This window comes from Morganella sp. B601 (assembly GCF_051172335.1).
Lineage (GTDB): Bacteria > Pseudomonadota > Gammaproteobacteria > Enterobacterales > Enterobacteriaceae > Morganella > Morganella morganii.
The window spans coordinates 56698-287383 of record NZ_JBPIZE010000003.1; the positions used below are offsets into that span (position 1 = coordinate 56698).

Annotated in this window: 214 protein-coding genes, 4 tRNA genes and 2 pseudogenes (2 of these 220 running past the window's edge); 75 read left to right on the top strand and 145 right to left on the bottom strand. The window is 52.0% G+C overall.

Annotated features, from left to right (window positions below):
• The 7 genes from ACSBQN_RS08745 to ACSBQN_RS08775 form a co-directional block, all read left to right on the top strand.
• On the top strand, positions 1-614 hold the 3' portion of the coding sequence (locus ACSBQN_RS08745; RefSeq protein ID WP_024473822.1) for a CDP-alcohol phosphatidyltransferase family protein. It extends 58 nt beyond the left edge of the window; the window shows 614 of its 672 coding nt (coding positions 59-672); the start codon falls outside the window, past its left edge; it ends in the stop codon at positions 612-614.
• Positions 611-1288, top strand: a complete 678-nt coding sequence (locus ACSBQN_RS08750) for a lysophospholipid acyltransferase family protein (protein WP_024473823.1) — start codon at positions 611-613, stop codon at positions 1286-1288. The genes ACSBQN_RS08745 and ACSBQN_RS08750 overlap by 4 nt, the downstream gene beginning before the upstream one ends.
• On the top strand, positions 1278-2204 hold the full coding sequence (locus tag ACSBQN_RS08755) for a phosphatidate cytidylyltransferase (RefSeq protein ID WP_024473824.1): 927 nt from the start codon (positions 1278-1280) through the stop codon (positions 2202-2204). Before ACSBQN_RS08750 ends, ACSBQN_RS08755 begins: the two co-directional genes overlap by 11 nt.
• A complete protein-coding gene (locus ACSBQN_RS08760) occupies positions 2204-2788 on the top strand; it encodes a hypothetical protein (protein ID WP_024473825.1) in 585 nt (194 codons plus the stop codon). Before ACSBQN_RS08755 ends, ACSBQN_RS08760 begins: the two co-directional genes overlap by 1 nt.
• 206 nt (positions 2789-2994) lie before the next feature.
• The gene (locus tag ACSBQN_RS08765) at positions 2995-3762 is read left to right on the top strand and encodes a basic amino acid ABC transporter substrate-binding protein (RefSeq protein WP_024473826.1); all 768 of its coding nucleotides are present in this window, start codon (positions 2995-2997) and stop codon (positions 3760-3762) included.
• Between the two features lie 68 nt (positions 3763-3830).
• The gene (locus tag ACSBQN_RS08770; protein WP_004240080.1) at positions 3831-4595 is read left to right on the top strand and encodes an amino acid ABC transporter permease; all 765 of its coding nucleotides are present in this window, start codon (positions 3831-3833) and stop codon (positions 4593-4595) included.
• Entirely contained in the window at positions 4582-5304 is a 723-nt protein-coding gene (locus tag ACSBQN_RS08775) for an amino acid ABC transporter ATP-binding protein (protein WP_004240079.1), read from the top strand. Before ACSBQN_RS08770 ends, ACSBQN_RS08775 begins: the two co-directional genes overlap by 14 nt.
• 59 nt (positions 5305-5363) lie before the next feature.
• Here ACSBQN_RS08775 and adeD read toward each other — a convergent pair whose 3' ends face one another.
• Positions 5364-7130: an adenine deaminase gene (gene adeD / locus ACSBQN_RS08780; RefSeq protein WP_036406905.1), complete on the bottom strand. Its 1767-nt coding sequence runs from the start codon at positions 7128-7130 to the stop codon at positions 5364-5366.
• A 221-nt stretch (positions 7131-7351) separates the two neighbouring features.
• On the opposite strand from adeD, the gene ACSBQN_RS08785 reads away from it, so the two are divergent.
• Positions 7352-8686, top strand: coding sequence for an NCS2 family permease (locus ACSBQN_RS08785; RefSeq protein WP_024473828.1), 1335 nt, complete (start codon positions 7352-7354; stop codon positions 8684-8686).
• A 38-nt stretch (positions 8687-8724) separates the two neighbouring features.
• Here the strand turns inward: ACSBQN_RS08785 and ACSBQN_RS08790 are convergent, their stop codons facing one another.
• Complete coding sequence (locus ACSBQN_RS08790; protein ID WP_024473829.1) at positions 8725-9138, bottom strand: putative signal transducing protein; 414 nt, start codon at positions 9136-9138, stop codon at positions 8725-8727.
• Positions 9139-9443: 305 nt separating this feature from the next.
• Here ACSBQN_RS08790 and ACSBQN_RS08795 point away from each other — a divergent pair, with 305 nt between their 5' ends.
• From ACSBQN_RS08795 to ACSBQN_RS08805, 3 genes are all read left to right on the top strand, one after another.
• Positions 9444-10976, top strand: a complete 1533-nt coding sequence (locus tag ACSBQN_RS08795) for a phosphoethanolamine transferase (RefSeq protein ID WP_214168055.1) — start codon at positions 9444-9446, stop codon at positions 10974-10976.
• A gap of 307 nt (positions 10977-11283) precedes the next feature.
• Complete coding sequence (locus ACSBQN_RS08800) at positions 11284-11832, top strand: hypothetical protein (RefSeq protein ID WP_337137233.1); 549 nt, start codon at positions 11284-11286, stop codon at positions 11830-11832.
• Between the two features lie 87 nt (positions 11833-11919).
• Positions 11920-12213, top strand: a complete 294-nt coding sequence (locus ACSBQN_RS08805) for a DUF1883 domain-containing protein (RefSeq protein ID WP_036406916.1) — start codon at positions 11920-11922, stop codon at positions 12211-12213.
• 73 nt (positions 12214-12286) lie between these two features.
• Here the strand turns inward: ACSBQN_RS08805 and ACSBQN_RS08810 are convergent, their stop codons facing one another.
• A complete protein-coding gene (locus ACSBQN_RS08810; protein WP_036407556.1) occupies positions 12287-12913 on the bottom strand; it encodes a hypothetical protein in 627 nt (208 codons plus the stop codon).
• A gap of 348 nt (positions 12914-13261) precedes the next feature.
• Here ACSBQN_RS08810 and cycA point away from each other — a divergent pair, with 348 nt between their 5' ends.
• Positions 13262-14659: a D-serine/D-alanine/glycine transporter gene (cycA, locus tag ACSBQN_RS08815; protein WP_024473835.1), complete on the top strand. Its 1398-nt coding sequence runs from the start codon at positions 13262-13264 to the stop codon at positions 14657-14659.
• A 48-nt stretch (positions 14660-14707) separates the two neighbouring features.
• Here cycA and putP read toward each other — a convergent pair whose 3' ends face one another.
• Entirely contained in the window at positions 14708-16195 is a 1488-nt protein-coding gene (gene putP, locus ACSBQN_RS08820; RefSeq protein WP_024473836.1) for a sodium/proline symporter PutP, read from the bottom strand.
• A 527-nt stretch (positions 16196-16722) separates the two neighbouring features.
• Here putP and putA point away from each other — a divergent pair.
• Positions 16723-20697 (top strand): trifunctional transcriptional regulator/proline dehydrogenase/L-glutamate gamma-semialdehyde dehydrogenase, encoded by a 3975-nt coding sequence (gene putA / locus ACSBQN_RS08825; protein WP_337137232.1) that lies wholly within the window; start codon positions 16723-16725, stop codon positions 20695-20697.
• Positions 20698-20783: 86 nt separating this feature from the next.
• Here the strand turns inward: putA and fliZ are convergent, their stop codons facing one another.
• The 4 genes from fliZ to ACSBQN_RS08845 all read right to left on the bottom strand — a co-directional run bounded on the left by fliZ (position 20784) and on the right by ACSBQN_RS08845 (position 24903).
• Positions 20784-21296 (bottom strand): flagella biosynthesis regulatory protein FliZ, encoded by a 513-nt coding sequence (gene fliZ / locus ACSBQN_RS08830; protein ID WP_004236794.1) that lies wholly within the window; start codon positions 21294-21296, stop codon positions 20784-20786.
• Positions 21297-21353: 57 nt separating this feature from the next.
• Entirely contained in the window at positions 21354-22076 is a 723-nt protein-coding gene (locus tag ACSBQN_RS08835; protein ID WP_024473838.1) for an RNA polymerase sigma factor FliA, read from the bottom strand.
• Positions 22077-22399: 323 nt separating this feature from the next.
• Positions 22400-23524 (bottom strand): FliC/FljB family flagellin, encoded by a 1125-nt coding sequence (locus ACSBQN_RS08840; protein WP_354632818.1) that lies wholly within the window; start codon positions 23522-23524, stop codon positions 22400-22402.
• 230 nt (positions 23525-23754) lie between these two features.
• Positions 23755-24903, bottom strand: a complete 1149-nt coding sequence (locus ACSBQN_RS08845; protein ID WP_024473841.1) for a FliC/FljB family flagellin — start codon at positions 24901-24903, stop codon at positions 23755-23757.
• 330 nt (positions 24904-25233) lie between these two features.
• Here ACSBQN_RS08845 and fliD point away from each other — a divergent pair, with 330 nt between their 5' ends.
• From fliD to fliT, 3 genes are read left to right on the top strand one after another with little or no spacing between them, the layout of a single operon-like run.
• The gene (fliD, locus tag ACSBQN_RS08850; protein WP_024473842.1) at positions 25234-26688 is read left to right on the top strand and encodes a flagellar filament capping protein FliD; all 1455 of its coding nucleotides are present in this window, start codon (positions 25234-25236) and stop codon (positions 26686-26688) included.
• Between the two features lie 5 nt (positions 26689-26693).
• On the top strand, positions 26694-27092 hold the full coding sequence (gene fliS / locus ACSBQN_RS08855; protein ID WP_024473843.1) for a flagellar export chaperone FliS: 399 nt from the start codon (positions 26694-26696) through the stop codon (positions 27090-27092).
• Positions 27082-27471, top strand: coding sequence for a flagellar protein FliT (gene fliT / locus ACSBQN_RS08860; protein ID WP_024473844.1), 390 nt, complete (start codon positions 27082-27084; stop codon positions 27469-27471). The genes fliS and fliT overlap by 11 nt, the downstream gene beginning before the upstream one ends.
• A 90-nt stretch (positions 27472-27561) precedes the next feature.
• Here fliT and ACSBQN_RS08865 read toward each other — a convergent pair whose 3' ends face one another.
• From ACSBQN_RS08865 to ACSBQN_RS08875, 3 genes are all read right to left on the bottom strand, one after another.
• Positions 27562-27960 (bottom strand): CrcB family protein, encoded by a 399-nt coding sequence (locus ACSBQN_RS08865; protein WP_354632819.1) that lies wholly within the window; start codon positions 27958-27960, stop codon positions 27562-27564.
• Positions 27961-27970: 10 nt separating this feature from the next.
• Positions 27971-28351 (bottom strand): fluoride efflux transporter CrcB, encoded by a 381-nt coding sequence (gene crcB / locus ACSBQN_RS08870; RefSeq protein ID WP_004236805.1) that lies wholly within the window; start codon positions 28349-28351, stop codon positions 27971-27973.
• A gap of 162 nt (positions 28352-28513) precedes the next feature.
• Positions 28514-28867 (bottom strand): hypothetical protein, encoded by a 354-nt coding sequence (locus ACSBQN_RS08875; protein WP_354632820.1) that lies wholly within the window; start codon positions 28865-28867, stop codon positions 28514-28516.
• 111 nt (positions 28868-28978) lie between these two features.
• Between ACSBQN_RS08875 and ACSBQN_RS08880 the strand changes: the two genes are divergently transcribed.
• Positions 28979-29482 (top strand): DUF4377 domain-containing protein, encoded by a 504-nt coding sequence (locus ACSBQN_RS08880; RefSeq protein WP_024473846.1) that lies wholly within the window; start codon positions 28979-28981, stop codon positions 29480-29482.
• A 65-nt stretch (positions 29483-29547) separates the two neighbouring features.
• Here the strand turns inward: ACSBQN_RS08880 and ACSBQN_RS08885 are convergent, their stop codons facing one another.
• Positions 29548-29880: an MliC family protein gene (locus ACSBQN_RS08885; protein WP_152695944.1), complete on the bottom strand. Its 333-nt coding sequence runs from the start codon at positions 29878-29880 to the stop codon at positions 29548-29550.
• Between the two features lie 222 nt (positions 29881-30102).
• Between ACSBQN_RS08885 and ACSBQN_RS08890 the strand changes: the two genes are divergently transcribed.
• Entirely contained in the window at positions 30103-30696 is a 594-nt protein-coding gene (locus ACSBQN_RS08890) for a cytochrome b/b6 domain-containing protein (RefSeq protein ID WP_024473848.1), read from the top strand.
• An 85-nt stretch (positions 30697-30781) separates the two neighbouring features.
• On the opposite strand, the gene ACSBQN_RS08895 is transcribed toward ACSBQN_RS08890, so the two are convergent.
• Together ACSBQN_RS08895 and fliE are read right to left on the bottom strand one after the other, a co-directional pair.
• Positions 30782-31474 carry a DUF7424 family protein gene (locus ACSBQN_RS08895; RefSeq protein WP_354632822.1) on the bottom strand — a complete coding sequence of 231 codons (693 nt, stop codon included), beginning with the start codon at positions 31472-31474 and terminating at the stop codon, positions 30782-30784.
• Positions 31475-31676: 202 nt separating this feature from the next.
• Positions 31677-31988: a flagellar hook-basal body complex protein FliE gene (fliE, locus tag ACSBQN_RS08900; protein ID WP_024473850.1), complete on the bottom strand. Its 312-nt coding sequence runs from the start codon at positions 31986-31988 to the stop codon at positions 31677-31679.
• Positions 31989-32262: 274 nt separating this feature from the next.
• Here fliE and fliF point away from each other — a divergent pair, with 274 nt between their 5' ends.
• The 13 genes from fliF to fliR all read left to right on the top strand — a co-directional run bounded on the left by fliF (position 32263) and on the right by fliR (position 43237).
• Positions 32263-33963, top strand: a complete 1701-nt coding sequence (gene fliF / locus ACSBQN_RS08905; protein WP_024473851.1) for a flagellar basal-body MS-ring/collar protein FliF — start codon at positions 32263-32265, stop codon at positions 33961-33963.
• On the top strand, positions 33960-34952 hold the full coding sequence (fliG, locus tag ACSBQN_RS08910) for a flagellar motor switch protein FliG (RefSeq protein ID WP_024473852.1): 993 nt from the start codon (positions 33960-33962) through the stop codon (positions 34950-34952). The genes fliF and fliG overlap by 4 nt, the downstream gene beginning before the upstream one ends.
• Positions 34945-35676: a flagellar assembly protein FliH gene (fliH, locus tag ACSBQN_RS08915; protein WP_024473853.1), complete on the top strand. Its 732-nt coding sequence runs from the start codon at positions 34945-34947 to the stop codon at positions 35674-35676. Before fliG ends, fliH begins: the two co-directional genes overlap by 8 nt.
• Positions 35673-37037, top strand: a complete 1365-nt coding sequence (gene fliI / locus ACSBQN_RS08920; protein ID WP_024473854.1) for a flagellar protein export ATPase FliI — start codon at positions 35673-35675, stop codon at positions 37035-37037. Before fliH ends, fliI begins: the two co-directional genes overlap by 4 nt.
• 11 nt (positions 37038-37048) lie before the next feature.
• Positions 37049-37492 (top strand): flagellar export protein FliJ, encoded by a 444-nt coding sequence (fliJ, locus tag ACSBQN_RS08925; protein WP_004236816.1) that lies wholly within the window; start codon positions 37049-37051, stop codon positions 37490-37492.
• Complete coding sequence (locus ACSBQN_RS08930) at positions 37492-38859, top strand: flagellar hook-length control protein FliK (protein ID WP_152695946.1); 1368 nt, start codon at positions 37492-37494, stop codon at positions 38857-38859. The genes fliJ and ACSBQN_RS08930 overlap by 1 nt, the downstream gene beginning before the upstream one ends.
• 164 nt (positions 38860-39023) lie before the next feature.
• A complete protein-coding gene (fliL, locus tag ACSBQN_RS08935) occupies positions 39024-39509 on the top strand; it encodes a flagellar basal body-associated protein FliL (protein WP_024473857.1) in 486 nt (161 codons plus the stop codon).
• 5 nt (positions 39510-39514) lie between these two features.
• Positions 39515-40528 carry a flagellar motor switch protein FliM gene (fliM, locus tag ACSBQN_RS08940; protein ID WP_024473858.1) on the top strand — a complete coding sequence of 338 codons (1014 nt, stop codon included), beginning with the start codon at positions 39515-39517 and terminating at the stop codon, positions 40526-40528.
• Complete coding sequence (fliN, locus tag ACSBQN_RS08945; RefSeq protein ID WP_024473859.1) at positions 40521-40931, top strand: flagellar motor switch protein FliN; 411 nt, start codon at positions 40521-40523, stop codon at positions 40929-40931. Before fliM ends, fliN begins: the two co-directional genes overlap by 8 nt.
• A 1-nt stretch (position 40932) precedes the next feature.
• Complete coding sequence (gene fliO / locus ACSBQN_RS08950) at positions 40933-41400, top strand: flagellar biosynthetic protein FliO (RefSeq protein WP_201893277.1); 468 nt, start codon at positions 40933-40935, stop codon at positions 41398-41400.
• A gap of 11 nt (positions 41401-41411) precedes the next feature.
• Complete coding sequence (fliP, locus tag ACSBQN_RS08955) at positions 41412-42149, top strand: flagellar type III secretion system pore protein FliP (RefSeq protein WP_370531218.1); 738 nt, start codon at positions 41412-41414, stop codon at positions 42147-42149.
• A gap of 29 nt (positions 42150-42178) precedes the next feature.
• Positions 42179-42448, top strand: a complete 270-nt coding sequence (gene fliQ, locus ACSBQN_RS08960) for a flagellar biosynthesis protein FliQ (RefSeq protein WP_004236823.1) — start codon at positions 42179-42181, stop codon at positions 42446-42448.
• Positions 42449-42451: 3 nt separating this feature from the next.
• Positions 42452-43237, top strand: coding sequence for a flagellar biosynthetic protein FliR (gene fliR, locus ACSBQN_RS08965; protein WP_004236824.1), 786 nt, complete (start codon positions 42452-42454; stop codon positions 43235-43237).
• A gap of 163 nt (positions 43238-43400) precedes the next feature.
• On the opposite strand, the gene ACSBQN_RS08970 is transcribed toward fliR, so the two are convergent.
• Positions 43401-44138, bottom strand: coding sequence for an SDR family NAD(P)-dependent oxidoreductase (locus tag ACSBQN_RS08970; protein ID WP_024473862.1), 738 nt, complete (start codon positions 44136-44138; stop codon positions 43401-43403).
• Between the two features lie 112 nt (positions 44139-44250).
• On the opposite strand from ACSBQN_RS08970, the gene ACSBQN_RS08975 reads away from it, so the two are divergent.
• Positions 44251-45204, top strand: coding sequence for a LysR family transcriptional regulator (locus ACSBQN_RS08975; protein WP_214177336.1), 954 nt, complete (start codon positions 44251-44253; stop codon positions 45202-45204).
• Between the two features lie 69 nt (positions 45205-45273).
• Here ACSBQN_RS08975 and flgL read toward each other — a convergent pair whose 3' ends face one another.
• From flgL to flgB, 11 genes are all read right to left on the bottom strand, one after another.
• Positions 45274-46221 carry a flagellar hook-associated protein FlgL gene (flgL, locus tag ACSBQN_RS08980; RefSeq protein ID WP_024473864.1) on the bottom strand — a complete coding sequence of 316 codons (948 nt, stop codon included), beginning with the start codon at positions 46219-46221 and terminating at the stop codon, positions 45274-45276.
• 24 nt (positions 46222-46245) lie between these two features.
• The gene (gene flgK, locus ACSBQN_RS08985) at positions 46246-47886 is read right to left on the bottom strand and encodes a flagellar hook-associated protein FlgK (protein ID WP_024473865.1); all 1641 of its coding nucleotides are present in this window, start codon (positions 47884-47886) and stop codon (positions 46246-46248) included.
• Between the two features lie 150 nt (positions 47887-48036).
• Positions 48037-49014 carry a flagellar assembly peptidoglycan hydrolase FlgJ gene (flgJ, locus tag ACSBQN_RS08990; RefSeq protein ID WP_354632823.1) on the bottom strand — a complete coding sequence of 326 codons (978 nt, stop codon included), beginning with the start codon at positions 49012-49014 and terminating at the stop codon, positions 48037-48039.
• On the bottom strand, positions 49014-50120 hold the full coding sequence (locus tag ACSBQN_RS08995; RefSeq protein WP_152695952.1) for a flagellar basal body P-ring protein FlgI: 1107 nt from the start codon (positions 50118-50120) through the stop codon (positions 49014-49016). Before ACSBQN_RS08995 ends, flgJ begins: the two co-directional genes overlap by 1 nt.
• 17 nt (positions 50121-50137) lie before the next feature.
• The gene (locus ACSBQN_RS09000) at positions 50138-50887 is read right to left on the bottom strand and encodes a flagellar basal body L-ring protein FlgH (RefSeq protein ID WP_354632824.1); all 750 of its coding nucleotides are present in this window, start codon (positions 50885-50887) and stop codon (positions 50138-50140) included.
• 76 nt (positions 50888-50963) lie between these two features.
• The gene (flgG, locus tag ACSBQN_RS09005; RefSeq protein WP_004236835.1) at positions 50964-51746 is read right to left on the bottom strand and encodes a flagellar basal-body rod protein FlgG; all 783 of its coding nucleotides are present in this window, start codon (positions 51744-51746) and stop codon (positions 50964-50966) included.
• A 19-nt stretch (positions 51747-51765) separates the two neighbouring features.
• On the bottom strand, positions 51766-52521 hold the full coding sequence (locus ACSBQN_RS09010; protein ID WP_214167757.1) for a flagellar basal body rod protein FlgF: 756 nt from the start codon (positions 52519-52521) through the stop codon (positions 51766-51768).
• A gap of 21 nt (positions 52522-52542) precedes the next feature.
• Complete coding sequence (flgE, locus tag ACSBQN_RS09015; protein ID WP_024473870.1) at positions 52543-53757, bottom strand: flagellar hook protein FlgE; 1215 nt, start codon at positions 53755-53757, stop codon at positions 52543-52545.
• A gap of 29 nt (positions 53758-53786) precedes the next feature.
• Positions 53787-54593 carry a flagellar hook assembly protein FlgD gene (locus ACSBQN_RS09020; protein ID WP_024473871.1) on the bottom strand — a complete coding sequence of 269 codons (807 nt, stop codon included), beginning with the start codon at positions 54591-54593 and terminating at the stop codon, positions 53787-53789.
• 11 nt (positions 54594-54604) lie between these two features.
• The gene (flgC, locus tag ACSBQN_RS09025) at positions 54605-55009 is read right to left on the bottom strand and encodes a flagellar basal body rod protein FlgC (protein WP_004236840.1); all 405 of its coding nucleotides are present in this window, start codon (positions 55007-55009) and stop codon (positions 54605-54607) included.
• Positions 55010-55014: 5 nt separating this feature from the next.
• Positions 55015-55431 carry a flagellar basal body rod protein FlgB gene (gene flgB, locus ACSBQN_RS09030; RefSeq protein ID WP_214177334.1) on the bottom strand — a complete coding sequence of 139 codons (417 nt, stop codon included), beginning with the start codon at positions 55429-55431 and terminating at the stop codon, positions 55015-55017.
• Positions 55432-55606: 175 nt separating this feature from the next.
• Here flgB and flgA point away from each other — a divergent pair, with 175 nt between their 5' ends.
• The 3 genes from flgA to ACSBQN_RS09045 all read left to right on the top strand — a co-directional run bounded on the left by flgA (position 55607) and on the right by ACSBQN_RS09045 (position 57131).
• The gene (gene flgA / locus ACSBQN_RS09035; RefSeq protein ID WP_024473873.1) at positions 55607-56263 is read left to right on the top strand and encodes a flagellar basal body P-ring formation chaperone FlgA; all 657 of its coding nucleotides are present in this window, start codon (positions 55607-55609) and stop codon (positions 56261-56263) included.
• A 114-nt stretch (positions 56264-56377) separates the two neighbouring features.
• Positions 56378-56698 carry a flagellar biosynthesis anti-sigma factor FlgM gene (gene flgM / locus ACSBQN_RS09040; RefSeq protein WP_024473874.1) on the top strand — a complete coding sequence of 107 codons (321 nt, stop codon included), beginning with the start codon at positions 56378-56380 and terminating at the stop codon, positions 56696-56698.
• Complete coding sequence (locus ACSBQN_RS09045) at positions 56691-57131, top strand: flagella synthesis protein FlgN (RefSeq protein ID WP_024473875.1); 441 nt, start codon at positions 56691-56693, stop codon at positions 57129-57131. Before flgM ends, ACSBQN_RS09045 begins: the two co-directional genes overlap by 8 nt.
• A gap of 500 nt (positions 57132-57631) precedes the next feature.
• Here the strand turns inward: ACSBQN_RS09045 and flhA are convergent, their stop codons facing one another.
• Positions 57632-59728, bottom strand: a complete 2097-nt coding sequence (gene flhA, locus ACSBQN_RS09050; protein WP_214192105.1) for a flagellar biosynthesis protein FlhA — start codon at positions 59726-59728, stop codon at positions 57632-57634.
• Positions 59721-60872 carry a flagellar biosynthesis protein FlhB gene (gene flhB, locus ACSBQN_RS09055; RefSeq protein ID WP_004240019.1) on the bottom strand — a complete coding sequence of 384 codons (1152 nt, stop codon included), beginning with the start codon at positions 60870-60872 and terminating at the stop codon, positions 59721-59723. Before flhB ends, flhA begins: the two co-directional genes overlap by 8 nt.
• 323 nt (positions 60873-61195) lie before the next feature.
• Between flhB and ACSBQN_RS09060 the strand changes: the two genes are divergently transcribed.
• Positions 61196-61519, top strand: coding sequence for a DUF5339 domain-containing protein (locus tag ACSBQN_RS09060; RefSeq protein ID WP_024473878.1), 324 nt, complete (start codon positions 61196-61198; stop codon positions 61517-61519).
• A gap of 60 nt (positions 61520-61579) precedes the next feature.
• On the opposite strand, the gene ACSBQN_RS09065 is transcribed toward ACSBQN_RS09060, so the two are convergent.
• The 15 genes from ACSBQN_RS09065 to cspE form a co-directional block, all read right to left on the bottom strand.
• Positions 61580-62218: a protein phosphatase CheZ gene (locus ACSBQN_RS09065; RefSeq protein WP_024473879.1), complete on the bottom strand. Its 639-nt coding sequence runs from the start codon at positions 62216-62218 to the stop codon at positions 61580-61582.
• 25 nt (positions 62219-62243) lie between these two features.
• A complete protein-coding gene (cheY, locus tag ACSBQN_RS09070; protein ID WP_004236857.1) occupies positions 62244-62636 on the bottom strand; it encodes a chemotaxis response regulator CheY in 393 nt (130 codons plus the stop codon).
• A gap of 41 nt (positions 62637-62677) precedes the next feature.
• On the bottom strand, positions 62678-63745 hold the full coding sequence (locus ACSBQN_RS09075) for a protein-glutamate methylesterase/protein-glutamine glutaminase (protein WP_024473880.1): 1068 nt from the start codon (positions 63743-63745) through the stop codon (positions 62678-62680).
• Positions 63717-64580 (bottom strand): CheR family methyltransferase, encoded by an 864-nt coding sequence (locus ACSBQN_RS09080; RefSeq protein ID WP_024473881.1) that lies wholly within the window; start codon positions 64578-64580, stop codon positions 63717-63719. Before ACSBQN_RS09080 ends, ACSBQN_RS09075 begins: the two co-directional genes overlap by 29 nt.
• 119 nt (positions 64581-64699) lie before the next feature.
• Positions 64700-66274 (bottom strand): methyl-accepting chemotaxis protein, encoded by a 1575-nt coding sequence (locus ACSBQN_RS09085; protein ID WP_354632825.1) that lies wholly within the window; start codon positions 66272-66274, stop codon positions 64700-64702.
• A 112-nt stretch (positions 66275-66386) separates the two neighbouring features.
• Complete coding sequence (locus tag ACSBQN_RS09090) at positions 66387-68072, bottom strand: methyl-accepting chemotaxis protein (RefSeq protein ID WP_024473882.1); 1686 nt, start codon at positions 68070-68072, stop codon at positions 66387-66389.
• Positions 68073-68167: 95 nt separating this feature from the next.
• The gene (gene cheW, locus ACSBQN_RS09095) at positions 68168-68665 is read right to left on the bottom strand and encodes a chemotaxis protein CheW (protein ID WP_004236862.1); all 498 of its coding nucleotides are present in this window, start codon (positions 68663-68665) and stop codon (positions 68168-68170) included.
• 16 nt (positions 68666-68681) lie between these two features.
• Positions 68682-70754 (bottom strand): chemotaxis protein CheA, encoded by a 2073-nt coding sequence (gene cheA / locus ACSBQN_RS09100; protein WP_214167754.1) that lies wholly within the window; start codon positions 70752-70754, stop codon positions 68682-68684.
• Between the two features lie 76 nt (positions 70755-70830).
• The gene (gene motB, locus ACSBQN_RS09105; RefSeq protein WP_024473884.1) at positions 70831-71832 is read right to left on the bottom strand and encodes a flagellar motor protein MotB; all 1002 of its coding nucleotides are present in this window, start codon (positions 71830-71832) and stop codon (positions 70831-70833) included.
• Positions 71833-71839: 7 nt separating this feature from the next.
• Positions 71840-72727: a flagellar motor stator protein MotA gene (gene motA / locus ACSBQN_RS09110; RefSeq protein ID WP_004240017.1), complete on the bottom strand. Its 888-nt coding sequence runs from the start codon at positions 72725-72727 to the stop codon at positions 71840-71842.
• 99 nt (positions 72728-72826) lie between these two features.
• Positions 72827-73408: a flagellar transcriptional regulator FlhC gene (gene flhC / locus ACSBQN_RS09115; RefSeq protein WP_004236866.1), complete on the bottom strand. Its 582-nt coding sequence runs from the start codon at positions 73406-73408 to the stop codon at positions 72827-72829.
• Positions 73409-73413: 5 nt separating this feature from the next.
• Positions 73414-73767 carry a flagellar transcriptional regulator FlhD gene (gene flhD / locus ACSBQN_RS09120; protein ID WP_004240016.1) on the bottom strand — a complete coding sequence of 118 codons (354 nt, stop codon included), beginning with the start codon at positions 73765-73767 and terminating at the stop codon, positions 73414-73416.
• A 1701-nt stretch (positions 73768-75468) separates the two neighbouring features.
• Positions 75469-76164, bottom strand: coding sequence for an MgtC family protein (locus tag ACSBQN_RS09125; RefSeq protein ID WP_024473885.1), 696 nt, complete (start codon positions 76162-76164; stop codon positions 75469-75471).
• A gap of 350 nt (positions 76165-76514) precedes the next feature.
• Positions 76515-76709, bottom strand: coding sequence for a protein DsrB (dsrB, locus tag ACSBQN_RS09130; protein ID WP_015422621.1), 195 nt, complete (start codon positions 76707-76709; stop codon positions 76515-76517).
• A 103-nt stretch (positions 76710-76812) separates the two neighbouring features.
• Entirely contained in the window at positions 76813-77025 is a 213-nt protein-coding gene (gene cspE / locus ACSBQN_RS09135) for a transcription antiterminator/RNA stability regulator CspE (protein WP_004240014.1), read from the bottom strand.
• A gap of 460 nt (positions 77026-77485) precedes the next feature.
• Between cspE and ACSBQN_RS09140 the strand changes: the two genes are divergently transcribed.
• The 5 genes from ACSBQN_RS09140 to ACSBQN_RS09160 all read left to right on the top strand — a co-directional run bounded on the left by ACSBQN_RS09140 (position 77486) and on the right by ACSBQN_RS09160 (position 79054).
• Positions 77486-77995, top strand: coding sequence for a YlaC family protein (locus ACSBQN_RS09140; protein WP_024473886.1), 510 nt, complete (start codon positions 77486-77488; stop codon positions 77993-77995).
• 129 nt (positions 77996-78124) lie between these two features.
• A tRNA-Asn gene (locus ACSBQN_RS09145) sits at positions 78125-78200 on the top strand.
• Positions 78201-78357: 157 nt separating this feature from the next.
• Positions 78358-78433, top strand: a tRNA-Asn gene (locus tag ACSBQN_RS09150).
• 243 nt (positions 78434-78676) lie between these two features.
• Positions 78677-78752: transfer RNA gene (locus ACSBQN_RS09155), tRNA-Asn, on the top strand.
• A gap of 226 nt (positions 78753-78978) precedes the next feature.
• Positions 78979-79054: transfer RNA gene (locus tag ACSBQN_RS09160), tRNA-Asn, on the top strand.
• Positions 79055-79103: 49 nt separating this feature from the next.
• Here the strand turns inward: ACSBQN_RS09160 and ACSBQN_RS09165 are convergent.
• Together ACSBQN_RS09165 and ACSBQN_RS09170 are read right to left on the bottom strand one after the other, a co-directional pair.
• Positions 79104-79406, bottom strand: coding sequence for a helix-turn-helix domain-containing protein (locus ACSBQN_RS09165; protein ID WP_004236876.1), 303 nt, complete (start codon positions 79404-79406; stop codon positions 79104-79106).
• A 2-nt stretch (positions 79407-79408) separates the two neighbouring features.
• Positions 79409-79762 carry a type II toxin-antitoxin system RelE/ParE family toxin gene (locus tag ACSBQN_RS09170; protein ID WP_024473887.1) on the bottom strand — a complete coding sequence of 118 codons (354 nt, stop codon included), beginning with the start codon at positions 79760-79762 and terminating at the stop codon, positions 79409-79411.
• Between the two features lie 276 nt (positions 79763-80038).
• On the opposite strand from ACSBQN_RS09170, the gene pyrC reads away from it, so the two are divergent.
• A complete protein-coding gene (gene pyrC / locus ACSBQN_RS09175; RefSeq protein ID WP_152695961.1) occupies positions 80039-81091 on the top strand; it encodes a dihydroorotase in 1053 nt (350 codons plus the stop codon).
• 234 nt (positions 81092-81325) lie between these two features.
• Positions 81326-81583: a biofilm formation regulator BssS gene (bssS, locus tag ACSBQN_RS09180; protein ID WP_024473889.1), complete on the top strand. Its 258-nt coding sequence runs from the start codon at positions 81326-81328 to the stop codon at positions 81581-81583.
• A gap of 142 nt (positions 81584-81725) precedes the next feature.
• Here bssS and ttrA read toward each other — a convergent pair whose 3' ends face one another.
• From ttrA to ttrB, 3 genes are read right to left on the bottom strand one after another with little or no spacing between them, the layout of a single operon-like run.
• Entirely contained in the window at positions 81726-84806 is a 3081-nt protein-coding gene (gene ttrA, locus ACSBQN_RS09185; protein WP_024473890.1) for a tetrathionate reductase subunit TtrA, read from the bottom strand.
• Complete coding sequence (gene ttrC / locus ACSBQN_RS09190; RefSeq protein ID WP_024473891.1) at positions 84799-85863, bottom strand: tetrathionate reductase subunit TtrC; 1065 nt, start codon at positions 85861-85863, stop codon at positions 84799-84801. Before ttrC ends, ttrA begins: the two co-directional genes overlap by 8 nt.
• Positions 85863-86600 carry a tetrathionate reductase subunit TtrB gene (gene ttrB, locus ACSBQN_RS09195; protein WP_024473892.1) on the bottom strand — a complete coding sequence of 246 codons (738 nt, stop codon included), beginning with the start codon at positions 86598-86600 and terminating at the stop codon, positions 85863-85865. The genes ttrC and ttrB overlap by 1 nt, the downstream gene beginning before the upstream one ends.
• Positions 86601-86826: 226 nt before the next feature.
• On the opposite strand from ttrB, the gene ttrS reads away from it, so the two are divergent.
• From ttrS to ACSBQN_RS09220, 5 genes are all read left to right on the top strand, one after another.
• Positions 86827-88575: a tetrathionate respiration histidine kinase TtrS gene (ttrS, locus tag ACSBQN_RS09200; protein WP_354632828.1), complete on the top strand. Its 1749-nt coding sequence runs from the start codon at positions 86827-86829 to the stop codon at positions 88573-88575.
• Complete coding sequence (gene ttrR / locus ACSBQN_RS09205; RefSeq protein ID WP_004236885.1) at positions 88566-89177, top strand: tetrathionate respiration response regulator TtrR; 612 nt, start codon at positions 88566-88568, stop codon at positions 89175-89177. The genes ttrS and ttrR overlap by 10 nt, the downstream gene beginning before the upstream one ends.
• 91 nt (positions 89178-89268) lie before the next feature.
• Positions 89269-90210: a Kdo(2)-lipid IV(A) acyltransferase gene (locus ACSBQN_RS09210; protein WP_004236886.1), complete on the top strand. Its 942-nt coding sequence runs from the start codon at positions 89269-89271 to the stop codon at positions 90208-90210.
• Between the two features lie 24 nt (positions 90211-90234).
• A complete protein-coding gene (gene mdtG / locus ACSBQN_RS09215) occupies positions 90235-91467 on the top strand; it encodes a multidrug efflux MFS transporter MdtG (RefSeq protein ID WP_024473894.1) in 1233 nt (410 codons plus the stop codon).
• 394 nt (positions 91468-91861) lie between these two features.
• Positions 91862-93385 (top strand): peptide MFS transporter, encoded by a 1524-nt coding sequence (locus ACSBQN_RS09220; protein ID WP_024473895.1) that lies wholly within the window; start codon positions 91862-91864, stop codon positions 93383-93385.
• A 39-nt stretch (positions 93386-93424) separates the two neighbouring features.
• Here ACSBQN_RS09220 and ACSBQN_RS09225 read toward each other — a convergent pair whose 3' ends face one another.
• The 3 genes from ACSBQN_RS09225 to ACSBQN_RS09235 form a co-directional block, all read right to left on the bottom strand.
• A complete protein-coding gene (locus ACSBQN_RS09225) occupies positions 93425-94144 on the bottom strand; it encodes an AraC family transcriptional regulator (protein WP_214167750.1) in 720 nt (239 codons plus the stop codon).
• A gap of 42 nt (positions 94145-94186) precedes the next feature.
• Positions 94187-94528, bottom strand: a complete 342-nt coding sequence (locus ACSBQN_RS09230) for a tRNA-binding protein (protein WP_004236890.1) — start codon at positions 94526-94528, stop codon at positions 94187-94189.
• A gap of 116 nt (positions 94529-94644) precedes the next feature.
• Complete coding sequence (locus ACSBQN_RS09235; RefSeq protein ID WP_214177331.1) at positions 94645-95346, bottom strand: FecR family protein; 702 nt, start codon at positions 95344-95346, stop codon at positions 94645-94647.
• 651 nt (positions 95347-95997) lie between these two features.
• Here ACSBQN_RS09235 and ACSBQN_RS09240 point away from each other — a divergent pair.
• Positions 95998-96645: a LysE family translocator gene (locus tag ACSBQN_RS09240; protein WP_354632829.1), complete on the top strand. Its 648-nt coding sequence runs from the start codon at positions 95998-96000 to the stop codon at positions 96643-96645.
• Between the two features lie 4 nt (positions 96646-96649).
• On the opposite strand, the gene ACSBQN_RS09245 is transcribed toward ACSBQN_RS09240, so the two are convergent.
• The 20 genes from ACSBQN_RS09245 to ACSBQN_RS09340 form a co-directional block, all read right to left on the bottom strand.
• Positions 96650-97234, bottom strand: a complete 585-nt coding sequence (locus ACSBQN_RS09245) for an NAD(P)H-dependent oxidoreductase (protein ID WP_434991666.1) — start codon at positions 97232-97234, stop codon at positions 96650-96652.
• 127 nt (positions 97235-97361) lie between these two features.
• The gene (locus tag ACSBQN_RS09250) at positions 97362-98249 is read right to left on the bottom strand and encodes an AraC family transcriptional regulator (protein WP_024473900.1); all 888 of its coding nucleotides are present in this window, start codon (positions 98247-98249) and stop codon (positions 97362-97364) included.
• 90 nt (positions 98250-98339) lie between these two features.
• Positions 98340-99266 (bottom strand): hypothetical protein, encoded by a 927-nt coding sequence (locus ACSBQN_RS09255; RefSeq protein WP_024473901.1) that lies wholly within the window; start codon positions 99264-99266, stop codon positions 98340-98342.
• A gap of 29 nt (positions 99267-99295) precedes the next feature.
• The gene (locus tag ACSBQN_RS09260) at positions 99296-99589 is read right to left on the bottom strand and encodes a PAAR domain-containing protein (protein ID WP_354632830.1); all 294 of its coding nucleotides are present in this window, start codon (positions 99587-99589) and stop codon (positions 99296-99298) included.
• Positions 99586-100140, bottom strand: coding sequence for a DUF6931 family protein (locus ACSBQN_RS09265; protein WP_036407022.1), 555 nt, complete (start codon positions 100138-100140; stop codon positions 99586-99588). Before ACSBQN_RS09265 ends, ACSBQN_RS09260 begins: the two co-directional genes overlap by 4 nt.
• A gap of 9 nt (positions 100141-100149) precedes the next feature.
• Positions 100150-102036, bottom strand: a complete 1887-nt coding sequence (locus ACSBQN_RS09270; RefSeq protein WP_214232472.1) for a type VI secretion system Vgr family protein — start codon at positions 102034-102036, stop codon at positions 100150-100152.
• Between the two features lie 66 nt (positions 102037-102102).
• Positions 102103-105294 (bottom strand): ImcF-related family protein, encoded by a 3192-nt coding sequence (locus ACSBQN_RS09275; RefSeq protein WP_354632831.1) that lies wholly within the window; start codon positions 105292-105294, stop codon positions 102103-102105.
• 16 nt (positions 105295-105310) lie between these two features.
• The gene (gene icmH, locus ACSBQN_RS09280) at positions 105311-105976 is read right to left on the bottom strand and encodes a type IVB secretion system protein IcmH/DotU (RefSeq protein ID WP_052116596.1); all 666 of its coding nucleotides are present in this window, start codon (positions 105974-105976) and stop codon (positions 105311-105313) included.
• A 6-nt stretch (positions 105977-105982) separates the two neighbouring features.
• Positions 105983-107239, bottom strand: a complete 1257-nt coding sequence (gene tssK / locus ACSBQN_RS09285; RefSeq protein ID WP_214177329.1) for a type VI secretion system baseplate subunit TssK — start codon at positions 107237-107239, stop codon at positions 105983-105985.
• Entirely contained in the window at positions 107229-107711 is a 483-nt protein-coding gene (gene tssJ / locus ACSBQN_RS09290; RefSeq protein ID WP_024473908.1) for a type VI secretion system lipoprotein TssJ, read from the bottom strand. Before tssJ ends, tssK begins: the two co-directional genes overlap by 11 nt.
• Entirely contained in the window at positions 107708-108577 is an 870-nt protein-coding gene (locus tag ACSBQN_RS09295; RefSeq protein WP_354632832.1) for an FHA domain-containing protein, read from the bottom strand. Before ACSBQN_RS09295 ends, tssJ begins: the two co-directional genes overlap by 4 nt.
• A 16-nt stretch (positions 108578-108593) precedes the next feature.
• Complete coding sequence (locus ACSBQN_RS09300; protein ID WP_354632833.1) at positions 108594-110849, bottom strand: AAA family ATPase; 2256 nt, start codon at positions 110847-110849, stop codon at positions 108594-108596.
• Positions 110850-110861: 12 nt separating this feature from the next.
• Entirely contained in the window at positions 110862-111512 is a 651-nt protein-coding gene (locus ACSBQN_RS09305; RefSeq protein ID WP_024473911.1) for a type VI secretion system baseplate subunit TssG, read from the bottom strand.
• On the bottom strand, positions 111499-113223 hold the full coding sequence (locus tag ACSBQN_RS09310) for a type VI secretion system baseplate subunit TssF (RefSeq protein WP_354632834.1): 1725 nt from the start codon (positions 113221-113223) through the stop codon (positions 111499-111501). Before ACSBQN_RS09310 ends, ACSBQN_RS09305 begins: the two co-directional genes overlap by 14 nt.
• Positions 113216-113620, bottom strand: coding sequence for a GPW/gp25 family protein (locus tag ACSBQN_RS09315; RefSeq protein WP_318667996.1), 405 nt, complete (start codon positions 113618-113620; stop codon positions 113216-113218). Before ACSBQN_RS09315 ends, ACSBQN_RS09310 begins: the two co-directional genes overlap by 8 nt.
• A complete protein-coding gene (locus ACSBQN_RS09320; protein WP_220730352.1) occupies positions 113617-114954 on the bottom strand; it encodes a type VI secretion system contractile sheath domain-containing protein in 1338 nt (445 codons plus the stop codon). The genes ACSBQN_RS09315 and ACSBQN_RS09320 overlap by 4 nt, the downstream gene beginning before the upstream one ends.
• A 15-nt stretch (positions 114955-114969) precedes the next feature.
• Positions 114970-116451 (bottom strand): type VI secretion system contractile sheath large subunit, encoded by a 1482-nt coding sequence (gene tssC / locus ACSBQN_RS09325; protein ID WP_024473915.1) that lies wholly within the window; start codon positions 116449-116451, stop codon positions 114970-114972.
• The gene (tssB, locus tag ACSBQN_RS09330; RefSeq protein ID WP_024473916.1) at positions 116451-116954 is read right to left on the bottom strand and encodes a type VI secretion system contractile sheath small subunit; all 504 of its coding nucleotides are present in this window, start codon (positions 116952-116954) and stop codon (positions 116451-116453) included. The genes tssC and tssB overlap by 1 nt, the downstream gene beginning before the upstream one ends.
• A gap of 57 nt (positions 116955-117011) precedes the next feature.
• Positions 117012-117530 (bottom strand): Hcp family type VI secretion system effector, encoded by a 519-nt coding sequence (locus ACSBQN_RS09335; RefSeq protein WP_025152132.1) that lies wholly within the window; start codon positions 117528-117530, stop codon positions 117012-117014.
• A gap of 26 nt (positions 117531-117556) precedes the next feature.
• Positions 117557-118729 (bottom strand): ImpA family type VI secretion system protein, encoded by a 1173-nt coding sequence (locus ACSBQN_RS09340; RefSeq protein WP_024473918.1) that lies wholly within the window; start codon positions 118727-118729, stop codon positions 117557-117559.
• 387 nt (positions 118730-119116) lie between these two features.
• Between ACSBQN_RS09340 and ACSBQN_RS09345 the strand changes: the two genes are divergently transcribed.
• The 4 genes from ACSBQN_RS09345 (at position 119117) to ACSBQN_RS09360 (ending at position 121267) form a co-directional block, all read left to right on the top strand.
• Positions 119117-119503 (top strand): YkgJ family cysteine cluster protein, encoded by a 387-nt coding sequence (locus ACSBQN_RS09345; RefSeq protein ID WP_354632835.1) that lies wholly within the window; start codon positions 119117-119119, stop codon positions 119501-119503.
• A gap of 82 nt (positions 119504-119585) precedes the next feature.
• Entirely contained in the window at positions 119586-119768 is a 183-nt protein-coding gene (locus tag ACSBQN_RS09350) for a DUF2526 family protein (RefSeq protein WP_004241466.1), read from the top strand.
• Between the two features lie 400 nt (positions 119769-120168).
• The gene (locus tag ACSBQN_RS09355) at positions 120169-120744 is read left to right on the top strand and encodes a class I SAM-dependent methyltransferase (protein WP_004236898.1); all 576 of its coding nucleotides are present in this window, start codon (positions 120169-120171) and stop codon (positions 120742-120744) included.
• Positions 120745-120814: 70 nt separating this feature from the next.
• Positions 120815-121267, top strand: a complete 453-nt coding sequence (locus tag ACSBQN_RS09360) for an acetyltransferase (protein WP_024473920.1) — start codon at positions 120815-120817, stop codon at positions 121265-121267.
• A 4-nt stretch (positions 121268-121271) separates the two neighbouring features.
• On the opposite strand, the gene cysM is transcribed toward ACSBQN_RS09360, so the two are convergent.
• From cysM to ACSBQN_RS09400, 8 genes are all read right to left on the bottom strand, one after another.
• Positions 121272-122153, bottom strand: a complete 882-nt coding sequence (cysM, locus tag ACSBQN_RS09365) for a cysteine synthase CysM (RefSeq protein WP_036407045.1) — start codon at positions 122151-122153, stop codon at positions 121272-121274.
• 78 nt (positions 122154-122231) lie between these two features.
• Positions 122232-123314, bottom strand: coding sequence for an ATP-binding cassette domain-containing protein (locus tag ACSBQN_RS09370; protein WP_024473922.1), 1083 nt, complete (start codon positions 123312-123314; stop codon positions 122232-122234).
• On the bottom strand, positions 123304-124146 hold the full coding sequence (cysW, locus tag ACSBQN_RS09375) for a sulfate/thiosulfate ABC transporter permease CysW (RefSeq protein WP_024473923.1): 843 nt from the start codon (positions 124144-124146) through the stop codon (positions 123304-123306). The genes ACSBQN_RS09370 and cysW overlap by 11 nt, the downstream gene beginning before the upstream one ends.
• Positions 124139-124966 carry a sulfate/thiosulfate ABC transporter permease CysT gene (gene cysT / locus ACSBQN_RS09380; RefSeq protein WP_004241992.1) on the bottom strand — a complete coding sequence of 276 codons (828 nt, stop codon included), beginning with the start codon at positions 124964-124966 and terminating at the stop codon, positions 124139-124141. Before cysT ends, cysW begins: the two co-directional genes overlap by 8 nt.
• A gap of 1 nt (position 124967) precedes the next feature.
• Positions 124968-125999: a thiosulfate ABC transporter substrate-binding protein CysP gene (cysP, locus tag ACSBQN_RS09385; RefSeq protein ID WP_024473924.1), complete on the bottom strand. Its 1032-nt coding sequence runs from the start codon at positions 125997-125999 to the stop codon at positions 124968-124970.
• A 114-nt stretch (positions 126000-126113) separates the two neighbouring features.
• A complete protein-coding gene (locus ACSBQN_RS09390; RefSeq protein WP_123569056.1) occupies positions 126114-126281 on the bottom strand; it encodes a DUF2933 domain-containing protein in 168 nt (55 codons plus the stop codon).
• Positions 126282-126562: 281 nt separating this feature from the next.
• Positions 126563-127459, bottom strand: a complete 897-nt coding sequence (locus ACSBQN_RS09395) for a Dyp-type peroxidase (RefSeq protein ID WP_004236906.1) — start codon at positions 127457-127459, stop codon at positions 126563-126565.
• A 102-nt stretch (positions 127460-127561) separates the two neighbouring features.
• Positions 127562-128155: an RpoE-regulated lipoprotein gene (locus ACSBQN_RS09400; RefSeq protein ID WP_024473926.1), complete on the bottom strand. Its 594-nt coding sequence runs from the start codon at positions 128153-128155 to the stop codon at positions 127562-127564.
• A gap of 183 nt (positions 128156-128338) precedes the next feature.
• On the opposite strand from ACSBQN_RS09400, the gene ACSBQN_RS09405 reads away from it, so the two are divergent.
• Positions 128339-128752 carry a YgiW/YdeI family stress tolerance OB fold protein gene (locus ACSBQN_RS09405; RefSeq protein WP_004241988.1) on the top strand — a complete coding sequence of 138 codons (414 nt, stop codon included), beginning with the start codon at positions 128339-128341 and terminating at the stop codon, positions 128750-128752.
• Here ACSBQN_RS09405 and ACSBQN_RS09410 read toward each other — a convergent pair.
• A complete protein-coding gene (locus ACSBQN_RS09410) occupies positions 128749-129180 on the bottom strand; it encodes a GNAT family acetyltransferase (RefSeq protein ID WP_004236909.1) in 432 nt (143 codons plus the stop codon). The two genes, ACSBQN_RS09405 and ACSBQN_RS09410, sit on opposite strands and share 4 nt — an antisense overlap.
• 113 nt (positions 129181-129293) lie before the next feature.
• Here ACSBQN_RS09410 and hemF point away from each other — a divergent pair, with 113 nt between their 5' ends.
• Positions 129294-130199 (top strand): oxygen-dependent coproporphyrinogen oxidase, encoded by a 906-nt coding sequence (gene hemF / locus ACSBQN_RS09415; RefSeq protein ID WP_024473927.1) that lies wholly within the window; start codon positions 129294-129296, stop codon positions 130197-130199.
• Between the two features lie 101 nt (positions 130200-130300).
• Positions 130301-131401, top strand: coding sequence for a M4 family metallopeptidase (locus tag ACSBQN_RS09420; RefSeq protein WP_152695981.1), 1101 nt, complete (start codon positions 130301-130303; stop codon positions 131399-131401).
• A gap of 48 nt (positions 131402-131449) precedes the next feature.
• Here ACSBQN_RS09420 and der read toward each other — a convergent pair whose 3' ends face one another.
• From der to trmJ, 23 genes are all read right to left on the bottom strand, one after another.
• Positions 131450-132955, bottom strand: a complete 1506-nt coding sequence (der, locus tag ACSBQN_RS09425) for a ribosome biogenesis GTPase Der (RefSeq protein WP_024473928.1) — start codon at positions 132953-132955, stop codon at positions 131450-131452.
• 148 nt (positions 132956-133103) lie between these two features.
• On the bottom strand, positions 133104-134276 hold the full coding sequence (gene bamB, locus ACSBQN_RS09430) for an outer membrane protein assembly factor BamB (RefSeq protein ID WP_004236914.1): 1173 nt from the start codon (positions 134274-134276) through the stop codon (positions 133104-133106).
• A gap of 14 nt (positions 134277-134290) precedes the next feature.
• Positions 134291-134908 carry a YfgM family protein gene (locus ACSBQN_RS09435; protein WP_024473929.1) on the bottom strand — a complete coding sequence of 206 codons (618 nt, stop codon included), beginning with the start codon at positions 134906-134908 and terminating at the stop codon, positions 134291-134293.
• 10 nt (positions 134909-134918) lie between these two features.
• On the bottom strand, positions 134919-136199 hold the full coding sequence (gene hisS / locus ACSBQN_RS09440) for a histidine--tRNA ligase (protein ID WP_152713525.1): 1281 nt from the start codon (positions 136197-136199) through the stop codon (positions 134919-134921).
• A gap of 148 nt (positions 136200-136347) precedes the next feature.
• The gene (ispG, locus tag ACSBQN_RS09445) at positions 136348-137472 is read right to left on the bottom strand and encodes a flavodoxin-dependent (E)-4-hydroxy-3-methylbut-2-enyl-diphosphate synthase (protein ID WP_024473931.1); all 1125 of its coding nucleotides are present in this window, start codon (positions 137470-137472) and stop codon (positions 136348-136350) included.
• A gap of 79 nt (positions 137473-137551) precedes the next feature.
• Positions 137552-138610 carry a cytoskeleton protein RodZ gene (gene rodZ / locus ACSBQN_RS09450; RefSeq protein WP_152695987.1) on the bottom strand — a complete coding sequence of 353 codons (1059 nt, stop codon included), beginning with the start codon at positions 138608-138610 and terminating at the stop codon, positions 137552-137554.
• 53 nt (positions 138611-138663) lie between these two features.
• Positions 138664-139014 carry a tetratricopeptide repeat protein gene (locus ACSBQN_RS09455; protein WP_354632836.1) on the bottom strand — a complete coding sequence of 117 codons (351 nt, stop codon included), beginning with the start codon at positions 139012-139014 and terminating at the stop codon, positions 138664-138666.
• A 71-nt stretch (positions 139015-139085) separates the two neighbouring features.
• Positions 139086-140264: a bifunctional tRNA (adenosine(37)-C2)-methyltransferase TrmG/ribosomal RNA large subunit methyltransferase RlmN gene (locus ACSBQN_RS09460; RefSeq protein WP_004241977.1), complete on the bottom strand. Its 1179-nt coding sequence runs from the start codon at positions 140262-140264 to the stop codon at positions 139086-139088.
• 195 nt (positions 140265-140459) lie between these two features.
• Complete coding sequence (locus ACSBQN_RS09465) at positions 140460-141461, bottom strand: hypothetical protein (RefSeq protein WP_354632837.1); 1002 nt, start codon at positions 141459-141461, stop codon at positions 140460-140462.
• Between the two features lie 135 nt (positions 141462-141596).
• A complete protein-coding gene (ndk, locus tag ACSBQN_RS09470; RefSeq protein WP_004236924.1) occupies positions 141597-142022 on the bottom strand; it encodes a nucleoside-diphosphate kinase in 426 nt (141 codons plus the stop codon).
• A 212-nt stretch (positions 142023-142234) separates the two neighbouring features.
• Positions 142235-144544 carry a peptidoglycan glycosyltransferase PbpC gene (pbpC, locus tag ACSBQN_RS09475; RefSeq protein ID WP_004236925.1) on the bottom strand — a complete coding sequence of 770 codons (2310 nt, stop codon included), beginning with the start codon at positions 144542-144544 and terminating at the stop codon, positions 142235-142237.
• A 116-nt stretch (positions 144545-144660) separates the two neighbouring features.
• The gene (locus ACSBQN_RS09480) at positions 144661-149682 is read right to left on the bottom strand and encodes an alpha-2-macroglobulin (RefSeq protein ID WP_354632838.1); all 5022 of its coding nucleotides are present in this window, start codon (positions 149680-149682) and stop codon (positions 144661-144663) included.
• Positions 149683-149823: 141 nt separating this feature from the next.
• Positions 149824-150246, bottom strand: a complete 423-nt coding sequence (locus ACSBQN_RS09485; protein ID WP_024473935.1) for an enhanced serine sensitivity protein SseB C-terminal domain-containing protein — start codon at positions 150244-150246, stop codon at positions 149824-149826.
• Positions 150247-150348: 102 nt separating this feature from the next.
• Positions 150349-151644: an aminopeptidase PepB gene (gene pepB, locus ACSBQN_RS09490; RefSeq protein ID WP_354632839.1), complete on the bottom strand. Its 1296-nt coding sequence runs from the start codon at positions 151642-151644 to the stop codon at positions 150349-150351.
• A gap of 156 nt (positions 151645-151800) precedes the next feature.
• Entirely contained in the window at positions 151801-152001 is a 201-nt protein-coding gene (gene iscX / locus ACSBQN_RS09495; protein ID WP_024473937.1) for a Fe-S cluster assembly protein IscX, read from the bottom strand.
• A 14-nt stretch (positions 152002-152015) separates the two neighbouring features.
• Complete coding sequence (fdx, locus tag ACSBQN_RS09500) at positions 152016-152351, bottom strand: ISC system 2Fe-2S type ferredoxin (protein ID WP_004236932.1); 336 nt, start codon at positions 152349-152351, stop codon at positions 152016-152018.
• A 10-nt stretch (positions 152352-152361) separates the two neighbouring features.
• A complete protein-coding gene (hscA, locus tag ACSBQN_RS09505) occupies positions 152362-154209 on the bottom strand; it encodes a Fe-S protein assembly chaperone HscA (protein WP_024473938.1) in 1848 nt (615 codons plus the stop codon).
• A gap of 9 nt (positions 154210-154218) precedes the next feature.
• Complete coding sequence (gene hscB / locus ACSBQN_RS09510; RefSeq protein ID WP_024473939.1) at positions 154219-154737, bottom strand: co-chaperone HscB; 519 nt, start codon at positions 154735-154737, stop codon at positions 154219-154221.
• Between the two features lie 29 nt (positions 154738-154766).
• Positions 154767-155090, bottom strand: coding sequence for an iron-sulfur cluster assembly protein IscA (iscA, locus tag ACSBQN_RS09515; RefSeq protein ID WP_004236935.1), 324 nt, complete (start codon positions 155088-155090; stop codon positions 154767-154769).
• Between the two features lie 102 nt (positions 155091-155192).
• On the bottom strand, positions 155193-155579 hold the full coding sequence (gene iscU / locus ACSBQN_RS09520; protein WP_004236936.1) for a Fe-S cluster assembly scaffold IscU: 387 nt from the start codon (positions 155577-155579) through the stop codon (positions 155193-155195).
• Between the two features lie 25 nt (positions 155580-155604).
• Complete coding sequence (locus tag ACSBQN_RS09525) at positions 155605-156819, bottom strand: IscS subfamily cysteine desulfurase (protein ID WP_004236937.1); 1215 nt, start codon at positions 156817-156819, stop codon at positions 155605-155607.
• Between the two features lie 50 nt (positions 156820-156869).
• Positions 156870-157361 (bottom strand): Fe-S cluster assembly transcriptional regulator IscR, encoded by a 492-nt coding sequence (gene iscR / locus ACSBQN_RS09530; protein ID WP_004236939.1) that lies wholly within the window; start codon positions 157359-157361, stop codon positions 156870-156872.
• Between the two features lie 84 nt (positions 157362-157445).
• Positions 157446-158183, bottom strand: coding sequence for a tRNA (cytosine(32)/uridine(32)-2'-O)-methyltransferase TrmJ (gene trmJ, locus ACSBQN_RS09535; RefSeq protein WP_024473940.1), 738 nt, complete (start codon positions 158181-158183; stop codon positions 157446-157448).
• Between the two features lie 119 nt (positions 158184-158302).
• Here trmJ and suhB point away from each other — a divergent pair, with 119 nt between their 5' ends.
• Positions 158303-159106 (top strand): inositol-1-monophosphatase, encoded by an 804-nt coding sequence (gene suhB, locus ACSBQN_RS09540; protein ID WP_214167731.1) that lies wholly within the window; start codon positions 158303-158305, stop codon positions 159104-159106.
• A 55-nt stretch (positions 159107-159161) separates the two neighbouring features.
• Here the strand turns inward: suhB and ACSBQN_RS09545 are convergent, their stop codons facing one another.
• Both ACSBQN_RS09545 and glyA read right to left on the bottom strand, forming a co-directional pair.
• The gene (locus ACSBQN_RS09545) at positions 159162-160313 is read right to left on the bottom strand and encodes a 3-phenylpropionate MFS transporter (RefSeq protein ID WP_024473941.1); all 1152 of its coding nucleotides are present in this window, start codon (positions 160311-160313) and stop codon (positions 159162-159164) included.
• 80 nt (positions 160314-160393) lie between these two features.
• Positions 160394-161647, bottom strand: a complete 1254-nt coding sequence (glyA, locus tag ACSBQN_RS09550) for a serine hydroxymethyltransferase (protein ID WP_004236943.1) — start codon at positions 161645-161647, stop codon at positions 160394-160396.
• A gap of 370 nt (positions 161648-162017) precedes the next feature.
• On the opposite strand from glyA, the gene hmpA reads away from it, so the two are divergent.
• Positions 162018-163199: an NO-inducible flavohemoprotein gene (gene hmpA / locus ACSBQN_RS09555; RefSeq protein WP_004236944.1), complete on the top strand. Its 1182-nt coding sequence runs from the start codon at positions 162018-162020 to the stop codon at positions 163197-163199.
• 145 nt (positions 163200-163344) lie between these two features.
• Here hmpA and ACSBQN_RS09560 read toward each other — a convergent pair whose 3' ends face one another.
• The 7 genes from ACSBQN_RS09560 to purL form a co-directional block, all read right to left on the bottom strand.
• Positions 163345-163614, bottom strand: coding sequence for a hypothetical protein (locus ACSBQN_RS09560; RefSeq protein WP_141650272.1), 270 nt, complete (start codon positions 163612-163614; stop codon positions 163345-163347).
• Between the two features lie 94 nt (positions 163615-163708).
• Positions 163709-164047 (bottom strand): nitrogen regulatory protein P-II, encoded by a 339-nt coding sequence (gene glnB, locus ACSBQN_RS09565; RefSeq protein ID WP_004236946.1) that lies wholly within the window; start codon positions 164045-164047, stop codon positions 163709-163711.
• A 12-nt stretch (positions 164048-164059) separates the two neighbouring features.
• On the bottom strand, positions 164060-165682 hold the full coding sequence (locus ACSBQN_RS09570; RefSeq protein ID WP_434991667.1) for an NAD+ synthase: 1623 nt from the start codon (positions 165680-165682) through the stop codon (positions 164060-164062).
• 107 nt (positions 165683-165789) lie between these two features.
• Complete coding sequence (glrR, locus tag ACSBQN_RS09575; protein WP_004236949.1) at positions 165790-167130, bottom strand: two-component system response regulator GlrR; 1341 nt, start codon at positions 167128-167130, stop codon at positions 165790-165792.
• A 7-nt stretch (positions 167131-167137) separates the two neighbouring features.
• The gene (gene qseG / locus ACSBQN_RS09580; protein WP_354632840.1) at positions 167138-167932 is read right to left on the bottom strand and encodes a two-component system QseEF-associated lipoprotein QseG; all 795 of its coding nucleotides are present in this window, start codon (positions 167930-167932) and stop codon (positions 167138-167140) included.
• Between the two features lie 21 nt (positions 167933-167953).
• Positions 167954-169393, bottom strand: a complete 1440-nt coding sequence (locus ACSBQN_RS09585; protein ID WP_004241960.1) for a sensor histidine kinase — start codon at positions 169391-169393, stop codon at positions 167954-167956.
• Positions 169394-170050: 657 nt separating this feature from the next.
• The gene (gene purL / locus ACSBQN_RS09590) at positions 170051-173938 is read right to left on the bottom strand and encodes a phosphoribosylformylglycinamidine synthase (protein ID WP_318667986.1); all 3888 of its coding nucleotides are present in this window, start codon (positions 173936-173938) and stop codon (positions 170051-170053) included.
• A 261-nt stretch (positions 173939-174199) separates the two neighbouring features.
• Here purL and mltF point away from each other — a divergent pair, with 261 nt between their 5' ends.
• The gene (gene mltF / locus ACSBQN_RS09595) at positions 174200-175639 is read left to right on the top strand and encodes a membrane-bound lytic murein transglycosylase MltF (protein WP_036407081.1); all 1440 of its coding nucleotides are present in this window, start codon (positions 174200-174202) and stop codon (positions 175637-175639) included.
• Here the strand turns inward: mltF and tadA are convergent, their stop codons facing one another.
• The 3 genes from tadA to ACSBQN_RS09610 form a co-directional block, all read right to left on the bottom strand.
• Entirely contained in the window at positions 175640-176167 is a 528-nt protein-coding gene (gene tadA / locus ACSBQN_RS09600) for a tRNA adenosine(34) deaminase TadA (protein WP_024473948.1), read from the bottom strand. It lies immediately after the preceding gene.
• 66 nt (positions 176168-176233) lie between these two features.
• Positions 176234-176872: a leucine efflux protein LeuE gene (gene leuE, locus ACSBQN_RS09605; protein WP_004236962.1), complete on the bottom strand. Its 639-nt coding sequence runs from the start codon at positions 176870-176872 to the stop codon at positions 176234-176236.
• Positions 176873-176970: 98 nt separating this feature from the next.
• Entirely contained in the window at positions 176971-178449 is a 1479-nt protein-coding gene (locus ACSBQN_RS09610; protein WP_354632841.1) for an MFS transporter, read from the bottom strand.
• Between the two features lie 144 nt (positions 178450-178593).
• Here ACSBQN_RS09610 and ACSBQN_RS09615 point away from each other — a divergent pair, with 144 nt between their 5' ends.
• Positions 178594-179187: a TetR/AcrR family transcriptional regulator gene (locus tag ACSBQN_RS09615; RefSeq protein WP_201893310.1), complete on the top strand. Its 594-nt coding sequence runs from the start codon at positions 178594-178596 to the stop codon at positions 179185-179187.
• A gap of 68 nt (positions 179188-179255) precedes the next feature.
• Here the strand turns inward: ACSBQN_RS09615 and map are convergent, their stop codons facing one another.
• The 7 genes and pseudogenes from map to ACSBQN_RS09650 all read right to left on the bottom strand — a co-directional run bounded on the left by map (position 179256) and on the right by ACSBQN_RS09650 (position 184930).
• Positions 179256-180032: a type I methionyl aminopeptidase gene (gene map / locus ACSBQN_RS09620; RefSeq protein ID WP_004236966.1), complete on the bottom strand. Its 777-nt coding sequence runs from the start codon at positions 180030-180032 to the stop codon at positions 179256-179258.
• The gene (locus ACSBQN_RS09625; protein ID WP_004241949.1) at positions 180025-180231 is read right to left on the bottom strand and encodes a ParD-like family protein; all 207 of its coding nucleotides are present in this window, start codon (positions 180229-180231) and stop codon (positions 180025-180027) included. Before ACSBQN_RS09625 ends, map begins: the two co-directional genes overlap by 8 nt.
• Before the next feature lie 117 nt (positions 180232-180348).
• Positions 180349-181362, bottom strand: coding sequence for a tryptophan--tRNA ligase (gene trpS / locus ACSBQN_RS09630; RefSeq protein ID WP_214167726.1), 1014 nt, complete (start codon positions 181360-181362; stop codon positions 180349-180351).
• A gap of 1038 nt (positions 181363-182400) precedes the next feature.
• Positions 182401-182511 (bottom strand): annotated as a pseudogene (locus ACSBQN_RS09635) (hypothetical protein); the annotation flags it as partial.
• Positions 182512-182854: 343 nt separating this feature from the next.
• The gene (locus ACSBQN_RS09640) at positions 182855-182977 is read right to left on the bottom strand and encodes a hypothetical protein (protein WP_262875534.1); all 123 of its coding nucleotides are present in this window, start codon (positions 182975-182977) and stop codon (positions 182855-182857) included.
• Between the two features lie 604 nt (positions 182978-183581).
• A complete protein-coding gene (locus tag ACSBQN_RS09645; protein WP_354632842.1) occupies positions 183582-184481 on the bottom strand; it encodes a DMT family transporter in 900 nt (299 codons plus the stop codon).
• A gap of 62 nt (positions 184482-184543) precedes the next feature.
• Positions 184544-184930, bottom strand: coding sequence for an RHS repeat protein (locus ACSBQN_RS09650; RefSeq protein WP_036407091.1), 387 nt, complete (start codon positions 184928-184930; stop codon positions 184544-184546).
• A 72-nt stretch (positions 184931-185002) separates the two neighbouring features.
• On the opposite strand from ACSBQN_RS09650, the gene ACSBQN_RS09655 reads away from it, so the two are divergent.
• Positions 185003-185176 (top strand): SymE family type I addiction module toxin, encoded by a 174-nt coding sequence (locus ACSBQN_RS09655; protein ID WP_236595565.1) that lies wholly within the window; start codon positions 185003-185005, stop codon positions 185174-185176.
• A gap of 288 nt (positions 185177-185464) precedes the next feature.
• On the opposite strand, the gene ACSBQN_RS09660 is transcribed toward ACSBQN_RS09655, so the two are convergent.
• Both ACSBQN_RS09660 and ACSBQN_RS09665 read right to left on the bottom strand, forming a co-directional pair.
• Positions 185465-185779 carry a hypothetical protein gene (locus ACSBQN_RS09660; protein ID WP_354632843.1) on the bottom strand — a complete coding sequence of 105 codons (315 nt, stop codon included), beginning with the start codon at positions 185777-185779 and terminating at the stop codon, positions 185465-185467.
• 377 nt (positions 185780-186156) lie between these two features.
• Positions 186157-186312 (bottom strand): annotated as a pseudogene (locus tag ACSBQN_RS09665) (RHS repeat-associated core domain-containing protein); the annotation flags it as partial.
• Between the two features lie 40 nt (positions 186313-186352).
• On the opposite strand from ACSBQN_RS09665, the gene ACSBQN_RS09670 reads away from it, so the two are divergent.
• From ACSBQN_RS09670 to ACSBQN_RS09680, 3 genes are all read left to right on the top strand, one after another.
• Entirely contained in the window at positions 186353-187696 is a 1344-nt protein-coding gene (locus ACSBQN_RS09670; protein ID WP_354632844.1) for a type VI secretion system baseplate subunit TssF, read from the top strand.
• A 125-nt stretch (positions 187697-187821) separates the two neighbouring features.
• Complete coding sequence (locus ACSBQN_RS09675) at positions 187822-188202, top strand: VOC family protein (protein WP_337137201.1); 381 nt, start codon at positions 187822-187824, stop codon at positions 188200-188202.
• Between the two features lie 426 nt (positions 188203-188628).
• On the top strand, positions 188629-189006 hold the full coding sequence (locus ACSBQN_RS09680) for a CPBP family intramembrane glutamic endopeptidase (RefSeq protein ID WP_354633310.1): 378 nt from the start codon (positions 188629-188631) through the stop codon (positions 189004-189006).
• On the opposite strand, the gene ACSBQN_RS09685 is transcribed toward ACSBQN_RS09680, so the two are convergent.
• On the bottom strand, positions 188977-189120 hold the full coding sequence (locus ACSBQN_RS09685; RefSeq protein WP_354633324.1) for a hypothetical protein: 144 nt from the start codon (positions 189118-189120) through the stop codon (positions 188977-188979). The genes ACSBQN_RS09680 and ACSBQN_RS09685 overlap by 30 nt on opposite strands.
• A gap of 286 nt (positions 189121-189406) precedes the next feature.
• Here ACSBQN_RS09685 and ACSBQN_RS09690 point away from each other — a divergent pair, with 286 nt between their 5' ends.
• Entirely contained in the window at positions 189407-189667 is a 261-nt protein-coding gene (locus ACSBQN_RS09690) for a YfhL family 4Fe-4S dicluster ferredoxin (RefSeq protein ID WP_015422607.1), read from the top strand.
• A gap of 31 nt (positions 189668-189698) precedes the next feature.
• On the opposite strand, the gene acpS is transcribed toward ACSBQN_RS09690, so the two are convergent.
• The 7 genes from acpS to lepA all read right to left on the bottom strand — a co-directional run bounded on the left by acpS (position 189699) and on the right by lepA (position 196196).
• Complete coding sequence (gene acpS / locus ACSBQN_RS09695) at positions 189699-190085, bottom strand: holo-ACP synthase (RefSeq protein WP_004236981.1); 387 nt, start codon at positions 190083-190085, stop codon at positions 189699-189701.
• Positions 190085-190816, bottom strand: coding sequence for a pyridoxine 5'-phosphate synthase (gene pdxJ / locus ACSBQN_RS09700; RefSeq protein WP_024473957.1), 732 nt, complete (start codon positions 190814-190816; stop codon positions 190085-190087). Before pdxJ ends, acpS begins: the two co-directional genes overlap by 1 nt.
• A gap of 36 nt (positions 190817-190852) precedes the next feature.
• On the bottom strand, positions 190853-191611 hold the full coding sequence (gene recO, locus ACSBQN_RS09705) for a DNA repair protein RecO (protein WP_024473958.1): 759 nt from the start codon (positions 191609-191611) through the stop codon (positions 190853-190855).
• A gap of 7 nt (positions 191612-191618) precedes the next feature.
• Entirely contained in the window at positions 191619-192527 is a 909-nt protein-coding gene (gene era / locus ACSBQN_RS09710; RefSeq protein ID WP_004236984.1) for a GTPase Era, read from the bottom strand.
• Positions 192524-193204, bottom strand: a complete 681-nt coding sequence (gene rnc, locus ACSBQN_RS09715) for a ribonuclease III (RefSeq protein WP_004236985.1) — start codon at positions 193202-193204, stop codon at positions 192524-192526. The genes era and rnc overlap by 4 nt, the downstream gene beginning before the upstream one ends.
• A gap of 178 nt (positions 193205-193382) precedes the next feature.
• Positions 193383-194375: a signal peptidase I gene (gene lepB, locus ACSBQN_RS09720; protein ID WP_004236987.1), complete on the bottom strand. Its 993-nt coding sequence runs from the start codon at positions 194373-194375 to the stop codon at positions 193383-193385.
• Positions 194376-194402: 27 nt separating this feature from the next.
• Entirely contained in the window at positions 194403-196196 is a 1794-nt protein-coding gene (gene lepA / locus ACSBQN_RS09725; protein WP_036407587.1) for a translation elongation factor 4, read from the bottom strand.
• Positions 196197-196649: 453 nt separating this feature from the next.
• On the opposite strand from lepA, the gene ACSBQN_RS09730 reads away from it, so the two are divergent.
• Together ACSBQN_RS09730 and ACSBQN_RS09735 are read left to right on the top strand one after the other, a co-directional pair.
• On the top strand, positions 196650-204143 hold the full coding sequence (locus ACSBQN_RS09730) for a neuraminidase-like domain-containing protein (RefSeq protein WP_434991668.1): 7494 nt from the start codon (positions 196650-196652) through the stop codon (positions 204141-204143).
• 50 nt (positions 204144-204193) lie between these two features.
• Positions 204194-208435 (top strand): SpvB/TcaC N-terminal domain-containing protein, encoded by a 4242-nt coding sequence (locus ACSBQN_RS09735; protein WP_434991669.1) that lies wholly within the window; start codon positions 204194-204196, stop codon positions 208433-208435.
• A 199-nt stretch (positions 208436-208634) separates the two neighbouring features.
• On the opposite strand, the gene rseC is transcribed toward ACSBQN_RS09735, so the two are convergent.
• From rseC to ACSBQN_RS09760, 5 genes are all read right to left on the bottom strand, one after another.
• A complete protein-coding gene (gene rseC / locus ACSBQN_RS09740) occupies positions 208635-209102 on the bottom strand; it encodes a SoxR-reducing system protein RseC (RefSeq protein ID WP_024473962.1) in 468 nt (155 codons plus the stop codon).
• A 1-nt stretch (position 209103) separates the two neighbouring features.
• Complete coding sequence (gene rseB, locus ACSBQN_RS09745; protein ID WP_024473963.1) at positions 209104-210057, bottom strand: sigma-E factor regulatory protein RseB; 954 nt, start codon at positions 210055-210057, stop codon at positions 209104-209106.
• Positions 210058-210059: 2 nt separating this feature from the next.
• On the bottom strand, positions 210060-210695 hold the full coding sequence (gene rseA, locus ACSBQN_RS09750) for an anti-sigma-E factor RseA (RefSeq protein WP_004236995.1): 636 nt from the start codon (positions 210693-210695) through the stop codon (positions 210060-210062).
• A 31-nt stretch (positions 210696-210726) separates the two neighbouring features.
• Entirely contained in the window at positions 210727-211305 is a 579-nt protein-coding gene (gene rpoE, locus ACSBQN_RS09755) for an RNA polymerase sigma factor RpoE (protein WP_004236997.1), read from the bottom strand.
• 348 nt (positions 211306-211653) lie between these two features.
• Positions 211654-212397, bottom strand: coding sequence for a tRNA1(Val) (adenine(37)-N6)-methyltransferase (locus tag ACSBQN_RS09760; RefSeq protein ID WP_337137197.1), 744 nt, complete (start codon positions 212395-212397; stop codon positions 211654-211656).
• Positions 212398-212547: 150 nt separating this feature from the next.
• On the opposite strand from ACSBQN_RS09760, the gene srmB reads away from it, so the two are divergent.
• The gene (srmB, locus tag ACSBQN_RS09765; protein ID WP_036407103.1) at positions 212548-213894 is read left to right on the top strand and encodes an ATP-dependent RNA helicase SrmB; all 1347 of its coding nucleotides are present in this window, start codon (positions 212548-212550) and stop codon (positions 213892-213894) included.
• Between the two features lie 58 nt (positions 213895-213952).
• On the opposite strand, the gene ACSBQN_RS09770 is transcribed toward srmB, so the two are convergent.
• The 3 genes from ACSBQN_RS09770 to grcA form a co-directional block, all read right to left on the bottom strand.
• A complete protein-coding gene (locus ACSBQN_RS09770; RefSeq protein WP_250326689.1) occupies positions 213953-214150 on the bottom strand; it encodes a hypothetical protein in 198 nt (65 codons plus the stop codon).
• Positions 214137-214772 carry a hypothetical protein gene (locus tag ACSBQN_RS09775; RefSeq protein ID WP_354632848.1) on the bottom strand — a complete coding sequence of 212 codons (636 nt, stop codon included), beginning with the start codon at positions 214770-214772 and terminating at the stop codon, positions 214137-214139. Before ACSBQN_RS09775 ends, ACSBQN_RS09770 begins: the two co-directional genes overlap by 14 nt.
• 159 nt (positions 214773-214931) lie before the next feature.
• Complete coding sequence (grcA, locus tag ACSBQN_RS09780) at positions 214932-215315, bottom strand: autonomous glycyl radical cofactor GrcA (protein WP_004241903.1); 384 nt, start codon at positions 215313-215315, stop codon at positions 214932-214934.
• A gap of 345 nt (positions 215316-215660) precedes the next feature.
• On the opposite strand from grcA, the gene ung reads away from it, so the two are divergent.
• A complete protein-coding gene (ung, locus tag ACSBQN_RS09785; protein WP_024473967.1) occupies positions 215661-216359 on the top strand; it encodes a uracil-DNA glycosylase in 699 nt (232 codons plus the stop codon).
• A 217-nt stretch (positions 216360-216576) separates the two neighbouring features.
• Here the strand turns inward: ung and grpE are convergent, their stop codons facing one another.
• On the bottom strand, positions 216577-217155 hold the full coding sequence (gene grpE / locus ACSBQN_RS09790) for a nucleotide exchange factor GrpE (protein ID WP_004237004.1): 579 nt from the start codon (positions 217153-217155) through the stop codon (positions 216577-216579).
• A 100-nt stretch (positions 217156-217255) separates the two neighbouring features.
• Between grpE and nadK the strand changes: the two genes are divergently transcribed.
• The 5 genes from nadK to ACSBQN_RS09815 all read left to right on the top strand — a co-directional run bounded on the left by nadK (position 217256) and on the right by ACSBQN_RS09815 (position 223744).
• Positions 217256-218155, top strand: a complete 900-nt coding sequence (gene nadK / locus ACSBQN_RS09795; protein ID WP_004237006.1) for an NAD(+) kinase — start codon at positions 217256-217258, stop codon at positions 218153-218155.
• 88 nt (positions 218156-218243) lie between these two features.
• Positions 218244-219905, top strand: coding sequence for a DNA repair protein RecN (gene recN / locus ACSBQN_RS09800; RefSeq protein ID WP_004237007.1), 1662 nt, complete (start codon positions 218244-218246; stop codon positions 219903-219905).
• A gap of 122 nt (positions 219906-220027) precedes the next feature.
• A complete protein-coding gene (gene bamE, locus ACSBQN_RS09805) occupies positions 220028-220414 on the top strand; it encodes an outer membrane protein assembly factor BamE (protein WP_004241898.1) in 387 nt (128 codons plus the stop codon).
• A gap of 428 nt (positions 220415-220842) precedes the next feature.
• The gene (locus tag ACSBQN_RS09810) at positions 220843-222114 is read left to right on the top strand and encodes an MFS transporter (protein WP_004241895.1); all 1272 of its coding nucleotides are present in this window, start codon (positions 220843-220845) and stop codon (positions 222112-222114) included.
• A 232-nt stretch (positions 222115-222346) separates the two neighbouring features.
• Positions 222347-223744, top strand: a complete 1398-nt coding sequence (locus ACSBQN_RS09815; RefSeq protein WP_354632849.1) for a DNA translocase FtsK — start codon at positions 222347-222349, stop codon at positions 223742-223744.
• A 52-nt stretch (positions 223745-223796) separates the two neighbouring features.
• On the opposite strand, the gene ACSBQN_RS09820 is transcribed toward ACSBQN_RS09815, so the two are convergent.
• From ACSBQN_RS09820 to ACSBQN_RS09830, 3 genes are read right to left on the bottom strand one after another with little or no spacing between them, the layout of a single operon-like run.
• Positions 223797-225392: a UxaA family hydrolase gene (locus ACSBQN_RS09820; RefSeq protein ID WP_036407119.1), complete on the bottom strand. Its 1596-nt coding sequence runs from the start codon at positions 225390-225392 to the stop codon at positions 223797-223799.
• A gap of 48 nt (positions 225393-225440) precedes the next feature.
• Positions 225441-226727, bottom strand: coding sequence for an MFS transporter (locus ACSBQN_RS09825; protein WP_024473970.1), 1287 nt, complete (start codon positions 226725-226727; stop codon positions 225441-225443).
• 49 nt (positions 226728-226776) lie between these two features.
• A complete protein-coding gene (locus ACSBQN_RS09830) occupies positions 226777-227670 on the bottom strand; it encodes a dihydrodipicolinate synthase family protein (RefSeq protein ID WP_194830215.1) in 894 nt (297 codons plus the stop codon).
• Positions 227671-228000: 330 nt separating this feature from the next.
• Between ACSBQN_RS09830 and ACSBQN_RS09835 the strand changes: the two genes are divergently transcribed.
• Positions 228001-228774 (top strand): IclR family transcriptional regulator, encoded by a 774-nt coding sequence (locus ACSBQN_RS09835; protein ID WP_220730797.1) that lies wholly within the window; start codon positions 228001-228003, stop codon positions 228772-228774.
• Between the two features lie 954 nt (positions 228775-229728).
• On the opposite strand, the gene ACSBQN_RS09840 is transcribed toward ACSBQN_RS09835, so the two are convergent.
• Positions 229729-230686, bottom strand: partial view of a GTP pyrophosphokinase gene (locus ACSBQN_RS09840; RefSeq protein WP_354632850.1) — the 3' portion only. The gene runs 26 nt beyond the window's last position; the window shows 958 of its 984 coding nt (coding positions 27-984); its start codon lies beyond the right edge, outside the window; its stop codon occupies positions 229729-229731.

Here is a 230686-nt window from a genome sequence, read left to right on the forward strand (position 1 = left end):
CGACCTCAGCCGCCCGTCTGCTGCAACAGCGCGGTGCAACCCCGAACGGTATATCTGTTGCCAGTTCAGTCTGTGCATTACTTGCCGCTGCTGCCTTTTACGGTGCCCTGAACTGTGAAATAACGGCACTTCGTATCATCCTGTTTTTGCTGGCCGCACTGATAGTACAGGGACGGCTTATCTGTAATCTGCTTGACGGTATGGTGGCGGTCGAAGGCGGCCTGCGCAGCCCTGTTGGTGCCGTATTTAACGATTTGCCGGATCGCGTTTCGGACAGCCTGATCCTCATCGGTGCCGGTTACGGACTGGCCGGTTTTATCGCTTATGCCCCGCAGCTCGGCTGGGCGGCGGCGCTGATGGCAGTGATGACCGCCTATGTCCGGGTACTCGGCGGCAGTTGTGAGCAGCCGCAGAAATTTTCCGGCCCGATGGCCAAACAGCACCGGATGGCGCTGCTGACCGCAGGGGCCGTTGCCGCCTGTTTTCTCCCGCTGTATCAGGCTCAGTGGCTGTTTCTTATCATACTGTGGGTGATTACCCTCGGCGCACTCTGGACCACCGTGCGCCGTACCCGCATACTGATGGCTGATTTACGTAAGGATAATAAAGGATGACCCGTAAAACGTTTTCGCCGGATCAAAAAATTGTCCCGGCGCTGCTGGTGTCGGTATGCCGGTTTCTGACCGGGATCCGCGCAAAGCAGAACGCCCCGCTGCCGGAAGGTAAACCCTGTATTTATTATGCTAACCACTCCAGTCACCTTGACGGACTGGTGATCTGGTCCTGCCTGACCAGTGCGGCGCGAAAACGCGTTCACCCGGTGGCGGCGCAGGATTACTGGGATAAAACCGGGTTCCGCCGTTATATTGCCAAACGTATTTTTGGTGCGGTGCTGATCGCACGCGGTAAAAAAATCGAACCGGCAACAGAGGATGAACTACAGAAGACCACACCGGCGGAGAATCCGCTGGATGTGATGCAGAATGTTCTCGATACCGGAGATTCCCTGATTTTGTTCCCGGAAGGCACACGCGGCGACGGTGAAAAGATTCAGGATTTCAAAGCCGGGCTCTGGCATTTATCCCGCAATAACCCGGATGCGGTGCTGGTGCCGGTCTATCTGGAAAACCTCAACCGCGTTCTACCGAAAGGCTCACGGCTGATTGTGCCGATTATCTGCACCGCCACATTCGGTGCTCCGGTTGAACCGGCCGGGGAAGAAGAGAGCAAAGCAGACTTTTTAGTACGGACCCGCCAGGCGTTAGAGGCAATACATCATGAAAGATAATGAATTATTCTGGATCTTCAGCGGGCTGTTCGGGTTCCTGGCGGTGGCAACGGTTATCGGCCTGATCCTGAAGCATGTTAAGGGAAACACCTCTGTTATCAGTAACCTGAATGCCCGTATCCGTGCCTGGTGGCTGATGTGTATTATCGCCGCGGTGGCTATCAGCATCGGGCCCATCGGCTCTGTGGTACTGTTTGCCTTTATGTCCCTGCTGGCACTGCGTGAGCTTATCACGCTGACGCCGACACACCGCGCCGACCACGGTGCCCTGTTCTGGTGCTTCTTTATCATCCTGCCGGTGCAGTATGTGCTGGTCGGTGTTCAGTGGTATAACCTGCTGGCGGTCTTTATCCCCGTCTATGCGTTCCTGTTTATCCCGACCCGCATGGTGCTTTCCGGCGACACCCGCCACTTCCTGGAGCGCATGGCAAAAATCCAGTGGAGTGTGATGATTGCGGTTTACTGCCTCAGTTATGCCCCCGCGTTGCTGGTACTGCCGATTCCGGATTTCACGGATAATATCAACCTGCTGCTGTTTCTGATGATCGTGGTTCAGATTTCTGACGTGCTGCAATATGTGTTCGGTAAACTGTTCGGCAAACGCCCGATTGTGCCGAAACTCAGCCCGAACAAAACCGTCGAAGGATTTATCGGCGGGATCCTCAGTGCCAGCTGTGTCGGTATGGCACTGTGGTGGGCCACACCGTTCAGCCCGTGGGCGGCATTCCTGCTCTCACTGATGATTTGTCTGGCCGGTTTCGCGGGCGGGTTGTGTATGTCCGCCATCAAGCGGGACAGCGGGATCAAGGATTTCGGTGCCATGATTGAAGGCCACGGCGGCATGATGGACAGACTGGATTCCCTCTGCTTCGCGGCCCCGGTCTTCTTCCATGTGCTGAAATATTTTTATACCTGATGACTCAGGAAATTCTGCTGATCCGCCACGGTGAACCGGCGCCGGACAAAAAAACACCGCTGGCCCTGCGCGACCTTCGTGCCTGGCTGGCGGAGTATGATGCGGGCGGGATTATCCCGCCGGCCGCTCCGCCGTTATCCCTGTCTTCAGAAGAGTTATCCCGTTATTTCCCGGTAGCCAGCCCGCTGTTCCGTACCACTGCATCACTGGACGTTCTCGGGATCACACCCCGCGCCATTGTTGACGAGCTGCATGAGGCGGTACTTCCCCTGTTCTCTCCTGCACTGCTGATGCCGGTAAAACTGCCGCCGATGTGGTGGGTAACGGCGTTCCGTCTGCTGTGGCTGGCGGGTGGCGGAAAATCCGTTCCCTCTGTGGCACAGGTGCGCGGACGGGCACAATGCGCCGCGCAAATCCTCTCCGGCTATGCGCAGGAACATGGCGCGGTAATGGTCATGGCGCACCGGATTATCAATCACGCCCTGCGCCCCGCACTGGAACAATCCGGCTGGCGGATGACAGAAAAAACACATAACAACTACTGGGGAATGATGCGGTTCACCCGTGACGCACCACACCGCTAATGTCAGCCGGTGTATTCTGAACCGCATACCTCCGCACGTTCCGCCACATCCGCTCTGTTTTTCCCGCTTTCCCGTATAAGACTCTGTCTGCTTTGCTCCGCAGGCTGATTATCTGCTGCTGCCCTGCTTATTTTTAAATAGTTATTGCCATTAAATGAATATTTATGTATTTTTAATTAAAAATCACGCATAAAAATGAGGTTGTCATGTTTAAAAAATTAGTCTTTGCAGGCTGTTTATCATTATTAGCATTCACCGGGGTAAGCCAGGCCAAAGAGACCTATGTGGTCGGTGCAGGCGGTACCTATCGTCCGTTTGAATTTGAAAACAGTGAGAAACAACTTGAAGGGTTTGATATCGATATTATCAAAGCGGTTGCTGCCGCCGAGGATTTTGATGTCAAATTAATCAACACGCCGTGGGAAGGTATTTTCGCCACACTGTCCGCCGGGGATCGCGATATTTTAATTTCCGGTATTACCATCACCGATAAACGCAAACAAATGGTGGATTTCTCCGCCCCGTATTTCCCGGCAGAACAGGCGATTGTGGTGAATGAAAATTCACCGATCAGCGCATTATCTGAACTGAGTAAATATAATGTCGGTGTGGTGAACTCCAGCACCGGGGATATTGTGGTCTCTGATGTGCTCGGTAAGACCAGCACTGCCATCAAACGCTTTGATAATACTCCGCTGCTGTTACAGGAATTATATGAAGACGGCGTGGATGCGGCGGTCGGCGATGTCGGTGTCGTGAAGTTTTATATTAAAACCCATCCGGATAAGAAATTTAAACTGATTTACGACAATCATTTTGAAAAACAGTATTTCGGCATTGCGGTCGCCAAAGGTAATACGGAATTACAGGAAAAAATTAACCGTGGTCTGGCAAAAATTATTGCCGACGGTACTTACGCCAAAATCTATCAGAAATGGTTCGATAACGACGTACCTTCCCTGCCCGCGCAGTAATTCATTATTTATCTGATTAAAAACCCGCTCCTGCGGCGGGTTTGATCTGTTTTTTCAGGATGGATGTTATGTCAGCTTTCCGCTGGGAAATTATAGAAGAATACGCTCCGTTATTTATGGACGGGGCGCTGATGACAATAAAATGTACGATTATCTGCGTCATCCTGGGGACCCTCTGGGGACTGACGCTCGGCCTCGGCCGGACAGCCCGTGCCGAACGCGGCCCGGCAAAATGGCTGCTGCTGTTCTTTGTGCAGTATCCGGTACGGTTTTATGTCAGTGCATTCCGTGGTACGCCGCTGTTTGTACAGATCATGGTGGTTCACTTTGCACTGGTGCCGCTGTTTATCAACCCGCGTGACGGTCTGATGGTCACCAGCGGTATTATTACCTCTGACACAGCCAGAATGCTGCGATCTGAGTACGGCGCATTTCTCTCCTGTATTGTTGCCATCACACTCAATGCCGGGGCTTATGTTTCCGAGATTTTCCGCGCCGGGATTCAGTCCGTCGATCGCGGTCAGACAGAAGCCTCCCGCGCACTGGGCATGAGCTGGGGAAAAACCATGCGCAAAGTGATCCTGCCGCAGGCTTTCCGCCGTATTCTGCCGCCGCTGGGTAACAATGCGATCGCGATTGTCAAAGATTCCTCCCTGGCCTCCGCTATCGGCCTTGCTGACCTGGCATATGCCGCGCGGACCGTATCCGGCGCATATGCTACTTACTGGGAGCCATACCTGGTCATCTCCGTTATTTACTGGATGCTGACATTCCTGCTGGCGCAGCTGGTTCAATACACCGAAAGAAGGTTGAGCAGAAGTGATTCACGTTAATAATTTACAGAAAAAATTCGGCAATACCCATGTACTGCGCGGCATCAGCTGCGATATCCGTCCGCAGGAAGTTGTCTGTGTGATAGGGCCGTCCGGCTCCGGAAAAAGCACCTTTCTGCGCTGCCTGAATGCCCTGGAACGCCCGGATTCCGGTGAGATTGTGGTAAACGGCACCGATGTGTGTGATCCGAAAACAGATCTGAACAAAATGCGCGAACATACCGGTATGGTATTCCAGCGCTTCAATCTGTTTCCGCATATGACGGTGCTGGATAACATTACCATGGCGCCGCTGATGGTGTCCGGACTGAAAAAAGCCGATGCTCTGCTTAAAGCGGAGCGGTTACTGGAAAAAGTCGGTCTGCCGGACAAAATTGATGCCTGGCCGGAGAGTTTATCCGGCGGTCAGCAGCAGCGCGTAGCTATTGCCCGTGCCCTGGCGATGGATCCGACGGTGCTGCTGTTTGATGAACCGACTTCCGCGCTCGACCCGGAGCTGGTCGGTGAAGTACTGAATGTGATGAAAGCCCTGGCTCATGAAGGCATGACAATGGTGATTGTGACCCATGAGATGAATTTTGCCCGCGAAGTGGCAGACCGTGTCTTTTTTATCGATCAGGGGATTATTCAGGAGTCCGGCACACCGGAGCAGATATTTAATCATCCTCAGAACCCGCGTACCGCCGCGTTTCTCAGCCGCGTGCTGTAGTTTTTGCTGCAGTGAATAGTGACTAAGGACAGAGACAAAACGTCCCTGTCCTTTTCTGTTTATGCCGTTAATTCACTGTGTGTAAAAACAAATTTATTCACATCATATAACCCGAGACTGGTGAGTTTCAGTGTCGGGATCACCGGCAGCGACAGGAATGCCATCTGAATAAACGGCTCATCCAGCATCACCCCGCAGTCGCGGCAGGCCGCTTTCAGCGACTCAATTTCAGCGGCGATTTCATCCGCCGTTTTATCACTCATCAGCCCGGCAATCGGCAGTGTCGCATGGCTCAGCACCCGGCCGTCCGCAACCACACACATCCCGCCGCCACCGGCAATCAGCTGATTCACCGCCAGCGCCATATCCATCGGATCAATACCGGCGACAACAATATTATGGCTGTCGTGGCTGACCGTTGACGCCAGGGCCCCGCGCGTCAGACCGAAATTGTGCAGCAATGCGGTTGCCGGTGGTGTCTGGCGGCCATAGCGCTCAATCACCGCAAGCGAGCAGATATTATCACGGTCATAGCGGAGTCCGTCCCAGCTGACCCGCTGCTCACAGGTGATCAGCTCATTCGGGATCACACTGATCGCGCGGTATTCATGACCGGCAACCGGCACAAAAGCAAGAGACTGCGCTGTCACGGCCTGACGGCGGACGGTATTCTGCATTGGCGGACGTGATGCTGCCTGTTTAGCCTCCCGCTCACGCAGCAGCGCCGCTTTATCCACCCAGCGGCCGCCGCACATAACCGCCTGAATATCGACCGTTTTCTCATCCCGCAGCAGAACCAGGTCCGCCTGTTTCCCCGGCGCCACCAGCCCGAGGTTTTTCAGCCCGAAATGCCGGGCCGCGGACCAGCTGGCAACACGGTAAGCAATATGTACCGGAATCTGATGCTGGTTAATCAGACGATACACCAGCGCATTCATATGCCCCTCATGAATGATTTCCCACGGATTACGGTCATCGGTGCATAACAGACACTGCGGGCTGCTCATCGCCGTGATAAGCGGTGCCAGCGCATCCAGATTCCGTGCCGCCGACCCTTCGCGGATCATCAGCGCCATTCCCAGCGCCAGTTTTTCCAGCCCTTCCTCATAACGGTGCGATTCGTGGCAGTTTTCAATCCCCCCGGCAATATAGCCGTTGAGGTCTTTCCCGGTGACCATCGGGCAGTGACCATCCAGCGTCATACCACGGAATGCATCCAGTTTATCAAGCGTTTCCGCCTCACCGGCAATCACCGCCGGGAAATTCATCATCTCCGCCAGTCCCGGCACATGGGGATGATCCTTGTATTTCAGCATCTCTGCCAGCGGGAAATCTGCGCCGTTCACATCACTGCCCGGTAATGCCGGCACACAGGAACTCACCTGAACAAACTGATTCTGCTGTGCCTGTTCCGCGCAGCGCAGAAACCACTCAATCCCCTCTTCCCCCATGACGTTCACGATTTCATGCGGATCACACACAATGGTCGTGACTCCCAGCGGCAGCGTGGCACTCTCAAAGGTGACCGGGGTCATCATGCTGGATTCAATATGCAGATGTGCGTCAATAAATCCGGGTACGACCACCGCATTTTTACCGTCGATAACCTGATGCGCCGGTGCATCCTTATACACCGTACCGACACCGGCGATGGCATTTCCGCTTATCACCACCGGGCCCGGAAATTCACCACCGTTAATCAGATCCAGAATCCGGACATTATCAATACGATAATCCGCCGGTGCCTCACTGCGGGCCACGGCGAGGAGTGTTGTCATTTCTTCACGGCTGCGCGTGCAGGTGCGCTTATTTTTCTCACTGTTCATCACTGTCCCCTGTTTTTCTCTCACATTGATAATGTGAATTCGCGGTGTTCTCTCTGTCCTGTGAGGTGTACCGGAATAAAGGTGATCCCCGCCGCAACTGTTACAAATTATTGCGGCACAACCGGATGATTACGGTTTCTCACGGAATGTCATTACGATGCTGGCATTGATTATGCATTTATCAGACCAGTTATCTTTTCCCCGGGAGACAGGAGCATAAAATGGATAGTCAAACACCGGAAACCATCCGGGAAACAGGTGTACTGGGACGTTTATTCCGTTTACAGGCACACGGTACCACGGCACGAACCGAAGTTATCGCCGGTATAACCACCTTTCTTACTATGGTGTATATCATTTTTGTTAACCCGCAAATCCTCGGCGCTGCCGGGATGGATACACAGGCTGTCTTCGTCACCACCTGTCTGATTGCGGCATTCGGCTGTATTCTGATGGGTTGTCTGGCAAATCTGCCGGTCGCACTGGCACCGGCAATGGGGCTGAACGCCTTTTTTGCTTTCGGTGTGGTCAGCGCCATGGGTTACTCCTGGCAAATAGGGATGGGGGCTATCTTCTGGGGTGCACTCGGCATGCTGCTGCTGACGGTCTTCCGCATCCGCTACTGGATGATAGCCAATATCCCGCTGAGTCTGCGGGTGGGGATCACCAGTGGTATCGGGCTGTTTATCGCTATGATGGGGCTGAAAAATATCGGCCTGGTTGTGGCGAATCCGGCCACGCTGGTCTCCATGGGGGATCTGACCTCTCACTCCGTCTGGCTCGGCGCACTGGGCTTTTTTATTATCACCATTCTGGCCTCCCGCCGTATTCACGCAGCGGTGCTGATCTCCATTGTGGTCACCACGCTGATTGGCTGGGGGCTGGGGGATGTCACCTACAACGGTGTTTTCTCCATGCCGCCGGATGTTACCAGCGTGCTGGGCAAAGTGGATGTGGCCGGTGCCTTTAATATCGGGCTGTCAGGGATTATTTTCTCGTTTATGCTGGTTAACCTGTTTGACTCATCAGGTACCCTTATCGGGGTAACCGATAAAGCCGGGCTGGCAGATAAAGACGGTAAATTCCCGAATATGCAGAAAGCCTTGTATGTGGATAGTGTCAGCTCCGTGATCGGCGGCTTTATCGGCACATCATCTGTCACCGCGTATATTGAAAGTACCTCGGGGGTTTCTGTCGGCGGCCGGACAGGGCTGACCGCCGTGGTGGTCGGGATCCTGTTCCTGCTGGTGATTTTCCTCTCCCCGCTGGCCGGAATGGTGCCTGCCTATGCGGTCGCCGGTGCGCTGATTTATGTCGGGGTGCTGATGACATCGAGCCTGGCACGGGTCAACTGGAATGACCTGACTGATGCAGTACCGGCCTTTATCACCGCGATTATGATGCCGTTCAGTTTCTCCATCACAGACGGTATTGCGCTTGGTTTTATCTCTTACTCTGTGATGAAGCTGGGGACCGGGCGCTGGAAAGAGCTGAATCCGTGTGTGATTCTGGTTGCCCTGCTGTTTGTGCTGAAGTTTGTGTTTGTCGACCACTGATGTTTCTGCCGGATGGCGGGTTTCCCGTCATCCGGACATTATTTTGCTTTCTCTTTAAAACGATGATGCAGCGCTTTAAATGGAATAGCGAGGCCGAGCGTCAGAAAAATAAGAAACACAAACCCTATATTGACATAATCTTCTGTACTGTTTTCAGTCACCGGTTCCGGATCCGCTGCCGCCGGTTCCCCTTCCTCATTAATTCCGAAATCTCCGTGATGATAATCCGCCAGAATCTCCTGTGCTCTGGTTAACTCGTCCTGATTAACCAGCAGCTTCACACCGCCGACAGCCTGAGCATACATCTGGTTATTCCAGACAATATTTTCATCCAGCAGCATCACCTCAATCCCTTCGGATTCCAGCAATCCGGCTTCAATCCTGGCATCCAGCGGCGACAGATACTGAGCCAGTAATGCATAGCGGCTGCGTGTCGGGTGTATATTCCACATAATACCTCCTTCGGTCGGCTGCCCTGACTGAGCAGCCGGGATTCAGATGTGCGGTATGCGGCAGATTTCCGGATTCCGGCCGGTGTCAGCGCGTAATAACACTTTAAATCAATATAAGCCATTACGTCGATATATAAAAACGTTAACCTCTCCTGATTATGACACCGGCAATATCAATCTCCGGAAAAATAATTTTTTATTAATGAAAGATGAAGTTCGTTTTTTGCAGCTATTGTATTAGCTGAAAATATCCTTTAGCATTTAGTGCTGTATCTTTTTATAGTCATATTAATGCTAAAATCATAATGAAAAAATATAAATATCCGGTAATCATGATAGCACTCATAATTATGAGCTATCTTGTAAATACATTCATTTACAAGCGTGATTCTACTGCACCTCATTTAGCCACATTAGCTTTGTTTTTGTGCACATTTATCCTGTTAAACAATACAAAATGGTACTCAGTCATTACCGGATTTATCATCACGCTGATATTCTCGCTTGAAGTAGCCTACTTTGCTGAATTTCATGAAAAAATATCTACCGGTGTTATCGATTCAGGAATGGAAACAAACAGTTCCGAAGCTTCTGCTATGCTCGGGCATTATATTTTTTCAATTTTACTGCCCGCCATAGCCGTCAGCCTGCTGATTACCATTTTTTTCAGGAAAAAAACACTGGTATTACCCCGCTGGTTTAAAATATCACCACTTATCGTCTGTGTATTTTTACTGATTTCACTGGTCAGAGAAGCAATTGCTGATCACCGGATCCTGATGCTTTCGTTCCGGGAAGATCCTTATGAACCGGGCAGGTATCTGCGGGATAAGTTTCCGGTGGTTGCCGGTAACCTTTTATATATTGCCGGTGCCGCTGTCAGTAATGACCGGTATGCTGAAGAGTATACTGACCGGAAACTGAACAATGCAGTTATCGCCGGTAATAAACCAGAAAATAAAGTTATCGTTTTTGTTATCGGTGAATCATCTTCACCTTCACGGTATCATATCTACGGATATCCCGGCGAAACCACACCCGAAATGGAAAGAATATTTACCGGTTCAGGTTCCTGTGTTACTGAAAAAGTTCATTCATCCGCCCCGATTACCCGGAATTCAATTTCATTGTCACTATCATTTTATACCCCTGAAAGTGAAGAAAATTTATTCCGGGAAAAGTCAATTATTGAAATGGCGCAGGATCAGGGATACAAGACCTACTGGCTGGGTGCGCAGCCTGTATTTGGCGTTCACGGATCTAAATATGGTTTTATCGCCAACAAAAGTGATGTTATTACAGTTGACGAAGATAATGATATGGCATTGCCGGGTCTATTGAAAAAAGCACTGTCAGAGCCGGAAGAATATAAATTTATTATTGTTCATTTACTGGGCAGTCATAAACCTTACGCTAATTATACAGAAACAGAAAAAAACCAGTTCAGTGATGACTATGACCGGACAATCCGCTATACCGACCGGGTCATGGGGCATCTTTATGATGAAATCACTGCGGCGGCAGATGACTATACCCTGATATATACATCCGATCATGGTGAATTAATCGGTAAAGGCCATGGTTTTACTACAGGATCTGAGCAATTTATGATCCCGTTCCTGTATAAATCTGCCAATTCGTCTTTTGATTGTCAGTTTATTGAAAAATACCGGAATCAGGATGGCTGGCTGAGCGGGCTGATGAATAAATATATATTATCTGAACTACTCGGATATTCATTAAATCAGAAAGTTGTTGAATCTGAAAAAAACAATGACCGGATTCTTTCCGCAGAGGATTATTCCGTTCCCTTTCATTTCTATCTTGAAGAAAATTAAATAATCCACTATATGTTAGTTAACATAGTCAACAGGTCATTTTTATTTCCTGCCTGTTGACTATATTATTTACATCACCGGTAACTGATGTAAAATTTACGCAGCTAGTCAATTCATAAGATTATTCTGTAAATCACCAGATATCATAAACGTTTATTGTTCCCTCCGGCTGACCCGCTGGCTCATTGTATTTTTGTTTAACCGGCCCGGCAGATACTACCCCTGTTTTTCGTAAACATCCTAAATTATCACTGTGACTCTTGTGTTACAGTCGCCACACGGTAAATATACAGGGAACCGTATTTCCATGAAGAATTGGATATTTCTGGCCCGGATGCTGAGTTTTCCGTTTACATCCTATGCTTATACAAATACAGAACTTGCCCCGAAAGATCAGGCTATGTCGTATGTTATTAAATACTCCGGCAGCAAAACGGATGAGGGGAAGGAAAAAGCGCTGGATCAGTTTGATACCCTGATCCGTCAGTACCCAGATGATATTGCACTGCGCGAGCTCTACAGCGATTTACTGATCGTGGACAGCCGCTATGAAAAAGCGATCACACAACTGAAAATCGTTTATCAGAATACCGGTGTTCCGTCGCTGAAACTGATGGAGTGCATGTTAACCGAACGCATTAAATTGCCTCATAATATGTGTTACCGGGATGTCATTTCTGTATTTGAGCAAAGTAATGTCCGGGATTTTAATTATCTTCTGGCACTGTATCTGGGTGAATCCCCTGACTTTGAGAGACACAAAGCCCGCTGGCTGGAAACACACACATTATCAGAAGAGCAGAAAAAGGTTATTGCTCTGCAACCGTGTATGCTGGTCAATGCCTATTATCCTTAATATGATCCGGTACAGATTGCATCTGCGTAATAATACGTAACAGATAATGATCATTCTTCCCGGGGAAATAAAAACAGGAGTGTTATCATGCCGTTTTTACATAAAAGAATGTACCTGACAGCAGGTGATACGGTGGTGGTGGATTGCGGTCGTCCGTGCAATGTTTTAATGATGACCAAAATGAATTTTAATCAGTACCGCAAAGGCATGCCGTTCCGGACACATGGCGGCAGTGGTTTCTTCCATGAGCTTCCGGCCAGAATGGTGGTATCGTTTGATGCGGACTGGAATATTACCCTGGATATTGAGGAAGGGGCACTGACGGTTGAGCATTCCATTACCATCGAGCCGCGCGCTGATAAGGCGATTGCCAAAAAATAACCCGTGGTTCCGTCAGCGGAATAATATCAGTCCGGAAAATTCCCCGCAGATAATATGCACTACGGGGATCGTTTTATATTGCCAGTAATTTATCCAGCCCTGCCGTTTTCACTGAGCCATGTGAAATAAAACAGAGCTGATACCAGAAAGAACCACTTTCTGACTGCAGTTTTTCCGTATAAAACGCATTAGCTGATAATGCACGGATAAGCAGACCGGTCCGGTAAAGCATGACGGCTATAATAACGGCGGATAATCCCGCAAACAGTGTGGTCAGGCTGAAAATATCCGCATCTGTCCGGATATACTGAACCAGTAACAGCGCAATAAAACCCAGTTGAGTGATACCTTTCAGTAACAGCAGGCGGAAGAAAAAATCCTTCATATTTTGTTCAAGTGCAAAACACGGATTTTTTAAAATCGCCCGCTCTTCTTTCACCGGTATGCTGTAAACATACACTATCCAGTGGCTGATATCATGGCTGCGGGAAACCAGTCCCTTCTCTTTTAATGTATGTAAACGGAGAGAAACCACCAGTTGCCAGACAATTCCGTGAAATAACAAATAAAGCAGAAACGCATTCATGCCCCAAAAACCGGTAAGCACCGCAAATAATATAAAAAAGGCAACTCTTCCTGAATAGATCCAAAAAGGGACAACCTGGTAATTCATCGTCGTTCCCTGTGTTTTTTTGTCCATAAATACCATTCCGCAATAAAAAACACCCCTGAAATATATCACCAGTATAACCGGAAAATCCCCAAAATATACTATTCTGACCCGTAACCACCGGTTTGGGTTTTCTTATTAATGTTACTGCAAAAAATGTCCTTTTCTGATGTTTCGTAAACCAGCGTGACATTATTTTCACCCATAAAAAAACTAATGCGAAACAATAGCCTGCAGGCTATATTACACACCAACCCCATGAATTTAACGGAAAATTCCGCGTTACTCATTCTGAGAAATGTGTCACACTATTCGCTTACAGCACCATTTTTTAATGAATAAAAATAATGGTTATTTTTTAGCTTAACGGATTTGTTTATGGACGAAAAAACGCCTGCCACGCCGCCACGCGGCGAACTCAAACGCAGTTTAACCAACCGGCATATTCAGCTGATTTCCATCAGCGGGGCAATCGGCACCGGGTTATTTATGGGCTCCGGTAAAACGATTTCACTGGCAGGCCCTTCGGTATTATTTGTCTATATGATCATCGGGTTTGTCTTATTCTTTGTCATGCGGGCAATGGGCGAAATCCTGCTGTCAAACCTGAATTATAAATCGTTCAGTGATTTTGCCGGTGACCTGATTGGCCCGTGGGCCGGTTTTTTTGTCGGCTGGACGTACTGGTTCTGCTGGGTAATAACCGGTATTGCCGATGTGGTGGCTATTACCGGCTATATCATGCACTGGGCACCGGATTTTCCGCGCTGGGTCAGCTCGCTGCTCTGTATTTTGCTGTTACTGTCCCTGAACCTGGCAACAGTGAAATTATTCGGCGAAATGGAATTCTGGTTTTCCATGATAAAAATTGTCGCGATTGTGGCACTGGTTATTATCGGCGGCATTCTTATCGGCACACATTTTGTTTCACCGGAAGGACATGAGGCGGCGTTATCCAATATCTGGTCCGACGGAGGTATGTTCCCGAAAGGGATAATCGGATTCTTTGCCGGGTTCCAGATAGCCATTTTTGCCTTTGTCGGTATCGAGCTGGTGGGTACTGCCGCAGCGGAAACCCGTGACCCGGTGAAATCCCTGCCGCGGGCCATTAATGCCATTCCGTTCCGGATTATTGCATTTTATGTGCTGGCGCTGATTATTATTATGTCTGTCACGCCGTGGCGCTTCATTCCGGCAGATAAAAGCCCGTTCGTGGAACTGTTTGTTATGATCGGCGTTCCGGCGGCAGCGAGTCTGGTGAACTTTGTGGTGCTGACAGCCGCAGCGTCCTCTGCAAACAGCGGTGTGTTCTCCACCAGCCGGATGCTGTTCGGGTTAGCCAAACAAGGCAGCGCACCAAAACAATTCTGCCGTCTGTCAAAACAGGCAGTACCGGCCACCGGACTGATTTTCACCTGCATCTGTTTGTCTGTCGGGGTGATTCTGCTCTACTTTATCCCTGATGTGATGCATGTGTTTACCCTGGTAACAACAGTATCCGCTATCCTGTTTATGTTTATCTGGAGCATGATCCTGTACAGCTACATTATGTTCCGCCGCCGTCGTCCTGAGCTGCATGCTGCATCAGTCTATAAAGTGCCGTTCGGCAGTTGGATCCCGTGGGTGTGTCTGTCCTTCTTTGCCTTTGTGATTGTGCTGCTGACACTGGAGACCGATACCCGCCAGGCGCTGCTTGCCACGCCGTTATGGTTCATCCTGCTGGCAGTCGGTTACCGGAATGTCAGAAAGCACCGCCTTGCACAGGCACAAAAGTAACGGACAAAAAATCCCGGGATAACCCGGGATTTTTATTTTTATACTCTGTTACTCAGTCCGTCCGAGGTAACGGTCTTCCGCCTCAGTGAAACGTCCCTGAACTGATTTGTCCGGTTCACGGCCTGCCAGGCTGACCACCACAATCGCAATACCGGCCAGAATAAAGCCCGGAATAATTTCATATAAATTAAACCACTTATATTCTATCCAGATAAGAACCGTCACCGCGCCGGTAAACATCCCCGCCAGTGCGCCGTTACGGGTCATCCGCTTCCAGATAACAGAGAACAGGATAACCGGCCCGAATGCTGCGCCGAACCCGGCCCATGCGTTACTGACCAGCCCCAGCACTTTGTTGTTTTTATCCATCGCAATGTAGATAGCGATCGCCGCAATCACCAGCACCATAATGCGCCCGACCAGCACCATCTCTTTCTGTGAGGCATTCTTACGGAAAAACGGTTTGTAGATATCTTCCGTCAGGGCACTGGCACTGACCAGCAACTGACAGCTCAGGGTACTCATGACCGCTGCCAGGATGGCAGAGAGCAGAATACCGGCAATCCACGGATTAAATAAGATAGAGGTCAGGCTCATGAAAATCCGCTCACGGTTTTCAGTCACCGAGCCCGCCAGTTCCGGGTTTTGCTGGAAGAAGGCAATACCGAAGAAACCGACACAAATGGTTCCCGCAAGGCAGAGGATCATCCAGGTCATACTGATACGGCGTGCACTGCGGATGGTGTGATGAGAATCCGCCGCCATAAAACGCGCCAGGATATGCGGCTGCCCGAAATAGCCCAGTCCCCAGCCCAGCAGGGAGATAATCGCGACAATATCCAGCCCGCGGAACATATCCACATACGCAGGGCTTTTCGCTTCGATAATTGCCAGCGCTGTATCAAACCCGCCGACAGACACAATCACCATAACCGGTGTCAGGATCAGGGCGAAAATCATCAGTGTCGCCTGCACGGTATCTGTCCAGCTTACCGCCAGGAACCCGCCGAGGAAGGTATAGGCAATAGTTGCCCCTGCACCGAGCCACATAGCTTTTTCATAACTGATACCGAAGGTGCTTTCAAACAGCAGACCACCGGCCACGATGCCGGAAGCACAGTAAATAGTGAAGAAAATCAGGATCACGGCTGCGGAGACAATCCGCAGAACACGGCTTTTATCCTCAAAACGCTGCGTGAAGTAATCCGGCAGCGTCAGCGCATGGTTGACTTCCGTCTGAAGGCGCAGACGACCGGCAACAATCCGCCAGTTAAGCCAGGCACCGATACACAGGCCGATAGCAATCCAGGATTCGGAAATACCGGAGAAGAAAACCACACCCGGTAATCCCATCAGCAGCCAGCCGCTCATGTCGGATGCACCGGCGGATAATGCAGTCACAAAACTGCCCATCCGGCGGCCGCCGAGAATATAGTCGTCGAAGTTATTGGTGGAGCGATAGGCCATATAGCCGATGAACAGCATCCCGGCGATATAGACAATAAATGTCACAATCAGCGGCGTGGTCAGCGTCATTGTCATAATTAAGTTCCTGTACTGAATTTATAGTCCGTCACGTATCAGCATTGCGTGTACCAATCGCTGTACAGGATGCGCGTCACACCGGTGTTACTGTGTTGCACATCGCCTCAGCCATCCCTGGTCTGCACAGACAATGCCCCGTCAATTATCATTATTTGTTAAATCTGTGATGAGTTGTGTTCAGCCCGATAGTAACGACAACAACAATAAAACAACAATTAATTAACGATACTAAAGTGAAGATTTGTGATTTTTATCACGGGATATGTCATCAGAAAGTGATGCGGTTAATCACCTGATTTAATCATTATACGCCCTAAAACTGACAATATACTATTGTTATATAATGATTTTATTTTAACCAATACGGTTTATTTCTTAATCATTTTCTCAGATCAGTATAAAACAGCGACATTATTCACACTTTACACATCTCTTTATTTAACAATGTTGCACAAAGTTGCAACCTCATAGATATTAATGTGCAACGCATGACCTGTTGCCGTTTATGAGGAGTGAACATGGTGAGTACCACAATGGGCGTCAGACTGGATGATGAAACCCGTGAGCGGATCAAAGCCGCAGCGCAAAAAATTGATCGCACGCCGCACTGGCTGATCAGACAGGCTATTTTTGATTACCTGACTCAGCTCGATTCTCTGCCGGACGGCACACTGCCTGCTGCCGGAGCACCTTCCGCACAGGAAGATGAAACAGTACCGGCTGAGCCGCCGGTCAGCTGCCAGCCGTTTCTGGAATTTGCCGGTGATATCCTGCCGCAATCCGTGACCCGCGCAGCTATCACATCCGCGTACCGTATTCCGGAGCCGGAAGCGGTCGCTATGCTGCTGCCGCAGGCGCAACTCTCCCCGGATGCCGCACAGGCCACGCATAAACTGGCTTACGGTCTGGCAGAAAAGCTGCGTAATCAGAAAAACAGCAGCGGACGCGCCGGACTGGTACAGGGACTGCTTCAGGAATTCTCCCTCTCCTCCCAGGAGGGGATCGCGCTGATGTGCCTGGCAGAAGCACTGCTGCGTATTCCTGATAAAGCCACCCGTGATGTGCTGATCCGCGATAAAATCAGCCACGGTGACTGGAATTCTCACCTCGGCCAGAGCAAATCCATGTTTGTCAATGCCGCCACCTGGGGGCTGCTGTTCACCGGTAAGCTGGTTGCCACGCATAATGAAGCGGGACTGAGCCGCTCACTGAACCGTATCCTCGGCAAAAGCGGTGAACCGCTGGTGCGCAAAGGTGTGGATATGGCAATGCGCCTGATGGGCGAGCAGTTTGTTACCGGTGAAACCATCGCCCGTGCGCTGGCAAACGCCCGTAAAAATGAAGCCAAAGGCTTCCGCTATTCTTACGATATGCTGGGCGAGGCCGCACTGACGGCCGCAGATGCACAGGCCTATCTGGTCTCTTATCAGCAGGCTATCCACGCCATCGGCAAAGCCTCCGCCGGACGCGGTATTTATGAAGGGCCGGGCATCTCCATCAAACTGTCTGCCCTGCACCCGCGCTACAGCCGAGCGCAGTATGACCGCGTGATGTCCGAACTTTATCCGATCCTGCGTGACCTGGTGGTGATGGCGCGTCAGTACGATATCGGAATCAATATTGATGCGGAAGAAGCTGACCGCCTGGAAATCTCCCTCGATTTACTGGAAAAACTCTGTTTTGACCCGCAACTGGCGGGCTGGAACGGCATTGGTTTTGTTATCCAGGCCTATCAGAAACGCTGCCCGGTGGTGGTGGATTATCTGATTGACCTGGCATCGCGCAGTCAGCGCCGTCTGATGATCCGTCTGGTAAAAGGCGCTTACTGGGACAGCGAAGTCAAACGCGCCCAGGTCGACGGGCTGGAAGGCTATCCGGTGTATACCCGCAAAGTTTATACGGATATCTCTTACCTCGCCTGTGCCCGTAAACTGCTGTCAGTGCCAAATCTGATTTATCCGCAGTTTGCCACCCACAACGCCCACACCTTATCCGCGATCTACCAACTGGCGGGCAATAACTATTATCCCGGTCAGTATGAGTTCCAGTGTCTGCACGGCATGGGTGAACCGCTGTATGAGCAGGTGGTCGGCAAAGTGGCGGACGGCAAACTGAACCGGCCGTGCCGCGTGTATGCACCGGTTGGTACCCATGAAACCCTGCTGGCTTATCTGGTCCGCCGCCTGCTGGAAAACGGCGCGAATACCTCCTTTGTCAACCGGATCGCCGACGGCACTATTCCGCTGGAGATGCTGGTGGAAGACCCGGTTGCGGCAGTTCAGGCGATGGCCGCCAAAGAAGGTGCTGTCGGTCTGCCGCATCCGAAAATCCCGCTGCCGCGCAATCTGTACGGCAATACGCGGGTCAATGCCGCCGGTCTGGATCTGAGTAACGAGCACCGTCTGGCGTCGCTGTCGAGTGCCCTGCTCAGCCACGCCGGAGATAATCTGCTCAGTGAACCACTGACCGGCGGAACATTTACACCGTCCGCACCGGCAGAGCCGCAACCGGTCAGAAACCCGGCGAATCATCATGATATTGTCGGCCACGTTCGTCCGGCCACAGAAGATGAAGTGGATCATGCCCTTGCCACCGCCTCCGGTGCAGCGGAGATCTGGTTCGCCACCCCGGCACAGGAACGGGCGGACATCCTTATCCGCGCCGCACAGCTGATGGAAGATCAGTTGCAGCCGCTGCTCGGGATCCTGGTGCGGGAAGCCGGTAAGACCTTTACCAACGCGATTGCCGAAGTCCGTGAAGCCGTTGATTTTCTCAATTATTACGCCTCTCAGGTGAAAACTCACTTTGCCGGTGATACGCACCGTCCGCTGGGACCGGTGGTCTGTATCAGTCCGTGGAACTTCCCGCTGGCAATTTTCACCGGTCAGGTAGCCGCTGCCCTCGCCGCCGGAAACCCGGTGCTGGCAAAACCGGCGGAACAGACTCCGCTGGTGGCAGCTGTTGCCGTTTCACTGCTCCATGACGCCGGTGTTCCGCGTGAAGTGCTGCAACTGCTGCCGGGTGACGGCGAAACAGTCGGTAACCAGCTGGTGTGTGATCCGCGTGTTCAGGGCGTGATGTTTACCGGCTCCACCGCGGTCGCGAAGATTTTACAGCGCAATCTGGCCGCCCGTCTCAGTACTGAAGGCCGGGTGATCCCGCTGATCGCCGAAACCGGTGGCCTGAATGCGATGGTCGTGGATTCCTCCGCCCTGACAGAACAGGTGGTCACCGATGTGGTCAGTTCCGCCTTTGACAGTGCGGGTCAACGCTGTTCAGCGCTGCGTCTGCTCTGCATCCAGGAGGATGTGGCTGATCGCACCATAGAGATGCTGAAAGGCGCGATGGCGGAATGCCGTCTCGGCAACCCGGACATACTGGCAACCGATATCGGCCCGGTGATTGATGAAGAGGCACATAACGGTATCCGCCAGCATATTCAGCATATGCGCGGTAAAGGCAGACCGGTGTATCAGTCCGCCTTCGGAATGGAAACCGGTTCACCGGCGATTCTTAACGGCACCTTTATCCCGCCGACGCTGATTGAACTGGATGATGTTTCTGAACTGACGCGGGAAATTTTCGGTCCGGTGCTGCATGTGGTCCGTTACCAGCGCGATACCCTGCCGGAACTGACGGAGAAAATTAATGCCGCCGGTTACGGGCTGACATTCGGTATCCATACCCGTATCGATGAAACTATCGCACAACTGACGCAGCAGATTGAAGCCGGGAATATTTATGTTAACCGCAACATTGTCGGTGCAGTGGTCGGTGTTCAGCCGTTCGGCGGCGAAGGGCTTTCCGGTACTGGTCCGAAGGCAGGCGGCCCGCTCTATCTCCACCGCCTGCTGGCGGAACAGCCTGATGATTCAGTGGTCAGCCTTCTGGCAGAACAGGATGATCTCAATCCGCCGGATGTCACTCTGCGGACACAGTTACTGGCACCGTTTGATACTTTCCTCACCTGGCTGGAGGCGCAGCGCCGCCACGATGTGCTGACAGCGGTTATCCGTTACGGCGAGTTATCACAGGCCGGTACCTGCCGTCTGCTGCCGGGACCGACCGGGGAGCGCAACAGTTATTATCTGCTGCCGCGCGGAACCATTCTCGGCCTGAATGATTCGGAGCAGGATGCTCTGCTGCAACTGGGTGCCACACTGGCAGCGGGCTGCCGTCAGCTCTGGCCTGCGGCGGAACATACCCGTTCACTGTATAACGCTTTGCCGGACAACGTCCGTGCGCAAATCACACTGACAGAAGAGTGGTCAGCGGATGGTGTGATCTTTAACGGTGTGATTTTCCACGGTGACAGTGATCGCCTGCAGGCAGTAAACCGGGATGTGGCTGCACGCGGTGGTGAGATTGTGCCGGTTGCCGGGCTCAGTCACGGTGATACACAAATCCCGCTGATGCTGTTACTGCATGAGCGTGCGGTTAGTGTGAATACCGCTGCGGCGGGCGGAAACGCCAGTCTGATGACTATCGGCTGATAATCACAGGGATTTAAAACGGAAAAAGGGAACGAAAGTTCCCTTTGTTTTATCATTTACTGATAAAAAATGGTCTGACTGATAAATCAGTGTTTACCCTGCCAGTCAAGATACTGTTCGTACTTGCGCAGTGCGATGTTGTAGTTGCTCAGGGCGGAGTCAGATAAATCTTCACTCAGCTGAGCCTGGATAATTTCAGTGGAGAATTCTGTGGTGGCCGGGAAGGCTTTGGAGGACAGCAGTTCATCGAGACGGCGCAGACGGACAACATATTCGCGCACGGTGCTGTGGCTCATTTCCGTTTCTTCAAACAGATACTGTTTGAATGCCATGATATCGAAATAATCGGTTGCACTGTTGCAGTAGATCTCGCTGCAGAAACGGCAGAGTGCCACAAATTTGTCCTGCAATCCCATCCAGGTGGTGTCATCGATCATATCTGTCATTTCAGAAATAGCTTCTTTATTGATCAGCTGACCGTTGAAAACCAGGGAGATACGATCGAGGGTTTTGTGACAATGACTGCAGTGAGTCTGACTGTGTTTGAAGTCTTTAATGTAACGGCTTACGGGCCGTTTCTTTTGTTTTGAAACAGACATATTCTGGCGCCTTGTGTAGTCTAGTCTAATAAAAATAAATCAAAGATAAAGTCAAAGTTACTTCATGGATTTTAAGCGCGCCCGCAGCCTTTTGATTGCCTGGCTGTGTAACTGGCTGACGCGGGATTCCCCCACTTCCAGCACTGCGCCTATCTCCTTGAGGTTCAGCTCTTCCTGATAGTAAAGAGTCAGAACCAGTTTTTCACGTTCAGGCAGTTGTTTTATCGCCTCAACCACCTGGTGACGCAAACTCTCGTCTACCAACAAACCGAGCGGGTTGCCCCCGTCATCATCATCACGGACGGGTTCGCAGCTCTCACCGTGGATTTCGTGCCACTCATCGTAAGAAAACAGCTGGCTGTTATTGGTATCGGTTAAGACCTGACGGTATTCTGCGATATCCATCTGTAACGAATCAGCGATTTCCTGCTCTGTGGCTGCACGCCCCAGAGACTGTTCGAGCGCGCGCACGGCTTTGGTTATTTCCCGCGCCTGACGGCGCACACTGCGGGGGGCCCAATCTCTTCCCCGCAATTCATCCAGCATTGCCCCGCGGATCCGTTGTACCGCATAGGTTGCAAAGGTGGCACCCTGCATGGCGTCAAAACGCTCCACTGCATGCAGTAAGCCGATACCCCCGGCCTGAATTAAGTCGTCAATATCAACGCTTGCCGGTAATCTCACCTGCAACTTCAGGGCTTCGTGCCGGATAAGGGGATAATAACGCTCCCACAGGCTATTTTTGTTGATAACACCTTCGGCGGTATACAAATCACTCACAACCTGAAACACCCTTCGAGATTCATGAAAGGCTTTTATTATCGTGCCCTGAAAAGAATTCAATCCGGTGAGTAGTGAGGTAAATCACGCCTTATTTGCCTTATCCTAAATCACCTCATTAACAAATAGCAATACTCTCTTTCATTTTTATCATAAATTTTGCAAAATTCCGGTTATTTTATATGACAAAAAGAAAAATAGGCGTTCATTAATAGAATAAAAAAACAAATAGTTAGAATATTATTTGTTCTGTTATGGGTAACATCTATAAAAAAAGGTCAGAATATTCTGACCTTTTAAATACCTTAAAGCAACTACGTAAATTAACGTAACAGGCTCAGAACACCCTGAGGAACCTGGTTTGCCTGTGCCAGAACAGCGGTACCCGCCTGCTGCAGGATCTGACCACGGCTCATGTTAGACACTTCTGTTGCGAAGTCTGCGTCCTGGATACGGCTGCGTGCTGCGCTCAGGTTGTTAACAGAGTTGTTCAGGTTGTTGATGGTAGACTGCATACGGTTCTGGAATGCACCCAGTTTTGAACGGTATGAGTCAACAGTTTTCAGTGCTTCGTCCAGTTTTTTGGTGGTTGCTTCATTCATATCTTTAGCTTCTGCTTCAGTTTTGAAGTTAACAACCTTATCAGTAATTGTGAATGTTGCCTTAGTTGATTTATCCGTAGTATCTTGGACTTTATCAACAGTCACCTCAACAAAAACCTCTTTTCCATCTTTAGTAGCTTTTGTATAGAACGCACCAGTCTTATCATTATGATAAATATCAGTAGCGCCCGGAGTAGGTGTTACCGCAGCACCTTTGGAGTCAACAAACGAAATTGTTGGATCTTTTGTATCACCAGTGCTTTTTGCTACTGTTTTTAATGCAGCGTCATCAGCGAGTGCTTTACCGGTTACAAACTGTTCTAATTTGAAGTTTTCTAACTTCAGTTCTTTCAGGTCGATTTTTTTCATGTCTAATTCGATGGTTTCGCCATCATTAGCACCAACCTGGAAATTCATTTTAGTACCCTGTTCCAGCACTTTGATGCCGTTGAACTGAGTTTGCTGTGAAATACGGGTGATTTCTTCCAGACGCTGATCAACTTCTTCCTGGATAGAAGAAATATCGCTGTCTGAGTTAGTGCTGTTTTTCGCCTGAACAGTCAGTTCACGGATACGCTGAATGTTGTCGTTGATTTCGTTAACAGCACCTTCAGCGGTCTGTGCGATAGAGATACCGTCGTTGGCGTTACGGGAAGCCTGAGTCAGACCTTTAACGTTAGCGGTGAAACGGTTGGCGATTGCCTGGCCTGCTGCATCATCTTTTGCGCTGTTGATGCGGGCACCTGAAGACAGACGCTCGATTGCAGAGCCCAGTACGCTCTGTGAACGGTTTAAGTTGTTCTGAGTAACCAGAGACAGAACGTTAGTATTGATAACCTGTGCCATGATATATGTCCTTGTTATTGAAAATAATAAACAGCGTTTATCTGTTTGGCTTTCTGATTTTCGCCAGCAATAACACTATCGGCACCCTGAGAGGTCACTTTAGGTTTTTTGGTAAATTTTTTTATAAAATCGTCACTAAAATAATTTTAACAGCCATAAAAAAAGCCGGAACAGGGGTTCCGGCCAAATAATAACACAGAGGAATTGCCTGATTTATAATTAAATAATGATTAACGCAGTAAGCTCAGTACTGACTGCGGTACTTGGTTTGCCTGTGCCAGCACAGCTGTACCTGCCTGCTGCAGGATCTGACCACGGCTCATATTAGACACTTCAGTCGCGAAATCCGCATCCTGAATACGGCTGCGTGCAGCGCTCAGGTTATTCACGGAGTTATTCAGGTTATTGATGGTGGACTGCATACGGTTCTGGAATGCACCCAGCTGACTGCGCTGAGTATCTACTTTGGTCAGTGCATCATCCAGCGTCTTCAGGATTTCATCTGCCGGAGGTTTCGTACCCGCAGCCAGCACCTGGATTTCATGGCTGGTGTCTACATTAACAGTTGCCTGATAATCCGTACCACCGGAATCTTTTTCTACTTTCACGGTTGCTTCATAGGTCACATCTTTCGTGCCGCCTTTACCATCATCAATCTTACCCGTCACCAGATAAGTATCTTTAATAGCCTTACCATTCTCATCTTTTGCTTCTTTTACTTCTGTTGGTGCCGTACCTGCCCATTTGACACCCGTGAATACCATTTTTTTGGCTGCGATAGTACCAGTATCATCTTTAAAATCACCAGCTTTCCTGGCAGCACCTTCCTGACGATACACGGTACTCAGCGTAGAAAAGTCCATATCTTTCAGACCCAGCGCCTCGCGGTCAACTTTCTTCAGGTCAATATCAATTGTTTCACCATCATTGGTACCAACCTGGAAACTCATTTTTTTATCGCCGGATAAAACTTTGATGCCGTTGAACTGTGTTTGTTCTGAAATACGGTCAATCTCTGCCAGGCGCTGATCAACTTCTTCTTTTATAGAGTTGATATCGCTTGCTGAGTTAGTGCTGTTTTTTGCCTGCACACCCAGTTCACGAATACGCTGGATGTTATCGTTGATTTCATTAATAGCACCTTCCGTTACCTGCGCCAGTGAAATACCATCGCTGGCGTTACGGGATGCCTGAGTCAGGCCTCTCACGTTTGCAGTAAAGCGGTTAGCAATCGCCTGACCGGCAGCATCATCCTTTGCACTGTTAATACGGGCACCGGAAGAAAGACGTTCAATGGCGGTTCCTAACACGCCCTGAGAACGATTTAAATTATTCTGGGTAACCAGTGATAGAATATTGGTATTAATAACTTGTGCCATAATGATATTTCCTTTTTTTGTATGAAATAATGTGAATTATTTTCTGCCGCCATTACGGGGTAATACTGTTAACGGGCGATAATTCACTTTATTTACAGACAAAACGCCGCCTTATTATCAATATTGGGCGATTTTATCCAAATGTTACTTTACTGAACCTATTAAAACCAGATTATTCACCGGTGCTCCTTTTTTTCTTCTTTATCTTAATGGTGACAATAGCCCCGCTTTCCCTGCGTAACTCCGCCCATCATTTTTTGCTGTTAACGCTAAAATTCTTCTGCTGCCAACCGATAACTATGTAAAACCAATTAAATTCAGGAGAAGTACATGGCAGGCATAGCAACATTAGGAATCGGTGCGGGAATGGATCTCAATGCACAGCTGGAGATGCTGGAAAAAGCAGAAATGCGCCGTCTGGAACCATTAACAGCCCAGAAAACGGCATGCGATGCTCAGATTAGTGCTTTTGGTAAGTTACAATCAGCATTAGAGAAATTAAAAACTGCCGCAGAAGATCTGAAAAAATATGGTGACATCAGCACCACTAAAGTCAGTGAAGACAATAAATACTTTGGTGCCACAACCAACGGTAAAGCCCAGCCCGGTCTGTATGATATCAGCATCGATCAACTGGCAAAAACGCAGACGTTATCCGGCAGCGGTGTCCCTGACGGCAAATCGGCCATGGGTGACACCGGTATTGGTGAACGCACTATTTCGTTCAGTTTTGGTGACGGTAGTGATTCTGAAAAGAATTTCAGTATAAAGCTGAGTGGTGATAAGACATCTCCTATTGAAATTGCTGATGCCATTAACCGTGCCGACAAAGGTATCAGTGCCAGTGTGATTAAAGGCAAAGATGGTCAGTTTCATCTGGTTCTGGTCAGTAAAAACCAGGGAACAGACTCCGCAATTAATATTTCAGTTACCGGTGATGATACACTGAATAATGCAATCGGCGGAAAATCAGTCAAAGACAGCAGTGGCAAAGTCACATTTATACCTGCTGTTGCCGGTAATATGGAACAAACCACAGCACCACAAAACGCATTATTCAGCGTAAACGGTATTGCCCAGGAATCGCAATCCAACGAAGTTAAAGATGCATTTTTTGGTCTGACACTGACATTAAAAAAAGTCACTGAAAAAGACAGCTCCGGTAACCCGATTACTGAGCCATTGGTTGTATCCTCTGATATTGAACCGGCCAAGAAAAAAATCCAGGCATGGGTTGATGCGTATAACGAATATCAGAAACTGTGCAAAGATCTGACCAAATATACTCAGACAGAAAGCGGTAAAGAAGCCGATAAAAATAACGGACCATTAATTGGTGACTCAACTCTGCGGGGTATTCAGAATACAATTCGCGGGCAAATAAGAACACCAAACGGTGATGGCCAGATAAATACCATGAGCAAGCTGGGTATCCGGCAAAAAGCTGACGGTACGCTGGAAGTCGACAACAAGGTACTGGAAAAAGCGCTGAAAGAAAATGGTTCCAGCGTAAAAGAGTTTTTTGCCGGTGACGGAAAAGAGACCGGTTTTGCCACCGAAAACTTTAATTATCTGAAAAAGACATTAGACAGCCGTGAAGGTACGATTCATAACGCTACCGACGGATTGGAAAAAAAGAAAAAAGGTATCGATAAACGCATCGAACAAACCACCAAACAGATTGAAAACACGATGGATCTGTATCGCCGTCAGTTCCAGAATCTGGACAAAATGATGAACTCCCTGAGTGGCACCACACAAGCACTCGGCAGAATGTTAGGTTAAAAATAATGTATCAGCGCAAGGCAAATCAGGCTTATCAGCAAGTTAATCTTGAAAGTGAAATTACCAATGCCTCGCCTTATCAGTTGATCCGGATTTTGTTTAACGGGGCGCTCAGCGCCCTTCGCCGCAGCGAAATCTTTATGGAGCAAAATGATATTGCCGCCAAAGGTAAGGAACTGTCGAAAGCGATTAATATTATTGATAATGGTCTGAAACAGGCTCTGGATTATGATGCCGGCGGTGAGCTGGCGCATAATCTGGCCTCCCTGTATGACTATATGATTATGCGGTTACTCAACGCAAATATCGAAAATAACGTGGCCTACGTAAAAGAGGTCTATCAACTGCTCTCCGATCTCGCGGCAACATGGCAACAAATCGGGGCAAATGTGGATGAAAGATAATCAGGTGAGTATTCAAACGACCATCAATTTACACGATATATATCAACATGTACTGACACTGAGTGAAGAACTCGTTACCCTGGCCAGAAACAGTGAATGGGATGATTTGATTGCCCGTGAAACTGATTATGTTTGTGCAGTTGAACACCTGACACAGTTATCTCATGAACTGGAAAAAGAACAGCCGGTGACCGGCGAACTGGTGGAAATATTGCAGGCTATCATTGAGAATGAACGGGTAACAAAAATCTATTTGCAGGATCACCTCAACTTTCTGAGTAAAGAAATAAAACAGCTTGACCAACAACGCGTGATTAATAAAAGTTACGGGCAATTCAGTGACCCGGATTATTCAATTCATGTTAAACCAGTGAAATAATTCATTCTGATCAGCCTGTGTTTTAAAATAATAAAAAATGAGCTGTTCTGTTCCGGCCGGCGGGGAGCTCTGCCCGGCCGGAACGTTTTGCTATTCAGCGGTATTTTTTACACCGGGTTTCACACAATTTCCCAGATATAACCCCGCCATAACAGCTGCAAATCCGCCGATCACACTGACCAGAAGATACGTTATTCCGGTACCCAGTAACGCCGGGGATGACATTATTTCAAAGGTTCCGTACACAAAGCTGCTGAATGTGGACAATCCGCCCATAATACCGGTCGCCACCAGCGCATTGACATACTGATTAATCCGGTTGCGCTGTAATAACGCCGCCGTTATTCCCAGCAGGAATGAGGCAATAATATTAGCCGCCAGAATATCAAGCGGAAATCCGTCATGCAGAGACGGCACACCAAGCATCAGTAATTCACGGCAGATTGCACCGAATGCCCCGCCAACAAAAATAAGAATCACCATATTCATATTGTTATCCTCATGCCGCCAGCCAGACACCCAGTGCGGCAGCAGCCAGACCCGCCACAACAGAGATAAGCAAATAACCGAAAGCCAGCATCCGCTGTTTTGAATTCACCAGTTTTGCCGCATCCAGCTGCATACTGCTGAAAGTGGTGTAACCGCCGAGAATACCGGTCAGAACAGCCGCATGCAGGAATGAACCGAAGCGGTCATGCCAGTCAATCACGAATAACGTGCTTAAGAAGCCGATAATAAAAGCACCCGAGATATTAATAATAAAGGTGCCCAGCGGAAAATGGCCGTGATAACGTTCGCCTGTCAGTTTACCGACCCACCAGCGCAGTAATGAACCGCTGCCGCCACCGATACCGACCCAGAAAATATCAATTGCTGTCATATAACCTCACCTGTAAATACCATCGTCAGGAGAAATGCGTACAGCGGATAGTGTAGATCCTCTTTCTTTACTTCACAATTACCGGATTGAAACCGGCTGAATTTATACAAAGATGCCGGATCTGAAGTCCGGTTACAGGTTATACCCTGTAATATCCTGTGACTATACAGTGAACGGATACCAATAACTGACGGTCAGCAGGAAAATAGCCACACCACCTGCCAGTGCGGTAACCGTCAGATAAAAACGGGTCCGTGATGCAGTTATTACCGGGTGCCGCCGGATATTACGGTAAACACGGATCAGATCACCCGACAATACCAGCAGCAAAATGACTACCAGGAATTTACCGGCCAGGTATAACGAATCCCAAAATTCAGCAGAAACCAGCGGTTCCCCCGGGTTATTATTTATCCGTTGCACCAGTGTGATCCCGGTTGCTGTATACAACCACACACGGAAATAAAAACCGGCCAGTATTATCACGCTTGTCACTACTGTTTTATATCTCTTCATTTATACTCTTTATACAGATAAAAAAGCGCCGATACGGAACTAATAGTATTTTTGTGCTGTCAAAAACAGAGTAAAAACACACTACTTTAACACACTCATTAAGGACAACTGATGAAATCAGCCTATGTTATTGCTCCGCTCTTCTTATTAATGGCAGGATGCAGTCAGAATGCACGGACAGATCAGGCCGCAGAGAACACCAAAACATTATATATTGATTCTGAACTGGCCGATTGCGTGGGTGTTGCGCCGATGACATGCATGAAAATAAAAGAATCCCCTGATGCAGAGTGGGAATTTTTCTATCAGAACATCGACGGATTTACTTATGAACCGGGATACCAGTACCGGGTGTCCGTTAAAACAACAGATGTGCCGAATCCGCCTGCGGATGCACCCAATATCCGTTATCAGTTAATTTCCGTACTGAATAAAGATCCTGTCCCGGCGAAAGACGCAAAAATTGGTATGGCAAACCCGGCATCCGTTTATTGTGAACAATCCGGCGGTAAAACAGAAACCGTTAAAGCGGCATCCGGCTGGACCGGTTACTGTAATTTACCGGGTGGTGAGCGGGTTGAGGAATGGACGTATTACCGCAAAAACCATAAATAAACAGATCAAAAAGAGCGGGAAAACCCGCTCTCTTTATTTATCCGGTACAACAAAAATTGTCTTTGTTATTTAACTAATTTACAGGTACGGCCTTTATCTTCGGCAACTTTACCTTTCACTGTATCATCCTCTGAAATGCTGGCCAGCTTCAGTTCATTTTTTCCGTTTGACCAAAGCTGGAAATTTTCGCCGACATAACGGGCACCGCTGGCAGCAACCGCTTCTTTCAGAACAATAATTTCATCGCTGTATACCATTACTGCTGTTTTGGCATCCGGGAAAGCAACTTTAATTTTTTGCCCGTCACAGTTATAGGTATCCGTTTTGGCCGCAAATGCAGGGCTTGCCAGTAATGCGGAAACTAAGGCGACAGCAGACACAGACAGAATTTTACGCATCGAATGCTCCTGAAAACGAGTAATACAACCGTTAATATTATTGCGCTTTGATTATGCACCCACCATCAATAACCAATATAGGATATCTCTATAATCCTGTTTCCCGGTTAATTTTTCCGCTGTTGCCCGGTGATATTTAAATCGCTATTCCGCAGAATGGTGCTATTATCAGTATAATTACGCCAACATTATTTAATCTTTATTACAGGCGGAGTTATACCAATGAAAATATTCTCATCTCTCCGGCAGTTTATGCGTATTTATCAGTCTCCGGCAGTATTGATATTGCATTTCATTATCATTATCTCGGTTATTCTTCAGATTGTGATCAGCAACTGGATGTCTGTTTCGGTAACCGGTGTTATTCCCGCAAGCGGCTATCGCTTATTTTTTACCTGGCTGCATATTATTACCGGTCTTTCATTCTGGGTTTCCGGTACCCTGCTTATTGCTCTCTGTTTTCATCAGCGGGGAGTAAAGCACTATTATCCGTGGGCTTTCGGCTGTTTTTCACAGATAGCGGCAGACTGCCGTGCCCTGCTGCACGGGAAATTACCGGAATCCTCTCCCGGAGGTCTGGCAACCAGCGTTCAGGGGCTGGGTCTCGGTGCACTGGTACTGGTCGTGCTATCAGGTACAGCCTGGCTTATATTATGGGTGGCGGGGTCAGCTTATGCCGGTGAAATACGTAACCTGCACAAAACGCTGACGGGACTGATTGAAGCCTATATTATTGGTCATGGTGCAATGGGGTTATTGCATTTTATAGTCTGGCTGCGGAAAAAATCAGTTTATGATAATAATCAAACCCGTTGATGTTCTATCCGGAGATAATGTATCCTCGGCACCGCTGTAAAATAATAAGCCCCGGAGGGGCTTATTATTTTTACGGCAACAGCAGCTAGTCATTTTTCTTCAGATTCGCCACTAATTTTTCCAGCATCTCTGCTTTGTATAATACCGGTGCAATATTGCCGCTCTCAAGTAACATATTAGACACGTCAGATAACTTAAAGCGGACTTCTTTCCCTGCGATACCCACACGGCTCGCAATCAGCGGTTTATTTTTCGCTTCCGTACCGGTCATGAACACACTCATCGCCGCAATATTCGGGATCGGTAATTTACCTTTTTCCAGCACCAGCGTCATTTGCAGTTTCAGATCACCAGGAGCAGACTTTTTAGCCAACTGCAGGCGTTTAATCGTTTCCGGCGTGATCATCACACCGGCATAGAGCTCGTCATTTGATAAGATATAAATCTCGGCATTTACCGCCTTCATATCATCAGCGATAAATCCGACCCCGACAGGAACGATAAAACTGGCATAGGAATTAAATTTTTCTTTATAACATTCTTTGTATTCCGCGCCGGAGAAGACAGCCGGCATCTGCTCTTTAATTCTGATAAGACTTTTTGATTCTTTCCGTGAATCTTCGAAATCATTACAGGCCGGTACTTCCACATTGATATTACCGGCGACCAGTTTGTGTTCATGAGAGACCAGATCATCCGTATTTACCGTGGTTTCAACATCCACTTTACACCCTGCCAGCATTGAAACAGCGATCAGAACGGGAAGAATTTTTTTCATTTTTTCACCAATATGTATTTATTATTCATCTATTTAAACATACATGCAGTGAAATTAAAGCGGTCCGGGAAGTTTTTGTGACAATACAGATAAAAACGGGGTAACTGAAAAACAATAACCGGAATTTAAAAAAAAATAACCCCGTATTGGCAGAATACTTAAATATGAAAGCCCGCAGCTCCGGGCATTCATATAATAATATTTACACCGGCATTGACATAATTTCCTGATAAGCAGCCACCAGTTTATTGCGTACCTGAATGCCCATTTGCAGGCTCAGGCTCGCTTTCTGCATGTCCACCATCACATCATTAAGGGAAATATCTGCTTTGCCGAGAGTGAAATCTTCCACCTTTTTTGCTGAATTAACGCGGGTGGCATTGATCTCATTCACTGCTGAGATCAGATGATCACCAAACCCCGGTGCATCAACGACCGGTTTCGTCTGGCTTGCTGCCTGTGCTGCTGTTACATTCAGCTGGGAGACGACTCCCTCAATTGCCTGAATTGTCATGTTTTTTCTTCCGTTAACAGGGATAAATGTGTACTGCGGAAGCCATTTTCTGCTGAAAAAGACACCGGTCACATCCTATTGCCTGCATACCCTAACACACCCTTTTTAACTTGAAGCCCGTAAATAACACCAAAATCACAGGCTGATTCTGTCATTAGATTTGTTATTTGCAGGGAATAATAGCAGCGTAAAAAAGTGACGTTACAAAGAGGGAAATTACGTTGTTTCGCCAAAACTATTTTCACCCGTCAAATCTGCAAGGCAGGGAATGTTTATGAGTGCCGCACCACAAGACACCGGAGATACCAAAAAGGGATTCGCCCTGATTATTGACCGTATTAAGGCTGATCCGAAGGTTCCGCTGATGGTCGCCGGCGCGGCTGCAATCGCCGTTATTGTTGCGCTGTTCCTCTGGATGCGCAGCCCGGATTACCGCGTTCTGCTCAGTAATCTGAGTGCCAAAGACGGCGGCGATATTGTCAGTCAGCTGACACAGATGAATATGCCTTACCAGCTCGCGGATAACGGCAGTGCCATTCTGGTACCTGCTGATAAAGTGCATGAGCTGCGTCTGAAACTGGCACAGGCCGGTCTGCCGAAAGGCGGGAATACCGGTTTTGAACTGCTGGACAAAGAACAGTTCGGTATCAGTCAGTTCAGTGAGCAGGTGAACTATCAGCGCGCCCTCGAAGGGGAACTGTCACGCACTATCGAATCACTCAGCCCGGTGCAGACCGCACGGGTACATCTGGCGATCCCGAAACCGACCCTGTTTGTCCGCGAGCAGAAATCACCGACAGCCTCCGTCACCGTCGGATTGCTGCCGGGCCGCGCACTGGATGAAGGCCAGATCAGCGCGATTGTGCATATGGTCTCCGGCAGTGTGTCAGGATTAACCTCCTCCAGCGTTATTATTGTTGACCAGACCGGACGTCTGCTGACAAACAATGATAACAGCCAGCAGTCTGTCAGCACGTCACAGATGCGTCTGACCCGGGAAACCGAAGCACGTCTCAAACAACGTATTGAAGACCTGCTTACCCCGCTGGTCGGCCGTGCCAACGTGCAGGCACAGGTAACCGCTCAGGTGGATTATTCCAAAGTCGAACAGACCGCCGAAGAATATAAACCAAATCAGCAGCCGGATTCCGCCGCTGTCCGCTCGCGCCAGAGCAGCCAGAGTCAGCAGAACAGCAACGGCGGTCCGGGCGGCGTACCGGGTGCATTATCCAATCAGCCGGTCAGTGCCCCTTCCGCCCCTGTTGAAACAGCAAAAGCGGATACAAAAGATAACAAAAATGCATCTCCTGCCGATAATAAAAGTAACAGCAACATTAATTCGCAGAGTGATGAAACCACAAACTACGAAGTGGATCGCAAAATCAGTCATACCCAGCGCCAGATTGGCGTGATTGACCGTCTCTCTGTTGCGGTGATTATTAACTGGTTGCCGCAGAAGAAAGAAGACGGCACCGAAGAAATGCAGCCGCTGCCGCCGGAGATGATCAAAGAGATTGAATCGCTGACCCGTGAAGCGATGGGGTATTCCGTCAGCCGCGGTGACAGCCTGAGCATCACCAACTCCCGCTTTACCGATGAAGGTCAGCTGACCGAAGAGCCGTCGCTCTTCACAAGCCCGGTCATCATTGCGCAGGCACTGGATTACGGCAAGATCCTGCTGCTGTTACTGGTGGGCTGGCTGTTGTGGCGCAAAGGTATCAGACCGCAGTGGCAGCGCTACCGCAAAGCACAGCAGGCGGAAGCGGAAGCCCGTATGTTTAAGGCGACTCAGATGAAGACCCCGCTCGTGGCTGATGATGTTATCAGTGACGATATGGACGAGAAAACCCGCCGCCGCCTGACCCGTCAGCGTGTCAGCGCCGAAATTCAGAGTCAGCGTATCCGTGAGATGGCGGATAAAGACCCTCAGGTTGTGGCAATGGTTATCAGTCAGTGGTTAGGAAAAGCACAATGAATTTAAGCGGAACAGAAAAGAGCGCCGTCATGCTGATGACGCTCGGTGAGGACCAGGCCGCCGAGGTCTTTAAACACCTGAACAATAAAGAAGTTCAGCAGCTGAGTATGGCGGTCTCCAACATGCGTCAGGTCTCCAATGCCGAGCTGGCGGAAGTCCTGACGGAGTTTGAGGAAGCGGCAATTCAGTATGCGGCGCTGAACATCAATACCAATGATTATCTGCGTTCCGTGCTGGTCAAGGCGCTGGGTGAAGACCGCGCCGCCAGCCTGCTGGAAGATATCTTCGAGAAACACGAAAGTGCGTCCGGGATCGAAAGCCTCAACTATATGGAGCCGCAGACTGTGGCCGATATTATCCGCGACGAACATCCGCAGATTATCGCCACCATCCTGGTGCATTTAAAACGCAACCTGGCTGCCGATGTGCTCGAGTTGTTCGACGAACGCCAGCGCAACGACATCATGCTGCGTATCGCCACCTTTGGTGGTGTGCAGCCGGCAGCACTGGCGGAACTGACCGAAGTCCTCAACAATCTGCTGGACGGCCAGAACCTCAAGCGCAGCAAAATGGGTGGCGTGAGAACCGCAGCCGAGATCATCAACCTGATGAAGAGTCAGCAGGAAGAAGGTGTTATCGGGGCAATGCGCGATTACGACGGCGAACTGGCACAGCGGATTATCGACGAAATGTTCCTGTTCGAGAACCTTATCGAAGTGGACAACCGCAGTATCCAGCGCATCCTTCAGGATGTCTCCAACGACTCGCTGGTTATTGCACTGAAAGGCTGCAACGAAGAGCTGCGCGAACATTTCCTGCGCAATATGTCCACCCGTGCGGCTGAGATTGTCCGTGATGATCTGGAATCCCGTTCACCGGTGCGTATGTCGCAGGTTGAGAATGAACAGAAGTCTATTCTGCTGATTGTCCGCCGTCTGATGGAAACCGGCGAAATTGTGATTGGTGGTGGTGACGATGTCTATGTCTGATAAGGAAAACACCGGCCTGCCGTGGAAGCGCTGGCAGCCGCGGGAGCTGAATCAGTGGGATCTGAATTCCTCTGTGCTCCCTGCCCTGTCCGGTGAGCCGGAGCCGGAAAAGCCTAAAATACCCTGCCTGGAGCCGAAAGAGGTGCTCGAGCAGATCAATCTGCTGGATAACCTGAAAGAAGAAGCACAGCGCAGCGGTTTTCAGTCCGGTCATGAGCAGGGGCAGAAAGCCGGTTATGACGCCGGATTTGCTCAGGGTCTGCAGGACGGCGCTGAACAGGGCCGTCAGCAGGTACTGGCAGAACAGCAGCCGGTCACAGAAGAGTGGCAGAAACTGTTATCCGAGTTCAGTTACTCTCTCGACAGTTTTGACAGCGTGGTAACCACCAAACTGCTGCAGATTGCCCTGACCGCCGCCCGCCGGGTGCTCGGTCAGCCTGCGGTCTGTGACGGCACCGCACTGCTCGAAGAGATCAGCCGTCTGCTTCAGCAGAAACCGCTGTTTGCCGGTCAGCCGGAGCTGCGGGTCAACCCGGTACATGTTGAGATGATCGAACAGCATATCGGTACCCAGCTCAGTCTTAACGGCTGGCGTCTGGTGCCGGATCCGCAACTGCATGCGGGCGGATGCCGTGTGGTGGCGGATGACGGCGAAATCGATATGAGTGTCGCCACCCGCTGGCAGGAGCTGTGCCGGTTATACGCACCGGAGACCTTGTTATGACCGCGCGGATTGGCCGCTGGATAGGCGCACTGGAAGATTTTGAATCCCGGATGTCCGGCGTGGCGATGACCCGCCATTACGGGCGTCTGACCAAAATCACCGGGCTGGTGATGGAAGCCGAGGGCATCAAAATGCCGCTCGGTGCCACCTGTTTCATCGAACGCGTGATCAACGGAAACACCGAAGAAGTTATCTGTGAAGTGGTCGGTTTTAACGGACCACGTATGCTGCTGATGCCGCTGGCAGAGCTGGAAGGTATCGCGCCGGGTGCCCGCGTGTATGCGCAATCCACCGGAAGCGGCGGGCAGACCAGCCGCCAGCTGCCGCTGGGTGATGAGCTGCTCGGCCGGATCCTGGATGCCTCCGGCAACCCGCTGGACGGCAAAGGGCCGCTGGAAACCAAAATCCGTGCTCCGCTGATTACGCCACCGATCAACCCGCTGGAACGATCACCTATTAACAGTGTGCTGGATGTCGGTGTCCGCGCTATCAACGCCCTTCTGACCGTCGGACGTGGTCAGCGTATGGGGCTGTTTGCCGGTTCCGGCGTCGGGAAAAGTGTGCTGCTCGGCATGATGGCGCGTTTCACACAGGCGGACATTATTGTGGTCGGGCTGATTGGTGAGCGCGGCCGCGAAGTAAAAGATTTTATTGAGAACATCCTCGGCGCGGAAGGACTTCAGCGCGCGGTGGTTATCGCGGCACCGGCGGACGTTTCCCCGCTGCTGCGGATGCAGGGTGCCTCTTATGCCACGCGGATCGCGGAATATTACCGTGACCTGGGTCGCAATGTGCTGTTAATTATGGATTCACTGACCCGTTACAGTATGGCACAGCGTGAAATTGCGCTCGCCATCGGAGAACCGCCGGCGACAAAAGGCTATCCTCCGTCGGTGTTCGCAAAATTACCGGCGCTGGTCGAACGGGCAGGCAACGGCAAAAACGGCGGCTCTGTCACCGCGTTTTACACTGTACTGACCGAAGGGGATGACCAGCAGGATCCGATCGCTGACTCCGCACGGGCCATCCTTGACGGCCATATCGTGCTTTCGCGTTCCCTGGCGGAATCCGGACACTACCCTGCTATCGATATCGAAGCCTCCATCAGCCGTGCCATGACCGAACTGATTGAGAAAAGCCATTACCGGAAAATTCAGCGTTTCAAACAGCTGACCTCCGCTTACCAGCGCAACCGCGATCTGATTAATGTCGGTGCCTACGCGGCGGGCAGTGATCCGATGCTGGATGAGGCCATTCAGCTGTTCCCGTATATGGCGAAGTTTCTGCAGCAGGATATCGATGAGCGCTGTGACTACCCGGCTGCCTGTGAGCAGCTCAGTCAGGTGATACCGGACGCATAACGAGGTCGTCAATGTCAAATACGCATGCACTCACCACGTTGTTAAATTTAGCTGAAGAGGCCGCCGAAGAGGCGGCTAAAGTACTGGCGCAGGTTCGTCAGACCCACACACAGATGAGTCAGCAGCTGACCATGCTGGAAAATTATCAGGCCGATTACCGGCAGAAGCTGAATCAGACACTGCATACCGGGATGGCTGCCGATAAGTGGCAGAACTATCAGCAGTTTCTGGTCACCCTCGAACTGACCATTGAACAGCAGCAGGGTCAGCTGAACCTGTGGGAGCAGCGCGTCAGTGATGCCAACCGCCACTGGCAGGAAAAACAACAGCGCGTCAATGCCTTCGATACCCTGATCCGCCGTGCGGATCATGCAAAAAATCAACGACAAAACCGGCTGGAGCAAAAGCAGATGGATGAATTTGCCCAGCGCGCGACTTTATGGAGAACCCGTTAATGGATGTCAACGCCGGTACCAAAGCAGTCAGTTCTGCTGACAACGCATTGAATAAACAGGAATCACCGCGTGCGGAAGATGCACAGGCAACCGCCCTGCCGTTTCAGGCCGTGATGGATGCACAGCAGCCGCGCCCGGAAAAACCGGCACAGGCTGTACATGCGGTAAAACAGACCCGCAATGACACTGCTGCACATAAGCAGGGCAAAGAGGGTAAAGCGGCTTCCGCACAGGAAAAGCAAACCGGTGCCGACACCATGGCACAACTGAATTTCTCCCGCCGCCTTGCCGGGGATGCTGCCGCACCTGAGCTGGATGCAAAATTGCTGACCAGCGGGGATGATGCACCTGCATTACCGCAAACAGAAGGTGAAACGGACAATGCCCTGCTCGCGGCACTGAAAGAGCGCCTGAGCGGACGGGACAGCCGCGCGGCGGAGAAACCGGCCGCAGACACAAAGCTGCAGATTGATGACAGCGGAAAAAACGTCGCAAAAACCACAGAACTGCCGGAAGACGTACTGGCTAAAACCGGCGATAAACCGCTGATCACGGATGAAAATAACGACGCACGCACCCTGTTTACGGATGACAAATCAAAACCGCGTGTGGATCAGCCGCGTTTTTCACTGACCGATGCACAAAAACCGGACCCGAAAGCACTGCCGGAAGATTTTTTACCGCTGAATAAGAAATCCGCTGACACTTCTGTGCCGTTATCGCTGGCGTCCGCCACTGATACCACCGGTGCGGATAACAGCAAAAGCGCATTCAGTATCAAAACAGAAAGCAGCGCCTTTCAGACTGTCACCGCACCGGGCAGCCATACTGCCGTCCAGAGCCCGGTACTGATGCCGGCGGCGGCTCAGAGTACCGCCGCGCAGACCAATGCCCCGGTGGCTCAGCCGTCCATGCAGCTGACCGCGCAGCTCGGCAGTGAACTGTGGCAGCAGCAGGTCAGCCAGAATATGATCTATTTCTCCCGTCAGGGATTACAGCAGGCACAGCTGCGTCTGCATCCGGAAGAGCTGGGCTCCCTGAATATCCATCTTAAAATTGAGGATAATCAGGCCGTGATGCACTTTGTCTCCCCGCACAGCCACGTCCGCGCGGCGATGGAATCCATGATGCCGGTGCTGCGCAACGCCCTTCAGGAGAGCGGGATCCATCTGGCGCAAAGCTCCGTCGGACAGGAGTATCACGGTAATCAGCAGGGTTCCGGTGATGATCGTCACAACGGCGGCAGCGCTGATGGTATTACTTCTGCCGGAAGTATCAGCGGCGTGAATGTCAGCACAGATACCCTTGTCCGCCCGGCGGCACTTCATGACGCCCGCGCCCGCGGCGGGATCGATACCTTCGCCTGATTCCTGTACATAACGGCGGTACCGGGGACTAAAGCCCCGAGTTACCGCCTTTTTGTTTCGTTTTTCCCCCCTTTAGTCCTTCAGAAGCACGCCATAATGGATGGGCTTACAGAGTATGAAACCCCTGACGGGTTTTGCTATCAAGAAATAGGAATTCAGTTAACATGTCGTCTTCACGCAATGCCTCAAAAGGTTCCAATACCGGGTTACTGGTTATTTTCGCCCTGATTGCCCTCGCAGGAGCAGGTTTCGGGGGTTACAGCTGGTGGTCTTCTCACCAGGAGAGCACCACCGCCGGTACCGCAGACGAGAAACGGGCCAATATGCCTGAGCCTATCTTTATGGGCATTGAACCGTTTACCGTGAATCTTCCCGGTATGAATAACGGCCGTGATCGTGTGCTGTATATTGATATGACACTGCGTCTGGCCAACGAGCGTTCCCGCAAACAGCTCCATGAGTATCTGCCGGAAGTCCGCAGCCGCCTGTTACTTCTGCTCTCACAGCAGTCCCCGCAGACACTCGGAACCCATGACGGCAAACTTCAGCTGATGAAGGCAGTTAAAACCACCTTAGCCCCGACCGTGGTACAGGGACAGCCGGATCAGGAAATTTCGGATGTGTTATTCACCACCTTTATTCTCCGGTAAAACTGATGAGCGATAATATTTTATCTCAGGCAGAGATAGACGCGCTGCTCAATGGTGACTCGCCGTCAGAGCCGCAGCCTGCCGACACAGCACTCAATAAAAGTAAGGACAAAGTCCGTCCTTATGACCCGAATACCCAGCGCCGCGTTATCCGCGAGCGTATGCAGTCCCTGGAAATTATTAACGAGCGTTTTGCCCGTCAGTTCCGGATGGGATTGTTCAACATGCTGCGCCGCAGTCCTGATATCACTGTCGGTGGTATCAAAATTGAACCTTATCATGAATTTGCCCGTAACCTGCCGGTGCCGACCAACCTGAACCTTGTGCATATGCCGCCGCTGCGCGGAACCGCACTGTTCACCTTTGAACCGGCACTGGTCTATATCGCTGTCGATAACCTGTTCGGCGGTGACGGCCGTTTTCCGGTCCGCTCCGAAGGCCGGGAGTTCACCAACACCGAACAGCGCATTATCCACCGTATGCTGAAACTGGCACTGAACGCTTACCGCGATGCCTGGAAGCCGATTGCTGAAGTGGATGTGGAATATGTGCGCTCTGAAATGCAGGTGAAATTCACCAATATCACCACCTCCCCCAACGATATCGTGGTCACCACCTCCTTCCTGGTGGAGATCGGTAATACCGTGGGTGAGCTGAGCATCTGTATTCCGATTGCCATGATTGAACCTATCCGCGAGCGGCTGATTAACCCGCCGATGGAGCACGGTCACCAGGAAAATGAAGCCTGGGTATCCAGTCTGGTGACACAGGTGAAGCATTCCGAGCTGGAACTGGTCGCGAATTTTGCTGAAATCCCGCTGCGGATTTCAAAATTACTGCAACTGCAGAAAGGGGATGTGATCCCGGTGGAGAAACCGGATCGCCTGATTGTCAGTGTGGACGGCGTACCGGTACTGACCAGCCAGTACGGCACCCGGGACGGCCAGTATGCATTGCGTGTGGAACATTTGATTAATCCTGTATTAAACACTCTGGACGAGGAAAAAACCAATGAGTGAGGCGAACAACACTCCTGATATGAACCCGGAACACGATGGCGAGTCTCTGTGGGCAGAGGCAATGGAACAACAAAAAAAAACAGAAACCGGGAACAGCCAGGCGTTTGATAATCTCGACAGCCAGAATCCGCTGAATCAGCTGTCTGATATCAATCTGATTATGGATATCCCTGTCCGTCTCTCTGTGGAACTGGGCCGGACAAAAATGACCATCAAGAAGCTGCTGAGTTTATCCCAGGGCTCTGTGGTGGCACTGGACGGACTGGCCGGTGAGCCGCTGGATATCCTGATCAACGGTTATCTGATTGCCCAGGGGGAAGTGGTGGTGGTCTCCGACAATTACGGTATCCGCATAACGGATATTATCACCCCGTCTGAACGTATGCGCCGCCTGAGCCGCTGATATGACACCGACCGCATCCGGCACCCCTGTTTTACCGGCCGCGGAGAAAACGGCAGATAATGCCGTTTTTTCTTCCGTCGCTCTGCCGCCGCCCGCCGCCGGTTCTCAGGCGATTAACAGCACGGACAGCCTGATTCAGGTGTCCGGCGCACTCAGCGGAATTATTCTGCTGATCCTGGGACTGACCTGGTTTATCCGCAAATTCGGCTTTACCGCAAAACTGGCCGGCAAAAATCCGCTGCTGAATATCAGAAGCACCTGTTCTCTGGGAAACAAAGAACGGCTGGTGGTGGCGGAGATTCAGGGTGAATGGCTGGTTCTGGGTGTGACCGCGCAGTCGGTTAATCTGCTGCATCGCTGTCCGGCTGACCCGGCAGCGGTAACTGATGCCCCTTCCGCCTTTCAGGCACTGCTGAAAACCAAACGTGCCGCAAATAAAGATGCGGTACCGGCTGACGAACCACGCTGAGATTTTTCATGATGTCATTGCTCAAACGCGCCATTCCCGCACTCGCTCTGTTTCTGCTGGTTCCGCAGGCGCAGGCTTCACTGCCGGGCGTCGTCAGTCATGTGCTGCCGGACGGCGGCCAGAGCTGGTCTCTGCCGGTTCAGACCCTGCTGTTTCTGACACTGCTGGGCTTTATCCCTGCACTGCTGCTGATGACCACCAGTTTTACCCGCATCATTATTGTGCTGGGTTTATTACGCAACGCACTCGGAACACCATCCGCACCGCCGAACCAGGTTCTGCTGGGACTGGCCCTGTTTCTGACGTTTTTCGTGATGTCACCGGTGTTCGATAAAGTCTACGAGGATGCTTACCGTCCGTTCAGTGAAGACAAAATCAGCCTGGAAACAGCACTGGATCGCGGCACCGCACCGCTGCGCACATTTATGCTCGGCCAGACACGCGAAAACGACCTGGCGCTGTTTGCCCGTATCGCCAAAGTGGGTGAGATTCAGGAAGCCAAAGATGTGCCGATGCGCATTCTGATCCCGGCCTTTATCACCAGTGAGCTGAAAACCGCCTTCCAGATTGGTTTCACGCTGTTTATTCCGTTCCTGATTATTGACCTCGTGGTTGCCAGTGTACTGATGGCACTCGGGATGATGATGGTACCGCCCGCCACGGTTTCGCTGCCCTTTAAGCTGATGCTTTTTGTGCTGGTGGATGGCTGGCAGTTACTGCTCGGTTCGTTATCACAAAGCTTTTTTTAGTCAGGAGATAATATGAGTCAGGAGAGAGTATGACACCGGAATCCGTAATGGCGATGGGCACCGAAGCCATGAAAATCGCCCTGATGCTGGCAGCCCCGCTGCTGCTGGCTGCCCTGGCCGCCGGTCTGCTGATAAGCCTGTTACAGGCTGCCACTCAGGTGAATGAGATGACCCTGTCATTCATTCCGAAAATTCTGTCTGTTATCAGTGTGATTGTGATTGCCGGTCCGTGGATGCTCAATCTGCTCACTGACTATATGCGCGCACTGTTAACCAATCTGCCGTTTATCATCGGCTGATCTATGTTAAGTATCACCAGTGAAACACTGACGCTGTGGCTGAGCCAGGGATTTTACCCGTTTATCCGGGTGCTGGCTTTACTGGGTACGGCACCGTTTTTCAATGAAAAACAATCAATCAGCAAGGTTCGGGTGATGCTGGCCTTTTTCACGGTTCTGATTGTGTCCCCGCAACTGCCGGTGGTAAATATCCCGCTGTTTTCCGCCCCCGGTTTGTGGGTGATTTTACAACAGGTGGTGATAGGTGTGGCGATGGGACTGACCATGCAGATGGCGTTTGCCGCTGTCCGTCATGCAGGGGAAGTGATCGGCCTGCAGATGGGCTTATCCTTCGCTACCTTCTTTGACCCGAGCGGCGGGCCGAATATGCCGATTCTGGCACGTATCCTGAACCTTATCACCCTGCTGCTGTTTCTCGCATTTGACGGACACCTGTGGCTTATCCATATTGTGATAAGCTCGTTTGACCTCATTCCGGTGCAGGTCACCCCGCTCAACCGTGAAGGATTCCGCATGCTGGTACAGTCGGCCAATCATATCTTTCTCAACGGGTTAATGCTGGCGCTGCCGTTTATCACTCTGTTCCTGATTCTTAACCTCGCATTGGGGATTCTGAACCGGATGACGCCGCAGCTTTCTGTGTTTGTGGTGGGTTTTCCGCTGACACTGACCGTCGGCATCAGCATGCTGGGCCTGATCATCTCCGTCCTGCCGGGCTTTACCGAGCGGGTCATTCATCAGGCGTTTGAGCAGCTCTCACTGATTTTTAACCTGTTTGCCTCTCCGTAACCTGACCTGACTCATATCCGGTGTCAGAACAGCATAAGTATCCTGTTATCTCCCTTAAATAAAAAACCGGTAATCACCGAGAAAGTGATTACCGGATCCGGTAATGGCGTACAAATGAATATTGCTGTGTATAATCCGGAAAACGACTTGAGAAATAACACGGTTACCAATTTCCTGCTGAATAACCTCCGTCCACCGGCATGACAGTGCCGTTAATATAGTCAGATTTCAGCAGAAAACGAATACTTTCTATAATATCATTAATGGTTCCGACTTTATCCGCCGGTGAGACTAAATTAATAAAATCCTGATTGAGTTCTGTATTCAGCGGGGACTCAATATACCCCGGTGCTACCGCATTAACGCGGATATTTTTCTTTGCATACTCCAGCGCCAGTGCTCTGACCAGTCCGTGCACGCCTTCCTTTGCCAGGACACTCAGTGCAGCCGGTATTTTCTGCGACGGTTGCAGGGCAATACAGGAGGTTACCACGATAATTTTACCACCGTGATTTTTCAACATGTTTTTAATCGCCAATTGACTCAGATTAAATAAACTATAAATATTGCTGTTTATTAAATGCATGAAATCATCCGGTGTCGTTTTTTCATAAGTTTTGCTGAGAAAAGCACCGGAATTATGAATAATAATATCGATATTCCCGAAGCGAATAATACCCTGCTGTATCAGCTGCGCGGCAAAATCGGTACAATGACTTTCACCGGTAACGGGTAAAAATGCGGTTTTATTATCCAGTTCCTGCAAAAAACTCTGCATGTGTTCATCGCTGCTGAATATGCCGATAACATTGTAATGTTCATCAAGCAGTGTTCTGACTAACGCTTTCCCCAGACAACTTTCTGCATCGGTAATGATGGCAGTCCGCTGTTGTGGTTTCATAAATAGCCTTCAGTTATGATTTATTACTTGCAATTGATGTGAATTATTATATTTCTTCATTGCGTGAAATAAACTACTCTGATATCACTTCATTACCAACCTGAGGTTAATAATGCCGCGCCATTTTGATGATCTGATGCTGGGCACGCTGGAACTGTTCTGCCGTGCCGCCGAACTGCAAAGCTTTTCACAGGCGGCACAGGTGCTGAATATTTCTCCGGCAGCGGTCAGCAAAACCATTGCGAGGCTGGAACAGAAGCTGGGCAGTCCGCTGTTTGTCAGGACCACCCGCCATGTGCGGCTGACAGAAGCGGGAGAACAATATCTCAGCTATTGCAGGACAGCACTGGACGCGATGTATGATGCAGAGAATGCCCTGCAGGACATGAAAACCATTCCGGCCGGGAAAATCCGGGTTTGCCTGCCCAATGATTACGCCTATCTGAAAGTGTTTCCGCTGATGCCGAAATTCCGCCGCCGTTATCCGCAGATTGAGGTCGATTTTCATCTCCGCTTCCGTATTCCGCGCCAGGAAAACACGGATTGCGATGTAGTGATGACCAGCTGGCTGAATTATTTACCCGACTGGATTGCCACCCCGGTTGATTTCGCTATGTTCCGGATTTATGCCTCACCGGATTATCTGAAAAAGGCACCGCCGCTGAATACCCCGGAAGATCTCCGCCATCATAACTGCCTGCAGATGCATTTGCAGGAACAGACCAGACCACTGCGCTGGCCGCTGGTTATCAATAATGAAGTTGTGCATCTCAGTACACTGGGTGACATGGCATTTTATGAGGATGTGATGGCCGCATACTATATGGCGGTATCCGGTAACGGCGTCGCAATGATGCATGACTTTATTGCCCGCAGCGCCGTGGCTAACGGGCAATTGGTTCCGGTGCTGGAACCCTGGACCACCGTATCCCATATTTATCATATTGCCTGCCCGGCTGAAGCACGCAAATCCCCGCGTCTCCGTGCATTCATTGATTTTCTGACAGAAGAACTGCAGCCGGCCGGTGCATTTCCGGAACATTCGGTGATAGTCCCTGTCCGCTGACCGGTATCCGGCACAAAAAAAGGCCGTCGCAGTGACGGCCAAAGGAATTCAGTACTGAAACCGGATAACTTAACGACCAAACAGCGACATACTGTTGAGATCTTTAAAAATATCCTGCGAGGCCTGGAACAGCGCCATTTCTTTTTGATAATCCGATACCGTGCTGGTCCAGTCCGTATTGACGAGGTTGCTCAGACGGCTTTCATTCTGGATCCGGCGGGTCTGTGACAGAAAATCCAGACTGTCGATTTCCTGTAACTGCAAGCCTTGTTTCGCTTCAATATTGGAGATTTTTTCCATCCCGGCTTTAATACCGCGGTTTGCTTCATCCATCCCGGCTTTGGCTTTGTCCAGATCAGCCTGTGAGGCATTCTGCTGCGGAATTTTCAGTGCTTCCAGACCTTTATTGATCGCCGAGAACATATCCGCCACTTTCTCGCCTTTGGCGTTTGTTGTGGTGGCGAATACCTCTGAACCGGCAAAATAACTGGTCATTTCACGATCACTGCCCACATTTTGAGTGATGGATTTATCGCCGCCTTTGTAAATCACATCGCCGGTCGCCGCATCCACTTCAAACGGCGGCGTATCTGATTCATAACCGCCGAAAATATAACGACCATTACCATCAGTCGTGTTACCCAGAGACACCAGCTGATCTTTCAGCCCCTGTAACTGTTCTGCCAGTGATGCGCGGTCGTTATCGCTGAGTGCGCCCTGGTTGGCTGCCTGAATAACTGTTGAATCCATCTGTGTGGACACTTCATTCATCTGAGTCAGAATGCTCATCTGCAATGTCATCCCGGTTTTTGCATAGCCGCGTGTGGACACATACTGCTGATTGCGGGTCTCAGACTGAGTGACACGCACCGCCTGTGCGGATGCCTGCGGGTCATCTGACGGCTTACTGACACGTTTACCGGAAGCCAGTTTACTGCCCGCTTCCATCCAGCGGGCGGTGGCACTGTTCATATCCGACACACGCTGACTGAACATTAAATTGGTGCTGAAACGCATGATAATTTCCTTCTTAACTCAAAATCAGAATGCACGCATCAGAACGTTGAATAACTCATCAACGGTCGACAGCACTTTGGCATTGGCATTAAAGAACTGCTGCATTTTCTGCATCTGGACACTTTCTTCGTTGGTATTAACACCGGAAATCCCCTGCTGCTGCTCATAGAAGCTGACCGTCAGTTTGTTCTGCACTTCGGAATCAATCTGTGCCTGGCTGGCTTTGCTGCCCACATCATTGACAAGTGATGCATAGAAATCGGACAGGGTTGATGTGCCGCCGACCAGTTTCTGATCCTGCAGTTTTACCAGCTCTTTGATGTTTTCATTGTTGCTGGCGCCGCCGGTGCTGTCTGCCGCCGCGAAATCCGCCGCATTATTGATGAGCGTATTCATGCCGCCGATAACATTATCTACCGGCTTGAGAAGAAAACTATCACCGGCCTGAGCGGTGTTATTGGCAATTTTGACGTCCATACCCTCAAAACTTAATGTTCCGGTCGCACTGTCAAATGTCGCATTAACCACAGTGCCTTCCGGCAGGCGGGTCACATTCCAGTTGGTGCCATCATAACTGACATCGTAGTTATTGCCGGTGACTTTAGAGACATCACTGTATTTGATATCAAAATCGGCTTTGCCTTTGTTGTGGGTATTGCTGACCACACTGCCGCTGCCGACCGCAAAGAAATCTTTACCGGTATTACCGTTGGCATCATAGCCTTTACGATGAACTTCATTGAATTTTTCCGCAAAGACCAGCGCCATCTGGTTCAGTTTTTGTCTTGCCGGGTCGATAATTTCACGGCGGGAACGCAGAACACCGCTCAGCTCACCACCACGGATCTGCTCATCTTTGATTTCACGGACATTACCGGCGGAATCAACAAAACCGACACTCAGACGGCTGTCATCCGCACCGGAAGCCACGGCTTCAAGGCGGTTAGCACGTCCGCCGGTCACCAGCGGCAGGCCGTTGGCAAACGAGACGTTGAAGTTACCGTTCTGCTCAATGACTTTGATACCGATAACCGAGTTCAGCTCACTGACCAGACGGTCACGCACATCCAGCAAATCATTCGGCTCTGCACCGTTAACCGCACGCGAGTTACTGATCTGCTCATTCAGTTTGGCAATTTTTTCCGCGTACGTATTGATATCTTTGACTTTATTATCAATCTGATGGTTAACATCGTTATCCATCTCACGCAGACGTCGGTCAGCTTCCTTCATCTGACTGACCATGGTTTTTGCTTTGCCGAGGAAGACATCCACCAGCGTTTTGTCACTGGCATCACTGGCGGCTTCGTCCAGCGAGGTGAAAAAACTGCCCAGCATCCCGGCAAGATCATCCGTACTGTTGGATAACAGGTCATCCACCCCGGAGGCATTTTTCATGAATGCTTCGTAGTCGCCGCTGCGGGAACGCGCGTTGTTATACTGCGTATTGACGAATTCATCGAACTCACGGCGGACATGGCTGAAATAGGTGCCGTTGCCGAAATAGCCGTTGGTTGTCATTGTGCCCGGGTTTTCACCGAATACCGCGCTCTGGCGGTGATAATAACCCACCCCAGCGTTGGCCAGGTTGTTGGAAATAACACTCAGCCCGCCCTGGGCTGCGTTAATTCCGCTTAATGCGTTATTCATTACATTATTCAGCATGTGCTTTTCCTTTCTCTGGCGACTGCTTTCCCGGCGACTTACTGAAAATGCAGCGCAGATAGCATCCGTTTAAAATTATGTCTTACCTTGTTATCGGAAAGACGGCGTAAAAATTTAGTGTTAACTGCATTTTTTTACGCTGTGAATTTGTCAGAAAATGTCACTCAAATCGAGGGTGTACGCCTGTACGGCGCGGGAAGCCGCCGGTGCGGCTGCGGGTGTGTCGCGGATTTGATTAATGAGAACAATCAGCTTGTCCGAATATCCCGGGTCAGTGGCATATCCGGCCTTGTGCAGACGCTGTGCCGCCTGCTCCGGACTGGCAGCCTGTTTCACGCCGTGATAACGCGGGTTTTCGGTCAGCAGACGGGTATAATCGGCAATTGCCTCTTCATAAGAGCCGTAAACACGGAAGTTATCACGCATTTTAATGGTCTTGCCGTTGATAACCTCGGTGGTCATGATATTGGTAACCGGCCCTTCCCAGCCCTTACCGGCTTTGATACCAAACAGGTTGTGACTGGTTTTGCCGTCTGCGGTCAGAATTTCCCGCTTTCCCCAGCCGCTTTCCAGTGCTGCCTGTGCCAGGATCAGCAGATGATGCACACCACTTTTCTGTGATGCTGCTTTCGCCGGCTCTGTCAGTTTTGCAATGAAATTCTGACTGTTAAGACCCAGTTCACGCACTTTTTTCAGCGGTGAACTCAGTGCATCACCCGCAGAACTGAATTTCCGCATCAGTTGCGCCATTGCCTGCTGCGGCATGGACTGAATCACTGTGGCATCATCCAGCGCCATCATCGAAGAACGCAGCGGCAGATCCGGTTCATTAACCGCAGAAAGCTGCTTAAACATCATATCGCCGAAGCCCAGCCCTTTTTCTGACAGGTTCTGGGCTATCTGCTGGTCATACATACTGGTGAGCATCCGGGTCTGGTCGCTGGAGAACAATCCGTCCTGCGGCAGTGCGGCGCGCATGCTTTTGAGCATCATCTGAACAAAGGTCGCTTCCAGTTGCTGCGTCACCTGACGCAGCCCCTCCTGCGGTTTTTCATTCAGCTGCTGTTTCAGGCTGCCCAGCGACTGTACATCGTAGGCCGCACTCTGCATCAACTGTATGTCGCTCATCAGATGATCTCCAGTTTCGCCCGCAGACAACCGGCACTTTCCATCGCCTGTAAAATCGACATCAGGTCGGTCGGTGTGGCCCCTAATGTATTGAGAGCCTGAATAACCTGATTGAGATTCGCCCCGGCATTCACTTTTTTCAGTGTGCCGTCCTGCTCACGGATCCCGACATTGGTGTTGCGCGTCACGACAGTCTGCCCGCCGGCAAACGGCGTATCCGGCTGACTGACCTGTGTCTGGCGCTCGACTGTCACCGCGAGGCTGCCGTGGGCAACCGCGCAACTGTCGAGCGTGACGGTCCGGTTAATCACGACAGAGCCGGTGCGGGAGTTCAGGATAACTTTGGCTTCATTCTGCGGAGGACGGATATTCAGATCCTGCACCCGCGCCAGGAAGCGCACCTGATCACTGCTGCTCTGCGGCACCCGTAACTGTACCGTGCGGGAATCCAGCGGCGTTGCGGTACCGAAACCGTTCATGCGGTTCACCGCGTCACTGATATCCTGCGCCAGCGCAAAACTGTCTTCATTCAGCTGGAGATTAATCACGCCGCTCTGACCGAATCCGCCCGGCAGTTCACGCTCAATCGTCGCCCCGCCGCTGATACGCCCGCCGGCCAGCTGGTTCACTTTGACACTGCTGCCGCCGGCACTGACACCGGCACCGCCGACCAGGATATTGCCCTGTGCCAGCGCATACACCTGACCATCCACGCCTTTAAGCGGGGTCATCAGCAGTGTGCCGCCGCGCAGACTTTTGGCGTTACCCATTGAGGAAACGACCACGTCGATCGCCTGGCCGGAACGGGCAAACGGCGGCATTTTAGCAGTGACCATCACCGCCGCCACGTTTTTCAGCTGCATATTGGTGCCCGGCGGTACGGTAATCCCCATCTGTGACAGCATGTTATTCAGACTCTGCGTGGTAAACGGCGTCTGCATGGTCTGGTCACCGGTACCGTCGAGGCCGACAATCAGCCCGTAACCAATCAGCGCATTCTCACGCACGCCCTGTACGGTGGTCAGATCCTTAATCCGCTCACTGTGTGCGGGAAGAGCCGCCACACCTAAAACCGCAATCAGCAGGCCGGTCAGTACTTTTTTCATTCTCACTTTACCTCTGCTCAGTACGGTGACACATTCAGGAAGAAGCGCTGTAACCAGCCCATATTCTGCGATTCGTTGATATAGCCGTCGCCGACATATTCAATACGGGCATCCGCCACCTGAGTGGAGCTGACACTGTTATCCGCTCCGATAGTGCGCGGGTTGACCACACCGGAGAAACGGATAGATTCCGTGCCCTGGTTAATGGCGATCCGTTTTTCACCCACCACATGCAGGTTACCGTTCGCCAGCAACTGATCCACCGTAACCGTAATGGTGCCCTTAAAGGTATTCTGGGCATTGGCACCACCTTTGCCGGTAAATTCGCTGTTACCTTTTACGTCCAGCTCCGTGTTGCTGCCGCCGAGCCAGCCCTGCATAAAGCCGGGCAAAATGGACGCAAGAAAGCCGGTTTTTCCGGCACGGTTGGCATTCGCGGAGGAGTTTTTGCTGGCGCTGACGTTTTCCTGCAGATTGATGGTGAGGATATCGCCGGTATTACGCGGACGTCTGTCCTCAAACAGCGGCTGGTAGCCGTAGTAGGCAGGCTGCGCACTCTGAAAAATAGCACCGTTCGCGGCCGGGGCAGTCGGTGCGACCGGCAGCGCGGTGGTATGGGTATCCACCAGCGGTTTGGGTTTGATGTAAGCACAGCCGCTGAGTGATACGGCAAGCACTGCCGCTGTCACCAGTCCGCGCCCGCAAACAGAAGTGGCAGGAGAACTTGCGCAATCCTGCTGCCATGGAACAATGCCGCTTTCAGTCATCTTAATACTCTTGCTGTTCTGTGCGTGTCTCAGTCAAAAAGCCCCGGCAGCGATAACCTCACCGCCGGGACGGGGATTACAGTTGTGTCAGACGCTGTAACATCTGGTCAGAGGCGGAAACGGCCTTACTGTTGATCTCATACGCGCGCTGCGTCTGGATCATATTGACCAGTTCTTCCGCCACGTTAACGTTAGAGGTTTCCACCATGCCCTGATACAGACGGCCTGCGCCGTTGGTTTCAGGGGCACTTTCTGTCGGAGCACCGGAACTGGCGGTTTCCATATACAGGTTTTCGCCGATGCTCTCCAGACCTGCATCATTGATGAAGGTGGTCAGGGTAATCTGGCCGATCTGCTGCGGCTGGCTTTCACCGTACATGGTGACAGAAACCGTACCGTCACGGCCGATTTCCATCTTCTGCGCCCCTTCAGGGATCATAATGGCCGGGACAATCTGATAACCGGATGAGGTCACCAGCTGACCGTTCTGATCCGGATGCAGTGAACCGTCTCGGGTATAGGCATCAGAACCGTCCGGCATCTGGACATGGATAAAACCCTGTCCGCTGATGGCGATATCGGTCGAGGTGCCGGTTTTGTTCAGCGCACCCTGGGCATGAATACGGGTGGTTGCAACCGGACGCACACCGGTACCCAACTGGAGACCAGTCGGCAGAGAGGTCTGCTCGGAACTCATAGCACCCGGCTGGCGGATGTTCTGATAAAGCAGATCTTCAAACACCGCACGCTGGCGTTTAAAACCGTTGGTGCTGACGTTGGCCAGGTTGTTGGAAATAACATCCAGGTTCGTCTGCTGGGCTTCAAGCCCGGTTTTGGCAATCCATAATGAACGGATCATGATAATTCCTTACTGAATATTAACTCACCGCAAGCAGCTGATTGGCCCGCTGGGCATTCTCATCCGCGCTGTGAACCACTTTCATCTGCATTTCGAAATGACGCGCATTGGCGATCATTTCCACCATCGCCTGTGCCGGATTGACGTTACTGCCCTCCAGAACACCGGATGCCACTTTGCCGCGCTCACTCACCGGCAGCTCATTGCCGTTAGCGTTACGCGCAGCGGCAGTGAGATGAAACAGCCCGTCTTCGCCGCGCAGCACATCCTGCGGTTTCGCTTCCACCACTTTCAGGCGGCCTATCTGTCCGAGCATGGTAGGCGGATCGGTCGGGATCAGCGCCGTAATCGTACCGTCACCGCCGATGGTCAGTTCCGCGTGCGGCGGCACATCAATCGCGCCGCCGTCACCCTGCAGAAGGTGTTCACCCAGCATCAGCTGACCGTCCGCTGAAATCTGAATGCTGCCGTTACGGGTATAGGCTTCTTCCCCGCCCGGCAGTGCCACCGCCAGGAAATGACCTTCATTCAGCGCGACATCCATCTGACGGCCGGTGTAGTTCAGCGGCCCCTGAGTCATGTCCGCCCCGGGGGTCGAAGAGACCACCAGTGTCCGGGTCTGCTCTGTATCACCGTTTACCGGCACAGCCCGCATGGCGGATAACTGAGCCTTAAACCCGGATGTCGAGACGTTGGCAATGTTGTTCGAGACAATGGCCTGATTTTCCAGCGCGTGTTTAGCGCCGCCCATTGCCGTATAAATAACGTGATCCATGGCCACCTTCTGTCTTTATGCTTAACGTAAGTTAACCAGCGTCTGCAGCATCTGATCCTGCGTTTTGATGGTCTGCGAGTTGGACTGATAGTTACGCTGCATCACAATCATGTTGATCAGTTCCTGGCTCATATCCACGTTGGAGGCTTCCACCGCGCCGCCGGTCAGGTTGCCGAACTGTCCGGTGCCCGGAACGCCGTCCATCGGGTTACCGGAGGCATTAGTGGCTTTCCAGACGTTACCGCCCTGGGATGCCAGGCCGTTATTGTTGGCAAAGGAAGAGAGTGCGATTTTACCGACAGTCCGCTTCTGCTGATTGGAATAGCTGGCGGTGATGGTGCCGTCATTCTCAATTTTGAAGCTGGTGTATTCACCGGACTGATAGCCATCAATATCGATTTTGCTGACTGATGACTCAGTGACTTTCTGCTGACGGGTTTTGTTGAAACTCAGGTCAATCGTGCCGTTATTCGCACCGTTTAAGCCGGTATAGTTGAATTTAAAGTCGGCGGTACCTTTTAATTTACCGTTACCGTCAAATTCCATGTTGCCCAGATCCTGAACAGCCGCTGTTTTATCGCTGCTGTCTTTGGCTTTGACCGTCCATTTGTTGTCAGCGGTTTTGATAAAGTAAACCGCGACCTCATGGGTATTCCCCTGGCTGTCATAGGTCGTCATGGTGGTGCTGAAGTTGTAGCTGTCCGGGTTATCCGGATCAAACGCAGTCACTGACGGTACTTTGTCATCCGAGTTCAGGTTCATGGTTAATTCACCTTTGGCGGATGCTCTGGCGTCCATCATATCGGTCGGGATATTCAGAGGTTGCGGTACTCCACCGGTCTGGATAGTGGTGTTACCGTCAGCATCCTGACCCGCCGGGAAGCCGGTGACCATCATGCCCTGGTTGTTGACCAGGTTACCGCTCTTGTCACGGTGGAATTCACCGTCACGGCTGTAAACCACATCACCGTTACCATCCAGCAGACGGAAAAAACCGTTACCGGAAATTGCCACATCAGTAGCGCGGTCAGTACGGGTGATAGCACCGTCTTTGAAGTTCTGGGAAACCGCCGCAACGTTAACCCCGAGACCGACACCGGAACCGGCAAACATATCAGCAAAAGAAGCATGCGCCCCTTTAAAGCCGTTGGTTGCGGAGTTGGCAATGTTGTTACCGATCGAATCAAGACCGGATGAAGCGGCATTCAGGCCGCTGACTGCTTGTGAAAAAGACATGTCACCTCCATGACAATTGGGTTTTCTTTTTAATTTGACGGATACACTTTAAAGATTTCAGACAGCAGCACGCTGTTGCCGATGCCCACATCCAGCAGCGGTGCATCCGCTCCCGGTGTCACGCCATTCACTTTTGCGTATTTCAGTCTGACGACGCTGCTTTGCGGGATCTCTTCGCCCTTCATGGTGGCTTTAACCTCAAAGGTGTATTTTCCTTTGGTATCGGCAACCAGCTCACCATTGTCATTGCGGCCGTCCCAGGTCTTGTCGTAGATATCCGGTTTGGTTTCACCGTCAATCGTGATGGTTCTGACAATCCCTTTATTTTTATCGCGGATAGTTATCTCAATTTTGTCCGCCGGTTTGGCGAGGAAGAAACCGAACGGCGACGATTCAAATCCGCTGCCGCTGCTGTCATCACCACCGTTATCATCCGCAAACGGGGCAATCGATGTATCATCACCCGGCGGCGGATTATCAGCTTTTACACGGGTTGTTCCGTCACCGGTTGGCACCAGAACCAGGTCACTGCCCGGGATCAGGACATTTTTCCCGACCAGTTGTGTCGCCTGTAATGACTGTCCGGAGTTAATCTGTTTTGAAATACCGCTGACACTGTCATTCAGGCTGTTCATGCTTTCCAGGGTGGCGATTTGCGCCAGCTGACTGGTCAGATCCGTGTTATCCATCGGTTTGGTCGGATCCTGATTCTGCATCTGCGTGACGATCATTTTCAGAAAGGTGTCCCGCATATCATCACTCTGACTTTTCTGCGGTTTTTTCTGTGCATCAATATCGTTATTGACCGGATCATTGGTTGCTGCATTAATCCCCATGACTCACTCCGTTACTGTCCGAGAGTTAAGGTTTTCTGCAACAGCACTTTGGCTGTGTTCATCACTTCCAGGTTTGCCTGATAACTACGGGAGGCGGAAATGGTGTTAATCATTTCACCTACGGTGTCCACATTCGGCATCCGTACATAGCCCTTTTCATCCGCCAGCGGATGGCCGGGTTTATACTCCAGACGCGGCGGAGCCGGGTCTTCAATCAACTGGCTGACTTTCACGCCGCCGATGTCATAGCGCCCCTGCGGCGCGGTCTGAAATACCACCTGTTTCGCACGGTACGGTTCGCCGTCCGGCCCTGCCACACTTTCGGCGTTCGCCATGTTACTGGCGCTGACGTTCAGACGCTGGGACTGCGCGGTCAGTGCGGAGGCGGAAATATCAAAAATACTCAGTAGTGCCATCAGAATTACCCTTGCTGTAAGACAGCCAGCATGCTTTTCACACGGCTGTTAATAAAGGTCAGGTCAGCCTGATATTTCAGTGTATTATCAGCAAACTGACTGCGTTCAACATCCATATCCACGGTATTGCCGTCCATCGATGTCTGATACGGCACCCGGTATTTCAGATCAACCGCTGACGGTGTCGCGGCACCGTGTCCGCTGATATGCCCTTTCGCGGTCACTGCCATCACCAGACCGCCGTGCTTCACCGTGCCGTTACTCATCGCCTGTTTCAGCTGACGGCTGAAATCGATATCCCGTGCCTGATACCCCGGGGTATCCGCATTGGCAATATTGGATGCCAGGATTGTCTGACGCGTTTCCCGCAGCGAAAGAGCCTGCTGCTGAAATGCAAACGTGGCATTTAACTTATCAAGCATGTCTGCCCTCTGTTGATGTGTTACGCCTGTTTTAGTGACAGGTATATTATCTGTCCCGTCAAAATCTAATGGCGGGATAAACGCGAAATAACCAACCTATTTACCGGATTCAACAGAGAGGAAATTGCGTAAACTGCGACCATCAGAAATAATCCCGTTTGTGAAGGAGAGGAAAATGACGCCCCGCTACCGCACCCTGTTTATCAGCGGATTACTGGTGTTTTCCGCCTCCGCCCGGGCCGGGTTACCGGAAGATATCAATCGTTACTTCCGGCAACTGCACCCGAAACCCATGCAGGTCTCTGTCGAAATAAAAACCCCGATCGACCGCTGGCCCGCCTGTAAAGACCCGGTACTGCAACTGCCTGCGGGCGGACGTAACACCGGCAATGTCTCACTGCCGGTGTTATGCGGTAAAAAACGCACTTTTATGCAGCTGACAGTCAATGTCACCGGTCAGTATTACGTGGCAACCCGTCAGATTCAGCGCGGTGAGACTGTTCAGCTTGTGGATATCGGCACAAAACGCGGTTTACTTCACAAATTGCCTGCGGGCGCGGTTACCGATAAAATAGCCCTCCGCGGTGCCATTGCCCTGCGCAATATTGATGCCGGGCAGACCTATGTCGCGTCCATGACCCGCAAACCCTGGGCAATAAAAGCCGGACAAAGCGTTTTTGTCATGGCGGATGGTGATAATTTCTCGGTAAAATATGAAGGCCGTGCCATTAATAATGCCGCCGCCGGCACCACTATCCGGGTCCGGCTGGTGAATGGTCAGGTGGTCAGCGGTGAAGCCCTTGAAAACGGCAGCGTGAAAGTATCACTGTAGTTATATGCTGCGTGATGAATTTAGTTATAAAGTTTCAGATAAGATTGCCGATAAACAATGAGCACAAGGGAGGCGCCCCTCCATCTCATACAGATCGGGAAAAGGAAAACAGATATGGCAATTGAGCAAACATCCGCGATTTCAGCACTGACAAAAGTGATTAACCGCGACCCGAAAGAGCTGACCGCGCCGGTGCGCGATAAAAAAGTTCAGGCCGAAGAGACTGTCCGCGAAAGCGCATTTTCGCCGAGTGAACTTCAGAAACAGCTGCTTGCGCCGGGTAAAAACGACATTAATACTGCACGGGTGGCAGAAATTAAACAGGCGCTGAAAGACGGCACATTACGGATGGATGCCGGTAAAATCGCTGACGGTCTGCTGCGCGATGCGCATGAGTGCATGTTATCCATGGACAGTGCTGATAAAAATGACTGATCAACTTCTGCCGCTGCTGGATCAACAACTCTCTCATTTACAGTCACTGCATCAGGTGATGAAAAATGAAGAGTTGTTACTCGGCTACCCGCGTGTTCCGCAGTCTCCGTTTCAGGAAGCCACGGAACAAAAACGGTTTCTGGTTGCCGCTATCGGCCATAATGAAACCCGCCGCCAGACACTTGAGCAGGAAACCGGGCTCTGTGCACCTTATGACAATAATGAAACCATGCACACTGTCTGGAATGCGATTAAAGACCTTACTCTGATGCTGAAAGAGATGAATTACCGCAATCATCAGATGCTGAAACTGCATATGCAGTTTAATCAGGAGCGGCTGGATTTTATGAAAAAACATAATAACCAGGCGACTTACGGCGCTGACGGCCAGGAATCCCGCACACCGGCACTCGGTAAAAAAATCTCTGTCTGATAATTAACTGCCCTTCCCCGGCAGTTAATCCCATTACGTATTATTACCCTGTTTATCATTACGCTTCACTGCTGTATTTTCCTGATATACTCAGATAAACAGGACTCCCCCGCACCATGTCGTTATTCACCTTCTGACAGCCGGAAATACTGACAGAGAACTACCGGCACCGGGAAGATGTCGCTATTCTGCAGGAATTACAGGAAGTGCATCCATGCCATTTTGATTTTCCGCCGGGTCCGTATTTCGGACCGGTGGTTCACCCCGCGTGCCAACAGCTTATTCAGCGGTGATATTGATACTGCCGGAAAAAATACAGCGGTATTAAATCTTCTTCCGTATGCTTCGGAGGATATGAGCAGAGCTGAAAAAATTGCTAACCAGAAGAGATTAAATCACAGACACAAAAATGGATTGCGGAACATATTCAGCCGGGCTGAATATAAAAAAGAGGAACCGGCTTGCGCGGGCTCCCCTTATCGTGGTTATGTTGTCCGGCCTCAGCCGCCGATCATGGAGGTCATCCGTATCTGACGGCGGTCATTCAGTTCAAGGTTGGACATCACCGCCAGCTGCGGCAGACTGCGGCGCAGGAAGCGGGATAAGATCAGACGCAGTGAGTGATTGACCAGCAATACTGTCGGTGCCCCCATAGCTTCCTGGTGCTGTACCGCACTCATCGCCTGCATTTCGATATTCTGTGCCAGGTTCGGCTCCAGACCGCCGCCGCTTTTCGCTGCCTGCAACAGAATCTGTTCCAGCCCCGCATCCAGACCAATCACCTGAATTTCCCCTGATGCCCCGAACCACTGCTGAGTGATAGCGCGGCCCAGTGCTATCCGCACCTGAGATGTCAGAACATCTGTATCTTTCTGCTCGCCGTTCTCACCAACCTGCTCTGCAAGGGTTTCAATAATGGTGCGCATATCGCGGATCATGACATTTTCGGTCAGCAGATTTTGCAGCACGCGGTGGAAAACGGTCAGCGATAAGGTATCCGGGATCAGGTCATCCGCCAGCTTCGGCATCTCTTTCTTCACGCGGTCATACAGCATCTGTGCTTCCTGACGGCCGAACAGGTCACTGGCGTATTCCAGCAAAATCTGATTAAAGTGTGTCGCCACCGCCGTACTGGCTGAAACCACGGTGTAACCCTGAATCTGTGCCTGCTCACGCAGATCATCATCAATCCACACCGCCGGTAAACCAAATGCCGGTTCCTGTGTGGCATCCCCTTCCAGAGAGCCTGCCGCATTGCCCGGGTCAATCGCCAGCCAGCGGCCCGGCTGAGCCTCGCCGCGCCCGACTTCCGCCCCCTTGATCAGGATCCGGTAAGCGGTCGGTGCCAGCTCGAGGTTGTCACAAATATGCACCACCGGCGGCAGATAGCCGACTTCCTGAGCAAATTTTTTGCGCAGCCCGCGGATCCGCCCGAGCAGTTCGCCCTGCTGGTCATTATCCACCAGCGGGATAAGCCGGTAACCGACTTCCATCGCCAGAAGATCTTCCGCCACCACATCATCCCAGGTCGCTTCCGTGACTTTATTCGCCTCACGGAAGTGCTGCTCCTGCTCATTATTTTCCGTCTCTTTGACCGGTTCTTTACTTTTCTTCACCAGATACCAGCCGAGAGATGCCAACGCCACGGTGAACAGCAGGAACACAAAGTTCGGCATGCCCGGGATAAGCCCCAGCAGACCCAGAACCCCGGCACTCAGCCACATCACACGCGGGTTGTTGAACAGCTGGGTGACCATCTGCTCACCGGCATCTTCATCTGTTGCAACGCGGGTCACAATCACACCGGCTGCGGTTGAGATAATCAGTGCCGGGATCTGCGCCACCAGACCGTCACCGATGGTCAGCAGGGTATAGGTGCTGGCTGCATCGCCCAGCGGCATATGGTGCTGAGCCACACCGACAATCAGGCCACCGATCACGTTAATCACCATGATCATAATCCCGGCGATGGCATCACCGCGGACAAACTTACTGGCCCCGTCCATTGAACCGTAGAAATCGGACTCCTGGGTTACTTCCGCACGGCGGCGTTTGGCTTCTTCATCATTGATGATCCCGGCGTTTAAGTCCGCATCAATCGCCATCTGCTTGCCCGGCATACCGTCGAGCACAAAGCGCGCACCGACTTCGGCGATACGTCCCGCACCTTTGGTGATAACCATAAAGTTGATTAACACCAGGATGATAAAGACCACAATCCCGATGGCAAAGTTACCGCCGACCAGGAAGTGCCCGAACGCCTCAACCACCCGGCCCGCTGCCGCAGGACCGGTGTGGCCGTCCATCAGGATGATACGGGTGGATGCCACGTTCAGTGACAGACGCAGTAAGGTGGAGAACAGCAGGATAGTCGGGAACGCGGCAAAATCGAGGGTACGCCGGGTGAACATCGCCACCAGCAGCACCATAATGGACAGCGCGATATTAAAGGTAAACAGCAAATCCAGCACAAACGCCGGCAGCGGCAGTACCATCATTGACAGGATCATCAGGATGAGGACCGGCCCGGCAAGTAACTGCCATTGTGCTCCCTGCATCGTTTTCGGTAATCTCAAAAGTGCAGCCAGATTAGCCATTTCGGGTATTTTCTCCAACAAAATCAAGTGCCTTTGGCACCGGTAAATTCTTCGGTTTTTTCGGTTTCAGGCCGCCTTCACGACGCCAGCGGCGCAGCTGAAACACCCATGCCAGCACTTCCGCCACGGCGGAATACAGTGCCACCGGAATTGACTGCCCCACCTCAGCATGGCGGTAAAGTGCCCGCGCCAGCGGTGGTGCCTCCAGCAGCAAAATGCGGTTCTCCGCACCTATCTCTTTGATCCGCTGTGCCAGCACCCCGGCACCTTTGGCCAGTACTCTCGGTGCGGTCATTTTTTTCTCGTCATATTTCAGGGCAACAGCGTAGTGCGTCGGGTTGGTCACAATCACATCCGCCTGCGGCACATCAGCCATCATGCGGTTACGCGCCATCGCGCGCTGCTGCTGACGGATTTTGGCCTTTATCTGCGGGTCACCCTCCTGCTGCTTAAATTCATCCTTGATTTCCTGGCGGCTCATCCGCAGCTTTTTCAGGTGCGAACGGAACTGCCAGAACACATCAAACGCCACCATCGGGATCAGCATGAAGATGATAAGGTAACCGGCAAAAATCACTTTCTGCATCGCATTGGCCATTGCCGTTGACGGGGATTCCATCGCCAGATGCAGTAAGGACGGCCACGCCTGCCATAAAAAAATCCATGCGCCCAGGCCAATCAGCAGGGATTTAAGAATCGCCTTGAATAATTCGGCCAGCGCATTCATGGAAAAAATACGTTTAAAGCCCTTCAGCGGGCTCAGTTTTGTCAGATCAAACTTGATGGATTTGGTGTTAAACGCCAGTCCGCCGACCAGTGCCGACGCCGAAATACCGACCAGCGCCAGTCCGCCGACAACCGGCAGCATCGCGAATAACGCTTCACCAATGACTTTTCCGAGAAAACGCAGCATCAGCCCCGGATTCTGCAGATAAAAGTTATCAAAGAGAAATCCCTGACGAAAAATATCACGCAGTTGTCCCGCCAGATGGCCGCCGCTTAACCACAGCAGGCTGATACCGGCCAGCATCATCATCAGTGAGCTGAGTTCTTTGGAGCGGACAATCTGTCCGTCTTCTTTGGCTTTCTGTTTTTTATGGGGGGTGGGTTCTTCTGTTTTTTCCACATCACTTTCATCAGACACTCACACCTCCGCCGTCTGCCGGGATTTTGCTTATGGCTATAGCATGACAGAATGCGGCAAATTCAATGGTGGAAAATGACCGGTCTTAACGGTGTAATTCCCTGATTAAAGCAGGAGTGGCGGAATTATCAGCAGAAAATCACTCAGTGACACCCGCAGGCAGTGGTCAGCAACGCAATATAGTCAAATTAAGCCGCTGAACCTGATGAAAGCCCGTATTTCGCACGGAGTGTTAAATTAGGAACAATTCCGATAGGCAGTTGTTACCGGTACTTTATAATTTGCCACTGTTTTATTCCACGATAATCACAAGGTACTCACTGATGAAAAAAACAATTTTAGCCTGCTCTCTGGGTTTAATGGCTCTGGCTCTGACAGCATGTTCCGGCGAAGAAAAATCAGCATCATCCGTTCCGGGTGCAACTGAAACCTGTAACAAATACTTTGCTGAAGTCGATGATTTAGTGAAGAAAGCAACTGAAAAAGCCGGTGACAACGAAGCGGTTAAAGCACAGTTAGAACCAATGCTGAAACAGTTTGACGACGCGAAAAAACAAATCGCAACACTGCCGAAAGAGCAGCAGGACGCAGCATGCAAAGCAGGCAGCGACGCAATGGCTCAGATTAAGCAGGCAATGGGTATCTGATTTCCGTTGTGACAGACTGACCGTTCTGAACCGCGGCATCCCTGCTGCGGTTTTTTTATATCAGAAACCAAGCTCATCAAGCAGATCATCAACCTGTGACTGTGATGCCATCACATTGGTTCCTTTCGGATCAATCTGCGGTCCGTTTTTCAGACTGTCGACCGGATGTTTTGCACGGATTTCCGCAGGGGTGTTTTCCATCAGCAGAAACAGCAGCTGTTTCTCTGTTTCTTCCACCACTTCCATCATTTTTTTCACGACCTGACCGGTCAGATCCTGGAAATCCTGTGCCATCATAATTTCCAGTAACTCACTTTTGGTCACCGCACTGCCGTCAATCACCCGGCGGATAAACGCCATGGTGGATTCCTGCAGGGCCGGATCGACCTCCGCTGACGGACAGGATTGCCAGCGCGCCTGCAAATCCAGCGCGTCCTCGTGCATTTTTACCTGCAACGGCTTGATAGTGTCGATACCGTTAAGTGTTTTTTCCGCCGCCTGTGCAGTCATCTGAGCGATGTAGCGCAGTCTGTCTTTTCCGTCCGGAATTGTCGCGACCGCCTGCTGCACGCCCTTTTCTAATCCCAGTTCACGCATGCTTTCTCTTAACATCCTCGTTAAAAAACCGACCCGGGTGATGATCAGTTTTAAATCATCATCACTGTTTTTGTTTCTGTCCGTTGATTTATTTTCCGTCATCCTGCTTTCCTTCTGCTGAAGCCCCTCAGTTCAGACCCATTTTTTCGAAGACTTTATTCAGTTTTTCCTCGAGGATCGCGGCAGTGAACGGCTTGACAACATAACCGCTGGCACCGGCCTGAGCGGCGGCAATAATATTTTCTTTTTTCGCTTCGGCGGTCACCATCATGACCGGGATATGTTTGAGTGCATCATCCGCGCGGATGGTTTTCAGCAGCTCCAGCCCGTCCATGTTCGGCATGTTCCAGTCTGCCACCACGAAATCAATCTGACCTGCACGGATTTTCTCCAGTGCATCCACACCGTCTTCCGCCTCTTCAATTTTGTTGTAGCCCAACTCTTTTAAGAGGTTACGCACGATACGGCGCATGGTGGAAAAATCATCAACTACCAGAAAATTCAAATCTTTAGCGGCCATAACCACTCCTGCAATAATACAATGAATAATTGCCGGTTCCGTCAGGCGGAAACGGCAGCAAGTCTGCCCAGCACACTGGGGGCAATTTTGACGAGATCCTGAATTTCATCGACCGCATTCAGTTCAATCGCCGCTCTCGGCATACCGAAGACCACGCAACTGCGCTCATCCTGGGCATACGTGACCGCGCCCTTCTGCCGCAGATTCAGCATACCGCGCGCACCGTCCATACCCATACCGGTCAGCAGGACCGCGATGCATTTGCGGGCGGCACATTCGGCCACTGAGTCAAACAGCACATCCACAGACGGGCGGTGACGGTTTACCGGCGGTGTCTGCTGAAGCACCACCTGGTAACCCTGGCCTTTATCCGCAATCAGCATATGCGCATCGCCAGGGGCAATATAAGCATGCCCTTTGCGCAGCACATCTCCGTGTTCCGCCTCTTTTACCGTCAGCGCACAGAGCTTGTTCAGGCGCTCGGCAAATGAGCGGGTGAAACCGGCCGGCATATGCTGGGTGATCACCACCGGCGGACACTCCGGCGGCAGCATCTCCAGGAACTGACGGATAGCTTCCGTTCCGCCGGTCGATGCGCCCACCGCAATCAGGCGGTTATGGCAGACATACGATGACAGCGGTTTGCTGATAACCGCCGGTGCTGCCGTCACTTTTTCCTGACGGCGGAAACGGTTACCCTGCGTGATTTTTGACATCGCCGCAGCACGGATTTTTTCACCGATAAGGTCACGGTAACTCATCATGGTTTCGCGGATCCCGATCTGCGGTTTGGTGACAAAATCCACCGCACCAAGTTCCAGGGCTTTCAGCGTCACTTCCGAGCCTTTGGAGGTCAGTGTGGAGACCATCACCACCGGTACCGGGTGCAGGCGCATCAGTTTTTCCAGAAAATCGATGCCGTCCATCCGCGGCATTTCCACATCCAGCGTCACCACATCCGGTTCATGCTGTTTAATCAGATCACGCGCAACATACGGATCCGGAGCTACGTCCACCACAGTCATATCCGGATGGCTGTTAATAATTTCACGCATTAACTGGCGCATCAGCGCCGAGTCATCAACGCAAAGTACTTTTATTTTTTTCATCACTTCTCCCGGCCGCCTGAATGCTGTACACGGTCTGTCCTCTGATGACATAACGCGAAGATAACTGTGATAAGTTCTCCGAGTGCCCGATAAACAGCAGCCCGTCAGGCTTCAGTAGCGGAACAAAACGTTCCAGTAGTTGTTTCTGCATATCCTTATCGAAATAAATCATGACATTACGACAAAATATGGCATCGAACTGCCCCTGAAACTGCCAGTCGTTGTCCGTCAGATTCAGATAACGGAAATCAATCATCCGGCCGAGCGCCGGTTTCACCCGGGCATAGCCTTCATATTCCCCGACCCCCTTCATAAAATAGCGCTGACGCTGAAGGGCGTTGAGGCTTTTCAGCTCTTCGATACGGTAGACGCCCTTACGGGCCTTCTCCAGAACTTCGGTATCGATATCACTGGCGATCACTTTGGCATTCATGGCGTTCGCACCGAGAACATCACTGAGTGTCATGGCGATCGAATACGGTTCTTCCCCTGTCGAGGCAGCCGCGCACCAGATAGTGATCGGCTGGTTACGGCGGGGACGGATAAAGTCAGTCAGTGTCTGAAAGTGATGCGGCTCCCGGAAAAATGCGGTCAGATTGGTGGTCATTGCGTTAATAAATGCCTGCCATTCCGGGTGCAGCGGCTCCCGTTCCAGCAAACGCAGGTATTCAGCGAATGTGCTCATATTGCAGTCTCTGAGCCGCTTTAACAGGCGGTTGTAGACCATATTCTTTTTATTCATGCTAAGGACGATGCCTGACTTTTTATGAATAAACCGGCACACCCGACCAAACTCATCATCTGTGAGTGGTTCTATCTGTGGCGCAAAAAGCATCGTACTTGTTGTCCTTTCGGTAAAAACGATTCACTGACAGTCTTCAGTACAAACCGATCAGTTACCGCCTGCCGCCGGCGTCTGCGATACGAACCGGTGTCAGGCGGTGATCAGGACTGTCAGCCGGCAAAGCCGGACTGAGTGCCCCTGTTATCCGGCAGCTCAAAGAAAGCGACCGTGTCGACCAGGTTATTCGCCTGATCTTCCAGTGCGGCTGTTGCACCTGTTGACTGCTCAACCAGTGCGGCGTTCTGCTGGGTCACCAGATCCATCTGGCTGACGGCGGTTGCCACCTGCTCGATACCACGGCTCTGCTCGTTGGAGGCAGACGCGATTTCGCTCATCAGTTCCGTCACCTGGTTCACCGCAGTGACCAGTTCTTCCATTGTTTTACCGGCGCTGTCCACCAGTTGCGTTCCCTGGCCGACGCGGTCAACTGACTCATCAATCAGGGATTTAATCTCTTTCGCGGCATCCGCACTGCGTTGTGCCAGCGCACGCACCTCACCGGCGACCACGGAGAATCCGCGTCCCTGCTCACCGGCACGGGCGGCTTCCACGGCGGCGTTCAGTGCCAGGATGTTGGTCTGGAAAGCAATACCGTCGATCACGCTGATAATGGCGCTGATCTTCTGCGAACTGTTGGCAATCGAGGTCATGGTTTCGATCACACTGTCCGTGATCTGACCACCACGGCTCGCGGTTTTTGATGCCATCACCGCAAGTTCACTGGCCTGACGGGCATTATCGGCGTTCTGTTTCACCGTTGCGGTCAGCTCTTCCATACTGGCGGCGGTTTCCTCCAGGGAGGCAGCCTGCTGCTCTGTCCGTGATGATAAATTATTATTACCCAGGGCAATCTCGCGAATTCCGGTATACATCTGGTCTGTATTCAGACGAACGTTTGAGACAGATTCTGCCAGCGATTCCTGCATCAGCTTAAGCTGACCGAATACCACACCGATTTCATCACGGGTGGTCACTTCTATCTTCTGGTTCAGTTTGCCCTGTGCGACCTGCATAAAGTGCTCGCTCATACTGGTGAGCGGATTAATCACTTTGTAACGCATCCAGAAATGAGCCAGACCGGAAATCAGCAGAATGGTGGCGGTAACGCCGAAGAACATAATCCACGCCATCCGGTTATAGAACGTGCCGGACTCAATCGCACTGCGGCTCTCTTCATCCAGCAACGCCAGATAATCATTCACCACGGCCCCCATTCTGTCCTGATACATCTGGGTCGGGTGTTCCACATAGGCAGGGATATTGGCGTTATCAATGTAACCGCGCAGTTCTTTAATCACACCAAGGTAAGACTGATACTGTTCTTCAATACCGGCAAAATCCTCTTTCTCACTGAGGACGGGCTGGGATTTGAAGTTGCTGTAATCCTCCGCCGCTTTATCCAGCAGCAAATCAAACGCAGCTTTGACCTGGCGGATATCGCTCTCTTCAGAGCCGACTTTAATATGAACAACAACCTGGGTAAGCAGGTTACGGGCCTGCATCAGATCTTCATAAGAAGACACCAGTAATGCCCGTTTTTTTGAGCCGAGATCGACCCGTTCCAGTGACGATAATTCAGATGAAACAATCCCCAGCGATAATCCGCTGGACACTATCTGCATGCCGCAAAAGAAAATAAGCAACAGATATAAACTGACAGAAATCCGTATTCTCTTACCAAACATAATGCTATCCCCACTGCGTCCGGCCGGGCTCACCTGCTTCGGTTGTTATTATCGCTGTGATGCACAAAAGCGCCGTCAGGTTTCCCTGACAGCGCAAAGCACAGACGCGTCGTTAAAAAGTTTCCCAATTGTCATCATCTTGATGATTCTTCGATGATATTTTGCTGAGATCCGGGGTTTTCACGACATTGGAAATCGTTCTTGCCGCCGGTTCAGTGTGTTTATCGTCCCTGTGCTTCAAGGCCGGTAAGCGGAAAATGGCTATCAGCTGTGACAGTTTCGCCACCTGTTCTTCCAGCACATTTGCCGCCACCGCAGACTGCTCAACCAGTGAGGCGTTCTGCTGCGTCACTTTGTCCATTTCAGCAACTGCAATACTGACCTGTGAAATACCTTTGCTCTGCTCATCGGATGCCGTGGCAATGTGCGCCATGATATCGGTGACACGGGTAACGGATTCCACGATTTTAGTCATGGTTTCACCGGCATCTTCTGCCTGACGGGCACCGGTTCCGGTACGGGATACCGAGTCTTCGATGAGGATTTTGATCTCTTTTGCCGCATCTGCGCTGCGCTGCGCCAGGTTACGGACTTCATCCGCCACCACCGCGAAACCACGGCCGTGTTCACCGGCACGGGCAGCTTCAACTGCCGCATTCAGGGCCAGGATATTGGTCTGGAACGCAATGCTGTCGATAACGGCAGTGATATCGGAAATTTTTTGTGAACTGTCAGCGATATTCAGCATGGTATTCACCACGTTGGACACCACTTTGCCGCCTTCACGGGCAATATCAGAAGCCTGACCGGCAAATTCACTGGCCTGATGGGCGTATTCGGTGTTCTGTTTCACCGTTGCGGTCAGCTCTTCCATACTGGCAGCCGTCTGTTCCAGACAGGCAACCTGCTCCTGGGTACGGGCAGACAGATCATTGTTACCGGCGGCGATTTCGCTGGTACCCTGATAGATGTTTTCGCTGCCGTCGCGCACACCGCGCACCGTATTAATCAGCTCCTGCTGCATGTGCTGCACACCGCGGCCCAGATCAGCGATTTCATTTTTACCGTTCACCGCAACTGTCGGAGTCAGGTCACCGGCAGCAAAGATTTTGATGCGATCAACCAGACCATTGAGAGGGTGAATAATGCCGCGCTGTACATAGCGGTAACTGATAAGACTGATCAGCGCGAGAATAATAGCCAGCACAATCAGCATATACAGGGATTCACTGAAGTTATCTTCCGCATTCTGTACTTCACCCCGGAACGCCGCAGAAATACTGTCGAAATACGAATTAAACTGCTCTTCGAACTTCATCTGATAACCGGATGTGGCATAGGTGTAGAACTGTTCCAGCTGATCTTCCCGGACATAGGACATCAGCCGGGTCAGTGCATTACGGTAGGTTTCATAGGTGGAGAGCAGCTTTTCAAACTTCGCCTTGTCGTAACTGGTGCCCTCCATCATTTTCATATAGCGGGCATACGCAGCGTCTGCATCCGCTAACTGACGGGTGGCCTGTTTGATCAGCTCATCCGGGGTGGCATCATCTTTAAAGGTGTACTCTCTGAGCAAAAAGCCGTTTGCCGCCCGGTTTAAATTGGCACGGGCCTGGATCAGGTTAACCCAGCTCTGGGTCAGAACCTGTCTCTGACTCTGGAGTGAATCCAAAAAGTGGATACTGTCGCGGTTTTCACCCAGTTTGCTGAACATCAGCCCGCTGGATGCCAGCTGCAACAGTACAAATATAAGAATAACGGATAAAAGCCCTGATACAATTTTAATTCTGCTATACATAATTTTCTACTGGCATAGTGTTATTGTATTTTTGATATCGGTCACACGACAAAAAACTTTAGTGATGGCTTAACCAAAACCATTTGGCTGAATTATTATTCAGCCATGCTGTCGATGAGTGCCATTTCCTCGCTGGAAAGCAGCTTTTCGATATCCACCAGGATCAGCATCCGGTCACCGATGGTGCCCAGGCCGGTCAGATATTTGGTTGATAAGGTGACCGCGAAATCCGGCGCCGGGGCAATCTGCTCATCTTTGAGCACCAGCACGTCAGACACGCCGTCCACCACAATCCCCACCACGCGATCTTTCAGATTGACCACAATCACTACGGTGTTGTCGTTGTAAGTGACGTTCTGATGGGAGAACTTCACACGCAGATCGATAATCGGGATAATCACACCGCGTAAGTTAGTGACACCCTTGATAAAATCCGGGGTATTCGCAATACGGGTGACCTGCTCATAACCACGGATTTCCTGTACTTTCAGGATCTCAATGCCGTACTCTTCTTCGCCCAGGGTAAAAATCAGGTATCCTTCGCCGTTTTTCTCTTCATCGAGTTTGTTTAAATCTTCATCCATCATCGACATGGTTATTTACCTTTGTTTATTGCATCACGACGTGTGACGTGTTCATTTTCTTTTTGCACAAAATTTCGTTGTTCATCCGCTGCAGTTCCGCCACATCAATAATCAGTGCGACAGAACCGTCGCCCATAATGGTGGCGGCAGAGATCCCCGGAATTTTGCGGTAATTACTTTCAACATTTTTCACCACCACCTGCTGCTGTCCGATCAGTCTGTCAACCAGCAGGGCGTAACGGTTACCGGCGTTCTGAACAATCAGGGCGATACTTTTCGCCAGATCACGCTCCGCTTCTTCGATACCGAAGACCTGATGCATTTCCACCAGCGGCAGATATTCGCCGCGCACCAGCAGCATTTTTTCCTCACCGGCAAGGCGGTAAATGTCTTCCTGACGCGGCTGGAGTGTGCTGATAATGGCGCTGAGCGGCACAATAAAGACATCGTCCGCCACTTTGACGGACATGCCGTCAAGGATAGCCAGGGTCAGCGGCAGCAGAATGCGGGTCACGGTGCCGCGCCCCTCGGTGAAACCAATCTGAATACGGCCGCCCATGTCCTGAATATTCCGTTTCACCACATCCATACCCACACCGCGGCCGGACACATCAGTGATCACTTCGGCGGTGGAGAAACCCGGTGCCATAATCAGCATCGCGATTTCATCGTTGGTCATGTTGTCGTGCACATCCATGCCCTGCTGGCGGGCCTTGGCCAGGATCCGCTCCCGGTTCAGACCGGCACCGTCATCCCGCACTTCAATGCAGATATTGCCGCTCTGATGTTCCGCCGCCAGGGTCAGTGTCCCGGCTTCCGGTTTGCCGTTTGCCGCGCGGACATCCGGTTTCTCAATACCGTGGTCGAGGCTGTTGCGTACCAGGTGGGTCAGCGGATCGATAATCCGCTCAATCAGGCTCTTATCGAGTTCGGTGGAGCTGCCCTCCACTTTCAGCTCAATTTTCTTATTCAGTTTTGAGGCGATATCGCGCACCATGCGCGGGAAGCGGCTGAAGACATAATCCATCGGCATCATGCGGATAGACATGACGGATTCCTGCAGCGCCCGCGAGTTGCGTTCCAGCTGGACAATCGAACTGAGCAGCTCCGCATATTCTGCCTGATCCACCTGCTGGCTGTGCTGGGTCAGCATTGACTGGATAATCACCAGCTCACCGACCAGGTTGATCAGTTGATCCACTTTCTCCACCGCCACACGGATGCTGCCGCTGTCACCTTTATTTTTTGCCGCCGCAGCCGGTGCTTTGCGCGCCGCCGGAGCAGATGACGATACTGCTGCCGGTGCCGGTACGGCAGCCGGGGCGCTGACGGTTTCTTCTTCCGCCTCTGCCGGAATATTGTCTGCGGCCAGCATGGCGGTTAATTCCGCTGCCGGTGTTTCCTCATACGCAATCTGAGAATCATCCACCACAAAGCAGAGCACGCCGCTGATGTCATCAATCGCGGTATTGGTGCCCAGCCAGACTTTCAGGGTATCGGTGCCCTGTTCGGTTTTGTATACCGTGCCGAACAGTGACAGCTCATCGGCCAGCAGAGCGACTTCGCTCTCCTTTAACTTACTGAGCGTAAACGTGAAATGATGTGAAAAACCGGTTTCCGGTACTGTGCTGCTCTCTTCTGAGCCGGCGGTAATTTCTGCGGTTTCACTGACCGGTTCCGGCTCAGCGGTTTCCGTGACAACAGCGGCGTCCGCCACACTCTGCTCCACATGCCCCAGCACTTCGCAGATGCGGTTGAAACTCGCTTCATCCGGCAGTGTATCGCTCTTATAAGCATCCAGCTGCGAGCCCATCACATCTTTGGTATCAAGGAAGACATCAATGATATCCGGCGTCAGCGTCAGCTCATCATGGCGGGCTTTATCAAGCAGGTTTTCCAGGGTGTGCGTGGTTTTCTGCAACAGCGTGAATCCGAATGTTGCCGCACCACCTTTAATGGAGTGTGCACTGCGGAAGATAGCATTGAGCTGTTCACTGTCCGGATCCCGGGGATCAAGCTCCAGCAGGTGCTGTTCCATATCCCGGAGCAGCTCGTCGGCTTCATCGAAGAACGTTTGATAAAACTCGGTTATATCCATCGCGGTTATCCAATTTTTTTCTTGTGTGACGGCTGACAGGTACTGCCGGCAATCCGGCAGTACCTGTCCATCCTGTTTATTGTGTTGTATCCGCCGCCGCAGCGCTGTTCTGCGGCGGTGTCTGCTCCGGTGTCGCCGGTTCCGGCACCCTTTCCGGCGGGATCTCCGGCGGAGCCGGTGTCTCTGTATGCGGCGCTGGTAACTGCTTCAGCTGCTGTAAATCGGTAATGGGAACAGCCCCTTCATATTCATGGAGAATATTTGCCATCTCCGACTCATTCAGAACGATGATGCTGATACGGCGGTTCACCGGCGCAAGTCCGTCCTTTTTATCCAGATGGATGGAAGATGCCATCCCGACCACCCGCAGAATTTTGTTCTCGGCCATACCACCGCGCACCAGTTCACGGCGCGAGGCATTGGCGCGTTCGGCAGACAGTTCCCAGTTGCTGTAATTACCGCCGTTGGCATACGGCAGGTCATCCGTGTGACCGGAAATACTGATACGGTTCGGCACGTCATTGAGGATCGGTGCGATAGCCCGCAGAATGTCCCGCATATACGGCTCAACATGAGTGGAGCCGACCATAAACATCGGGCGGTTGGCACTGTCGACAATCTGGATCCGCAGCCCGTCATCGGTGGTATCAATCAGCAGATGCGGCTTCAGTTCATTCAGACGCGGGTCTTTGAGAATCGCCTGCTCCAGGTCCTGTTTCAGTTTCTCAAAACGACCGGCTTCATCCTGTCCCTGCTCGTCCTGCATACTGTCCGGGTCCGGCAGTGTGTCACCGTCTTTATAAATGATGTCTTTGCCGCCGCCCGGAATCGGGTTAGTGGCATCCCCGGTTTTTGTTCCCGGGTTGATCGCTGTTTTCAGCGGCGTGCGGAAGTATTCCGCAATCTGAGTCAGCTCCTGCGGGCTGGAGATAGAAATCAGCCACATCACCAGGAAGAACGCCATCATGGCGGTCATAAAGTCAGCGTAAGCAATCTTCCATGACCCGCCGTGTCCGCCGCCGTGCCCGTGACCACCCCGCTTTTTGACGCGGATAACATGCGTATTGCCCGGTTTCATCGTCGGTCTACTCCCCGTCCTGTGCTTCGGTACGGTGGCTGACTTTTACTTCACGGACTTTGTCTTCCAGCTCGGTAAAGGACGGACGGTCGGCGCTGAACAGGACTTTACGTCCGAATTCAACCGCGATTTGCGGCGGATAACCCTGTAAGGATGAAAGGAAAGTGACTTTGATACATTCCAGCATTTTCAGCTGTTCACCGCTGCGCAGGCGGATCAGTGACGCCAGCGGCAAAATAAAACCATACGCAACGAGAATACCGAGGAATGTCCCGACCATCGCATGCGCAATCAGCGCCCCCAGCTCACCGGCCGGACGGTCAGCAGAACCCAGCGCATTAACCACCCCGAGAACGGCGGCAACAATACCGAATGCCGGCATGGAATCCCCGACCATATTCAGGCCGGAAGCCGGCACTTCGCTCTCCTGACGGAAGGTTTCCAGTTCTTCATCCATCAGGGCTTCAATTTCGTGACTTTGCAGGTTACTGGTGATCATCAGACGCAGATAATCCACCAGGAACATCAGTGCAGCCGGATCTTTGAGAATGCGCGGGTACTGGGAAAAAATATCGCTTTCCTGCGGATTTTCGATATCTTTTTCCAGAGCAAGCAGCCCCTGCTGGCGGGATTTATTGAGTAACTGGAACAACAGCGCCATCAGATCCATTGACATCGCTTTGTTGTAGGAGGAGCGCCGGAACAGACGCGGCAGGACTTTACCCAGGGCAACAATGGATTTTCCGCTGTTACCGACGACAAATGCACCAAAACCGGCACCTAAAATAATAACAAATTCAGCGGGTTGATAAAGTGCGCCCATATGGCCGCCAACCATCAGATAGCCGCCGATGACCGTGCCCGTAACAATGATGTATCCGATGAGTATTAACACACTATTCCCTTTAACTCAGTTAGGTATCGGATGGCAGTCAAAGGGAATTTTCAGGAAGGACAGGCAAAACGGATTTGCCTGTTTACCAAATCAATCCAGTCACATTACCGCTTTGGCAATGCCATCCTCTCGATATAGCGTAATATCGGCGGGAAGCGCGGAAAGTTTACGTTTTTTTATTGCCCGTGACGGCGGCTGGCACAAACTGCAGGTAAAACTGTTTTCAGGGATGTGCGCGTAGGTGACAAATGACCCGCTGCAGCAACTGCAGACCGAGCGCTGAAGCATTCCGCTCTCCACAAAACGCACCAGTGTCCAGGCGCGGGTCAGTGCCAGCAGCGGCTCTTCACCGGGCGCCGGAGGACACTGCTCCAGGTACAGCCGGTAAGCCTTTACTATCACATCAACACCGGTGCACTGTCCGCTGTTCATCAGAAACTCGTAGGCGTTATAAAACATGGAGGCGTGAATATTTTGTTCCCACGTCATAAACCAGTCGGTGGAAAACGGCAGCATGCCTTTCGGGGGCGGACATCCGCGCAACTCTTTGTAGAGGCGGATCAGGCGTCCGCGGCTGATTTGCGTTTCGCTTTCCAACATCTGAAGACGAGCACCCAGAGAGATTAATTCCATCGCGAGACGGATATCCTGAGCCTCTTTGATGATACTTTTTTCGGCCATGATACTTATCTTTTTCTTGCGTGTGAGTCAGTGCCAGCCGCGCCGTGCGTTTGCAGCAGACGGGTTGACAGTAAAATTCCGGTATGAACCTGTTGTAATTCATCCACGCGGGAATCGCGTGTGAGTTTTTCAATGGTTTCGCTGCTTTCAAATCTGAACTGACAGATTAGCTGGTTGGTTTCCGCTAATTTGACCAATTGAGAGAGCGTAAGGTTTGCTAACGTAGTTGCCATTGCATCGTTAATGCCTAAGCGGAACATGGCAGAAGCTTTTTCCTGAGCAATAAGTTTTTGGGCTAACAGCAGGTATGAGAGGTTAATATCATAAATATGCTTCAGAAAATCAGTCGTCTGGCTCATTTTTTTTCCTTTCCGAATATCAGCAGCATCAAAGTACAGCAGAAACTATCTCCGGCGCTGTGTGATACCGGAGATCCTGTTTTACGTAATGTAATAAATACCGGAGAAGCTCATTCCATTGTTTACTGCCAATCCATATAAATATCCGGCATGCGTGCGAAACACACAAAAGTAAACTTAAATTAAATACATATCAGGAATACCTGTAAACAATAAAAGTAACGATTAAAATCAGCACCAGCTTATTTAATGTCTGAATCATCTTATATCATTTATAGACGTTATTTATTATGCACCACAAAATTAACTATTCAAGCCACTGATGTTTGTTTTTGGCAGAGAAAGATAAACATCCCATTATGCATTAGTACAATTTTACTATTAATTATATTTTGTCTCACCATATCCCAAATACTCACCACACTTATCGCTGCCATAAGTTAAATGTCAATAATCTTCAGGCGAATATGACTCAAAATGTGTGTGACTCAAGTCCATTGCACCAATCATATAATGTGACTGCCTATATTGATCCAGATCAATGAGCTTTATTAGGAAACTCCTCTTTACCCCATGAACCGAAGAGATACTTAGCAAAAATAGCGGTACAAAACTCTTATTTTTCACCGGAATGGTTATATAAAGTTCGATTTTGTTCATTTTCACCCGGTTTATGACCCTGCAATAACAATGTGAAATTGTGAACATTACATGACATCCCCGCTGATCAATGTTTAGTTATTTTTAACAAAAAATAGTCGTTCATGATGATAAACAATAAGATTTACTTATGTTATTTCCGAGGGATTATTTGGAAGGAAGGTAACTGAAGATTAAATGAATTTAATTCATTGTTGTAGTTTTCAATTCATGGTGTCTTTATTTCTTTTTAAAAATAATGGCTCTCTCTTTTTATATGCTCACTTATTTGTCTTTCCGGAGCTGATAAGGTTATGTATATACCTTCGGATGATACTTTTATAAACTCAGCCGCCTCTCTGATAAACCGGTGACTGTTCTGAAAAACACACTGACATCCTTCTGTCACAGAAATGGCATCATACCATCACAATCCCGGCATTTTCCTATTAGCAAAGTCGTTAATTAAATGTAGCATTGTCACATAGGCTCACGCCTTAAGTAATAACCTGGAATATAGTAACATACAGTTACTATATACTTTTGTTTTTACAAATTAAAAGTGTACCGCAGTCATGTGACGATTCCGGGTAATTATTTCACGCTATTCAGTCCCGCAGAACAGTGCTCTATATCCCCCGGCACTGAAAATTAGTAAGCAGATCAAGATTTGCGATCCTGCGCTTTTTACATCATCCCCTGATTACCGATAAAATGTTATCAAATTGTGATTGTCATCACAGTTTATTGCTGATTTTCTGAAAAGTTTCTGAAACCCGGGCCGATATTTATGACAGACGCCACGCTCTCCACCCTGTAACCTCACTTTACTGCCACAAAAAATCTGCCGTAGTGTGACACTAATCCGGCACTTTCCATCAACCGGATAGCTGAAGATTTAGTTCTTTATTCTTAAAATAAGCTAAAAATCCTCTGCCTCTCCCATCAAAAATTATCGCTAAATATAAATATTCTGTTGATACACAGAATAAAGCCGGTGGAATAACCACCGGCTCAAACCTTAAGGCTTTATTAAAATACTGACCCACGCACAAAAAGGCATCAGACCGGCAGTTCAGAGGCAATCATCCAGTTAACCGCACTGACACTTCTCTCCAGACTGACCCGGCAAACAATGCCTTCTATCTCCTTCTGCTCTGCCGGTGTGGCACGCACTTCCGCACAAACCTCCAGTTTTCCGCCGGTTGTATCTGCACTGCTGAGTGAATGCAGCCGGACATGTGAACCATTCAGCGCCTGAAGGATCACGGTTCTGACCAGAATTTCATCTTTTTCATGACAAACGGCACGGATTTTATAGTCCTGCACCAGGTCCGTGGCGTGAATGACCGGCCGGGCATTGATGCGCTGCGCGGCTTCCCGCAGCAAAATATTGGCACATAAGATAACCAGTGCCGCCGTCACTGCCGGGCCAAATTCTCCCAGCCCGCACAGCACACCTATACCGGCTGAGCACCATAATGTCGCGGCGGTATTCAGCCCGCGGATATTCATACCTTCACGCATAATAACGCCGGCCCCGAGAAAACCGATGCCGGAAACCACCTGTGCGGCTATCCGTCCCGGGCTGTCCGGTGATGTGGTCACCGAACTTAAGATAAATACAGCGGCACCTACAGCCACCAGCGCATTGGTGCGCAGGCCTGCCATCCTCTGACGCCACTGGCGCTCCGCACCAATCAGGGCGCCGAGTGCCAGCGCCGCCAGTAAATTGAGTAAATAAGGAATTGCAAACATAGTAACCTCCACCCGAAAGACGCAATGGCGTCAGGTGTTAACAGCAGAAAAAGTAAAAATGACTGAAAATTCTGCTCAGTAACCAGGAGGAAAGAGTGCGTGAGAAACAATAAACATACTGCATACCTGTAGCAGTGATACGACCGGGAACCGGCAGATCATCTGTATCAATAAAAAAGTGCAGTACCGCAGGAAAGGTGCTGCCCGCCATTATCATTCCGGCAGACAGGTTTCAGAAGAGAAAGGTGTGCCGGATCAGTTAATTGAGTTATAACTGTGACTGTCCAAATCCGGGTCCTCTGTTCAGAAAAGATGCGCGGAGTATAGGATGTCCGCGAAAATATGTAAAGTCAGAAATTATTTTTCGGCGTGATGAATACGCCATCCCCGCCCTCTTTTTCATTAAAAAACCAAATCCCCTCCGGATATTCCGGTAACGCCACCAGATACATCACACCTTCACTGAACGGTTCTATCAGCAATATCCGGCCTTCACGCGGCTCATCCGCATCGGTTTTGACATAAACTGTGTCGTCAATCTGCATCATCCGGCTCCCGGTCGTCACGATAGCGTGATCAGCATAAAAATCAGGTATAAAAAAAGCCCGCCACTTACGCGGCAGGCTTGGAATTCGGTTTGGCTATATCTTACAGCGGAGTTACGTTAGCTGCAGCCGGGCCTTTAGCACCATTCTCGATGGTGAATTCTACTTGTTGGCCTTCGCCCAGGGTTTTGAAACCTGCGCCCTGAATGGCAGAGAAGTGAACGAAAACATCTTTGCTGCCATCAGCTGGAGTGATGAAACCAAAGCCTTTAGATTCGTTGAACCACTTAACTTGACCTTTCATTTTGTCAGACATGTGACTTTCCTATATATAAATAAATGCATTGCCATTTTGGCAGGTACTGGCCGGAAGCAAAAACTAAATGGAGGCACACAGCATATGAAACGGTCAAAGGCTATCCTGGATAACACTCAACTTAAACGCTCAAACTCAGTTGTCATACATAAAGCTGCTCTTTTTAGGGCCGCAAGCATTAACTCATGAGTGGGCATGAATAGCAACTGATTTATTGCCGTGAATTTTAAAAAAAGTGAAAGAGCTCATATTTATTAACTTTTGTTTGATTAATTGTCTGCGATTTCAGCGTATTGAACTGACAATCAGGCCAGACTTAAGCCAAATAAGACTATTCTTAATAATCCCTGCATCATAACAGTTGCTCCTCACAAAGCCCGTAACTGTTCTGCGCGGTTGTGTACCGGACATGTTAATATAATGTATCAGAATAGTCAGCAGACCTGCGGAGGTCATTCATATGGATGTCGTCAGAACACTTATCACCGGCGCTCTTGATAATATCAACCAGCGTGAGAAGCGGGACGGAAAACCCCGTCTCAGCAGTCATTTTATCCGCACCTATCCTTATTTATGTCTGGCGATGGTGGTGTCCTATCTTGTTCTGGGTGTTCTTATTTATTATGCACCCTACTTCGGCTTTTACTGGCTGCTCGGTTTCAGTGCCCTGTTCCTGGTAATGGCTGCGGTTCTGCTGTTTGAAGTCAGACCGGTTTACCGCTTTACGGATATCGGCGTGCTGGATCTGCGGGTGTGCTACAACGGCGAATGGTTTGTCAGTGAAGTTGTGCCCCCGGAAACCCTGGCGGCGTTACTTGACCACCCGCAGGTCAGTGATGCACTGAAACAGGAGATCCGCCATATGACAGAAACAAAAGGTACCGTGTCATTTTATGATCTGCATCTGATGGCGTACCCGGAAGCGCATCCGGAAAAACCGCGCTCCCACTGGATGAAAGGTGCGGCTTAAACCACTGTTTATGCCTGTTTTTCACTCACCCGGGTTACTTGCTGAGCAAACAGAATAAAATTGACTCTTTCCCGTTGACACAACCGGGGTACCCCGTTAATATGCGCCTCGTTCCCAAGGGAACACGCTTCCTCCATAGTTCAGTCGGTAGAACGGCGGACTGTTAATCCGTATGTCGCTGGTTCAAGTCCAGCTGGAGGAGCCATATTTAAGAGCCCGCTCACTGAGCGGGCTTTTTCGTTTGTGTCCCTGCTTATCCGCAATTGCTCAAGCCTTAGCCACTCAGTCATTTTTTTGCATTTTGCCCTTTACAAGCTGCCGCAGGATAGCTATGATTCACCCCGTTCTCACGAGAACGCAATTCCTCCATAGTTCAGTCGGTAGAACGGCGGACTGTTAATCCGTATGTCGCTGGTTCAAGTCCAGCTGGAGGAGCCAAATTTAAAAGCCTGCTCAGTGAGCAGGCTTTTTTCATTTCTGCTGCCCCTCTTTTTCCGTACTGCTTCTGATTAGTCCCCGGCAGGTAAAAATCCGGATTTATACCTGTTAACCCCGTGATTTTGATGATTATTCCGCCGGAATGCTCATAAGTACGGCAAACAGTTCACAATCTCTGATTTTCGCTTTGACAATCCGTTCTGACCACATTACTATGCACCCCGTTCTCACAGAGAACACGCTTCCTCCATAGTTCAGTCGGTAGAACGGCGGACTGTTAATCCGTATGTCGCTGGTTCAAGTCCAGCTGGAGGAGCCATATTTAAGAGCCCGCTCACTGAGCGGGCTTTTTCGTTTCTGCCATCCGGTAATTTCTGTCTGCCTGTTTTTATTTTTCATGACTGACTGATTTACAGACAGAAATTATGCTTTTTGCTGTTATTTCCTGCAAAGTGATCACAAACAAAGCAAACGATTCAAAAAGTCATTTTTCATTTTGACAAACCTGTCCCGCCGCACTACTATGCACCCCGCGTTGAAGATGTTCCTCCATAGTTCAGTCGGTAGAACGGCGGACTGTTAATCCGTATGTCGCTGGTTCGAGTCCAGCTGGAGGAGCCAACGTTTACCTCTCCTGTTTATTTCTCTGTTTTATCCGCAGTATCCCGTATCAGACCCGGAACATATAATGCGTGCCGTCCGGCAGTTCAACATCAATATTCAGTTTTCCGCCGATGGCATCCACATAGCGTCTCAGCGTGGATAATTTGACATCACGCCCCGGTTTTTCCATCCCTGCGACTGTCGGCTGTTTTATTCCCAGTGCCTGCGCCATTTCCACCTGTGTTTTCTTCACTTTCTCCCGCAGCTCCGCCAGATGGATATTCAGCAGGATCTCATCCGCCTGAACCCGTGCAGCAGCCGCGACTTCCGGCTTTTCCTCAGCCAGCAGTTGTCTGAGTGACTTTCCCATTGTTAACTCCTGTTTTCCGGCCTGTTCAGCCATTCTGTATACTCACGGTCAGCCTGCGGGATCATCTGCATATAAAAACGTTTTTCTTTGCCGGTTTTATACCCCGCGCACAGCAAGACGCCTCTTCTCTCAGGGTCGAATGCAAAAAATGCCCGTATCGGTTGTCCCCTGCTCTGTATACGAAGCTCTTTCATATTCGTATACCGGGAACCTTTTACAGTATCCGCATACGGCCTTGGTAAGCCGGGTCCCCGCTTCTCCAATACCAGCATCGCTGCCAGTATTGCTGCGCGATCTCCGTCATCCTGCTCAGCAAACCACACTGTAAAATTATCTGTTGTGACTATCTTCCACACGTTATGTCCTTATAATATAGATCAGATGCTATATAGGTGCAAAGCAATAGTGCGGATTTTACAACAGGTCATTACGACAACCGACCCGTAATGCCGGTAACCCGGACAAACATTCAGAAACCCCCTGCCCGTTTCTGCAACAGAGCTACCGTTTCTCCGCCGGTAACGCAAAAGCGCAAATTAACATGGTATTTACCGGCGAATCGTTCTATCATTCTTTTCCGGCTTATGGCACCCGCCATCAGGTTATCCTTTACTTATTTCGGAGCCGGTTCAATGACTCATCCTGTTACTTCCCTGAAAATCCGCCGCCCTGACGACTGGCATATCCATTTCCGTGATGGTGCGATGCTCGGCACTGTTGTGCCTTTCACCAGTGAATTTTTCGGGCGCGCCATTGTGATGCCTAACCTGGTTCCGCCGGTCACCACCACCGATGCCGCCATTGCGTACCGCGAACGCATTCTGGCCGCCGTACCGCAGGGGCACAGTTTCACCCCGCTGATGACCTGCTATCTGACCGATAACACAGACCCGGCTGAGATTGAACGCGGTTTCCGCGAAGGTGTGTTTACCGCCTGTAAACTGTATCCGGCGAATGCGACCACCAACTCCGCACATGGCGTGTCAGATATCCGCAATATTTATCCGGTGCTGGAGATGATGTCCCGCAATGGTATGCCGCTGCTGGTACACGGTGAAGTGACACACGCCGATATTGATATTTTCGACCGCGAAGCCCGTTTTATTGATGATGTGATGATCCCGCTGCGCCGTGATTTCCCGGCACTGAAAGTGGTGTTCGAGCATATCACCACCAAAGAAGCTGCTCAGTATGTGCTGGACGGGGATGATAATGTCGCCGCCACACTGACACCGCAGCATCTGATGTTTAACCGCAACCATATGCTGGTCGGCGGTGTGCGTCCGCATCTGTTCTGTCTGCCGATCCTGAAACGTAATGTGCATCAGGAAGCACTGCGTCAGGCAGTTGCAGGCGGCTGCAAACGGTTCTTCCTCGGCACGGACAGCGCCCCGCATGCCCGTCACCGCAAAGAGTCCTCCTGCGGCTGTGCCGGGGTGTTCAATGCCCCGACTGCGCTGGCCGCCTATGCCACGGTATTTGAGGAGCTGAACGCGCTGGAGCACTTTGAGGCATTCTGTTCACTGAACGGCCCTGCGTTTTATGGTCTGCCGGTCAATGACGGCTTTATCGAATTAACCCGTCAGGAAGTCATCACCCCGGAAACCATTAACGGTACAGAGGATATTTTAGTGCCTTTCCTGGCCGGAACTGATGCCCGCTGGGATGTTAAAATCTGTCGTTAAGCAAAATAAACCAGGTATAAACACTCAGACTTTTAGTGCAATAAGGTAAAAACCATCTTATTGCACTACTATTATGTTCAGAGAAGGCGTTTTTGCCGTTTTTTGCATAATAAAAGTCTGATCCCCCCTTTTTACTTTGCAAAAAGACCTTATACTGATATCACCCGTTGTTAACGGGACGTTAGCTCTTAGTCAGAGATACTTAACCATCTTGCCGTATGATTAGGAGGTTCCATGAACGATAAAAAAGCCGTGATCCAGACTCATCCGGTTATCGGATGGGATATCAGTACCGTCGACAGTTACGACGCCATGATGCTGCGCCTGCATTATCTGCAGGATCAGTCCCAGTCTCCCGAACATGCAGAAGTGGATAAAACTATGTGGCTGACGACTGATGTCGCCCGCCAGTTGATTGACATACTTCAGGCCGGTATCGATAAAATTGAATCCGGTGAATATTATAATCAGTCAGACAATATCAGACACTGACACGCAAAGACTGCACAAGAGGGACACCATTTGGTGTCCTTTGTGTTTTCTGCGGTAAAAAAAGACCACCCGGAGGTGGTCAGAGGTATTGCATTACGACTTATTATAATTGTCAGATGATGGGTTGAGGCAGGCAGTGTTATCAGGCTGCGGAAATCCGTTCCACTTTCGCCGGCAGTCCCTGCCGCACAGACGCTCCGGTTACCCAGTCCAGCCAGGTGTTAGCCACCTGACGGGTCGGGTCAGCAAAGCCGAGGTCGTTGATATTAATGCCGGATGCGATGCGTTTATCCATCGCCAGCGCTTCGCCGTCAAGATAGTGCTGACGCGCACCCATTTCGTGATGTCCGTAACCGTGTTCAATCGCCACCACACCCGGCATCACACCGGTCAGCAGGCTGATCTGCGCTTCGACACTGCCGCCCGGCGTGGTGATACGTACCAGATCCCCGTGCTGCACACCGAACTTCTCGCCGTCCGCCGGGTTGATCGCCACCAGGTTTGACGGTTTCACATGGTGCAGACGCTCAATCATGGTGGTTGAACTGCTCATCACATGGGATTTAAAGGACATCAGTTTCAGCGGCCAGCTTTCCGCCGGATAGACGCGGTCAATATCGCTGCCGTCAGACAGGCGCGGCGGATAATAGGCCGGACACCCGCTGAAACGCTCGCCGGTGATGGCATGACGGTTCTGTGCCACTTCCGCGTTCCAGATCTGCAGCGGCTGTTTCCACTGCGGCCCGGTTTTATCCCCGTCCCAGCCTTTTTCATACGGCGCAAAACGGCCGCCGCGGCTGAAGAGATAAGCAACACGGCTGATTTCCTCTGCTTTCAGTACCTGCTGCATGACAGGCATAATGCGATCCACCCCGGACAGACGGATATCTGCCTCTTTGGCTTCCGGCCCCGGTTTTTCACCCATAAAGGCAGTATTGGCAGCCACACGCAGATAGTAATCCTCCGCCGTATTCAGCGGATAAGTGTTACCGTCATTATCCGCGATAGCATTATCACCGAATCCCGGCAGATTCAGGGCTTTTGCCACTGCAATACAGAAGGATTCCATCGCTACCGGCTGACCATCCGCTGTTTTTGCCACACGCGGCGCAACAACCGGCCAGCGGGCGGTGGTGGCTTTGGTCTGCACACCGGACCACGGCGCACTGAATCCCCAGCTTTCAAAGTTGTGGGTATCCGGCACAATGTAATCTGCCAGCGCGGTGGTTTCATTCATAAAGGCATCGATACCGATAATCAGCGGCAGATGCGCCGGGTCTTTCAGTTTCTCTTCCATCACCTGACGGATCCCCGCAATACCGTACAGCGGGTTGGTCATATTGGTGATCCAGGCTTTCAGCTTGTGCGGATACCCTTCCAGTGCAGAGCCGAGCTGCTCGGTCAGCTGACCGGCTGCCAGCGGATACCACGGTGCTTTGGCCGGATACGGGTTCTGACCGGCAGAAACCTTGTTTTTGTATTCATCGGATTTTTCATAGACCGACTTACTGCGCGCCAGGTTCATGCCTTTCGGCTTCACTTTGCCCGGGAAGCTGTCCATTTTGTAGCACGGCCCGTCATTGGCACCGTTAAACTTGCCGCCGCCGACAGACACACCGCCTTTCAGGTTCATGTTACCGATCAGCGCATTGAGCATGATCACCGCCCAGGCGTTATAGAATCCGTTACCGGACATCATCCCGCCGTGCGAAATGACCGCCGCCTGACGGCCGTATGAGGTCAGTGTTTTCGCCAGTGCGGCAATCGTTTCTTCCGGCACACCGCAGCGGGCGCTGTATTCTGCCGGGGTAAAACGTTGTGCGGACTCTTTCAGCAGCAGGAAACTGCTCTTCAGATTCACCGTGGTGCCGTCTGCCAGCGTGACCGGTTGACTGACTTCAAGTACCGCACGGTCACAATTGTCCGCCGGAACCAGCTCACCCTGCTCTGTCAGCACCATATACACAGGCTCTTCGGATGTTTGTCCGCTCAGGGCTTCGGCTGTCAGATGCTGACCGGCCAGCGGATGTGTATCATCAGTGATCACGAGATGCGTGGCGTTTGTCCGGCTGCTCTCACCGACACGCTTCATGGAGGCTTCCCCCGGAACGGCGAGATACTCCGCGTTATAGCGGTTATTCTCAATCATCCAGCGGATCATCCCCATGACCAGCGCGGAATCGGTACCCGGTGTGATTGGGATCCAGTGTCCGTGATCATTGGCAAGTGTGGTGGTCAGCGGCAGTGCCGGAGAAACCACTGCATAGTTAAAGCTGTCGCGGATCCGTGCATTAGCCAGCTGACGCCCCTGGCGTTTGAACGGGTTACCGGACTGTGCCGGAGAGGTGCCGAGGAAGAGGGCAAACTTCACATAATCCCAGTCCGGTTTGACGTGGGCGTTTTTATCCAGATCGTTCATCAGCGCACCGGAACCGGCGCGGTAGGCCAGTCCGCAGTACGAGCCGTGCGCACCGAAGTTTTTGCTGCCGAAGGCATTCTGGGCAAAACGGCGGATAAAGGTATCACGCCCGTCATCCCCGGCGTTGGTCACCAGTAACTGGTTTGCCACCGGGCCGAGAGCAGGCTGTGCCGGGTCAATCAGCGTATCGAGGTCGCGGATAGCACGCAGCCCGTCCACATGACCTTCGCCGAACAGATCACCGCCTTCCGTCACTTCTTTAATCAGCTGTTCAAAACTGATGCGCTGCCATTTGCCTTCGCCGCGTTTACCGGCGCGTTTCATCGGCTCCAGAATACGCAGCGGGCTGTGCAGCCCTTCCATCAGTGTTGCGCCACGGGCACAGGCGGTGGAACGTCCTTCCAGGCCGCTTTCACCGCCCATATTTTTCAGGGCTTCCGCCAGCGGCGTGTTATAGGCGATATGGTGGTCGTGAGAGAGCGGATGATACGGGTTACCGGCAATGCGGATCACCTGATTGGTTTCGCGGTCAACACGGGCACGGATCCCGCACTGGGTCCAGCAGCCGAAGCACTGGGTCATCGATACCGCCTGTGCGTTTTCCGCCTGCCAGCCTTTCAGGGCATTCCCTTCCGGGATCAGCGAGTTACCGTTAATGCGGTGCAGAGTCACTTTACCGGAAGTACCGTTCATCAGCCCGTCGACGGCGCGTTTCGCCACATCGCGGTAACTGTAACCGAACGCTGCCAGTCCGCCGATCGCCAAACCTGCTTTTAACCACTGACGTCTTGTTGACTTAGCCATGTTGTACACCCCCGTCCTGCGCGACTTTCTGTTGATTCTGTACTTTGTTATTAACCCAGCGGATACCTTCACGGAATATAATCACCAGAGCTATCCATAAACCAATTGTGCCGATAATGGCCTGAATACCATCCGTGCCCATCGGCAGGCTGTACGGATTGTGCATGACATTGTATTTCGGCAGAGTCTGTACCTGCATCAGCAGCAGCCAGCGCAACGACCAGGTCAGGAACAGTGTCAGCAGCGTATGAACGGTGATATACGCTACTGAGCCGCGCCGGGTCAGCAGACGGACGGCCAGCACCATCAGGGCAATCCACAGAACTATTTCACCCATCGCCAGAGTCCACCCGGTTGTGCCGAAACGGAGCTGTGCGCGGATAGCGGCACCGGAAATGGTGTCACCGGCGATCCAGAAGCCCATGCATACCGCCAGCAGCAGTAACGAAACCACCTGCAAGCGCGCCAGTTGCACCTGATATTGCGGCTCACGGCGGGCACCCAGCAGCATCAGGGCAGGTAGTGCCTGTAATGCACTGAAAAAGAGCAGCACCGGGATCCAGTAACTGAACCAGATCGGATGCGCACGCACCACAGACACCTCACGGCCGGTATACAGCAGCAGTCCGATGGCAAATGCAGCACTGCCGAGTGCCACCCAGCGGGTCAGTTTGAATTGCTTGTGCCAGATTTTGTCCGCCACCAGCGCCAGGAAATAGAGACCGATACAGCCGGTAAATACAGGCAGGAACAGAGCACCCCACGGCATCCACGACCACGGCGTCGGATAAGCATAGAAATGCCAGACACGGGCGGTCTGATGCAGATCCGCTGTCAGTGCCATCGGCGCGGCGATCCCGAGGGTGATGCTGATAAAGACCGCGAGCATCTCGAGGCGGGCATCCCGTTTGTCTCCCCGCCAGCGCTGCCAGCAGGCGTACAGGGCTGCACAGGCGGCGATCCCTATCATAAAGAAGTATTGCACCGCCCACGGCAGCCAGGTGATTTCCTGCGGCCGGGCCAGCACTTCCTGAATTAACATTGTTTGTTCAGTCATCAGTGGATCTCCTGCCATAATGCGGGCTGTCCGCGGTTTTCCAGCGGATGAACGAAAACCTCATCCAGTCCCAGATAGAACACCTGCGGCAGTGTGCCATTTTCCGGTTTCAGCACTTTAATCGCGGCTTCATGCTCTCTGAGCATTTTGCTGATGGTGCCGGACGGATCTTTCAGGTCACCGATAATACGTGCGCCGCCGACACAGGATTCCACACAGGCCGGTAACAGCCCCGCTTCCAGACGGTGGGCACAGAAGGTGCATTTATCTGCGGTCTGTGTGCTGTGGTTAATAAAGCGGGCATCGTACGGACAGGCCTGCACACAATAGGCACAGCCGACACAACGGGTGTTATCCACCACCACAATACCGTCTTCGCGCTGGAAAGTGGCCTGCACCGGACATACCGGTACACACGGCGGGTTATCACAATGGTTGCACAGACGCGGGAGAAGTACGTTGGTGGTCGCCTCTTCATTGCGGATCTGAATCTGATACTGGCTGACACTGGTGCGGAACTGCCCCTGCGGGCTCTGGTTTTCAACAGAACAGCTGACGGTACAGGACTGACAGCCGACACAGCGGCGTAAATCAATCAGCATACCGTAGCGCTTTGACGGGTCGCCTTCACGGCGGGTCGGCGAAAAATGCAGGCCTGCCTCCGCCATCGGAACCAGGGCCGTACCTGCTGTCAGGACGCCCAGGTTTTGCAGAAATTTTCGTTTGCCAAGATCCATACTGCTCTCCGGTGTATTTGGAACTTCATTGCCCGTCGTATTCGAACTCAACCAAAAAGGAATAAACATGTTGTTGAGTAAAGGGATATGTCATTATGGGGATTGTAAAAATTACCGGAGACTCCCCCTATTGTGGTTAACCACATAACGGGGAATACATTGATCTAAAACAACAGATTTTTCTCTGAAAACAGACACAGGACGCACTACCCGGGGACACATACAGATGGCCGCACGCACATGTTTGCTGACCGCACTGTTATTTTTCACCTCTTTTTCATTTGCCGCACAGTGGACTATCGGTGTGCTGGCACTGCGGGGGGATGCGCCGACACGTCATTACTGGGAGCCGCTGACAGAGCAGCTCAACCGCGCCCTGCCCGGCGAACACTTCACCCTGCTGCCGCTGACACTGGATCAGATGCGGGAAGCGCTGCACAATAACGAGATTCAGTTTGTCCTCACCAATCCGGCGCAGTTTATCCAGCTGGACAGCAACTTTCCCCTGCGCTGGCTGGTCTCCCTGCGTTCGGCTTATGAGCCGGATAACGCCACCCGCAATGTGATCGGCAGTGTGCTGCTGGTGCGCAAAGAGAGCCCTTATCAGACCCCGGCGGATCTGACCGGTAAAAAAGTCGGGGCGGTCGCGCCGGATGCCTTCGGCGGCTATTTATTAGGCTATAAAGCATTGCGTGATGCGGGTATCGACCCGCCGCGTGATTACCATCTTCAATTCTCGGGTTTTCCGGCCGATGCCCTGCTTTATCTGCTGCGGGATAAGGCGATTTCCGGTGCGATTGTCCCGGCCTGCCTGATTGAATCCATGGATAAAGAGGGACTCATTCACCAGGATGATTTCCGGCCGCTGATCCGGCATGACAGCACCATTCCCTGCTGGACCAGCAGCGAATTATACCCGAACTGGTCATTTGCGGCGGGCAGCGGTGTGCCGGACGAACTGGCGGATGAAGTCACCCGGGTGCTGCTTAACAGCCACGGCGAAAAAACCATGCGCTGGGGTGCGCCGTCATCCACCCGCCAGGTGGAAAATCTGCTGAGGGAGGTCAATCAGCACCCGCAGCAGCGTCAGTTCTGGCAGGAAATTATCAGCTGGAGCCGGAAAAACAGCTGGCTGTTAGGCTCGGTTGCTCTGGTTTTTCTGCTTCTCGGTATCAATCATGTGTGGATTGCTTTCCGGGTACGCCGCCGCACCCGCCAGCTGGAAGCCGCTCATTCACAGTTACAGCGCCAGCAGCAGGATCTGGAAAAAGCCCGGCAACTGAGTGTGCTCGGGGAGATGGCCTCCGGTTTTGCACATGAGCTGAATCAGCCGCTGTCCGCTATCCGTCATTACGCCCGGGGCTCGCAAATCCGGCTGGAGCGGGAAGATCCCGCGCATCCCCTGCTGCCGGTCATGTCGCAGATTGACAGCCAGGCCGAACGCGGTGCCAGTATTATCCGCAACCTGCGGCTGTGGGCGGGAAACAGCCCGTCCTCTCCGGAAGGCGCGCCTGTGCCGCAGAATGTGGCGGCGGTACCGGAACTGGTCTGGAAACTGCTGCGGGTTGCGGAACGATATCCTTCTGCGGTTTTATATAACACGGTCGCCCATGATGCCGTATTACATTTACCGCCGGCACTGCTGGATCAGGTGCTTTCCAACCTGTTCAGTAACAGTTTGCAGGCCGGGGCGGACTGCATCCGTGTGATGCATCACCACACCCCCGGCGGACAGATTCTGGCGGTGCAGGATAACGGCGGCGGGATGGATGAAACGCAGCTGACACAACCTTTTGCCCCGTTCCGCTCCACCAGGTCCGAAGGACTCGGGCTCGGGCTGGTGATCTGCCAGCGCCTGATGCGCAGCCAGGGTGGTGATATTCATATGGAAAATTGTTCCGGCCCGGACGAACAGCCCGGCTTATGTGTTACCCTTATCTTCAGTGAACCGACAAAGGAATCCCCATGCCCGTGATCCACCTGGTTGATGATGATGTTGCTGTGACACAGGCGTGTCAGTTTTTGCTGGAGAGCCTCGGTTATGAGGTGTGTGTCTGGAATGACAGCCGGACATTTATTGCACAGGCACCGCTGCACACTTACGGTATTGTGTTACTGGATATGCGCATGCCGCATTTTGACGGCTGCCGTGTGCATCAGATCCTTCAGGAGCGGCACAGCACGCTGGCGGTGATATTCCTGACCGGCCACGGCGACCTGCCGATGGCGGTTGAACAGATGAAACTCGGTGCGGTGGATTTTCTGCAGAAACCGGTGGCCACACAACCATTGCAGGCAGCACTGACCCGCGCCGCCGCGGTAACCGGCAAAGCCGTGGCCTGTGCCCGAATCCGTGACCGTTTTCAGACTCTGACGCCGAAAGAGCGTCAGATCGCCGGTTTTGTCGCACAAGGACTGATGAACCGGGAAATCGCGGATATCGCCCATGTCGCGGTAAGAACGGTCGAAGTGCACCGCGCCAAAGTGATGGAAAAAATGGCGGCGGGCAGCCTCGCGGAGCTGGTCACGCAGCTCAACAGCATTACGGACGCTGAAAACAGCACCGCAGAGCACTAACATCTGCAACCGATACCACGTATAATTTAGTGTTATATCATTTACATGAACCCGCATCTGCTGATGCTTTAAACAATAACGATGTCTGACTATGATTACAGCTCCTGAATTTCAACGCTCGTTTCTGCATCCCCGCTACTGGCTGACCTGGCTTGGCCTGGGTGTACTGTATGTGCTGGTGTTGCTGCCGTATCCGGTGATTTACCGGCTGGGCACCCGTCTGGGTCGTCTGTCCATGCGTTTTCTCAAACGCCGCGCGGAGATTGCTGACCGCAATCTGCAGTTGTGCTTTCCGGATATGCCGGAAGAAAAGCGCAAAGCGATGGTGGTGGCAAATTTTGAATCCGTCGGCATGGGGCTGTTTGAAACCGGCATGGCCTGGTTCTGGCCGGACTGGCGGGTAAAACGCTGGTTTAAGGTGGAAGGCCGCGAACATATTCAGAAAGTACAGGCATCCGGACAAGGTATTATCGTGATAGGCATCCATTTCCTGACCCTGGAACTGGGCGCACGGATTTTCGGTATGCTCAATCCAGGCATCGGGGTTTACCGTCCGAACGATAACCCGGTGATGGACTGGATGCAGACCACCGGCCGCCTGCGTTCCAACAAATCCATGCTTGACCGCAAGGATGTCAAAGGGATGATCCGCGCCCTGCGTGACGGACAGATTTTGTGGTATGCACCGGATCACGACTACGGCCCGCGCAAAAGTGTGTTCGCCCCGCTGTTTGCCGTGGAGAAAGCCGCCACCACCACCGGTACTTCTATTCTGGTCAAAGCCGGTCGTGCAGCACTGATCCCGTTCACACCGCGGCGCCTGCCGGACGGAAAAGGCTATGAACTGCTGATCCAGCCGCCTGCGGACGGTTTTCCGGAAGATGATGATGTGGCTGCCGCAACCTTTATGAACCATGTTGTGGAAAAAGAAATTTTACGCGCCCCGGAGCAGTATATGTGGCTGCACCGGCGCTTCAAAACACGGCCGGAAGGCGAACCGTCCCTCTATCATGACCGGGATAAAGTCCATTAAAAAAGGAATTAAATTACTACCCTGATGCAGAACAAAGCCCCTAACCGTAACTGGAAACGAAATCTTTATGTTGTGTGGTTCGGCTGTTTTCTGACCGGCGCCGCCTTCAGCCTGATCATGCCCTTTCTGCCGCTCTATGTGGAAGAGCTCGGGGTGACAGACCATGAGGAACTCAATCTGTGGACGGGGGCGGCATTCAGCATTACCTTCCTGTTTTCCGCCATCGCTGCCCCTTTCTGGGGCAAACTCTCTGACCGCAAAGGCCGTAAGCTGATGCTGCTGCGCTCCGCGCTCGGTATGGCGATTGTCATGCTGCTGATGGGCTTTGCACAGAATGTCTGGCAGTTGCTGTTTCTGCGCGCTCTGCTCGGGCTGCTGGGCGGCTTTGTGCCGAATGCGAATGCCCTGATTGCCACCCAGGTACCGGTCAAACGCACCGGCTGGGCGCTGGGCACGCTGTCCACCGGCGCTGTCAGTGGCGCACTTATCGGCCCGCTTATCGGCGGTTTTCTGGCGGATCACACCGGGTTGCGTCCTGTCTTCTATATCACCGCCAGCGTGCTGTTTATCTGCTTTTTCGTGACACTGTTTTTTGTCCGCGAAAACTTCACGCCGGTGTCACGCAAAGATGCCCTCAACACAAAGCAGGTTTTTGCAGCAATAAAAAATCCGCGCCTGGTAATCTGCCTGTTTTTCACCACCATGTGTATTCAGATTGCGGCAGGCTCGGTCAGCCCGGTTATCACCCTGTATATCCGCGAGCTGGGCGGACATACTGAAAACCTGGCGTTTATCAGCGGGTTAATTGCCTCTGTGCCGGGGCTGGCCGCGCTGATCAGCGCCCCGCGCCTCGGAAAACTGAGTGACCGGATAGGGCCGGATAAGGTACTGATCGCCATGCTGGCAGTGTCTGTGTTTGTTATTCTGCCGATGGCCTGGGTCACCCATTACTGGCAGCTGGGTGCCCTGCGTTTTCTGCTCGGCGCCGTCAATGCCGCTCTGCTGCCCGCCGTCCAGACCCTGATTATTTATCATATCACCCATGAAATTGCCGGACGGATTTTCAGCTATAACCAGGCACTGCGCGACGCCGGTAATGTTACAGGACCGTTAATGGGCGCCTGGGTGGCTGCGCATTTCGGCTTCGCATCTGTCTTTTATTTCACCGCTGCGGTTGTACTGTTTAATCTGTTTTATTCGTGGTGGTGCATAAAATCGCAGAGCGCCCCGAAAATTAAACCGGCCGATATCGGGTAGATATCGCCGGTTTTCATCCGGTTACTTTTCGCTGTCAGCAATTTGTTACTGAAATTTCATCTTTCCGTTATGAGTCAACTTTAACTGGTTGATTTAAAATAATTTTGCAAATATACGCAAGCCTCATAATCCACATCTTCTGTCAATAGACCTCATCACATTTTGTATAAATAAGTCTTGTGAAATGAGATTTTTGTCGACATTTCATCTAAAAAATGGTTTATAAAATAGAAAACGTGCTTTAAGTGAATACGATTCACGATAAGTGTGTTAATAATACTTTAATAAGACAGGATGTTTATTGATACACAAAAGTATCATTTTGTTAACAGGAACTGTTTATCCTTACCATTTTCAGGCTTATTCTCCGGAATAAACCTTTGGGAAATTACAGATGCAATCAACAACAAACAAAAAACGTACTTTCTTCGGGCACCCTTACCCGCTCAGCTCGCTGTTCTTTACCGAGATGTGGGAACGCTTCTCCTTCTACGGTATCCGTCCGTTACTGATCCTGTTTATGGCAGCCACCGTCTATGAAGGCGGGATGGATATTCCGCGTGAACAGGCTTCCGCTATCGTCGGTATTTTTGCCGGTGCGATTTACCTGACCTCCCTGCCGGGCGGCTGGCTGGCGGATAACTGGCTCGGGCAGCGCATGGCGGTCTGGTACGGCTCAATCATTATTGCACTCGGTCACCTCTCGATTGCCCTGTCGGCAATCTGGTCACCAAAGCTGTTCTTTGTCGGTCTGCTGTTTATCGTTATCGGTACAGGGTTATTTAAAACCTGTGTGACGGTCATGGTCGGTACGCTGTACAAACAGGACGATACACGCCGTGACGGCGGTTTTTCCCTGTTCTACATGGGGATTAACATGGGCTCCTTTATCGCGCCTCTGGCGACCGGCTGGTTAGTCCCTAACTTCGGCTGGCACTGGGGCTTCGGTATCGGTGGTCTGGGGATGTTAGTGGCCCTGCTGGTGTTCCGCTTCTACGCGGTACCGCTGATGCGTCAGTATGACGGTGAAGTGGGTCTGGATTCCAGCTGGGATCGCCCGACTGTCGCGCGCAAAAATGTCGGTAAGTGGGTTGGCCTGGCGGCTGCGGTTATCGCTGCTGTCACTGTCCTGATCGCCTCCGGCGTTATCCCGTTCAACCCGATGCTGGTTGCCACCAACATGGTTTACCTCATCTCCGGGATGGTTATTCTCTACTTCATCTACCTGTTTGTGTTTGCCGGTCTGGAAAGCAGTGAACGCATCCGGTTATTTGTCTGTTTTATTCTGTTAGTCACCGCCGCCCTGTTCTGGTCTGCGTTTGAACAGAAACCAACATCATTCAACCTGTTTGCGAAGGATTACACTGACCGTAACCTGTTCGGTTTTGAAATCCCGACCGTCTGGTTCCAGTCCATCAACGCCCTGTTTATCATCCTGCTGGCTCCGGTGTTCAGTTGGTTATGGCCGGCCCTGGCACGCCGTAACATGAACCTGAGCAGTATCACCAAGTTTATGTTCGGTGTCCTGTTCGCTGCGGGTGGCTTTGCAGTGATGATGATGGCATCCGAGCGCGTGATTGAAACCAGCGCCGGTGTCTCACCGATGTGGCTGACCTTCAGTATTCTGCTGCTGACCCTGGGTGAACTGTGCTTAAGCCCGATTGGTCTTGCGACCATGACACTGCTGGCGCCGATGAAAATGCGCGGCCAGGTGATGGGTCTGTGGTTCTGTGCCAGTGCGCTGGGTAACCTTGCAGCCGGTATCATGGGCGGTAATGTCCGTCCGGATCAGCTGATGAACCTGCCGGGCTTCTTCTCACACGTTTCTGTTGCCCTGCTTATCTGTGCCGCAGTGCTGTGTGTGCTGATTGTGCCGGTACGCAAAATGCTGCAAAGCGCAGACAACAAATCTGCCTGATTGAAATAATGTACAAAAGCAAAAAGGGTGAGCTCCGGCTCACCTTTTTTTTATGCGCAGACTGGCCGGTGTATCGCCGTAAAAGCGGCGGAAAGCACTGGTCAGGGAAGATTGGGTACTGTAACCGCAGCGCAGGGCAATTTCCGGCAGTGTCAGCGGGGTATGGCAGATAAGATGATGTGCCCGGCGCAGACGTATTTCAGTCAGAAAAACCGCCGGGGTTTTACCGGTGGCCGCCAGCAGGCGGCGCTGAAGAGTACTGGCCGATAGTGCACAGCACGACGCCATTTCACTGACCGTCCACGGGTAATCAGGACGCGCGGTCAGCTGTTGTGTCAGAGTATGCAGCCAGCGCCTGTCCTGCCCGTCCGGCTGCAGTTGCGCCGCAAGCTGCTCTGCCAGCAGGATACGCGCACTTTCCGGATGCTGTTCAATCATCTGCGGATAACTGATAAGCCAGTCCACATAAGTACGGGTGGCATCCGGCAGCACAGACCACAGAGAATCAGGGGAAGTGAAGAAGAGGCTGTCCGCAGGCAGTTCAAGTACCACCTGGCGGTTATGACCGGTGCCGCAGAAACGGTGGTGATACCCCGGCGGGATCGCCGCCATCCGTCCCTGCTCCACCGAACCGCTGTCGCTGCCGACAGTCAGTTCCATTGCGCCGCTGCCGCCCAGCACCAGTTGCCACATGTCATCATGACTGTGCTCCAGGGTTTCCTGCCGGTAGCTACGTAATGAGATAACAGGTCGTTTCATGGAATGCCCCTGAGAGTACGGAAAACGACAGGCGGCGGGGTGTTACATCAGGCGGTGACCGGCAGGTACCGGCAGGGAAAACTCCGCAAGAACGATATCTCCGTCCGCATTAGCAGCGCCGGTTATCAGCACTTCTGATTTCACTCCGGCCACCCGTTTCGGGGCAAAATTACACACACATAATACCTGACGCCCGGTTAATTCTTCCGGTTTGTATAATGCGGTAACCTGTGCGCTGGAGGTTTTCACCCCGCACTCCCCAAAATCCACAGTAAAGATATAGGCGGGTTTGCGGGCTTTCGGATTAAGTTCTGCGGTCAGTACCACACCGACACGCAATTCCACTTTTTCAAAATCGGCCCATTCAATTTCTGCTGATGTCATCGGTCTCTCCGGCTGCTGTACAGCGGTTAATCAGGGTAATATTCCGCATCATTATACCGGTGATCAGACACCGCCGCTGTTGCCGGACAGTCAGATTTTATCGCCGGACAGGCAACTCAGCGGTAAGCCTCTGAGCCCGGCAGCGATTCACGGGTCAGCCCGAGGGAACGCATCATCTCCTCAACCTCTTCATCCAGACGGCTGAGATGCAGCACACGATCCACAATAATATCTTTCTTATCATTATTCAGCAGAACTACCGGCACCGCGCGGTAACTGTTGATCATCTCAATCGCTTCTGACAGCGGGATATTATTCAGCACCAGTGAGCCGGATAACCAGTCGATATCGGTGTACTGGCGCCGGAATACTTTTGCCCGGCCTTCCGGCAGAATCTCCAGCCGTTGTCCCGGCCCCACGGTTTCGGTTTTACCGTCAAAAAACGTGGTCACGGTTTCATCCAGCGGGCAGACGGAGACTTTATTATCAGCAATATCCACCACAAAGTTACCGTTGCCGGATTCCACCCGCACACCATTAGCGGTGACCAGGAACGGACGCTGTTCTTCACGGTTTTCGCTGACGGCAAAACGTGCCCGTCCGGACAGCAGTTTTACTGACCGGCTGCCGTTATCGTAAGCAACCACAGCACGGGATTCGGTGTCCAGCTTCAGCTGGCTGCCGTCACGGAGAGAATACTGTTTAATCTCTCCGCGGTGAGTGTAATGTTCTTCAACGCCTTTTGCCTTCATCAGAATGGCGTTGTATACCCCGTAACCTGCCAGAATCGCCAGGAAAACAAGTAATATGATGAGCAAACGGCGTCGCCGTTGTCTGAAAAATAGGCGTTTCAACTGCAATCTCCTGCGGATTGTAAGCGCCGGAATCTGTTTTTCCGGCGTCACATATATCGTCCGGTAACCGACGGCTTCCGGTCACCCGTTGATAAGAAATTCCGATTAATCACTGCAGTTATTGTCACAAATCAACGGTATCAGGCTGTTATTATTGTTTATCCGCAGAAACCGCGCATACAGTGATAAGTATCAGATAATTATCATTTACAATGAAAAATAAGTTCGCAGATATCCGGCGATATCCACAACAAAAACAAGGCCAAAAGTAAAATATCATCTTTTAATTCAGCTAATTAATTGATGATACGGTACCATTGGTGCAGCTGAGTATAATACACTTTACCGGATGTAAAGCCGTGCTTTTACGTTTTGTTACACTATCTGCCATCCGGAAACACTCTTTTGATGCGTACTCTTTTTCCGCCCGTTTTTTAACACTGATAAATTATAAAGTGAGTAATTCATTATAAATATTGAACAAGTTTATATGATTCAGCAAATCAATATGTACGTACAAATAACCGGCAAAAATGTCATTTGCCAGCGGATCATACTTAATGGCATTATATCCGCCATAATATAACGTTTTCTCTGACTCCGGAGGGCTGTCACATGCTGGATATTATCCATTACCCGCTGTTTTTACTGTCCGTTTTTATCTTTGCAGTAACGCCGGGGCCGGATATTGCCTATGTACTGGGACAAAGCCTGGCCAACGGCCGCAAAGCCGGTATTTTGTCCGCACTGGGGGTGATGCTCGGCAGCAGTGTGCATGCTATTGCAGGGACCGTCGGGCTTGGGGCGATTATTGCCGCATCACCGACACTGTTTACCGTGATTAAGTATCTCGGTGCGCTCTATCTCGCGTTCCTCGGTGCCAAAATGATCCTCGGTACACTCAGAAAGCGCGGGCAGACCGCTGATGATAATGAAGAAGTGGTTATTCAGAAGGCAGCCGCAAAATCGATTCTGATCCGGGGGTTTATCACCACACTGACCAATCCGAAAGTGCTGCTGTTTTTTATTGCCTTTTTCCCGCAGTTTATTGCGGCAGGCGGCAGTTATTATGCGGAATCTTTCCTGCTGCTCGGCGCAACCTATGCCCTGCTCGGGTTCTGCACTGATACCACGCTGGCACTGATTGCCGGGACACTGGCTGCACGGATCTCCGGCAGCCCGAAAGCGCATTACTGGATTGACCGCCTCGTCGGTACTACCTTTATCGCTCTCGGTCTGCGTCTGGCATCAGTGGCCCGCTGAGGGTTCAGCCTGCGATATTCACATCCAGGTGAGCCAGATAGCGGCGGATATCCGCATCAATATGCGGGTTTTTAACCACGTCAAAACAGGAAAATGTCGGCAGTGATGTCATCCCGGTAAACTGGTTGGTTTTGTGGAGCGGGAAATACACACTGTCGATACCCCGCCCCTCAAAGAACTGCATTTCATCCTCAAAGGCTTCCTGCGGTGCGTTCCAGGTTACGGATAACATGTATTTTTTGCCGTTCAGCACACCGCCGGAGCCGTATTTTTTGCTGCTGTCACGGCGGCTGCGCCCGTCATTAATATGAAAACGGTCATCAGACTGTGTAAATACCTCATCAATGTATTTTTTCACAATCCACGGCCCTTCCATCCACCAGGCCGGCATCTGGTAAATAATGACATCCGCCCACAGGTAATTCAGTACTTCCTGTTCATCGTCATACCCGTCATCAATACGGGTAACGCGGACATTCATGCCTTTTTCTGTCAGATGGCGGCAGGCGATATCCGTCATGTGATCGTTCAGTTTGCCGTCAGAGCCACCGAATTCTTTTGAACCGTTAATAATAAAGATATTTTTCATTGTGTTACTCACTCAGGAATGATGTCGTCAATCCCGTTATCCTAACCGGCCTGTCCCGCAAATACGTTAGCCTGTCCGCTCTGATGTTTGCCTGATCCTGTCATTTTGCCCGGAAATCACACACCGGTCAGAGAAGAACCCGCTTTTTATCCTGTCCGGGGGGTAACCCGAATAAGCGCCGGTATTCACGGTTAAACTGAGAGGCACTTTCATACCCGACACGAAAAGCCGCTTCCGAAGCATCCGCCGATTCCACCAGCAGCAGACGGCGGGCTTCATTAAGTCTCAGCCATTTCTGATATTGCAGCGGGCTCATCCGGGTGACCCGGCGGAAATGGCGGTGAAAAGAGGATTCGCTCATCTGAGCCCGGCGGCAGAGTGTCTCCACCGACACCGGCTGATCAAAATGCGCTTTCAGGTAACTAAGTACGCCGCTTATCTGGCGGCACTGTTTATTATGTGCGGCCATCAGCTGGAGCCGTGCGCCCTGGCCGCTTTTCAGCAGGTAATAGAGAATTTCTTTATGGATAAGCGGAGCCATGACCGGGATATCGTCCGGTTTTTCCAGCAGCGCCACCAGGCGGCAGACCGCACTGAGCAACGCTTCTGTGACCGGACACACTGCCTGCGGCATGGCAGGTTCTGAAGTCAGCAGCTGAAAGCCGCTTTCCTGCATCAGTGCCGGAAGGTCGCTGAGGTTAAGACTGACCAGCAGTGCCAGAAACGGTGCCTGTTCCGACGCCTCACAGACCTGCGCTATCGCAGGGATATCCACGGATGTCAGCAATACATCCCCGGGACGGTAACAATACGTGTTATCTCCGAGTGTGATCCGTTTCGCGCCCTGAACCGCAAGCGCGATACCGGGCTCATAAGTCCAGGTTTGTGCCTGTGACGGAGCCGTCCACCGGCACAATGCGAGACCGGGAACGGCCGTATCCCACCCGCCGCTTCGCTCTGCGGTGTGAGTCTGTAACAACTGTTTCAGGCAGCGCAGGCGATCATCCGTTTCCATTATATTCTCAGCGACTGATTGACAGGGCTACAGCATAACGGAAAAGACCGGCACCGTCTGTGTTTTACACTGCAGTGCCGGTTATCAGAGTCAGCGAAAGAAATTATCCCCCTGCGACATCAGGGTGGATTCTGTCGCTTCCAGTAATTCCAGCATATTCGCCATATGCGCTTTAATTTCACAACTCGCCGCATCCAGCAGTGTGCACATATTGGTGACTTTTTCGACATAATGCAGGCTTTCATGAAAACTCATTGCCAGATCCGTCAGCTCTCCCCGGATCACGGATAAATCATGGCTGCCGAGATGGTTGTGGCTGTGAGCATTCACCTGGTCAATCCGCTGTTGTGTGCTCAGTCCCCGGCTCTGTAACACCACCACGGACTGTTTCAGTTTATACAGATTGCGCTGTAAATCGCCGCCGAGCTTGCTGAGGGTTTTACAGCTCCATTTGGCGGATTTGCGTTGTGCCTCAACCTCACCGATTTCTGCAGCAACCTCTTTTTTATCATGAATATAATGCTTGATTTTGCGCACGCGGCGTATCGCTTTCCCCTGCTCCATCACCGTCAGCGCACAGGATGCGACCATTTTACTAATCCCGCCGTCCGGAATAAAAGCCAGCGGCGCGGTCAGCCCGGAGGCCAGATTCTGTTTCAGTTGCACACGCCCGATATCCGCCGCTTTGCGCATAAAGCGGTAAGAGCGGTGCTCCCGGCCTTTTTCATAATAATCCGCCGTTTCCGCCAGCAGATTTTTGCCGCCGATAACCTCTCTGTCCAGGTGTGTGCGCTGTGTGCTGTCCGCACTGACCATCACTGCGGTATGCGTTCTGATGCTCAGCGCCTGAGAAATATAGGTCGCATACATTTTCTTTACCGACTGCGCAATTTTAGTGCGTTCTGCGGCCATGATCTTTTCATCAAGAATAGCCAGCCCGCCATTAAGTGCACCGCTTTCGGCGATAGTATTTACGTGTCCGAGACCTGCGGTGATATCTGCTGCTGATATTGCCATAAAATTCCCTTTTTATTGTTGAAATCAGATTATCCGCCGACCAGCACTGACGGCAGACCGGTGACAACCGTGCCGCCGTGCGCCGTGCTGTCGCCCAGCCGGGCAGCGGGTTTGTTGTTGATAAGCACCGTCATACTGCCGGTGATGATGCTGTCCGGCACACCAATGCACAGACACATCTGTCCCAGCGTGGCCGCCGGTAAGCCGCCAATCAGTACTGTCGCCGGAGCGGGCAGTACCGGGCCACCGACATGCGGCACCGGCAGAGGCGGTGTCAGTGCCGGGCACAGATGCATATCGCCGCTTCTGGCCGCCGGTTTCATTGTTTATTCCCCCGGGCCACAGCCAGCCCGTGTGCCAGGAATGTCCGGTAGTGTTCTGCGATATGTGCGCTATCCTGCATCACTGCCATCAGATTTATTGCACCGCTCAGTGCCTGTGCATATAAAAACGGCGGCGCCGGTAACGGGGGCTGTCCGGCATCCAGCATGCTGCCGGTACTCCAGAACACCGCCTGTGCAAGCCATCCGGCTGCGGAGGATAATCCCTGCTGCTTTGCCGCATCACCACAGGCACGGCGCTCAGATTCACCGGAGCGGGTTATCCAGCCCCTGACACTCTCCAGCACACGCTGCTCCTGCTCACTCCATTCTGTCAGTTGCTGCGCACAGTGATATCCCCACCAAAGCGCCTCTTTCAATGGCAGTCCGTGCGCCAGAAAAAGGACGGCATCCCCGTAATGTGCCTGCTGCTGCGCGGCGACCAGAAAATCCGCCGGTGCCGGATATTGTGCCGCAAGCGCTGCGGCTTCCCCGGAAGGGGAATAATTTTTCATCACCAGCATTGCGCTGCTGTAAGGCATTTTGTTCAGCATCGCCGTTCCTTAATTAATTTTTGTCAGCGCACCGCTGATTTGTACCATCGCCCCGGCTTTGACTTCCGTCATTGCCGAACCGCTGATTTCCACCAGCGCACCGCTCAGCTGCGCTTTTGCCTGCGCGGACATCGCCAGCACCGCACTTTCCAGGCCGATTTTGCCGTTCCCTTTCAGGGTAATCTGCGGTGCCTGTAACGTGATGCCGGAAGCAGACAGCTCAATTTTGCTGCCGCCCGCCGTCAGTGTCAGTGTCTGTGATGCGGATAAGGTGATCGTTTTCGCATCTGCTGAGAGTGCACTGTCAGCCTGTAATGCCAGATTTTTTCCGCTGTTCTGGGCTATTCCTTCCGCCGCTTTCAGTTGCCACTGTTTATCACTCAGATGCTGCGTGTTTTCTTTGCTGCTGATGGTCAGATTTTTTTCTGTCTCACAGCGGATATTGCCTTTGATCCGGGTTGTCCAGTCATTGTTGGCACTGAGGGTTAAATCCTTCTGTGCCGCCAGCGCCAGACACTCTTCATCCCGTTTATCCTCAAAACGCACCTGATTGCCGTCCCCCCGTGCACCCGCCGGGGATGAGCGGCTGTATATGCCGCCGGTCAGCGGGTCGGTGAAAGGCAGGGCGTGATTCTGATGCCAGAGTGCACCGGTCACCACCGGCTTATCCGGGTCACCATTGAGAAACTGCACCACCACCGCATCCCCGGCACGCGGCAGAAACTGAATCCCCGCCCCGGCGCCCGCGCTGTGTGAAAGCACCGGCAGCCAGGCCTGAGATAACCCGCTGTCCTGATTATCCTCTTCCCAGTGGAAACGAACTTTCACCCGCCCCTGTGCGTCATAACAGGTTTCGTCTCCGTCACGGGCAACGACGGTCGCCGCCTGAATGCCGTCATAACGGGGAGCAGAAACCGGCGGCAGGCGAAAGGGGGTCCGGGTCTGATGACAACGAAAAGTATTGCTGTATCCGGGGCTGCCGCTGCTTTCACCGCAGTCAATGGCATGTGTAATCTCACTGATATAATATTCGCCGTTATATTCCGCCGCCGGATGATCATTCAGCCGGAAACGCATACCGGCACACAGCGCCATCGCCGCCGACCCTGCCTCATAGTAATGTGCCGCAACTGCCGCCGCTTCACCGGCAAACTGTGCTGTGGCGGATTGCCCGTCATAATAGTGTGTCTGTTGTGTGGTGCCGCTGCCGGAGAGCGTATGCTGCTCAGTACGGCTGTGATGCTGTTCCTGTGACCAGCTTTCTGCGGAAAATACCCCGCTGCTGACCCGGCGGCAGGCACGGAACGGTGTGATCAGGCGGGCGGAGATCTCTCCGGCGGACGGGGCGTGCTGTAATCCGTCCGTGATTGTCCATTGGGTGGTGTTGTCCGGATTACGCAGGCAAAACCAGCCCTGTCCGGCCATTATCCGGCGGATCATGGCGCTGTCGCTTTCATCCATCTGACACACACAGGGACGGGTTTCACCTTCACCGCTGAGGGAAAAACGGATGAACGCCGTCAACTGATGCAGACTGAGCAATGTGCTGATCTGCCCCCTGCTGTTCTGATTCTGAAATAAGCGCCGCTGCCGCCCGTGACAGAGGAATGTCAGCGGATCCACCGCCGTGAGGCGGTAAAAATAGAGTTGTTTATCCGGATGAAAACCGTCACATTCAATCTGTTGTGCCAGCCCGGCAAAGGTCCGCTCATGACAGGTCACCACCACCATTTTACCCGGCAGCGCCTGATCCGGGGGTGACGGACTGAGAAAGTGCACTTCCAGCCATGTGCCGTCTGATAACGACTCCTTTGCATGCAGACGGGTCGCCACATACGGTGCACTGTTATCCAGCGTCACGGTAAGCGGACGGGGCTGATCGGCATAGTTTTCCATAACATCATACTCATTATTCAGCCTGACAGAGCACACAGTGTGCCACAGCGCCGCAGTTCTCTGCCTTCACCGGTCAGCGGGATTTTGTGGATTTTCAGCGGGATTTCCCCGGCTGAGCAGTGACGGCGGCAGACGGTACTCCGCAAACAGCGCCGCCGGTGACGGTACCGGTCTGCCGTTGATCCGGCTGCGGAACCGGAACATATAACCGTTTTCCGTGATAACACTCTCCGGTGAGGCGGCACGTCCCTGAGACTGCGCCGTCAGCAGCCAGCGCAGCAATCCCCACTCCCCCGGATAAGAGGCGGAGTAAACCGGTTTGCCGTGACGGAAATAGTCCGCGGTCAGCGGCTCTGCATCCGTGGCGGGCGGCCAGTAAAAGTCACTCCAGACTGCCGGGCCGTGCTGATAAATCAGTGCATCATTGCCCTGTGCCAGCCGGAAACCGGACAGTTGCGGCGTCAGCGCCACCGGCCGCAGTGAGATTCGCATATTCAGTGCCGTACGGTCATCCGCATAAAACAGCTGTCTCAGTTGCTCTGTCTGTGTTTCCGGCTGACTCAGTGCCGCATACAGCGGGTCGCTGTGGTGACCCGGCGGCAGAGATTGCATAAAAGTATCCATTACGCCGCCGGGAGCCAGAAAGGCATGCAGATCATCCGTTTTCACACCCTGCGCATTGTGGCTGAACGGGTAATAAGGGGCGAGCCGATCACGCCAGAACGGATACACCGTTGTCTGCCACTGTTTGTCGAGATAGCGGGCCGCCAGTCCGGCCTGTAACTGTGCGGCGGTCTGCCGCCATTGCCGCAGCAACATATCCGGAACCGGCGGAACAGTTCCCGGCCCGGTCTCCGGCGGTTCTCCGCCGTGCATGAACTGCTGATAACCCCATTCCTGCGGATCAGCGGATGCCATTCCCTGCTGCCAGTGCTGCCGGAGTGATACCACTGACTGCTGCCATGCGGCCAGTGCCGGTGACGGTGTACCTTCCGCTGTCAGTAAGGCGTGCCAGGCGGAAAAAACGCGGTTAATATTCATTCCTGCCGGTTCATCCGCTTTTTTATATTTGCTGAAGGCGGATTGCAGCCTCCCTGCTTTTCTCAGCTTGCTGCTGATTTTACTCAGCCCGAGCAGAGAGGCCGTCTGCTGACCGGATTTCAGATCCGGCCCTGTCTCCGTTTTTACCGCCGCAAACGTGGTATTGCTGCTGATCCCCCGCACCAGCGCAATCAGCGGATCGCTGAACGGCTGTTCTGTCAGTTGCAGTGCGGCGATCAGAGCTTCCGGTGTACCGGCGCGATGCGGTGTCAGCGATGACAAAAACTGCTGCCAGTAGCGGATATATTCCTCGTCATACTGCCTGTTGATTTGCACAATGACACTCTCCGGTGCCGGTTCTGTATTGTCAGGCCAGTGCTGCATAAGGACAGAAAACTGTGTCTGAAATTCCGGATTGTCCCACTGCGCCTGCCAGGCGCTGTAGCCTGTTTTGGTCATCGTGTACGGGACTGATAAAAATCGGTTATCCGGCTGAAACAGCGGAGTGATATCAGCCGGAAATAACGTTGCCAGCGGCACTGCTGCATGTTTACGGAGAAACTGCTCCCGCAGCACCGGATAGAGATGCTCAGCAGGATCTGACATGGCTACTTTCTGCCGTGCCTGAGCCACCAGCGCAGCATGGTATAACCGGCGCTCCTCTGCTGTCAGCGGCTGTACCGGATAATCATCCAGCAGGGAAATAACGTCACCGCCGCTGTCTGCATCCCCAATGTCCTTCCCCCGGTGTTCATCCGCAAACAGTTGCCGGTAATCATCAATAGCCTGTAACAACTGCGGGGATGATTCTGCCACCGCCCGCTGCAGACGCTGTTCCCGCTGTTTTACCAGCAGCGGGAAGAGTGCATTGCGGATCTGCTGCTGATAATCCCGGTACAACGGCAGCAAAGAGGATGAAAACCAGCGGCTGTGGTATTCACGGCGGATTTCCGCAATCACCGGCTGTAAAAGATGCAGGCGGTGAACCCGCTCTCCGGCCGGTGCTGCCGCAACCCGCGACAGATAATCCATCTGCCCGTTCAGTAAATCTCTCTGTTCCTGAAAACTGCGCCACTGCACGACACCGGCAGCGGCTGTGCCCGCCAGGCATAAAATTACTGCCAGGCAATAGCCGATCAGCCTGCGCCGTTCCCGTACCTGACAAATAACCTCATCACGGCCATGAATGACCCGTTCAAACAACGGTGTGGCGATATGCTGATGCGCGCATTCCGCCGCACACAACAATGCCGATGACAGCACCAGATGCGTGCCGGCTGAGCGCTGGTGCTGTAATGCTGCCGCATACAGCGTCCGCTGATGAAGATGTGCCGCCAGTTGCGCGGGAAATGACAACACCGCCGCATTATGCTCCGGTTGTTCTGCTGTCAGCGCGGTGAATTGTTCCTGCTGTAATGACAGCATTAAATCAGCAGTAAACTGTGCAAACGGGGCATCCGGCAGTACCCTTCGCTCACGGCTGAAATCCGTGCTGTGACAAAACTGTGCCCGCTGCGGATCCGCATACCAGCGGCGCAGTGCAGGCACATTGCCGAGACCGGGAAGCATCAGATGCAGCGGCGGACGGCATCCGAGCAAAACAGAAAAGGCAATACAGGCGGTATGGTGCTGCTGCCCGGACTGTACCGCCTGCTCTTCAATGAGTGCGGCAAATGCAGGCGCCGGTGACAGTAAAATAAATCCGTTCAGCGGCTGAGACGGATTCAGGCGCACCAGTTGCCGTGCACTCTCCCGGCCGCCGTCACCGGTGAGCCACGCCGGTGTGCTGATGCGGACCACCGTATTACCCGCCTGATAGCAGAACGGCTCCTGCTCCTGCGCCACCGGGGTAAATCCGTGCTGACGCATACAGGCCTGTGCCTGCGGCAGATCCTCACACAACAGCCAGTAAGTACTGATCCGGCCCGGGTTCCGCCGGGGTACACCACCGCTGCGCCGCAGGCGGCGGCCGGTCTGTTTCAGATAGTGGCGCAGTTCACGCCGTTGCTGCTGCCGCTGTAACTGCTGCACATCCGTCTCTGCCCGCCATGCAGTTTTGATCAGCCCGTAAACCGCCAGACACAGGCTCAGCAAAGCAACAAACACCGGCAGCAGCACACTGCCGCCCTGTGTCAGCCAATAATACCAGGCGATTGCGGTCAGTCCGGCCAGCAGCAGGATCACCAGCGCGTACAGCATTGCGGTTCTGATTTTCATCACCAATCTCCGTTGTTCAGAACAGGGCCGTCAGTGCATCACTCAGTTGCTGTAATAACTGCTGATAACTGAGATCTGCCGCCACCCGGCCTGCCGCACACAGCAACAGTGAGCCGGAAAAAATCAGTGACAGCGGGATTCGTTTCGCCGGACGATTCCGGCCTGTGCAGCGGTCCGGCGGTACGGACAGCGCCTGCGGCCTGCTGTTCATCAGAATATGACGCAGCCGGGTATAACAGGCAGCCAGTGCTTCCGGCTGTGTGCGGTACTCCCCCCGGAAGCCGAGTGATAACAGATAAAACTGTAATTCGAGAAAATCCCGCAGCGGGACGGGGTTATGCAGCGCGAGATGCAGATAGCGGAAAAAGGCCTCGCCGCCGCGCCGGTTCTGAAACACCGCGCCGGTCAGGGTGTGTTCCTGCCAGACCGATTCCGCCCCCCACGATGTGCTCAGTACTGCCTCATCCAGCGCGGCACACCAGACAAAGGCACTTTTTCCGGTCAGGGACGGATGGAGCCGGTGAGCGGCACAAATCCGGTAAAACCGGCTCACGCCCTGTAACATCTGCTGACGGAACAGCGTGAGATCCGGCGGTGTTCCCTTCTGCGCCAGCATAATCAGTGCCTGAAGCAGCGGTTGCCCGGCTGTGATCAGCACATTGTGTCCGGGATCTGTTTCCATGATTAATTACCTCCGTGTGATCAAAACGGCATTCAGCCGGGCATGCGGCAGCTGGCCGTCAATATGCAGTGCCAGCACCGGATCATCCGCTGTCCACAGCGGACTGCGGATATCCGGCTCAAAATAAATCGCCCCGGGGGATGGTGTGATCCCGTCAGGGGCGTTGTTCAGTGACAGCAGCGGAATGCCGGTCAGCCCGTTATTGACACAGGCTGCTATCTGGTTATTTCCGGCCAGTTTCAGCAGGCGGGCTGTACGGGCGGCATCAGGCGGCCTGCCGCTGTCATCACGGTACTCCAGGATTAGACGACTCTGCTGCGCAAAAGCGGATTCCGGCAGCGCAAGCCGCAGTAAACGCCGGGAAGCCAGCAACCGGGTATCCCAGTTCAGCGCCTGCACATGCTGCCGAGTCTGCGGGGCAAGAAGCTGTTTCAGTGACTGAATACAGGGGGAGAACAAACCGGCATGATCCTCATTACGCCACGGCAGCGGTTCAGGCGGCGGCGCGGCGGCCAGTGTGCACAGTACCGATTGCAGATGCAGACAGAAACGGTAAAAATCCCGGCTGGTGATGCGATCACCCGCCGCCAGGCTTTGCAGCTGTGTCAGCAGTGGTTGTAAATGGAGACAGGCCGTTTTCCCGTCCGGCAGGCTGTACAGCTTCTGCAACCGCTGTGCCAGCAGCAGGCGTATATCTTCCGCCCGGCGGCTCAGCCACGGGTTGTCCTGCACAAACAGGTACGGCGCACAGAATTCCGGCTCCGGCAGCGGGTATCCGGCACCGTCGCGGCAGTACAGACGGGCGACCGCCAGCCCGGTCTCATCGTCACGGCACTGTGACAGGCATTTCAGCTGCAGATTCAGATACGCGGCACTGATTATCACCGGTTCGCGGGTCTGCCCCACCCGGTTTTCACTCACGCTGAGCGGTTTTGCGGTAAAGCGATCCGGTGCACTGCTCAGCGGCAGTGTCAGTAAAAAGGTCATATCCCCGGACAATCCGTCCAGACTGATACTCAGCGGGGTATCCGTGACAAACGGTGTGCCGTCCGGCATCACGCCGTGCGCCTGTAACAATGTCAGCTTTCCGGCGCTCGTCAGGGATCCATCCGTCACCAGCCGGGAAAATCCGGCCATTCCGCCGCTCAGCTGTTGTGTCACATCCCGCAGACAATCGCTGTGCAGGCGGCTCTCGCGGATAAAATGCTCCGGCTGGAGAAACAATCCCTCCTGCCACCAGACCCCGGCGGTTTCACTGTTCATCGTTTTCTCCTGCCGTGAGTGACAGCGTCTGCCCGTCCATGAACAGTGACACCTGCATTACCGGCAGCGGTAACACCGCAATTATCTGCTTATTTTTCGCCTGTGCCGCCGCAGAGAAACCGGCCAGCACGCCAATATGTGTTGTACCGGGCTGTAATTGCAGCAGCAGTGTTTCGCGGCTGCCGGGATAGACCGGCTCCGTCACTTTGCGGGCCAGGAGCTGTTCTTTGAGTAAGACCTGATCCTGTTGCCACAGCGGCATAAAACGCTCGCGCTGAAAAATTTCGTCACTGCTGAGCTGGTAGATCCGCAGCACAACCGGCGCAGGCTGGTTGTCCGCGTTCGGGTTACTGTTTTCTTCTGCCCGGATCAGCACCCGTAATATGCCGGTTTCCGGCAGTGTTCCGAACTGACAGGATACCGGGCCGAGAAACAGAAAAATAAACATAAACAAAGGAATACGGTGTTTCATGATGACTGAATAATCTGAGTGTAAAATTCACTGCGGAAATAATCCGTCAGTTTGCTTTTCAGGTGGTCATCCGCAATCTGCTGACTGAAAAACCGTTTGTAGGTCTGCCAGTAGTCAATTTTCCCGACAATTTTCTGGTCGCGGTGCAGTGCTTCCAGGTGTTGCGGAGAGATATCGCGGATGATTTTTTCCGCCGCCACACTCAGTGCCCGGCTGATTTCCGGCAGCAGTGACTGCAGCAGCACCAGTTTGTCACCGGTCAGTACCGGCGGCAGCGGCGTTTCCGGCAGTGAAACAACCGGAGGCGGTGTTATGACCAGCGGTGCGATCTCCGGTTCCGGAACCGGTTCAGGAGCCGGACTGCCGTAAGGCCGGGCCACCGCTGAAAAACGGTAGCGGATATCATGCGGTTCCGGTTTTTTCACCGGCGCGGTGCCGAGGAACGGGTCATCATCAAAACAGCTGTTATCATCCGCCGGTGTAAACAAACTGCGCAGTGCTGTTTCTTCATCGGTGGTATTCAGCGGCTGCGGCGCACGGTTCAGCGGGGAAAAACAGGACACCAGCAGCCGGAACGCTCCGATGCCGAGCATATCGCCATCCTGTAACAGATAGTCGGTACCGTGCCCGAGGGCATCCTGCCGGTTGTTGATAAAAACCCCGTCACGGCTGGTATCCGTCAGGATATAACCGGCGGTCGTGCAGCGGAATACGGCGTGCGTATCCTCAATGCGGGCATGCGGGTCATCCAGCACTATATCGGCCTGCGCATCACGCCCGATGGTACCGTCTCTGCCGTCAAAGCAGTACTGCGGCAAAGTGTTACTGTGCTCCGGTGCGCTGACTATCCGAATCGTCAATGACATAACGGTGTTCCTGGTGTTAATCAATAGAAACAACAGGCTTATTATCCGTGACTGATAATAAAACCCGGGTAATGGCAGTCTGCTGCCTGCGTTTTTCAATACAGGCTTCGGCAATCTGCGGCAGAAGTTTACCCGTTACCCCCTGTTCAACCGCCCTTGCGCCGGTTTCTGCTGAATAAGGCAGTGATAACAGATAAGTCACTAATTCATCTGAATAACTGAACTCACACCGATAGGTTTCATGAATGCGTTTGCCCACTCTGTCCAGCGCCAGCCGGGCAATCGCCGCCATTTCCGTATCACTGAGCGGGTAATACGGAATAATGGTGGTGCGCCCGAGAAACGATGGCCGGAAATGACGTAACAGCGCCGGAAAAATCTGCGGCACCAGCTCTGTCACCCCGGGACGCTGATCCCGGCAGTGCGCCGCAATTTCATCCTCCGCCGCGTTGCTGGTCATAATGATGATCGTGTGACGAAAATCGACCTCCCGCCCTTCACTGTCTGTAATGCGGCCTTTATCGAAAATCTGATAAAACACGTCATGAATGGCCGGATGAGCTTTTTCCATCTCATCGAGCAGTAAAATAGTGTACGGGTTGCGGCGCACCGATTCCGTCAGCACCCCGCCTTTGCCGTAACCGGTGTAACCCGCCGGGGCACCCAGCAGCATGGACACTTTATGCGGCTCTTTAAATTCGGTCATATTGAGCGTCACCATCCGCCGCTCGTCACCGCAGAGTGCCTCACACAGTGCCAGCGCGGTTTCGGTTTTTCCGGTGCCGCCCGGGCCGCACATCAGGAAAACACCCTGTGGCCGCTGCGGGTTATTCAGTCCGCTGCGGGCAATACGGATAGCCTGAGCCACCGCCGCCACCGGAGCGGTCTGACCGATCACCCGCTCCGCGACTTTCGCTTCCAGGCTGCTGAGGCGGGAAATATCATCCGCCGCCAGATGTCCGGCCGGAATGCCGGTCCACAGCGCAATCACCGCCGCAATATGGTTATCATCCGCGGCTTCTGCCGCACTGTCCGGGGTAACCGACTGCGAAACCGATAATCCGGCACAGGCGGTATCCAGCAGGCTGATGGCTTTATCGGGTAGTTGCCGCTCCGGCAGATAGCGGACCGAGAGCCGCACCGCCGCTTTACAGGCCGCGTCCGTCACCGGCAGGCCGTGATGCTGCTCCAGTACCGGTTTCAGGGTACGGAGAATCGTCAGGGTGGTGGCCTCATCAGGTGGTGCGATTTTGACCGGCTGGAAACGCCGGGTCAGCGCCGGATCCGGTTCGATAAACTGTTTGTATTCAGACCAGGTTGTGGCCGCCAGGGCTCTGAATTCCCCTCTTGCCAGCGCCGGTTTGAGAATATTGGCAGCATCCCCCTGTCCTGCCGTGCCGCCTGCACCAATCAGGGTGTGCGCCTCATCAATAAAGATGATTTTTTCTGAGCTGCCGGAACGGATCTCCGCCAGCAGGTTTTTCAGACGCTGCTCAAATTCCCCTTTCATGGCCGCACCCGCCTGTAACGCGGTCAGATCCAGTTCCCACACTTCACAGCTGCGCAGACGTTCCGGCACATTGCCGTCACAAATCGCCTGAGCCAGCCCTTCGGCAATCGCAGTTTTCCCCACCCCGGCCTCACCGACCATAATCGGGCTGTTCTGGCGGCGGCGGCAGAAGATATCGAGGATCTGACGGATTTCACTGTCACGGCCAATCACCGGATCCAGTTTTCCTGCCCGCGCCAGGGCAGTCAGGTCGCGGGCATACGCAGAAAGCAGCGCCTCACCACCGGTACTGCCCGCTGCCGGTGCGGATGGCTGCGGCAGTGCGGTTATCTGCTGTGCCAGCCATTGTGTATCCAGCGATTGCGCCCATGCCGTCACCGCAGACGGAATACCGCTGCACGCCGTCTGGCGCAGCAGCTGTAAAATATGGATTTCACTGATGTGCTGTCCGCCCTGATTCAGCGAGACATGCAGCCAGAGCTGTTTCAGCAGTTCTGTCAGCTCCGGCGCAAACACCGGGGAGGCATCCGCCGCCTGCGGCAGCAGCGCCAGTGCGTCATTCAGACTGTATTGCAGCGCACTGTTGTCCGCCGGTGCCGCACACCAGGTCAGCTCACGGCTGCCCGTTATCACCAGCAGCCAGTGCAGTGGTGTGACCGCGCGGTGGCGGCGGCGGACACACTCCTGTGCCGCCTCCTCCAGTGCCGTCATCAGCGGCGGCGTTAAGCGGCGGATAAGTTGATGCAAATCGATAGTCAGCATAGTCATTCCTTGTCAGAGGCGGGTATTTCGTCCCAGCCGTGATGTCATGGCGGCGAGTTGCACGGGCATCATGCGGGTGTCATCCGTCCGGAAAATGACAGAAAACGTCAGCGGACGGCGGAAAAAAGTGCGGATAAACTGCCCGAGGTAATGATGGTATTCGCCGCCGGGCTGCCAGTGGTCGCGGGGTTGCAGCGGATCGGCAGACACCTGCACACGCAGATGTGCGGCCCGCAGATAACAGTGTGTACCGGGCACGGCACCGCCGCCGAGGCGGTTGCCGGTTCCGGCGGGCGGGTGATACGGCATACGGACCGGCGGGGCATACTGAAATTCCGTGCGGCAGGCAAAAAAGGCGGAGGCCGCCCTGCTCAGTACCCGCAGCCGGGTATTTCCGCCCCATAGCTGTGCCGCCGCCGGATAACAGAGTGCCGGTTCCGGAAGCAGTGTCTGCATCAGCCTTGTCAGCGGTAAACCGGCAGCAGCGGATTGTCCGGCATGCAGCCTGTCAGCCAGCCGGCGGCAGACAGTATCAAAAACCAGAAAAAAGTCCTGCGGGGCGGTCTGCTGATGAGCCTGTGCATATTCCGCCACCGTTCCGGTGATATAGCGCGGCAGCACTCCGCCGGTACCGAGCAGCCCGGGCCGGTCAGAACGGTTCATCGGCTGTTCTCAGCGGACCGTGATACAGCGCTCCGCTGTCATTACGGCGGCGCAGTGTGAGCTGAATAAATTCATGGTCATCACTCAGCGCCGTGAAAACCGCCTCCAGCAGCGCGGCAAAAAACGCGGTTCCTGCCACCGGGGTATGCTGTGCCAGTGTGACAGTGATGTGCTGCCCCGGAATGGTCAGCGGCAGGTGATGATAAAAACGAACAGTCACGCCGGGCGGGGATGTGATCTCCTCAATGGCGGCAATCAGCCCGGAAATCACCGGTGAGTTCTGCCTGTCATACAGCGACAACAGTGCCTTCAGCGCTTCCGGAGAATCAGTAAGATCAGATAACCGGGCCTGCCGGAGCCGCAGAAAGAGCGCACACGGATCCGGCTGTACCGGCAGCGGCAGCCGCATTGCCCGCTGAGCGGCAACCGCATGATACATCAGCGGATCAGCCTGCTGCGGTGTCACGGTTTCACCTGCGGCGGCCACTGCCCGCTCACCCTGCGTGCCGCGCCCGTGTACCACCCAGAGCCGGACATGTTCCGGTTCCGCCGCTTCGCCGGATAACAGACAGTTAAGATGTGTCACCCCTCCCTCTGTACCGCACACCGGCTGCCAGCAGCAGGCAGAAGGCTGCGTGATCAGCTGGTGATACAACTGCGGCACCGGCTGTGCAGGCAGTACGGTGATATCTGTCACCATCTCAGCGGAGTGCAGAAGCACATCATATCGGGTATCCGCGCATACCGGGTGCGGATTGCTGTCCGGCGATACCCGCAGCGGTTCACTCTGATGGGCGAAACAGTTTGTCAGCACAGTGCGGAACAGCGCAATACAGTCCTGACGGGCGAAACGCGCCGGATGCGGCAGCATGTCACGGAAGAAAAATGTCAGTGTGAAAGTCTGTCCGTTGCAGTACCTCAGCGGATCCGCCAGTGAGATCACTGCACCGGCCACCTGTTCCGGATACCACAGTGCGTCATACAGCAACATATGTGCATCATCCTCCGCATCAGGACGATACGTCAGCGGCAGTCGCTGACACGCGTCCGGCGGCAGAAAAATATCTGCTTCCCCGGCGTTCAGCCGGATGGCGGCACACTGCCGGTGTACCGCATCATCCGTCAGCCAGGGAAGATCCCCGTCACCGGTAAAATGCAATGTCAGTGACATCAGATTCAGCTCTGACAGGGAAACTCCCGGCACGGTCACCGAAAACGTCAGTTGCAGGGAACAGGCAGCGGTACGGGACTCTTCCTGCTCCGTATAGCCTGCCGCCTGCGGGATAAATTGCTGTGTCGTGATCGCCAGCGGCATCAGTGTCAGCGGGTGCTGTGTGCGCCAGTGAATGGTTTCCCCGGCGGCAGTGTGTGTGGTGAACGGTGTCTCCGCCGCCAGTACCTGCATTTGTGCCGTCGTCTGCGGCGTGAACAGTACCGGCAGCAGCGCCGGTACCGGGCGCAGATAATCAGGAAATACCGTGCGGACCAGGGTTTCCGTCAGCTGCGGCGCGGTCAGTGCCAGTTGCTGAGCAGTCAGCCCTGTCAGATAGGCAACACCGTCAAGCAGTGCCCGCAACTGCGGATCGGTTATCGTCTGCCCGCTGATCCCCAGCAACTGCGCCTGATGCGGATGCCGGCGGCGGAAGGCTTCCAGCCCGTCCAGCAACAACTGCCGCTGTTGCTCAAAATAGTGCAGTGTGTTGTCATGCACCGGTGGCCTCCGGGTTTATCAGCTGTCCGGCGTTAAAATCCAGGCAAACCGGCAGACACACCTCCCGTCCGCCGCACAATGCCGCTATTTCAAAATGAATCTGATGCTGCCGGTATGACTGCGGCACGATGGTGACACTCACCCTCTGTAACCGCGGTTCATAACGGCGGATCAGACTTTCAATTTCCTGTGTGATCGCGGTGAGATGAAATTTTCCCTGCGCCCGCAGCAGATGACTCTGGCCAAACCCGGCAATACCGCTGTTTTTTCTGCCGTCAGTCCAGACCGGCGCCCGGGCATTGATGATCCGGTACAGATGCGCCGTGACCGCCCGCTCTGTGCAGGGCTGATACGGCGGTGCATCCGCTTCGTGACACAATCTTTCCAGCAGGCTCATGACAACGCCTCTCCCTGCGGCCGCGAAAACCAGAGTGTGAGATCCACATTTGCCTCACTGATGTCGTACTGATACTGCGGCTGCAGGCAGATACGGCACTGATAGCGGGCCGGGTCTGCCGGGTCCGCACTCATCACCACCGCCGCACGGCGCAGCGGATAATCGGCCATAATGGTATCCTCGCCGTAATCCACATCACTTACATAGCGTTTCAACCACTTTTCAATGCTGCGCTGACAGGCGGACAGAGAATCAAAATTACCGATTTTGTCGCGGATCTGTGTCCGGATAGCATGGGCAAACCGGCACGCCATCAGATTCACCGGCAGCATAGTCAGTTGCCGCCAGCGCGGCTCCGGCGGCTGCCAGACACTGTAATAACTGAAAAAACCGGACTGCCCGCTGAGATGCAGCGAGGTGCAGGCCGTCAGCCCCTGTTCTGCCCAGAAATTATCCTGCTCACAGGCCAGATTGGTTTCCGTGATAATCTCCTGCGGCGTAAGGCTGTCCCCGCCTGTCAGCGCAGCCACAATTGCCCCCTGTGTGCCGCTGCTGTTATAACTGCGCAAAAAGCCGAACCAGCTGATCCGTTCAAACTCGCGGATAACATTTATCACCACCAGCCAGGCGGCATTACCCCATAACTCCCCGCCGCTGTGATTGCCCGGCTGATAAACAAAACCGCAGCGTGGTGTTTTATGCGGATAACGCAGCAAAAAACGCGGCAGTGCGAGGTATAAAAAGCGAGCCTGTTCGTGACAACGTAACTTTTGCCACAGACAGTAATCCGGGCTGTTCAAAATCCGGGCAATTCTGTTTTGATCTGCCGAAAACCAGTGCAGGTCATCCCCGGTAAAATGCGGGTCGGTCCCTGTGATCACCGGACATAACGATACCTCGCCCAGCTCCGCCAGCCGGGTGGCGGTGTAGAGTTCGTCATACTCACCACCACCGGTGAATGCCATCTGGTGATCCACCAGCAGCAGCCCGAACGGCAATCCCCCCGCCGTATTCAGTTCGCGCTGATACAGCAGGCGGTATAACAGGGTATGGCGGATATCAAACGCGGTATTCAGCTCACGGGCCAGTGACGGCCAGGAGAGATCCAGCAGGCGGATAATCACCCGCCCGGATGATGAAACCCGGGCAATAAGATGACGCAGACTGCGCCAGCGGGCTTCCAGCGCACAAAAGTCCGCGTGATGCAGCACCTGTTGCAGTTGTGTGCTGCACAACCGGTCGATAATGTGAATACAATGGTTTATCAGTGCACAAAACTGATTGTGATCCTGCTGTGCCGCCGCCCGGTGCAGCGCGGTCTGAACATCCGCCATCCGTGACATTCCGCATTACCCGCCCGGGATATCCGCCACCATCCGCAGCGAGGCAGTGAGGGCTTCCATCTGTAACCACGGACGGATCCACGCCACCGCCGCATACATCCCGGGGCGGCCCGGTAAATCCGTCACCGTGACTTTGGCTTCCGCCAGCGGATGAGTCGCTTTGGCCTCATTGCCGATAGCATTGGGATTGACATACTGATGCAGCCAGCGATCGAGGGATTTTTCCACGTCTGCCGCCGAGAGATTCGAGCCGACACGGTCACGCCCTATCACTTTCAGATACTGTGCAATACGGCTGCTCGCCATCACATAAGGCAGTCTGGCGGAAATCGCCGCATTGGCGGTCGCGGCCGGATCAGTATAGATTTTCGGCTTATGCACCGTCTGCGCCCCCATAAACACGCCGTGAGCCGCATTTTTATAGTGCACCAGCGGCAGAAAACCGAGGTCACTGAGCTCTTTTTCCCGCTCATCGGTGAGATTGACCTGTGCCGGGCAAAGCTGAACAACGTCACGGGCATCATTGCGGTAGATATAATTCGGCAGATTATCCACTTTGCCGCCATTCTCCGCCCCGCGCACCGCCGTACACCAGCCGAAGCGGCGGTATGCCTGTGTCAGCAGCAACCCGTAGGCATACGCGGCATTGCTCCAGACAAACTGATCCTGTGACGATACCTGTGCAGAGCCGTCCGCCCGCTGCGGCAGTTCCTCAAACTCAAACCCGCAGATACTTTTACCGCCGGTACCGTAAGGCTGACGCGCCAGGGTTTTCGGCAATGTCAGCGCGACATAACGCGACTCATCGGCGGCACGGAAGGCATTCCACGACGCATATGCCGGGGCATCAAACCCGGCAGCGACCGGTTTGCCGTCAGCAAACTGCGTTACCGACTGAAAATCAAACATTGCCCCCCCGGCGGCGGCCACAAACGGCGCATGGGAGGCGCTGGCCACCTCGCCGATGTAACGCAGCAGCGCCACATCCTCATCACCGTAACCAAACTCAAAATCCCCGAGCAGCACGCCGTACGGCTGGCCGCCTGCGGTACCGAATTCTGCCTGATACACACAGTTAAAAAACGGGCTGCGGTCAATTGCGGGGGCATTTTCAAACTGTTGCAGCAGCTCACTTTTGGTGTAATCCGCCATGCGGATTTTCAAATCCGCCCCCGGGTCACTCTCCCTGACCAGCTTGTGCAGCCCCAGCCAACTGCCTTCCAGGCGCCGGAAGTCCGGAGCGGTCATCACTTCGGATAACTGGGACGAAATTTGTTTATCAATCAGCGTGATCGCCTTACGCAAGGTGAGTGTCAGGTTTTTATCCCAGCTCACCGTACCTGCCATTGCCTGACGGGTCAGTGCGGTCATCAGGTCACGGGTGGTATCCGCCGGGGTCTGCACAGTGGCCTGCACCGCGCGATCGAGAAAACTGAGTTCCGCCGTACCCTGCGGTGCTGCCGCCTGCTGCTGCGAAGTGTCACTCATCAGCCTGCCTCCGGCACAGCCAGTTCGGCATTCAGAGAACTGAGTGCCTCCGTATTCTGCAGGATCTCTTTAAGCAGCTGCTCAAGGTCGCGGGAGCGATCCGCTTTACTGAGCAGGGTTTTCAGCTGGTTGCGGGTTTCGACAAGAGATTTGAGCGGCGCTATCTGGTTCACGAGGTTTTCCGGATGAAAATCCGCCATTGACGTGAAGGAGAGTTCCACCGGAAACTCGCTGCCGTCATCGCTGAGGGTATTGGTGACATTAAAAGTCAGTTCCGGGTTTATCTGCGCCATCACATCATTAAAATTGTCATTATCAATGCCGGTAAATTCCCGGTCTTCCGGCGCACATTTTTTATCCGCCGGTTTATGTCCGGAAAAATCACCGACCACCCCGACAACAAACGGCAGTTCCCGGTTTTCTGATTCACCATTGACTTCAACATCATACGTAATACTGACGCGGTTTTTATTCACCCGCTTGTGCTGTGCATTCATTGCCATAACAGTTTTCCTGCGGTTATCAAAAAAGCGGGAAGCCCGCAGGCTTCCCGTTCAGTGTTATTTCGCGCCGGACAGCAGTTTGCCCTGCGGCAGGTTGTAGGTGACAATACCGCCCTCTTTCAGCTCTCCGCCTTCCAGTTCATAGGAATGTTTCTGAGAAATTTCCACATAGGAGAAGGTGATCATTTCATGCGGCTGTGCGCCGTCATAACCGCTGACGTTATAGCCGGTCAGACGGGCATGAGAGAGCTTGATCTGGAAATAAACAGATGCGCCCGAGCCATCCGCTTCCGGTTTGGTGAAGGCGATTTCCACGGTTTTGCCTTCTTTGCCCGGATTAAACAGGAAAGAGAGCAGATCTTCCGATGCACCATCAATCTGTTTTGCCACGCTGACCGGCTGAATCGCGACCATACCGGAATCGGCGTTATTGCCGTTACCGATATCCATCGCCACATTACGGGAGCCGCCCCAGCTGTAGGAATCCACCGCAAACCAGTTCGCGCCGTCCAGGCCGATAACCGTTGCGCCACCTTTAATATCAACGCCATCAATTCGCATATAAATACTTGCCATAACTATCCTTATTATGTGTGTAATGATTACCAGCGCAGTGCGGTATTGCCGCGCTCTGCCGGTAAGGTCGGGTTTTCATCTGCGGATGCCGTATCGTTTTCCGGTTCCGGTAATTCTGTCATCTGCATATCATTCAGACCGGTCAGTGAAAATATCCGGTCCAGCAGTGTGCTGTTGTCTTCCAGTAATATTTCCTGCCACAACCCGGCCAGTGACATTTGTCCCCAGCGGATGGCTTTTTCCAGCAGGTAAGAGATTGGACTGTGCGGTTCGCTGTCCCTGAAGTAGCGGGAGATTTCACGCAGTTGCCGCAATGCGGTATCACGATTGTGGTGATTGCGCTGGCTGAGTGCAGGGAAATCCGGGCGTGCGGGGTGCTCCGCAACCGGCGAAGCCGCTTTCTCCGGCGGTTGTTCCGGCAGAGCCTCTGTGACCGGCGGTACAGAGAGTGTCAGACCGCTGACGGCCATCACTGCACTGCGGTAACCGGTCAGTAATTCCGTAAAAAAGACCGGTGATACCGTGCTGCCCGCGCCCCGTTCAGCAAAAAATGCCGTCAGCGGCTGTAAGTGCGTCAGGCACTGTGTCAGCACATCAATGCGCTGCCGGGCGTCTGCCTGTGAATGTGCAGTGTGTGCCGGGCACTCCGGCAGCGTTCCCCGGTGCTGACATTGCAGATAGTGGTAATACGGGATGTCATCCGTAACCGGCAGCAGCAACAGCGCACTGTAAAACAAACAATTTTCGGTGCCGGAGCCCAGAATCAGACTCAGTTCCTGTAATTTTATCTGCTCCGCCTGCGGGTCTTCCTGATGCTGCGGGGGCAGCTGCTCCCAGTGTTTTGTTATCTGAACAGAGAACCAGGCGAGCGACTGCTCAAGGGCGTGCAGTGACGGATCCTGTAATATCTGACACCAGAGATACCAGCCGGAAAGGCTGATATCACGGGCCGTGTCAGTCAGAACAGGAAGCAGCGCATCTGCCAGTGCAGTCTGAGCGGCGAGCATCTGCTGCCGGTGCTGTGCCCTGCTTTCTTCATCCGTCTGCTGTAACAGGCGGCGCAGCGAGGACTGGGCAATATTGAACAGATTACGCAACGGCCGGTAACGGGCACCATCTGCTTTTAAATACTCCCCCTGCGGCTGTCTTTCACAGACAGGTAACCACAGTGTTTTCTGCTCATCCTGAGACAATGGCATACCTTTCCCTTTGCATTTCGCCGCTGTTTTCCGATGGGAAAAGTAAACCACACTTAAACAAACGCCACTGTCAGCAGCATCATTGATTTTTTTAGCTTTACGCCGTACCGCAACAGCATATCGTGCAAAGAGATACAGCCGGAGAGATGTTTACTTTATCTTTTAAAAACAGAAATATACCTTTGTATGCAGTAAATTATTTGGCCTATCTATCATATGCAGACTTATTATTTTAATTTCATTCATTATTTTGTGATCTGCTGCTGTTTATTTTTATTGAATTCAGGCGGCAGAATAAAAATAATAATCCGTCCTGACAACTTATTCAGGACAAAACTCGGCCTGCGGTGAAATAATCACCGCGTTTGCATAATGTGGTTAACTATCATGAGCAATGTAATTGCGTTTACTGATGCGGACACCAATCCCTGTATGCAGTGCGGGGCGTGCTGTGCCTATTTCCGGGTCTCGTTTTATCACGGAGAAACGGACAGTACGGGCGGCGTGGTGCCGGCAGAGATGACAGAAAAAGTGAATGATTTTATGGCCTGTATGAAAGGCACTGATCAGAAATTCCCGCGCTGTATCAATCTTCAGGGGGAAGTCGGTCAGTGTGTGGCGTGCAGCGCTTACGCACAGCGCCCGTCCCCGTGCCGCGAGTTTGATCAGTCGTGGGTCAGCGGTGTACACAATGCCGCCTGTGACCGGGCAAGAGCCGCACACGGCCTGCCGCCGCTGGAGCCGCCGTCCCGTCACAATGATCACGCCGCCTGACTACCACCGTTTTGCACTAACGTTTTTACGGCTGTTCAGGTAGGATAACCGCATTACTATCAGACTGAATAAGGACAGCCGTATGAGCGATTATGCACAGAGTGTTGCTGATGTGGAAAAAGCCATTGAGAGTAACAGTATCACTGAAATGAACGAACTGATGGTCAGCCTGGGTGACAGCAACCCGCTGCCGTATGAACAGCGTTATGAATTACAGCAGCGCCTCCGTCAGGCGATAATGGATCACGGAAAAATACATCACTAGTTAATTCTTATTCCGTACCGGCTTATTGTCAGAATAATATGCCGGTACGGAGTGTCATGTTTATTCCGTTAATGTCAGCTTTTGCAAAAGTCACGGTCATTCCTGTACTAACCGCCTTTTAATCCGCTATGCTTTCCCTGTCAGCTATCTCATTCATTCATCTGATTATTATTTATAACAAATCAATCTTATCTGCCTGTTAATTAAAAACTGAAAATAAAACACCCTATTGCATTGTTTTATATGACAGTTTTATGAATTTTTTAATTTTTTCACCGGCTGAAAAATTCCTTATTTATCTGTAGAGGAAAGAGAATAATCGGCATATGATATTGAATACGTTTCACTGACGTGACTATTTACACGTGCGTTGTATCCGGGTTTGTAAGGAATGCTTATTATGGAAGTATCAAACTATTCACCGTTACTGAGCTATTACGCGTACATCAAGAAGTTTATTGCATCGCCGGCCACGATGGGAACGATTACCCCCTCATCACGCTGGCTGTGCCGTGCAATGGTTCGTCACGTCGACTGGAGCGGTGTGCAGCATTTTGCTGAGCTGGGTGCCGGTACCGGGGTGATTACCCGTCAGATTCTGGATCAGATGGATCCGCTGGCTAAACTGGATGCCTATGAAATTGACCCCTATTTTGTCAGCCTGCTGAATAAATTTCAGGATGGCCGGCTGGGGATTTTTTCTGACTCAGCAGAGAAACTGAACCGCCCGTATAATGTGATTTTCTCCGGTCTGCCGTTTCTGTCAATTGACCGCCGCACCGGGCTGCGTATTCTGAAAGCGGTGCGTGACAATATCGAACTCAGCGACGGGCAGTTTATTCTGTTCCAGTACACCACCAAATTTGAGAAATACCTGCGCCGTTATTTCCATTTCCGCAAAGAGCGTGTATTGTTCAACGTTCCGCCGGCCTGGGTGTATATCTGCACCCCGAAGAGACGTTATACCAATAACTGATCACCCGCAGCGTGTCCCGGAACACCGGGGCACCGGCCATTCTCAGTATCCTCTGTTTACGGATTTCTTTATGTTAATTATCGCCCCCGCCAAACCGGATCATTTCCCGCGCCTGGTTGCCATCTGGGAATCATCTGTCCGCGCCACACACGATTTTTTATGTGAGGCTGATATTGGAAAACTGCGTCCGCTGCTGCTCAATACCTATCTGCCGAACCTGAATGTGGTGGTGGCACAGGATGAAAACGGTGAGATTCATGGTTTTCTCGGCACAGACGCGAACCGGATTGAGATGCTGTTTGTGGATGCGGCTATTCGCGGTAAAGGCACCGGTAAATTCCTGCTGAATTATGCCGTTGAGCAGTTACAGGCGGATGAGCTGGATGTAAATGAACAAAACCCGCAGGGCGCTGGCTTTTACCGCCATATGGGTTTTGCACAGACAGGCCGTTCTGAGCTGGATGGTGAGGGAAATCCGTTCCCGCTGCTGCACATGAAATACACCGGCAAAACAGCGGGATAATGTCTCAGCCGAAAACGCCGGTCGAGAGATAACGGTCGCCGCGATCGCAGATTACGGCGACAATCACCGATCCCGGATTCGCTTTTGCAATTCTCAGTGCACCGGCCACCGCACCGCCGGAACTGACCCCGCAGAAAATGCCTTCCTGTTGTGCCAGCTGGCGCATCGTATCTTCTGCTTCCTGCTGAGTGATATCCAGAATATCATCCACCAGCTGCGGCTGAAAAATCCCCGGCAGATACCCCGGTGACCAGCGGCGGATCCCCGGAATCTGACTGTTTTCCGCCGGTTGCAGACCGGTGATATTGATCTGCGGTGCGACCTCTTTCAGATAACGCGCCACCCCGGTAATGGTGCCGGTAGTGCCCATAGCTGAGACAAAGTGCGTGATACGCCCGTCCGTCTGCTGCCAGATTTCCGGCCCGGTTGTCCGGTAATGGGCCAGCGGGTTATCGGGATTATTAAACTGATCAAGCACATAACCTTCCCCGTCCGCTGCCATCTGCTGCGCCAGGTCCCGCGCCCCTTCCATACCCTGTGCCCGGCTGACCAGCACCAGCTCCGCGCCGTAAGCTTTCATGGCGGCCTGACGTTCGGCACTCATATTTTCCGGCATCAGCAACTTTAATTTATAACCGCGAATCGCTGCGATCATCGCCAGCGCAATACCGGTGTTCCCGCTGGTGGCTTCAATCAGCGTATCCCCGGGACGGATCTCCCCGCGCTGTTCGGCACCTTCAATCATACTTTTCGCCGCACGATCTTTTACCGAACCGCCGGGGTTATTGCCTTCCGGTTTGACCCAGATTTCTGCGCCGCTGCCCTCACCCAGCCGTGCAAGCCGGAAAAGCGGGGTATTGCCGATCCCATTACTGATAGATGCCACGTTGTTCTGCCTCCTGAGCCGTAAACGGAAACCATACCGCCGCCGCAAGGCAGTATGCAACCGGAATTATTTTCATCTTTATGCGCACTGTGCCTGCGGCAGCAATGCCAGTTCGTCTTCGCCGCGAAACAGCCGTAACTCCCTGATTGTCAGCCAGACAGAATCACCGGCGGCGGCACGGGTGTCCGGCGGTAAAATGACCGTCACTTCATCTTCAGCCGCTTCCGTGGTCACCACGGCAGTGCGGTAATGCCCGTGTGAGCGGATGGTCACAACCCTGGCTGCAACCGCATCCGCCGAAAAGGTATGCTGCAATGTCAGCGACCAGGGGCGCACAAATACCGATACCGGCCCGGAACCGGCGGTCAGTGCGGCAACCGGCTGGCGTACGCCGCCAATCCGCACTCCACCATCAGTAGCGATATCACCGCGGAAAATATTTATCTGACCAAGAAACTCTGTTACAAAGCGGTTGCTGTCATCATTGCCGAGGCTTTCAGGTACCGCGACCTGCTCGATATGTCCGCCGCGCATCACCACGATGCGGTCAGCCACCTCCAGCGCCTCTTCCTGATCGTGTGTCACGAATACAGCGGTAAATCCCAGCGACTGATGCAGCTGACGCAGCCAGCGGCGCAGTTCGGTTCTCACCCCTGCATCCAGGGCACCGAACGGCTCATCCAGCAGCAGAATGCGCGGCTCTGCCGCCAGCGCTCTGGCCAGTGCCACCCGCTGTTGTTGTCCGCCGGAAAGCTGTGCCGGATAGCGATCCGCCAGGTGCGGCATCTGAATTTTTTCCAGCAGTGACATCACTTTAGCGCGGATTTCTTTTTTTGACGGACGTGTTTTGCGCGGCAGTACCGTCAGCCCGAATGCAATGTTGTCAAACACCGTCATATGCCGGAATAGCGCATAGTGCTGAAAAACAAACCCGGCCCGGCGCTCCCCTGCCGCCAGCCCGGAAACCTCTTCCCCGCTGATATACAATTCTCCGGCGCTATGAGGGGTCAGCCCGGCAATAATCCGCAGCAGTGTGGTTTTCCCGGATCCGGACGGCCCCAGCAACGCCACCATTTCGCCGTCCGCCACCGACAGCGAGATATCCTGTAATACCGGCTCCGCACCGAAATGGTGTGTCAGATGACGGATTTCAATGCTCATATTTCCTCCGGGATCCCTGATATGCCATCACGCCGTGGCGGATGCACAGGGTCGCAACAGCCATCAGTGCCAGCAGACCGGATGCGGTAAATGCCGCCACGGTCTGATAATCCTGATGTAATAATTCCACCTGCAACGGCAGGGTGAAGGTTTCCCCGCGAATCGCCCCGGAAACCACTGACACTGCACCGAATTCCCCGATAGCGCGGGCGTTGGTCAGGATCACGCCGTAAAACAGCGGCCAGCGGATATTCGGCAGTGTCACCCGCCACCAGATCTGCCACGCACGGGCCCCCAGCAGCACGGCGGCCTCTTCTTCCTGTGCACCCTGACTGAGCATTACCGGCACCAGTTCCCGCACCACATAAGGACAGGTCACGAAAATCGTTACCAGCACAATTCCCGGCAACGCAAACATAATCTGGGTATCCAGCGAGCTTTCGAGAAAACCGCCCAGCCAGCTGTTTGAGCCGTACAGCAGCAGATACAACAGCCCGGCGATCACCGGCGATACTGCAAACGGCAGATCCGCCAGTGTCAGCAGTAACTGGCGGCCGGGAAAACGAAACCGTGTCACCAGCCACGCCAGCAGTGTGCCGAAAATCAGATTCACCGGCACGGTGATCAGCGCCACAATCACTGTCAGCCAGATAGCGTGCAGCATATCCGCCTCCGCCAGTGCGCGGATCACACCGCCGATGCCATCAGACAGCGCGGTCACAAAAATCCACACCAGCGGAATAATCAGGATGAAAAATGTCAGCAGCAGCCCGGCAGAAATCAGCAGCCACTTCTGCCACGGGAAACGCCGGCGGCGCAGTGTATCAGCCATGAGACCTCCCGGTACGCAATCCGGCGCGGCTCTGAATAATATTGACCGCCAGCAATAACACCAGCGAAGTCATCAGCACCACCGAGGCAATCGCCGCAGCCGCCGGGTATTCAAACTCCTGGAGGCGGACAAAAATCAGGAATGACACCACTTCCGTCTGCCATGCCAGGTTACCGGCGATAAAAATCACCGCACCAAACTCACCAAGGCTGCGGGTAAAGGACAAAACGGTTCCCGCCAGCGCTGCCGGGGCGATTTCCGGCCAGATCACACGGCGGAATATCTGAAAGCGCGAAGCGCCCAGCGTTTCTGCCGCTTCCTCATACTCCGGTTTCAGAGTTTCCAGCACCGGCTGTACCGTGCGGACCACAAACGGGATACTGGTAAACATCATCGCGACCGCAATACCAATCCAGGTATTCACCACGGTGATATTAAACGAATCAAAAAAACGGCCGTACCAGCCGTTCGGGGCAAAGAGAGTGGCAAGTGTCAGCCCCGCAACCGCCGTGGGCAGCGCAAAGGGCAAATCCATCAGGCCGTCGAGAATACGGCGGCCGGGAAAGCGGTAGCGGGTCAGGATCCAGGCCATCAGCACACCAAACACTGCATTAAACAGACTGGCAGCAAGGGCGGCGAGCAGTGTGACTTTATAGGCGGCGACCACCTGCGGGCCGGTAATGACCTGCCAGTACTGCGCCCAGCTCATCTGCGCCAGCTGTAACACCAGTGCAGTGAGGGGCAGCAGCAGGATCAGCCCGCTGTAGAGCAGCGTAAACCCGAGGGACAGGCCGAATCCCGGCAACACCCGCCTTGCCATATCAGCGACCCTGAGCCATCAGGGTGTCAAATTCACCGCCTGAATTGAACCGGCTTGTCATCACTTCAGACCATGAACCGAACTGATCTTCCACTTTAAATAAGGTCACCGGCGGGAAATGGCCTTTATTGGCGGCCATCACATCCGGATCAGTCACCCGGTAATTAAACTGCGCCATTTTTGTCTGCGCCGCCGGGCTGTACAGGAAAGTCAGATAGGCATCAGCAACAGCCTGTGTGCCGTTTTTTTCCGTGTTTTTATCCACCCGCGCCACCGGGAATTCCGCCAGGATATTGGACGCCGGGACAATAACGTCATAATCATCCGCGCCATATTCATTGCGGATATTATTCACTTCTGATTCAAAACTGATCAGCACATCGCCCAGCCCGCGATCAATAAATGACGTCGTGGCTCCCCGGCCGCCGGTATCAAATACCGCGACATTGCTGAGGAATTTTTTCATCTGTTCCTGTGTTTTAGCACTGTTTTTACCGTTTTTCTGCTGCCAGAAACCTTCCGCAGCCAGATAGGTGTAACGACCGTTACCGGAGGTTTTCGGGTTCGGAAAAACGATTTTCACATCATCACGCAGCAGGGAATCCCAGTCTTTGATCTGCTTCGGATTGCCTTTGCGCACGAGGAAAGCCATGGTGGAATAATACGGAGAACTGTTATTCGGCAGACGCGCCTGCCAGTCCGCTGCCAGCAGATTACCTTTATCATGCAGAACCTGCACATCGGTCACCTGGTTATAAGTGACCACATCCGCCCGCAGTCCCTGTAATATCGCCAGCGCCTGTTTTGAGGAACCCCCGTGAGACTGGCGGATAGTCAGCGGATCATCAGGATGTTCCGCATTCCACTGCTTTTCAAACAGCGGGTTGATTTCCGTGAACAGCTCACGGGCAATATCATAGGAGCTATTCAGTAACTGAGCAGCACCGGCAGCGCCGCTCCATACAGCAGAAAGGAGCAGCAGACCGGCAGGTAATACAGCGTTGACAGACAGTTTCACGGCGGAGAACCTCATTATGATGATGCGTTTCAGGTAACTCCGGCCAGTGTGCATATATCCGTAAAGTGACACAAGCCATTTACTTATATCATTATGGAATTATATATAGTGATTATTTACTTCACGATATTATGCATCGATATGTTTCTTCTCTTCCTGTGACGCAGGTGCTTTTTCGTTATGCTGATTATGATCACAACCGCCGTGTGAACCGTGTCCCCGGTGCATAAAGAAGTGCATCAGCGGGCAAATCAGCAGCATAAGCAGAAACCAGTTTTCTCTGAAAAACTCAAGCATGGTAACCTCCTGTATTGTGTATACACGGAGGATAGAGGTTGCCCTCAGGGGAAGGTACAGCGGAATAGTGTCAGTTAACCTTTGTTTTTGTAAGGATAAAAACAGTGACAGTTGGCAGTGCCCGGGGAAGGCTGCCACAACGGATAAAACGAAAAGCCGCTGTAAATACATCCCTGTAAGCTCAGGCGCGTCATCCGTGACGCGCATGCTTTTCGTTCTTTTATCCGTTGTTTCAGCCATACATAAGCAACAGTGTTACTTACAGCATGGCCTGCTGTTAATTACAGCGCACTCAGTTGTTCCAGCGACGGCGCATAATAATAAGCCCCGGTTTTCGGTTTGCTGAACCGCAGCAGATCATCAAATTTACCGTCGGTTTCGCCGAACATACTCAGCAATTGCTGCTCAATATTGTGCAGACGACCGCAGTACGCGATAAAGAACAGGCCGTGCTCACCGCTGGCAGTACCGTACGGCAGGCTCTGGCGCAGAATGGAAAGCTCTTCGCCCTCTTCCTCAATCACCACGCGGGAAACATGAGAGGTTACATTGCGCACATTTTCATCCAGCTCTGTGCTGTCTGCTTTGGTGCGGCCAATCATTTTTTCCTGCTGCTCTTCAGAAAAACGGGTCCATTTATTCAGGCTGTGTGCCCAGCGCTGAGTCAGGATATAACTGCCGCCCGCATCTTCCCCTTCTGCGATCAGTGCCACGTCCGGGCGCTCATCCCCTTCCGGGTTTTCGGTGCCGTCGATAAAACCGCTCAGGTCACGCTCTTCCGTCCAGCGGAAGCCGTGGGTTTCGCCCTGAATCTCAACCGCATCCGCAAATGCCGCTACCGCTGCCTGTGCCAGCGAGAAATTGATATCGTGACGCTGAGAATGAATGTGGATCAGTAAATCATACTGTGTGGCCGGCGCCAGGCCGCGCCCCAGTTCACGGAAGTTTTTCAGCTCCGGTGCACTGCTCTGACTGCCCAGCTGACGCCACAGGTCATGACCGAATGCCACCGTGGCACTCAGCTGATCAGCCGCAAACTGTGTCTGTAACTTTTTCAGCGCTGCCAGGAAAACCTGACAACCACGCCGGATCGCCGGTAAATCACCTTTGGTGTTTGCTTCAATAAAAATACCGAAACGGCAGTGTTCCGGCAGAATACCGCTTTGTGCTTGTGACATATTGCTCCCTTTGCATCGTCAGTCTGATCAGGAAATGGCCTTATCATAAATCACTGACGCGGAATTACTTTGTTATTCCGCAAGTTCATTTATTTTTACGGATTATTTATTGGCCCAGACGATATAACTGACTGTCCAGTTTTTCAGAATATCATCTGACGGCATCAGTGTTTCAGGGCCGTTCCAGGTTCCGCGGAAAACATAGGAAACACGCGGGGTTTGCGGTGAACGGCAGATAACCTGTGCGCTGTCATCAAATTCAGTGGTCAGGGTACAGGCACCGGCAACGGCCTGCGGATAGATATCCGAAAAGAGGGTTCCGGTTTTGGTGTCCCACTCCGTGCGGATATCCGCATCATTGGCGACAATGCGCTGCACGGTACCATTTTCCGGCCCGGACAGACGGATAACCGTTTTATCATCTTTCCGGCCTTCAAAAATTTTAACGATCTGCCCCTGCTCGGTCTGCATACCACCGCGCAGTGTATATTTATCGTCCAGTCCCTGACTGATCGCCGTTTCGGTCATGGCCGTCTGACTATTCACACCACCGACCCCCTGTGCGGTTACCGTCAGCGCGCTGCTGCTGAACCAGCTTACCGGCGATAATGATGACCATGAAAACGAACTGCACCCGTTCAGCATCAGTACCGCACCGGCCGCGGCGGCCAGCTTCATTGCCTGATAACACTTCATTCATTGCTCCTTTGCATTCGGTTCAGATATCAGACTCCGGAATTGACAAAACATTCATTCTGAATTATTACATCAAATAATTTTAACGAAATAGGTATGTTTACCAATTCAGTAACGTAACATTTCCGATAAGATATCTCCTGGTATATAACCGACATTTTTCATTTACCGGCGTCGTAAGCTATGGCTGAAATGACATTCACATCATCGACTTTTTACCTGTTTTCAGCGGTTGTTCTGACAGGTACATTCTGGTTTCAGCCTGCTGCGGCTCTGCCGTCATTTTCTGCCTATGAGTATCATCAGAGCACAGTAAAATGTGAAACACCACAACGCTTTATCATCAAGCAGCTGCCCTATCTGCAGGATAACAGCCGGGTGATTCTGGAAGGTAATATTCAGTCTCAGATTTCAGCGGAGCACTATCTGCTGGGAGATTACAGCGGTATCGTCGAGGTAAAAATCCCTGCGGATTTATGGGGGAAAAAGATTATCACCCCTAATGATACCATCCGCATTGAAGGCGGAATGGAAAAAGACCGCCATGCCATTGTGGTAACCGCCGATACACTCAGTGTGGTCAACCCCGGCAGTTAATATTCCGGATCTGTGATCAGCCGTTTGCTGTAGGTCAGGCTGTCCTGCTGACATTCGTCGTAGGCCAGTTTGTCAAACATGCTCAGCGTGGCGGTATTATCATCCGGAATCGACAGCAGTAACTGCGGACATCCCCGCGCCAGTAATTTTTTCTCGAGCCTCGCCACCATGGCATTAGCAATTCCCCGTCCCTGAAATTCCGGATGCACTGCCAGATAATAGGCATAGCCCCGGTATCCGTCATAACCGCCCAGCAGTGTGCCCACCACTTCGCCGTTGACTTCCGCCACCAGGAACAGGGCCGGATCATGTGCCATTTTCCGCTCAATTACGGTTTCCGGGTCATCCGGGGGGGTGACCAGATCACAACGCTCCCAGAGCGCAACAACCTCTTCAAAATCACCTTGCTGAAATGTGCGAATGTCCATACCGTTACCTGTCTGCCGGTTGTCTGCCCGTGTCCGTGACGGAACGGGTGTGATATCTTATAAAAACAAAATGATATACTAAAGTTTATCAGCAGCTCAATGGTCGTGATGTAATGAATATCCCTGATAGTGACAGTGTTAAAGATTTTTTTCTCAGATTACAGGATTCCCTCTGCGGACAACTCGCCGCCTGTGACGGCGGTGCTGAGTTCAGCGAAGATAAGTGGCAGCGGGAATCCGGCGGCGGCGGACGCAGCCGGGTACTGAAATCCGGCGCACTGTTTGAACAGGCCGGTGTCAATTTTTCACATATCAGCGGGGACAACCTGCCGCCGTCTGCCACGGCACACCGCCCGGAGCTGGCCGGGTGTCACTATCAGGCCATGGGCGTTTCTCTGGTACTTCATCCGCATAATCCGTATGTCCCGGCCGCACACGCCAACGTGCGCTTTTTTATTGCCGAAAAAGCCGGCAGTGACCCGGTCTGGTGGTTCGGTGGCGGTTTTGACCTGACTCCTTTCTATCCTTTCACAGAAGATGCCGTACACTGGCACAGTGTCGCCCGGGATATCTGCACGCCGCTGGGCGAAGATGCCTGGCCGCGTTATAAAAAATGGTGCGACGACTATTTTTATCTGAAACACCGCAGCGAAGCGCGTGGTATCGGCGGCCTGTTCTTTGATGATCTGAATAAGCCCGGTTTTGAGGAATGCTTTGCCTTCACACAGGCTGTCGGCAACGGCTTTACCCGGGCTTATCTGCCGATCGCGGAAAAACGCCGTTCTATTCCTTATGGTGAGCGCGAACGGCAGTTTCAGCTCTACCGGCGCGGCCGTTATGTGGAGTTTAATCTGGTGTGGGATCGCGGCACACTTTTCGGTTTACAGAGCGGCGGGCGGACCGAATCCATCCTTATGTCGATGCCGCCGCTGGTACGCTGGGAATATGACTACCAACCGCAGGCCGGTTCTCCGGAAGCCGCACTGAGTGATTTTCTTATCCCCCGCGACTGGGTCTGATAACCCTTCACAGTGTGCTGACTGAAAAGCAGGCTGATAGTCTGCTGCGGTAAGTATTTTTCTCCGTAACGATGGTCATTCCAACCACAGGAGAACCGCCTATGTCAGCACATGCCCCGCGCTATTCATTTTTACCGCCCTGGATCCTGAAAAAACGCCTGCTTCATGAGGGGGATCACGAAGAGACTCAGTTATGTTATCAGCATATGCAGCGGTTGCTCGGTTACCGCCGCCTGCCGGAAACAGACATGATGCCTCTCAGTTATGCTGCTCTGCCGGAATCCGGGTGCCCTTCGCAGGCACACCGCCGGGTGATGCATCTGAAAAACCTGACCACCGTTCCGGATCTGTATTACCGTGAAGACCGGAAAGCAGAAAACCCGCAGCCACATATGCCTGTACGGCAGGATACAGATACCGATAATATGTTTGAGTATCTTGATATCATTTACGGTTTTTTTGATGATGTCTTTGATTACAAATCCTTTAATGACAGCAATGCCACCATCTCCGCCATGACACATTACGGACGCGGCTACTGCAATGCCTTCTGGAACGGCGCACATCTGGTGTTTGGTGCCGGCGATGCGGGGATGAGTGTCTCTCCGCTGTTTATGAGCTTTGCCCAGCTCGATATCGCCACGCACGAGTTTTCCCACGCTGTGATTGATCACCTTTCCCCGCTGACCTACAGCCATCAGTCCGGTGCTCTGAATGAATCTGTCTGTGATGTGTTTACCGTTATGCTGGGTCATTACCGAGGCCGTCATGCCAGCCATCAGGGGGACTGGCATATCGGCAGAACCTTGTTCAATAAACAAAGCGGAATTAAAGCACTGCGTTCCCTGTCGTCACCGGGAAGTGCCTATAATCATCCGGTGATCGGCAAAGATAAACAGGTGGCACATATGCGGGATTATATTGCACTGCCGGATGACCCGGAGAATGATAACGGCGGCGTGCATTGCTACTCCGGCATCCCGAACCATGCATTTTACCACTTTGCCTCCGCCCTCGGCGGGTACAGCTGGGAAGTGGCCGGACAGATCTGGTTCGACACGCTGCGCAGAGGCAACCTGCCGCCGGAGTGTGATTTCCTCACCTTCGCCCGCGAAACCCTGCACGTTGCGGATGAAAACTATGATGAGGAAGTTGCAGCCGTACTGATGAGCGCGTGGAAAGCCGTCGGGCTGGAGCCGTGATAATGTTCAGATATAAAAAAACCCGCATTAAAATGCGGGTTTTCCTGATTAACGCCCTTTCTTAATATGAGACATCAGGCGTTTACGTTTCCGCAGCTGGGTCGCTGTCAGCACGTTTTTCTTATCCGCAAACGGGTTTTCACCCTCTTTAAACTGGATGCGGATAGGCGTTCCCATCACTTTCAGTGACTGACGGAAATAGTTCATCAGGTAACGTTTATAGCCATCCGGTAAATCTGACACCTGGTTACCGTGGATAACAATAATCGGCGGGTTATACCCCCCTGCATGCGCATATTTCAGTTTGACGCGGCGGCCGCGAACCAGCGGCGGCTGGTGATCTTCCGCTGCCATTTTCATGATGCGGGTCACCAGTGCGGTACTGACACGGCGGGTCGCGCAGTCATACGCTTCCTGTACTGAGTCAAACAGGTTACCGACACCGCTGCCGTGCAGCGCGGAGATAAAGTGGATACGGGCAAAATCAACGAAGCCGAGACGCAGTTCCAGCATATCTTTGACGTGTTCGCGATCGTCTGCGGTCATGCCGTCCCATTTGTTGATGGCGATAACCAGAGAACGGCCGGCATTGAGGATAAAGCCCAGCAGTGACAGATCCTGGTCTGAAATCCCTTCGCGGGCATCAATCACCAGCAGCACCACGTTCGCATCCTCAATCGCCTGCAGTGTCTTGATAACGGAGAATTTTTCAACCGTTTCAGTCACTTTACCGCGTTTACGCACACCGGCAGTATCGATAATAATATACTCGCGCCCGTCGCGTTCCATCGGGATATAGATACTGTCACGGGTGGTACCCGGCATATCGTAAACCACCACACGCTCTTCACCGAGGATACGGTTGGTCAGCGTGGATTTTCCGACATTCGGACGCCCGACAATCGCCATTTTAATCGGCTGATCAATCGGGTTGAAATCATCTTCCTCTTCACCGTCTTCCGTTTCTGCTGCCTGTGCCAGGGCTTCCTGCTCTGCCCAGTAAGCGGCGTTAGCCTCTTCTTCGGTTAACTCGCGCTCATCATCCTCACTTTCCGGCTCGCCGTAGAACGGCACCAGTGCACGGGTGATCAGCTGACTGACACCACGTCCGTGTGAGGCGGCGATAGGCACCACTTCGCCCAGACCCAGGCTGTAGAATTCACCCAGCGCCTGATCCTGATCGATGCCGTCGATTTTGTTCGCCACCACAAAGGTGGTTTTGTTATCGCGGCTGCGCAGATGTTTGGCAATACCGCTGTCCGCCGGCATCAGGCCGGAACGGGCATCCACCATAAACAGCACAATATCGGCTTCTTCAATCGCCAGCAGTGATTGCGCGGCCATGTGGGTTTCAACACCCTCTTCCGTGCCGTCAATACCGCCAGTATCGATAATAATAAATTCCTGTCCCTCAACCTCTGCACGACCGTACTTACGATCCCGCGTCAGGCCGGGGAAATCAGCAACCAACGCATCGCGCGTACGCGTTAAGCGGTTGAATAATGTGGACTTCCCGACATTGGGACGCCCGACCAGAGCAACGACAGGTATCATGCTTTTACTGCCTCATAACACTGAAAAAATCCCCTGCACCATACAGGAGATTAAAGACGAAACGGCTCCTGTCATTCAGGAGCCGTCAATGAAACCACTCCGCAGTCAGTTACCCTGCCGGAGTGATGCCGGAAACAGCGGTTTACTGTCAGCGGCGGAGCAGGTACAGGCGTCCGTCACGAGCCTGCACCATCAGTTTATCACCGGCAATCGACGGACGGCTGAGAATACCGGAACTGTTCAGTTTATTCTGCGCCACGAACTGTCCGTTGGAGGTATCCAGCCAGTGGAGATAACCTTCACCGTCACCCACGACCAGATAGCCGTTAAAGATTTCCGGTGCGGAGAGATTACGGTGCAGTAATTTATCCTGTGACCACATGGTGACGCCATCCGCTGCGCGCAGACCATAGACGTTATCATCCTGGTCAACAACATAGAGGGATTCGCCATCCAGCACCAGTTCGTTGACTGAACCGAAATCGCGTTTCCACAGAATCTGACCGCTGCGCATATCCATCGCCACCAGATTGCCGTTATACGCGATAGCGTAAACACGACCGTCAGCAACAACCGGGGTCATATCCACGTCATTCAGACGGCTGATTTCGGTGGTACCGGTTGTCTGGGAAATACGCTGCTGCCAGATAATCTGACCCTGGCCGAGCATAACCGCACTGACACGACCGTTGTCACCACCGACAAATGCCGCACCCATGGCCACAGCCGGGGCTGATTCACCACGGACAGACAGGCTCGGGGTATCCAGGTTCAGGCTCCAGCGCTGTTCGCCGGACGCGGTATCAAATGCCTGTAACAGGCCGTTACCGGTATGCACCAGCACCAGGCCGTCACTGACTTCCGGACGGGACAATACTTCACCACCGGCGTTGGCTGTCCATGCGATTTCACCGTCGTTCGCGTTCAGGGCGATCAGCGTACCGCGCTCTGTACCCACATAAACGTGTTCACCGGAAACGGTCAGACCGCCGGATAACATCGCCGGGATATCCGCGGATAAGAAACCGGTTTTTTCCGCCAGATTCACTGACCAGATTTCAACACCGGAATCGGTATCCAGGGCTTTGACCAGGCCATTGCGGTCAGCCGCATAGACACTGGATCCTTCCCATGCCGGGGAAAGATGAGAGTAGTATTTACCGACACCGTCACCGACGGATTTATCCCACACGGTTTCCGGGGTGAACTGACTTGTCACTTCCGGCAGTGGTGACATCACGATAGTATCCTGTTCACTTGAACAGCCGGCCAGCAGCACAGAGGCGACTAATCCTACCAGCAGTGTTTTACGCAGTTGCATTATCGAGAGTCCCCTCACCCGGCTAAGTTATCGAGTTTGAATGTCATAACGGATTTGATAGTCCCGGCACCTTCACTCTGAATACCGGCGGTGTAGGCTTCCTGCGCGCCTTTCACATCCCCTTTCTGTAACAGGGCATCACCGCGGATATCCTGTGCGTAAGCCGCCCAGCCTTTCCCTTTCACTGCCGCAACGGTTGCCAGCGCGGCATCCGGTTTTTTCTGACCCAGCTGTACACGGGCCAGACGTGCATTAATCAGATCTTTTAAATCTTCATTATCGGTTTTTGTCAGCGCCTGGCTCAGGGCATTTTCTGCCGCCGGGAGATCGTTGCTGTCAACCGCTTTCATCGCCAGATCAAGACCGGCGATAGCACCGTAGTTGTTATTGGCTTCTTTCGCAAAAGCCTGCAGACGGGCGGTCTGCTCTGCCGGGGTGCCTTTTGCTGTGATCGCCGTTTCATAGGCAATCGCAGCATCCTGTAATTTGGTGACCTGGTGAGACTGATAGTAGTTCCAGCCGGCAATACCGCCGATACCGATGATCAAACCTGCCGCGATTGCTTTGCCGTTTTCGACAAAGAAATTCTTCAGCGCTGATACCTGTTCATTTTCTGTGGTATAGACTTCCACACGTCTCTCCTTAACCTAAAAGTTCGCTCAGACGAGCGGAAAGCCCGCTCTGTGCCAGCGTCTGCTGCTCACCGGTGGCCAGTTCTTTGACAGTGACTGTCCCGTTGGCAATTTCATCCTCACCTAAAATCAGGGCGATGCGCGCACCGTTTTTATCCGCACGGCTCAGCTGGCGTTTAAAGTTGCCGCCGCCGTAGTTGGTCATGATACGCACACCCGGCAGGCTGTCGCGGATCTGTTCCGCCAGCATCATTGCCGCAACCTGGCTGCCTTCACCGAAGGAGGCCAGATAAATATCGGTCACTGCGGTTTCGCTCACAAAGTCCGGATTGACGGACTGAACCAGCAGTACCATACGCTCCAGACCCATGGCAAAGCCCACCGCCGGGGTATTATGACCGCCGAGCTGTTCAACCAGCCCGTCATAACGGCCGCCCGCGCAGACAGTTCCCTGCGAACCGAGTGCGGTGGTTACCCACTCAAACACGGTGCGGTTATAGTAATCCAGACCACGGACCAGACGCTGGTTGATGCGGTACTGAATACCGGCAGCATCCAGGATGGCACACAGGCCGTCAAAGTGGACTTTTGATTCTTCATCAAGATAATCAAACAGTGCCGGTGCATCGTTCAGGAGTTCCTGAACAACTTTATCTTTGGAATCCAGCACACGCAGCGGGTTGGTGTACATCCGGCGTTTGCAGTCTTCATCCAGTTTGTCTTTGTGCTGTTCCAGGAAGGAGACCAGTGCTTCACGGTAGTTTGCACGCGCCTGTAACGAACCGATTGAGTTCAGTTCCAGGGTAACATGCTCCGCAATGCCCAGCTCACGCCACCAGCGGGCGGTCATCATAATCAGCTCAGCATCGATATCCGGACCGCTCAGGCCGAAAACTTCCGCACCCAACTGATGGAACTGACGATAGCGGCCTTTCTGCGGACGCTCGTGGCGGAACATCGGCCCGATATACCAGAGGCGCTGTTCCTGATTGTACAGTAAACCTTTCTCGATTCCGGCACGAACACAGCCCGCTGTTCCTTCCGGCCGCAGTGTTAAGCTCACATTTTCTTCGCGGTCCTGAAAAGAGTACATTTCCTTTTCAACAACATCAGTCACTTCACCGATGGCGCGCTGAAACAGGGGGGTATGCTCGACAATCGGCGTACGGATTTCACTGATCCCGTAGCTTGTCAGAATGCGTTTAAGCGTGTTTTCAATACGCTGCCATACCGCAGTATCAGCAGGCAGATAATCATTCATACCACGAACAGATTGGATTTTTGTCGCCACGTTAATTCTCTTAACTCAATGAAATATGTTTCCGATTATAAAAGCGACCCTGTGCGGGCGCAATATCGGGAGGCGGATATATCGTCTTAAAACAGCATATCTGCCAAAACAGACAAAACCGGCCCGTCAATAATGAGCCGGTCCGCGATTATTCTTTCTCAACCAGACTGATATCAATCCGGTTATTCTGATCCAGCATGGCCGCTTTGGCACGGATTTTCGCTTCCAGCTGATCAATCATATCGGTGTTATCCAGGCGCTCTTTCTGACGGACACCGTCTTCGTAGAACCCGCTGCGCGTTTTCGCGCCGGTCACACCCAGTGTGGAGACTTCCGCCTCGCCCGGACCATTGACCACACAGCCGATAATCGATACATCCATCGGAGTGATGATATCTTCCAGCCGCTGTTCCAGGGCATTCACGGTGCCAATCACGTCGAACTCCTGACGGGAGCAGGTCGGACAGGCGATAAAGTTAATGCCGCGCGAACGGATACGCAGGGATTTCAGGATATCAAACCCGACCTTCACTTCTTCCACCGGATCGGCTGCCAGTGAGATACGCAGCGTATCACCGATACCTTCCGACAGCAGCATACCTAACCCGATAGCGGATTTCACAGAACCGGCACGTGCGCCGCCCGCTTCGGTAATACCCAAGTGCAGCGGCTGATCAATTTTCTGTGCCAGCAGACGGTAAGCACCGACTGCCAGGAACACATCTGACGCTTTTACACTGACTTTAAACTGGTCAAAATTCAGACGATCGAGAATATCCACATGACGCATGGCAGATTCCACCAGCGCTTCCGGTGTCGGTTCGCCGTATTTTTCCTGGATATCTTTTTCCAGTGAACCGCCGTTAACTCCGATACGGATAGGGATATTATAATGACGGGCGCAATCCACCACCTGACGGATACGCTCCTCGCTGCCGATATTGCCCGGGTTGATACGCAGACAATCCACGCCGTATTCCGCCACTTTCAGCGCAATGCGGTAGTCAAAGTGAATATCCGCCACCAGCGGTACAGAGACCTGCTGTTTAATCAGTTTAAATGCTTCCGCCGCATCCATGGTCGGTACTGACACGCGGACAATATCCACGCCGACGCGTTCAAGGGATTTAATTTGTCTGACGGTCGCCTCAACATCCGTTGTCCGGGTGTTTGTCATTGATTGTACGGCGATTGGTGCACCATCACCGACCGGCACATTTCCCACGTAAATTCGGGTGGATTTGCGTCTTTTTATCGGGGATTCATTATGCATAAGTCTTTCTCCGGAACATCCTTGTGTCCTTAATCATTGCTGTGTTTATTGTGTAGTAAAGATTTAATTTATAAACCAATTATTCACCGGCTTTCGGCACACTCAGGTTTGCCACCCGGTTTGCCTTAACAAAATGACTCAGGTCAACACTCTGACCTTTGAACTGCACATCCACGGCAGCCGGTGCGCCGATTTTCAGACGGTAAGGTTCTGCGCCCGCAAATTCCAGGGTATCCCCTTTCTGTTTGGTGCCGCTGAAAATTTTTGTACCTTTGTTATCTGTCACTTCCAGCCAGCAGGTGTTTTTAAAGGTCAGAACCAGACCATCCTGTGTCTGTGTGGTGGTCGGCAGCGTGCCGCCTTCACTGTCCACGGTACGGTTAACAACCGCCGGTACACGGTCACTGCCCGGCAGCGGCACAATCTTGCTGCTGTCAATTTCCTGATCCTGCGGGGTGGCTGCCGATAATTCCAGTGCAGCGGTATTGGTATTACCGGCCGGAGCGGTGTCCGGCGTTCCGGCAGGGGCATTCAGTGTCTGTGGTGCAGTGCTGTCTGCCGGGTCGGTACCCGGAACATCTGCCGGGGCATTCACGGTGACATCATTCTGTTGTGCCAGTGAGGCAATATCGGCCTGTTGTGCCTGATACTGCTGCCACCACCACACGCCCACCAGTGCCAGAACCACCAACAGTACCAGCCAGGTAAACTTCATCAGCCAGCCTTCGCGTTTTTTACGCTGACGGCCGATAGTCACACTTTTCATCGGCTGGACTTTGGTCATCTGAGCGGGGGCGATTTTATCAAGATAAGGCATGATCGCAGATTCAGGGATCTGCAACAGCTTGGCATACGTGCGGATATAACCGCGGATAAAGGTCGGGTTGCCTTCTTTCAGTGCATCTTCTTCGATTTCACGCACTGTAGTCAGTTTAAGACAAAGTCTGTCGGCGACTGTTTCCCGTGATAACTGAAGTTGTTCCCGACGTTGTGTTAAGAATTGGCCAAGAGTGAGTTGGAGATTATCTTGAGATTGAGAGTTATTCATGAGTTTCAGGACACAAACAGTTCTGGTTACGAGAAAGCGCGGAGATCTGCCCTTCCGCGCACCGAAGTTCCGTATTCCGGCATACTGCATGCCACCCGTAATGATAAAAATAATCCTGAAAACAACATCACTTTTATATTGTTTTACAGACTGTTATCCGGCGGACACTCATAAGCCAAAATGTACTGTACCACACTATCACTGCCTGACGGGGAATTCACGGCTAAATTCAGGTATTTTTCCGCAATTTCAGGCTGCTGATCGCATTTTGCACTCAGCGCCGCGCCTGTCAGCGCACCGGTATGCTGCGGCTGTACTTTCAGTACCCGGTCAAAATGATACCGTGCGGCATCATACCGGCCGGCCTGAAGATAAGCCTCACCCAGTGCAAGACGGGTACCGGTCGCAGCCGGTACGGTCTGTGTCACGGGTGCTGTCCGGCCCCCTGCCAGCAGCATTACTGCAATTAAGCCCGGGGAATACGCCCTTATCATACTGCCTCCTTGTCTGTAAGGCAGGTATATTAACGTAAACAGTCACCGGGGAGTGTTACTTAATATTACTGTCAGACTGCTTTGACAGAGATTGGTTCACCGGCCATGCGTTTTTTCAGTGTCCGTTTGGTCCGGTCGATAACATCACCGGCCAGCTGTCCGCAGGCAGCGTCAATATCATCACCGCGTGTTTTGCGGACAATGGTGGTGAAACCGTATTCCATCAGTACCTTGGCAAAACGGTCAATCCGGCTGTTTGAGCTGCGCCCGTAAGGGGCGCCCGGGAACGGGTTCCACGGGATCAGGTTAATTTTGCTCGGCGTGTCTTTCAGACAGGCCGCCAGCTGATGCGCCTGGTCAGTGCTGTCATTGATATGATCCAGCATGACATACTCCACGGTCACACGGCCGCCGTTCGCATTGGATTTTCCGAGATAACGGCGCACAGATGCCAGGAATGTCTCAATGTTATATTTTTTGTTGATCGGCACGATTTCATCACGCACATCATCCGTCGGTGCGTGCAGGGAAATGGCAAGCGCCACATCGATCATATCACCGAGTTTATCCAGTGCCGGAACCACACCGGAGGTGGAAATCGTCACGCGGCGTTTGGAGAGCCCGAAACCGAAGTCATCCAGCATGATTTCCATCGCCGGGACAACATGGGTCAGGTTCAGCAGCGGTTCACCCATCCCCATCATCACCACGTTGGTGATAGGACGGCGGCCGCTGGATTTCAGGGAGCCGATGATTTTCGCGGCACGCCAGACCTGGCCGATAATTTCAGAGACGCGCAGGTTGCGGTTAAAGCCCTGTTGCGCGGTTGAGCAGAATTTGCATTCCAGTGCACAACCGACCTGGGAAGAGACACACAGAGTCGCGCGGTCATCTTCCGGGATATAGACGGTTTCTACTTCCTGGTCGCCGACACGGATAGCCCACTTGATGGTGCCGTCCGCAGAACGCTGTTCTTCTGACACTTCCGGGGCACGGATTTCCGCCACCGCTTTCAGTTTGGTGCGCAGTACTTTGTTGATATCGGTCATCAGATCGAAATCATCATAGCAATAGTGGTAAATCCACTTCATCACCTGATCAGCACGGAAAGGTTTCTCGCCCATATCGGCGAAAAACTGGCGCATTTCTTTGCGGGTCAGGTCGAGTAAATTAATTTTTCCGTTGATTTTTTCAGGAGCAATCGGTGCGGAGCCTGTTACACAGGCGTCTTGGGTGGTCAGTTCTGACATTGTTAACATTGCCTCGTTGTTACACTTTCGGCGGTGACACGCGGCGCGCATCACAGATACAGGAATAAGGATAGCCGCTGAAACGGACGGCGTCACGGATACAGCGGAAATATAAAAGCCCCGTATCATAACGGGGCGCGGCATTGTACAAACATTAATGGTGATATGGCAAATGAAAAAACCGGATACCGCATTTCAGTAATAAGATAATAAATTATCCCACTCTTTACTGATACGGGATCGGTTTGAATCCGTTATTTTTTCAAACAGCGGGTCACCGTAGCGGTAGCTTATTTTATAAAAATCACCGCCGATATGACAAACCACGATATTGTTCAGATAACATTGCTGATCTGCCGTTACCGGAATATCCGCAGCGGTTGACACAGCAACATTATCATCGGAAAACAGATATAACACTCCGGTCTTACTGCCTTTTTTCAGGGTAAAACCGCTGTTATCGTCAACAGCACGGTTTCCCCTTAATACGATCCCGCTCATCAGGGTTTTCCAGTTCACTGACACCGGGATAATACGGATATCGGTCAGGTCATCCCATGATTCATCGGCTATTTTCCGGTAATCGAGATACAGACGCTGATTATCGGTGTACAGTTTTTCCGGCAGCTTTTTATCCGGATTGTCCGTGACCACACGGCGGAATGTGGCAGGATCCGCATCGTCAGAACGATAAAAACCATTGAAATACACATGTTCTTTATCATACGCATAATTGTAATAGCGTGTATTTTCGGGGGACAACCTGAAACTGTCTGCGTCCTCACTGACCAGGTCCAGCCGGATACGATATTCACGGATATTATCACCAAACCAGCAACGCGGTGTAACCAGCGGCGTAATTGAAAAATCCCCGCTGCTGCCCTGACAATCCGGGTCACGCAATGTGTCCATCGCGACATGATAAACCTTGCCGTTCTCTGCCAGAAAATGAACCCGGATATTTTCACTGAAAAATAAATCGTTTAAATCTGCTTTGTCGTATTTTACTTTTCTGACAGCGTCATTATCCGCAGATTGCCCGAAGTTCTGCTCCCACAAAATAACATTTTCTTTCGGGGTACATATTTTTCTGACGTTATTACCGTAATCTTCAATACACTCCGGGCCGCCGGCCATCTGTGCGATAAAAAAAATACTGACAAGCAGTATACCGGCAATATAAATATATTTTTTCATACGGGTTCCCTGACAGCCTGAAATATCCACATTAATTTTAATGTTTATAACACAGTCTCAGCGGAACAAAAATATAAGAGAATACAGCGGCGGGAGCAGCCGGAACCTGCGGGAGGCTCCGGCAGAAATGAATGATCAGCGCGGGCAGATTTCATCTTCAGTGAAGAAATAGGCAATTTCACGGGCAGCGGATTCTTCCGCATCAGAGCCGTGTACGGCATTTTCAGTGAAACTGTCGGCGTAATCTGCGCGGAGTGTACCGGCCAGGGCGTTATCCGGATTGGTGGCGCCCATCAGATCACGGTGACGCTGCACGGCATTTTCCCCTTCCAGCACCTGTACCATAATCGGGCCGGATGTCATAAATTCTACCAGACCATCAAAGAACGGGCGGCCTTTGTGCTCAGCGTAGAATCCTTCCGCCTGTTCGCGGGTCAGGTGCAGCATTTTGGCGGCGATAATACGGAAACCGGCGCTTTCAAAACGGTGGTAAATGGCCCCGATAGCATTTTTCTTTACGGCGTTTGGCTTAATGATAGAAAATGTGCGTTGTACAGACATGAATTGACCTCATTGTGCGCATGTGCGCTGTTGTCATTGTTATTTGCGGCTGACGGCAGACCGGTCCACACCTTGTGGTAAGGCGGTGATTATACGGGCTCACCTCTGTTTTTCCTACAGTTACGCAACATTTTTGCAAAGTATTCCGCATAACAGATCACAGATTTTCCGTCTGTATCACACTTTTTCCGCTGCGGTTCCCGCCGTTTCTGCTATTTCAGGGTAAAACTGACTGAACTGACCTGGCCGCTGAGATCCAGCACCGTCAGCTGATAACGCCCCGGGGTGTCCAGCGTCAGCAGCAGCGGCTCACCGGACTCAGTACTGCCCGCCTGGTCGCCGTTAAGAAACCACCACTGAGTGCCCTCTCCGCCCTGCGTCACCACCCGCAGGTCAAGGGTTTTCGCCAGCGGCAGACGGCGCAGCACATCCCCTTCGCGGATCCCGGAAATCAGCAGCGGTGCAGCCTCCACCCGCAGCGGCGGACAGGTTTTGCTGACAGGCGGCAGACGGTGGCTGCGGCGTTCACCCGGCGGCAGCCAGCTCTCCAGCGCAATCGGCCACAGCGCCACGGTTTTCTCCTGTGCATCCGGACAATCCGGTGACACCCGCTCCCCCTGCCCGTTAACCCAGATCACCGCATTGGTGCCGGACAGGCTTTCCTGCCCTGCTGACGGCAGTGTCGGCGGCACAGTATTATCCAGCACCAGCGCTATCCGCTGCTGACGGCAGTTCGGATCCTGCTTGTCCGCTGCCAGCCCTGACGGCCAGCAAATCATCTTACTGCTGACGCTGATGGGTTTCGGGTCCGGCAATTTTTTACCTCCGCGTGCCCGCAGATAACTGTCCACCTGATACAGGATCGGGATCGCGGTTGCAAACCCGGCCTGTCCGGCCACCGGTGTGCCGTCCGGACGACCGACCCACACCCCGATGGTGTAACGGTTATTCACCCCCAGCGCCCAGGCATCACGGTAGCCGTAACTGGTGCCGGTTTTCCACGCCAGCGGCACATCCTGCGCCAGCCGGTCATCCGCCAGCGGCCGTGTCTCTCCGGCCATGACCCGGCGCGTGATCCACGCCGCACCCGGGGAGATCAGCTGCCGCTCTGCCAGCGGATCTTCCGGACGAAAACGCACCGGTGCCACTTTGCCCTGACGGGCAAACGCGCTGTAGGCCGCAATCAGCTGATCCATCCGCGCCCCGGTACCGCCCAGGATCAGCGACAGATTCGGGTCACTGCCGAGCGGAAAACGCAGTTCCAGACCGACGTTACGCAGTTTGGCACTGAACCGTTTCGGACCATAAACATCCAGCAACTGAACCACCGGCAGATTCAGAGAGCGGCGCAGTGCCTCACTGACACTCACCGGCCCGCTGAACCCGGTATCAAAGTTGCCCGGGCGGTAATCATTAAAGCGGCGCGGCACATCCTGTAACAGGGATTCACTGTGGATCAGCCCCTCATCCATCGCCAGGGCATATAAAAACGGTTTCAGTGTGGAGCCCGGTGAACGCCAGGCGCTGTTCACATCCACATGCCCGAAACGGGTATCATCAGAGAAATCGATAGAGCCGACATAGCCCTTCACACTCATATCGCGGTTATCCACCACCATAATGCCGAGAGAGGTTTTTTCCGGCAGCTGATATTTGCGGTTGCGGGCCATCTCCTCCAGCTGGCGCTGAATGGCAGGATTGATGGTGGTGCGGATCACCGGGTCTTTCACCCCCTGCGCCACACGCCGTGCCAGCAGCGGCGCGGAATGCGGCACCTGGCGCGGTGCCAGCCAGATACTCTCCTGCTTTAAATCATTCACTTTTGACTGCGGCCACACCTCAAATTCGGCCAGCCGGTCAAGCACCTTATTACGGGCCGCTTCCGCGCGCTGCGGATAACGATCCGGTCGCAGACGGCTTGGTGCCTGCGGCAGGACCGCCAGCAATGCCGCTTCTCCGGCGGTCAGTTCCGACGGTGGTTTGCCGAGATACATCCAGCTCGCCGCACCAATACCCTCTACCGTGCCGCCGTACGGGGCGCGGTTAAGATACATCTCCAGAATCTCATCTTTGGAATAGTGCCACTCCAGCTGAATGGTGCGGAAAACCTGTTTCAGTTTGCCGGTCAGAGTGCGGTCATGGGGATCGAGCAGACGGGCGACCTGCATGGAGAGCGTGCTGCCGCCGGAGACAATACGTCCGGAGGTCAGATCCTGCAACGCCGCGCGGCCGATAGCCACCGGGTTGATGCCCGGGTGCTGATAGAAATAGCGATCTTCGTATGTCAGAAGCGCTTCAATAAATTCCGGTGATACATCCTTCAGTGTGACCGGGTAGCGCCACACGCCGTTACTGTCGGCGAAACGCCACAGCGGTGACCCGTCCTCAGCCGTAACCGTGCGTGCCATCACCACCTCATCCAGCGGCAAAGGCCAGATTTTATCGGCCAGCCAGAGCAGCGGCGGTGTCAGAACAATTGTTATCAGGCCGGTCAGCGCGAGACGTTTAAACCACACTTTCATGTATCAAACCGCATTATCAGAATTCTTAAGATAAAAATGCCCTTATAACAGACTATAAGGGCATAAAACATATTTTGCTGCCGCAGCCCGGAGGCTGCGGACAACAAACGGTGCTGTTAACGAACCACTTCCAGTGTCGCCGGTGTCACACCGGTGGCACGCCAGGCCGGAATATACATCGATTCCACCTGCGGTGCCGGAACACTGTATTTACCCGGTGTAACCGCGCGGGCCAGATAGACCAGCGTCACCGGACGGTACTCTTCCACCGCCACCTGGGAGACAAAGCGATCATCACGGTACTCGGTATGGCGGATATTGGCCTGCTGCATATCCCGGATAGCTTCAGCCAGATTCGGCGCGCTGTCTGCCAGACTTGCACTGGCTGCCGCCAGGTTCTGGTTTTCCAGCTCCAGACCGGCCGGTAACAGATCCACCACCAGCGCATCCGGTACGTTGCGGTCAGCCTGGATATCCAGACGGACTGCCACCAGGTCACCGCTGCTCAGGCGGTCAATACTGATCGGGTTACCGTTCAGATCCATATACGTCCGCTTGATCTTCAGCACTTCAGATGACGGGTGCGGTGCCTGTAACGGATAGCCGGTGATATTCACACGACCGAACAGCTCAGCATCCCCGCGGTTCGCGACACTGATGCCGTTGTTCAGCTGTGCCGCTGTGAGAGTCTCACGCAGCGCGCTGTCACGGCTGACTGCCGGGGCCTGTCCGTTGATCAGGGCAGACCACGGTTTTTCGCTCTGATTAATGTACTGGCGGCCTGCCAGATACAAGGCGTTGCTCTCCTGAGTGGAGAAGTAACGGTTATTCTGTATCTCCGCAGAGAGTGCCTGCAACTTGCCGTAACGCTGATCCGCATTAGAATCCGCCTCACTCAGCAGCGCAATAATCATCGCATCATCACGGATGGTGCTGCCGTAATCGCCGGTATAGACGCTGTCACGGTTCTTCATCACACCCAAACGGATGGCTTCGTTGCCGCGATCCGCATCCCCCATTTTCTTCAGGGCAATACCCAGCTGTACCAGTGCCAGTCCGCTTGCGGCATCATCACGGCGCTGATAGACCTGACGCAGTGCGCCGAGCGGTGCTTTCTGCTGCTGTGCCAGCACATAACCGGCATACGCCTGTACCGCAAAGCGCATCTGGTCGCTGTTGCCGTAATAGTTGCTGCTGATCACCGAGCGATCCTGCAGATAACGCAGCAGGCGGTTATTGGCGTTGCTCAGGGCATCCGCCGGGACATCAAACCCGCGCTGTCCGGCACGGAACAGGAAGTCTGTCGCGTATGCAGTCAGCCACGGCTCTTCCGCGCCGCTGTTATCCCACAGGGAGAAGCTGCCGTCACTGCGCTGCATGCCGAGCAGATGCGGAATACCGGTCATCACCGCCTGGCGGCGTCCGGCGTCAGTCTGGGTTTTGATGCCCAGTTTCTTCAGCTCAGCCTCAGAGGAGTACAGGGACGGATACAGCCCGCTCACCGTCTGCTCCAGACAGCCGTACGGATAGGCATAGAGTTCACGGATATAACGCGAGATATCCAGCGGCGGACGGCTGGTCAGCGTCATTTCACCGGACACAGTATTCGCATCCAGATAACCGATCTGATCTGCCGGTAACGCCCATTCTCCGCCATTGCCGAGTGACATCGAGTAAGAAACGGTTTCAGCCGGGTATGCCGGACGCACGCCGATTTTCCAGCTGTTTTTATAGGTGTTGCTGCTTTCATCAGGCAGTTTCAGCCCTTTGACCGTCATAAACACCTCGCCCTGACCAAAGCCGTTTGCCGCTTCAACCGGAACATTCACGGAGGTGCGCTGGCCTTTCGCCAGGGTGACTTCTTTCTCTGCCGCCCCTTTGAGATGCACCATGCCGTCCGCACTGAAATTCACGGTCAGATTCTGTGTTTCATCGGTCAGGTTGGTCAGATCCAGCGTCAGCTGTGAACGGTCACCACCGGCCATAAAGCGCGGCAGTGCCATCTGACTGATCACCGGTGCAGCAACAATCACTTTATTCTGCGCATGTCCGAAATCTTCGTCCGTCCAGGCCTGAGCCATCAGGCGCAGTTCACCGTTGAAATCCGGAATCGGCAGAGTAACAGTCCCTTCGCCCTGCGCATTCAGTTCCACCGGTGCCGCCTGCTGCGCGATAATCTGCACTTCGGTCAGCGGTTTCAGGCCGCCGCGATCGAGATCATCGCCGCCGTCACCACCAAACCGCAGTGTGCCGAGACGACCACTGCCCTCAATCAACTGTCCATAGACATCATACTGGTCCACGCTGTAGCGTTTGCGGCCGAAGAAGGCGTCATACGGATCCGGCGTTTTATAGTCGGTGATATTGAGCACACCGGTGTCCACGGCGGAAATCAGCACATTCACTTTTTCCGGTGCTGCTTTGCCGTCCTGTGCTTTTGCTTTGATTTTAACGGTCAGATCCTGATTCGGACGGATGCGGGCCGGCGTATCCAGTGTCACATCAATCTTACGGGCCGGATCGGCCATCGGGATATGCAGGATACCGACCGCGCGTTTGACGGTCGCCTGACGGGAGCTGTCGCCCGGGCGGACAACCACCGCAGTCGCGTACAGGTCGTGGCGTGTCCACTCTTTGTTCAGCGGGACTTCCACATCGGTGCCGCCTTCCGGCACATCCACTTCCTGCCACCACAGCGGACCGTCACTGGATTCCAGAAGCACATAGCCTTTACCGGCCTGCGGTGCAGTCACATTCAGTTTAACTTTATCACCGGCGTGATAATTTGGTTTATCCAGTTTCAGTTTCACCTGGTCCGGGCGAACCGCACCGGTACCGCCGGTGTTATCCTGCCAGGAATAGCCCGCCCAGAAACGCACACTGCTGGTCAGCCCGGTAGACGGATCCACCACTTCCAGACGGTATGCCCCCCAGGAGACCGGGACGGTCACTTTTGCGGTACCGTCTTTGGCGATACTGATTTTGTCATCAGACATCACGAGGTCTTTCTGATCATAACCGGATGACCAGCCTTCGGAGTCGGACCAGCGCCAGTAATAGTCGCGGCGCTCATAAATCAGACGCGCATTCAGATCATCCGCTTTTAACTTATTACCCTGACGGTCGGTATAGACAATTTCGAATTCAGCCAGTGAATCTTCATCCATGCTGTACTGCGACACATATTTGTCAGTGCGGTAGTCGTAAACCTCTTTTTTGGCGAAGACCGGACGAATACCGGCCATTTTCGCGGCTGGCCATACCGCGACATCCGCACGGCGGGTCACCGGACGGCCGCCGGTTTCCATCAGGCTTGCCTGGAGGATTAATTTAAACGGCGATTTCACCTCTTTCCAGTAATCATTACTGATGGTGAATGCGAGTTCACCGCTGTCATCCATGGTTTCGTCGAATTCATCCAGGGTGCGGGTCAGGTTCTCTTCCTGAATATTACCGAATTCAAAGCCCGGCAGTTTGGCGGACGCTTCGCGATCCGGACGCATAAAGAGTTGTCCGGTCAGTTGGTTACCGGCTGCCGGTGCACCATAGAGATAATGGCCTTCAATCTCAAAATCAGCGGATTGCTGTGTGGTGATCGGCTGTTTGTCGGTTTTGATTTCCATCGCCATGCGCTCAGGCATGAAATCTTCCACATTGACGCTGTAGAAGCGCGGTGTGTTATCCCCGAGGTCAAAACGCAGTGTCAGCTTACCGGTCTCGATGTTTTCCGGAATCGCATACTGGTACTGATAAAGACCGTTTTCCGGCTGCCAGACGAAGGTGGAAGCCACCTGACCGTCATTTTTCAGCACATCCACTTTGACAGGCTGATCTTTAACCGGATGGCCATCGCCGTCGCGCAGCAGGCCGTTAATTACCAGAGTTTCCCCCGGACGGTACAGGTCACGCGGACCAAAAACGAAGAATTGTTTTGCATAGCCCTGCGGACCGGCGATATCAAACTCTGCCAGGTCAAGCGCCGGGTTTTTCAGGTCGATCATACTGGTCTGGCCGTTATTAATCGCCAGTAACAGCGCGGCATCCGCCCCGCGATCCAGTTTTGCATGACCGCTGCTGTCGGTTTCTGCTTTGCCCAGAAGCTGACCTTTGCTGTCGAGCAGACGGATTTCCACACCTTTCAGTGCGCTGCCTTTGGCCAGCGACTGAGTAAATACATCCAGCTCATTAAGATAGCTGTGCATGGAAACGCCGATATCACTCAGGGTAAAGAGTGTGGCAGGCATGGTGTAGCTGTAACGCCCGGCCTGCTGCATGACCGCCAGATACACGCCCTCTTCCTGTAACGGCTTGATATCCTTCAGCGGGATCTGCATATTTTCGCGGGTGTTTTTCTGCGGATTGAGCTCAAAACGCCCGGTATAGACCAGATCAGTGTTATTCAGCAGATCATCCGAATTCCAGTACTGGAGATTGTTACCGTACTGCCAGCTTGCCAGGAAAGAAGCCAGAGAATCCGGTTTGATGCGGTAAAAATTGACATCAATACTGTCCACGTTCAGCGCGAATACCGGCAGTCCCTGCAGGACATCTGCCGGGAACAGCGAGCCGCGGCTGGCAAAACCGACACTCGGTACCACATCCGCAGTGGTCAGTTTTAAATCGTAACCGTTAACCAGTGTGCGCTCATTGATACCGCGCACGCCGCGATCGATACTCAGCTGCAATTCCCGTGACGGCGGCAGATGGCGCATCCGCAGCTCCATCAGGTTATCCGACAGCTCCCAGGCACCTTCCAGCTTACCGTTTTTCACGTCCACCAGACGGGCAAACTGACTGAAATCCTGGTTCGGATCCAGCGGAACGGAGAAGGTCACCACCATCGCATTTGCGCCGTCGAGCTGGATCTCAGAAGCGTCAATGATAGTCACATCTTTTCCGGCGTAGCGCTTACTCAGCTCTGCCAGTGATGCGGCATCCTGTGTTTTTTTCGCAGACGGAGAGGAAGCAGATGAAGAAGACGAGTTTTCTTTATTATTGGCCGGCGCGCTGTCATTGCTGCCCGCCGCCGTGGTTTTACTGCCGGTGTCATCACAACCCATGAGCGCCAGCGCTGATGCAAGAAGCACTGCAATGCAGCGTTTTTTGCCGGGACCCTGTCCTGCAATCGGAGAACGCATAATCAATCCTTTCTGGTGAGCCCGGAAAACGGGCACTTGTTCGGTATTATTTCACGAAGTGTAAACAAAGCCTAAACAAGCGTATAGTGCATTATTCTGAATATATGCACTACACATATTCACCATCCGGATAAATTATTGTTACGCTTCTGTTACAGGAATGGCGTTACGCAGCCAGCCACCGAGACGGCGCTGATAGAATGCCTGAGTGTGCTGTGTCAGGAAGTGCGTCAGCCCGTCATTTTCATCCGGATTTAACAGACAAAAATCAATATGCTCCCCGTCAGCGAGGTGCTCCATCGCAGCCTCAGCCGCCTGGCGGATCACAGTATCCGCTTCCTGCTCTTCACTCAGCTCCAGCACAATCAGCAGCACCGGTTCATCCGGGACAGTATTGTTTTTTTCGGCTGCCATTACCCAAAATGCACGGCGCACCGGTTTGTGCTGTTTAAACACGCCGGTCAGCGCATCCAGCACTGCGTCCGGTTTGTTTTCCGGTACGCTGAGCAGCAATGCGCTGCCCTGTTCAATCATCACTTCCTGCACCGGGAGTGTATCCGCCATTACAGAACTCCTTATTTCAGCATCTGTCTTCGTAAATATCACAGAAAAACGGCCACATGTTATGTGACCGTTTTACAGCAGAATCAGCAGGGCAATGCCCGGTTACTGTCCGGCTTTTTTCAGCAGCAGTGCCGCCACAGTGCGCACACCGTACCCGGTTGCACCCGCAGACCATAAGTCTGACGGCGCTTTGCGATAAGTGGCTGCACAGTCGATATGCAGCCAGTTCTTGCGGTAATCTTCCACAAAGTAAGACAGGAATGCCGCTGCGGTACTTGCCCCGGCAGTATTCGGTGCCCCGGTGTTGCTCAGATCCGCAAAGGAGGACGGCATCTGACGGCGGTGGAATTCTGCCAGCGGCAGACGCCAGAACATCTCTTTTTCCTGATCAGCGGCTGACATCAGTTCATTGTACAGCGCGTCATCGAAACTCATCACCGCGTGATAGTCGTTACCGACCGCAGTTTTCGCCGCCCCGGTCAGGGTCGCTGCATCGATGATAAATCCGGCGTTATCTTTGTCCGCTTCAATCAGACCATCCGCCAGTACCAGACGCCCTTCCGCATCAGTATTCATGATTTCAACGGATTTACCGTTGCTGTAACGGATAATATCACCCAGTTTGAAGGCATTACCGCTCACCAGGTTATCCGCGATGCACAGATACAGTTTGACACGCTTTTGCAGGCCGCGGCTGATAGCCATTGCCAGTGCGCCGGTCAGGGTGGCTGCGCCGCCCATATCGGATTTCATGGAGTCCATGGAGGAAGACGGTTTCAGGCTGTAGCCGCCGGAGTCAAAGGTGATCCCTTTGCCGACCAGGCTGGCGAACACCGGTGCATTTTCCTGTTTGCCCGGATTGTAATCCAGCGCCAGCAGTACCGGCGGACGTACAGAACCACGGCCGACCGTATGGATCCCCATATAGCCCTGCTCGCGTAAATCTTCCCCTTTGATGATACGGTAACCGACAGAATTGCAGGAAATGCCGCACAGCAGATCAACCGCACGCTGTGCCAGTTGTTCCGGGCTCAGTTCTTCCGCCGGGGTATTAATGATATCGCGTACCCAGTCGATGATACGGATACGGTGTTCCAGTTCGGTTTTATCCGCTTCCGGTAATTCCGGCCATTCAATCGAGCGTGCGCCTTTCGGGCCACGGAAGCCCTGCCAGAATGCCCAGCTGGTTTCCAGATCCCAGTTGCTGCCGCTCAGCACCACATTGCGGATGCCCTGACCGTCGATTTTGCGGCCCGCGCTCTGTACAGCGCACAGCATCCCTTTACGGCTTAAATGAACAGTCATTCCTTTGTCAGTCGCGCTGACCAGGGCTTTCTCTCCCCACGCCGGAGAAGCAGGTTCATACGATAAGGTTACAGGCATGATGAGTTGCGTCATTTCGTTCTCTCTTTTGACTTTTAGACTGCCGTAACAGTCAGATTTTTTTGAGGAATGCACGGCGTGCCGGTCTGCACAGGAGGCGGTAACAGCATACGCGCATCAGAGACCGCACGCTAACACAATTGTGCGGCCTGATGCGCGTAACAAAAGACATCATTCAAATTCGTCGAGCCAGACTAACAAAATTGCTTCTAATACTTTTTCGTTAGATTTTTCAGGGGCATCGTCAAATTCGTCCAGTTCGCAGATCCACTGGTGCATATCGGTGAAACGCACGGTTTTCGGATCTGTGTCCGGGTACAGATCATACAGAGCTTCGCCGATTTCACGGCTGTCCTGCCATTTCAGTCCCATTTCAGGCTCCTTTATCAGTGCTCACGCGCGTGGTTGATGGTGTATTTCGGAATTTCCACCACCAGGTCTTCATCCGCGACTTTCGCCTGGCAGCTCAGACGGCTTTCCGGCTCAAGTCCCCATGCTTTGTCCAGCATGTCATCTTCCAGCTCACTGCTCTCTCCGAGGGAGTCAAACCCTTCACGGACGATACAGTGACAGGTTGTGCAGGCACATGATTTCTCACAGGCATGTTCAATTTCGATACCGTTACGCAGGGCAACATCCAGAATTGACTCACCTTCATTTGCGTCGTATACCGCACCTTCAGGGCATAATGACTCATGCGGTAAAAAAACAATCTTAGGCATAATCTTCCCGTTATATCTCATCCACAGAGTGGCCCGCGAGTGCCTTGCGGACAGAATTGTCCATCCGGCGCGCCGCGAATACCTGTGTTTGCTTGTCCAGTTGTTTAATTGCGTTTTCAATGGCGGCTGGGGAGTCGCCTTCAACGCTCTCAATAAGCACACCGACTGCCGCATCAATAGCAGCATTTTCGTCGTCGCTCAGTAAATTGCCATCCTCTGAAAGCGCCTGAGTCAGGCTCTCCAGCAGGCGGGCAGCTTCCACTTTTTGTTCCGCCAGACGGCGGGTGGATAAATCGTTTTCTGCGTTTTCGAGTGAATCTTTGATCATCCCGGCGATATCGGTATCGCTCAGGCCGTAAGACGGTTTGATCTGGACTGAGGCCTGCACACCGGTGGATTTCTCCAGTGCACTGACACTCAGCAGCCCGTCCGCATCCACCTGGAAGGTGACACGGATATGGGCGTTACCGGCAGCCATCGGCGGGATACCGCGCAGGGTGAAACGTGCCAGGGAGCGGCAGTCGCTGACCATTTCCCGCTCGCCCTGCAGCACATGAATAGTCATGGCGGTCTGACCGTCTTTAAAGGTGGTAAATTCCTGGGCACGGGCTGCCGGAATGGTGGTGTTGCGCGGAATGACTTTTTCCACCAGGCCGCCCATGGTTTCCAGCCCCAGCGAGAGCGGGATCACATCCAGCAGCAGCATGTCGCTGTCCGGTTTGTTACCGGCCAGGATATCTGCCTGAATCGCGGCACCGATAGCAACCACTTTATCCGGGTCAATCGAAGTCAGCGGCTCTTTGCTGAAAAATTCACCGACCAGCTCACGCACCAGCGGCACGCGGGTTGATCCGCCGACCATCACCACTTCGCGGACTTCATCCTGATCCGTTCCCGCATCTTTCAGGGCACGGCGGCAGGTCATCAGGGTTTTTCTGACCAGCGGACGAATGAGTTCCTCAAAGGTCTCACGGGTCAGCACACCCTGCCAGCCATCCAGGGAGATGGTGGTTTGTGCGGCATCAGACAGTGCAATTTTGGCTTCCGCCGCCGCATTTAATACTTCACGGTGCTGCGAATGCCCCTGTGACTGAATGCCGCGCTGTTCATAAATCCAGTCAGCAATCAGGTTATCGAAATCATCACCACCAAGCGCGGTATCACCGCCGGTGGCCAGTACTTCAAACACACCACGGCTCAGACGCAGCACAGAGATATCAAACGTACCGCCGCCGAGGTCATAAACCGCAATCACCCCTTCCTGACCGGAATCCAGCCCGTAGGCGATTGCTGCTGCCGTCGGCTCATTCAGCAGACGTAACACATGTAACCCGGCAAGGCGGGCTGCATCTTTGGTGCCCTGACGCTGCGCGTCATCGAAATAGGCGGGAACGGTGATCACCACGCCATCCAGCTCACCGCCGAGGGTTTCCTGCGCGCGCTGTGCCAGCACGGACAGAATATCCGCCGAGACACGGACAGGATCCGTCAGCCCGGCAGCAGTGCGGATGATTGGCAGGCCGTTTTCGCCCGCCTGTAACTGATACGGCAGATCAGGATAGCGCTCAGTGATGTCGGTCAGCGAGCGCCCCATCATGCGTTTGACAGAGATAATGGTATTCTGAGGATCGGCAGCCGCATTTGCACGGGCATCCCAGCCGACCAGGCGGTTATCCGCGCTGTACTGCACGACAGAAGGCAGTAAATAACGCCCTTCGTGATCGGGCAGCACGTCGGTTTCACCACTGCGCACAGTGGCGACCAGTGAATGGGTGGTGCCTAAATCGATACCCGCGGCAAGGCGGCGCTGATGCGGGGCGGGAGCCTGTCCCGGTTCGCTGATTTGTAACAGTGCCATATTTTTCCCCTAGAAACTGTCGAGCAAACGTTCTTCAAGATTTTCAATTTGTTGCGTCAGTTTACTCAAAAATCGTAATTTACGCACGCTGTCCGCAGCAGCGGTCCAGTCTTCGTCATCCAGCTGACGAATCATCTCTGCCATCCGGGTTTTTGTCATTTTAGTGATAGTGGCAGCAAAACCGGCCAGTGCATCACTGTCCTGTTTCTGTTCGATAATATCGAGGGCTTCGCGCAGCTCCAGCTGCTCCATCAGAAATGCGGTGTCATGCATTGTGTGCTGTTCATTATTGATATCAATATCATGTAACAGCAGCATGTATTCCGCACGTTTCAGGGGATGTTTCAGGGACTGGTAGGCGTCATTGATGGTCGCGGCCATCGTCAGTGCCTGCGCTTGTTCTTTCGCATCACCGGCGGCAAATCTGTCCGGGTGATACTGGCGCTGCAAATCCTGATAACGACCGGCAAGTGCCTGTGTGTCAAGGTCATAACGCACAGGCAGGCTGAACAGGGAAAAATAGTTCATCGTGTTCTCTTCGCGGATAAATGGATCAGTTAAACGTGAAAACTCTCGCCGCAGCCACATTCGCTGTTGACGTTCGGGTTATTGAATTTAAACCCTTCGTTTAACCCTTCCTTCACGAAATCCACTTCCGTGCCGTCAAGATACACAATACTTTTTCCGTCGATGATCACTTTTACGCCGTGATCTTCAAAGACGACATCATCTTCATTAATGACATCGGCAAATTCAAGTACGTAAGCCATACCAGAGCAACCGGAGGTTCTCACGCCTAACCGCAGACCTACTCCTTTACCGCGGTTTGCCAGAAAACTGGTGACCCGGTTTGCCGCACTTTCTGTAAGAGAAACGGACATTACACACCTCGCTCTATAAACCAGTATGGCGGATGACCGATGGGATCAGTATCCGCCATTATTTTATTGTTTTACCTGCTGCACACCGGCAGCGGCGGGCTATTAGTTGCCCCGGCGTTTACTTTTGTAATCCGCAATTGCTGCTTTGATCGCATCTTCAGCCAGAATCGAGCAGTGAATTTTCACCGGCGGTAATTCCAGTTCTTCCGCAATCGCGGTATTTTTGATGGCTTCAGCTTCATCCAGGGTCTTCCCTTTCATCCACTCAGTCACCAGTGAGCTTGACGCAATCGCCGAGCCGCAGCCGTAGGTTTTGAAACGTGCGTCTTCAATCACGCCGTTATCATCAACTTTGATCTGTAACTTCATTACGTCACCACAGGCCGGTGCACCCACCATGCCGCTGCCGACAGTCGGGTCTTCGTTGTCGAATGAACCGACGTTGCGCGGGTTTTCGTAGTGATCGATTACTTTATCGCTATAAGCCATTGTTTATACTCCTGAAACCGTCTGATTAATGGTGTGACCATTCAATACTGTTAATATCAACACCTTGCTTGTGCATTTCCCACAGCGGGGAAAGATCGCGCAGGCGGCCAATTGCGTTATGGATAAGTTTGATAGCATAGTCAATCTCTTCCTCAGTCGTGAAACGACCCAGAGAGAAGCGGATTGAGCTGTGCGCCAGTTCATCGGTCATACCCAGGGCGCGCAGAACATATGACGGCTCCAGGCTGGCGGACGTACAGGCAGAACCGGATGATACCGCGAGATCTTTCAGCGCCATCATCAGGGATTCACCTTCAACATAGTTGAAACTGACGTTAAGAATATTCGGTGCGGAGTGCTCCGGGCAACCGTTCAGATAGGTTTCTTCGATATCTTTGATACCGTTCCACAGACGCATACGCAGTGCGGACAGACGCTCAGCTTCCGCTGCCATCTCTTCTTTGGCGATACGGTAAGCTTCACCCATACCGACAATCTGATGAACTGCCAGTGTACCGGAACGCATACCGCGCTCGTGACCACCGCCGTGCATCTGCGCTTCAATGCGGATACGCGGTTTGCGGCGGACATACAGTGCGCCGATACCCATCGGGCCGTAAATCTTATGGCCGGAGAAGGACATCAGATCCACTTTCAGTTTGCTTAAATCAACCGGCACTTTACCGACGCTCTGGGTGGCATCCACATGGAAAACAATCCCTTTGCTGCGGCACAGTTCACCGATTGCTTCGATATCCTGAATCACACCGATTTCGTTATTCACATGCATGATTGAGACTAAAATGGTGTCTTCACGCATTGCAGCTTCGAGTTCAGCCAGGTCGATCAGGCCATTACGCTGCGGCGCAAGATAGGTTACTTCAAACCCTTCGCGCTCTAACTGACGGCAGGTATCGAGTACCGCTTTATGCTCAGTTTTACAGGTAATAATGTGCTTGCCTTTTTTCTCATAGAATTTGGCTGCACCTTTAATTGCCAGGTTGTCAGACTCGGTGGCACCGGAAGTGAACACGATTTCACGCGGGTCAGCGCCGACCAGATCAGCAATCTGGTTACGGGCAATATCGACAGCCTCTTCGGCCTGCCAGCCAAAGCGGTGAGAACGTGAGGCCGGGTTGCCGAAGATGCCGTCCATTGTGAGGCATTGCATCATTTTTTCAGCAACACGCGGGTCAACCGGGGTGGTTGCTGAGTAATCTAAATAAATCGGTAATTTCATCGCTCAATTGCTCCATGAACTACGGTTGCGTTGTTAACGCAGGTTTCTGCTTATGCTTGCAGATTGATAATCGTTTCGTTAATTGCCAGATTATGTGCACGACGTTTATCATCCTGGCGATCAGCAACATCAATCACTTCTTTATGATTTACTAACTCTTCCAGACTGATACTGCTTAAGAAATCAGTAATACGGTCACTCAGGTCACGCCACAGCGCGTGTGTCAGACAGCGGTCACCGCCCTGACAACCTTCCTGAGTTCCCTGACAGCGGGTCGCATCAACGGATTCATCGACGGCCGAGATGACCTGAGCAATGAAAATCTCACCGGCACCGCGTGCCAGAAGATACCCGCCGCCCGGCCCGCGAACGCTGGAAACCAGCTCGTTTTTACGCAGACGGGAGAAGAGTTGCTCAAGATAAGAGAGGGAGATACCCTGACGTTCAGAAATGTCAGCCAGTGGTACGGGCCCCTCATGGGAGTGCAGCGCTACGTCGAGCATAGCGGTTACCGCATAGCGCCCTTTTGATGTCAGTCTCATAACCGGATCCCCGTGATAAATGGTGAAGAAATTGTGTCATTCCTGAGTAATTTAGTCAACTATTTAACCCAGTAATTTACTCAACTATTTTTTCGCCCATTTCTCAACAGAAGTCAGGATACCACGCAGGATATTCAGCTCCTGTGTTTCCGGATGCGCGCGGGTAAATAAGCGGCGCAGACGGTTCATAATCTGACCCGGGTGTGCTTTGCGGATAAAACCGGATTCATTGAGAACCGATTCCAGATGCGTGTAAAACCGCTCCATATCATCCGCCGGCGGATAGTGTACCTCATCTGCCTCATCATTATTTGCCGGTTCGCTCTCATTCTGAAAGGCAAGAAATGCCATCCGGATCTCATAACTGACCAGTTGCACCGCCATTGCCAGGTTCAGCGAGCCGTATTCCGGGTTGGTCGGGATATAAAGATGATAATTACACTTCTGCAATTCATCGTTGGTCAGCCCGACACGTTCACGGCCGAAAATAATCGCGACCGGGGCAGTCTGTGCGATTTTAACACTTTTTTCCCCGCATTCACGCGGTTCAACCATCGGCCACGGCAGTGTGCGTGACCGGGCACTGGTGCCGATCACCAGTTCACAACCGGCAATCGCCTCATCCAGGGTGCTGACAATCTTTGCATTGCCGATAACATCACTGGCACCGGCAGACAGCGCGATGGCGTGAGAGTCCGGCTGTACCTGCGGATTGACCAGATAAAGGCTGGATAACCCCATTGTTTTCATAGCCCGCGCAGCGGAGCCCATATTGCCTGTATGTGAGGTTTCAACCAGGACGATTCGGATATTTTCGGACATAACACACTTTCTTTGAGAAATTATCGCAATATCTTAACACAAGAATAGTCAGATTGACGATCACCTGTTATACTCTGCCGCGTTTATTTTCGTTCTTTAACATCCCGGTGGACAACCCCATGCATCCGATGCTTACCATCGCCATACGTGCTGCACGTAAGGCCGGCAACCTGATTGCCAAACACTATGAAATGCCTGACACTGTTGAGACAACTCAGAAAGGTTCCAATGACTTTGTGACCAACGTGGATCGCGAAGCCGAGCAGATGATTATCGAGATCATCCGCAAGTCTTATCCGAAGCACACTATTATCTCCGAAGAGTGCGGTGAGTTACCCGGTGAAGAATATGATATGCAATGGGTGATTGATCCCCTGGATGGCACCACCAACTTCGTCAAACGTCTCCCGCACTTCGCGGTATCTATCGCATTCCGTATCAAAGGCCGCACTGAAGTGGCGGTTGTTTACGATCCGATGCGTAACGAATTATTCTCTGCTGTCCGTGGTCAGGGCGCACAGTTAAACGGCTACCGTCTGCGCGGTGCCACTGCCCGTGATCTCGACGGCGCGGTACTGGCTACCGGCTTCCCGTTCAAAGCAAAACAGCACGCTGATACCTATATCAAAATGCTCGGCAAACTGTTTACCCGCTGCTCAGACTTCCGCCGTACCGGCTCTGCCGCACTGGATCTGGCTTATCTCGCTGCCGGCCGTGTGGACGGTTTCTTTGAAATCGGCCTGAAACCGTGGGACTTCCTCGGTGGTGAGCTGCTGGTCCGTGAAGCGGGCGGTATCGTCACTGACTTCACCGGTGACCACCGTTATATCGACAGCGGTAACATCGTTGCAGGCAGCCCGCGTGTAGTCCGCGAACTGCTGGCAGAACTGCGTGATGAGCTGACTGAGTCTCTGAAACGCTGATTCTGTTCCGCCAGATGTGAAAAAGGGTTATGACATCAGTCATAACCCTTTTTTATTATGCGTTTTCCGGTGTCTGCGGCCGGACTTTCGGCCTCAGGAACAGTGCCGGAAGTACTGTCAGTGCCATCAGATAAAATATACCGCCGTGGATATCCTCATACAGATACCCCGCCACCAACGTCATCACCGCAATCGCCCCGCCCATCGCCAGTGCGGAATACGCCGCCTGTAACGGAATGATTTCCGTGGATTTGCGGGCACCGATAAAACGCATGGCCGCCAGATGACACACGGTATAGGTGCCGCTGTGCAGGATCTGCGCCACAATCAGCACCGGCAGTGCCGCTGACATGCCCATCAGTGACCAGCGAAGAATACCGCAGATACCGGAAAGCAGTAACAGGTTGGCCGCACTCCAGCGGCGGAACAGCTTATTACTGAAGGTAAAGACAATCACTTCCGCCACCACGCCCAGCGACCAGAGATAGCCGATCGCGGCATCAGAATAGCCGACTTTTTGCCAGTAAATCACGCTGAAGCCGTAATAGGCGGCATGCGCCCCCTGCAACAGACTCACACACAGCAGAAAGCGGACCACCGCATTATCTTTCAGCAGAACACGGAATTTTACCTGCGGTCCGCGCTGTTTCATCTCCCCGGACGGCATAATGCGCGGACGCAGCAGTGACGTCAGCAACAGCGAGCCGGTACTGACCACTAATGCCGCCAGGATAACCTCATGCTTCCAGATATCCATCAGCATCCCGGTAACCGAGGTGGCGATGATAAATGCCACCGATCCCCAGACACGGATCGAGCCGTAATCCATCGGAAACTGTTTTTGCCAGGTTGCGGCGAGGGAATCCCCCAGCGGGATCATCGGCGAGAAAAAGAGGTTGAATCCGGCCATAACAAAAAAGAGCCAGAGCCAGTGTGAACCGAAATAAAACGCCACCGCGAACAGAAAAGAACAGAGCGCCATCAGTCTCAGAGCAAAAATCAGCCGTGACGGGTCTTTAAACAGCGGTGTGATAAACAGGCTGCCGGCGAACCGCGCCACCAGCCCCACACTGAGCAGCATACCGACCGTTGCCACATCATGCCCTTCACCTTTCAGCCATGCGCCCCAGTAGGGAAGAAAAATCCCGTAGGAAAAAAAATACGTAAAATAATCAAGCGCCAGCCAGAGCGATGACGGAACAAACATCTGCCTCTCCTTTCAGGAATACAAAAAACCCGCTCGCGGCGAACGAAGCGGGTTTTGGTTACATCAGATTGGTAACGCGATTATGCGTAAACCGGATATTTCGCACAGATAGCCAGAACTTTTTGTTTCACTGCTTCAATGGTCGCTTCATCATTGAGGTTATCCAACACGTCACACATCCAGCCGGCCAGTTCACGGGCTTCTGCTTCTTTGAAGCCGCGGCGGGTAATCGCCGGGGAACCGACACGGATACCGGAAGTCACAAACGGGCTCTTCGGATCGTTCGGCACACTGTTTTTGTTGACAGTGATGTTTGCACGGCCCAGTGCCGCATCCGCATCTTTACCGGTGATGTCTTTATCAACCAGATCCACCAGGAACAGATGGTTCTCAGTACCGCCGGACACCACTTTATAACCACGGTTCAGGAAGACTTCAACCATTGCTTTGGCATTTTTTACAACCTGGACCTGATTTGCTTTAAATTCAGGCTCCATTGCTTCTTTTAACGCCACTGCTTTACCGGCGATAACGTGCATCAGAGGACCACCCTGGTTACCCGGGAATACCGCTGAGTTCAGTTTTTTGTACAGATCTTCATCACCGCCTTTTGCGAGGATCATCCCGCCGCGCGGACCCGCCAGGGTTTTGTGCGTGGTGGTGGTGACAACGTGAGCATGCGGAACCGGGTTAGGATAAACACCCGCAGCAACCAGACCGGCTACGTGGGCCATATCAACAAACAGGTAAGCACCGATGCTGTCAGCGATTTCGCGCATTTTCGCCCAGTCAACCACACCGGAGTAAGCAGAGAAGCCGCCGATGATCATTTTCGGCTGATGTTTTTTCGCCTGTTCAGCGACATCGTCATAATCGATTTTACCGGCAGAATCGATACCGTAAGGGACGATATTGTACAGTTTACCGGAGAAGTTTACCGGAGAGCCGTGAGTCAGGTGACCGCCTTCCGCTAAGTTCATCCCTAATACTGTATCGCCCGGTGACAGCAGTGCGGAGTACACTGCGACGTTAGCCTGGGAGCCTGAGTGCGGCTGAACGTTGGCATAGTCTGCGCCGAACAGTTCTTTTGCACGGTCAATCGCCAGCTGTTCAACGATATCCACATATTCGCAGCCGCCGTAGTAGCGTTTGCCCGGATATCCTTCCGCATATTTGTTGGTGAGCTGGGAGCCCTGAGCTTCCATAACGCGCGGGCTGGTATAGTTTTCAGAGGCAATTAATTCAATGTGCTCTTCCTGACGACGATCTTCGTCTTTCATCGCCTGCCAGAGTTGTGGGTCGTAATCTGCAATATTCATTTCACGCTTTAACATTCGCTTCTCCTGACTCGCCTGATGCCGATAAAAAAACACCCCTTTCCGGGGACGAATGCCCTACAGTGTAAACCCTTTTTCTGAATTGAGATAGCCCCGGAAACAAAAAATACGCAAACGATTGCATAGCGGTAAAATCAGGTAATTAGCATGTTTATTATTTCATAAGAATATCCTGTCCATCGGACACAATACCGGATTTGTGATCCCCTCTTACCCACGCTCACTGATCAATTTCGCTATTTTCACCGGATTTTCAGAAACAGCAGAAAAATTTGCGCTTTACAAATTCTGCCCTGTATTATAAGTTGCATAAAAAATACATGTTATAAATTTCACACTGATGTGATGCTTTTTCAGGAGCCCTGCTATGCTCGATGCACAAACTATCGCCACCGTAAAATCCACCGCCCCGCTGATTGCCGCCACCGGCCCGAAACTGACCGCCCATTTCTATGACCGCATGTTTCGTCAGCATCCGGAGTTAAAAGATATCTTCACCATGAGCCACCAGCAGAACGGTGCACAGCGTGAAGCGTTGTTTAATGCGGTCTGCGCCTATGCCATGAATATTGATAACCTCGGCGCGCTGGGTGCGGCAGTGGAAAAAATTGCCAACAAGCACGCCAGTCTGATGATCAGACCTGAGCATTACCCGATTGTCGGGGAAAACCTGCTTGCCACCATTGAAGAGTTGCTCAATCCGGGTGAGGAAGTCCTTACCGCCTGGGGGAAAGCGTACGGCGTGCTGGCGGATATCTTTATTCAGCGCGAAGCCGGGCTGTATCAGGAAAAAGCGGCGTCGCCGGGCGGATGGGAAGGACTGCGTGAATTCCGCGTGATCCGCAAACAGCCGCAGAGTGAACTTATCACCAGTTTTGAACTGGCTCCGGTCGATGGTAAACCTGTCGCGGATTACCGCCCGGGGCAGTATATCAGTGTCTATATCAATGATGATGTGCTGGAAAATCAGGAGATCCGCCAGTATTCCCTGACGCAGGCACCGGACGGTAAAACCTACCGGATTGCAGTCAAACGTGAAGACAAAGGTACGATTTCCGGCTGGCTGCACGCCAATGTGCAGGAAGGTGATGTGGTCAGACTGACCCCGCCGCTGGGGGATTTCTTCCTGGAGGCAGAAAAAGAGACTCCGGTGGTCCTGATTTCAGCCGGTGTCGGCTTAACACCGATGATGGCTATGCTGCAGACACTCGCCGCACAACAGCATCCGGCAGACGTGACCTGGCTGCATGCGGCAGAGCACGGCGGCGTGCATGCCTTTGCGGAGGAAGTAAACCGGTTTGGTGCTCAGCTGCCTGCGTTCAGTCAGACCGTCTGGTACAGAGAGCCGCGCGCAGACGAAGCTCATCCGCACCTGACCGGGCTGATGGATTTAACCGCTCAGCAGGATGCCCTGCTCAGTAAAACCCGCCACTACTACCTGTGCGGGCCGGTAGCCTTTATGCAGCACATTGCGCGTCAGCTGACTGCAATCGGCGTCAGCGCAGACCAGATCCATTATGAATGTTTCGGTCCGCACAAAATTTTATAATCGCGACAGAACAACAATAACAACACGCTGGATATTCAGCGTATGTGCTTAAGATGAAGCACATTTGAGTAACAGTGACATAACCGCCGAATTTATATCTATCCCATCCTTTCGCCCGGTTCACTGTTACTCTTTTTTTTACCCGTCAGTTTTTATACCGAGCCCGGTTCACACATTTTTTTACTGCCTGAGAGAAATACATCACCTTGGCCGAATTAATACACTCTTCCAGCTCGTTCTGTTCTTCTTTATTTAAATTCATCCCGGAAACCTCCGCAAAAAGCGCCGGTAATTCATGCTGACCGGGATCTTTCAGTGCTGACTGCAGAATAATAATACCGGCCATAACCAGAATAATAACCACAGCACACACCGCAACTATCCATTGTATTACCCGCACATGTATTGTCCGCACAGTCTTCTCCTTTTACTGACAGATAAAAGAATCCGGCGGTGTCAGAAATAACAGCCGCCGGATACGTTTGATTTTCAGGGATGCTCAGCAGAACTCAGATAGCATCTTCATCCTGTTCCCCGGTACGGATCCGGACAACCTGTGCCACATCGAACACAAAGATTTTACCGTCACCGATTTTACCGGTCTGCGCCGTCTGCATAATGGTTTCCACACAGGTTTCGAGAATGTCATCGGCGACAACAATTTCAATTTTTACCTTCGGCAGAAAATCCACCATATATTCCGCACCGCGATACAGTTCCGTATGCCCTTTCTGACGGCCGAACCCCTTCACCTCTGTCACGGTCATCCCGGTGATCCCCACTTCAGCCAGAGCTTCGCGGACATCATCGAGTTTAAACGGCTTAATAATTGCCTCAATCTTTTTCATTGTCAGATCCTGTTACCAATTTTTGCGGCCAAACCCGGATGTAATCGGGTAACGGCGATCTTTGCCAAAGTTCCGGGCGGTAATGCGCGGTCCCACCGGTGACTGGCGGCGTTTGTATTCATTGATATCCACCAGCCGGATAACCTTGCGGACCACCGCTTCATCAAACCCGGCGGCGATCAGTTCATCTGCGGACATATCTTTTTCAACATACCCGGCCAGCAGGGCATCGAGGATGTCATACGGCGGCAGGCTGTCCTGATCCAGCTGACCCGGCGCCAGTTCTGCTGACGGCGGACGGGTGATAACCCGCTCCGGAATCGCCGGAGAGAGCGTGTTGCGGTATCTTGCCAGTTCAAACACCATGGTTTTCGGCACATCTTTCAGGACATTAAAGCCCCCGGCCATATCCCCGTACAGTGTGGAGTAACCGACAGCGCACTCGCTTTTATTACTGGTGGTCAGCACAATGCGGCGGCGTTTGTTGGACATGGCCATCAGGATCACCGCGCGGCAGCGTGCCTGTAAATTCTCTTCGGTGGTATCAACCGGTGTTCCGGCGAATTTCGGCGCCAGTTCGTGCATAAAAGCTTCAAACATCGGCTCAATCGACACCACATCAAATTCCACACCCAGCAGCTCTGCCTGCTCACGGGCATCGTGGATACTGATATCCGAGGTGTAACGGAACGGCATCATCACCGCCTGCACTTTGTCTTTACCCAGTGCATCAGCGGCAATGGCGACAGTCAGGCCGGAATCGATCCCGCCGGACAGACCCAGCAGCGCTCCCTGAAAACCATTTTTGCGGACATAATCCCGCGTTGCCATCACCAGCCCCTGATAAACCTGAGCCAGAACAGGTAACGACGGAGCCGGAGCCGCCATCGGTGTGATGGTTAAATCCGTAAACTGACACTGCGCGATTTGCTCTGAAAATGCAGCAAGGCGATGTGTTACACTGCCATCTGCGGCGAAAACAGCGGAATCACCATCAAAAATCAGTTCATCCTGCCCGCCGACCTGGTTGAGATAGACCAGCGGCAGCCCGGTACGGCGGCAGTGTGCCTGTATCAGCACATCCCGGGTATCAATTTTGTCAGTGGAATACGGTGAGGCATTCAGTGTCAGAATAATTTCCGCACCGGACGCTTTCAGGGCATCCACCGGACCGTCAGTCCAGATATCCTCACAAATGAGTAACCCGAGACGATAGCCGCGAAAATCAATCACACAGGTTTCTGTCCCTGCCGTAAACCAGCGTTTTTCATCAAACACACCGTAGTTCGGCAGTTCCTGTTTGAAATAACGGGCGCGGAGCTCCCCTTTCTCAAAGAAAGAGAGGGCGTTATAAATGTGACCGTTTTCCTGCCACGGGTGTCCCACCAGCACAGCACAGTCACCGCTGGCCTGTTGGATCAGGGTGAGGCTCTGCACTATCCGCTGATGAAAATCAGGACGGAAAACCAGGTCTTCCGGTGAATACCCGGACAATGCCAGTTCGGAAAACATGACCAGATCAGCCCCTGCCGCCTGCTGTTCCGCCATGGTTTTCAGAATACGTTCACCATTGCCTTCGATATCTCCGACCAGAAAATTCAGCTGGGCCAGGGCGATATTAAGTGTACGACGCATAAAATCCTGCTCTCCCGGGATAGATCTCACCGTATATAAAAATTAATAATAAAACAGCTAATAATGAAGATGATAGCAAAATGTGCCGGTTCACACCGATTCTTTGCTTATTCTTTAAAGTCGGCCGCATCCAGTTCATGACGGGACAGTAATTTATAGAACTCTGTCCGGTTACGCCCTGCCAGACGGGCAGCGTTGGTCACGTTACCTTTGGTCATCTGGAGAAGTTTGCGTAAATAATTGAGTTCAAACTGATTACGGGCTTCCGCAAAGGTCGGCAGCGCCGTGTTTTCCCCTTCCAGCGCCTGAGTCACCAGCGCCTCACTGATCACCGGCACGGTGGACAGCGCCACACACTGCTCGATAACGTTAAGCAGCTGACGAACATTGCCCGGCCAGCTCGCGCCCATCAGGCATTTCATTGCATCCGGAGAGAAACTGCGGACAAACGGCTTATGTTTTTTCGCCGCTTCGCGCAGAATATGATTGGCCAGCAGCGGGATGTCTTCAGCCCGCTCATGGAGTGTCGGAATTTTCAGGTTAACCACATTGAGGCGGTAGTAGAGATCTTCACGGAATTCGTGTTTTTCCATCGCCTTGGGTAAATCGCGGTGTGTCGCGGAAATGACGCGGACATCAATATCAATGTCCCGGTTACTGCCGAGCGGGCGCACTTTGCGCTCCTGCAGAACACGCAGCAGTTTGACCTGCAGCGGCATCGGCATATCCCCGATTTCATCGAGAAACAGTGTGCCGCTCTCCGCCGCCTGGAACAGCCCTTCCCGGCTGCTCACCGCGCCGGTAAAGGCACCTTTGGCATGGCCGAACAGCTCGGACTCCAGCAACTGCTCCGGCAGCGCGCCGCAGTTGATGGCAATAAACGGTTTTTTCGCTCTCGGACTGGCTTTGTGGATAGCCTGGGCCAGTACCTCTTTCCCGGTACCGCTCTGACCGTTGATCAGCACACTGACGTCGGATTGCGCCACCATACGTGCCTGTTCCAGCAGACGCAGCATCAGCGGGCTGCGGGTCACAACCCCTTCACACCAGGATTCATCACTGACCGTGGTGGTGGAAAGTGCCAGCGCATCGTCAATCGCTTTATATAATGCATCGCGATCCACCGGTTTGGTCAGAAAGCTGAACACACCTTCACGGGTGGCGGCCACGGCATCCGGAATGGAGCCGTGGGCTGTCAGGATAATCACCGGCATGCCGGAATGGGTTTTCTGGATCTCGGCAAACAGCGCCATACCATCCATTTCATCCATCCGCAGGTCGCTGATGACCAGATCGATTTTTTCTTTATTGAGTACCTTCAGCGCTTCAGGGCCGCTTTCTGCCGTTGATACCCGGAAACCTTCACTGCTCAGGCGCATACCCAGCAGTTTCAGTAAGCCCGGATCATCATCAACCAATAATAAGTTTGCGCTGCGGCGTGCTGTCATGCCGGGGTTACTCCTTTTTTTCCTGTGCCGGTTTTGTTTCTGCGGCTTTTGTTTCAGCGGCAGCCGGTTTGGCTTCTGCCGGTTTAACATCAGCAGGTTTTGCTTCTGCCGGTTTCGGTTCTGCCGTACCTGCCGCCTCTTCTAATGCCTCACGGCGCTCCTCGAGCGCATTTTCCAGTTCCGCATCCGCTTTGGTCGGCTGTTTGCGGCCGGCCAGCTGGCGCTCAATGTTGCTCAGGTTATCCAGCTTGCGGGTGGTATTCTGTAATTCAAACTGCAGCCGGGAGTTAACCGCACGCAACTGATCAATTTTGCTGTCCGTATCGCTCTGCAGGCGGCGGTAGCGCTGGCGTTCGTCACTCAGGGCAATCGCCTGTTTCAGCTGATCACGCCACAGGGTCATCAGCGGACGCAGGGAGACCGGGAACCCGGCACTGTAGGCATTCAGGGTTTCCAGCACCTTACGCTTGTCATTGGCGGAGGTGCCGGTGTTATTAAGCAGAATGCTCTGACGCAGTGCGGTATCCCAGCTGTCCGGGGTGATTTTCCCCGCCATAATGCGGGCTGTGTCACTGCTGAGCAGATCAGCACAATCCATCATCCGCAGCCAGTAAAGGGCGTTTTCTGTCGCGGCCGCAGAGTTGAGTTCCCAGATAGCGTGGCAGTCCGCAATCCGGTAATCCGCCGTCCGCTCCTGCGGCAGGACGACAGAGGCCAGCGCGGAGAGATCCGGCGGCGTTGCGGTTTTTACGCAACCGGCCAGCAACAGCGGGACGGCGGCAATCAGGGACTTAAATGTCATTTTCAAGTTAATGCTGACCTGTTATTCCAGTAAGGTGTGGAACGGAAGCTGAATACGGAAGCACACATCCGCACCTTCAGAACCGACTAATATCAGTTCGCCGCCCATCCGGTTAATACAATCCCGGGCAATACTCAGTCCCAGCCCGCTGCCTTTGACAGCACCTTTGCGCTGAAGCGAGCCCTGATAGAACGGTTCGAAGATCATTTCCTGCTCTTCTTCCGGGATCGGCGTACCGGTATTGGCGACATCAATCTGTATATGCTGACCGGCTTTCCGGCTGGTTATCCGGATCTTACCCGATTCAGCGCCATAGTGTACCGCATTTGAGTAGAGATTATCGAGTACACGTGTTAATAAGACGGGTTCAGCCCAGACACTTGTTTCATCCAGAGCAAGGTCTGTAGTGATTTCTTTGCTTCTCGCCGGTAAGCTGTGCGCATTAACCACCTCATGCACTACCGTATCGAGGTTAACCCATTTGGCTTCTGTCGGGCTGTCCACCAGCGTGCGGTTATACTCCAGCAGTTGTTCAATCAGCACCTGCAAATGGCGGCTGCTTTCACTCAGTATTGATACCACATCTTTCTGATCCGCCGTCAGCGGTCCCGCAACTTCATCCGCCAGCAGTTCGGTACCTTCACGCATACTGGCCAGCGGGGTTTTCAGCTCATGGGAAATATGACGCAGGAATTCATGACGCTGGGATTCCAGCCAGTCCAGACGCTCACTCAGCCAGACAATCCGCAGCGCCAGCGAGCGCAGTTCTCTCGGGCCGTTAAAATTATCAAGGCGCTGTATCAGGTTGCGCCCTTCCCCCAGGCGGTTAACCATCCGCTCAATCACTTTCACCGGCCCGATAATCATGCGGGTAAACAGAATGATAAGCCCGGTGCTCAGGACGAATACCAGCAGGCTCTGCCAGCCGAATGACTGGCCTTTGCGGGCGATGGCATTCTGAAGTTCCTCACCGCGCCGGAAATTCGCCTCACGGATAGCCTGCACCAGATCAGCGTTACTGCGGGCAAAGGCTTCCAGATGGGTGGTCATCGCCGCAACCGGCTCGCCGTTCTCACACTGCAGGACAGACAACTGTCCGAGGCTGCCGGCGATATCATCAGTATAGCGCGGATCCGGAGTGGATTGCTTCTGGCGGGCGAGATAGTCCTCATAGCGGAGATACTGCTTGTGCCAGACATTTTTCAGGGTTTCATTACCCAGCACACAGTACTGGCGGTAGCTGCGCTCCATTTCCAGCGCCAGGCTCGACATTTCCTCACTACGCCGCGCATCCTGTACGGTTGAAATACTGATTTGCGCCGCCTGATTACTCAGCTCATCAAAACTCTGATACGCCTGCCAGGCCAGTCCCAGCAACGGCAGCAATACCAGACAGAATGCCACCACCACCAGCTGACGCAGCGAGCGCGGAAATAATCGCCATTTTTTCAAGATTGTCATCTCTTAACCTGTTGTCATGTGCATGATGCTAACCGGATCCGGGATAAGAGAAAAGGATCAGGATGCATCTGCGCGAAAAAGAGAACAGAAAGAATGCAGGGAAGGTATAAATGACGACGGGACGACAGTTTCCTGCCGTCCCGTCAGTGAGATTAAGGTGGTGCCTCACTCAACGTGTCGCCCTGTGTCTGATAAAGCTTGCGCAGTTATCGGTATTAACGGACGGTAGGCACCTTACTCTGGCATCATTCCCGGGCTTATGTGGCATGTTTCCGCCTGTTGCGGGCCGACATAAAAAATTGAATGAGCAACTACAAAAGATATTGCAACTGCTGTGCCAACTTTGAAAAATAAAATTCAAAACACTGTTATTAAAGAGAAAATATTTTTTATCACCCGCTATTTTTTTCCGGCGTGCTGTCATACGCATCTTATCTTCCGGTTTCCTCCCCGTTTTACAAAAAAACGTCTCTGATTTGCGACAGTCTTTTTTGCTCTTTTTTACCCTCTTATATATCAGTAAGTTAAATGTCCCCTTTTGACGACACTCAAAAACTCTGTTGTCGCCGTTCTGTGACACACTGAGCATTTATACGGCAGGCAGATAAAAAAACGGCGGGGATAACCCCGCCGCCGCGATGATAACTGAATGAAAAATCAGCCTAATTGTTTACGGGCATTACGGAAGATCCGCAACCACGGTCCGTCCTCCCCCCAGTTCTCCGGATGCCAGGAGTTGCTGACGGTACGGAAAACACGCTCCGGATGCGGCATCATAATAGTGGCACGTCCGTCATCGGTCGTGACCGCCGTGATACCGTCCGGTGAACCGTTCGGGTTGGCCGGATAGCGTTCGGTGACCTGTCCGTAGTTATCCACATATTGCAGCGCCACCAGGCCGCGTTCCGTCAGCGCCTGCTGATGTGCCGCATCACGGAACTCTGCCAGCCCTTCGCCGTGAGACACCGCAATCGGCATCCGCGAACCGGCCATACCACTCAGCAGCAGAGACGGGCTTTGTGCCACTTCGACCAGACTGAAACGCGCTTCAAAACGTTCAGAGCGGTTACGGGTAAAGCGCGGCCATAAATCCGCCCCCGGAATCAGATCCCGCAGGTTTGACATCATCTGACAGCCGTTACAGACCCCGAGTGATAAGGTATCCGGACGCGCAAAGAACTGTGCAAATTCATCGCGTACCTGCGGATTGAACAGAATCGATTTCGCCCAGCCTTCACCGGCACCCAGCACGTCCCCGTAAGAGAAGCCGCCGCAGGCAACCAGCGCCTGAAAACTGTCCAGCGGAAGATGACCGTTCAGCAGATCACTCATATGCACATCGATGGCATCAAACCCGGCACGGTGGAAGGCCGCCGCCATTTCCACATGGGAGTTAACCCCCTGCTCACGCAGCACCGCGACACGCGGACGTACACCTTTTACAATATACGGCGCTGCAATATCGTCATTCTGATCGAATGTCAGTACCACATTAAGACCCGGGTCTGTCAGATCCTGTTTGGCTTCATGTTCTTCATCCGCACAGGCCGGGTTATCACGCTGACGCTGCATCTGCCAGGTGGTTTCCGCCCACATGATCCGCAGTTCACGGCAGGACTGATGATAAACTTCTGTATTGTGGCTGCGGACAATAAAATCATCCCCCGGTACAGCTTCACCGAGAACATGCAGCATATCTGCCAGACCGGCACCGGTGAAGGCCTGCACAACGCCATCCAGATCCGCTTCACGCACCTGGAGCACAGCGCCCGGTTCTTCGGTAAACAGCGCACCGAGGATATCCTCATCAAATGCACTGATATCCGCATTCACACCACAGTGTCCGGCAAAGGCCATTTCCGCCAGTGTGACAAACAGACCGCCGTCTGAACGGTCATGATACGCCAGCAGTTTTTCATCCCGCACCAGGGTCTGCATGGTGTCAAAGAATGCGCGCAGCGCCTGCGGATTACGCAGATCCGCGCCTTTCTGTCCCAGCTGGCGATACACCTGTGCCAGTGCGGTTGCGCCGAGGGTATTACGGCCTTCCCCCAGATCCACCAGCAGCAGACTGTTCGGCACATCGCTCCGCAGTTGCGGCGTGACGGTCCGGCGGACATCATCCACACGGGCAAATGCCGTGATCACCAGCGACAGCGGCGAGGTCATCTCACGCTCTTCGCCCTGCTCGTTCCAGCGGGTTTTCATCGACATCGAGTCTTTGCCGACCGGAATAGTCAGGCCGAGCGCCGGGCATAACTCCTCACCCACCGCTTTTACCGCTGCATATAACCCGGCATCTTCGCCAGGATGCCCGGCTGCGGCCATCCAGTTGGCGGATAATTTAATCCGCTTAATATCGCCAATCTGCACACCGGCAATGTTCAGCAGCGCTTCCGCCACCGCCATCCGCGCTGAAGCGGCAAAATCAAGCAGTGCGACCGGAGCACGTTCACCGATAGACATTGCCTCACCGTAATAACTGTCGAGGCTGGCAGTGGTCACCGCGCAATCCGCCACCGGGATCTGCCACGGACCGACCATCTGATCACGGGAAACCATGCCGGTCACAGTACGGTCACCGATGGTGATCAGGAAGGTTTTTTCCGCTACTGCCGGTAAATGCAGCACGCGTTTTACCGCTTCATGCAGATTAATATCACTGCGGTCAATCGGAGTGCCATCTGCGGTCAGTGTGGTGACATCGCGGCGCATTTTCGGGGTTTTACCCAGCAGGATATCCAGCGGCATATCAATCGGCTGATTATCAAAATGGCTGTCATTGAGGATCAGGTCACGTTTTTCTGTCGCCTCACCAATCACCGCATACGGCGCGCGCTCGCGCTGACAGAGTGCCTCAAACAGCGGTAACTGCTCAGGCGAGACCGCCAGCACATAGCGTTCCTGAGATTCGTTACACCAGATTTCCAGCGGGCTCATGCCCGGCTCATCACTGAGGATATCGCGCAGCTCAAAACGTCCGCCGCGCCCGCCGTCACTGACCAGCTCCGGCATGGCGTTGGACAGGCCGCCCGCGCCCACATCATGGATAAACAGGATCGGGTTGTTATCACCCAGTTGCCAGCAGGCGTCGATCACTTCCTGGCAGCGACGTTCCATTTCCGGGTTATCACGCTGCACAGAGGCAAAATCCAGATCCGCATCCGATTGACCGGATGTCATGGAGGAAGCCGCACCGCCGCCCAGGCCGATATTCATCGACGGGCCGCCTAATACAATCAGTTTCGCGCCCGGCGGGATCTCCCCTTTCTGCACGTGGTCAGCACGGATATTACCGATGCCGCCCGCCAGCATAATCGGTTTATGGTAACCGCGCAGTTCCTCGCCGTTGTGACTGCTGACTTTCTCTTCATAGGTCCGGAAATAGCCGAGCAGTGCCGGACGGCCGAATTCGTTATTAAATGCTGCGCCGCCGAGCGGGCCTTCGGTCATGATGTCATAGGCGCTGACAATGCGGTCCGGTCTGCCGAAATCCTGCTCCCACGGCTGGGTAAAGCCCGGGATGCGCAGGTTGGAGACAGAAAAACCGGTTAATCCCGCTTTTGGCTTGGCACCGCGCCCGGTCGCGCCTTCGTCACGAATTTCACCGCCGGAGCCGGTTGCCGCCCCCGGCCACGGGGAAATGGCGGTCGGGTGGTTGTGGGTTTCCACTTTCATCAGGATATGGGTTTCTTCCTGATGATACTGATAACTGCGGTCTTCCCCCTGCGGGAAGAAACGACCAACAGAGGAGCCTTCCATCACCGCCGCGTTATCTTTATAGGCGGACAGCACATGATCCGGTGTCTGTTCGAAGGTATTTTTAATCATCTTAAACAGGGATTTCGGCTGTTCTTCACCATCAATCACCCAGTCAGCATTAAAAATTTTGTGGCGGCAGTGTTCAGAGTTTGCCTGGGCAAACATATAAAGTTCCGCATCGGACGGATTGCGGCCGAGTTTCGTGAATGCGTCCGCCAGATAATCAATTTCATCTTCCGCCAGCGCCAGCCCCAGCGAAATATTGGCTTTCTCCAGTGCCGCACGTCCCTGACCCGCGAGGTCAATCACGGTCAGCGGTGCCGGTTCATGGCGGGCAAACAGCGCCTGTGCCTGTGACAGTTCGCTGAAAACCGTTTCTGTCATGCGGTCATGTAACAGCGCACTCAGTTGCTGATGTTCATTCTCTGTCAGCCCTGTGGTAGTAATATAGTAGGCGATCCCCCGCTCCAGCCGGGTAACGGCTGACAGACCGCAGTTATGCGCGATATCCGTGGCTTTCGATGACCAGGGAGACAATGTTCCCGGGCGCGGCGTGACAAGAAACAGGATCCCTTCCGGCGCATGTTCCGCCAGCGACGGGCCGTAGCGGAGCAACTGCTGTAATTTGGTGTGCTCATCGTCGGTCAGGGGTGCGGAAAGGTCAGCAAAATGCACATATTCCGCATAGATGTTGGTCACCGGCAGGTGGTGTTCAGTGAACGCGCTGATAAATTTTGATACGCGAAACGCAGATAACACAGGTGAGCCACGCAAAATTTCCATAGTTGTCAGTTCTCTCTTTTTAACACGCAGAGCCATCGGCCCGGAGGGGAAACGGGCACATTATAGAGCAATACTGACGCCGACGAAACCGTTTGCGTGACGTTTTTTCCGGGGGGGATTTTTTCCGGATTTCAGTCCCGGAAAACGGAATAAAGTTGCACAGTGACAAAATGTTGAGCAAAATGTCCGATTACTGGAAATATAACCATGGTAATTTATGCCTCAGAATGAACCCTTTTGTGTAACCGGTGAGATGCGCCTTTGGTACATAAAAAGCTAAATTATGTCGTTATCGTCGTCGTCGCGCTGTTCGCGGCGGCGCTGATCGCCATCAATATCAGCTGGCCATCGCAGCAGCCGCAACTCAACCGTATTCTTGCGCGCGGGGAACTGCGTGTCAGCGCGGTGGCATCACCGCTTATCAGCTTTAATAAGCAGGGACAGGCCAGCGGTTTTGATTACGAACTGGCGCAGCGTTTCGCGGACTACCTTGGTGTAAAACTGGTGGTGCGGGAACGCGACGGTGTCAATGACCTGTTCAGCGACCTTGCCAATAATGATGCCGATCTGCTCGCCGCCGGGCTTATCTATAATGAAGACCGCCTGGATACCGCACTGAGCGGCCCGACTTACTACACCGTCGCGCAGCAGCTTCTCTACCGCATGGGTAACAAACGTCCGCGGGATTTGGGTGATCTCGGCTCTCCGGTCTGGGTCACAGCCGGCAGTGCCCACGCCCGTCTGCTCCGTCAGCTCAAAGCGGATAAATATCCGGATCTGGATATCCGCGAAGTTGCCGGTAAAAACAGCAGCCATCTGCTTCAGCGCCTGGCAAAAGGCGAAATTGATTATGTCGTCAGCGATTCTGTCAGCGTGGCACAGGAGCAGCATATTCATCCGAATGTCACGGTGGCCTTTGAGGTCACAGAAAACCAGCCGCTGACCTGGTATCTGAAACGCAGTGAAGACAGCAGCCTGAATGCCGCCCTGCTCGATTTTTTCAACCAGACACGGGAAACCGACACCCTGGCGCGTCTGGAAGAGAAGTATTTCAGCCACATGAATCAGTTTAATTATGTGGATACCAAAACCTTTATTAATGCCATCAACACCCAACTGGCCACTTACCGCCCGCTGTTTGAAAAGTACGCGGGGAAAATGGACTGGCAGGTACTGGCTGCGATAGCCTGGCAGGAATCACACTGGAACCCGACCGCCACCTCACCGACCGGCGTGCGCGGCATTATGATGCTGACCCGGCCGACGGCGGATTTCTTCGGGATTGAGGATCGCCTTGACCCGGAGCAGAGCATCAAGGGCGGCGGGACATATATAAATTACCTGATGGACAAACTGCCGGATTCCATCCCCGATGATGAAAAAATCTGGTTTGCCCTCGCCGCTTATAATATGGGCTACGGTCATATGCTGGATGTCCGCAAACTGACCGAGATGCAGGGGGCGGATCCGGACAGCTGGCTGGATGTGAAATCCCGTCTGCCGCTGCTGAGCAAAAAAGCCTATTATCAGTCTCTGCCGTACGGCTATGCGCGCGGTTACGAAGCTTACCGCTATGTGGAAGGCGTACGCCGTTACCAGCTCAGTTTACAGGGCTATCTCGATTTACATCAGGAAGAGCTGCTGTTACAGCAGCCGCAGGAAGAAACGGCAGAGATTCTGACCTCTGCCGCACCAAACTGATCACTCATTCTCTGTCTGCTGGTTTTCCGCATTCTGTTTTTTCAGGGCTTTTTTCTCCGCACGGCGGCGGCGGAAAAATTCACTGAGCATTGCCGAACACTCCTCCCCCAGCACGCCTCCCGTCACTTCCATATAATGATTGAGACGCGGTAAGGTCAGCAAATCAATAAATGACCCCGCAGCACCGGTTTTCGGCTCTGCCGCGCCGTACACCAGACGTTTGATCCGGCTGTGGATCAGTGCCCCGGCACACATCATGCAGGGTTCGAGAGTGACATACAGTGTAGCATCGGTAAGACGGTAATTTTCCAGCACCGCCCCGGCCCCGCGCAACGTAACAATTTCAGCGTGGGCTGTCGGGTCATGGCTGAGGATCGGCTGATTGAAACCAGCGGCAATGCGCTGATTATCTTTCACCAGCACAGCCCCGACCGGGATCTCTCCGGCCAGCGCCGCCTCTTCTGCCAGCGCCAGCGCCTGCCTCATCCAGAATTCATCATTATTATAAGGTGTTGTACTGTCAGTCACGTGGATACCTGCTTATTTAAAATCAGGCACAGTATAGCGTCACTGTCATCAGACGGGGCAATTTCTTTACGCCGTAAACAGCGCCAGTTTGGCGGCAAAGCCCATAAAAAACAGTCCGATGGTGCTGTTGCCCACTTTTGCCGCCTGTTTTTTGTGGCGGAAGAACTGCGATAATTTAGTGCCGCTGTAAATTAAAAAGGAGAGATACAAAAAGCTGACCGTTTCCAGAATCAGCGCCAGCACGCCATAACTCACCGCAGGATGGGAATAATTAAAATCAATAAACTGGATAAAGAAAGAGACATAAAACAGAATCGCTTTCGGGTTTGTCAGGCTCAGGATCAGCGCTTTATTAAAGGCATTTTCCGCTTTCAGCGGTTTATCCTCATGATGCCCCTTCTTCTGCATAAAAGTGGCATAGAGGATTTTCAGTCCCAGATACAATAAATACGCAGCACCGAGGTAACGCACGGCGGTAAATAATGCCGGAGAGGCTTTAATTACTGAGGCCACGCCCAGAAATGACAACATGATCAGTACCGCATCACCGGTAAATACGCCCAGTGCGGCCTGGTAACCTTTTTTATATCCGAATGTCGCACTGGATTTAAGGACATACAGTGAGTTCGGCCCCGGCACAAGGATAATAAAAATAACGCCGATGATATAAGTACCGATATTCAGTATGCCCAGATTTTCAAACATAACGCCTCCGTGGTGTGTGCAAATTTACAGCTGATTTTTATTATTTTGTGTTCAGATTAATAAATCACAAAATACATGCCACGGATATACCCACTCTGTTATAAGGTTATTTTCCCGTTTTCCTGCGGCATTTTGCGGCAGCGGGGATAAAATATCAGGATAAATACCCATACTGCCGATAATGCTGCGCCTGCCATTGCCAGATTAAACCCGCCCGCAAAGGCTTCATAAACTGTATTCTGCACTGCAGCCGTCAGTTCTCCGCTCTGTGCACCGGTAATAAGCTGCTCTGCGGACGGCAATTGACGGTGCTGCGCAATACTGACCGCCCGCTGTATCATCAGTGTGCCGAGCAGTGCCACCCCCAGCGTCATACCGGTCTGGCGCATCATATTCAGTGTCGCCGATGCCACGCCGGAACGCGCCGGGTCAGCGGCATGCATAATCAGCGCCCCGGTGGCGGGAATTGATAACCCCATACCGGTGCCGAGCATAAACAGCATCAGCCCTGTCAGCGGATACGGCGTATACGGCGTCAGTAAAGTCATCAGCCCGCAGGCCGCTGCGGTCAGCAGCAGACCGGTGCCGAGGATCAGCCGGATACTCAGTTTGCGGGCGATCCGCCCGAAAGAGAATGCAAACAGCGCCATCGCGATAAATTCCGGCGACATCCGCCATCCTGCCTCAAGGGCATTCCAGCCCTGCGCTTTCTGTAAAAACAGCGCGATAAAAAACACATTGGTGTAAGCCGCAAAACCAATCACAAACGAGGCCAGATTATAGTGCAGATACTCGCGGCGTCTGAAATCCGTCAGCGGCAACAGCGGTTTTGCCACCCGGTTTTCGGTGTACAGAAATAATAAAAGAAAAATAATTCCGCCGGTGACAGTTAACAGCGTCAGCGGATGCAGCCAGCCATAAATGCCCGCCTCTGTCAGCCCGTACGTCACACAGCCCAGTGCTGCGATACTGAGTAACTGCCCTGCCGGGTCAAATGCTGCTTTCTCCGGATCCGCACTTTCACGGATGCCATACTGCCCGAGCAGAAACGTGATTATACCAACCGGAATATTGATCAGAAAAATGCCTTCCCAACCGGTGGTATGCACCAGTACGCCGCCGAGGATCGGCCCGGTAATCAGTGACAGCGCACTGACCGATGACCAGATACCAATCACACGGATCCGCTGCTGATTATCCGCAAAAGTATGCGTGATCAGCGACAAAGCTCCGGGGATCAGCAGCGCCGCCGCTATCCCCTGCACTACCCGCCCTGACAGCAGCAACGGCAGTGTATCCGCCAGTGCACAAAGCAGTGAGCCGAGGGTAAAAATCAGCACACCCGCCAGCCACATCTTTTTGCGCCCGTAACGGTCACTCAGCGGACCGGCGGACAGGATAACGGCGGATAAGCACAATGCATAAGCATCTATCAGCCACTGCAATGACACCATCGGCGCATCCAGATCATGCTGAATGACCGGCAGTGCCACATTCACGATACTGATATCCAGCGTTGCCATAAAAGTGCCCAGGCAAATCGCAGTGGTAACGGCAAAATAACGAAGTCGGTTCATAGTGTTCTCCTTTCACAGAAGCAGAATACACACTGACCGACCGACGGTCAATTTAAATGAGAACGTATTTCATTTGCGTGTTTTTTTCGCCTTCCTGCCCCGTAAATGGCATAATCAGGGTTTACCGTTATACAAGGCGCGTTTATGACTCAGTCAGCAGAACACAAACCCCGTTTTAAACCTGCCGATGTCCGGATCAATGAACTGATGGATGCCGCCGAATCACTGTTTCTCGAAAAGGGATTTGATGCCACTACGGTCAGTGACATTGTGGCACGGGCCGGTGTCGCCAAGGGAACCTATTACCACTATTTTGCCGCCAAACCGGACATTTACGAGGCATTACGCCACCGTTATATGGAGTGGTTTCTGTCACAGACTCAGCAGGCGATGGATGCCTGTGCGGCAGATGATGCGGATGCCAGACTGGCAGCCTGGTGTGATCGTTCTGTCACGGCCTATACTGAAAAACAGGAACTGCATGATGTCCTGTTCCATCAGGGATTTCACCAGCAAGGCAATGACCATGAAAATGCCGTGCTGAATCAGCTGCTTGCCCTGATTGCGGAAGGTGAGAAGCACAGTCACTGGCGGGTGGCACATCCGGATATCACGGCAATGATTATTTATCACGGCATGCATGCGGCGGTGGATACCCTGCCGCAGTCCGGACACTACACCACACAGACGCTGGGCGGCGTGCTGTATGAACAGTTTCTGCGCTTTCTGAAAGCCTGATCTGCTCTGATAAAAAAAGCCCGGTCGCAGCCGGGCTTTTCACACTCTGTTGTTTATACAGATAAAAATCAGCGTAATGTTTCATCCGCACGCAGAGTTAACACTTCATAGCCGGTCGCGGTCACCAGAATGGTGTGCTCGGACTGCGCGGATAATTTTTTATCCCGCGTCACCACCGTCCAGCCATCTTTTTTGGTTTTGATTTTCGCGCCGCCCTGGTTAATCATCGGCTCGATGGTAAAGGTCATCCCCTCTTTCAGTTCCGTTCCTTTACCGCGCACACCATAGTGCAGCACCTGCGGGGCTTCATGCATCTCACGGCCGATACCGTGACCGCAATACTCGCGCACCACGCTGTAGCCACGTGATTCCGCGTAATGCTGAATAGCAGAACCGATATCCCCGAGCGTCGCGCCCGGCTTCACCTGCTGAATACCTTCCCACATGGCATCATAGGTGGTTTTCACCAGTTTACGGGCCAGCGGTGACGCTTCCGGCATCACATACATTTTACTGGAATCGGCAATAAAGCCGTTCTTCTCAAGTGTGATATCCACGTTAATGATATCTTTGTCTTTCACCAGTTCGTCCGCTTTCGGAACACCGTGGCACACCACTTCATTCAGTGAGGTATTCAACACATACTGAAACCCGTACTGCCCTTTACTGGCAGGGCGTGACTGAAGGGTGTTCACAATATAATCTTCAACTTTGTCATTAATCGCCAGCGTGGAAACACCCGGTTTAATGAAATCGTCCAGCATGGCAAAAACGCTTGCCAGCAGACGACCTGATTCCCGCATCAGCTCAATTTCTTCAGGTGTTTTTATAACGATACTACTCATGCTGTTCTCCTTTCCGGCTGACAGACTCTTTTTCCAGCATTTCGCTGACAAGCATTGTGAAGGTTTTATCCGGATTCATTTCAGCCTGCATTCCGATTTTGATCCAGAATTCTGCCTGAGCATTGATAGAGCGCGACATTACCGTGCTCGCCCGGCGCAGATATTCATGTAATTCATCGGAGATTTTAACAATACCCACGTGAAATCCTTAACTGACAAACCATATATAAAACAGATATGGTTCATATAGTAGACCTCCCGCAAACGGGAATCAATCGCATCCTGCCTATTCAGCATAATCCGCAAAAAATGCGGTTCAAAAAATAAGCAGCCCCATTCCTCTTTTTACCTGATCCAGCGTCTGCTGTGTCACTTCCCGCGCTTTTTCTGTCCCGTGGCGGATAACCGAAAGCAGATAAGGTTTATCCGCCATCAGCCGCGCCCGCTCCTCACGGATCGGTGCCAGCAGTAGCTGCAGGCATTCGTTCAGCACTGATTTGCACTCTCTGTCGCCTAAACCGCCCGCCTGATAACGGGCTTTCATCTCAGCAACCAGGACTGTATCCGGATGAAACGCATCAAGATACGCAAACACCACATTGCCCTCAATCCGCCCCGGATCAGACACCCGCAGATGCTGCGGATCGGTAAACATAGCATTGACGGCACGCGTCAGTTCATCTGCACTGGCAGAGAGATTAATCGCATTCCCCAGTGATTTGGACATCTTACCGTTACCGTCAATTCCCGGCAGACGGCCGGTTTTACCTATCTCAGCACGGCAGTGAACCAGTAATTCCTGCCCGGTAACATGATTGATCTTACTGACAATCTCATTGGTTTGTTCAATCATCGGCAGCTGATCTTCCCCGACCGGCACCAAATCAGCTTTAAACGCGGTGATATCTGCCGCCTGGCTGACCGGATAAATCAGAAACCCGGCCGGCAGTGTACGGGAGAACTGCTTCTGAATGATTTCCTGTTTAACGGTCGGATTCCGCTCCAGCCGGGAAACGGTCACCAGATTGAGATACAGCAGTGTCAGTTCAGCCAGTGCGGGCAGCGCCGATTGCAGGCAAATCACCGAACGGGCGGGATCGATGCCCGCCGCCAGGTAATCCGCCGCCACATCATAAAAATAACGGTTTACTTTTTCCGGTTGCGCGCCGTTATCCGTCAGCCCCTGCATATCCGCCATCAGAATATACTGCACGGCAGAATGCTGAAGCCTGACCCGCTGTTGCAGCGAGCCGGTATAGTGTCCGAGGTGTAAAGGCCCGGTGATACGGTCGCCGGTCAGAATAACGGATTGGGAGTGATGAACAGACATACGATTTCCTCTTTTATTGTGATCAGAGGCCGCCGGGGTGAATGCAATATGTCTGAAATGAAATCGCCGCACTCCGGCGGCGATTTTTGCAATTAAAACTGAATAACAAAACCGGCGCCGCACGTTGTGCGCCACCAGAAAGCATTGTGTGATAAACAGCCTGGAATTTTATTATTCATCATGCTGACAATGTACAACCTTTATATCTTATTGCCACTCTTTTTTTTGCTGCGACGGATATTTTCATTTCTGCTGTTTTTATTTACATACTTTATTCTTTGTCAGCACACCCCGGACAAAGATGACAAATCATGACAATAAATCAGTTTTCTTTCATTGAGTTACCGGCTTTATCAGGTAGAATCAGTCAGTGAAGACACATTATGATTTATTACCTTCCGCCGGAGAATGTTTATCGGATCAGACTAAAGTTATATTAAGGAGAATATATGTTTTTACTGACACTCGGATTTATTATCTTATCCTGTCTGTTTGCCACCGTCATGAGCCCGAAATGGGATGATTAAATGAACGCAGACGTATTGTCTCTCTGAACGCCTTTCAGTGTTATATCAAAACTGAAAGGCGTTTTTATTTATGATGCTGTGCAATACCCTGTTCTCCCTTTCCTTCCCGGCAAAAGCACATTTTCAGACTAATCATTTTTGACTAATTCATATAATTTAACTATCTTTAAGATGTTACCAAGCTGAAAGTAACACCTGACGCCTCTGAACCGGTTTCGTTTGTTCAGAAGCTTTTTTATTTCCCGTCAGAAATGTAGGTCAATAACCCGGTAATATATTGTATATTATGGAAAAAACATAATGCAATATAAGTATCCCACCTGATAAAAACCACTACGTGTAAATACTAAAAATAACCGTGAATACATTTTTATACTGTACATTTTCCGTATAGTAGCTATATTGATAAGCAGTTTTAATTAATTGATATTCACATTACTGACCTGCTCCTGACTGTGCAGGTACACGTTCTGACATGATTTACCCGCACACTTACCTGTGCGGGTATTTTTTATTCCCCGGAGGACGGACAGCAGCAGGATTTTTTCCCCGTCAGCGCGGCTTCCTGTACCGGCGGACAAGCCACCGTGCCGTAAGAACAAAATACGCAGCAGTCTCCCGGAAGCGGTTATGGTGTAACATCGTATAAAACAACACCTGCCACCGGTTTCCCTGTAACGGCCTTGTGTTGTGCTTTTGTTTAGACAGCCCCCTTTATTATATACACATGAACTTTCCATACTGTTCATGATTATCATACCTATATCCTTTCCGCCCGGTCACGTTTTGTGTCCGGGCTTTTTTTTATTCTTTTCGCTTTCCTGCGGACACAAAAAAAGGTCACCACAGTGACCTCATTTACTTTACTACCTTACATCAGCGGGGAATTTTAATGATCCCGCCAATGAAGACACCGACGATAAACGGGAATACTCCGAAGCCCAGACCGATCCCCCCGCCGATAATCAGCTGACCGCCGGTTTTTCTGGTGTTACTGACGGAGAAACATCGCCGGTTCCCGGCCGGAGAAAATCAGTAATTCCGCCGCCGCTGACAGCAGCACACTCACGAACAGATAATTCTTTCATACGGATATCCTTATCAATAAAAAAGTTATATAGCGACATACCGGTTTACAGATAACGTCATGGTATGTACATATATACTCCATATTATTTAAATCTTAATCAAGAATTCCTTTGTTATACCATAAAAAACAGAGAATAATCCGTATATACCGGTATTCATATTAACTAATCCGTGGTCCTATTTATTATTCACAGCGACAATATAATCAGAAATTATCTATCACCCCTCTTCAATAAAAAATAATTTCATTATTTATCTTACACCTCAATTTTAATTACTGACTGTTATTAAATAACACATTACTTATACGGACTGAATCGTTCTTTATTAGCCTGAGACAGTTCCAATGCCGCAAAAGCTTTGGCTTTTTCATCATAGTGATCACTTTTCAGTACATCAGAGGCCAGAGTTTCAATATCGCTCCGGTTTGTTTTTTAGTATTTTATTGTACCAGTACCGATGTGGCCAGTTTCTTTATCATAGGAGATGGCGGCACCCAGCGGCCTGTGATATTAATTTTTCAAATAATCGGGATTAATGATACTCCATTATTATTTACCAATAGAAATAAATAAAAAATAACAAGCATCATACCCCTTTACTTTACCCCTGTTTTTTCGCAGAAGAACAAAAATAAATTCCGGAAATAATTAAAGCACCACTTAAAAAATGGAAACTGTGTAATTTTTCACTGAGGAAAAGAACACCAAAGAAACCGCCACTCAGCGGGATCAGGTGAGAGAAAATCTCCCCTCTTGTTGCGCCGATAGTCAGGATACCTTTATTCCACAGCAGGTATGAGAACCAAGACGGGAAAATAACCAGATAGGCAAGCCCGGATATAAACAGCGGCGAGGCATAGTTTCCCATATTACTGATCTGAAAATCATGTGAAAACAGATAAATAATCAGTATTGGTAACATCATCAGGCTGCCGGTCACCGAGCTGATGGCCACAAATGCATTACCTTTCACCTCACGGGGTTTCAGTCTTAAAAAAGCACAATACAGCGCCCAACTGATGGCGGACCCCAGTGCCCACAAATCTCCTTTATTCAGATGACTGATCACTTCTGAAAAATTCAGATTACCTTTAAGTATCAGATAAATCACACCTAACGTACTCAATAATACGCCGATATAATTTTTCCCCTGAATTTTTTCTTTAAACACCAGCGCATTGATCAGTAAAACAATTGACGGCGTTGCCGACATATAAATAGCGGCATTAAGTGCTGTGGTATATTGCAGACCGATATACAATGTGACCGGGAATAAAACCTGTCCGCATAATGACAGAAACAGAATTATCCCTTTTGCCTTTTTCATGAATTCCCACTGCTGTTTCACCTGACTGAAATACAGCGTCATCAGTAAAACCGCCGTCACCAGCCAGCGCAGTTGCGATAAAATCACCGGGTCGGCTTCAGTCACCAAAAGGTGCCCGACAACATAGTTCCCACCCCAGAAACACGCCGCCAGCGTTAAGAATAAATAAGGCATATCCCGCTCCAGTCTGGTCAATATTTATCCGACCGTAACATGGTGACCACAAAGCAGGCTTGTTATTTATCAAAATAATTATGAATTTTAAAATAATTTTTAATGAGTGTGGGCCGGAGGAATAACCGGCTCTTCTCCCGGGTCAGGCGGTGCAGTGCATCATATTCAAACCGGTATGATTCTTCTTTTTCATTGACCAGCGCTTTCAGCCGCCCGAAGATATTACGGCCGAAGGTGATTTTCTTGTCGCCGCTGTCAGTAAATCCGGTGACACGCCCGGCATCATCATAGGCCAGTGTGGTGTGATAACCGGAGCAGTCGGTATAGCGGGTCAGTTGTCCGCGGGTATTGTAGCGGTAACGGGTGATACTGCCGCCCGGATCAGTCTGCTGAAGACAGTCCCCCTGCTCATCCCATACCAGCCGGGTGGCATGCCCCAGCGGATCCATATACAGGTGGATATCCCCTTTGGTGTTTCAGGCAGCACAGTAAATAAGGCCCTGAAAACAGAACGATTTTACATGGTCAGCTATGCCCTGAAAGGCAAAAACAGCAGCCCGCCGCCCGCCATTACCTTAAAATGGCACTGGCTGAAAGCGGCAGGATTTGAGACCGGTTTCATATTTACCGTCAAGATTTTAAACGGCTGTTTGGTATTAATCCCGGATAGCGAGGATATCCGGGCAATTAAGTAGCAAAATCAGCAACAGCAAGCCCAGATCGCTGCGTTTAAACTTAAGGTTAAGGCGCTGATCGGGGAGTGATGTGGTGATTTACCTGCTTTGGTGTATGGGTATAGCCAAAGCAGGTAGATATATCTTTCAAACCACAGGCTATTTTTAGCCTAAATCCCCCACATATAGTTCGTTAAATATAACATCATCATTCAAATCTGAAAAACAATCAAAATCATCAATATCCTCAGGCATTCCATAATAAACATGAAAATCTTTATCAATAACAAGATAGCCTTTTATAATTTCTTATTTTTTTGATACCTCATTCAATTTTGATGCCGTAATTCCCGGATATAGTTTATTTTTATAGCTACCGCTATATGGTGGCTTACACCATAATGCAATAATTACTCCATGTTCATCACTAGTAAATGATATTGCACCACCATTTATTTTATGAAGAAAAAATTTTCCTACCGAATTACTGATATCATGTTTTTTTATCGTAAAGCCACTATTAATACATCTAATTACATCACTAACATTATCACTCAGAGATACCCCACCTATTGATTTCCCTGGAACAATATCAGCATCCAGTCTTATAACTATATTCTTCATTACTTACTCCAAGGATTCATTAAAGAACCATCAATATACACAGGTGAATTCTTTATCCTATCATAATTATTAAACTTACCATGCCCAATTCGTTCATAAACAGACTCTGCAGGATCATTAGGTTTTATTACCTTCCAATAATCACTGTTATGAGTTTTACCCGATGTATTGTAATCAAGATGATATACTTCACCTGATTTTGTGGTTTTTTCAAATACAACATGCTGTATTTTTTGAGGTGTCGCACTTTGTGGGTATGTAGTTTTCCAACCTTTACTATTTAAATATACTTCCACATCTGATGGTTTTTTTCCTGACAATAAATCAACATACCGTTTAGTTATTCTGTCTCTCTTATTAAATCTTTTTAGTGAATTGCGGCACGCTAACCCCCACGGATCCACCCACACCAGTGCATTCGGCGCATACTGATACAAATTCAGCCCGCCCATCAGCCCTATCGGGTTCTGCTGGGTAAAGCGTCCCGTATCCGGCGCGTAGTACCGGAAAGTATTATAGTGCAGTCCGGTTTCCCCGACGCTGTTACAGCCTTACACATTATTACGCCGCTACGTGACGCACCATCCGTCAAAAAGCTGCCTGTCACTGGAATTTAAATACCGCGGCAGCTATAAAGAACCGGAAACCGCACAACTCTCCTGTTTTCTTGATCCCGCTGTCTCCTCCGCCGGTATTTTATTATTGTGGCTGAGTCAGTATTTTGATCATATCGAACAGGCTCACGGCGATATGCTGTATCACGGTGACGAAACCCGGTTCAGCTTTATTCCTCAGATCGGAAAAAATAATTCGGTATTAGAAGGAGCAGAGGAAAAACCGAACTGGCCGCAAAAACTGCTGGAAGGGTTATATATCGATCATGTGCACCATTTTATCAATATTGATGTTCCGGCGATTGTTCCGGAACTTGACTGGGCATTATCAGACACCTTCACACTGAATATTTATTTCAGCAAACAGCTGCCGCTGCGTAATGATCAGCTGACAAACAGTTTTCTGCTTAATTGTGCCGCCGTGGTGAATCAGGAAGAACAAAAAGAAATCATACTGGATTTTCATGAAAATGAAGCGGTTTACCGTCTGCCGCTGGATGATGCCCACTACATTACGGAACTGGAACATATTCAGCTGGCTTTCGAGCCTCACGAGGAATTCCGCGGCGTTGTCGCTGACTTCTACCCGGTAACACACCTGGCACCGGCTTCCCGCCTGCTGCCGCAATATCAGGATGCCTGGTTTTACGCGCTCAGCATCGATAAAACCATCACCGGCCAGAATCATTATTATATCCATTTTTATGATAATCACGGTAAAGCACTGACCGTTCTGCCGGGCCCGCATTTCCGCTGTACTTACCGCTGTATTATCAGTGCACCGCAAAGCCGTGCGGAGGATATCTGCCATCTCAGCCCGCTGCTGCCGGATCTGCTGGAAGCCACCGGTATCACACAATGCACGCCGTGCTACCCGCCGATAACGGATAATCACGCTTACTGGAATCTGCTGTCACACTACAGTGCCAACAGCTTTATGCTGTCGTCGGTGGATTCGGTAAAACAGCTGATCAGCGACTATGTGCTGTATCAGGATACAGACCGGCAGCGCTGCAAACAGATAAACCAGCTGCTGAGCGGTATTCACGCGGTTGATTCAGTACTGGATGACCGTCTTGTCCGGGGAAAACCTTACCGCTGTCTGGATCTGACAATCACTCTTGATCCGCATAAATATGACAATACCGGCGATGCCTTTATGTTTGTCATGCATTTATATCATTTCTTCCCGTTCTGCCTGTCAGAAAATATGATGCTGAAAATGAATGTGCAATTTACCGATAATGATACGGTCTGGCATTTGGCGCCTTATTTACTGAACGGGTATAACTCACTGATTTAATTAAAACCGAATAAAAATCAAAAATAAACACAGTTAATTTTTATCGGCATTTCATTCAGATTTATCACTGCTGACAATTTCTGTCATTCAACAGCGTTATGATATGAAAAACCACAGGAGGCAGCATGTTTAAACCAAACAGCATTATTCTGTACGTCAGCGACGTTGAGAAAAGTACCCGTTTTTACACCAGACTTCTTAATGCAGAGCCTGTTGAACAATACAGTGAATTTTCTGTTTTTGCCTTATCGGACGATATGATATTAGGACTTCAGGCAAAATCCGGCATCGACCCTGCACCACAACCACATATTGGCGGTATGGAAATATGCATGTCAGATATCAGTAACCGTGAAGTTGATGAGATTTTCCGCAAATGGAGTGAATTGGGGGTGGAGATTATTATGAAACCCGCAATGCTGGATTTCGGCTACACCTTCGTGGCAACCGACCCCGACGGACATCGCCTGAGAGTCTGTGCGACTGACACCACGAATATTGACTGATGATAATCCGGTTGTGCCGGCTCTTTATCTGTCAGATAGCAAATAAGATAATGATTAGGAGAAATGTTCCGGCACAACCAATATTTATTGTTTTCTGCTGCCCATACATTAAAATTAATTTTTACCGGTAAATGACCAGGTTAATAAATGACATCTGTGGACAGAGTACTGCACAGTTTAGTTTGTGCCCTTTTTTTTGCTGGCTGGTTCTTAATTCAGTTTGTTATGCTGGCCTTCCCCGGCGCAGCCACCAGTAGCGGAGCTTTTGCCGCATGGCCGCTGTTCATGATCTTATTTGTTTTGCCTTATTCCCTGTTTTCCCGTGCATTTTACCAGAAGCGGACCGGACTGATGCCCTTCGGTACGATACAGTTATCAAGCCTCTGGCTACCGGTAATCTCAATGATTATATTATCTGTTGCAACCATGTTTTACGGTGAAGATGAAACATGGTTACTGCGGATATTTACCTTTTCCCCTTTACACCAGTTTATTTTTGTTGTGGCTGTCGTTTTCGCAGCCCCGGTCATTGAGGAAATTATTTTCAGAGGCTTTCTGCTGAATGCAGGGATAGGATACGGCCCGAATGGCAGGCGCGTGGCTATTGCTGTCACTTCACTCTTGTTTGCGTCAGCACACTATCAGTACCATTCTCCCTTCACGTTTATTATAATTTTTGTGATGTCCGTTATTTTTTGTCTGGTCAGAATTAAAACTAATTCCCTTATAGCACCGATTATTCTGCATGCCCTGTATAACGGCATACAAATGCTGTTACTGTTTATTCTGACGGATATCAGCTAACGGAAGATTATATAGTCCAGAAAGTAAACCGATGATAACCATATATAAACAGCGGATAGCATAATCAGCAATAATACCGCGAGCGCTATATTTTTTCTTCACCGGCTCATCCATGTCTCTTTTCCCTGAAAATGTACATCTATGATGAAAATCATGTCCTGACTCAGTATACCGGTACATTAATTTAATTCTGTGCACAGCTCAGCTTTTAAGGCCACTTTATCTCCGTTCCGGAAATTTTTGGGCATACTGTCATCAGTAGCAGCCTTACCGGGTGTTACCGACCGATAAAAGCCGCTATAATCAGTTCCGGGAACACTGCCGGCAGCGGCAGAGAGTAACGTATAAGTGCAAGGTATAAGTTACTGAATTTTAAATAATTTATATGGTGATAGCGACTATGGCGTTACTGATTACCGAACGTTGCATAAACTGCGATATGTGTGAACCTGAGTGCCCTAATGAAGCGATTTCAATGGGGGATTCTATCTATGAAATTAATCCTGATTTATGTACTGAGTGTGTCGGGCATTATGATAAACCGACCTGCCAGTCAGTCTGTCCGATTACCAACACCATTATTATCGATCCTGAACATACCGAAACACAGGAAATGCTGTGGGATAAGTTTGTGCTGATGTATCACGCCGATAAGATTTAAGCGTAATGATGCGCCCGCAGAGGGCGCAATTTCAGGTGTTTGTTTCGAGAATAACCGTAGCACAAGCGTAATGACGCTCGTCGGCAATAGAGACATGGTAGTGTGTGACTTCACGGGCGGCAGCCAGTTCTCCGGCATAGCCGAGAAAGGTCAGATTAGGTTTGCCGAGTGAATCATTACTGACTTCAAACTGGTTAAACGCCAGCCCCTGACGGATCCCGGTGCCCAGCGCTTTGGATGCCGCTTCTTTAACCGCAAACCGCTTGGCCAGAAAGCGCACCGGCTGTTTATGCTGCCGGTACACGTCCCATTCCGCGTCACTGAGGATCCGTTTTGCAAAGCGGTCACCGGAACGCCCGATAACCGCTTCAATACGACTTATTTCAACAATATCTGTTCCGATGCCGACAATTGCCATTAACGACGGGCTTCCCGCAGCAGGGTTTTCATATCCGCAACAGCAGCAGCCAGTCCGCTGAAGACCGCACGGCCGATGATCGCATGGCCGATATTCAGCTCATAAATCGCCGGCAGTGCCGCAACACGCTGGACGTTGTGATAGTTAAGACCGTGTCCGGCATTCACTTTCAGGCCCTTACCAGCCGCATAGGCTACCGCATCTTTGATACGGATAAATTCTTTGTCTTCTTCCTGAGACGTTTCCGCGTCCGCATAAGCACCGGTGTGGATCTCAATAAACGGCGCGCCGACATCATCCGCAGCATCAATCTGAGTATGGTCAGGGTCGATAAACAGGGAAACTTTAATACCCGCTTCAGTCAGGCGTTTCACCGCACGGGCGATTTTTTCTTTCTGACCGGCGACATCCAGACCGCCTTCCGTAGTGACTTCCTGACGCTTTTCCGGTACCAGGCAACAGAATGCCGGTTTAATACGGCAAGCGATATCAACCATTTCATCAGTGACCGCCATTTCCAGATTCATGCGGGTCTGAATGGTTTGTCTCAGCAGTTCCACATCACGATCGGTGATATGACGGCGGTCTTCGCGCAGATGCACAGTGATACCTTCCGCCCCCGCCTGTTCTGCGACAAATGCCGCCTGAACCGGATCCGGATAGTTGGTGCCGCGTGCATTACGGACAGTTGCAATGTGGTCAATGTTTACACCCAATAAAACTTCACTCATTTTTTATCATCCTCCGGGTAACTTTTGTTATTCAGTTTAACCTTTTTCAGACGAAGAGGAACCACCGCGGCCATTTTCTTTTGAAACCAACGGCGGGCGCACAAATTGACGAAATAATTCGCGGCTTTTCAATGGTTTTCCGCCGAGATAGGGTTTTAAAGCGATGCGGGTGAAGCGTTTGGCGGCACGTAAAGTTTCCGCATCCGGGAATTCCCGGGCGGCAAGTGCTTTCAGTTCACGACCGGTGAAACTGCTGTTATCCACCACCAGACTGGCGATAAAGCCTTTTTCCTCGCGGTAACGGTACGTCATGGTATCAGAGACTTCCTGACCGCTGCCCGCACAGTGAAGAAAGTCAACGCCGTAGCCGATATGGTGCAGCAGTGCCAGCTCAAACTGACGCAGTGCCTGCTCCGGTGTGGTATCACTGGCCGCGAGATACTGAAGGCAGCGCAGATAATCAAAAAACAGGGCGGAATAGGTAACGCCGTTAGCCAGCACCCGGGAGAGCAGTTCATTGATATACAGGCCGCTGTAAAGAACAGTGCCGGTCAGAGGTAAAGCGAGGGAGATAGGATCCGCATCGCGCAGGGTTTTCAGTTCCCCGCGCCCGCCCCAGCGGATCAGAAGCGGCGTAAAGGGCTGTAAAGCCCCTTTGAGACCGGAACGGCGGCGGCGCGCCCCTTTTGCCAGCAGGCGCTGCCGCCCTTCCTGTTCAGTGAACACATCCAGCATCAGGCTGGTTTCACTGTAAGGGCGACTATGGAGTACAAATGCGCGCTGCCAGCCGTCCATTGTTGCGTTACTTCAGGTCGTCAACATAACCCAGGCTGCGCAGTGCACGTTCATCATCTGCCCAGCCGGCTTTGACTTTAACCCACAGTTCGAGGTGAACACGGGCATCAAACAGGCGTTCCATATCAATACGGGATTCGGTCCCGATAGTTTTGATACGGCTGCCCTTGTTGCCGATAACCATTTTTTTCTGGCCTTCGCGCTCAACGAGGATCAGACCATTGATCTGAAATACGCCGTTGTCCTGCACAACAAACTGTTCGATTTCCACAGTCACCGAGTACGGCAGTTCATCGCCGAGGAAACGCATCAGTTTTTCACGGATGATTTCAGAGGCCATAAAACGCTGCGAACGGTCAGTGATGTAATCTTCCGGGAAGTGGAACGGTGCCTGCGGAATGTGCTGACGCACAATGTTCGCAATGGTATCGACGTTCATTTTCTTCTCGGCACTGAGCGGCACCACGTCGAGGAAATCCATCTGCTGACTGAGGAACGCAATATGCGGCAGCAGTTTGGTTTTATCTTCCACGTTGTCCACTTTGTTGATGGCAAGCAGAACCGGGCAGCGCAGAGAGCGGACTTTATTCAGTACCATCTCATCATCAGGCGTCCAGTTGGTGCCTTCAACCATAAAAATCACCAGCTCAACATCACCGATGGAGCTGCTGGCTGCACGGTTCATCAGGCGGTTGATCGCCCGCTTTTCCTCAATATGCAGCCCCGGGGTATCCACATAGATAATCTGGTAATTATCCTGTGTATCGATCCCCATAATGCGGTGCCGCGTAGTCTGCGGTTTCCGCGAGGTAATAGAGACTTTCTGCCCCAGTAACTGGTTCAGTAAGGTGGATTTGCCCACATTGGGACGTCCGACTATCGCGACAAAGCCGCAATAGGTGTTTTCTTCGCTCATTCAAGCTCCAACAAAATTAATGCTTGTTCCGCCGCGGCCTGTTCGGCTTTCCGGCGGCTGGAACCGGTTCCTTTTACCGGCTGTTCAACACCGCTGATTTGGCAGTGAATGGTGAACTCCTGATCGTGAGCTTCACCTTTTACCTGAACAACCAGGTAGTTCGGCAGAGGCAGATGCCGCCCCTGAAGGTATTCCTGTAACCGGGTTTTCGGGTCTTTTTGTTTATCCCCGGGCGAGATTTCGTTCAGTCTGGATTCATACCAACTGAGGATAATCCGCTCAATTGTCTGAATATCACTGTCGAGAAAAATCCCGCCAATCAGGGCTTCGACGGTATCCGCGAGGATCGATTCACGGCGGCTGCCGCCGCTTTTCAGCTCCCCGGGCCCCAGGCGCAGACATTCGCCGAGGTTAAATTCGCGGGCCAGTTCCGCCAGGGTATTTCCGCGCACCAGTGTGGCACGCATCCGGCTCATATCCCCTTCATCCACTTTCGGGAAGCGGTGATATAAATCATTGGCAATAACAAAACTTAAAATAGAATCGCCGAGAAATTCCAGGCGTTCGTTATGTTTGCTGCTGGCACTGCGGTGAGTGAGTGCCTGCATTAATAAGTCCTGACGGGTAAAAGTATAGCCGAGTTTTCGCTGCAGCTGGTTTATCACTATCGGGTTCATGTGCGACCAAAAATTAGGATGTTTATAAAACGCACACGCAACAGACCTGTAGCCGCGAAAAGCCGCGATACAAAACTGTTGCGTTTGCACTGGCTCCCCGTCTGCCGGGGAGCCAATCATTTTGCGGGGCATATTCTACACTGTGATTACAGGTAATGCTCAGCAAATTCTGTTTTTTCTATTCTATCCGTCCGAAACGGCTCAGGCGCAGACCGGTAGGCCATTCACCTTCCTGTTTTTCAAGGCTTAACCAGATAAAGCTTGCACGGCCGACCAGGTTTTGCTCAGGCACAAATCCCCAGACACGGCTGTCCGCACTGTTATCGCGGTTATCACCCATCATAAAGTAATGCCCTTCCGGCACCACCCAGGTGTACTCCGGTAATCCCGGCTGACGGAACAGGCGCTGCCCGCTGATGCTGTCCGGGGTGATTTCCGGAACGGTCAGAATATGGTGAGCAACCGGTCCCAGGTTTTCAATCCGTTCCGCCTGACGACGATAACCGACTTCCATATCATCTTCGATAGGGAACTGACGTGCGCCGCCGCTCATAAAGGAGCCGCCCAGCGGGGATTTTTCCCAGCGGATTGCCCACTCGCTTTCATACTCCTGACCATAGGTGACCGGCAGGGTTTCACAGCTGCTCTGGTCTTTGGTACAGCCCGGATAGACCTGTAACTCTTTGGCATACGGGTCATAAACGACTTTATCGCCCGGCAGGCCAATCACACGTTTGACATAATCGACACGCGGATCTTCCGGATATTTAAACACAACAATATCACCGCGCTTCGGCTCCCCGGTTTTAATCAGGGTGGTCTGCGTGATCGGGTCTTTTAACCCGTAAGCGTATTTTTCCACCAGCATAAAGTCGCCGATTAACAGCGTCGGCATCATGGACCCGGACGGGATCTGAAACGGCTCATAAATAAATGAGCGCACAATCAGGACAATCGCCAGCACCGGGAACAGGGATGCGGTACCTTCCACCCAGCCCGGTTTGGCCACAGTCTCAGCCAGATGGGCCTGATCCATGGTTCCTTCAGTCAGCTCCGCCATGCGCGCCAGTTTTTTCTTACGGGCAGGCTGAATTTTAAATTTATTCACCGCCCAGATGATCCCGGTAACCAACGTTGCCAGGGTCAGGATCAGCGCAAAGGTGTTCGCCATTATGTCTCCTTACAACCTGCTGAATGATTAATCTTTGCCGACATGGAGAATGGCTAAAAACGCTTCCTGCGGTAACTCAACGTTACCGACCTGCTTCATGCGTTTCTTACCGTCTTTCTGTTTCTGCAACAGTTTCTTCTTACGGCTGACGTCACCGCCGTAGCATTTCGCCAGAACGTTTTTACGCAGCTGTTTCACTGTTGAACGCGCAATAATATGCATACCGATGGCAGCCTGGATCGCGATATCAAACTGCTGACGCGGGATCAGATCTTTCATCTTCTCCACCAGTTCACGGCCGCGGTACATGGAGTTATCACGGTGGGTGATCAGTGCCAGCGCATCCACCCGCTCGCCGTTGATAAGGATATCAACACGCACCATGTCAGACGCCTGGAAACGTTTGAAGTTGTAATCCAGTGATGCATAGCCGCGTGAGGTGGATTTCAGGCGGTCGAAGAAATCGAGCACCACTTCCGCCATCGGAATTTCATAGGTCAGAGCAACCTGATTGCCGTGATACACCATGTTGGTCTGCACACCGCGCTTCTCAATACACAGGGTAATCACGTTACCGAGGTACTGCTGCGGCAGCAGCATATGACATTCCGCGATCGGCTCACGCAGCTCTTCAATATTGTTGAGCGGCGGCAGTTTGGACGGGCTGTCAACATAGACGATTTCACCACTGGTGGTTTCCACTTCATAGACAACCGTCGGTGCGGTGGTGATCAGATCGAGATCATATTCACGCTCCAGGCGCTCCTGGATAATCTCCATATGCAGAAGACCCAGGAAGCCGCAGCGGAAACCGAAGCCCAGCGCGGTAGAACTTTCCGGCTCATAGAACAGGGAAGCATCGTTGAGGCTCAGTTTACCGAGTGCGTCACGGAAAGCTTCATAGTCATCAGAACTGACCGGGAACAGACCCGCATAGACCTGAGGTTTGACTTTTTTAAAGCCCGGCAGCGGTTTATCCGCCGGTGCGCGTGCGCCGGTTAAGGTATCACCGACCGGAGCCCCGAGAATGTCTTTAATTGCACAGACCACCCAGCCGGCTTCACCACATCTGAGGATCTCTTTATCGACCTGTTTTGGTGTGAAGATCCCGAGACGATCAGCGTTATACACCTGGCCGGTGCTCATCACTTTGATTTTGTCGCCTTTGCGCAGTGTGCCGTTTTTAATCCGGATCAGAGACACAACCCCTAAATAGTTATCAAACCAGGAGTCAATAATCAGTGCCTGTAACGGCGCATCCGGGTCACCTTCCGGCGGCGGGATATCGCGCACCAGGCGTTCGATCACATCGGTCACACCCACGCCGGTTTTCGCCGAGCAGCGCACCGCATCGGCGGCTTCAATCCCGACGATATCTTCAATCTCTTCCGCCACCCGCTCCGGGTCGGCAGCAGGCAGGTCAATTTTATTGAGAACCGGGACTACTTCCAGGTTCATTTCCATCGCCGTGTAGCAGTTCGCCAGTGTTTGTGCTTCCACGCCCTGCCCCGCATCAACCACCAGCAGCGCCCCTTCACAGGCGGCCAGTGAACGGGAGACCTCATAGGAGAAGTCAACGTGTCCCGGGGTATCAATAAAGTTGAGCTGGTACGTTTCACCATTCTGCGCGGTGTAATCCAGTGTCACACTCTGTGCTTTAATGGTAATGCCGCGTTCGCGTTCCAGATCCATTGAATCCAGAACCTGCGCCGCCATTTCACGGTCGGATAAGCCGCCGCAAATCTGAATAATGCGATCGGATAATGTGGATTTACCGTGATCGATATGAGCAATAATGGAAAAATTTCGGATATGGTTGATTTTCAAGATAAAATTCTTCTTTGTAATGCCCTATAAAACTAGCTTTGGACACCTGTAAGGACTCAAAGCCAAAACTCTATATTGCTGGTTAAGTGGTAATATTGGCAGCATTCTACATGCTACAGACACTCAACTCAAAGAAACGTTCATTTTACCGCAGAAAAAACCACGCCGGACAGATAAACCATACAGGCCTCATCTGTTTTGCCATTTCACTGAAACCACCTAAACTCATAACACATCGTTGGTAACAACCTTACACCTGAATAAGCACATCATACTAATCGTTCTGATTAACTATTTCCATGTCAAAACCGACACTCATTTTTAGTGGCATATCCCGTGATTAGTAATTTAATAGCACATAAAAACCATTAAATAATGAATCAGCAGAGTACTATAGGGTACAGATTCATATCGTTAGCTATTTCCATACTCATGAGGCCATTATCGATGGATAAAATAACCCGAATTCTTGAGAAGCTGAATCAGGGACGTGAACAACAGCCCCTCACACTGGCAGATCTTATACCGCTCTCCCTTGCCGAAGTTCGTAACATAGCAGGCGGCCATTTATCCCGTGAAGAATCACAAATACTTCACTACGCGGCAATAAAAGAAAAGCAGAACAATATTTTGTTCACCGCACGCGCGCTGACCCGCGCCAACCCGCTGCTGAGAAAAGAAATGGGGCGTGCCCGCCGGCGCGGTGCCGCACCATACGGTGACTTTGATGACATCGTTATGCCGCGTGCTGATGAGTTTGCCGCCCCGGGGTCAGTATCCTCAATGTTTTCCCCGGCCGGCTATCTGACGGAGCTTTACCGTGAGGCCCGGGGTCTGCATCAGACAAACAGTACGCATAACCTGGATAAACGCCGCCCTGACCTGGCAAAACTGGTTCTCTCCCAGGAGAATCTGGATAAGGAAGTTTCCACTCTGATGCTGGCGAATGATCAGCTGGAAACGGCACTGATGGCAAAAGCCGGTAAGACAGATAAAGCCGCTTATGATAAAACCCTGGCGACATCCCGCTACAGTGGTGTTACCCCGTATAACGCCCCGTTTGAGCTGGTACGCGAAGCCATGGCACAACAGGATTTTTCGCTGCCGGACAATATTCTGAGCAAAGGAACGGCCTCCGCAGCACAGCTTGCGCTGTCCGCCGGTATCTCACCGGCGCTGTATACCATTCTGACCGAAAACATCGACAGGTTAAGTGATGCGGAAACAGACGCCCTGGTGAAGAAAAATTTTCCGAGAGTAAATACCAAAGAGCTGATGAACCCTGATGCCCTGGCGAATTATTATGAACTGCCGCGGGATGAGATTCAGGCATTACCGGGAATGGATTTCATCGGTGACAAACCCGATTTATCCGGTATCCCGGACGGTTCATCACTGAAAGATACACCTGACCTGTACGGAAAAAATAAAATACAGAGAATAAAAGCAAAATACGCAGGCGGAGATATTCTTTATACATTGACACAGACCAGGCTGGAAAATGAAGATTCGCGCTACGTACAATTCGAATATATTGACCTTATTCCGCTGGATAATAGCCATTTTTGTATTAATTTTAGTATAAGTTATCAACATCAGGATTCTCACTGTATAAGGATAGGAATCCCGACTGAAGACAACAATTACCCAGATAATCTTTATTCAGATAGTTCAGTGAATATTGAGACAGGGAAGCACTACAGCATCCCGGTGACAATTAACACAGAGATAATACCAGAAGTTACTATTTCGGTTTACACTATTAATGGCGCAAGTTGGTATGGACACAGCACATTTACTGTCACCAAAGAATATGTTGCTTCCCTCCTCCAGCTCAACAAAACCCTGCGCCTTGCCAAAGCCTGCGGTCTCAGTCCGCTGGAAACACAACGTGCATTAACCCGCCTGCACCTCACCAGAGAATATACTGATATAGATTCTGATACCAATATATTACTCCGTTTCACCGAAGCTCTGCATTACAGCAAACGTTACAGTCTTGATATGGAAACGGCATTAATACTGTGTGGTGCCACAATCAGTCAGGACAGCGATGACGGGCAACTCAGTCAGTTTGATCGTCTGTTTAATAACCCGCCCCTCAACGGCAGCGTTTTTAGTCCAAGTGACGATTACATTCCGATGAAAACGGACGAGGAAGACCCGCGCCGTGACGTGCTGAAACGGGCTTTCCGGGTGGATAACACCGGGCTGTATCAGTTGTTTGATATAATTCTTCCGCATATGTTGGAGCAGGGCGGAGCCTATAACAGTGTTGAGATGCTCAGTCGATTCTGGCGGTTACGCCTGCTGGCCGATGTTCATCACCTGACGGTGGCACAACTACATACTTTGTGGCTACGGTATCCGGGCTACTACTCAGAGGGTATTCATGATATCAACGAGCAACAATACCGTGATTTTATTCATTTTATTTATCAGACCACCCAGTGGCTGACAGCACAGAATATCACCGCTGAGCAACTGTCCCTGCTGCTGACAACCGATGCCCCGGCAACCCCGACCAGAGAGATGAACACCCTGCTGGATGCCCTGCGTAACGGCGGTATTGACAGTACCGATGCCGATACCCTGCGCGCCTCCATGGCACCGGTGATTGCCGCCGCAATGCAGCTGGAAAGCCCGGAACAGGGGGAATCCCTGCTGCGCTGGCTGGATAATAATCATCCCGGCGAAGTGCTCATCACCAAAGATATCTGGCCGCTTATCACCACCGAAAAACCGTCTGCGGATCAGCAGAAAAAAATCGCCGCCTGGTGCCAGGCACTGGCACAGCGTGTGCTGGTTATCCGTACCTTTACCTTCAGTGATACTGAACTGCAGATATTGTCACAGGGCGCACCGGCTGATTCCGTTGCCGCACTGCGCGACATCAGCGATTTCCATAACCTGATCAACCGCTGCGGTGACAACGCCGGCACCGTGCTGGATGCCCTGCAGGACAACACTCTGACGGTGGCGGCTCTCGCCGGCGCCCTGAATCTGTCAGAGTCCGTGATTACCCAGGCACTGACACAGGCCGGTCAGAAAACAAAACTCACCACCTGGCAGCAGTTAGCCACACTGCCGTCACGGCTGGATCTGGCAGATACACTGCATATCACCCCGAAAGATATCACTAATCTGCTGACCGTTTCTGACAATCCCGCCCCGTCTTATGCGGAGCTCACCACCCTCTCCGGTCTGTTACAGTCCGGTCTGAATGAACAGCTGACAACACAGCTGAATAACCGGATTCAGCCGCGCCGCAGTGAAGCCCTCAGCGGCGAATACCGCACCCGCATTATGGGTAAAGCCACCGCAAACCGCGATGATATCTGGCGTGAACTGCTGATTGACGGCAAAGTCAGCGCAGACATCACCACCACGCGGCTGGCGGATGCCATTGCCGGTATTCAGCTCTATATTAACCGCACGATTGCCGGTGATGAACCCGGCGCAATCAGTACCGTTCTGGCGCGTCAGTTCTTTAAAGACTGGGATACTTATAACAAACGCTACAGCACCTGGGCCGGCGTATCACAGTTAGTGTATTACCCGGAAAACACCATCGACCCGACCCTCCGTACCGGCCAGACCGGGATGATGAACACCATGCTGGAGCAGCTGTCACAGAGTGAGCTTAACAGCGATACCCTGGAGGACGGCTTCCGCCAGTATCTGACCGCCTTTGAGCAGGTCGCTGACCTGAAAGTCATCAGCGGTTATCATGATACTATCAGCATTGATGAGGGTAATACCTGGTTTGTCGGCACCAGCCAGACTGAACCGAAAAAATATTACTGGCGTAAAGCGGACCACAGCAAATGTCAGAACGGCCATTTTGCCGCCAACGCCTGGAGTGAGTGGAAAGAGATAACCTGTGCCGTCAGTCCGTATCAGAACATGGTGCGTCCGGTGGTCTACCGTTCACGCCTTTATCTGTTGTGGACAGAACAACAAATACGCAAAGACAGGGACGGTGATGACGATATTTTGTCTTATACTCTGAAACTGACTCATATAAAATATGACGGCAGCTGGGCATCACCGTTCAGTTATGATGTCACGGCAAAATTCAGCGAATTAACCGGGCAGGATGCGGGGTTATATTGTGCTGCTGATTATGAAAACGATATATTATCGTGTATCTTTTATACAAAAGAAAAAGAGGGTGACGAACAGCAGAGTACAGTTACCCCCAAAGAATATGCCGGGTTACAGATTCTTGCGGATATGGAGCAAACACCGTTCCTGGGTATAGACAGTTTCATTAAAACAGTAATACCGCAGCTGGATACCGTTAATATATCCCGTATTAATACCACACTGGAAAATATGAATGCGCCGACCCTCGATCCGGAAGAACAACAGGGTAGTCCGGATCTGGCTCTCGGACTTGATCTGATCAGCTACAATCTCCGGAAAGAAGATCAGAAATACTTTCTGTCTGCCGAGCCCGTTGCCGATGTGACAATCAATGTCAGCACCATACCGGAACCGTTGCGGGCACTGTTTGCCGCTAAATATTCAGGCGGAAATTACGCCTTATATGAGTTCACTGATACGTCTTTCAGCTCAGAAAATACGGATATCCCCGGCGGAAAATGCAGCCTTCATCTTCTTTATGATAAAGCCCGTTCAACCAGTTATCTTTACCTGACTCTCCCGTCCGGTAACAAACAACCTGATATTATCAGGCACCTTACGTCAGCACTATTAAATGTGGGTGGTACTCCATCAGAAGGAATATACCTTCAATGGGAAGGTAGTGACAATCAATATCATTATTTGAGTTCCGGACCGGTAACAACCCGGAATCCAATCATAAAACAAAATATGGACATATCAACTTTTGAAAAAAACGATATCGGGACAATAAAAACGGGCGAGCCTGAGCTTATTTTATCTGAAGACTACCCGGCCTGCCCTGAACTCCGTATTATTAACGGCGATACAACAGTGCTGGAATTTACCCAATCCGGTACTCCGAATCATCCGGCTGTGTTATCCGACGGCAGTTTTCATTTCGACAGTACATTTAACCGTCAATCCCTGGATGTCACGGCCTTTGTTAAAAATAACCAACTCAATTTACCGTTTAAAATTGATTTTAAACGCGTGAGTAATGCGAAAATCAGCGGAAGCCGTAACTATAATCTGACGATGAAAGTATCGGCAGGTAACTCGTCTGCAAAAACAGGGTCTGCAGTTATCTCCCTGCATACCACGCCGGACGGTGCCCGGTATATGGAATGGGACGTGTACCGCACCCGCCTCAATACCCTGTTTGCCCGTCAGTTAATTGCGCGAGCCAACCGCGGGATTGATGCGGTACTGTCACCGGAAACCCAGAATCTGCGGGAACCCAAACCGGGAGAGGGCACCTATGTGACACTGACAATGAAGCCCTATGACCCGGCGATTCATGGCAGTGACCGCAGCTTTACGATTCAGCGTTGTTATGTCCTCACTGCTGGCGACGCATATCCTGTTATTGACGGCACGGTAAGTACAGAAACATCAACCACGGTTAATCTGTTTACCCCGCGTCTGGGATATAACGACGACAGAATACTCCTTAATGCACATTTTCAGAGCGGCGATACAGAGCGGATTATATTTATTCCTGACGGAAACGGTGGCTGGCAGTTAGACACCGACTATCACAGCAGCTTCCTCGGTCTGGAATCTGTCTCCGGCCTGTCACAACCCGATGAACCGATGGACTTCAGCGGTGCCAATGCCCTCTATTTCTGGGAACTGTTCTATTACACCCCGATGATGGTGGCCATGCGCCTGTTACAGGAGCAGAACTTTACTGAGGCCCACCGCTGGTTAGGCTATATCTGGCGTCCTGCCGCAACCGGTGCCGGTGACTGGCGGGTCCGTCCGCTGCTGGAGGATACCGCCTGGAACGCCGACCCGCTGGATTCGGTTGACCCGGACGCGGTCGCCCAGAATGACCCGATGCACTACAAAATCAGCACCATCATGAAAATGCTCGACCTGCTGATTGCCCGTGGTGACAGTGCTTACCGCATGTTGGAGCGCGATACCCTGAATGAAGCGAAAATGTGGTATATGCAGGCGCTGGGGCTGCTGGGCGATAAACCGGTCACCGTCATCAGCGGTAACTGGAATAACCCGGCGCTCAGTGAGGCCGCCGATGATACCCGGGAACAACAGCGCCATCAGGCCATCAGCGCCCTGCGTCACGGCGGTCTGGTACAGGAACGTCATTCTGCGAATACGCTGACCGGGCTGTTCCTGCCACAGCAGAACGAAAAACTGCTCGGCTACTGGCAGACCCTGGACATGCGTCTGTTTAATCTGCGCAATAATCTTGCCATTGATGGTCAGCCGTTATCTCTGCCGGTCTTTGCCGCTCCGGCCGACCCGGCAGCCCTGCTCAGTGCCGCTGCTGCCGCATCCGGCGGAAGCAAAGCGTTACCGTCTGCCGCCGTCCCGGCAATGCGCTTCCCGCAGGCGCTGGAAAGTGCCCGTTCGCTGACAGGTCAGCTGATGCAGTTCGGCGCCACCCTCCAGGGACTGATTGAGCGTCAGGATGCGGAAGCCATGAGTGAACTGCTGCAAAATCAGGCCGGTGCACTGATGCTCTCTTCCCTGCGTATGCAGGAACAGGCACTGGCAGAGCTGGACGCCGAGAAGAAAACACTGGAACAGAGCCGTGCCGGGGCACAGTCCCGTTTTGACAGCTACCGTGCCCTGTATGATGAAAATGTCAGTGCCGCAGAGCAGCGGACGATGGATCTGTATCTCTCTTCTTCGGTCCTGAGTACCTCCGCTGAAGCACTGGCGATGGCGGAAGCCGTTGCTGATATGGCACCGAACGTCTTCGGTATGGCCGTGGGGGGCAGCCGCTGGGGCGGTATCCCGAAAGCGATTGGTTCCGGTATCAGCCTCGCGGCATCCGCCACCAAAATTACCGCAGACAATATCAGCCAGTCTGAGGCATGGCGCCGCCGCCGTCAGGAATGGGAAATCCAGAAAAACAGTGCTGAATCTGAAGTCAGACAGATTGATGCCCAGCTGGACGCCCTGACTGTCCGCCGCACCGCCGCTGAAATGCAGCGCGAATATCTGGAAATCCAGCAGGCACAGACTCAGGCACAACTGGAATTCCTGCAGCGCAAATTCAGCAACAAAGCACTCTACAGCTGGCTGCGCGGCCGTCTGGCGGCGGTCTATTACCGCTTCTACGATCTGACCGCGGCCCGCTGCATGATGGCAGAAGCCGCTTACGGATGGCAGACCGGTGAGACCACCCGCTATATCAAACCGGGTGCATGGCAGAGCGCCCATGCCGGACTGATGGCCGGGGAATCCCTGCTGCTGAACCTGACCGAGATGGAGCAGGCATGGCTGAAATGGGATCACCGCGCACTGGAAGTTACCCGTACGGTGTCTCTGGCAGACGTGTACAGCGCTGATAAGGTGGATCTGGCCGCGAAAATTGCCGAATTACTGACAGGCAGCGGATCAGGCAGCACACCGGCGGAAACCGGGCTTTCACTGACCACGGATAAACAGCTGCATGCTGCATTCAACCTGAAAGCACTGAATATTGCGGAGGATTATCCTGCCGGACTGGGGAAAACACGCCGCATCAGACAGATCAGTGTGACGTTACCGGCACTGACCGGGCCGTATCAGGATGTGCGTGCCGTGCTCAGTTACGGCGGCGATGTCAGACTGCCGGACGGCTGCAAAGCCATTGCGGTCTCCCACGGGATGAATGACAGCGGTCAGTTCCAACTGGATTTCAGCGACGGCCGCTGGCTGCCGTTTGAAGGGATCGCGGTGGATAATGACAGCAGTCTGACCCTGAGCTTCCCGGGGGCAACAACTGATAAGCAGAAAGCGCTGCTGCTCAGTCTGAGCGATATTATCGTCCATATCCGCTACACCATCCGTTAATTTTTATCCTGACCCGGGCAGCCTGCGGGCTGCCCGTTCTGGAGTCTATTATGCAACAATCAGACAATATCAGTCCTCAGGCGCCGTCTCTGCCGAAAGGCGGCGGTGCACTGACCGGACTTGCCGGACAGGCGGGTGCGGCCGGTCCGGACGGCGCGGCATCATTATCTCTGCCGCTGCCGGTCAGTGCCGGGCGCGGTTATGCCCCGTCTCTCTCACTCAGCTACAGCAGTCAGGCCGGTAACGGCGCCTTCGGTATCGGCTGGGATGTGAATCTTCCTGCGGTCAGCCGCCGCACCCGCAAAGGTGTCCCTTCTTATACCGGTGAGGATGAGTTTCTTGATCCTGCCGGTGAAGTCCCGGTGGCTGTCCCCGGCACTGCGGATAAACGTCAGACCCTGCTGGGTGTAAAACTGGCGGTGTCTTATCAGATAACAACATACCGCGCCCGGACGGAACGCGATTTCAGCCGTCTGGAATACTGGCAGCCGCAGGGCAGCTCCTCAGAGCCGGATTTCTGGCTGTGGTATACCGCAGACGGTCAGGTGCATCTGCTCGGTTATGAATCCGCCGCCCGCATCAGTGACGGCAGCAATACCGCCCGCTGGTTACTGAATGCCTCGGTCTCCGCCACCGGTGAGCAGATTTATTACCGTTACCGTGCGGAAGATGATATTAACTGTGATACTCAGGAAAAAGCCGCCCATCCTGACTGTCACCGTCAGCGCTATCTCAGTGAGGTTCATTACGGCAATATCACCGCCGGGCGCACATTCCCCTGTCTTAACGGCAACGATGCCACCAGAGCCGGCTGGCTGTTTGTGCTGGTGTTTGATTACGGCGGACGCACCCTTAAACCGGCAGAAAAACCGTTGTTTAACGCCGGTTCCGGCTGGTTGTGCCGTCAGGATCCGTTCTCCGGTTATGCTTACGGGTTTGATCTGCGTACCCGCCGCTTATGCCGCCAGGTACTGATGTTCCACCGCCTGGAAACCCTCGCTGAGAAAGCAAAGGGTGAGGATGAACCGGCACTGGTCTCGCGCCTGCTGTTTGAGTATCAGGAAACCGCGTTTATCACCACACTGACCGCCGCACAGCAGATGGCATTTGAGGATGACGGCAAAGTACAGTCTCTGCCGCCGCTGACCTTCGGCTGGCAGACCTTTGATGTCCCGGCTGCCCCGCAATGGTCACAGCCGGAGATGGGAAAACTCAATCCGCAGCAGCCGTGGCAGTATCTGGATCTGCACGGCGAAGGTATTTCCGGGATTCTGTATCAGGACAGCGGCGCATGGTATTACCGGGCGCCGATCCGGAATCCCGGAAGCGATAATGTGAACGCGGTGATATGGGATAAACCACAGCGGCTCGGTAATATTCCCGCCCTGAAAGACGGCACGATGCTGACCGACCTTGATGGTGACGGACGTCTTCAGTGGGTCGTCACACAGCCGGGTGTACAGGGGCAATACCGTCAGCAGACAGATAACCCGGCACAGTGGCTGCATTTCACACCGCTCAGTGCCCTGCCGCTGGAATACAGCCATCCCCGTGCGCAAATGACCGATATCGACGGTATCGGTGCCACCGACCTGGTGCTTATCGGCCCGCGCAGTGTGCGCATCTGGCCGGGCAGCAAAGACGGCTGGTTATCCGCACAGACTATCCCGCAGGCGGAAAAAATTGCCCTGCCGTCACCGGACGGGGATGCCGCCACGCTGGTTGCTTTCAGTGATGTGCTCGGCTCCGGGCAGCAGCATCTGGTGCAGATCAGTGCAGACGGTGTGCTCTGCTGGCCTAATCTGGGTCACGGCCGCTTTGGTCAGCCGCTGACACTGAATGGCTTCAGTAAAAAACGCAGTGAATTTAATGCCGCGTATGTTTATCTCGCTGACGTTGACGGCAGCGGTACCGCCGATATTCTGTATGCTCACAGCGATTATATCGAAATCTACCGTAACCGCAGCGGTAACGGGTTTGATAAACCGGTGACTGTGACGCTGCCTGCCGGTGTCCGTTACGATAATACCTGCCGCTTACAGGCAGCGGATGTGCAGGGACTGGGGGTTGCCAGTCTGCTGCTGACGGTTCCTCATACCGGACCGCGTCATTATCTGCTGCATCTGACCACCGAAAAACCGTGGCTCCTTAATCAGATTAATAACCGGACGGGGATGTCGCAAACGCTGCATTACCGCAGTTCGGCACAGTTCCGCCTGGATGATAAAGCCCGCGAGCCGGTCTCATATCTGCCTTTCCCGCTGCATACGTTATGGCGGACAGAAACCACGGATGAAATCACCGGCAATAAACTGGTCAGCGAAGCCCGCTATCACCACGGAGTCTGGGATGCCCGTGAACGGGAATTCCGCGGCTTCGGCTGCACGGAAGTCCTGGATACGGATACCGCCGCCGCCCGTGATACCAGCGGGGTACTGACGATGCCGGTACTGACCCGTAACTGGTATGCCACCGGTTATACCCCGGTCGATACACAACTGAAAAATGAATACTGGCAGGGTGATAAAAGTGCCTTTGCCGGATTTGTTACCCGGCTGACAACCGGCAGCGGTGATAAAGAATCCGTCTGTTCTGATGACATTGCGCAAAAACAGGCATTCTGGCTCAGCCGCGCGCAGAAAGGGATGCAACTGCGCACTGAGGTATACGGTAAAGACGGCAGTCCGCAACAGGATTTACCGTACAGTGTCAGTGAGCAGCGGCTGACCGTCCGTCTGATCACACCGGATGCGGATATGCCGGTGGTCCGGCCGTCGGTATCAGAAAGCCGTGAATATCACTATGAACGCATGGCCGCGGATCCGCAGTGTTCGCAATCCGTTGTGCTCAGTGCGGATGAGTACGGTTATCCGTTGCGTGAAGCGGTGATTCATTATCCGCGCCGTCCGAAACCGGCGAAAAATCCGCTGCCGGATACCCTGCCCGCATCACTGTTTGATTCCGGTTATGATGACCAGCAATTGCAGCTGGTGATTGCGCTGTCACGGCACGCACGGCATCACCTGACCAGTCTGAAACAGGAACAGTGGCTGACCGGCCTGCCTGATGCTGATCGCAGTGATATTTTTATTCTGAAATCCGGACTGGTTCCGGCAACGGGCCTAAACACGGAAACACTGCCTGCGCTGCTCAGCAATAATCAGTCGGCACGCCACTTTGCCGGACAACAGAGGACTTACTGGCTGAATAACGATAATCAGCCGTCAGTAACAGTGCCGGTCTGGCCGCCGCGCCGGAGTTATACGGACACAGCAGAGCTGGATGAGACGATTATCGCCGCCATAAAATCAGGTACAGATATCACGGGGCAGTTACCGGAAACCGGCTATATCAGCGCGGATTACCTGTTTGCCGGCACCACAGAAACAGGGAAAAAGGTCTGGATTACGCGTTCCGGTCATCAGACTTACGGGACACCGGAACAGTTCCGGCTTCCGGTCGCCGTCCGCGATAATCCGCTGGTCGGGGAACGTCATCTGACCTACGACAGGCATCACTGTGTTATCACTGAACACACCGATGCCTCCGGACTTGTCACTGCCGCAAAATATGACTGGCGTTTTCTGTCTGTCCGTGAAATCACGGATGTCAATGACAACATCAGTCAGGTACAGACTGATGCGCTGGGACGGGTGATCAGCAGCCGTTTTTACGGTACGGAAAATGGTCAGAAAACCGGCTACAGCCAGAAACCGCTGACACTGCCGGAGTCTGTGCAGGACGCAACGGAGATGAAAAAACAACTGCCGGTAGCGCAGTGTTTTGTCTATGCCGCAGACAGCTGGATGCTCAGCGGTACAGATAAACTCCCGCCGCATGTGCTGACCCTGACAACGGATCGCTATGATGATGAACCGGCGGATAAAAGCACACAGCAAATCCGTCAGCAGGTCACCTTCAGTGACGGTTTCGGCCGGATTTTACAGCAGTCCGTCCGTTTTGAGGACGGCGATGCATTCCACCGCAATAAAAACGGTTCACTGGCGGCCGGAAGCCGGAAAAATGAAAAAGCAACAACCCGCTGGGCAGTATCAGGCCGCACGGAGTATGATAACAAAGGGCATGCCGTCCGGACGTATCAGCCATACTTTGTCAATGACTGGAAATATGTCAGTGATGACAGTGCGCGGCAGGATCTGTACGCTGACACGCACTATTATGATCCGCTCGGCCGTGAGCATCAGGTGATCACTGCTCAGGGTTATCAGCGGCGCACACTGTACACCCCGTGGTTTGTGGTCAGTGAGGATGAAAACGATACCGCAGCGTAAACGGCATCACTACGCGATAAATAACAGCCTGTCATTCAGGCTGTTATTTTTTTATTCATACAGCAGACGGGTGACACGGAAGTTTCTCATGCTACCTGAGCAGCATAAGAAAAATACAGGAATCACTGACATTCCCGCGGTAAAAAAATGCCGGTCAAACCATGACCGGCATACTTTATAACAGGAGAATCCGGATAAATCAGGACTCACACATATCAATACTGAGCTCTGACGGCGGCAGGCCGATTTGCAGGATGACCGGCTCATAATCCGCTGAGCCGCTCCAGTGGCGGGCAATTTTACGCGCCAGCAGGAACCCTGCTGCACCGCCCAGCAGACCACCCGCGAGAACCGCAGACTGACTTTCCGCCAGTGCCTGCACCAGCCCCGCACCGGCAAATAAACCCAGCAGCGGCGTGAGATACACCAGCATTGCCGAGCGCAGCAGGCTGCCTTCCGGGATCCCGACTTCCACTTTCTGGCCGGTCACCAGCGGCTCACTGACCGGAATCTCAAGCTGATGCTCCGCTTCCGGCCCCAGTTTATTCAGCAGATATGAGCCGCATGCCGCCCGGGCTTTGCAACTGCCGCATCCGGCAGATGACCCGTAACGCAGCACCGCGCGCCCGTTCTGCCAGCGCACCACGGTTGCCCACTCTTTTACCATATTAACCTCCGCTGAATGTCACACCGTCCGCTATCTGCCGGGCTGTCGCCGGGGGCAGTTCGCCAAAGACGGTGATCTCATTATCACCTTTACGTGTGGTGTACAGCGTACGCGAACCCTGGCGCATTGTCTGTTGATTTTCTGGTGTCTTCACGGCTTTGGCGACATTCACGGAAAATGAGAACAGGCCGTCACTGAACATCACGGTCTCAACCCATTCCTGCTCGCCCACCTGACGGCGGTTGCGGGTCATTTCTTTAAACCCGTTAGGCAGACGCATCACATCCCAGTCAAATTTGATCTTTTCCGGCTGCGGAATAGCCAGTACCGGCGGCATGGTCACGGACTGCACCGCTTTCAGGGCTTCCGTCACACTGCTGTTATTCACGGAAGCAGAAACCACGCGGAACTGCTCGAGTGAAACATTATTTTGATCCAGCAGATCCACCTGTAACGGCAGACCGGTTTCTTCATCTGCGACCACAATATAATTGTAACGTGAATTATCTTTTGAGGTGATGCGCACGACCCGGCCCGGGTGATCACCAATATGGATCCGTCCGACATCAATAAAATTGTAATAGGCTTTCAGCGCACTGAAGTCCGCGAAAATAATCGACGGCAGATAATCAACAATGTGATTACCGCTCAGGCTGAATGAATCCAGCCCCGGCTCATAGTAGCTGATCTCCTGACCACGCTGGACAATTTCCCGGCGGGAGCTGTCCATCTGCATAATCTGGGCGACAGGCTGACCATCCATAACCGCATAGCGGTAACGGACCGGCGTGATACCTTTCGGGGAGATGGTGATAAAAGAGAGTTCATAACTGAGTGTGCGGGAAGCGTTACCCATATTCTGCAGCAACGCCTCAGCACTTTGTTGTGCTGAGGCCGGTGCTGCGAGTAACAGGCTGCCCGTCAGAAAAGCAACGGATAACCAGATTCGTTTCATTACTACTGCTGTGGTTGTGAAGACACGCGACCCTGTTCCGGGGTGGCTGTCTGTTTAACTTCAGGCTGACCATCCGTGTGTACACGGCGATCCAGTTCATACTGCTGGAAAATCGCATTCAGACGCGCACCGCGCTCCTGATCAAAACGGGTTTGCGGGGCAAGACCGGCGCCGTTTTTCAGATCGAGGCTGACAGGTGACGCACTGCCCATAAACGGAACGGTATTGAATGCGGACGCATCACCGTTAACCACGCTCTCTGTGCCGTCGGTATTATAGTGCTGAACACCGATAATCACGGCCAGTGACACGCAGGCTGCCATACCGATTTGTGTTAACTGACTGGCCCACGGGCGCAGTTTTGCCACAAATCCGTAATCACGCCATGTTTTCGGTTCAGGCTGAGACTCAGGGATCGCCTGAGGTGCGATATAAACCGGCTCCTGCGCCAGTGCTTCAGCTACCCGTGACGCAATATCAAAATGCATAACATCCGGCAGGTCGCCGCGCATGGTATCACGGATAAGGTGATAACCAGCCCATTCTGCCTGCAGATCTGCATCCTGTGTCAGTGCGGTAACCACTTCACTGTCAAGAGTTTCTCCGTCCATCAGTGCGGAAAGTGTCTCTTTTTGCATGCCTACGTTCCCTTCAGTGTGATTTAAGTGCTCACTGATTTTGTATCAGTGGCTGAACTTTATTATCGATGGCTTCGCGTGCGCGGAAGATACGGGAACGAACCGTGCCGACCGGGCAATCCATAATCTCAGCTATTTCTTCATAGCTCAGACCATCGAGCTCACGCAATGTAATCGCCGTTTTCAAATCCTCAGGTAAGGAATCGATCGTGCGGAAAACCACCGCTCTTAATTCTTCAGACAACATTAAGTTCTCAGGGTTCGAAATTTCTTTTAACGCCCCTGAGGATTCAAAGTTCTCAGCATCTCCGGCATCCACATCACTGGACGGCGGACGGCGCCCCTGAGCAACCAGGTAATTCTTTGCTGTATTGACCGCAATACGGTACAGCCAGGTATAAAATGCACTGTCACCGCGAAATGACCCGACTGCGCGGTACGCCTTAATAAAGGACTCCTGCGCCACATCCGGAACATCACTCTGCGGAACATAACGGGATACCAGACTCGCCACCTTGTGCTGATAACGTACCACCAGCATATTAAAGGCTTTCTGATCCCCCTTCTGTACCCGATCAACCAGCATTTGATCCGTTAACTGCTCGCTCATTCGCAGTGTTATCTCCCGAAGCTCAGCTTCACCATTCTCTTTCCTGTTTCGCTTCACTTCATCATGAGCAAGCGATACTTTGAGTCAGCTAAAATAGCGAAGTTCATTTTTCTTTTAAAAAAATTACAAAAAAGGATCCTTTTTGTGATCCTCACTGCATATTTTCCGGATAAATCCTGCGTATTTGTCCGCAGCCTGTTTTTCCGGCGATTAACGTTACAGATTACCACGTTTTCAGCGGTAATCCCTCTGATAATCACGGGAAATTGCCGCAGGACAGTGTAAATATCCTGTAAAATCCGCTTTTGACTGAAAAAAGCACCGCCGTAACCGCCACAGTGACGCAGTTCAGTATTTCAGATAAAAACCGGTGATAAATGATTTGAAATCAGCGCTGTAACGGCCCTCTTCCGTTTTAATACTCATCGTTTTGTGCAGCGAACTGACCGGACGGCGCGATAAGGCGATTAATGTCCGGTGAAAAGGGGTATCCGGTTTATCTGACACGGCAATCTGTGTGTGCAGAAACCAGTTCTGCTCACCGGCGGCAGCGATAAAATCCTGTCCTGTGGTGTACGGCAGCACCACACAGAGCAGACCGTCCGGCGTGATAAGCTGTGCCGCATGCTCCAGCAACTGAGGGTGATCCAGTGATGTGGTGTAACGGGCGGTTTCCCGGGCACTGTTACGGCAGGCGACCGCCGGGGCGAAATACGGCGGATTACTGACGATAAGCTCATAACGGGATTGCGGGCAGGCAGCGGTAAACTCACCGATATCCTGATGAAACACCTTCATCCGGCCACCCCACGGTGACGCGAGGAAATTCTCTGCGGCCTGCGCTGCGGCGTCAGCATCAATATCCACCGCATCAATCGGTGTATCCGGCAATGACCGCTGAGCCAGCATCAGCGCCACCAGCCCGCTGCCGGTACCGATATCCAGAATATGGCGGGCATTTTCGCACGGTGCCCAGCCGCCGAGCAGCACCCCGTCAGTACCGACTTTCATGGCACAGCGGTCATGGGCCACAAAAAATTGTTTGCAGGCAAAACCACGGCGGCGCGGCGATTGTTTTTCGTTTGTCATCATCACGGAACTGTTTGTCTGTTAAAATAAAGAAATCCCGGCGACAGGATACGGACTTCTGCCCGCAGAAGAAAGTCCCGTACGCTGACAACTATTTTTGATGAAGATCCTGTCCAAGCCGTTTATAATCAGCGGTCCAAACAGAGGTATATAATGACTGCAACTACTTTTTCTGAACTTGAACTGAACGATGAACTGATCCGCGCACTGGATGCCAAGGGCTATGAGCGCCCGACCGCCATCCAGGAAGCCACTATTCCGGCTGCGCTGGATAATCGTGATATTCTGGGTTCAGCCCCGACCGGCACCGGCAAAACTGCCGCTTATCTGCTGCCGGCCATTCAGCACCTGTCTGACTTCCCGCGTAAAAAATCCGGGCCGCCACGCGTGCTTATTCTGACCCCGACCCGCGAACTGGCTATGCAGGTGGCGGATCAGGCCAGAGAATTCTGTCAGTTCACCCATCACGATGTCGCCACGATCACCGGCGGCGTGGCTTATATGAACCACGCAGAAGTGTTCAGTGAGAACCAGGATATTGTTGTCGCGACCACCGGGCGTCTGCTGCAGTATATAAAAGAAGAAAACTTTGACTGCCGCGCGGTTGAGATCCTGATTCTTGATGAAGCTGACCGCATGCTGGACATGGGCTTTGCCAACGACATCGAAACTATCGCCGGTGAAACCCGCTGGCGCACACAGACCATGCTGTTCTCTGCCACCCTCGAAGGTCAGGCTATCCGCGATTTCGCCAAACGGATCCTGAATGAGCCGGTTGAGATCGAAGCCGACCCGTCACGCCGTGAGCGCAAAAAAATCCAGCAGTTCTACCTGCGTGCCGATGACCTGGAGCACAAGAAAGCCCTGCTCGCGCATTTGCTGAAACAGCCGGATGTCACCAAAACGGTGGTGTTTGTCCGCAAGCGTGAGCGCGTGCGTGAACTGTCTGACTGGCTGCGCACACAGGATATTGTCTCCTGCTATCTTGAAGGCGAAATGGTTCAGGCGAAACGCAACGAAGCCATCAGCCGCATGACTGACGGCCGTGCCACTGTGCTTATCGCCACCGATGTAGCCTCCCGCGGGATCGACATCGAAGACATCAGTCACGTATTTAACTTTGACCTGCCGCGCACCGCGGATGTCTACCTGCACCGTATCGGGCGCACCGCCCGTGCCGGACGCAAAGGGGTGGCCATTTCACTGGTGGAATCCCACGATCAGCCGCTGCTCGGCAAAATCATCCGTTATATTGAAGAGCCGGTTAAAATGCGCGTGATTGATGAGTTACGGCCGAAAACCCGTGCGCCATCGGAGAAAGCGACGCACAAGCCGTCGAAAAAAGTGCTCGCCAAGCGCAAAGAGCAGAAAGCCGCTGAAACTGAGAAGAAGAAAAAAACCAAAATCCGTCACCGCGTCAGTAAAAATATCGGAAAACGACGCAAGCCAGGCGCAGACCACGCGGGACAAACTCCTGCGGCCGCTGAGCCACAGGAATAAACGGAACTCCTTCTCTCTGATAAAAGAAAACGGACTGTCGCAGTCCGTTTTTTTATGCTTACTCCCGGGTTTCATCCATCTGTTCCATCGCGGTAACCACCTGCGACAGGGTATGTGCCTTCACGCCGAGAACCAGTTTCTGCAAAACGGAATGCGCATGCTGCGGCGGATAATACTCCAGCGCTATCCGCTGCCCCAGTGCTTTCGGAATATCCAGCCCGTCCTGGATATGCGTGAGCCAGTCATGCTCCAGCACATAATGACGGATAAGTTCTGCCCCGCGCGCGCGCCGTCACCAGAGATACCCCCTCTTCCGCCAGCGTGTTTTCCGCCAGCCCCGCCGCGTTGAATATCACAGCGGGCTGCTGCAGTACCACCGCACAGAACGAAGCCAGCCCGCCGCCGAGAGAATGCCCGACAAACAACCACGGACAAACGGATTGCGACAACAGATGTGCCGCCAGCGATACCGCCTCCTGATACTGCCGGGCCGGTAACCCGCGCCCCTGGCGGATATTTGTCATCATATCTGACATATCATTGCTGCCCGCAAACGCCAGAATACCGGTATCACGGTAATGATAAATCATACTCTGCAGGCCGGACGGGCTGCTTAACTGCTCTTCCGTCAGCGAAAGCGAGGCCAGTGTCTGCGCATCAGAACGGCTGACACCACCGATGTCCCGGCTGCCGGGCTGATAACTGTCTGAACACAGCCGGGCCAGGGTAATATCATCGGGAAAACCATCCTGCCGGATCCCGGCGGATGGCGGCAGCAATAAATCCGCTGCGGTTAAATGCTGCCGCTGCAAAAGTGACTGACAATGCGGCGTGGATGAGAAAGCCAGTAGCTGCGAAAAATAGTGTTCAATCAACATAAGTATACCTCCCCGGATACAGAAGGCTTCACTTAACGCTATTCATCACACTGTAACAATATCATTTTTTATCAGTGAGTTACGGACTTCCTTATCCGCCAGACAGAAAAAAACCACGCCGGAGCGTGGTTTTCGGAACAAGGACTGTTGCCGGAACGATTACAGACTGGCAGTAAAAGTACGGGCAATAACATCGCGCTGCTGTTCAGGAGTCAGTGAGTTGAAACGCACTGCATAACCGGAAACACGGATAGTTAACTGCGGGTATTTTTCCGGATGTTTAACAGCATCTTCCAGAGTTTCACGACGCAGAACGTTCACGTTCAGGTGCTGACCACCCTCAACACGGACAGTAGGCTGAACCTGTAAATTCACTTCGCGGTACTCGAAAGGACCTAATGCGGCACGGGAAACAACATCACCGTCTGCATATTGTTCTTTTGCACAGATGCAGCGTACTTCGTCTTTGCTGTCATCCAGCAGCCAGAAAGAGTTAACCAGTGCAGCGTTTTCGGATTTAGTAATTTGAATACCAGTAACCATGATGACCTCCGGGTGATTCGTTATCAATTTATTGATTGTCATTTAACTTGGAATATTGGTCTAACCAATGTCTCTGCATCTTATATATCAAGAATACAGGGGTGATTCTTTGATATATATCAATAAAAATCATATCAATTTTTAACCGTCATGATAAAAGCCTGTTTTAAATCAAAATTTCATTTTTGCTATTTTCAGTTTTTTTTGTAAAAAATCAGCCATTTTCGCCCTGCCGTTGTGGTTATCAGAACCGGACCCGCAAAAAAATCCCTTCTTATTTCCTAACAACGGATAAGTCAGGTAAGCTGAATGCAACTCTTGTAATAAATGAAGGATAACGACACGATGTCTGCATCACTGACCTGGCATGATGTCATCGGCCATGAGAAAAACCAGCCCTATTTCATTGAAACACTCCGTGTTGTCGCTCACGAACGAGAAATTGGTAAGACCATTTACCCACCACAGAAAGACGTCTTTAACGCATTCCGTTATACGGAGTTGTCTGATGTGCGGGTCGTGATTCTGGGACAGGATCCGTACCACGGGCCGAACCAGGCACACGGTCTCTCTTTTTCTGTGCTGCCGGGTATTCAGCCGCCGCCGTCACTCGTGAATATGTATAAGGAACTGGAAGCGGATATCCCGGGATTTACCCGGCCGAATCACGGCTGCCTCGTCAGCTGGGCACAACAGGGCGTGCTACTGCTTAATACTGTGCTGACGGTTGAACGCGGCCAGGCACACTCACACGCCAGACTGGGCTGGGAAACGTTTACCGATAATGTGATTGCGGCTGTCAATGCCCATTGTGACGGTGTGATTTTCCTGCTCTGGGGCGCACATGCCCAGCGGAAAGGCCAGTACATTGATCAGCAAAAGCACGTGATACTGAAAGCGCCGCACCCGTCACCATTATCCGCACACCGTGGTTTCCTGGGCTGCGGTCACTTCTCAAAGACAAATGCGATACTGACAGAGCGCGGTCAGGTGCCTATCGACTGGCAGCCGGTGATCCCGGCAGAGCTTCAGCCCGGCGCATAATACAGAGACAAAAATGCCGCCCTTGCGGCGGCATGAGATTGCAGACAAAGCAGGATAAAACGTGATTTTTCCTGCTTTGTATTATCAGCCGAAAATCAATAAATTGATTTTCCTGGTTTATTTTTACAACCTCTTTCGGTCGCCGCCAACCCCTTCGGGTTTGTCAACGGCCTGATGCCGCCTTTGCGGCGGCATTACATTGCGTGTGAAACGATCCTTATTTGGAGACCATCACCATCGCCGGACGCAGCAGGCGGCCGTTTAAGGTGTAGCCCTTCTGCATCACTGTCACCACATGGTTTGACTCGTGATCTGCAGCATCCACCATACTGATGGCCTGATGCACATCCGGATTGAACGGCACTTTTGTCTCTTCGACCACTTCGATACCGAATTTTTTCACGGCATCCAGGAAGGATTTCAGTGTCAGCTCCAGCCCTTCCAGCATACTTTTCTGTGCTTCATCTTCCGGATTCACCGCACTCAGTGCGCGCTCCAGGTTATCAATCACAGGTAATAATTCATTAGAAAAACGTTCTAATGCAAACTTATGGGCTTTTTCAACGTCCTGTTCCATACGGCGGCGGTTGTTTTCAATCTCCGCTTTGGCGCGCAGCATCGCTTCGCGTTCCGTTTTACGGGACTCTTCCAGCTCATGCTCCAGCTCCGCAATACGGGCCTGTGCCGCTGCGGCGGCATCCGCCTGCTCCGTTTCCGGCTGCTCTGCTGCCGTGTTCAGGGTCTCCGCTGCATCTGCAACAGGTTCTTCGTGCGTTTTTTGTTCGTGACTACTCATAAAATCTCCGCGTATTTCGCAATAATCCTGATTCTTGTTTATTATGGGGATCAAACTCAGAGATTCAAGGGAATGGCGATTAAGTGAGGCTAAAACGCACATGCTGACGGACAATACCGCAAAAAACAAATCGTTCCGCTGTATCGGAATTGTCGGCCATCCGCGCCATCCTGAAGCGCTGGCAACACACGAACTGCTGTATCACTGGCTGCTGAAAAAAGGTCTGCGTGTGATTGTCGAAAGTGATGTTGCCGCTGAAATGCGGCTGACCGATGCTGTCACCGGCACGCTGCCGGATATCGGGCAGCAGGCCGACCTGGTGATTGTGATCGGCGGAGACGGCAATATGCTCGGTGCCGCCCGTGTGCTCTCCCGCTATGGCGCGGATGTGATCGGCGTGAACCGGGGAAACCTCGGCTTTCTGACTGATCTTGCGCCGGACAATGCACTCCAGCAGCTCGACCGCGTGCTGACCGGGGAATACCACGTCGAAAAACGGTTTCTGCTCGATGCCGGGGTACTCAGCCCCAACGGCAAACTGCGCCGCAGCACCGCACTCAACGAAGTGGTACTCCACCCCGGTAAAGTTGCCCACATGATTGATTTTGAGGTCTATATTGACGAGCGCTTTGCCTTTTCCCAGCGCTCTGACGGCCTGATCATCACCACCCCGACCGGCTCCACCGCCTATTCGCTTTCCGCAGGCGGGCCGATCCTGACACCCAATCTTGATGCTATCGCCCTGGTGCCGATGTTCCCGCACACCCTCTCCTCGCGGCCGCTGGTGATCAGCAGCCACAGCACTATTACCCTGAAATTCCCGCAGACCAACATTGACTATGAAGTCAGTTGTGACAGCCAGATAGCGCTGCCGATACAGGAAGGAGATGTGGTCAGGATCAAACGCAGCAGCAAAACACTCGATCTCATACACCCGATTGACTATAACTATTTCAATACGTTAAGCACAAAACTCGGCTGGTCTAAAAAAATGTTCTGATTTTTTTCATTCCGCCTCTTTACCGGATACAAATCCTGATTATACTGTATGTAAAAACAGGTATGTGTATATCCACAGGAGAGGCGGCATGTTAACCCAGCTCACCATCAGTCAGTTTGCCATTGTCCGCGAGTTAGAAATCGACTTCCGCGCCGGTATGTCCGCCATCACAGGTGAAACCGGTGCCGGTAAATCCATTGCCATTGATGCACTGGGATTGTGCCTCGGCAACCGCGCGGATGCCAATATGGTGCGTCCCGGCGCTAACCGCGCTGATATCTGCGCCCGCTTCTCCCTGAAAGATACCCCGGCCGCCCGTCTCTGGCTGGAGGAACATCAGCTGGATGATAATCAGGAATGCCTGCTGCGCCGCACTATCAACAGTGACGGCCGTTCCCGTGGTTTTATCAACGGCACAGCCGTACCGCTGTCACAACTGCGTGAGCTGGGCACACTGCTGATCCAAATCCACGGACAGCATGCCCACCAGCATCTGCTGGAAAGCAGCCACCAGAAAATCCTGCTGGACACCTATGCCAACCAGGGCTTACTGCTCGGTGAAATGAAAAAAGCGTGGCAACAATGGCACAACGCCTGTCAGGCGCTGGCTCTCTATCAGCAGCAGGCACTGGAGCGGGAAGCCCGCCGGCAACTGGTTGATTATCACCTGAAAGAACTCGGTGAATTTGAACCCCGTGAAGGGGAATTTCCGGACATTGATGCGGAATATAAACGTCTGGCAAATGCCGGTCAGTTTCTGAGCCTGAGCCAGGGCACCTTAAACATTCTCAGTGAAAATGATGAAAACAACATCATCAGTATGCTCAATCATGCCCGTCATGAACTCAGCGAGCTGATCTCACTGGATGAAAGCCTGTCCCCGTTACTGACCATGCTGGAAGAAGCCGCCATTCAGGTGGATGAAGTCAGCAATGAACTGCGTCACTACAGTAACCGCGTGGACCTGGATCCGAACCGGCTGTATGAACTCGAACAGCGAATCTCCCGTTACATCAGCCTGAGCCGTAAACACCACACCACGCCGGAAGAGCTATATGTCCTGTATGCACAGTTGCAGGAAGAGCAGCAGATGCAGCAGGAAAGTGAACAGCACAGCGAAGAACTGAGCCGCGAAGCGGAACAGTATTATCAGCAGGCGCTGACGATTGCACAGCAGTTACATATGGTCAGAGAGCACTACGCAGCTGAACTGAGTGAACTTATCACACAGAGCATGCACCATTTATCCATGCCGCATGGCCGCTTTACCGCTGACGTGATTTTTACCCCCGAACAACTAAGTATGGACGGCGCGAGCAGAGTTGAATTTAATGTCACCACCAACCCGGGACAGCCTCATCAGGCACTGGCGAAAGTGGCATCCGGCGGGGAATTATCCCGTATTGCGCTGGCAATTCAGGTGATTACCGCGAAGAAAATGGACACCCCGGCACTGATTTTCGACGAAGTGGATGTGGGTATCAGCGGCCCGACAGCCGCTATCGTCGGGAAGTTGCTGCGCGAACTGGGCGAATCCACACAGGTCATGTGTGTGACTCACTTACCACAGGTTGCGGGTTGCGGACATCAGCACTACTTTGTCAGCAAGCACACCAACGGCACGGAAACCGAAACCGCCATGCAACTGCTGGATAAAAAAGCGCGGGTACAGGAACTGGCCCGGTTACTTGCCGGTGCTGCCGTCACCAAAAATACCCTTGCCAGCGCAAAAGAATTGCTGGCAGCATGACAAACAAGCTGATTTCATCTAACTTTTATGCGATCCTGCGGTCATAGAAAAATGTAAAGGTTTTCAATTTGATTATTGTCGATTATCATCGTCACAAAGAATCCTAAAGGAATGAAATCACCATGCGTTGTAAATTGCTGATTGCCGCAACGACATCTTTGTTGCTGTTAACTGCCGGTTGTTCCACTCTGGAGCGTGTCGTTTACCGCCCGGATATCAACCAGGGTAACTACCTGACACCGGCAGACGTGGCGAAGATCCAGAAAGGAATGACCCAACAGCAAGTCGCCTATACACTCGGTACCCCGATGTTACGTGACCCGTTCGGAACACAGACCTGGTATTACGTCTTCCGCCGTGAACCGGGCCATGAGCCGGTGAAACAGGAAACACTGACACTGGTCTTTGACTCAGCCGGTACACTGAGCCAAATCACGAACACCAATTACAAGCCTGACGGCGGTGACGAAACAGCAAGTGAAATCGCCAGTGAGACTGTCACTGACTGATTATCTGTTGTCACGCTGAAACAACGTGTGGTTAGCAACAAAAAACCCGCTGATATAGTATAGATCAGCGGGTTTTGTTCATTTATCTGTTCCGGTTTGGTGTTACTGACTGGTGTCACCGGCCAGCCCGCCGCACACAATCCATTAATTGGATTTATAACGAATAATTATTCATCACTATGATTTATCACTCTTCAGTATCCCCCCGGTTCCGCCCTGATAATAATCATGATACTCAAACATTACTTTCCTTATATTTCCGCCAATTAGCCGGAGATATATTATTTACCAGGGTAGCCGCACTATAAAAATGGATATAAATCATTAGTATAATTAACTTTTCAGAAATATCTCACTGACCGATAGTATCGTGCTAGTATTCACGATTATTTTATTTTCACGCATGTTTAATAAGTAAGGTTAATGGCATGTCTAATCGCTTAAAGCTACAGGACGGAAAAACGCTGACTCTTGCGTCTTTGGGTGGTGCGCTGGAATTTTACGACTTTATCGTATTCCTCACCTTCGCACCCTTTTTGCAGACACTCTTCTTCCCGAGTGACTCACCGCTGCTTTCGAGCATCATGACCTATCTGACCTACGCGGTCGCTTATTTTGTCCGCCCCCTCAGCGGCGTGATCATGGCACATTTCGGCGACCTGATTGGCCGCAAAAAAATGTTTATGCTCTCCCTGTTCCTGATGGCGATCCCGACCCTGCTGATCGGTCTGCTGCCGACCTATGAGCAGATTGGCTATGCCGCACCGGTCTTGCTGCTGATTATGCGTCTGTTACAGGGCATCGCATTAGGCGGAGAAGTGCCGAGCGCACACGTCTTTGTCACCGAGCATGTTCCGCAGAACCGTATCGGTCTGGCGAACAGTATGATTGCCAGCGGCCTGACATTCGGCGTGGTTATCGGCCACTTTGCGGCTTACCTGATTTACACCAATTTCAGCAATGACCAGATCTTAAGTTTCGCATGGCGTTATCCGTTTATCTGCGGCGGGGTTTTAGGCCTGATTGCCGTATATTTACGCCGCTATCTGCGTGAAACACCGGTATTCCTGGAAATGAAAAAGCGCAAAGAACTGATTGATATGCCAATCAAAGAGGTACTGAAGAGCTATAAACCGGCCACGATGATCTCTATTCTTGCCACCTGGCTGCTGACCACCGGTGTGGTTCTGGTCGTCCTGGCACCAAACCTGATGAAATCCGATATCTTTAAAATCGACCCGGAATTTGTCAGTAAAATCGCTATCCTCGCCACCGTCATGAACATGGTCGGCAGCATTATTGCGGGGATTGTGTCCGACAAACTCGGTATCCGCAAAACCGTTGTGATATACAGCATCCTGCTCGCTGCCACCAGCTATGCCTTCTTTAATTCCCTGGGCAGCGGTGACCACACCACGATCGGCTTCTTATATTCCCTGGCCGCCCTGTTCCTGGGTCTGGTTGCCTGTGTGCCGATTATTATTATCAAACTGTTCCCGGCCAATATCCGCTTAAGCGGCATCGGGTTCTCTTATAACATCGGTAACGCCCTGTTCGCCGGACTGACCACCTTCACCGTACCGGTCATTGCCGAACACGTTAACCCGATGTTTATCGCCTACTATATTCTGTTCCTCTGTGCTCTCGGCCTGTTTATCAGCTTCTGCCTCGGCAAAAAATCCATGAAGTTTTATGTCTGATAACGATATCTGATAACAAAGCGCAGCAATAAAAAAACAGGGAATACTCCCTGTTTTTTTTATATCTCTGTATATCGTTTTACTGCATATTTTTCTGATATATAACGATATATCATTACACGATAGTGCCATTTTTATCTTAATTATTATCTCAGATATAGTGTCTTGCCTTTCCCCAAAAAGGATGGAACGATGACTGTAAGTGAATACTCTCTCTGATTAAGGATAAACAGTGACACAATCACCGGCTGTTGCAGAAAAGACCGCAGCGCTAATCGCATCCTGCTTATTAAAATATCGTCTTAAATCAGCAGTGGTGGATTATTCAGAAGGATCGATGTTTACACTCTTTCGGCTGGCTCCTTCCCCCGGAATACGCAGTTCACAAATTTCCGCCCTTATCCCTGAATTATGCCGCTCTCTGAATGTAACTGAAATCCGGATGATTGATTTTATCCCCGGAACACCGTACATCGGATTGCTTGTAAAAAATGAATTCCGGAGAATAGTCTCCTTCAGCCACTGTTTTAATAAATGGACAGAAGATAAATCGCTGCCGCAACTTTCGGTAATGGCGGGAGAAAATATAACCGGCGAACCTGTCAGTCTGGATTTAACACAATTACCGCACCTTCTGATCGCCGGAACAACCGGCTCCGGTAAATCCATGCTGATGCATTCCCTGGTACTGAGCCTGCTGTACCGGACATCTCCTTCGGATGTCCGGCTGGTGCTGTGTGATGCTCACCACCCTGAACTCAGCCTTTACCGTGATACGCCGCATTTACTTTTTCCTGTTCTGTCTGACAGCACTGAAATAACCGAAACTCTGCGTTTTCTGACTACGGAAGCAGAAATACGACGCAAACTCTTCCCGGCAATGAATGCCCCTGACCTCCGGCGTTATAATGAAAAAATTGCCCTGGCAGAATCATTCGGAAAACCTATTCCGGACCCTTTTTCGCGGACGGAAAACAGTATGGAGAAACATCCCCGTCTGAGTCATAAACCGGCTATTGTTGTCTGTATCGAAAATGCCGTTCAGCTGATTAATGATCACAACAATATTGAAGACTTAATTTTACCTCTGCTGCAACAGGGAGGAATGACCGGCATTCATTTATTGCTCACAACACGCAGTCCGCTGCCGACAAAAATAAACCAGCAACTTAAATTTCATATCTCTGCCCGTATTGCAATGACAGTGACTTCCAAAGCGGACTCTCATTTTATTATCGGACAACATGGCGCTGAAATATTATCCGGAAATGGTGATATGTTGCTTATCACAGCTGATTCCGCAGAACCTCAGCGTATTCAGGGAGCATATATCAGCGACAGTGATATACATAATGCCGTTGAGTACTGCAAAAAATGGGGAGATGTCAGCTATCTTATCAATACCGGAAAAACAGTTGTACAGGACACCTGTGACTTTGATCCTCTGTTTGACAGGGCTGTTCAGTTTGTCGCAGAAAAACAAAGGGTTTCGATATCCGGCATTCAGCGGGAATTCCGCATTGGTTACAATCGTGCAGCCAGAATCGTTGAGGACATGGAAGAGATGGGAATCATCAGCGAACCATTTTCAGACGGAAGGCGGGAAGTTTTAGTTCCGGGTCTTTTTTGATCATAACCACCCGCATCACGGGTGGTTATGATTTACTGGTGTAGCTGGATTTTTATAAATCCAGTGACCGTTTCCACAGCAGAAAATCGAACTGCTCCAGACGGTCTGCTTTCACCTTATATTCCCCGCCTGCCGTTTCAATCACGCGCTCAAACAGCCCTTTACTGATTTCCGGCAATGGCACACCTTCTATCACCGGACCGCAGTCGTAGTCAATCATATCTGACAGACGCTCTGCGATGGTACTGTTGGTGGAAATCTTAACGACCGGCACTATAGGGTTTCCTGTCGGTGTTCCCAGCCCCGTGGAAAAAATAACGACGTTACATCCGGCTGCCACCAGCCCGGTCACGGCATCCACATCATTACCCGGAGTGCAGACCAGAGACAGTCCGCTGTCCGGCATCGGTTCGGCATAATCACACACTGCACTGATTGGCGATTTTCCGCCTTTTTTCGCCGCACCGGTTGATTTAATCGCATCGGTAATTAATCCATCAGCAATATTTCCGGGGCTCGGGTTATCCGCGATAGTGGTATTAAAGAAGTTCGCGGTTTTCTCATACTGTCCCATCAGATCGAGGAATTTCTTTTTATCCTCAAAGCGGATGCAGCGTTTTACCATATCCCCTTCCGCACCACACAGTTCCGGGAATTCAGCCAGACCGGAAGCGCCGCCGAGTGTCACCAGCCAGTCAGACACCAGCCCCATCGCCGGATTGCCGGAAATACCTGAGAACCCGTCAGATGCCCCGCACTTCACGCCGAGCTTAAGATATGACAGCGGCACATCCGTACGGCTCTGAGGCTTCACTGCTTTCATGCACTCATAGGTTTGTTTCAGCGCCGTCTGCATCATCTCTTCTTCGCTGTTCCATTCCTGCTGCCGGAAATAGAGCGCCGGTTTATCAAATGCCGGATTACGCGCCGCCAGCGACTCTTTGAACATCTTGCGCTGCGCTTTTTCACATCCCAGGCTGAACACAGTAATACCGATCACATTCGGATGATCCGCATACGCAGCCAGTACATCACACATGGTTTTACTGTCAGAGGTGGCACCGCCGCAGCCGCTGGTCACCGTAATACAGCGTACCCCCTCAATATGCGGGAACAGCTTGGGCTTTGCGGTCTGCGCCTGTTCACCGGCGGTCAGATCGAAGGCGAAACTTTTCAGGCTGTTATTGGTGTAGCCCAGCGCCTCATTCAGCGCATCCGTCAGCTTGGTGACATTGCGGTTCTCACAAAACACCAGCGGGAAAATCAGCCAGTAATTTGCCGTACCTACCCGGCCATCATCACGGATATACCCCTTAAATGTCCGGTCTTTCCAGACCGACACATCCGGGATCTGCCATTCATAGTCTCCGCTCTCCTCCAGTGATACCGGGGCGGCATAATGGCGAATATTGTCCACGGTAATTACTTCCCCGCGGGCAATTGGTTTTGTTGCTTTCCCGACAGCGGTGCCGTACATGGAGACAATACCGCCTTCCGGCACTGCTTCCAGGGCAAACTTGTGTTTGGCTTTCACATCCGTGACCAGAGTGATTGATTCATCACCCCACTGATACACTTCACCGGCATGCAAATCCTTCAGTGCCACAATTAAATTATCAGTTTCATCAATACGTAATATCTTTTGCATAACTCACCTTCCGGTTATTGCCGCCAAAATGACGGCAACGAATCAGGATTATTTTTGTGTGTTCTTTTTCAGTAAAGCAATCAGGAGTGCACAGCCGACAGTGATCACCGCGAGTGTGATAATCCCTGCCGTATTGCTGTTCATCAGTTTATCCATTTCCACACGGATAATCGGTGCGAGGAAAGAACAGAATGCCCCCATGGTGGTACAGAACCCGATGCCGGCAGCCAGCGCAGGACCGCTCAGTAACTGCGGCGGGAATGTCCAGAACACCGGTTGTACAGACAGAAAACCGACGGCGCTGAGACACAGCGCGGCGATGGCAAAGACCGGACTGGCAAAGGCGGATAATGCCAGACCAACTGCCGCTGCCAGCATACACATCACGGAAATAGCCACACGGCGGGACGGATTTTTATCAGCCAGACGCGGGATGTAATACACACCGAACGCCGAACATGCCCACGGAATAGCCGCCACCAGAGACGCTTTAAACCCGAGACTCTGTCCCATCAGGGAAGCCACCTGCGACGGCAGGAAAAACATCAGCCCGTAGACCGAGATCTGGATGGTGCCGTAGATAAGCGCCAGGTGCCAGACCTTGATATTTTTCAGTGCGGACAGCACAGACGTCGTTTCTGTTTTCGCATTCTCACTGGCCAGTTGCTCTGTCAGGGCTTTCTTCTCTTCCGCTGTCAGGAAGCGGGCTTTCTCCGGGCTGTCATCCAGCCAGAAAAAGGCGAAGATCCCGATAACAACCGCCGGTAAACCTTCAATCACAAACATCCAGAACCAGCCCGGACGCCCCATCCAGCCGTGTAATTCCAGCAGTGCGCCGGATAACGGCGAACCGAGTGTCAGCGCCAGCGGCACGCCGAGGACAAAAATACCAATCACCGAGCCCCGGACTTTATTCGGGAAATAGATGGAAGCCAGTAATAAAATTCCCGGATAAAAACCCGCCTCACCCAGTCCCAGCAGGAAACGCAGCACAATAAATTGCGTCTCGTTGGTCACAAACCCGGTCATCGCAGATAACACACCCCAGATAACCGTTGTAATACTCAGCCACTTTTGTGCACCGATTTTATTGAGGATCAGGTTTGCCGGGATCCCGAACAGCGCATAGGCAGCGAAGAAAATCCCCGCCCCCAGCGCAAAGGCGGAATCGGATAATCCGATATCCAGTTGCATGGCATCTTTCGCAAAGCCCACATTCACACGGTCAATAAATGCCACAAAATACAAAATAAACATCAGGGGTACTAAACGCCTCCACGATTTCTGAATCGCGGAATTTAAAGCAGGATTGTCATAAGCTGTGATAGTCGCCATGATAATATTCCCTGTCGGTAAGATGTTCTGTCGTTATAATCAGGAAAAATCAGCGTGCTGTTTCAGCATCCGCCAGTATCTGCATCAGCTGTTCAGTCTGCTCCGCATTCAGGCTGCTGAATGGCGCTGTGCAGTAGTCTGACTGAATAATGCCCCGCATCTGTAATGCTTTTTTAAAGGTCGGGATAAACGGTGAGTGCACGCCGTAAACGGCCATCAGCTGATCCACTTTGCGCTGATGTGCAGCTACGGCAGCCATATCACCCTGTGCAAATGCCTCCATCCAGGATGAGAAAAACTCAGGCACAATATTGGATAACCCGCCGATACAGCCATTTCCCCCCGCCAGCACAACATGGGCGAAGTTATTGTCATAACCGGCATAAACCTCAAAATGCGGGATCTCTTTTTTTACCGTCTGAATAATCTGCGACGTATGTAATGTATCGGGGATCGTATCTTTCAGCCCGATAATATTCGGATAGCGATCCGCCAGACGCAGACACACCTCCGGTGACACCGAGTAACCGGTACGTTCCGGGAAGTTATAGATAAAAATATTGGCTGACGTTTTTTCCGCGACCGCGCTGTAAAACCGGTAAACGCCCTCATCATCCAGCGGGAAATAGTACGGGCTGATAATCATGACCCCGTCCACACCCTGCTCATGAGCATAGTTCGCCAGCGCGGCGGACTCATTCACATCCGGGCGGCTGGTCCCGGCATACACTTTCATTCCCCCTTTGTCATAACTGCCGCATAACCTGATCAGTGTTTTTGAGCTTTCCATATCCAGTGAAAAAAACTCGCCGGTACTGCCCATGACGACAAATCCGGAGACATGCCCCTTCAGAGAGTCATACACCTGCTGGTTTTGTTCAGTATCAATCCGGCCTTTGTCATCAAAAATTGTTACAGCCGGCGTGATGTAACGGCTTTCCATACCCACATTGTTCATATATACAAACCTCGTTAATAAATAAAAACACAGGTAAGTAATCATGAAACTCTGAGTGAGTCAAATTTTGTACATTTGCTGAAAAAACAGGCTAACAGGCTGTTTTAATTGCGGTTGAAAACTATATCTGCGGAAAAACCCGATCCGGATTGCGATTATTTATTATTTATCTGTGAGGAGCAGCACATTACGGGAACAATAAAGCGGATTGTCGTGACACCGGCGGGCAATGTCACAAACGGACACCCGGACATGATTTACTTAGCGGGGCTTTGTACCTAGAATAACGGCATAAACTGTCAGGGAGGTGAATTGATGTCAACGGAGCATATGCCGACAATACGGGTGTTAGAGGTACTCAGTGTTCTGGCGGCAGAAAACACCGGGATTTCCCTCACGCAGCTGGCCGGAAAAACCGGTATCTTAAAAGGCACGCTCTACCCGATTCTGAAAACTTTGGCAGAACGCCGTTATATTAATTATGACGAAAACACCCAGCTTTATTTTCTGGGTATCGCCTGCTCGATTCTTTCCCGTTCATTCTTTGAAAAATCGTACTGGCTGAAAATGGTGCACCGCGAGATGAATAATATTGTCAACGAGTGCAATGAAGTGTGCCAGATGGGTATATTAGATGGCCCGGATGTGCTGTATATCGATAAAGTGCAGTCTGCCCAGAAAGTTCAGTTAGTCTCCAATATCGGCACCCGCTTACCGGCAGTTTATTCCGCATTAGGTAAAGCGATGATATGCCATTACAGTGATGACGATATTCTCCGCTTATATCCTGACGGCTTTACCCCGCTGACAAAATACAGTATCACCACCATTGCGGAATTACGTCAGCAGTTGGAAGAGGTCAAAATAAATCATTACGCCACTGACAACCGGGAAATAAACGAAGAAACCCGCTGCTATGCCGTTTCATTACGTCAGCGTAATAAAATTATCGCCGCTATCAGTGTCTCCGTCCCGACATTCCGCAGTAATAATGAAAAAAACAACCAGATTATCAGTGTATTACTCAGCAGCCGCGAACGTATCGAGCAGGAATTGAATACATTGCAGGATGTTGAGTTTTATCAGTAAAGATTAATGTCAAAAAGCTGCTTAGTTGCTTTTATTATCAATAATATTAGATACTTCATCAGTCAGGACGGAAATCGGTAACGAATTCATTTCTGAAGAGCCGGATAAATGGATATATGAGCACGGTGTTACTATAGTTTTCCCAGTAAATAACCCGTCTATTGAGTAACAGAACAAAATATCCGGGACGAAAATCTGAACATTTACTGGTCTTGCACTTTTATGACGACTATCACTCGTGTATAATAAATTAAATTTAAGTGTCGAAGTTAATCTTGAATTTTTATACAAAGCTCACAACAAAACAATCAAGTGGTGTCTTATGTGGATTATGACATTTTTAAAACATGGAAAATTAAATCGGATTAATTATCTGATTTGTAAAGTATTAGTTGTCTTGTTTTTTTAGTTTCAAACATTATTATTGATAACAATGAGTTTCTGTGGAACTTTAGGTTTAGTTATTACATCAACATTATTATATCAAGCATATTATTATTAATATTACTATCAGTAAGACTCCGTTACCTTGGGATAAAATCACCGGTTACAATCAGCCTGGTAATTACCATCACTGTTTCTTTTTTATATGTATTATCTTTATTAATATTCAGAGAATGGATAGTTGCTGGATTAATAATTCATTCCGCATCATTATTAATAACAGGCATTGTTCTATTTATTCTATTAATTAAATAAGGAATTTAAATTGTCATATATAACATACTTAAAACTAACAGGTTCAAGGCAAGGGCTGATCTCTGCAAAGTGCTCTATAAATATCTCGAAAAAAAATTCCATTCACTTTTGGAGATATTCATCCATACTGATAAGTATTCCCTGCTCTGGTGATTTTTTATATGCAAAAATATTTTACTCTACCGTAACCATGTTTCATGGATGGCAATGGAGAGTAATTCATTATATTTACAATAGCTTAGATTTAGTTGATGATTATACATCAAGAGATACTGAAAGAGCTGACGCAAACTCCTCTAACAAATTAAAATCTAAAGGCCAATCACGTATAACTCTGCTTCTTCGTTCTATTATTAACCAAGCAGTAAATATTGAGATACTTTGCTTATAAAATGGATCTCTAGATGAATTAGCATTTATTACATTAATTAAGTCATAATCGGTGTTTGCAATTACTCGTCTTATTCTTGATTGGAATTTACTTTCAAAAAGATCCTCAAATGCATCTAAAATAAAATAGGATGACTTCTGCAACTCTAACGGTGGTGAAGATAGAAATTCGCTGTATAGTGAGTCAAGTATTAATACAATCTCATACTGCTCTGTAGGCCCTTTCAAGCTAGTACTTACTTCTTTAAAAAAACCATCCGTAGTTTCAATTAGAGCCATACTCTTAGCTACAGTTCGTTGTATTTCTGGTTTAACGATTTTTTTAGATTTATAAATTGAATCATGAGTTAATTCAGCATATGCGTGCTGTAGTAAAGTTCGAATCTGTATCTCGCATGGTGTACCGTCTGGAATCTTTACACTATTGAACTCTAAACACCCAATTGCCTTAACTACAAAATGAACGGATTGGTATGTGAACAGCAAGGGTGCACTATTCCGTTCAACGTTGAAATGTCGGCACTCTTCTGCAATCCAAGAAGTATCCGCTCTAATGATATTAGCAATTTGCTCTACTTGGTCAACAAGCAGCACAACGAACCGGCAACCCACTTTATCTTCAATATCATCGTACGGATGTTCATATGATTTATTCGGTCTATAAAAGGCTTTGTCAATAAGTGAGTTATCGTCTTTAATTCTAGCAAAAGGTGTAATTTTTACATAACTACTAAGGTTATGCCCAAGCGACTTAATGGAGGAATTAACTTTGGATACAACGAAATCCCCCCACGCTTGGTAGACGAGTTTTTCGCTATGCCAT

What these genes read in the sequence shown, in the direction of transcription:
- ACSBQN_RS08750 (WP_024473823.1), top strand. Translation starts at nt 611, where the DNA reads ATGACCCGTAAAACGTTTTCGCCGGATCAAAAAATTGTCCCGGCGCTG.
- ACSBQN_RS08755 (WP_024473824.1), top strand. Translation starts at nt 1,278, where the DNA reads ATGAAAGATAATGAATTATTCTGGATCTTCAGCGGGCTGTTCGGGTTC.
- ACSBQN_RS08760 (WP_024473825.1), top strand. Translation starts at nt 2,204, where the DNA reads ATGACTCAGGAAATTCTGCTGATCCGCCACGGTGAACCGGCGCCGGAC.
- ACSBQN_RS08765 (WP_024473826.1), top strand. Translation starts at nt 2,995, where the DNA reads ATGTTTAAAAAATTAGTCTTTGCAGGCTGTTTATCATTATTAGCATTC.
- ACSBQN_RS08770 (WP_004240080.1), top strand. Translation starts at nt 3,831, where the DNA reads ATGTCAGCTTTCCGCTGGGAAATTATAGAAGAATACGCTCCGTTATTT.
- adeD (WP_036406905.1), bottom strand. Translation starts at nt 7,130, where the DNA reads ATGAACAGTGAGAAAAATAAGCGCACCTGCACGCGCAGCCGTGAAGAA.
- ACSBQN_RS08785 (WP_024473828.1), top strand. Translation starts at nt 7,352, where the DNA reads ATGGATAGTCAAACACCGGAAACCATCCGGGAAACAGGTGTACTGGGA.
- ACSBQN_RS08790 (WP_024473829.1), bottom strand. Translation starts at nt 9,138, where the DNA reads ATGTGGAATATACACCCGACACGCAGCCGCTATGCATTACTGGCTCAG.
- ACSBQN_RS08795 (WP_214168055.1), top strand. Translation starts at nt 9,444, where the DNA reads ATGAAAAAATATAAATATCCGGTAATCATGATAGCACTCATAATTATG.
- ACSBQN_RS08800 (WP_337137233.1), top strand. Translation starts at nt 11,284, where the DNA reads ATGAAGAATTGGATATTTCTGGCCCGGATGCTGAGTTTTCCGTTTACA.
- ACSBQN_RS08805 (WP_036406916.1), top strand. Translation starts at nt 11,920, where the DNA reads ATGCCGTTTTTACATAAAAGAATGTACCTGACAGCAGGTGATACGGTG.
- ACSBQN_RS08810 (WP_036407556.1), bottom strand. Translation starts at nt 12,913, where the DNA reads ATGGACAAAAAAACACAGGGAACGACGATGAATTACCAGGTTGTCCCT.
- cycA (WP_024473835.1), top strand. Translation starts at nt 13,262, where the DNA reads ATGGACGAAAAAACGCCTGCCACGCCGCCACGCGGCGAACTCAAACGC.
- putP (WP_024473836.1), bottom strand. Translation starts at nt 16,195, where the DNA reads ATGACGCTGACCACGCCGCTGATTGTGACATTTATTGTCTATATCGCC.
- putA (WP_337137232.1), top strand. Translation starts at nt 16,723, where the DNA reads ATGGTGAGTACCACAATGGGCGTCAGACTGGATGATGAAACCCGTGAG.
- fliZ (WP_004236794.1), bottom strand. Translation starts at nt 21,296, where the DNA reads ATGTCTGTTTCAAAACAAAAGAAACGGCCCGTAAGCCGTTACATTAAA.
- ACSBQN_RS08840 (WP_354632818.1), bottom strand. Translation starts at nt 23,524, where the DNA reads ATGGCACAGGTTATCAATACTAACGTTCTGTCTCTGGTTACTCAGAAC.
- ACSBQN_RS08845 (WP_024473841.1), bottom strand. Translation starts at nt 24,903, where the DNA reads ATGGCACAAGTTATTAATACCAATATTCTATCACTGGTTACCCAGAAT.
- fliD (WP_024473842.1), top strand. Translation starts at nt 25,234, where the DNA reads ATGGCAGGCATAGCAACATTAGGAATCGGTGCGGGAATGGATCTCAAT.
- fliS (WP_024473843.1), top strand. Translation starts at nt 26,694, where the DNA reads ATGTATCAGCGCAAGGCAAATCAGGCTTATCAGCAAGTTAATCTTGAA.
- fliT (WP_024473844.1), top strand. Translation starts at nt 27,082, where the DNA reads ATGAAAGATAATCAGGTGAGTATTCAAACGACCATCAATTTACACGAT.
- ACSBQN_RS08865 (WP_354632819.1), bottom strand. Translation starts at nt 27,960, where the DNA reads ATGAATATGGTGATTCTTATTTTTGTTGGCGGGGCATTCGGTGCAATC.
- crcB (WP_004236805.1), bottom strand. Translation starts at nt 28,351, where the DNA reads ATGACAGCAATTGATATTTTCTGGGTCGGTATCGGTGGCGGCAGCGGT.
- ACSBQN_RS08875 (WP_354632820.1), bottom strand. Translation starts at nt 28,867, where the DNA reads ATGAAGAGATATAAAACAGTAGTGACAAGCGTGATAATACTGGCCGGT.
- ACSBQN_RS08880 (WP_024473846.1), top strand. Translation starts at nt 28,979, where the DNA reads ATGAAATCAGCCTATGTTATTGCTCCGCTCTTCTTATTAATGGCAGGA.
- ACSBQN_RS08885 (WP_152695944.1), bottom strand. Translation starts at nt 29,880, where the DNA reads ATGCGTAAAATTCTGTCTGTGTCTGCTGTCGCCTTAGTTTCCGCATTA.
- ACSBQN_RS08890 (WP_024473848.1), top strand. Translation starts at nt 30,103, where the DNA reads ATGAAAATATTCTCATCTCTCCGGCAGTTTATGCGTATTTATCAGTCT.
- ACSBQN_RS08895 (WP_354632822.1), bottom strand. Translation starts at nt 31,474, where the DNA reads ATGAAAAAAATTCTTCCCGTTCTGATCGCTGTTTCAATGCTGGCAGGG.
- fliE (WP_024473850.1), bottom strand. Translation starts at nt 31,988, where the DNA reads ATGACAATTCAGGCAATTGAGGGAGTCGTCTCCCAGCTGAATGTAACA.
- fliF (WP_024473851.1), top strand. Translation starts at nt 32,263, where the DNA reads ATGAGTGCCGCACCACAAGACACCGGAGATACCAAAAAGGGATTCGCC.
- fliG (WP_024473852.1), top strand. Translation starts at nt 33,960, where the DNA reads ATGAATTTAAGCGGAACAGAAAAGAGCGCCGTCATGCTGATGACGCTC.
- fliH (WP_024473853.1), top strand. Translation starts at nt 34,945, where the DNA reads ATGTCTGATAAGGAAAACACCGGCCTGCCGTGGAAGCGCTGGCAGCCG.
- fliI (WP_024473854.1), top strand. Translation starts at nt 35,673, where the DNA reads ATGACCGCGCGGATTGGCCGCTGGATAGGCGCACTGGAAGATTTTGAA.
- fliJ (WP_004236816.1), top strand. Translation starts at nt 37,049, where the DNA reads ATGTCAAATACGCATGCACTCACCACGTTGTTAAATTTAGCTGAAGAG.
- ACSBQN_RS08930 (WP_152695946.1), top strand. Translation starts at nt 37,492, where the DNA reads ATGGATGTCAACGCCGGTACCAAAGCAGTCAGTTCTGCTGACAACGCA.
- fliL (WP_024473857.1), top strand. Translation starts at nt 39,024, where the DNA reads ATGTCGTCTTCACGCAATGCCTCAAAAGGTTCCAATACCGGGTTACTG.
- fliM (WP_024473858.1), top strand. Translation starts at nt 39,515, where the DNA reads ATGAGCGATAATATTTTATCTCAGGCAGAGATAGACGCGCTGCTCAAT.
- fliN (WP_024473859.1), top strand. Translation starts at nt 40,521, where the DNA reads ATGAGTGAGGCGAACAACACTCCTGATATGAACCCGGAACACGATGGC.
- fliO (WP_201893277.1), top strand. Translation starts at nt 40,933, where the DNA reads ATGACACCGACCGCATCCGGCACCCCTGTTTTACCGGCCGCGGAGAAA.
- fliP (WP_370531218.1), top strand. Translation starts at nt 41,412, where the DNA reads ATGTCATTGCTCAAACGCGCCATTCCCGCACTCGCTCTGTTTCTGCTG.
- fliQ (WP_004236823.1), top strand. Translation starts at nt 42,179, where the DNA reads ATGACACCGGAATCCGTAATGGCGATGGGCACCGAAGCCATGAAAATC.
- fliR (WP_004236824.1), top strand. Translation starts at nt 42,452, where the DNA reads ATGTTAAGTATCACCAGTGAAACACTGACGCTGTGGCTGAGCCAGGGA.
- ACSBQN_RS08970 (WP_024473862.1), bottom strand. Translation starts at nt 44,138, where the DNA reads ATGAAACCACAACAGCGGACTGCCATCATTACCGATGCAGAAAGTTGT.
- ACSBQN_RS08975 (WP_214177336.1), top strand. Translation starts at nt 44,251, where the DNA reads ATGCCGCGCCATTTTGATGATCTGATGCTGGGCACGCTGGAACTGTTC.
- flgL (WP_024473864.1), bottom strand. Translation starts at nt 46,221, where the DNA reads ATGCGTTTCAGCACCAATTTAATGTTCAGTCAGCGTGTGTCGGATATG.
- flgK (WP_024473865.1), bottom strand. Translation starts at nt 47,886, where the DNA reads ATGCTGAATAATGTAATGAATAACGCATTAAGCGGAATTAACGCAGCC.
- flgJ (WP_354632823.1), bottom strand. Translation starts at nt 49,014, where the DNA reads ATGAGCGACATACAGTTGATGCAGAGTGCGGCCTACGATGTACAGTCG.
- ACSBQN_RS08995 (WP_152695952.1), bottom strand. Translation starts at nt 50,120, where the DNA reads ATGAAAAAAGTACTGACCGGCCTGCTGATTGCGGTTTTAGGTGTGGCG.
- ACSBQN_RS09000 (WP_354632824.1), bottom strand. Translation starts at nt 50,887, where the DNA reads ATGACTGAAAGCGGCATTGTTCCATGGCAGCAGGATTGCGCAAGTTCT.
- flgG (WP_004236835.1), bottom strand. Translation starts at nt 51,746, where the DNA reads ATGATCCGTTCATTATGGATTGCCAAAACCGGGCTTGAAGCCCAGCAG.
- ACSBQN_RS09010 (WP_214167757.1), bottom strand. Translation starts at nt 52,521, where the DNA reads ATGGATCACGTTATTTATACGGCAATGGGCGGCGCTAAACACGCGCTG.
- flgE (WP_024473870.1), bottom strand. Translation starts at nt 53,757, where the DNA reads ATGTCTTTTTCACAAGCAGTCAGCGGCCTGAATGCCGCTTCATCCGGT.
- ACSBQN_RS09020 (WP_024473871.1), bottom strand. Translation starts at nt 54,593, where the DNA reads ATGGGGATTAATGCAGCAACCAATGATCCGGTCAATAACGATATTGAT.
- flgC (WP_004236840.1), bottom strand. Translation starts at nt 55,009, where the DNA reads ATGGCACTACTGAGTATTTTTGATATTTCCGCCTCCGCACTGACCGCG.
- flgB (WP_214177334.1), bottom strand. Translation starts at nt 55,431, where the DNA reads ATGCTTGATAAGTTAAATGCCACGTTTGCATTTCAGCAGCAGGCTCTT.
- flgA (WP_024473873.1), top strand. Translation starts at nt 55,607, where the DNA reads ATGACGCCCCGCTACCGCACCCTGTTTATCAGCGGATTACTGGTGTTT.
- flgM (WP_024473874.1), top strand. Translation starts at nt 56,378, where the DNA reads ATGGCAATTGAGCAAACATCCGCGATTTCAGCACTGACAAAAGTGATT.
- ACSBQN_RS09045 (WP_024473875.1), top strand. Translation starts at nt 56,691, where the DNA reads ATGACTGATCAACTTCTGCCGCTGCTGGATCAACAACTCTCTCATTTA.
- flhA (WP_214192105.1), bottom strand. Translation starts at nt 59,728, where the DNA reads ATGGCTAATCTGGCTGCACTTTTGAGATTACCGAAAACGATGCAGGGA.
- ACSBQN_RS09060 (WP_024473878.1), top strand. Translation starts at nt 61,196, where the DNA reads ATGAAAAAAACAATTTTAGCCTGCTCTCTGGGTTTAATGGCTCTGGCT.
- ACSBQN_RS09065 (WP_024473879.1), bottom strand. Translation starts at nt 62,218, where the DNA reads ATGACGGAAAATAAATCAACGGACAGAAACAAAAACAGTGATGATGAT.
- cheY (WP_004236857.1), bottom strand. Translation starts at nt 62,636, where the DNA reads ATGGCCGCTAAAGATTTGAATTTTCTGGTAGTTGATGATTTTTCCACC.
- ACSBQN_RS09075 (WP_024473880.1), bottom strand. Translation starts at nt 63,745, where the DNA reads ATGAAAAAAATAAAAGTACTTTGCGTTGATGACTCGGCGCTGATGCGC.
- ACSBQN_RS09080 (WP_024473881.1), bottom strand. Translation starts at nt 64,580, where the DNA reads ATGCTTTTTGCGCCACAGATAGAACCACTCACAGATGATGAGTTTGGT.
- ACSBQN_RS09085 (WP_354632825.1), bottom strand. Translation starts at nt 66,274, where the DNA reads ATGTTTGGTAAGAGAATACGGATTTCTGTCAGTTTATATCTGTTGCTT.
- ACSBQN_RS09090 (WP_024473882.1), bottom strand. Translation starts at nt 68,072, where the DNA reads ATGTATAGCAGAATTAAAATTGTATCAGGGCTTTTATCCGTTATTCTT.
- cheW (WP_004236862.1), bottom strand. Translation starts at nt 68,665, where the DNA reads ATGTCGATGATGGATGAAGATTTAAACAAACTCGATGAAGAGAAAAAC.
- cheA (WP_214167754.1), bottom strand. Translation starts at nt 70,754, where the DNA reads ATGGATATAACCGAGTTTTATCAAACGTTCTTCGATGAAGCCGACGAG.
- motB (WP_024473884.1), bottom strand. Translation starts at nt 71,832, where the DNA reads ATGAAACCGGGCAATACGCATGTTATCCGCGTCAAAAAGCGGGGTGGT.
- flhC (WP_004236866.1), bottom strand. Translation starts at nt 73,408, where the DNA reads ATGGCCGAAAAAAGTATCATCAAAGAGGCTCAGGATATCCGTCTCGCG.
- flhD (WP_004240016.1), bottom strand. Translation starts at nt 73,767, where the DNA reads ATGAGCCAGACGACTGATTTTCTGAAGCATATTTATGATATTAACCTC.
- ACSBQN_RS09125 (WP_024473885.1), bottom strand. Translation starts at nt 76,164, where the DNA reads ATGTTTGCAATTCCTTATTTACTCAATTTACTGGCGGCGCTGGCACTC.
- dsrB (WP_015422621.1), bottom strand. Translation starts at nt 76,709, where the DNA reads ATGCAGATTGACGACACAGTTTATGTCAAAACCGATGCGGATGAGCCG.
- cspE (WP_004240014.1), bottom strand. Translation starts at nt 77,025, where the DNA reads ATGTCTGACAAAATGAAAGGTCAAGTTAAGTGGTTCAACGAATCTAAA.
- ACSBQN_RS09140 (WP_024473886.1), top strand. Translation starts at nt 77,486, where the DNA reads ATGGATGTCGTCAGAACACTTATCACCGGCGCTCTTGATAATATCAAC.
- ACSBQN_RS09165 (WP_004236876.1), bottom strand. Translation starts at nt 79,406, where the DNA reads ATGGGAAAGTCACTCAGACAACTGCTGGCTGAGGAAAAGCCGGAAGTC.
- pyrC (WP_152695961.1), top strand. Translation starts at nt 80,039, where the DNA reads ATGACTCATCCTGTTACTTCCCTGAAAATCCGCCGCCCTGACGACTGG.
- bssS (WP_024473889.1), top strand. Translation starts at nt 81,326, where the DNA reads ATGAACGATAAAAAAGCCGTGATCCAGACTCATCCGGTTATCGGATGG.
- ttrA (WP_024473890.1), bottom strand. Translation starts at nt 84,806, where the DNA reads ATGGCTAAGTCAACAAGACGTCAGTGGTTAAAAGCAGGTTTGGCGATC.
- ttrC (WP_024473891.1), bottom strand. Translation starts at nt 85,863, where the DNA reads ATGACTGAACAAACAATGTTAATTCAGGAAGTGCTGGCCCGGCCGCAG.
- ttrB (WP_024473892.1), bottom strand. Translation starts at nt 86,600, where the DNA reads ATGGATCTTGGCAAACGAAAATTTCTGCAAAACCTGGGCGTCCTGACA.
- ttrS (WP_354632828.1), top strand. Translation starts at nt 86,827, where the DNA reads ATGGCCGCACGCACATGTTTGCTGACCGCACTGTTATTTTTCACCTCT.
- ttrR (WP_004236885.1), top strand. Translation starts at nt 88,566, where the DNA reads ATGCCCGTGATCCACCTGGTTGATGATGATGTTGCTGTGACACAGGCG.
- ACSBQN_RS09210 (WP_004236886.1), top strand. Translation starts at nt 89,269, where the DNA reads ATGATTACAGCTCCTGAATTTCAACGCTCGTTTCTGCATCCCCGCTAC.
- mdtG (WP_024473894.1), top strand. Translation starts at nt 90,235, where the DNA reads ATGCAGAACAAAGCCCCTAACCGTAACTGGAAACGAAATCTTTATGTT.
- ACSBQN_RS09220 (WP_024473895.1), top strand. Translation starts at nt 91,862, where the DNA reads ATGCAATCAACAACAAACAAAAAACGTACTTTCTTCGGGCACCCTTAC.
- ACSBQN_RS09225 (WP_214167750.1), bottom strand. Translation starts at nt 94,144, where the DNA reads ATGAAACGACCTGTTATCTCATTACGTAGCTACCGGCAGGAAACCCTG.
- ACSBQN_RS09230 (WP_004236890.1), bottom strand. Translation starts at nt 94,528, where the DNA reads ATGACATCAGCAGAAATTGAATGGGCCGATTTTGAAAAAGTGGAATTG.
- ACSBQN_RS09240 (WP_354632829.1), top strand. Translation starts at nt 95,998, where the DNA reads ATGCTGGATATTATCCATTACCCGCTGTTTTTACTGTCCGTTTTTATC.
- ACSBQN_RS09245 (WP_434991666.1), bottom strand. Translation starts at nt 97,234, where the DNA reads ATGAAAAATATCTTTATTATTAACGGTTCAAAAGAATTCGGTGGCTCT.
- ACSBQN_RS09250 (WP_024473900.1), bottom strand. Translation starts at nt 98,249, where the DNA reads ATGGAAACGGATGATCGCCTGCGCTGCCTGAAACAGTTGTTACAGACT.
- ACSBQN_RS09255 (WP_024473901.1), bottom strand. Translation starts at nt 99,266, where the DNA reads ATGGCAATATCAGCAGCAGATATCACCGCAGGTCTCGGACACGTAAAT.
- ACSBQN_RS09260 (WP_354632830.1), bottom strand. Translation starts at nt 99,589, where the DNA reads ATGAAACCGGCGGCCAGAAGCGGCGATATGCATCTGTGCCCGGCACTG.
- ACSBQN_RS09265 (WP_036407022.1), bottom strand. Translation starts at nt 100,140, where the DNA reads ATGCTGAACAAAATGCCTTACAGCAGCGCAATGCTGGTGATGAAAAAT.
- ACSBQN_RS09270 (WP_214232472.1), bottom strand. Translation starts at nt 102,036, where the DNA reads ATGGAAAACTATGCCGATCAGCCCCGTCCGCTTACCGTGACGCTGGAT.
- ACSBQN_RS09275 (WP_354632831.1), bottom strand. Translation starts at nt 105,294, where the DNA reads ATGAAAATCAGAACCGCAATGCTGTACGCGCTGGTGATCCTGCTGCTG.
- icmH (WP_052116596.1), bottom strand. Translation starts at nt 105,976, where the DNA reads ATGGAAACAGATCCCGGACACAATGTGCTGATCACAGCCGGGCAACCG.
- tssK (WP_214177329.1), bottom strand. Translation starts at nt 107,239, where the DNA reads ATGAACAGTGAAACCGCCGGGGTCTGGTGGCAGGAGGGATTGTTTCTC.
- tssJ (WP_024473908.1), bottom strand. Translation starts at nt 107,711, where the DNA reads ATGAAACACCGTATTCCTTTGTTTATGTTTATTTTTCTGTTTCTCGGC.
- ACSBQN_RS09295 (WP_354632832.1), bottom strand. Translation starts at nt 108,577, where the DNA reads ATGTCATTGACGATTCGGATAGTCAGCGCACCGGAGCACAGTAACACT.
- ACSBQN_RS09300 (WP_354632833.1), bottom strand. Translation starts at nt 110,849, where the DNA reads ATGCTGACTATCGATTTGCATCAACTTATCCGCCGCTTAACGCCGCCG.
- ACSBQN_RS09305 (WP_024473911.1), bottom strand. Translation starts at nt 111,512, where the DNA reads ATGAACCGTTCTGACCGGCCCGGGCTGCTCGGTACCGGCGGAGTGCTG.
- ACSBQN_RS09315 (WP_318667996.1), bottom strand. Translation starts at nt 113,620, where the DNA reads ATGAGCCTGCTGGAAAGATTGTGTCACGAAGCGGATGCACCGCCGTAT.
- ACSBQN_RS09320 (WP_220730352.1), bottom strand. Translation starts at nt 114,954, where the DNA reads ATGGCGGATGTTCAGACCGCGCTGCACCGGGCGGCGGCACAGCAGGAT.
- tssC (WP_024473915.1), bottom strand. Translation starts at nt 116,451, where the DNA reads ATGAGTGACACTTCGCAGCAGCAGGCGGCAGCACCGCAGGGTACGGCG.
- tssB (WP_024473916.1), bottom strand. Translation starts at nt 116,954, where the DNA reads ATGGCAATGAATGCACAGCACAAGCGGGTGAATAAAAACCGCGTCAGT.
- ACSBQN_RS09335 (WP_025152132.1), bottom strand. Translation starts at nt 117,530, where the DNA reads ATGGCAAGTATTTATATGCGAATTGATGGCGTTGATATTAAAGGTGGC.
- ACSBQN_RS09340 (WP_024473918.1), bottom strand. Translation starts at nt 118,729, where the DNA reads ATGCCATTGTCTCAGGATGAGCAGAAAACACTGTGGTTACCTGTCTGT.
- ACSBQN_RS09345 (WP_354632835.1), top strand. Translation starts at nt 119,117, where the DNA reads ATGAGCAATGTAATTGCGTTTACTGATGCGGACACCAATCCCTGTATG.
- ACSBQN_RS09350 (WP_004241466.1), top strand. Translation starts at nt 119,586, where the DNA reads ATGAGCGATTATGCACAGAGTGTTGCTGATGTGGAAAAAGCCATTGAG.
- ACSBQN_RS09355 (WP_004236898.1), top strand. Translation starts at nt 120,169, where the DNA reads ATGGAAGTATCAAACTATTCACCGTTACTGAGCTATTACGCGTACATC.
- ACSBQN_RS09360 (WP_024473920.1), top strand. Translation starts at nt 120,815, where the DNA reads ATGTTAATTATCGCCCCCGCCAAACCGGATCATTTCCCGCGCCTGGTT.
- ACSBQN_RS09370 (WP_024473922.1), bottom strand. Translation starts at nt 123,314, where the DNA reads ATGAGCATTGAAATCCGTCATCTGACACACCATTTCGGTGCGGAGCCG.
- cysW (WP_024473923.1), bottom strand. Translation starts at nt 124,146, where the DNA reads ATGGCTGATACACTGCGCCGCCGGCGTTTCCCGTGGCAGAAGTGGCTG.
- cysT (WP_004241992.1), bottom strand. Translation starts at nt 124,966, where the DNA reads ATGGCAAGGCGGGTGTTGCCGGGATTCGGCCTGTCCCTCGGGTTTACG.
- cysP (WP_024473924.1), bottom strand. Translation starts at nt 125,999, where the DNA reads ATGAGGTTCTCCGCCGTGAAACTGTCTGTCAACGCTGTATTACCTGCC.
- ACSBQN_RS09390 (WP_123569056.1), bottom strand. Translation starts at nt 126,281, where the DNA reads ATGCTTGAGTTTTTCAGAGAAAACTGGTTTCTGCTTATGCTGCTGATT.
- ACSBQN_RS09395 (WP_004236906.1), bottom strand. Translation starts at nt 127,459, where the DNA reads ATGTCACAAGCACAAAGCGGTATTCTGCCGGAACACTGCCGTTTCGGT.
- ACSBQN_RS09400 (WP_024473926.1), bottom strand. Translation starts at nt 128,155, where the DNA reads ATGAAGTGTTATCAGGCAATGAAGCTGGCCGCCGCGGCCGGTGCGGTA.
- ACSBQN_RS09405 (WP_004241988.1), top strand. Translation starts at nt 128,339, where the DNA reads ATGGCTGAAATGACATTCACATCATCGACTTTTTACCTGTTTTCAGCG.
- ACSBQN_RS09410 (WP_004236909.1), bottom strand. Translation starts at nt 129,180, where the DNA reads ATGGACATTCGCACATTTCAGCAAGGTGATTTTGAAGAGGTTGTTGCG.
- hemF (WP_024473927.1), top strand. Translation starts at nt 129,294, where the DNA reads ATGAATATCCCTGATAGTGACAGTGTTAAAGATTTTTTTCTCAGATTA.
- ACSBQN_RS09420 (WP_152695981.1), top strand. Translation starts at nt 130,301, where the DNA reads ATGTCAGCACATGCCCCGCGCTATTCATTTTTACCGCCCTGGATCCTG.
- der (WP_024473928.1), bottom strand. Translation starts at nt 132,955, where the DNA reads ATGATACCTGTCGTTGCTCTGGTCGGGCGTCCCAATGTCGGGAAGTCC.
- bamB (WP_004236914.1), bottom strand. Translation starts at nt 134,276, where the DNA reads ATGCAACTGCGTAAAACACTGCTGGTAGGATTAGTCGCCTCTGTGCTG.
- ispG (WP_024473931.1), bottom strand. Translation starts at nt 137,472, where the DNA reads ATGCATAATGAATCCCCGATAAAAAGACGCAAATCCACCCGAATTTAC.
- rodZ (WP_152695987.1), bottom strand. Translation starts at nt 138,610, where the DNA reads ATGCAGTATGCCGGAATACGGAACTTCGGTGCGCGGAAGGGCAGATCT.
- ACSBQN_RS09455 (WP_354632836.1), bottom strand. Translation starts at nt 139,014, where the DNA reads ATGATAAGGGCGTATTCCCCGGGCTTAATTGCAGTAATGCTGCTGGCA.
- ACSBQN_RS09460 (WP_004241977.1), bottom strand. Translation starts at nt 140,264, where the DNA reads ATGTCAGAACTGACCACCCAAGACGCCTGTGTAACAGGCTCCGCACCG.
- ACSBQN_RS09465 (WP_354632837.1), bottom strand. Translation starts at nt 141,461, where the DNA reads ATGAAAAAATATATTTATATTGCCGGTATACTGCTTGTCAGTATTTTT.
- ndk (WP_004236924.1), bottom strand. Translation starts at nt 142,022, where the DNA reads ATGTCTGTACAACGCACATTTTCTATCATTAAGCCAAACGCCGTAAAG.
- pbpC (WP_004236925.1), bottom strand. Translation starts at nt 144,544, where the DNA reads ATGAAAGTGTGGTTTAAACGTCTCGCGCTGACCGGCCTGATAACAATT.
- ACSBQN_RS09480 (WP_354632838.1), bottom strand. Translation starts at nt 149,682, where the DNA reads ATGCGTTCTCCGATTGCAGGACAGGGTCCCGGCAAAAAACGCTGCATT.
- ACSBQN_RS09485 (WP_024473935.1), bottom strand. Translation starts at nt 150,246, where the DNA reads ATGGCGGATACACTCCCGGTGCAGGAAGTGATGATTGAACAGGGCAGC.
- pepB (WP_354632839.1), bottom strand. Translation starts at nt 151,644, where the DNA reads ATGACGCAACTCATCATGCCTGTAACCTTATCGTATGAACCTGCTTCT.
- iscX (WP_024473937.1), bottom strand. Translation starts at nt 152,001, where the DNA reads ATGGGACTGAAATGGCAGGACAGCCGTGAAATCGGCGAAGCTCTGTAT.
- fdx (WP_004236932.1), bottom strand. Translation starts at nt 152,351, where the DNA reads ATGCCTAAGATTGTTTTTTTACCGCATGAGTCATTATGCCCTGAAGGT.
- hscA (WP_024473938.1), bottom strand. Translation starts at nt 154,209, where the DNA reads ATGGCACTGTTACAAATCAGCGAACCGGGACAGGCTCCCGCCCCGCAT.
- hscB (WP_024473939.1), bottom strand. Translation starts at nt 154,737, where the DNA reads ATGAACTATTTTTCCCTGTTCAGCCTGCCTGTGCGTTATGACCTTGAC.
- iscA (WP_004236935.1), bottom strand. Translation starts at nt 155,090, where the DNA reads ATGTCCGTTTCTCTTACAGAAAGTGCGGCAAACCGGGTCACCAGTTTT.
- iscU (WP_004236936.1), bottom strand. Translation starts at nt 155,579, where the DNA reads ATGGCTTATAGCGATAAAGTAATCGATCACTACGAAAACCCGCGCAAC.
- ACSBQN_RS09525 (WP_004236937.1), bottom strand. Translation starts at nt 156,819, where the DNA reads ATGAAATTACCGATTTATTTAGATTACTCAGCAACCACCCCGGTTGAC.
- iscR (WP_004236939.1), bottom strand. Translation starts at nt 157,361, where the DNA reads ATGAGACTGACATCAAAAGGGCGCTATGCGGTAACCGCTATGCTCGAC.
- trmJ (WP_024473940.1), bottom strand. Translation starts at nt 158,183, where the DNA reads ATGTCCGAAAATATCCGAATCGTCCTGGTTGAAACCTCACATACAGGC.
- suhB (WP_214167731.1), top strand. Translation starts at nt 158,303, where the DNA reads ATGCATCCGATGCTTACCATCGCCATACGTGCTGCACGTAAGGCCGGC.
- ACSBQN_RS09545 (WP_024473941.1), bottom strand. Translation starts at nt 160,313, where the DNA reads ATGTTTGTTCCGTCATCGCTCTGGCTGGCGCTTGATTATTTTACGTAT.
- glyA (WP_004236943.1), bottom strand. Translation starts at nt 161,647, where the DNA reads ATGTTAAAGCGTGAAATGAATATTGCAGATTACGACCCACAACTCTGG.
- hmpA (WP_004236944.1), top strand. Translation starts at nt 162,018, where the DNA reads ATGCTCGATGCACAAACTATCGCCACCGTAAAATCCACCGCCCCGCTG.
- glnB (WP_004236946.1), bottom strand. Translation starts at nt 164,047, where the DNA reads ATGAAAAAGATTGAGGCAATTATTAAGCCGTTTAAACTCGATGATGTC.
- ACSBQN_RS09570 (WP_434991667.1), bottom strand. Translation starts at nt 165,682, where the DNA reads ATGCGTCGTACACTTAATATCGCCCTGGCCCAGCTGAATTTTCTGGTC.
- glrR (WP_004236949.1), bottom strand. Translation starts at nt 167,130, where the DNA reads ATGACAGCACGCCGCAGCGCAAACTTATTATTGGTTGATGATGATCCG.
- qseG (WP_354632840.1), bottom strand. Translation starts at nt 167,932, where the DNA reads ATGACATTTAAGTCCCTGATTGCCGCCGTCCCGCTGTTGCTGGCCGGT.
- ACSBQN_RS09585 (WP_004241960.1), bottom strand. Translation starts at nt 169,393, where the DNA reads ATGACAATCTTGAAAAAATGGCGATTATTTCCGCGCTCGCTGCGTCAG.
- purL (WP_318667986.1), bottom strand. Translation starts at nt 173,938, where the DNA reads ATGGAAATTTTGCGTGGCTCACCTGTGTTATCTGCGTTTCGCGTATCA.
- leuE (WP_004236962.1), bottom strand. Translation starts at nt 176,872, where the DNA reads ATGTTTGAAAATCTGGGCATACTGAATATCGGTACTTATATCATCGGC.
- ACSBQN_RS09610 (WP_354632841.1), bottom strand. Translation starts at nt 178,449, where the DNA reads ATGAACCGACTTCGTTATTTTGCCGTTACCACTGCGATTTGCCTGGGC.
- ACSBQN_RS09615 (WP_201893310.1), top strand. Translation starts at nt 178,594, where the DNA reads ATGACTCAGTCAGCAGAACACAAACCCCGTTTTAAACCTGCCGATGTC.
- map (WP_004236966.1), bottom strand. Translation starts at nt 180,032, where the DNA reads ATGAGTAGTATCGTTATAAAAACACCTGAAGAAATTGAGCTGATGCGG.
- trpS (WP_214167726.1), bottom strand. Translation starts at nt 181,362, where the DNA reads ATGTCTGTTCATCACTCCCAATCCGTTATTCTGACCGGCGACCGTATC.
- ACSBQN_RS09640 (WP_262875534.1), bottom strand. Translation starts at nt 182,977, where the DNA reads ATGAAAGAATTATCTGTTCGTGAGTGTGCTGCTGTCAGCGGCGGCGGA.
- ACSBQN_RS09645 (WP_354632842.1), bottom strand. Translation starts at nt 184,481, where the DNA reads ATGCCTTATTTATTCTTAACGCTGGCGGCGTGTTTCTGGGGTGGGAAC.
- ACSBQN_RS09650 (WP_036407091.1), bottom strand. Translation starts at nt 184,930, where the DNA reads ATGGATCCGCTGGGGCATGCCACCCGGCTGGTATGGGATGAGCAGGGG.
- ACSBQN_RS09655 (WP_236595565.1), top strand. Translation starts at nt 185,003, where the DNA reads ATGGTCAGCTATGCCCTGAAAGGCAAAAACAGCAGCCCGCCGCCCGCC.
- ACSBQN_RS09660 (WP_354632843.1), bottom strand. Translation starts at nt 185,779, where the DNA reads ATGAAGAATATAGTTATAAGACTGGATGCTGATATTGTTCCAGGGAAA.
- ACSBQN_RS09675 (WP_337137201.1), top strand. Translation starts at nt 187,822, where the DNA reads ATGTTTAAACCAAACAGCATTATTCTGTACGTCAGCGACGTTGAGAAA.
- ACSBQN_RS09680 (WP_354633310.1), top strand. Translation starts at nt 188,629, where the DNA reads ATGTTTTACGGTGAAGATGAAACATGGTTACTGCGGATATTTACCTTT.
- ACSBQN_RS09685 (WP_354633324.1), bottom strand. Translation starts at nt 189,120, where the DNA reads ATGGATGAGCCGGTGAAGAAAAAATATAGCGCTCGCGGTATTATTGCT.
- ACSBQN_RS09690 (WP_015422607.1), top strand. Translation starts at nt 189,407, where the DNA reads ATGGCGTTACTGATTACCGAACGTTGCATAAACTGCGATATGTGTGAA.
- acpS (WP_004236981.1), bottom strand. Translation starts at nt 190,085, where the DNA reads ATGGCAATTGTCGGCATCGGAACAGATATTGTTGAAATAAGTCGTATT.
- pdxJ (WP_024473957.1), bottom strand. Translation starts at nt 190,816, where the DNA reads ATGAGTGAAGTTTTATTGGGTGTAAACATTGACCACATTGCAACTGTC.
- recO (WP_024473958.1), bottom strand. Translation starts at nt 191,611, where the DNA reads ATGGACGGCTGGCAGCGCGCATTTGTACTCCATAGTCGCCCTTACAGT.
- era (WP_004236984.1), bottom strand. Translation starts at nt 192,527, where the DNA reads ATGAGCGAAGAAAACACCTATTGCGGCTTTGTCGCGATAGTCGGACGT.
- rnc (WP_004236985.1), bottom strand. Translation starts at nt 193,204, where the DNA reads ATGAACCCGATAGTGATAAACCAGCTGCAGCGAAAACTCGGCTATACT.
- lepB (WP_004236987.1), bottom strand. Translation starts at nt 194,375, where the DNA reads ATGGCGAACACCTTTGCGCTGATCCTGACCCTGGCAACGTTGGTTACC.
- ACSBQN_RS09730 (WP_434991668.1), top strand. Translation starts at nt 196,650, where the DNA reads ATGGATAAAATAACCCGAATTCTTGAGAAGCTGAATCAGGGACGTGAA.
- ACSBQN_RS09735 (WP_434991669.1), top strand. Translation starts at nt 204,194, where the DNA reads ATGCAACAATCAGACAATATCAGTCCTCAGGCGCCGTCTCTGCCGAAA.
- rseC (WP_024473962.1), bottom strand. Translation starts at nt 209,102, where the DNA reads ATGGTAAAAGAGTGGGCAACCGTGGTGCGCTGGCAGAACGGGCGCGCG.
- rseB (WP_024473963.1), bottom strand. Translation starts at nt 210,057, where the DNA reads ATGAAACGAATCTGGTTATCCGTTGCTTTTCTGACGGGCAGCCTGTTA.
- rseA (WP_004236995.1), bottom strand. Translation starts at nt 210,695, where the DNA reads ATGCAAAAAGAGACACTTTCCGCACTGATGGACGGAGAAACTCTTGAC.
- rpoE (WP_004236997.1), bottom strand. Translation starts at nt 211,305, where the DNA reads ATGAGCGAGCAGTTAACGGATCAAATGCTGGTTGATCGGGTACAGAAG.
- ACSBQN_RS09760 (WP_337137197.1), bottom strand. Translation starts at nt 212,397, where the DNA reads ATGATGACAAACGAAAAACAATCGCCGCGCCGCCGTGGTTTTGCCTGC.
- srmB (WP_036407103.1), top strand. Translation starts at nt 212,548, where the DNA reads ATGACTGCAACTACTTTTTCTGAACTTGAACTGAACGATGAACTGATC.
- ACSBQN_RS09775 (WP_354632848.1), bottom strand. Translation starts at nt 214,772, where the DNA reads ATGTTGATTGAACACTATTTTTCGCAGCTACTGGCTTTCTCATCCACG.
- grcA (WP_004241903.1), bottom strand. Translation starts at nt 215,315, where the DNA reads ATGGTTACTGGTATTCAAATTACTAAATCCGAAAACGCTGCACTGGTT.
- ung (WP_024473967.1), top strand. Translation starts at nt 215,661, where the DNA reads ATGTCTGCATCACTGACCTGGCATGATGTCATCGGCCATGAGAAAAAC.
- grpE (WP_004237004.1), bottom strand. Translation starts at nt 217,155, where the DNA reads ATGAGTAGTCACGAACAAAAAACGCACGAAGAACCTGTTGCAGATGCA.
- nadK (WP_004237006.1), top strand. Translation starts at nt 217,256, where the DNA reads ATGCTGACGGACAATACCGCAAAAAACAAATCGTTCCGCTGTATCGGA.
- recN (WP_004237007.1), top strand. Translation starts at nt 218,244, where the DNA reads ATGTTAACCCAGCTCACCATCAGTCAGTTTGCCATTGTCCGCGAGTTA.
- bamE (WP_004241898.1), top strand. Translation starts at nt 220,028, where the DNA reads ATGCGTTGTAAATTGCTGATTGCCGCAACGACATCTTTGTTGCTGTTA.
- ACSBQN_RS09810 (WP_004241895.1), top strand. Translation starts at nt 220,843, where the DNA reads ATGTCTAATCGCTTAAAGCTACAGGACGGAAAAACGCTGACTCTTGCG.
- ACSBQN_RS09820 (WP_036407119.1), bottom strand. Translation starts at nt 225,392, where the DNA reads ATGCAAAAGATATTACGTATTGATGAAACTGATAATTTAATTGTGGCA.
- ACSBQN_RS09825 (WP_024473970.1), bottom strand. Translation starts at nt 226,727, where the DNA reads ATGGCGACTATCACAGCTTATGACAATCCTGCTTTAAATTCCGCGATT.
- ACSBQN_RS09830 (WP_194830215.1), bottom strand. Translation starts at nt 227,670, where the DNA reads ATGGAAAGCCGTTACATCACGCCGGCTGTAACAATTTTTGATGACAAA.
- ACSBQN_RS09835 (WP_220730797.1), top strand. Translation starts at nt 228,001, where the DNA reads ATGTCAACGGAGCATATGCCGACAATACGGGTGTTAGAGGTACTCAGT.